Annotated in this window: 204 protein-coding genes, 1 tRNA gene and 2 pseudogenes (2 of these 207 only partly in view); 64 read left to right on the forward strand and 143 right to left on the reverse strand. The window is 68.5% G+C overall.

Annotation, left to right across the window (positions count from 1 at the left end; genetic code table 11):
• A protein-coding gene (locus ACWFRF_RS14245; protein ID WP_452450271.1) for a carboxymuconolactone decarboxylase family protein crosses the window boundary here: on the forward strand, positions 1-42 show its 3' end. 498 nt of this gene lie to the left of the window's left edge; 42 of the gene's 540 nt are visible here — the last part of the coding sequence; its start codon lies beyond the left edge, outside the window; the stop codon is at positions 40-42.
• Positions 43-186: 144 nt separating this feature from the next.
• Positions 187-888, forward strand: coding sequence for a PhzF family phenazine biosynthesis protein (locus tag ACWFRF_RS14250; RefSeq protein WP_452450273.1), 702 nt, complete (start codon positions 187-189; stop codon positions 886-888).
• On the opposite strand, the gene ACWFRF_RS14255 is transcribed toward ACWFRF_RS14250, so the two are convergent.
• Together ACWFRF_RS14255 and ACWFRF_RS14260 are read right to left on the reverse strand one after the other, a co-directional pair.
• A complete protein-coding gene (locus ACWFRF_RS14255; protein ID WP_452450275.1) occupies positions 885-2,249 on the reverse strand; it encodes an RskA family anti-sigma factor in 1,365 nt (454 codons plus the stop codon). The two genes, ACWFRF_RS14250 and ACWFRF_RS14255, sit on opposite strands and share 4 nt — an antisense overlap.
• 58 nt (positions 2,250-2,307) lie before the next feature.
• The gene (locus tag ACWFRF_RS14260) at positions 2,308-2,916 is read right to left on the reverse strand and encodes a DUF5134 domain-containing protein (RefSeq protein ID WP_452450277.1); all 609 of its coding nucleotides are present in this window, start codon (positions 2,914-2,916) and stop codon (positions 2,308-2,310) included.
• A gap of 207 nt (positions 2,917-3,123) precedes the next feature.
• On the opposite strand from ACWFRF_RS14260, the gene ACWFRF_RS14265 reads away from it, so the two are divergent.
• Positions 3,124-3,621, forward strand: a complete 498-nt coding sequence (locus ACWFRF_RS14265; RefSeq protein WP_452450278.1) for a GNAT family N-acetyltransferase — start codon at positions 3,124-3,126, stop codon at positions 3,619-3,621.
• A 35-nt stretch (positions 3,622-3,656) separates the two neighbouring features.
• Here the strand turns inward: ACWFRF_RS14265 and ACWFRF_RS14270 are convergent, their stop codons facing one another.
• Positions 3,657-4,055, reverse strand: coding sequence for a hypothetical protein (locus ACWFRF_RS14270; protein ID WP_379314329.1), 399 nt, complete (start codon positions 4,053-4,055; stop codon positions 3,657-3,659).
• A 32-nt stretch (positions 4,056-4,087) separates the two neighbouring features.
• Between ACWFRF_RS14270 and ACWFRF_RS14275 the strand changes: the two genes are divergently transcribed.
• A complete protein-coding gene (locus tag ACWFRF_RS14275; protein WP_379314328.1) occupies positions 4,088-4,339 on the forward strand; it encodes a hypothetical protein in 252 nt (83 codons plus the stop codon).
• A 379-nt stretch (positions 4,340-4,718) separates the two neighbouring features.
• On the opposite strand, the gene ACWFRF_RS14280 is transcribed toward ACWFRF_RS14275, so the two are convergent.
• Positions 4,719-5,777 carry an AAA family ATPase gene (locus ACWFRF_RS14280; RefSeq protein ID WP_378988568.1) on the reverse strand — a complete coding sequence of 353 codons (1,059 nt, stop codon included), beginning with the start codon at positions 5,775-5,777 and terminating at the stop codon, positions 4,719-4,721.
• Between the two features lie 103 nt (positions 5,778-5,880).
• Positions 5,881-7,104: an aminotransferase family protein gene (locus tag ACWFRF_RS14285; RefSeq protein WP_378988566.1), complete on the reverse strand. Its 1,224-nt coding sequence runs from the start codon at positions 7,102-7,104 to the stop codon at positions 5,881-5,883.
• A gap of 273 nt (positions 7,105-7,377) precedes the next feature.
• On the opposite strand from ACWFRF_RS14285, the gene ACWFRF_RS14290 reads away from it, so the two are divergent.
• Complete coding sequence (locus tag ACWFRF_RS14290) at positions 7,378-8,775, forward strand: recombinase family protein (protein WP_452450281.1); 1,398 nt, start codon at positions 7,378-7,380, stop codon at positions 8,773-8,775.
• Between the two features lie 1,002 nt (positions 8,776-9,777).
• On the opposite strand, the gene ACWFRF_RS14295 is transcribed toward ACWFRF_RS14290, so the two are convergent.
• The 7 genes from ACWFRF_RS14295 to ACWFRF_RS14325 form a co-directional block, all read right to left on the reverse strand.
• Positions 9,778-10,932 (reverse strand): helix-turn-helix domain-containing protein, encoded by a 1,155-nt coding sequence (locus ACWFRF_RS14295; protein WP_452450283.1) that lies wholly within the window; start codon positions 10,930-10,932, stop codon positions 9,778-9,780.
• 251 nt (positions 10,933-11,183) lie between these two features.
• Complete coding sequence (locus ACWFRF_RS14300; RefSeq protein ID WP_452450285.1) at positions 11,184-11,324, reverse strand: hypothetical protein; 141 nt, start codon at positions 11,322-11,324, stop codon at positions 11,184-11,186.
• A 292-nt stretch (positions 11,325-11,616) separates the two neighbouring features.
• On the reverse strand, positions 11,617-13,014 hold the full coding sequence (locus ACWFRF_RS14305; RefSeq protein WP_452450287.1) for a phage major capsid protein: 1,398 nt from the start codon (positions 13,012-13,014) through the stop codon (positions 11,617-11,619).
• 32 nt (positions 13,015-13,046) lie between these two features.
• Positions 13,047-13,754, reverse strand: a complete 708-nt coding sequence (locus ACWFRF_RS14310) for an HK97 family phage prohead protease (RefSeq protein ID WP_452450289.1) — start codon at positions 13,752-13,754, stop codon at positions 13,047-13,049.
• 219 nt (positions 13,755-13,973) lie between these two features.
• Positions 13,974-14,363: a hypothetical protein gene (locus ACWFRF_RS14315; RefSeq protein WP_452450291.1), complete on the reverse strand. Its 390-nt coding sequence runs from the start codon at positions 14,361-14,363 to the stop codon at positions 13,974-13,976.
• Between the two features lies 1 nt (position 14,364).
• Complete coding sequence (locus tag ACWFRF_RS14320; protein WP_452450292.1) at positions 14,365-14,508, reverse strand: hypothetical protein; 144 nt, start codon at positions 14,506-14,508, stop codon at positions 14,365-14,367.
• Positions 14,495-14,818, reverse strand: coding sequence for a WhiB family transcriptional regulator (locus ACWFRF_RS14325; protein WP_452450603.1), 324 nt, complete (start codon positions 14,816-14,818; stop codon positions 14,495-14,497). The genes ACWFRF_RS14320 and ACWFRF_RS14325 overlap by 14 nt, the downstream gene beginning before the upstream one ends.
• Positions 14,819-15,203: 385 nt before the next feature.
• Between ACWFRF_RS14325 and ACWFRF_RS14330 the strand changes: the two genes are divergently transcribed.
• The gene (locus tag ACWFRF_RS14330) at positions 15,204-15,440 is read left to right on the forward strand and encodes a hypothetical protein (RefSeq protein WP_452450294.1); all 237 of its coding nucleotides are present in this window, start codon (positions 15,204-15,206) and stop codon (positions 15,438-15,440) included.
• Here the strand turns inward: ACWFRF_RS14330 and ACWFRF_RS14335 are convergent.
• Positions 15,388-16,110 (reverse strand): hypothetical protein, encoded by a 723-nt coding sequence (locus ACWFRF_RS14335; RefSeq protein WP_452450296.1) that lies wholly within the window; start codon positions 16,108-16,110, stop codon positions 15,388-15,390. The two genes, ACWFRF_RS14330 and ACWFRF_RS14335, sit on opposite strands and share 53 nt — an antisense overlap.
• Positions 16,111-17,242: 1,132 nt before the next feature.
• Positions 17,243-17,890, reverse strand: coding sequence for a Pr6Pr family membrane protein (locus tag ACWFRF_RS14340; protein ID WP_452450298.1), 648 nt, complete (start codon positions 17,888-17,890; stop codon positions 17,243-17,245).
• Between the two features lie 257 nt (positions 17,891-18,147).
• On the opposite strand from ACWFRF_RS14340, the gene hrpA reads away from it, so the two are divergent.
• Positions 18,148-22,365 carry an ATP-dependent RNA helicase HrpA gene (gene hrpA, locus ACWFRF_RS14345; RefSeq protein WP_452450300.1) on the forward strand — a complete coding sequence of 1,406 codons (4,218 nt, stop codon included), beginning with the start codon at positions 18,148-18,150 and terminating at the stop codon, positions 22,363-22,365.
• A gap of 33 nt (positions 22,366-22,398) precedes the next feature.
• On the opposite strand, the gene nrdR is transcribed toward hrpA, so the two are convergent.
• The 3 genes from nrdR to ACWFRF_RS14360 all read right to left on the reverse strand — a co-directional run bounded on the left by nrdR (position 22,399) and on the right by ACWFRF_RS14360 (position 25,019).
• Positions 22,399-22,863 carry a transcriptional regulator NrdR gene (gene nrdR / locus ACWFRF_RS14350; RefSeq protein WP_378626625.1) on the reverse strand — a complete coding sequence of 155 codons (465 nt, stop codon included), beginning with the start codon at positions 22,861-22,863 and terminating at the stop codon, positions 22,399-22,401.
• A 57-nt stretch (positions 22,864-22,920) separates the two neighbouring features.
• A complete protein-coding gene (locus tag ACWFRF_RS14355) occupies positions 22,921-24,147 on the reverse strand; it encodes a hypothetical protein (protein ID WP_452450302.1) in 1,227 nt (408 codons plus the stop codon).
• Between the two features lie 161 nt (positions 24,148-24,308).
• Entirely contained in the window at positions 24,309-25,019 is a 711-nt protein-coding gene (locus ACWFRF_RS14360; RefSeq protein ID WP_452450304.1) for a hypothetical protein, read from the reverse strand.
• A gap of 306 nt (positions 25,020-25,325) precedes the next feature.
• Here ACWFRF_RS14360 and lexA point away from each other — a divergent pair, with 306 nt between their 5' ends.
• Positions 25,326-25,964: a transcriptional repressor LexA gene (gene lexA, locus ACWFRF_RS14365; protein WP_379312155.1), complete on the forward strand. Its 639-nt coding sequence runs from the start codon at positions 25,326-25,328 to the stop codon at positions 25,962-25,964.
• On the opposite strand, the gene ACWFRF_RS14370 is transcribed toward lexA, so the two are convergent.
• The 7 genes from ACWFRF_RS14370 to ACWFRF_RS14400 form a co-directional block, all read right to left on the reverse strand.
• Positions 25,961-26,707, reverse strand: a complete 747-nt coding sequence (locus tag ACWFRF_RS14370) for a pirin family protein (RefSeq protein ID WP_449967408.1) — start codon at positions 26,705-26,707, stop codon at positions 25,961-25,963. The two genes, lexA and ACWFRF_RS14370, sit on opposite strands and share 4 nt — an antisense overlap.
• 128 nt (positions 26,708-26,835) lie before the next feature.
• A complete protein-coding gene (locus ACWFRF_RS14375) occupies positions 26,836-27,699 on the reverse strand; it encodes a lysophospholipid acyltransferase family protein (RefSeq protein WP_379312148.1) in 864 nt (287 codons plus the stop codon).
• 127 nt (positions 27,700-27,826) lie between these two features.
• Positions 27,827-29,260 carry a GTPase HflX gene (hflX, locus tag ACWFRF_RS14380; protein WP_449967504.1) on the reverse strand — a complete coding sequence of 478 codons (1,434 nt, stop codon included), beginning with the start codon at positions 29,258-29,260 and terminating at the stop codon, positions 27,827-27,829.
• 172 nt (positions 29,261-29,432) lie between these two features.
• Entirely contained in the window at positions 29,433-30,314 is an 882-nt protein-coding gene (gene dapF, locus ACWFRF_RS14385) for a diaminopimelate epimerase (protein ID WP_378989118.1), read from the reverse strand.
• A 44-nt stretch (positions 30,315-30,358) separates the two neighbouring features.
• Positions 30,359-31,195 carry a TrmH family RNA methyltransferase gene (locus tag ACWFRF_RS14390; protein WP_387442418.1) on the reverse strand — a complete coding sequence of 279 codons (837 nt, stop codon included), beginning with the start codon at positions 31,193-31,195 and terminating at the stop codon, positions 30,359-30,361.
• Positions 31,192-32,130 (reverse strand): tRNA (adenosine(37)-N6)-dimethylallyltransferase MiaA, encoded by a 939-nt coding sequence (gene miaA / locus ACWFRF_RS14395; protein WP_452450307.1) that lies wholly within the window; start codon positions 32,128-32,130, stop codon positions 31,192-31,194. The genes ACWFRF_RS14390 and miaA overlap by 4 nt, the downstream gene beginning before the upstream one ends.
• Positions 32,127-32,900: a hypothetical protein gene (locus ACWFRF_RS14400; RefSeq protein ID WP_452450309.1), complete on the reverse strand. Its 774-nt coding sequence runs from the start codon at positions 32,898-32,900 to the stop codon at positions 32,127-32,129. Before ACWFRF_RS14400 ends, miaA begins: the two co-directional genes overlap by 4 nt.
• Before the next feature lie 263 nt (positions 32,901-33,163).
• Between ACWFRF_RS14400 and ACWFRF_RS14405 the strand changes: the two genes are divergently transcribed.
• Positions 33,164-34,543, forward strand: a complete 1,380-nt coding sequence (locus ACWFRF_RS14405) for a DUF349 domain-containing protein (RefSeq protein WP_378988544.1) — start codon at positions 33,164-33,166, stop codon at positions 34,541-34,543.
• Between the two features lie 57 nt (positions 34,544-34,600).
• Here the strand turns inward: ACWFRF_RS14405 and ACWFRF_RS14410 are convergent, their stop codons facing one another.
• Both ACWFRF_RS14410 and miaB read right to left on the reverse strand, forming a co-directional pair.
• Entirely contained in the window at positions 34,601-35,200 is a 600-nt protein-coding gene (locus ACWFRF_RS14410) for an Rv2732c family membrane protein (protein WP_379312144.1), read from the reverse strand.
• A gap of 89 nt (positions 35,201-35,289) precedes the next feature.
• Entirely contained in the window at positions 35,290-36,846 is a 1,557-nt protein-coding gene (gene miaB / locus ACWFRF_RS14415; RefSeq protein ID WP_378988540.1) for a tRNA (N6-isopentenyl adenosine(37)-C2)-methylthiotransferase MiaB, read from the reverse strand.
• Between the two features lie 241 nt (positions 36,847-37,087).
• Between miaB and ACWFRF_RS14420 the strand changes: the two genes are divergently transcribed.
• From ACWFRF_RS14420 to ACWFRF_RS14435, 4 genes are all read left to right on the forward strand, one after another.
• Positions 37,088-37,816 carry an amino acid ABC transporter ATP-binding protein gene (locus ACWFRF_RS14420; protein ID WP_378655486.1) on the forward strand — a complete coding sequence of 243 codons (729 nt, stop codon included), beginning with the start codon at positions 37,088-37,090 and terminating at the stop codon, positions 37,814-37,816.
• A gap of 35 nt (positions 37,817-37,851) precedes the next feature.
• On the forward strand, positions 37,852-38,688 hold the full coding sequence (locus ACWFRF_RS14425; protein ID WP_378988538.1) for a glutamate ABC transporter substrate-binding protein: 837 nt from the start codon (positions 37,852-37,854) through the stop codon (positions 38,686-38,688).
• Positions 38,689-38,780: 92 nt separating this feature from the next.
• The gene (locus ACWFRF_RS14430) at positions 38,781-39,452 is read left to right on the forward strand and encodes an amino acid ABC transporter permease (RefSeq protein WP_378626608.1); all 672 of its coding nucleotides are present in this window, start codon (positions 38,781-38,783) and stop codon (positions 39,450-39,452) included.
• Positions 39,449-40,339, forward strand: coding sequence for an amino acid ABC transporter permease (locus tag ACWFRF_RS14435; RefSeq protein ID WP_378988536.1), 891 nt, complete (start codon positions 39,449-39,451; stop codon positions 40,337-40,339). Before ACWFRF_RS14430 ends, ACWFRF_RS14435 begins: the two co-directional genes overlap by 4 nt.
• A 57-nt stretch (positions 40,340-40,396) precedes the next feature.
• Here the strand turns inward: ACWFRF_RS14435 and ACWFRF_RS14440 are convergent, their stop codons facing one another.
• The 12 genes and pseudogenes from ACWFRF_RS14440 to ACWFRF_RS14495 form a co-directional block, all read right to left on the reverse strand.
• Positions 40,397-42,163, reverse strand: coding sequence for an oleate hydratase (locus ACWFRF_RS14440; protein WP_452450312.1), 1,767 nt, complete (start codon positions 42,161-42,163; stop codon positions 40,397-40,399).
• A gap of 36 nt (positions 42,164-42,199) precedes the next feature.
• The gene (locus tag ACWFRF_RS14445) at positions 42,200-43,060 is read right to left on the reverse strand and encodes a 3-hydroxyacyl-CoA dehydrogenase (protein WP_387442405.1); all 861 of its coding nucleotides are present in this window, start codon (positions 43,058-43,060) and stop codon (positions 42,200-42,202) included.
• Positions 43,061-43,234: 174 nt separating this feature from the next.
• Positions 43,235-44,215, reverse strand: coding sequence for a glycine betaine ABC transporter substrate-binding protein (locus ACWFRF_RS14450; RefSeq protein ID WP_378988530.1), 981 nt, complete (start codon positions 44,213-44,215; stop codon positions 43,235-43,237).
• Entirely contained in the window at positions 44,212-44,985 is a 774-nt protein-coding gene (locus ACWFRF_RS14455; protein ID WP_452450606.1) for an ABC transporter permease, read from the reverse strand. Before ACWFRF_RS14455 ends, ACWFRF_RS14450 begins: the two co-directional genes overlap by 4 nt.
• Positions 44,986-45,232: 247 nt before the next feature.
• The gene (locus ACWFRF_RS14460; protein WP_379314542.1) at positions 45,233-46,402 is read right to left on the reverse strand and encodes an ABC transporter ATP-binding protein; all 1,170 of its coding nucleotides are present in this window, start codon (positions 46,400-46,402) and stop codon (positions 45,233-45,235) included.
• Positions 46,395-47,045 (reverse strand): ABC transporter permease, encoded by a 651-nt coding sequence (locus ACWFRF_RS14465; RefSeq protein WP_378628265.1) that lies wholly within the window; start codon positions 47,043-47,045, stop codon positions 46,395-46,397. The genes ACWFRF_RS14460 and ACWFRF_RS14465 overlap by 8 nt, the downstream gene beginning before the upstream one ends.
• Before the next feature lie 205 nt (positions 47,046-47,250).
• Entirely contained in the window at positions 47,251-47,628 is a 378-nt protein-coding gene (locus ACWFRF_RS14470) for a hypothetical protein (RefSeq protein WP_452450607.1), read from the reverse strand.
• Positions 47,626-48,072 (reverse strand): annotated as a pseudogene (locus ACWFRF_RS14475) (regulatory protein RecX); the annotation flags it as partial. The pseudogene ACWFRF_RS14475 and the gene ACWFRF_RS14470, both read right to left, overlap by 3 nt.
• 508 nt (positions 48,073-48,580) lie before the next feature.
• On the reverse strand, positions 48,581-49,618 hold the full coding sequence (recA, locus tag ACWFRF_RS14480) for a recombinase RecA (RefSeq protein WP_067460620.1): 1,038 nt from the start codon (positions 49,616-49,618) through the stop codon (positions 48,581-48,583).
• Between the two features lie 172 nt (positions 49,619-49,790).
• Positions 49,791-50,240: a nuclear transport factor 2 family protein gene (locus tag ACWFRF_RS14485; RefSeq protein ID WP_378988526.1), complete on the reverse strand. Its 450-nt coding sequence runs from the start codon at positions 50,238-50,240 to the stop codon at positions 49,791-49,793.
• A gap of 19 nt (positions 50,241-50,259) precedes the next feature.
• Complete coding sequence (locus tag ACWFRF_RS14490) at positions 50,260-51,141, reverse strand: pyridoxamine 5'-phosphate oxidase family protein (RefSeq protein ID WP_378988523.1); 882 nt, start codon at positions 51,139-51,141, stop codon at positions 50,260-50,262.
• A gap of 38 nt (positions 51,142-51,179) precedes the next feature.
• Complete coding sequence (locus ACWFRF_RS14495) at positions 51,180-51,641, reverse strand: VOC family protein (protein ID WP_387442396.1); 462 nt, start codon at positions 51,639-51,641, stop codon at positions 51,180-51,182.
• 129 nt (positions 51,642-51,770) lie between these two features.
• On the opposite strand from ACWFRF_RS14495, the gene ACWFRF_RS14500 reads away from it, so the two are divergent.
• Positions 51,771-52,286, forward strand: coding sequence for a CGNR zinc finger domain-containing protein (locus ACWFRF_RS14500; protein WP_379316886.1), 516 nt, complete (start codon positions 51,771-51,773; stop codon positions 52,284-52,286).
• 11 nt (positions 52,287-52,297) lie between these two features.
• On the opposite strand, the gene ACWFRF_RS14505 is transcribed toward ACWFRF_RS14500, so the two are convergent.
• From ACWFRF_RS14505 to ACWFRF_RS14515, 3 genes are all read right to left on the reverse strand, one after another.
• Positions 52,298-53,518 (reverse strand): phosphotransferase, encoded by a 1,221-nt coding sequence (locus tag ACWFRF_RS14505; RefSeq protein ID WP_452450317.1) that lies wholly within the window; start codon positions 53,516-53,518, stop codon positions 52,298-52,300.
• 7 nt (positions 53,519-53,525) lie between these two features.
• Positions 53,526-53,717, reverse strand: coding sequence for a DUF3046 domain-containing protein (locus tag ACWFRF_RS14510; RefSeq protein WP_062988054.1), 192 nt, complete (start codon positions 53,715-53,717; stop codon positions 53,526-53,528).
• A gap of 229 nt (positions 53,718-53,946) precedes the next feature.
• Positions 53,947-55,098, reverse strand: coding sequence for a glycosyltransferase (locus ACWFRF_RS14515; protein WP_378988515.1), 1,152 nt, complete (start codon positions 55,096-55,098; stop codon positions 53,947-53,949).
• Between the two features lie 119 nt (positions 55,099-55,217).
• On the opposite strand from ACWFRF_RS14515, the gene ACWFRF_RS14520 reads away from it, so the two are divergent.
• Positions 55,218-55,775, forward strand: coding sequence for an HD domain-containing protein (locus ACWFRF_RS14520; RefSeq protein WP_452450320.1), 558 nt, complete (start codon positions 55,218-55,220; stop codon positions 55,773-55,775).
• 56 nt (positions 55,776-55,831) lie between these two features.
• Here the strand turns inward: ACWFRF_RS14520 and ACWFRF_RS14525 are convergent, their stop codons facing one another.
• Complete coding sequence (locus ACWFRF_RS14525; protein ID WP_378988511.1) at positions 55,832-56,542, reverse strand: PIG-L deacetylase family protein; 711 nt, start codon at positions 56,540-56,542, stop codon at positions 55,832-55,834.
• Between the two features lie 23 nt (positions 56,543-56,565).
• Positions 56,566-56,733: a hypothetical protein gene (locus ACWFRF_RS14530; protein WP_358072878.1), complete on the reverse strand. Its 168-nt coding sequence runs from the start codon at positions 56,731-56,733 to the stop codon at positions 56,566-56,568.
• Between the two features lie 155 nt (positions 56,734-56,888).
• Between ACWFRF_RS14530 and ACWFRF_RS14535 the strand changes: the two genes are divergently transcribed.
• Entirely contained in the window at positions 56,889-57,584 is a 696-nt protein-coding gene (locus ACWFRF_RS14535; protein ID WP_452450322.1) for a maleylpyruvate isomerase family mycothiol-dependent enzyme, read from the forward strand.
• 68 nt (positions 57,585-57,652) lie between these two features.
• Positions 57,653-59,146, forward strand: coding sequence for a carboxylesterase/lipase family protein (locus tag ACWFRF_RS14540; RefSeq protein WP_452450323.1), 1,494 nt, complete (start codon positions 57,653-57,655; stop codon positions 59,144-59,146).
• A gap of 68 nt (positions 59,147-59,214) precedes the next feature.
• On the opposite strand, the gene pspM is transcribed toward ACWFRF_RS14540, so the two are convergent.
• From pspM to pgsA, 5 genes are all read right to left on the reverse strand, one after another.
• Positions 59,215-60,090: a phage shock envelope stress response protein PspM gene (gene pspM, locus ACWFRF_RS14545; RefSeq protein WP_452450325.1), complete on the reverse strand. Its 876-nt coding sequence runs from the start codon at positions 60,088-60,090 to the stop codon at positions 59,215-59,217.
• A gap of 225 nt (positions 60,091-60,315) precedes the next feature.
• The gene (pspA, locus tag ACWFRF_RS14550) at positions 60,316-61,134 is read right to left on the reverse strand and encodes a phage shock protein PspA (RefSeq protein ID WP_101466599.1); all 819 of its coding nucleotides are present in this window, start codon (positions 61,132-61,134) and stop codon (positions 60,316-60,318) included.
• Positions 61,135-61,330: 196 nt separating this feature from the next.
• A complete protein-coding gene (locus tag ACWFRF_RS14555) occupies positions 61,331-61,783 on the reverse strand; it encodes a helix-turn-helix domain-containing protein (protein WP_378626573.1) in 453 nt (150 codons plus the stop codon).
• 91 nt (positions 61,784-61,874) lie between these two features.
• Positions 61,875-62,366 carry a CinA family protein gene (locus tag ACWFRF_RS14560; protein ID WP_379313904.1) on the reverse strand — a complete coding sequence of 164 codons (492 nt, stop codon included), beginning with the start codon at positions 62,364-62,366 and terminating at the stop codon, positions 61,875-61,877.
• Positions 62,363-62,998: a CDP-diacylglycerol--glycerol-3-phosphate 3-phosphatidyltransferase gene (pgsA, locus tag ACWFRF_RS14565; protein ID WP_379313903.1), complete on the reverse strand. Its 636-nt coding sequence runs from the start codon at positions 62,996-62,998 to the stop codon at positions 62,363-62,365. The genes ACWFRF_RS14560 and pgsA overlap by 4 nt, the downstream gene beginning before the upstream one ends.
• Positions 62,999-63,253: 255 nt before the next feature.
• Between pgsA and ACWFRF_RS14570 the strand changes: the two genes are divergently transcribed.
• Both ACWFRF_RS14570 and ACWFRF_RS14575 read left to right on the forward strand, forming a co-directional pair.
• On the forward strand, positions 63,254-63,820 hold the full coding sequence (locus tag ACWFRF_RS14570; protein ID WP_379313902.1) for an amino-acid N-acetyltransferase: 567 nt from the start codon (positions 63,254-63,256) through the stop codon (positions 63,818-63,820).
• Between the two features lie 28 nt (positions 63,821-63,848).
• Complete coding sequence (locus tag ACWFRF_RS14575; RefSeq protein WP_378992382.1) at positions 63,849-64,133, forward strand: YciI family protein; 285 nt, start codon at positions 63,849-63,851, stop codon at positions 64,131-64,133.
• A gap of 65 nt (positions 64,134-64,198) precedes the next feature.
• Here ACWFRF_RS14575 and ACWFRF_RS14580 read toward each other — a convergent pair whose 3' ends face one another.
• A complete protein-coding gene (locus tag ACWFRF_RS14580) occupies positions 64,199-65,179 on the reverse strand; it encodes a TerC family protein (RefSeq protein WP_378992379.1) in 981 nt (326 codons plus the stop codon).
• A 425-nt stretch (positions 65,180-65,604) separates the two neighbouring features.
• Positions 65,605-68,151 (reverse strand): DNA translocase FtsK, encoded by a 2,547-nt coding sequence (locus ACWFRF_RS14585; RefSeq protein ID WP_378992377.1) that lies wholly within the window; start codon positions 68,149-68,151, stop codon positions 65,605-65,607.
• A 297-nt stretch (positions 68,152-68,448) separates the two neighbouring features.
• On the opposite strand from ACWFRF_RS14585, the gene ACWFRF_RS14590 reads away from it, so the two are divergent.
• The gene (locus tag ACWFRF_RS14590) at positions 68,449-68,832 is read left to right on the forward strand and encodes a DUF4189 domain-containing protein (protein WP_378628262.1); all 384 of its coding nucleotides are present in this window, start codon (positions 68,449-68,451) and stop codon (positions 68,830-68,832) included.
• Positions 68,833-68,866: 34 nt separating this feature from the next.
• Positions 68,867-69,421, forward strand: a complete 555-nt coding sequence (locus ACWFRF_RS14595; protein ID WP_387442363.1) for a hypothetical protein — start codon at positions 68,867-68,869, stop codon at positions 69,419-69,421.
• A gap of 112 nt (positions 69,422-69,533) precedes the next feature.
• On the opposite strand, the gene ACWFRF_RS14600 is transcribed toward ACWFRF_RS14595, so the two are convergent.
• Together ACWFRF_RS14600 and dapA are read right to left on the reverse strand one after the other, a co-directional pair.
• Positions 69,534-71,636 carry an RNase J family beta-CASP ribonuclease gene (locus tag ACWFRF_RS14600; protein WP_452450329.1) on the reverse strand — a complete coding sequence of 701 codons (2,103 nt, stop codon included), beginning with the start codon at positions 71,634-71,636 and terminating at the stop codon, positions 69,534-69,536.
• Entirely contained in the window at positions 71,633-72,541 is a 909-nt protein-coding gene (gene dapA, locus ACWFRF_RS14605) for a 4-hydroxy-tetrahydrodipicolinate synthase (RefSeq protein ID WP_378992374.1), read from the reverse strand. Before dapA ends, ACWFRF_RS14600 begins: the two co-directional genes overlap by 4 nt.
• Before the next feature lie 114 nt (positions 72,542-72,655).
• Here dapA and ACWFRF_RS14610 point away from each other — a divergent pair, with 114 nt between their 5' ends.
• Entirely contained in the window at positions 72,656-73,102 is a 447-nt protein-coding gene (locus ACWFRF_RS14610) for a hypothetical protein (protein WP_378992372.1), read from the forward strand.
• 13 nt (positions 73,103-73,115) lie between these two features.
• Here ACWFRF_RS14610 and ACWFRF_RS14615 read toward each other — a convergent pair whose 3' ends face one another.
• The 8 genes from ACWFRF_RS14615 to ACWFRF_RS14650 all read right to left on the reverse strand — a co-directional run bounded on the left by ACWFRF_RS14615 (position 73,116) and on the right by ACWFRF_RS14650 (position 80,297).
• A complete protein-coding gene (locus ACWFRF_RS14615) occupies positions 73,116-74,315 on the reverse strand; it encodes a winged helix-turn-helix domain-containing protein (RefSeq protein ID WP_378992370.1) in 1,200 nt (399 codons plus the stop codon).
• Between the two features lie 40 nt (positions 74,316-74,355).
• Complete coding sequence (locus ACWFRF_RS14620; RefSeq protein WP_379313051.1) at positions 74,356-75,381, reverse strand: hypothetical protein; 1,026 nt, start codon at positions 75,379-75,381, stop codon at positions 74,356-74,358.
• Entirely contained in the window at positions 75,381-76,628 is a 1,248-nt protein-coding gene (locus ACWFRF_RS14625; RefSeq protein ID WP_452450333.1) for a sensor histidine kinase, read from the reverse strand. The genes ACWFRF_RS14620 and ACWFRF_RS14625 overlap by 1 nt, the downstream gene beginning before the upstream one ends.
• A complete protein-coding gene (locus tag ACWFRF_RS14630) occupies positions 76,592-77,281 on the reverse strand; it encodes a response regulator (RefSeq protein ID WP_378626553.1) in 690 nt (229 codons plus the stop codon). The genes ACWFRF_RS14625 and ACWFRF_RS14630 overlap by 37 nt, the downstream gene beginning before the upstream one ends.
• Positions 77,282-77,391: 110 nt before the next feature.
• A complete protein-coding gene (locus tag ACWFRF_RS14635) occupies positions 77,392-77,844 on the reverse strand; it encodes a flavodoxin family protein (protein WP_378655351.1) in 453 nt (150 codons plus the stop codon).
• Positions 77,845-77,851: 7 nt separating this feature from the next.
• Positions 77,852-78,349 (reverse strand): hypothetical protein, encoded by a 498-nt coding sequence (locus ACWFRF_RS14640; RefSeq protein ID WP_452450335.1) that lies wholly within the window; start codon positions 78,347-78,349, stop codon positions 77,852-77,854.
• Positions 78,346-79,092, reverse strand: a complete 747-nt coding sequence (dapB, locus tag ACWFRF_RS14645) for a 4-hydroxy-tetrahydrodipicolinate reductase (RefSeq protein ID WP_378761874.1) — start codon at positions 79,090-79,092, stop codon at positions 78,346-78,348. Before dapB ends, ACWFRF_RS14640 begins: the two co-directional genes overlap by 4 nt.
• Before the next feature lie 98 nt (positions 79,093-79,190).
• Positions 79,191-80,297 (reverse strand): zinc-binding dehydrogenase, encoded by a 1,107-nt coding sequence (locus tag ACWFRF_RS14650; protein WP_452450337.1) that lies wholly within the window; start codon positions 80,295-80,297, stop codon positions 79,191-79,193.
• A gap of 134 nt (positions 80,298-80,431) precedes the next feature.
• Here ACWFRF_RS14650 and ACWFRF_RS14655 point away from each other — a divergent pair, with 134 nt between their 5' ends.
• Positions 80,432-80,827 carry a VOC family protein gene (locus ACWFRF_RS14655; protein WP_364411883.1) on the forward strand — a complete coding sequence of 132 codons (396 nt, stop codon included), beginning with the start codon at positions 80,432-80,434 and terminating at the stop codon, positions 80,825-80,827.
• A gap of 40 nt (positions 80,828-80,867) precedes the next feature.
• Here the strand turns inward: ACWFRF_RS14655 and ACWFRF_RS14660 are convergent, their stop codons facing one another.
• Complete coding sequence (locus ACWFRF_RS14660; protein WP_379313047.1) at positions 80,868-82,088, reverse strand: MFS transporter; 1,221 nt, start codon at positions 82,086-82,088, stop codon at positions 80,868-80,870.
• A gap of 80 nt (positions 82,089-82,168) precedes the next feature.
• Here ACWFRF_RS14660 and ACWFRF_RS14665 point away from each other — a divergent pair, with 80 nt between their 5' ends.
• Positions 82,169-82,531: an ArsR/SmtB family transcription factor gene (locus ACWFRF_RS14665; protein WP_378992362.1), complete on the forward strand. Its 363-nt coding sequence runs from the start codon at positions 82,169-82,171 to the stop codon at positions 82,529-82,531.
• A gap of 207 nt (positions 82,532-82,738) precedes the next feature.
• Here the strand turns inward: ACWFRF_RS14665 and ACWFRF_RS14670 are convergent, their stop codons facing one another.
• From ACWFRF_RS14670 to ACWFRF_RS14690, 5 genes are all read right to left on the reverse strand, one after another.
• Positions 82,739-84,067 carry a M16 family metallopeptidase gene (locus tag ACWFRF_RS14670; RefSeq protein WP_379313053.1) on the reverse strand — a complete coding sequence of 443 codons (1,329 nt, stop codon included), beginning with the start codon at positions 84,065-84,067 and terminating at the stop codon, positions 82,739-82,741.
• Positions 84,068-84,265: 198 nt separating this feature from the next.
• Positions 84,266-107,545, reverse strand: coding sequence for a non-ribosomal peptide synthase/polyketide synthase (locus tag ACWFRF_RS14675; RefSeq protein WP_452450339.1), 23,280 nt, complete (start codon positions 107,543-107,545; stop codon positions 84,266-84,268).
• A 593-nt stretch (positions 107,546-108,138) separates the two neighbouring features.
• On the reverse strand, positions 108,139-110,412 hold the full coding sequence (locus ACWFRF_RS14680; RefSeq protein ID WP_452450341.1) for a polyribonucleotide nucleotidyltransferase: 2,274 nt from the start codon (positions 110,410-110,412) through the stop codon (positions 108,139-108,141).
• Positions 110,413-110,805: 393 nt separating this feature from the next.
• On the reverse strand, positions 110,806-111,075 hold the full coding sequence (gene rpsO / locus ACWFRF_RS14685; protein WP_056811493.1) for a 30S ribosomal protein S15: 270 nt from the start codon (positions 111,073-111,075) through the stop codon (positions 110,806-110,808).
• Between the two features lie 126 nt (positions 111,076-111,201).
• Positions 111,202-112,170, reverse strand: a complete 969-nt coding sequence (locus ACWFRF_RS14690; RefSeq protein ID WP_452450343.1) for a bifunctional riboflavin kinase/FAD synthetase — start codon at positions 112,168-112,170, stop codon at positions 111,202-111,204.
• A 102-nt stretch (positions 112,171-112,272) separates the two neighbouring features.
• Here ACWFRF_RS14690 and ACWFRF_RS14695 point away from each other — a divergent pair, with 102 nt between their 5' ends.
• A complete protein-coding gene (locus ACWFRF_RS14695; RefSeq protein WP_379317214.1) occupies positions 112,273-113,034 on the forward strand; it encodes a metal-dependent transcriptional regulator in 762 nt (253 codons plus the stop codon).
• Positions 113,035-113,041: 7 nt separating this feature from the next.
• Here the strand turns inward: ACWFRF_RS14695 and ACWFRF_RS14700 are convergent, their stop codons facing one another.
• From ACWFRF_RS14700 to ACWFRF_RS14710, 3 genes are all read right to left on the reverse strand, one after another.
• Positions 113,042-113,872, reverse strand: a complete 831-nt coding sequence (locus ACWFRF_RS14700; RefSeq protein WP_452450345.1) for a hypothetical protein — start codon at positions 113,870-113,872, stop codon at positions 113,042-113,044.
• A gap of 121 nt (positions 113,873-113,993) precedes the next feature.
• Positions 113,994-114,416, reverse strand: a complete 423-nt coding sequence (locus tag ACWFRF_RS14705; protein ID WP_452450347.1) for an EF-hand domain-containing protein — start codon at positions 114,414-114,416, stop codon at positions 113,994-113,996.
• A 111-nt stretch (positions 114,417-114,527) separates the two neighbouring features.
• Positions 114,528-115,643: a LuxR C-terminal-related transcriptional regulator gene (locus tag ACWFRF_RS14710; RefSeq protein WP_452450349.1), complete on the reverse strand. Its 1,116-nt coding sequence runs from the start codon at positions 115,641-115,643 to the stop codon at positions 114,528-114,530.
• A 229-nt stretch (positions 115,644-115,872) separates the two neighbouring features.
• Here ACWFRF_RS14710 and ACWFRF_RS14715 point away from each other — a divergent pair, with 229 nt between their 5' ends.
• A complete protein-coding gene (locus tag ACWFRF_RS14715) occupies positions 115,873-117,357 on the forward strand; it encodes an FAD/NAD(P)-binding protein (RefSeq protein WP_452450350.1) in 1,485 nt (494 codons plus the stop codon).
• 81 nt (positions 117,358-117,438) lie between these two features.
• Here ACWFRF_RS14715 and truB read toward each other — a convergent pair whose 3' ends face one another.
• The 4 genes from truB to ACWFRF_RS14735 form a co-directional block, all read right to left on the reverse strand.
• Positions 117,439-118,371 carry a tRNA pseudouridine(55) synthase TruB gene (gene truB / locus ACWFRF_RS14720; RefSeq protein ID WP_452450352.1) on the reverse strand — a complete coding sequence of 311 codons (933 nt, stop codon included), beginning with the start codon at positions 118,369-118,371 and terminating at the stop codon, positions 117,439-117,441.
• Complete coding sequence (gene npt, locus ACWFRF_RS14725; RefSeq protein ID WP_378992346.1) at positions 118,371-119,042, reverse strand: 4'-phosphopantetheinyl transferase Npt; 672 nt, start codon at positions 119,040-119,042, stop codon at positions 118,371-118,373. Before npt ends, truB begins: the two co-directional genes overlap by 1 nt.
• 156 nt (positions 119,043-119,198) lie before the next feature.
• Positions 119,199-120,155, reverse strand: coding sequence for a metallophosphoesterase family protein (locus tag ACWFRF_RS14730; RefSeq protein WP_358062466.1), 957 nt, complete (start codon positions 120,153-120,155; stop codon positions 119,199-119,201).
• Positions 120,156-120,197: 42 nt separating this feature from the next.
• A complete protein-coding gene (locus tag ACWFRF_RS14735) occupies positions 120,198-120,500 on the reverse strand; it encodes an ArsR/SmtB family transcription factor (protein WP_378626527.1) in 303 nt (100 codons plus the stop codon).
• Positions 120,501-120,589: 89 nt separating this feature from the next.
• On the opposite strand from ACWFRF_RS14735, the gene ACWFRF_RS14740 reads away from it, so the two are divergent.
• Positions 120,590-120,898 carry a putative quinol monooxygenase gene (locus ACWFRF_RS14740; RefSeq protein ID WP_378992342.1) on the forward strand — a complete coding sequence of 103 codons (309 nt, stop codon included), beginning with the start codon at positions 120,590-120,592 and terminating at the stop codon, positions 120,896-120,898.
• Between the two features lie 17 nt (positions 120,899-120,915).
• Here ACWFRF_RS14740 and ACWFRF_RS14745 read toward each other — a convergent pair whose 3' ends face one another.
• Both ACWFRF_RS14745 and ACWFRF_RS14750 read right to left on the reverse strand, forming a co-directional pair.
• Entirely contained in the window at positions 120,916-122,061 is a 1,146-nt protein-coding gene (locus tag ACWFRF_RS14745) for a lipase family protein (RefSeq protein ID WP_452450355.1), read from the reverse strand.
• A 120-nt stretch (positions 122,062-122,181) separates the two neighbouring features.
• Complete coding sequence (locus ACWFRF_RS14750; protein ID WP_452450357.1) at positions 122,182-123,522, reverse strand: MATE family efflux transporter; 1,341 nt, start codon at positions 123,520-123,522, stop codon at positions 122,182-122,184.
• 369 nt (positions 123,523-123,891) lie between these two features.
• Between ACWFRF_RS14750 and ACWFRF_RS14755 the strand changes: the two genes are divergently transcribed.
• Positions 123,892-125,058: an MFS transporter gene (locus tag ACWFRF_RS14755; RefSeq protein ID WP_452450359.1), complete on the forward strand. Its 1,167-nt coding sequence runs from the start codon at positions 123,892-123,894 to the stop codon at positions 125,056-125,058.
• Between the two features lies 1 nt (position 125,059).
• On the opposite strand, the gene ACWFRF_RS14760 is transcribed toward ACWFRF_RS14755, so the two are convergent.
• From ACWFRF_RS14760 to rimP, 7 genes are all read right to left on the reverse strand, one after another.
• The gene (locus ACWFRF_RS14760; RefSeq protein WP_378992337.1) at positions 125,060-126,058 is read right to left on the reverse strand and encodes a DHH family phosphoesterase; all 999 of its coding nucleotides are present in this window, start codon (positions 126,056-126,058) and stop codon (positions 125,060-125,062) included.
• 119 nt (positions 126,059-126,177) lie between these two features.
• Positions 126,178-126,624: a 30S ribosome-binding factor RbfA gene (gene rbfA, locus ACWFRF_RS14765; protein ID WP_378626520.1), complete on the reverse strand. Its 447-nt coding sequence runs from the start codon at positions 126,622-126,624 to the stop codon at positions 126,178-126,180.
• Positions 126,625-126,636: 12 nt separating this feature from the next.
• Positions 126,637-126,930, reverse strand: coding sequence for a DUF503 domain-containing protein (locus ACWFRF_RS14770; RefSeq protein ID WP_378628258.1), 294 nt, complete (start codon positions 126,928-126,930; stop codon positions 126,637-126,639).
• Between the two features lie 93 nt (positions 126,931-127,023).
• Positions 127,024-130,041 (reverse strand): translation initiation factor IF-2, encoded by a 3,018-nt coding sequence (gene infB, locus ACWFRF_RS14775; RefSeq protein WP_452450362.1) that lies wholly within the window; start codon positions 130,039-130,041, stop codon positions 127,024-127,026.
• 108 nt (positions 130,042-130,149) lie between these two features.
• Positions 130,150-130,461 (reverse strand): YlxR family protein, encoded by a 312-nt coding sequence (locus ACWFRF_RS14780; protein WP_101468594.1) that lies wholly within the window; start codon positions 130,459-130,461, stop codon positions 130,150-130,152.
• A gap of 69 nt (positions 130,462-130,530) precedes the next feature.
• Complete coding sequence (gene nusA, locus ACWFRF_RS14785; protein WP_378626517.1) at positions 130,531-131,559, reverse strand: transcription termination factor NusA; 1,029 nt, start codon at positions 131,557-131,559, stop codon at positions 130,531-130,533.
• A complete protein-coding gene (gene rimP / locus ACWFRF_RS14790) occupies positions 131,556-132,188 on the reverse strand; it encodes a ribosome maturation factor RimP (protein ID WP_452450364.1) in 633 nt (210 codons plus the stop codon). The genes nusA and rimP overlap by 4 nt, the downstream gene beginning before the upstream one ends.
• A 231-nt stretch (positions 132,189-132,419) precedes the next feature.
• Here rimP and ACWFRF_RS14795 point away from each other — a divergent pair, with 231 nt between their 5' ends.
• Entirely contained in the window at positions 132,420-133,127 is a 708-nt protein-coding gene (locus tag ACWFRF_RS14795) for a hypothetical protein (RefSeq protein ID WP_452450366.1), read from the forward strand.
• Complete coding sequence (locus ACWFRF_RS14800; protein ID WP_378992332.1) at positions 133,124-133,555, forward strand: ferritin-like domain-containing protein; 432 nt, start codon at positions 133,124-133,126, stop codon at positions 133,553-133,555. Before ACWFRF_RS14795 ends, ACWFRF_RS14800 begins: the two co-directional genes overlap by 4 nt.
• Before the next feature lie 57 nt (positions 133,556-133,612).
• On the opposite strand, the gene ACWFRF_RS14805 is transcribed toward ACWFRF_RS14800, so the two are convergent.
• Positions 133,613-135,364, reverse strand: a complete 1,752-nt coding sequence (locus ACWFRF_RS14805) for an acyl-CoA dehydrogenase family protein (protein WP_452450367.1) — start codon at positions 135,362-135,364, stop codon at positions 133,613-133,615.
• Positions 135,365-135,626: 262 nt separating this feature from the next.
• A complete protein-coding gene (locus ACWFRF_RS14810) occupies positions 135,627-137,375 on the reverse strand; it encodes a proline--tRNA ligase (protein ID WP_452450369.1) in 1,749 nt (582 codons plus the stop codon).
• 276 nt (positions 137,376-137,651) lie between these two features.
• Here ACWFRF_RS14810 and ehuB point away from each other — a divergent pair, with 276 nt between their 5' ends.
• The 5 genes from ehuB to yaaA all read left to right on the forward strand — a co-directional run bounded on the left by ehuB (position 137,652) and on the right by yaaA (position 141,510).
• The gene (ehuB, locus tag ACWFRF_RS14815) at positions 137,652-138,521 is read left to right on the forward strand and encodes an ectoine/hydroxyectoine ABC transporter substrate-binding protein EhuB (protein ID WP_378992405.1); all 870 of its coding nucleotides are present in this window, start codon (positions 137,652-137,654) and stop codon (positions 138,519-138,521) included.
• 7 nt (positions 138,522-138,528) lie between these two features.
• Positions 138,529-139,245, forward strand: coding sequence for an ectoine/hydroxyectoine ABC transporter permease subunit EhuC (gene ehuC, locus ACWFRF_RS14820; protein ID WP_378992329.1), 717 nt, complete (start codon positions 138,529-138,531; stop codon positions 139,243-139,245).
• The gene (gene ehuD, locus ACWFRF_RS14825) at positions 139,242-139,889 is read left to right on the forward strand and encodes an ectoine/hydroxyectoine ABC transporter permease subunit EhuD (protein ID WP_378992328.1); all 648 of its coding nucleotides are present in this window, start codon (positions 139,242-139,244) and stop codon (positions 139,887-139,889) included. The genes ehuC and ehuD overlap by 4 nt, the downstream gene beginning before the upstream one ends.
• 4 nt (positions 139,890-139,893) lie before the next feature.
• Positions 139,894-140,649, forward strand: a complete 756-nt coding sequence (gene ehuA, locus ACWFRF_RS14830; RefSeq protein WP_379315222.1) for an ectoine/hydroxyectoine ABC transporter ATP-binding protein EhuA — start codon at positions 139,894-139,896, stop codon at positions 140,647-140,649.
• Between the two features lie 114 nt (positions 140,650-140,763).
• Positions 140,764-141,510 (forward strand): peroxide stress protein YaaA, encoded by a 747-nt coding sequence (gene yaaA, locus ACWFRF_RS14835; protein WP_379315221.1) that lies wholly within the window; start codon positions 140,764-140,766, stop codon positions 141,508-141,510.
• Here the strand turns inward: yaaA and ACWFRF_RS14840 are convergent.
• The 3 genes from ACWFRF_RS14840 to ACWFRF_RS14850 form a co-directional block, all read right to left on the reverse strand.
• Positions 141,500-141,892: a VOC family protein gene (locus tag ACWFRF_RS14840; protein WP_378992404.1), complete on the reverse strand. Its 393-nt coding sequence runs from the start codon at positions 141,890-141,892 to the stop codon at positions 141,500-141,502. The two genes, yaaA and ACWFRF_RS14840, sit on opposite strands and share 11 nt — an antisense overlap.
• Positions 141,892-142,173 (reverse strand): ArsR/SmtB family transcription factor, encoded by a 282-nt coding sequence (locus ACWFRF_RS14845; protein ID WP_378992324.1) that lies wholly within the window; start codon positions 142,171-142,173, stop codon positions 141,892-141,894. The genes ACWFRF_RS14840 and ACWFRF_RS14845 overlap by 1 nt, the downstream gene beginning before the upstream one ends.
• A gap of 78 nt (positions 142,174-142,251) precedes the next feature.
• Positions 142,252-143,169, reverse strand: a complete 918-nt coding sequence (locus tag ACWFRF_RS14850) for a LysR family transcriptional regulator (protein ID WP_379315220.1) — start codon at positions 143,167-143,169, stop codon at positions 142,252-142,254.
• 77 nt (positions 143,170-143,246) lie between these two features.
• Between ACWFRF_RS14850 and ACWFRF_RS14855 the strand changes: the two genes are divergently transcribed.
• Positions 143,247-143,936, forward strand: a complete 690-nt coding sequence (locus ACWFRF_RS14855) for a type 1 glutamine amidotransferase domain-containing protein (protein ID WP_387442301.1) — start codon at positions 143,247-143,249, stop codon at positions 143,934-143,936.
• Between the two features lie 105 nt (positions 143,937-144,041).
• On the opposite strand, the gene ACWFRF_RS14860 is transcribed toward ACWFRF_RS14855, so the two are convergent.
• Positions 144,042-144,674: an HD domain-containing protein gene (locus ACWFRF_RS14860; protein WP_387442298.1), complete on the reverse strand. Its 633-nt coding sequence runs from the start codon at positions 144,672-144,674 to the stop codon at positions 144,042-144,044.
• An 89-nt stretch (positions 144,675-144,763) separates the two neighbouring features.
• On the reverse strand, positions 144,764-145,504 hold the full coding sequence (locus ACWFRF_RS14865) for an NADPH-dependent F420 reductase (protein ID WP_379313996.1): 741 nt from the start codon (positions 145,502-145,504) through the stop codon (positions 144,764-144,766).
• A gap of 19 nt (positions 145,505-145,523) precedes the next feature.
• Between ACWFRF_RS14865 and ACWFRF_RS14870 the strand changes: the two genes are divergently transcribed.
• Together ACWFRF_RS14870 and ACWFRF_RS14875 are read left to right on the forward strand one after the other, a co-directional pair.
• Positions 145,524-146,168, forward strand: coding sequence for a LysE family translocator (locus ACWFRF_RS14870; RefSeq protein WP_378992315.1), 645 nt, complete (start codon positions 145,524-145,526; stop codon positions 146,166-146,168).
• A 22-nt stretch (positions 146,169-146,190) separates the two neighbouring features.
• Positions 146,191-147,039, forward strand: coding sequence for an SGNH/GDSL hydrolase family protein (locus tag ACWFRF_RS14875; RefSeq protein WP_452450373.1), 849 nt, complete (start codon positions 146,191-146,193; stop codon positions 147,037-147,039).
• A gap of 10 nt (positions 147,040-147,049) precedes the next feature.
• On the opposite strand, the gene ACWFRF_RS14880 is transcribed toward ACWFRF_RS14875, so the two are convergent.
• On the reverse strand, positions 147,050-148,672 hold the full coding sequence (locus ACWFRF_RS14880; protein ID WP_452450374.1) for a PucR family transcriptional regulator: 1,623 nt from the start codon (positions 148,670-148,672) through the stop codon (positions 147,050-147,052).
• A 108-nt stretch (positions 148,673-148,780) separates the two neighbouring features.
• On the opposite strand from ACWFRF_RS14880, the gene ACWFRF_RS14885 reads away from it, so the two are divergent.
• Together ACWFRF_RS14885 and ACWFRF_RS14890 are read left to right on the forward strand one after the other, a co-directional pair.
• Complete coding sequence (locus tag ACWFRF_RS14885) at positions 148,781-150,271, forward strand: CoA-acylating methylmalonate-semialdehyde dehydrogenase (protein ID WP_452450376.1); 1,491 nt, start codon at positions 148,781-148,783, stop codon at positions 150,269-150,271.
• 17 nt (positions 150,272-150,288) lie between these two features.
• The gene (locus ACWFRF_RS14890) at positions 150,289-151,635 is read left to right on the forward strand and encodes an aminotransferase class III-fold pyridoxal phosphate-dependent enzyme (RefSeq protein WP_452450378.1); all 1,347 of its coding nucleotides are present in this window, start codon (positions 150,289-150,291) and stop codon (positions 151,633-151,635) included.
• Here ACWFRF_RS14890 and ACWFRF_RS14895 read toward each other — a convergent pair.
• Positions 151,625-152,209, reverse strand: a complete 585-nt coding sequence (locus ACWFRF_RS14895) for a DUF1345 domain-containing protein (protein WP_452450380.1) — start codon at positions 152,207-152,209, stop codon at positions 151,625-151,627. The genes ACWFRF_RS14890 and ACWFRF_RS14895 overlap by 11 nt on opposite strands.
• A gap of 99 nt (positions 152,210-152,308) precedes the next feature.
• Here ACWFRF_RS14895 and ACWFRF_RS14900 point away from each other — a divergent pair, with 99 nt between their 5' ends.
• Positions 152,309-152,782: a PPOX class F420-dependent oxidoreductase gene (locus tag ACWFRF_RS14900; RefSeq protein ID WP_378992304.1), complete on the forward strand. Its 474-nt coding sequence runs from the start codon at positions 152,309-152,311 to the stop codon at positions 152,780-152,782.
• 18 nt (positions 152,783-152,800) lie between these two features.
• Here ACWFRF_RS14900 and ACWFRF_RS14905 read toward each other — a convergent pair whose 3' ends face one another.
• Complete coding sequence (locus tag ACWFRF_RS14905) at positions 152,801-154,261, reverse strand: MFS transporter (RefSeq protein ID WP_378628251.1); 1,461 nt, start codon at positions 154,259-154,261, stop codon at positions 152,801-152,803.
• Positions 154,262-154,339: 78 nt separating this feature from the next.
• The gene (cobA, locus tag ACWFRF_RS14910; RefSeq protein ID WP_452450382.1) at positions 154,340-155,581 is read right to left on the reverse strand and encodes a uroporphyrinogen-III C-methyltransferase; all 1,242 of its coding nucleotides are present in this window, start codon (positions 155,579-155,581) and stop codon (positions 154,340-154,342) included.
• Positions 155,582-155,729: 148 nt separating this feature from the next.
• Here cobA and ACWFRF_RS14915 point away from each other — a divergent pair, with 148 nt between their 5' ends.
• Positions 155,730-157,133, forward strand: coding sequence for a purine-cytosine permease family protein (locus ACWFRF_RS14915; protein ID WP_452450384.1), 1,404 nt, complete (start codon positions 155,730-155,732; stop codon positions 157,131-157,133).
• Positions 157,134-157,211: 78 nt separating this feature from the next.
• Here the strand turns inward: ACWFRF_RS14915 and ACWFRF_RS14920 are convergent, their stop codons facing one another.
• Entirely contained in the window at positions 157,212-158,744 is a 1,533-nt protein-coding gene (locus ACWFRF_RS14920) for a PucR family transcriptional regulator (RefSeq protein WP_452450386.1), read from the reverse strand.
• A gap of 85 nt (positions 158,745-158,829) precedes the next feature.
• Here ACWFRF_RS14920 and ACWFRF_RS14925 point away from each other — a divergent pair, with 85 nt between their 5' ends.
• Together ACWFRF_RS14925 and ACWFRF_RS14930 are read left to right on the forward strand one after the other, a co-directional pair.
• Positions 158,830-159,297 (forward strand): nucleoside deaminase, encoded by a 468-nt coding sequence (locus ACWFRF_RS14925; protein WP_378992299.1) that lies wholly within the window; start codon positions 158,830-158,832, stop codon positions 159,295-159,297.
• Entirely contained in the window at positions 159,294-160,253 is a 960-nt protein-coding gene (locus ACWFRF_RS14930) for an isopenicillin N synthase family dioxygenase (protein WP_452450388.1), read from the forward strand. The genes ACWFRF_RS14925 and ACWFRF_RS14930 overlap by 4 nt, the downstream gene beginning before the upstream one ends.
• 16 nt (positions 160,254-160,269) lie before the next feature.
• Here the strand turns inward: ACWFRF_RS14930 and ACWFRF_RS14935 are convergent, their stop codons facing one another.
• The gene (locus tag ACWFRF_RS14935; RefSeq protein ID WP_452450611.1) at positions 160,270-161,562 is read right to left on the reverse strand and encodes a DoxX family protein; all 1,293 of its coding nucleotides are present in this window, start codon (positions 161,560-161,562) and stop codon (positions 160,270-160,272) included.
• 256 nt (positions 161,563-161,818) lie between these two features.
• Between ACWFRF_RS14935 and ACWFRF_RS14940 the strand changes: the two genes are divergently transcribed.
• A complete protein-coding gene (locus tag ACWFRF_RS14940) occupies positions 161,819-162,943 on the forward strand; it encodes a phosphotransferase family protein (protein ID WP_452450389.1) in 1,125 nt (374 codons plus the stop codon).
• 14 nt (positions 162,944-162,957) lie between these two features.
• Positions 162,958-164,049 (forward strand): hypothetical protein, encoded by a 1,092-nt coding sequence (locus tag ACWFRF_RS14945; RefSeq protein ID WP_378992295.1) that lies wholly within the window; start codon positions 162,958-162,960, stop codon positions 164,047-164,049.
• An 80-nt stretch (positions 164,050-164,129) separates the two neighbouring features.
• Here the strand turns inward: ACWFRF_RS14945 and ACWFRF_RS14950 are convergent, their stop codons facing one another.
• The 8 genes from ACWFRF_RS14950 to mqo all read right to left on the reverse strand — a co-directional run bounded on the left by ACWFRF_RS14950 (position 164,130) and on the right by mqo (position 173,197).
• On the reverse strand, positions 164,130-165,728 hold the full coding sequence (locus tag ACWFRF_RS14950) for a TROVE domain-containing protein (protein ID WP_452450391.1): 1,599 nt from the start codon (positions 165,726-165,728) through the stop codon (positions 164,130-164,132).
• 277 nt (positions 165,729-166,005) lie between these two features.
• Positions 166,006-166,071, reverse strand: a tRNA-Pro gene (locus ACWFRF_RS14955).
• 51 nt (positions 166,072-166,122) lie between these two features.
• Positions 166,123-166,554 carry a cobalamin biosynthesis protein gene (locus ACWFRF_RS14960; protein WP_379312020.1) on the reverse strand — a complete coding sequence of 144 codons (432 nt, stop codon included), beginning with the start codon at positions 166,552-166,554 and terminating at the stop codon, positions 166,123-166,125.
• A 25-nt stretch (positions 166,555-166,579) separates the two neighbouring features.
• Positions 166,580-168,094, reverse strand: coding sequence for a cobyrinate a,c-diamide synthase (locus ACWFRF_RS14965; protein WP_452450393.1), 1,515 nt, complete (start codon positions 168,092-168,094; stop codon positions 166,580-166,582).
• On the reverse strand, positions 168,088-168,702 hold the full coding sequence (cobO, locus tag ACWFRF_RS14970) for a cob(I)yrinic acid a,c-diamide adenosyltransferase (RefSeq protein ID WP_378626475.1): 615 nt from the start codon (positions 168,700-168,702) through the stop codon (positions 168,088-168,090). Before cobO ends, ACWFRF_RS14965 begins: the two co-directional genes overlap by 7 nt.
• A 211-nt stretch (positions 168,703-168,913) precedes the next feature.
• Positions 168,914-171,004: a magnesium chelatase subunit D family protein gene (locus tag ACWFRF_RS14975; RefSeq protein WP_452450613.1), complete on the reverse strand. Its 2,091-nt coding sequence runs from the start codon at positions 171,002-171,004 to the stop codon at positions 168,914-168,916.
• Positions 171,005-171,149: 145 nt separating this feature from the next.
• Positions 171,150-171,590, reverse strand: a complete 441-nt coding sequence (locus ACWFRF_RS14980; protein WP_379312017.1) for a GNAT family N-acetyltransferase — start codon at positions 171,588-171,590, stop codon at positions 171,150-171,152.
• A complete protein-coding gene (mqo, locus tag ACWFRF_RS14985; protein WP_379312016.1) occupies positions 171,587-173,197 on the reverse strand; it encodes a malate dehydrogenase (quinone) in 1,611 nt (536 codons plus the stop codon). Before mqo ends, ACWFRF_RS14980 begins: the two co-directional genes overlap by 4 nt.
• A 153-nt stretch (positions 173,198-173,350) precedes the next feature.
• Between mqo and ACWFRF_RS14990 the strand changes: the two genes are divergently transcribed.
• Positions 173,351-174,373 (forward strand): alpha/beta hydrolase, encoded by a 1,023-nt coding sequence (locus tag ACWFRF_RS14990; protein WP_378992287.1) that lies wholly within the window; start codon positions 173,351-173,353, stop codon positions 174,371-174,373.
• Between the two features lie 72 nt (positions 174,374-174,445).
• Here ACWFRF_RS14990 and ACWFRF_RS14995 read toward each other — a convergent pair whose 3' ends face one another.
• From ACWFRF_RS14995 to ACWFRF_RS15025, 7 genes are all read right to left on the reverse strand, one after another.
• Positions 174,446-175,009 (reverse strand): glycosyltransferase family protein, encoded by a 564-nt coding sequence (locus ACWFRF_RS14995; RefSeq protein WP_378626468.1) that lies wholly within the window; start codon positions 175,007-175,009, stop codon positions 174,446-174,448.
• 187 nt (positions 175,010-175,196) lie between these two features.
• Positions 175,197-176,768, reverse strand: a complete 1,572-nt coding sequence (locus ACWFRF_RS15000) for a cobyric acid synthase (protein ID WP_379312015.1) — start codon at positions 176,766-176,768, stop codon at positions 175,197-175,199.
• A gap of 68 nt (positions 176,769-176,836) precedes the next feature.
• Positions 176,837-177,700 carry a type I methionyl aminopeptidase gene (gene map, locus ACWFRF_RS15005; RefSeq protein ID WP_378992285.1) on the reverse strand — a complete coding sequence of 288 codons (864 nt, stop codon included), beginning with the start codon at positions 177,698-177,700 and terminating at the stop codon, positions 176,837-176,839.
• Between the two features lie 13 nt (positions 177,701-177,713).
• Positions 177,714-180,023 (reverse strand): FdhF/YdeP family oxidoreductase, encoded by a 2,310-nt coding sequence (locus tag ACWFRF_RS15010; RefSeq protein ID WP_452450398.1) that lies wholly within the window; start codon positions 180,021-180,023, stop codon positions 177,714-177,716.
• 142 nt (positions 180,024-180,165) lie between these two features.
• Entirely contained in the window at positions 180,166-181,143 is a 978-nt protein-coding gene (locus ACWFRF_RS15015; protein WP_378992281.1) for an AAA family ATPase, read from the reverse strand.
• Between the two features lie 4 nt (positions 181,144-181,147).
• Positions 181,148-181,573 (reverse strand): ribulose bisphosphate carboxylase small subunit, encoded by a 426-nt coding sequence (locus ACWFRF_RS15020; protein ID WP_378992280.1) that lies wholly within the window; start codon positions 181,571-181,573, stop codon positions 181,148-181,150.
• Positions 181,574-181,586: 13 nt separating this feature from the next.
• Entirely contained in the window at positions 181,587-183,050 is a 1,464-nt protein-coding gene (locus ACWFRF_RS15025; protein WP_452450401.1) for a form I ribulose bisphosphate carboxylase large subunit, read from the reverse strand.
• 105 nt (positions 183,051-183,155) lie between these two features.
• Between ACWFRF_RS15025 and ACWFRF_RS15030 the strand changes: the two genes are divergently transcribed.
• Both ACWFRF_RS15030 and ACWFRF_RS15035 read left to right on the forward strand, forming a co-directional pair.
• The gene (locus ACWFRF_RS15030) at positions 183,156-184,067 is read left to right on the forward strand and encodes a LysR family transcriptional regulator (protein WP_452450402.1); all 912 of its coding nucleotides are present in this window, start codon (positions 183,156-183,158) and stop codon (positions 184,065-184,067) included.
• 36 nt (positions 184,068-184,103) lie between these two features.
• Complete coding sequence (locus ACWFRF_RS15035; RefSeq protein WP_452450404.1) at positions 184,104-185,099, forward strand: class I fructose-bisphosphate aldolase; 996 nt, start codon at positions 184,104-184,106, stop codon at positions 185,097-185,099.
• A 99-nt stretch (positions 185,100-185,198) separates the two neighbouring features.
• Here the strand turns inward: ACWFRF_RS15035 and ACWFRF_RS15040 are convergent, their stop codons facing one another.
• On the reverse strand, positions 185,199-186,371 hold the full coding sequence (locus tag ACWFRF_RS15040) for a GAF domain-containing sensor histidine kinase (RefSeq protein ID WP_449968561.1): 1,173 nt from the start codon (positions 186,369-186,371) through the stop codon (positions 185,199-185,201).
• Positions 186,368-187,036: a response regulator gene (locus tag ACWFRF_RS15045; protein WP_452450406.1), complete on the reverse strand. Its 669-nt coding sequence runs from the start codon at positions 187,034-187,036 to the stop codon at positions 186,368-186,370. Before ACWFRF_RS15045 ends, ACWFRF_RS15040 begins: the two co-directional genes overlap by 4 nt.
• Positions 187,037-187,141: 105 nt before the next feature.
• Between ACWFRF_RS15045 and rpe the strand changes: the two genes are divergently transcribed.
• The 3 genes from rpe to ACWFRF_RS15060 are packed head-to-tail and all read left to right on the forward strand — an operon-like array spanning position 187,142 to position 190,544.
• Positions 187,142-187,867 carry a ribulose-phosphate 3-epimerase gene (gene rpe / locus ACWFRF_RS15050; RefSeq protein ID WP_452450408.1) on the forward strand — a complete coding sequence of 242 codons (726 nt, stop codon included), beginning with the start codon at positions 187,142-187,144 and terminating at the stop codon, positions 187,865-187,867.
• Positions 187,867-189,858 carry a transketolase gene (gene tkt / locus ACWFRF_RS15055; RefSeq protein ID WP_452450410.1) on the forward strand — a complete coding sequence of 664 codons (1,992 nt, stop codon included), beginning with the start codon at positions 187,867-187,869 and terminating at the stop codon, positions 189,856-189,858. The genes rpe and tkt overlap by 1 nt, the downstream gene beginning before the upstream one ends.
• Positions 189,855-190,544 (forward strand): HAD family hydrolase, encoded by a 690-nt coding sequence (locus tag ACWFRF_RS15060; protein ID WP_452450412.1) that lies wholly within the window; start codon positions 189,855-189,857, stop codon positions 190,542-190,544. The genes tkt and ACWFRF_RS15060 overlap by 4 nt, the downstream gene beginning before the upstream one ends.
• Before the next feature lie 19 nt (positions 190,545-190,563).
• Here ACWFRF_RS15060 and ACWFRF_RS15065 read toward each other — a convergent pair whose 3' ends face one another.
• The 4 genes from ACWFRF_RS15065 to ACWFRF_RS15080 form a co-directional block, all read right to left on the reverse strand.
• Complete coding sequence (locus ACWFRF_RS15065; protein ID WP_378992266.1) at positions 190,564-191,439, reverse strand: phosphoribulokinase; 876 nt, start codon at positions 191,437-191,439, stop codon at positions 190,564-190,566.
• An 11-nt stretch (positions 191,440-191,450) separates the two neighbouring features.
• Positions 191,451-192,527, reverse strand: a complete 1,077-nt coding sequence (locus ACWFRF_RS15070) for a class 1 fructose-bisphosphatase (protein ID WP_379313283.1) — start codon at positions 192,525-192,527, stop codon at positions 191,451-191,453.
• Between the two features lie 82 nt (positions 192,528-192,609).
• Positions 192,610-194,040, reverse strand: a complete 1,431-nt coding sequence (locus tag ACWFRF_RS15075) for a DHA2 family efflux MFS transporter permease subunit (RefSeq protein WP_379313282.1) — start codon at positions 194,038-194,040, stop codon at positions 192,610-192,612.
• A gap of 73 nt (positions 194,041-194,113) precedes the next feature.
• On the reverse strand, positions 194,114-194,590 hold the full coding sequence (locus ACWFRF_RS15080) for a MarR family winged helix-turn-helix transcriptional regulator (RefSeq protein ID WP_452450415.1): 477 nt from the start codon (positions 194,588-194,590) through the stop codon (positions 194,114-194,116).
• A gap of 109 nt (positions 194,591-194,699) precedes the next feature.
• Here ACWFRF_RS15080 and ACWFRF_RS15085 point away from each other — a divergent pair, with 109 nt between their 5' ends.
• A complete protein-coding gene (locus tag ACWFRF_RS15085; protein WP_378992258.1) occupies positions 194,700-195,710 on the forward strand; it encodes an LLM class flavin-dependent oxidoreductase in 1,011 nt (336 codons plus the stop codon).
• A gap of 7 nt (positions 195,711-195,717) precedes the next feature.
• Here the strand turns inward: ACWFRF_RS15085 and ACWFRF_RS15090 are convergent, their stop codons facing one another.
• Complete coding sequence (locus ACWFRF_RS15090) at positions 195,718-196,326, reverse strand: DUF4126 domain-containing protein (RefSeq protein WP_452450416.1); 609 nt, start codon at positions 196,324-196,326, stop codon at positions 195,718-195,720.
• 143 nt (positions 196,327-196,469) lie between these two features.
• On the opposite strand from ACWFRF_RS15090, the gene ACWFRF_RS15095 reads away from it, so the two are divergent.
• From ACWFRF_RS15095 to ACWFRF_RS15105, 3 genes are all read left to right on the forward strand, one after another.
• Positions 196,470-196,946: a DUF1772 domain-containing protein gene (locus ACWFRF_RS15095; RefSeq protein WP_378626429.1), complete on the forward strand. Its 477-nt coding sequence runs from the start codon at positions 196,470-196,472 to the stop codon at positions 196,944-196,946.
• Positions 196,947-196,973: 27 nt separating this feature from the next.
• The gene (locus ACWFRF_RS15100) at positions 196,974-197,372 is read left to right on the forward strand and encodes a PPOX class F420-dependent oxidoreductase (protein ID WP_378992255.1); all 399 of its coding nucleotides are present in this window, start codon (positions 196,974-196,976) and stop codon (positions 197,370-197,372) included.
• Between the two features lie 135 nt (positions 197,373-197,507).
• Positions 197,508-197,825, forward strand: a complete 318-nt coding sequence (locus tag ACWFRF_RS15105; protein ID WP_378992253.1) for a hypothetical protein — start codon at positions 197,508-197,510, stop codon at positions 197,823-197,825.
• 196 nt (positions 197,826-198,021) lie between these two features.
• On the opposite strand, the gene ACWFRF_RS15110 is transcribed toward ACWFRF_RS15105, so the two are convergent.
• Positions 198,022-198,576 carry a hypothetical protein gene (locus tag ACWFRF_RS15110; protein ID WP_452450419.1) on the reverse strand — a complete coding sequence of 185 codons (555 nt, stop codon included), beginning with the start codon at positions 198,574-198,576 and terminating at the stop codon, positions 198,022-198,024.
• A gap of 742 nt (positions 198,577-199,318) precedes the next feature.
• Here ACWFRF_RS15110 and ACWFRF_RS15115 point away from each other — a divergent pair.
• On the forward strand, positions 199,319-200,179 hold the full coding sequence (locus ACWFRF_RS15115) for a helix-turn-helix transcriptional regulator (RefSeq protein ID WP_452450421.1): 861 nt from the start codon (positions 199,319-199,321) through the stop codon (positions 200,177-200,179).
• Positions 200,180-200,313: 134 nt separating this feature from the next.
• A complete protein-coding gene (locus tag ACWFRF_RS15120; RefSeq protein WP_452450422.1) occupies positions 200,314-201,078 on the forward strand; it encodes a glucose 1-dehydrogenase in 765 nt (254 codons plus the stop codon).
• Positions 201,079-201,084: 6 nt separating this feature from the next.
• Here the strand turns inward: ACWFRF_RS15120 and ACWFRF_RS15125 are convergent, their stop codons facing one another.
• From ACWFRF_RS15125 to ACWFRF_RS15150, 6 genes are all read right to left on the reverse strand, one after another.
• On the reverse strand, positions 201,085-201,888 hold the full coding sequence (locus ACWFRF_RS15125; RefSeq protein WP_452450424.1) for an ABC transporter permease: 804 nt from the start codon (positions 201,886-201,888) through the stop codon (positions 201,085-201,087).
• Positions 201,885-202,781 (reverse strand): 2-aminoethylphosphonate ABC transporter permease subunit, encoded by an 897-nt coding sequence (locus ACWFRF_RS15130; protein WP_452450426.1) that lies wholly within the window; start codon positions 202,779-202,781, stop codon positions 201,885-201,887. Before ACWFRF_RS15130 ends, ACWFRF_RS15125 begins: the two co-directional genes overlap by 4 nt.
• Positions 202,782-202,821: 40 nt before the next feature.
• Entirely contained in the window at positions 202,822-204,024 is a 1,203-nt protein-coding gene (locus tag ACWFRF_RS15135; protein WP_452450428.1) for an ABC transporter ATP-binding protein, read from the reverse strand.
• Positions 204,025-204,052: 28 nt separating this feature from the next.
• Positions 204,053-205,099 carry a 2-aminoethylphosphonate ABC transporter substrate-binding protein gene (locus ACWFRF_RS15140; protein WP_452450430.1) on the reverse strand — a complete coding sequence of 349 codons (1,047 nt, stop codon included), beginning with the start codon at positions 205,097-205,099 and terminating at the stop codon, positions 204,053-204,055.
• Between the two features lie 111 nt (positions 205,100-205,210).
• Entirely contained in the window at positions 205,211-205,897 is a 687-nt protein-coding gene (locus tag ACWFRF_RS15145) for a phosphonatase-like hydrolase (protein ID WP_379314571.1), read from the reverse strand.
• 9 nt (positions 205,898-205,906) lie between these two features.
• Complete coding sequence (locus ACWFRF_RS15150; RefSeq protein WP_452450432.1) at positions 205,907-207,034, reverse strand: TIGR03364 family FAD-dependent oxidoreductase; 1,128 nt, start codon at positions 207,032-207,034, stop codon at positions 205,907-205,909.
• Between the two features lie 97 nt (positions 207,035-207,131).
• Between ACWFRF_RS15150 and ACWFRF_RS15155 the strand changes: the two genes are divergently transcribed.
• Positions 207,132-207,854, forward strand: coding sequence for a GntR family transcriptional regulator (locus tag ACWFRF_RS15155; RefSeq protein WP_378626415.1), 723 nt, complete (start codon positions 207,132-207,134; stop codon positions 207,852-207,854).
• Positions 207,855-207,858: 4 nt separating this feature from the next.
• Here ACWFRF_RS15155 and ACWFRF_RS15160 read toward each other — a convergent pair whose 3' ends face one another.
• Positions 207,859-208,218, reverse strand: a complete 360-nt coding sequence (locus tag ACWFRF_RS15160) for a DUF4254 domain-containing protein (protein ID WP_101468584.1) — start codon at positions 208,216-208,218, stop codon at positions 207,859-207,861.
• A gap of 398 nt (positions 208,219-208,616) precedes the next feature.
• Between ACWFRF_RS15160 and ACWFRF_RS15165 the strand changes: the two genes are divergently transcribed.
• Entirely contained in the window at positions 208,617-209,495 is an 879-nt protein-coding gene (locus ACWFRF_RS15165) for a helix-turn-helix domain-containing protein (RefSeq protein ID WP_378655165.1), read from the forward strand.
• Here the strand turns inward: ACWFRF_RS15165 and ACWFRF_RS15170 are convergent.
• The 5 genes from ACWFRF_RS15170 to ACWFRF_RS15190 form a co-directional block, all read right to left on the reverse strand.
• A complete protein-coding gene (locus tag ACWFRF_RS15170; protein ID WP_379317834.1) occupies positions 209,489-210,298 on the reverse strand; it encodes an ABC transporter permease in 810 nt (269 codons plus the stop codon). The genes ACWFRF_RS15165 and ACWFRF_RS15170 overlap by 7 nt on opposite strands.
• The gene (locus ACWFRF_RS15175) at positions 210,295-211,167 is read right to left on the reverse strand and encodes an ABC transporter permease (protein ID WP_379317832.1); all 873 of its coding nucleotides are present in this window, start codon (positions 211,165-211,167) and stop codon (positions 210,295-210,297) included. Before ACWFRF_RS15175 ends, ACWFRF_RS15170 begins: the two co-directional genes overlap by 4 nt.
• Entirely contained in the window at positions 211,161-212,069 is a 909-nt protein-coding gene (locus ACWFRF_RS15180) for a thioesterase domain-containing protein (RefSeq protein WP_452450435.1), read from the reverse strand. The genes ACWFRF_RS15175 and ACWFRF_RS15180 overlap by 7 nt, the downstream gene beginning before the upstream one ends.
• 201 nt (positions 212,070-212,270) lie before the next feature.
• The gene (locus ACWFRF_RS15185) at positions 212,271-212,714 is read right to left on the reverse strand and encodes a hypothetical protein (protein WP_387442200.1); all 444 of its coding nucleotides are present in this window, start codon (positions 212,712-212,714) and stop codon (positions 212,271-212,273) included.
• A 257-nt stretch (positions 212,715-212,971) separates the two neighbouring features.
• Positions 212,972-214,318 carry a TIGR03118 family protein gene (locus ACWFRF_RS15190; RefSeq protein WP_379315382.1) on the reverse strand — a complete coding sequence of 449 codons (1,347 nt, stop codon included), beginning with the start codon at positions 214,316-214,318 and terminating at the stop codon, positions 212,972-212,974.
• 115 nt (positions 214,319-214,433) lie between these two features.
• Between ACWFRF_RS15190 and ACWFRF_RS15195 the strand changes: the two genes are divergently transcribed.
• Positions 214,434-214,931: a peroxynitrite isomerase gene (locus ACWFRF_RS15195; RefSeq protein WP_378992223.1), complete on the forward strand. Its 498-nt coding sequence runs from the start codon at positions 214,434-214,436 to the stop codon at positions 214,929-214,931.
• 266 nt (positions 214,932-215,197) lie between these two features.
• Positions 215,198-215,401 carry a hypothetical protein gene (locus ACWFRF_RS15200; protein WP_378992222.1) on the forward strand — a complete coding sequence of 68 codons (204 nt, stop codon included), beginning with the start codon at positions 215,198-215,200 and terminating at the stop codon, positions 215,399-215,401.
• 52 nt (positions 215,402-215,453) lie between these two features.
• Here the strand turns inward: ACWFRF_RS15200 and ACWFRF_RS15205 are convergent, their stop codons facing one another.
• From ACWFRF_RS15205 to dxr, 5 genes are all read right to left on the reverse strand, one after another.
• On the reverse strand, positions 215,454-217,244 hold the full coding sequence (locus ACWFRF_RS15205) for a penicillin-binding transpeptidase domain-containing protein (RefSeq protein ID WP_452450437.1): 1,791 nt from the start codon (positions 217,242-217,244) through the stop codon (positions 215,454-215,456).
• A gap of 56 nt (positions 217,245-217,300) precedes the next feature.
• Positions 217,301-218,155, reverse strand: coding sequence for a GNAT family N-acetyltransferase (locus ACWFRF_RS15210; RefSeq protein WP_378992401.1), 855 nt, complete (start codon positions 218,153-218,155; stop codon positions 217,301-217,303).
• Between the two features lie 85 nt (positions 218,156-218,240).
• Positions 218,241-219,395 carry a flavodoxin-dependent (E)-4-hydroxy-3-methylbut-2-enyl-diphosphate synthase gene (ispG, locus tag ACWFRF_RS15215; RefSeq protein WP_378992220.1) on the reverse strand — a complete coding sequence of 385 codons (1,155 nt, stop codon included), beginning with the start codon at positions 219,393-219,395 and terminating at the stop codon, positions 218,241-218,243.
• Between the two features lie 137 nt (positions 219,396-219,532).
• Positions 219,533-220,735, reverse strand: coding sequence for a M50 family metallopeptidase (locus tag ACWFRF_RS15220; RefSeq protein ID WP_452450439.1), 1,203 nt, complete (start codon positions 220,733-220,735; stop codon positions 219,533-219,535).
• A gap of 147 nt (positions 220,736-220,882) precedes the next feature.
• Positions 220,883-222,076: a 1-deoxy-D-xylulose-5-phosphate reductoisomerase gene (gene dxr, locus ACWFRF_RS15225; protein ID WP_452450441.1), complete on the reverse strand. Its 1,194-nt coding sequence runs from the start codon at positions 222,074-222,076 to the stop codon at positions 220,883-220,885.
• 95 nt (positions 222,077-222,171) lie between these two features.
• Between dxr and ACWFRF_RS15230 the strand changes: the two genes are divergently transcribed.
• Positions 222,172-222,441 carry a DUF2631 domain-containing protein gene (locus tag ACWFRF_RS15230; protein WP_378992217.1) on the forward strand — a complete coding sequence of 90 codons (270 nt, stop codon included), beginning with the start codon at positions 222,172-222,174 and terminating at the stop codon, positions 222,439-222,441.
• 64 nt (positions 222,442-222,505) lie between these two features.
• Here ACWFRF_RS15230 and ACWFRF_RS15235 read toward each other — a convergent pair whose 3' ends face one another.
• The 5 genes from ACWFRF_RS15235 to ACWFRF_RS15255 form a co-directional block, all read right to left on the reverse strand.
• Complete coding sequence (locus ACWFRF_RS15235) at positions 222,506-223,468, reverse strand: LysR family transcriptional regulator (protein ID WP_452450442.1); 963 nt, start codon at positions 223,466-223,468, stop codon at positions 222,506-222,508.
• 43 nt (positions 223,469-223,511) lie between these two features.
• Positions 223,512-224,648, reverse strand: coding sequence for a serine/threonine-protein kinase (locus tag ACWFRF_RS15240; RefSeq protein ID WP_387442189.1), 1,137 nt, complete (start codon positions 224,646-224,648; stop codon positions 223,512-223,514).
• Positions 224,649-224,742: 94 nt separating this feature from the next.
• The gene (locus ACWFRF_RS15245; protein WP_452450622.1) at positions 224,743-225,498 is read right to left on the reverse strand and encodes a hypothetical protein; all 756 of its coding nucleotides are present in this window, start codon (positions 225,496-225,498) and stop codon (positions 224,743-224,745) included.
• Positions 225,452-226,348 (reverse strand): serine/threonine-protein kinase, encoded by an 897-nt coding sequence (locus tag ACWFRF_RS15250; protein ID WP_452450444.1) that lies wholly within the window; start codon positions 226,346-226,348, stop codon positions 225,452-225,454. Before ACWFRF_RS15250 ends, ACWFRF_RS15245 begins: the two co-directional genes overlap by 47 nt.
• 105 nt (positions 226,349-226,453) lie before the next feature.
• Entirely contained in the window at positions 226,454-226,876 is a 423-nt protein-coding gene (locus tag ACWFRF_RS15255; RefSeq protein WP_379316009.1) for an uL11 family ribosomal protein, read from the reverse strand.
• A gap of 115 nt (positions 226,877-226,991) precedes the next feature.
• Between ACWFRF_RS15255 and ACWFRF_RS15260 the strand changes: the two genes are divergently transcribed.
• Positions 226,992-227,795, forward strand: coding sequence for a transglutaminase-like domain-containing protein (locus ACWFRF_RS15260; RefSeq protein ID WP_452450446.1), 804 nt, complete (start codon positions 226,992-226,994; stop codon positions 227,793-227,795).
• Positions 227,796-227,955: 160 nt separating this feature from the next.
• Here the strand turns inward: ACWFRF_RS15260 and ACWFRF_RS15265 are convergent.
• The 3 genes and pseudogenes from ACWFRF_RS15265 to rlmN form a co-directional block, all read right to left on the reverse strand.
• A pseudogene (locus ACWFRF_RS15265) lies at positions 227,956-228,541 on the reverse strand (nucleotidyl transferase AbiEii/AbiGii toxin family protein).
• Complete coding sequence (locus ACWFRF_RS15270) at positions 228,538-228,744, reverse strand: hypothetical protein (protein ID WP_452450448.1); 207 nt, start codon at positions 228,742-228,744, stop codon at positions 228,538-228,540. The pseudogene ACWFRF_RS15265 and the gene ACWFRF_RS15270 overlap by 4 nt, the downstream one beginning before the upstream one ends.
• An 885-nt stretch (positions 228,745-229,629) precedes the next feature.
• Positions 229,630-230,686, reverse strand: partial view of a 23S rRNA (adenine(2503)-C(2))-methyltransferase RlmN gene (rlmN, locus tag ACWFRF_RS15275; RefSeq protein ID WP_378626392.1) — the 3' portion only. The gene runs 53 nt beyond the window's last position; the window shows 1,057 of its 1,110 coding nt (coding positions 54-1,110); the start codon falls outside the window, past its right edge; it ends in the stop codon at positions 229,630-229,632.

Genomic DNA, 230,686 nt, shown 5'->3' on the forward strand with positions numbered 1-230,686 from the left:
GCGGTCGCGTCCACCGAGGCGCTGGCTTCGGCTGCCGTCTGATTCGTCGGTTTCGCGCCTGTTTCGAGGCACGGCGGCCCCGATCCGGATTTCCGGATCGGGGCCGCTGCCGTGCTGGGATCGGACGTGTCTTGGCGGGCTCGCGGGTCGGTGGGCCTCGCACAGCGGCCCGGTAGGCTCGCGATCATGAACGCACATGATGTGCCCGATACCCCGAACATCCAGGTCGAGGTCGTCCGAGTGTTCACCGATCCGGCCGGAAACCTCGGCAACGCGCTCGGCATCGCCCGCGCGGGCGACGTCGTCGCCCTCGACAAGCAGGAACTGGCGGCACGGCTGGGGTTCAGCGAAACCACGGTCGTCTCCGATCCGGTCGACGGCGTCGCCGACGTCCGCATCTACACCCCGGCCGTCGAGTTGCCCTTCGCCGGGCATCCCACCGTCGGCACCGCGTGGTGGCTCGACGTACAACGCACGCCGGTGCACACCTTGCGGGTGCCCGCGGGGCCCGTCGCCGTCAACCGAACCGACGGTCTGACCTGGATCACCGCGCGCGCCGAGTGGGCACCGAAGTTCGCCTTCCAGCAACTGGATTCGGTGCAGGAGCTGGCAGCCTTGGTCCCCGTCGACTTCACCGACGGCCAGCATTTCTTCTGGGCCTGGACCGACGAGTCACGTGGCGCGCTGCGCGCCAGGATGTTCGCGCCCGCCATGGGCATCGCCGAGGACGAGGCGACCGGGGCGGCGGCGGTCGCGCTCACCGCCCAGTTGCGCCGCGGGCTGATCATCACCCAGGGGCAGGGCTCACAGCTCTACACCGAGTGGGACTCCGACGGGTGGGTTCGCCTCGGCGGACGGGTCGCCGAAGACCACGTGGTGGTGCTCTAACTCTCCGGTTGACCGCCGAAGCGGCGCAACCATGGCGGTCTGGCCGCCCAGTGGCCGCGTCGCTGTGGCGCGGCGCCCAGGTCGGCGAGGATGCGGGTTTCGAGCGCGCGGGGCGGGGTGTGCTGGTCGTCGGCGGCCAGCAGCGCGAGCACTTCGTGCACACCGCGCACGCGGGTGGCGAACTGCGACAGACTGTTCGGGGTGGTGGCGGTGAGCCTGTTCTCGATGTGGTGGTGTTCGAGTTCGGCGACCGCGTCGAGCGCGTAGGCGTCGGCCAGGGACAGGACCGAGCCGGGCGGGCACCACGACTGCCTGGCCGTCCACCGGGGGATCCGCTGTTCGGCGAGCCGTTCGATGCCCTCGCCCAGCAGCCTCGTCACCATCGGCACCCGTAGGCCCAGTTCACGGCCGATGGCGCGGTAGGTGCGACCGCCGTAGTAGGCGAGGACGAAGATCTCGCAGTGGCTGTCGAGGGGGTCGTCGAAACCGAGTCTGGCCGCGGCCGCCAGCCACGGCATGTCGTCGCCGCCGCGGCGGTCCAGACGCGCGCGCTGAACCGCGAGACGATGGATCTGGGCCAGCAGCCAGGATTGGTCGGGGGTGAAGGCCGGGCCGTCGTGGGCGATCCGGGAGGGCGCGCCGAAACGATCCGTCCCGAGACGTTCGGCGTCGATGCCGACCGCGCCCGACCGATCGACATCGATGTGGCCGAAGGCGTGGTCGGCGTTCAGACGGTCGGTACCGGTGTTGCCCGGCTCGGTGACCTCGGATGGGTGGTCCGCGTGGGAGCCGGGCAGACCATGGACTGCGTCGTCTGTGCCCTGGTGGCATCGGTCCGGGTGGTCCGTGCCGAGGCGATCCGGGGTCTCGGAGCGAGAGCCTGCCTCGGTGCTCGCGCGGTCGGGCAGGCGGGAACCCTCGTGGGAGTAGACGACGCCGCGACCGAAGGCGACATCCATCGCACCGTAGGTGTGGGGGGCCAGGTCGGATCGTTGTTCGGTCGCGACGAACGCCGAACGCCCCCACGGCGTCCCGAGGTCCGGCCCGGGACGCGACAGCGGAGCTGGCTCGGTGTGGTCGTCCCTTGATTCCGCGGCGGGGAAATCGGGTTCCCGGCCGGCGTCGTCCTCGTCGACGATCCACTGCGCCGATCTCGCCCGTCGATAGCCTTCGCGGACCACATCTTCGGCGGCACCGCGGCGGTGCAGCACCCGCAGGGCCAGCCCGAACGCGGCGGCGCCGGTGGCGCGGTAGAGCGCGCGCATCTCCTCGCGATCGTCGGCACCGGCCACGATCGGGGGTATCCGCGGACCGGCGCCGCGCGACCCCGGCGGCGGTTGGGGACCGCGCTGCCCACTCATCGTCGAATTCCTGCCCGCACTAAGGCAATTCGCAGCGCGAGCGGTTGTGGATCGGTATTCACCGGCCGATCGCGGCGATCAGCATGAACGCGGTCCCGATGTCCATCACCACATGAGGCACCAGCGCCGAGGTCAGCGGGTGGGAACCGGCGGGATGAACGATGCGGTGCCAGCGTGACCGGTGACCGGCCGTACCGAGGACGAGCAGCGCATCGAGGCCGAACAGCACCGCCAGCCCGACGGCGGGCCAGCGCGCCCCACCGGGGTCGTGCACGGCCCCGTGCCCGGCCATCGCGTACAGCATCGCCGCAGCCGCGAGGGTGTGATAGCCCAGCGCCAACACACCGTCGGGTGCCGAACCGGTGCGCCACTCCATGACACGTTCGGCGAGCAGGATCGCGAACGCCACGGTGAGGGCGGTGAGTATCGCGCGCATCGCGTGCGGGTCGGTCGCGGCGGGGAACACCAGCATGGCCAACATCACCAGGCACATGAGCAGGTGCGCGCTGTCGGAGGCGGTATCGATCCGGTGCGCCGACCGGGTTCGCCCGGTCAGCCGGGTCGCCACGATCAGCGATGCCAGGACGAACGCGGCGACCACCGGCCACCGCACGAACGCATACTGCTGCACGAAATCGGCCACACCCCACCACTTTCGAGTCGACACCCGCGTCACCATGCTCGCACCCGTGCTGGTGCCCCGGGGCGTTTTCCGCGGTCGGGGCGTGCCTCGTCCAGATGCCTCGCGGAAGCGGACACCACCGCGAGGCCCTCGCGCCGTGCCCTCGGCACCGCTCGCTCAGCACGGCGAGCTCACTGCCACCGTGGCCGACCCGGATCGATGGGCCGCGGCATCGATCGGCAAACTGGACTTATGACCGATAACCCGACTGCTGCGGTCGACCAGCTTCGCGTGGTGGCCGATGATCTCACCGGCGCGGAAATCCGGAGCCTGCTGGCCGCCCACCACGCGGAAATGGCGGACACCACCCCCGCCTGCAGCATGCACGCCCTCGACCTCGCCGCCCTGCGCGATCCCGCGGTCACGGTGTGGAGCGCGTGGTCCGGCGAGGACCTCGTCGGGTGCGGCGCGCTGAAGGAGCTCGACGCCGAGCACGCCGAGATCAAGTCCATGCGCACCGCCGACGGGCATACCGGCCGCGGTGTCGCCGCCGCCGTGCTCGCCCACCTGGTCGTGGTGAGCCGAGAACGCGGGTACCGGCGGCTGAGCCTGGAAACCGGCGCCGAGGACTTCTTCGCCCCGGCCCGCCGCCTGTATCTGCGCCACGGGTTCGCTGAATGCGGCCCGTTCGGCAGCTACTCCATCGACCCGCTGAGCCGCTTCTTCACCCTGCGGCTCGATCCTCGCTGATCCCGGATCGGCGTCGGCCACGCCACGCTGTCGGCTCAGCGCAGGCGGAAGACCGGGCCCCGGGGGGCGAACGGTAGGCAAGCGCCCGCGGGGACGAGGAACGCATGTTCGCGGCGGATCCGTACCGCGTCGCACTGCCCGTCGGTGATCACCAGAATCGGGCCGTCGACCGGGAAGTCCTCGGCTCGTTCGAGCAGGCGGATGCCGGGCTGCAGGATCGTGCCGCCGCGACCGCGCACCCGCACGCCCGCGGCGATCTCCTCCACCGGCAGGTAGCCCGCGTCGTAGGCGGCCGCATCGCAGTAGACGACTCTGGCTCGCGGCACGTCTCGGGCCAGCGCGTAGGACGCGATCGCGCCGAGCCCTTTGCCGAGCAGGGTTACGTCCATCGAACCCGACGTATCGAGGACTACCCCGAAGGTCGGCAACCGCACGTTCTCCTCGGGGCGCACCCACGCCGTCGGCGGTGCGCTCGCCGCCCGCGGTGGCCAGCGCCGCACGGGCGGCGGCCGCGATACCCCGCGCGAACCGGGCGGGGTTGTCGACGCGTTTCGCGGTCTCGGCCGAGGTGAGCAGGAAGTCGGCGAACCCGGTGCGCGCGAAGGCATCCGGCACTGCCGTATCGCGCCACCGGGCTGCGGCAGCGTGCTCGTCGGCCAACTCGGGCGTCGGCGGGATGTCGGCGGGGCGGGTGCCGATCTTCATCGTCGTCAGGTAGGTGTCGACGGCGGCACAGCACGCCGCGCGGTAGGCCGGATGCGGTGCGCGCACGTCGCGCCTGCCCTCGGGGTCTCCCGGGTCGAGGCCGGTGATGTTGGCGGGCACCGTGTTTCGTGGATCGAGGTGACCGAATCCGGCGTGGAGCAGGCAATGCGCGAACACCCATGCCCATTCCTGTGCGGTGGCCCGGCGTTTCGGGTGATAGCCCACGTAGCTGCCGCTCAGCCGCGCCCACACCGCACGAGGAGTCCGCTCGTCGAGGCGGTACAACTGGGTGGCCAGCGGCCGCAACGCCGGGTGGGCGCATGCCGCCTTCCAGCCGTCGTCGACCGCCTGCTGCCACGGATCCGCGACCGTGCGCCGCTTGCGTGCCATGCTCAGCGCCGCGCGGCCAGGCGCGGCAGATCCCGCGACACCTCGATGAGGAACCACGACGGCAGTACCGGCATCCCCTCGGCATCGGAGGCGATCACCAGTTGCGCGCACTCCACCGAGATCTCGGCGAGTTCCACCAGCAGCGACTTGGCGCGCATCACGAAGCGCTGCACCGTCGGCGAGGTGTGCGCGCGGTCGCCGGGGAGATCTTTGATCAACCGGACGCGCATCGTCTCGGACAGGAAATAGAGCAGGTCACGGTCGGCCGGGTCACGCGGCCACCCGGCGTCACCCTTGAGCACCGCGTCCAGGTCGTAGGCGTGGCGGATCGTTTTCACGAAGGCGCGGAAGCCGGAACCGTGGCCGAGGGTGAGCGTGCCCGCGGCGAGGACCTGCAGGGTCGTGTCGTCGATGTCGTCGCCGCAGGAGTGCAGCGCGTCGGAGAGCATGTGCCAGCCGCGCGGCGTGGAGAAAGGTGCCTCGGTTTTGGGCGGCGCCGACCACAGGTGATCGGGGCGCTGGGTGAGGTAGCGGATGATCCAGGGGTGAATGTCGTGGGTGGTGGCCCACTGCAGCCAGTCGTCGACATCGGCGCGCAGGTGCAGGTGCACCATCCGGTTGACCAGTGCCGAGGCCATCGGCCGGGCGAGCGCGTTGTCGGTGGCGCGATTGCCCGCGCCGATCACCACCGAACCGGCGGGCAATTCGTAGGTCCCGATCCGGCGGTCCAGGATCAGCGAATAGAACGACTTCTGCACTTCCGGTGAGGCGGCGTTGAGTTCGTCGAGGAACAGGCAGTAGGGCTCCGGTCGCGCGATCAGCTCCGGCGGTGCGAAGCGGCTGCGATCATCGACGATCTGCGGGACACCGATCAGGTCTTCGGGGGCGAGCTGGGTGCCGAGGAGCGTGACGCACTCCAGGCCGAGCGAATCGGCGAAGGTCCGCACGAGCGAGCTCTTACCGATTCCCGGCGCACCCCACAGGAACACCGGCCGCACCACCGCGACATGCAGCAGCAATTCCGGTAGTTGGTCCGGTGTCACGGTCACCGATGCTTGCACGCAGGTCCTCCCCTGTTCGATCAGAACAGAGCAGGCTAGCCCGCACGACTCCGGGCCCGCCAGCGAGTTTCGCCGACGGGCCCGGTGTCGATCGACTCCCGAATCAGCCCAGGGCGCGGGCGAATCCGTCGGCGAGCTCGGCAACCTGGGCGTCGGTCATGACGAACGACGGCGAGATCTGCATGGCGCCCGCACCGGCGGCGCGGCCCGAGATGCCGTGTTCGCGCAGGGTTTTCACCAGGGCGGGGCCCTCGGACGGGTCGGCGAGCTGCACGGCCGCCACCGCGCCGAGTCCGCTGCGGACCTCAGCGACGCGGGGGTGGTCGGCCAACGGCGCCAACGCGGTGTGGAGGGTGGATTCGAGGCGGGCGGCTTCTTCCAGGAGGCCCTCGCGTTCGACGATGGCGAGGTTGGCCAGGGCCGCGGCGGCCGCGCCGGCGTGGCCGCCGTAGGTGTAGCCGTGGCGGAACCAGGTGCCGCCGGCGAAGAAGGGCTCGGCCAGGTGGGGAGCGATGAAGACCGCGCCCATCGGGAGGTAGCCGGAGGTGAGGCCCTTGGCGGTGGTCATCAGATCGGGCTGCAGGTCGAAGCGGGTGGAGGCGAACCAGGAACCGCCGATGCGGCCGAAACCGGTGACGACCTCGTCGGCGACGAACAGGATGTCGTGGTCACGGCAGATCTGGCGGACCTCGGCCAGGTAGCCCTGCGGCGGCGGGTACACCCCGCCCGCGCCGATGATCGGTTCGCAGAAGAACGCGGCGATCCGCTCGGCGCCGACCTCTTCGATCAGGGCGAGCAGCGATTTCGCGTCGTTCCATTCGACGGTGCGGGTGTCGTCCACCAGCACGCCGTAGCCCTCCTTGTTCGGCGCCAGACCGCCGAGCGCGGTGCTCGCGTAATGCATGCCGTGATAGGCCAGACGTCGCCCGACCAGGATTTTCTTGTCGGTGCGGCCCTGCTCGTGCCAGTAGCGGCGGGCCAGTTTCGCCGCGGTCTCCACCGAGTCGGAGCCGCCGGAGGTGAAGAAGATCTTGCTGCCGGGAACAGGGGCGATCGACGAGAGTTTCTCGGCGAGTTCCTGGGTGGGCGCTTCGGTGATGTCGCCGAAGTTGGAGTAGTGCGCGATGGTGCGCAACTGGTCGGCGACGGCGTCGGCGATCTCGCCACGGCCGTGTCCGACATTGGCGAACCACAGCCCGGCGGTGGCGTCGAGGTACCGCTTGCCCGCGGTGTCGAAGACGTAGGCGCCCTCGCCGCGAGCGATAACGAACGCACCGTCACGATCGACGGCACCCATATCGGCGAATCCATGCCAGAGCGCATTCATGGCTCCACATTTACCCCACTGCGCCGACAGGCGCGCACCTGGCCCGCCGCCGGGTCAGCCTGCTGACTTGCGTTCGCGCCACCGAGCGGGCAGATCTCCCAAGCCGGCCATCGCGACCGCGAGCACGACGAACACCACCAGCAACACCACCAACCCGATCGTCAGCGACACGTATCCCTGCGTCCGTGGGTCGAAGTATGAGAGAATTGGGGTTACGTACAAATCGACCGGCAAACAGGGCCGTGACCAGCAATATCGAGCGAGGTAGCCCACATGTCGGAATCAACTAACGTTTCGCCCCGCCGCGCCGTCATCTACTGCCGGGTGAGCGAGGACAAGGCGCACGGCCGATCGGTGGCCGAACAGGAAAAAGAGTGCCGCGCAGATTGTGAGCGCAGCGGGTGGCCGGTCGGCGAAGTGATCACCGACAACTCTGTCGGCGCGTCGCGGTGGTCGTCGGGCGTTCGGTCCGGTTTCGAGCGGTTGGCAGACGTGCTTCGCTCCGGTGATGTGCTCGTCTACTGGGAGGCTTCGCGCGCTACCCGAGACCTCGCGACGTTCGTGCTGCTGCGGGAGATGTGCGCGAGCCGGGGCGTGTTGCTCCGCTACTCCGGCAAGACGCTCGACCCTGCCAGCGGCGCGGACCGGTTCACGCTCGGGCTCGACGCGCTACTCAGCGAGAAAGCCAGCGAGGAGACGCGGGAACGGGTACTACGAGCGCACAGGGCCAGTGCGGCGGCGGGAGAGATCCACGGAGGGCGGACCGCGTTCGGGTACATGCGGGTGGGTGTACGCCAGATCGAGCCGGACCCGGAAACCTCGGTGCTGGTCCAGGGGGCGGCTACTCGGGTTTTGGCGGGCGCGTCGCTACGATCCATCGCCGCAGATTGGCGCACGAAGGGAGTCACCCGGTCCGATGGCGGGGTGTGGACGGGCGCTGCGATCGGCCGGATGTTGGTTCGGCCGGTCTACGCGGGCAAACGCGCTCATCAGGGGCGAATCACGGCGGACGGCAACTGGGCTCCGCTCTGGGGAATCGACCAGCACCGGCGATTGGTGGCCCTGCTCAGCGATCCGAAACGGCGGACACAGCGCGGCATCCAGGTGAAATACCTGCTGTCCGGTATCGCAACGTGCGCGGGGTGCGGCGGTCCGGTCGGGTACCACGAGAACCACCGAACACCAGGCCAATACCGTTGCCGCACTGGTCGATCCGGGTGTGTGTCAATTCGCGCCGAATGGGTCGATGACTACGTGACCGGCAAGGTGTTCGAGCTGTTCCAGCACATAGCGGCCGACCTGTTCCTGTTCGGCGACGACACAATGCCGCAAGCGCACCAGGACAAGGCCGACGAACTACGAGGGCGCTTGGACGAGTTCACGGAAGCCGCAGCGCGAGGAGATATTTCGGTGTCGATACTGGGCAAGATGGAACGGTCACTACAGCCCCAGATAGACGACCACGAGCGCCGCGCCGCTGGCAGAGATCCACTGTTGGCCGCGCTGGTGGCCGACCCTCACGGGCTGTGGAATGGGGACGGCGGTGTCGAGGGGCAACGGAACATCATCCGGCTAGCCTTTCGGATCACGCTGCACAGTCCGGGACGCGGTGCGCGGGAATTCAAACCGGAATGCGTCGATATCCGGCGCATAGAACAGCGCGCGGCCTAATTCTATTCATGCATAAAATCGACTCCATACACTGGGTTTCGCGCCGACCTCGAGCGAGCAGGACCGGAACCACCGAAAAGGATAGGCAATTTTTTGCGGGTTTTCGCCCAAAAACGGGAGCGAATTTTGGGGTAGCCTCTGCATTTTCGCAGGTCAGAGCCATGTTTCTAACTTTTTAACTTAGGGAGAGAAGGGGTCGGACCCGGCGTCGAGCCCTGCTCCCGGTTACCCCGTGTGGGTATAGCCCCCCCCAGGGTGTGCGCGCCAAGCCATACGTTGCGACGCATAATCATTCATCTATTCAGCGAATGTCCACGCGCAGTTTTCATGTTCACTAGCTGCGCACTGGGCACGCGGGGCGCTGGAAGCGTGTTGGGTTTTGGCGCGTCCTGTCCATTCGCCACCGATCAAAGGGGCACGGTTGCGTCTTGCGCGCGGTTCGGGCTGCGCGACCTTTCCACCTTGCACACGTTCTAATCTTTCGACTGTTTGTTCGTTCGCTGTTGAAATACGTTGCTTGTATTGCATTCTCAATATCTGTTCTCTGATAAGCATTGCAAGACAAGCATATTCAGTGCACAAGACACACGTCGTTTGGGCGTATCACGATGGGCAAGGCGTGGTCTACTGCTCGAGCTGCTCTCGGTCCAACCTAGCTTGGATGTCGTGCACCTTGGGTCGGTCGTCACGCAGGGGTGGAAGCAAGATACACAGCACGATCACGACCAACGGAATACCTATTGCGACGCATAGCAATACCACGATCCATAACGCACTGAGCACGTTTCGATGCCTTCCGTTGGCTACTTGGTAGGCACCCACCGTCGGGGACTTGGGCAACATTCCTGCCCGGGCGGCTCAATGCTGGGCCGGAATGTTCGGAGCGTCGACCCGACGGCGGGGCCACATAGAGACTCACAGCAACGGATGCGCGCTGTCTGTGGCACTCTCGGAAGGGCAGCCGCGGAAATGCTACCTACGACTGAAACCTACAGTGCCAGTTCAGTATTCGAGTTTCATGAAGTCGGCAAGGTCGCGCATCTCGGCGGTGAGGGTGCGCCGCTTACGGACGATGCGACCGAGGATGTCACGAGCCATACGCTGTTCGGCCAGCCACGGACGCGCCTCTTGCGAGAGCTTCACCAGCACATCGAAAGCGGCGTCGTACTGGCGTAACTCGAGGTTCGCGGCGGATACGTCGAGTAGATGCCGATTGCGGTTGTCGCTGGTCGGGCGCTGGTCCGGGGGGATCTCTCTTGCGAGCCTGAGCGCGAGGTCTGGTCGGTCGTCTACCAGGGCATTTTCCACGCGCTTCATGTCGACGGTCGCCACATCGAAAGTTGTCCAATATTGGTGATATGGGCCGGATTCCGGACGTACGGCAACGGCACCCGCGCGGGCGAGTCTCATCATGTCGTCGGCCTCATCTGCCCGGTTGTCCCGAACAGCAGCCGCTGAGCCGCGCAACAGCAACCATCCCCAGGTGGACAGTTCGCGCGTGGTGGCGGTCGAGAAGCGCGGTTCGGTGCGATCGGCCCATGCGGTAGCCAGCGTGCGCACGGTGTCGAATTTCCGTTCCACGATCAGCAGCCAGCACAGCGTGATCACAGCGGATGCGGCGTCGAGCACGTTGCCGGTCGATTCGGCGTCGGCCAGGGATTGATGCAGCGCTGTTCGTGCGGGCTCGAGGTTGCGTGTTTGAACCATCGCGGAACCGGTGAGTTGCAGCACGCGAGATCGCAAGACGGGCGTCGCGGTGGCGCTGTCGGCAATGAGGCGCGGAAGGATGCGAGACAGTTGCTCGTATTCGTTGTCGTGGTAGAGCCGGGTCGCGTGTGCCAGTACGGCGTCCATGCCGGGGGCCGGTTCGGGGGCGCTGGGCTGTAGGGCGGCGAGAGCATCGCGGGTGGGTGCCCAGAGTTCCGCCGGTGCCGTGTCATCGGGTGGGGGCGGATCGCTGCCCAGGAGCGCACTCAGCGGGCAATCCAGGGCCACGGCGAATCGGCGTAGCGTGTCCATCCGGGCTGTGTTGCGTTCGGCCTGCTCGAGCTTGCGGACCAGCGACACGGACACCCCGGCGGCGTCGGCTAGTTCGCGCTGAGTCAAGCCCCGGCGCACGCGCACCGATCGCAAGAGTTCGCCCAGCTCGGCAGTCATGCCCTACAGGCTAGGCGCGGGCGGCTGATGAGGCGACTAACGCTGGCGTCGCACCGGAAGATCCAGGGCCAGCGTGACGGCCGGATTACCCCTGGTCTCGAGGGCAAGCGCGTCGAGTAGGGCTTGCAAGTCGTCTACCAGGGCGTCAACGGTGACGTAGGTTCGTCCTGCCGCGCGGATAGGGGCTGTCGTCGGTGTGGGCATATCTCCCAGGGTGCGCGGCGACGGCGTGTGTGTCTATGGCCGTTTCGTTATCCAGCTTGGCCGTTTCGTTGCGGCGTGCGCTGGGCAATCAGCCGGTCCAGCAGGGCTAGCGCTGCTGTGTTGCCGGTCCGGCAGGCTTGTTCGCGCAGCCAGAGCAGACGGCGCAGCGGAATCTTTCTGTTTTCCATGTTTGGTCCTGTCGAGGAAATGAGAAAGGCCGGTACTCGGGGCGCTGTGATGGAGGTGTCACGCGCTGCCCCGAGTACCGGCCTTTTCTGTTGCGCCGCATGTGATTCCGGTCCCGGCTGGCAGATCGAGCGAGAAGAGGGGAACCAACCCTGTGAGACTCGATCCGTGCCAGCCGCGCGAGGGTGGATACCGGCCTAATCACATGCGGCGCGGGGTGATCCGATGCCCAGAGCCCGAGGAAGGAAGAAGCCCTATTTCTCCGAGCACCGGATCACGTTCTAGCGCCTGCCGTTACGCGGTGGTTGCGATGTTCAGCAGACGGAAGGCATTCGGCACAAGCACATCCGAGCCGGTGCGGTACCAGAGCACCATGCCGCGCTGTCCGGTCGGGCGGCGGTTGTCTCCAACCAGGTGCTGCACGATCTCGACGGTGCTGCCGACGCGGTCCACGATCACAAACTGACTGAAGTCACCGTAGAGCAGGTTGTAATTGCTCTCTGTCGCAGCGGCATTCAGCACGCCATCCATGTTCGAGTTCTCGAAGACAGGGCGGCCCAGCAGCATCGGCGGATTCTGCGTCAGCTCTGGGAACTTGATCGAGCCGTTGATGGTCTCGAACTGCCGCGCGCTGTTGAGGGTCGCGAGATGTGCGTTCCACTTGGCATTCGCGGAGAAGCGAGCCGGAAGCGCGTTCTGCACCTTGTAGATGTCTGCGGCGGCGAAGGTCTCGGCGGTGGTCGGCGAGATCAGCGGGACCGAACCGGCGGACGCCACCAGGCTGGTGATGATGCCCTTGGGTGCGGTCGAGCCGTTGCCCGTGGTGTAGGCGGTCGCGTTCTGCTGCTCAGCGGCGTCGGCAAGAACTCCCTGTAGCTGCTGCACGAAGGAAAGGCCGTCGCCCTCGAGCTCGAAGCTGTACGGCACGAACACATCACCCTTGTGCACGGGGATCGGCGCGGGTGCCAGGGTCGGACTGCCATCGGCGAATTCCGTTGCCTCTGCGGTCCATTCGGCGGTCGCGCCAGCGCTGGTAACGCCGTTCCACGAGTCCGACGTGGTGGTCACGACACGAGAGATGGCGCGCAGCGGGTTGTTGGAACCGCCATTGCTGAGCACGATCGCCGGATCGAGGTGGGTGGGAACGATGTACTGTCCCGAGCCACCGACCGACATGGCGCGTTCCTCATTGAGGCTCTGGACAGCGCGGAACGCTTCGGCCTCTTCGGGAGTGAACAGCATGTGGCCTCGGTGCGGATCGGCTGCCAGCTTGGCGAACGCGCGGGTGTACTCCGGGCTTCCGGCCGATGCGGCCCAGCGCTCGGTCCAGGTGCGTGCGGCGGTGTTGCCCTTGCCCATCAGACGCTCGACAGTCGAAGCGGACTCGGCGCGCAGGATGTCGGCCTTTACGTTGGCGTCGAGATGGCGCATGGCCGCGTTGTATTCGGCGGATCGCTGCTCGGAGTTGCGCGCGGTGGGGCGCTGTTCGTCGCGTGCGGTGGCCTTGATGTTCTGGATGCGCGTCTCGATATCGGCGATCTGCTCGCGGGTCTCGGGGATGCGCTGCTCGAGGTAGTCGAAACGGTCGGCATCCTCGGCGCTCATGTCGGCGTCATCGCGCGTGACGAGTTCGGCCACCTCGGAAGTCATTTCGGCCAGTTTGGTGCGGAGTTCGGTAATGGTCTTCTTCATGATCTGTTGTCTTTCAATAGTTTTCGGGTAGCTCAGAGTTCGATACCGAGTGCGGCGGCTCGTGTGCGTGCGGATTCACGGCTCATCGGTAGGCGCTCGGCGCGGTTGGTGCGCTGGCCATCTCGGACAGACACGGTGGTCTGCTCGTACGCCGGATTGAGGACCGGGCCAGCTTCGGTGAGGCGAACCTCTCGAATGGTCCGGCGGATCGGTCCTCGGCTACCGGGGTCCATCATGAGGCGGTATGCCTGCTGCGGTGTGAGCGCGGCACCCTTGCCATCGGTCCAGGTTTCGAGCAGGACGTGAAAGGCGATAGACATACCCAGTACCGCGCCAGCTTCGACGGCCTGGCGTACCGAGTCGGCTGCCGGGGTGTCGAGCAGTCTGCCGCGCACGTGGAGCCCGTGGGAGTCTTCGCGGATCTCCTCGTAAACGCCGATTGGGAGACTCCCAATGGCCGGATCGCGTCCATGGTTGTACTGCATAGAGATTCGATTGCCGCGCTCGGCCAGCGTCTTCTTGAATGCGCCGGGTGCGATCTGCTCGATGAAATCGCCTTCATAACCACCGATTCGAGTGCTCGCATTGAACACAGCGGCGTAGCCCTCGAGAGTGCGCCCGTCGCCACCGGTGAGCCCGTCGCGGAACTCGGTGATGCGGGAACGGTTTCGATACTTGAGCTGGGGATTTGGTGCCATTGCGGCGGTTTCCTTCGATCGGGTCAGGACAGGGACGTTCACAGCGAGCGGATGACTGGCTGTGTGGTCTGCTGTCCGGTGAACCCGAGAGGTCCGGCCGTGCGGCGGAGATACTGCGGCGGTGGTGGTTTCTCGCTGAGCGAGTCCGGCCGTCCGTGCGTTGGTATTATTATACCGCACATCCCCTGGCCGCGCCTTCAGACGTGAGTTCGCGCAGCTCAGCGAATCGAACCGAGCCGCGCGGCATCACCCACGTTCGGCCTACTGCGTCCAGCTCTCCGGAACGGTGTCGGGCACGGCAGGCAGCCACCCGGCCCCGAATGCGTCGTCGTCGTCGTCGGCGTCGTCGTCGCTGTGCAGGTAGGCCAGCGGAATTGCGGCCAGGTCGAGCGGTGCGCCGGTGGGATCGGTCCCCCAGAACAGATGCACCACGCCGTCGTCGGCCTTGGCGAACACCTGCACGGCTTGGCCTACCCGGTACAGGAACTCGTGGGGGTCGGCCTTGCTCAGCGCCATCTTGGCGTCCAGAATGGCGCGGCGGAGCTTCACCTCATGCGGGCACAGTCCATCGGTGGACACGGCCTGGTCGATCTTCACGAACTCGGCGGCCACGGAGTCGGCCAGGACGCGCGCGTTTTCGATCGGGATCATTTCAGTCCTCTCGGTCGGTCTTGCGGCGTGGCGGTGGCGGTGCGAGCTTGCGGCGCGGTTGTGGTGGGATACCGGGGCTGTAGGGCCAGTTGCCGCGCCCGGTGGCATCGAGCGAGCCTCGGACCGGCCGTTTACGCTTGGGCATTGCGGTTCCTCCCCGTGGGTAGCTGGCGGCGGTATTGGTGTGGCAGCTTGCGGTCCAGGCGAAGGTGGATTTCGGCTCGCGCCACGGCTGCGCGCGTGGGGTGTACGGGAATTACCGCCCCGGCAGCGACCAGTCCCGTAACCCCTACCCGGACTGCCCAATTGGCGCAGTCACGAATGACCGGACAGCCTCGGCACAGAGCCTTGGCCGCGTCGCTGGGCCTGTTCGGATAGTGGGGGATCGAAGCGGGCAGGTTGTCGATATCCCAAAGATCGGGATCATCTGCGTTGCGGCACTTCGCCTCCAACATCCACGGCTCACCGGCCGCGAGATCGAACGGCTTCACGCGCGGCCACCATTTCCCTCGATCGGGTTGCGGCGCTTGGGTATCATCTGTCGCCGTTCGCGCTCCTCTAGTTGGAAGGGGAATGGCCCAGTCCCCATGAGAAATCGGTTGATCGCCCGGTCGAGTCTGAGCGCGGCCCTGTATCTCTCTCTGGCTCGGGCGCGTTGGTAGTGAGCCATCCCCTTGAATGACGGAAGGCTTTCTGGATCAATGTCTTTCACACTTCAGCCCTCCAAGGGACTACTTGGCCGTGGGTGCATACAGAACCCTCCACCGTGATATGTTGAATGGGTGCTCAACATAAGTTGAGGTTGATCGAATTGCCCGCCCAGCAAACGGAGAACGAGAGATGCCGAACCCCGATTATCGAGACAGCGATCCGGCCCGCATTCGCGCCTACACGCGGCACGTCCGCGACGCAGCGCCGCCCTCCGAGCCGATCGACAGGGATTTCACCGATACGGTTTTCGAGGGCGTGCAGATTCCCGACGCGATTCACCGACATGCATCCGGCGCGCTCACAGAGATTCGCTTCAAGAGTGACCGATCGGGGAAGGTGCGGGACTGGTTCGCGACGTGGCGGTGAGTTCTGCTCTGTCTTCACACGCGGCGTCGATGTTGCTCAGGAATTCCTCGGCGCGATCATTGCCGTGGCCGTAAATGGTGGCTGTGATCGGCCAATCCGTCTGCGACTCATCGAAATCATGATGCCCCCAGCTGTCCATCACGGCGTCCTGCGCGGCTACCATCGCCTCATGGAACAACTCGCCTAACGCGGCCTGTTGCTCGTCGGTGAGCGTGGCGCGGTTCTTCCACAGCTTGTAATAGGCAGGCACCAAGCGGATTTCGAGGTATTCGTCACCTCGCCGCGTCTTGACCTGCGCGTGGAATGCGTCGCGGGACAGCACGATTTCGTTTTCTGCTGCATTCTTGGTGGTGCGTCGGCGGGTGGCCCTCTTGGGCGTAATCTCGTTCCATCGCCAGAACTCCGGGGCGCAACGTAGACCGCCGTCCGCTTCGACCCACAGTCCCGCATTCAGCAGCCGAGCGCGAATTTTCCTCTGGCTTCGCGGTTTTCCGAGCGCGTGGAACACGAGTTGCACCTGACTATCCGATAGAAACCCGCCTTCTCGCTTCGCGATGGCGCGCACCAACAGGCAGTGGTGGACCATGAATTCGTCCCCGGACAGCCCCTTGTCCGCTATGAATCTCTCATCGAATTGAGCTGGATATTTCGTCAGCCGCATGGTTTTCATGGCGCGGTCTCAGTCTCGAGCAGCACCAGGATTCGATCGTGTGCGCGCGTAGCCAGGTCGGTTGAAATACCAAGAGCTAGCAGGTATTCACGAAACTTGCGGACTCCCCGAAGCGCCTCCCTGGTATCTTCGCCGTCGGAAATCCCCCGATGAGCGAGTTCAGCGAGGAAAATGGCGGCGACAGTGTCGGGTAGCGGCGCGCTCTTTGGAATCGACTTCACTTCACACCGGCCCGACGTATCGCCGCGCTCAGGGTTTCGATCTGCGCGGGTGTGAACGGCGCGGTGTCGACTGTGAACGTTTCGATTACGCCCAATAGGCGTTCGGTCACGTAGTCCCGGCGCGCTGCGCGTATCTCGCTTTCGGGTGCGCCGGTCCGACTCAGCACGCCTAGCCGGGAGCGAGTTCTGCACATGGCGGGGTTCATCGGGGTTCGCATGGGAAACCCTCTCGGAATCGACAAGGGGGTGCGCGGTGCTCGCCGGTCTGCCGTTTGACACGTATTCGTCAAAGCCGGTGACCCAGGCTCGATGTGGGGTGCGCGGGTGGCCGTATCGAAAGGTGGCCTATGTGGTGTCCTGCACTTACTACCCTAGGTTAGTAGTCCTGCGAGTATGTACCGGTGAAGTCTTTCCCACCCTTTCGATTTCCTCGGGGGTCGCTCACCCCTCACGCGCGCGAGGCTGGAACTGCGTCCCCGGTGTGTCCCCGATGCGTCCCCGTTGGCGTAAATTGGGTTTCAAGCACGATTTACCATCGCTGTGACCGGGGGAAACTAGGTTATAAGAAAGGAGCTTTGCTCCGAAGGTTCTCTATAAGAACCTATTCGGAGTCAAACCTCCCCGCCTTCCGGCGGAACGGATCGAACCCGGCCTTGGGGGCCGGTCGCCCGTCCGCCGAGCAGGCGACAACCCGCGCACCAAAACCCCCGCGCTGCGGAGACAGCCAGACCCAGCGCACCCAACACACCCGCGCCATCCAGACCCCGAACGTCGACGCACAGTCATGGCCTACGGTCACCCAGATTCGACGCTGGGCGGAATTTTGGACGTCTCGGCTACTCCGGTCTGGGTCGGCCGATTTCAGCGGCGCAAATCGAGGTGACACTTACGTGTCAAAAGAGCCTCGCACCTCATCCCGGTGTGGACTTGCGTTCCCGCCACCACGCGGGCAGGTCACCCAGTGACGCCATGGCTACGGCCAACAAGGCGAACACACCGGCGAGCACGACCAGACCCAGTACCATCGACGTAACCCCTAATGGCGGTCTTGGGTCGATGAACGGGTAGGGGTACCAGTCGACGATCGGGCCGCGGATCAGGCTGTAGACGCCGTAGGCGACCGGGAAGATCAGCCACAGGCCGATCAGTTCGAGGCTGGGGCGCAAGCGTTGCGCCATCGCGACGAACAGCCAGTCCAGCAGCAGGACCAGCGGCACGATGCGATGCAGGACATCGTTGATCCACTTGTCGGTGAGCATCACGTCGACATCGGCCAGCAGAACCGCGTAGACGACCATCGTGATGAGCATGTACAGGGTGACCGCGCCGCGAAATATCTGCCAGCGCGGGCTCTGCGGCGCTATCAGGCCACCGACGAGCAGCACGATCACAGCCAAGATGTTGGACTCGATGGTGAAGTAGCTCAGATAGTTCGTGAGCGAGAACGTCGCCGAGTCGAGGTTCCGCACCGGGATCCAGACCAGGGCGAGGATTCCGAGCAGCCCGAAACCGAGCCGACAGGCCCTGATCCACCACGCCGTTCGCACCGAAACGCTCATGCTGTGCCCCTTTCGCATGGTCGGGCGGCCCGCCTGGCGACCCGAGGTGCCCGCTGACCGCTCATGCCCGGATCCTCGCATGACGGACCCCCGCTGACCGGGAGTTCGTGTGCGCACGGTCATCGCGTCGCGCGGTGCCGACCGGACGCGCGGACGGTGACGGGCGGGTGTCGTGGTGTGTCGTTGGTCTCCGCGACGGCGCGAGCGGGCGACGCGCGGGAAAACCGGTGGCGGGCTTCGCTAGGCTGGTAGGCGCAATGACCAGGACAGCTAGCACCGGAACCCGCGCGCTGCGCACCCGCCTGGCGGAGGTCTCGCTGCGCGATGAACATCGGCTCCGGCGCAAGCTCGACCGTGCGCGCCCCGACGACCTGCCCGCCGTCGAGGCCGAGATCGCCACCGCCGAGACCCGCGTGGCCAATCGCCGCGCGGCGCTTCCGCAGATCACCTACCCCGAACAACTGCCGGTTTCCGCGCGCCGCGACGACATCGCCGCCGCCATCGCCGCCAACCAGGTCGTGATCGTGGCCGGTGAGACGGGCTCGGGCAAGACCACCCAGATCCCGAAGATCTGCCTCGAACTCGGTCGCGGAATCCGCGGCACCATCGGTCACACCCAGCCGCGCAGGCTCGCCGCGCGCACCGTGGCCGAACGCATCGCCGAGGAACTGGGCACCGAACTCGGCGACGTGGTCGGCTATACCGTCCGCTTCACCGATCAGGCCTCGGATCGCACGCTGGTCAAACTCATGACCGACGGCATCCTGCTCGCCGAGATCCAGCGCGATCGGATGCTGCGCCGCTACGACACGATCATCATCGACGAGGCCCACGAACGCAGCCTCAATATCGACTTCCTGCTCGGGTATCTGAAGCAGCTGCTGCCGCAGCGGCCCGATCTCAAGGTGATCATCACCTCGGCCACGATCGATCCCGAACTGTTCGCCCGCCATTTCGCCGACGCGCACGGCACACCCGCGCCGATCGTGGAAGTGTCGGGCAGGTCGTATCCGGTGGAGTTGCGGTACCGGCCGCTGTCGCTGGAACTGCCCGGCTCCGACGACGACGAGGACACCCGGGTCGTCGACCGCGACCCCACCGACGCCATCGCCGACGGAGTCGTGGAACTGTTCGCCGCGGGCGACGGTGATGTGCTGGTGTTCCTGTCGGGCGAACGCGAGATCCGCGACACCGCAGACGCTCTGCGCGACCTGAAACTCCCCCGCACCGAGATCGTGCCGCTGTACGCGCGCCTGTCGGCCGCCGAGCAGCACAAGGTGTTCGCCCCGCACACCGGTCGCCGGGTGGTACTGGCCACCAATGTCGCCGAGACCTCGCTGACCGTGCCCGGTATCCGCTACGTGATCGACCCCGGCACCGCGCGCATCTCGCGCTATTCGATGCGGACGAAGGTGCAGCGCCTGCCGATCGAAGAGGTCTCGCAGGCCTCGGCGCGGCAGCGATCGGGTCGCTGTGGGCGCGTGGCGGACGGCATCTGTATCCGGCTGTATTCCGAGGACGATTTCGAGGCCCGGTCCGCGTTCACCGAGCCGGAGATCCTGCGCACCAACCTCGCCGCGGTCATCCTGCAGATGACGGCGCTGGGGCTGGGCGATATCGAGAGTTTCCCGTTCGTGGAGGCCCCCGACCGCCGGGCCATCCGCGACGGTATCGCCCTGCTCGAAGAGCTGGGCGCACTGGCGCACGGCAGCACGAAATCTGTTGACGGCGAAGCTGATTCGGGTAAGCATCTGACACTCACGCCGATCGGGCGGGAGATGGCGCAGCTGCCGGTGGATCCGCGGATGGCGCGCATGCTCGTCGAGGCCCAGCGCAACGGGTGCCTCGACGAGGTGCTGATCATCGTCGCGGCGCTGTCGATCCAGGATGTGCGAGAACGACCCGTCGAGCACCAGCAGGCGGCCGACACCCAGCACGCGCGCTTCGTCGTCGAGGGCTCGGACTTCCTGGCCTACCTGCGGCTGTGGGACTACCTCACCGAGCAGCGCAAATCGCTGTCGTCCAACCAGTTCCGGCGGATGTGCCGCGACGAGTTCCTGCACTACCTGCGCATCAGGGAGTGGCAGGACCTGCACGGCCAGTTGCGCACCATCGCCCGCGGGATGGGCTGGAACGACGCGGGCACGAGCCGAGGACCGACGGACTCCCGCACCACTGCGGGCGGTGCCGACGGCTCCGAGGGCAGTCGCGGACGCCGTGGCCGCGGACGCGGGAAAAGCCAACGCGCGGTGGCAGAGCCGAGCGCCGGTGCGGCCGAAACGAACGCCACTGCCGGTCGGGCCGATACCAAGGGCACCGACTCGCGACAGGCAGGTGAACGGTCTCGACGCGGCGGTGGCACAGCCACGCGTGGGCAGCAATCCGGTGGCGGGTCCTCGGATTCGGCCGACGACGCGATGCCGTGGCCCAGCGCACAGATCCACCAGTCGCTGCTGGCGGGCATGCTCTCGCACATCGGCGTGCGCGAGGCGGAATCGCGCGAGTTCCTCGGGGCCCGCAATGCGAAGTTCATGATCTTCCCCGGGTCGTCGCTGGCCAAGAAGGCGCCGCGCTGGGTGATGGCGGCCGAACTGGTGGAGACCTCGCGGCTGTGGGGACGGATCGCGGCGAAAGTGGAGCCGGAGTGGGCCGAACGGCTCGCCGGCGATCTGGTGAAACGTACCTACTCCGAACCGCATTGGTCGGCCAAGCGCGGGTCGGCGCGTGCCTACGAGCGCGCGACACTGTACGGCGTGCCGTTGGTGACCGGACGTCCCGTCGACTTCGGGCGCATCGACCCGGAACTGTCGCGCGAACTGTTCCTGCGCCATGCACTGGTGCAGGGCGAATGGCAGACACGGCACGGGTTCTTCGCCCGCAATCGCGCCCTGATCGACGATGTGGCCGACCTCGAACACCGGGCACGGCGCCGCGACCTCCTCGTCGACGACGAAGTGCTGTTCGAGTTCTACGACAAGCGCGTCCCCGCCGATGTCGTGTCGGTGCGCCATTTCGACAGCTGGTGGCGCAAGACCGAGCGCGATGACCCCACACTGCTGGACTTCTCGACCGACACCGTGGTCAATGCCGGTGTCGCCACCCTGGACCCGACCGATTTTCCCGACGCCTGGCGCCAGGGTGAACTCAGCTTCCCGCTCACCTACCAGTTCGAGCCGGGCCAGGACGACGACGGCGTCACCGCGCGGATCCCGGTGGAACAGCTCGCGCACGTGCGGGCGGTCGGCTTCGACTGGCTGGTGCCCGGCATGCGTGAGGAGCTGGCCACCGCGTTCATCAAAACACTGCCGAAAACGTTGCGGCGCGCGGTCGTTCCCGCGCCGGACTTCGCGTCGGCGGCCCTGCGCGGGCTGACACCGCGCGCCGAACCGCTGCGCACCGGGCTCGCACGGGAACTGTCCCGGCTGGGTGCGGTCACCATCACCACCGACGACCTCTCCCCCACCGCACTGCCCGATCACCTGCGGATGACCTTCGCCGCAGTCGATCTGAGCGGCAAGGTACTGGCCAAGAACAAGAGCCTGCAACAGCTCAAAGCGACACTGGCCGATCAGGTTTCGGCGTCGGTCGCGCGGGCGACCGCCGGTGCCGAGCGCGCGCCCGCGACAGTGTGGACCTCGGAGTCGCTCGGTTCGGTCGCGCCGACCGTGAGCCGCGAAGTCGCCGGCCAGACCGTGACCGGGTACCCGGCACTGGTGCCCGAGGGCGAGGGCGTCGCGGTGCGTGTCCTTAGCTCGCCCGGCGAACAGGCGGCCGCGATGCGAGCGGGCGTACGCACCCTGCTGCTCGCCGCGATCCCCACCTCGACGCGGGCGGTCACCGCCGGACTGCCCGCCCGCGATCGGCTGGCGCTGAGTCAGAACCCCGACGGTTCCCTGGACAAGCTGGTCGAGGACTGCCGGATCGCCGCCGCCGACGAACTGATCGCCAAGGCAGGCGGCCCGGTGCGCTCGCCGGAGGAGTTCGACAAACTGGTGGCCGCCGTCCGCCCGCAACTGTCCACGGCGGTCGTCGCGCTGATCCGTACCGTCGTGCCCGTCCTGGCCGCCGCCCAGCAGGCGCGTGCCGCGCTGGCCGACACCCTCGAAGCCGATATCGCCGGCGACGTGCGTCAGCAGCTCGACGACCTCCTGTTCCCCGGCTTCGTCGCCGAGTGGGGCCGGGTGCGGCTGCGCGAACTCCCGCGCTACCTCCTCGCGGCGGCCCAGCGCCTGGAATCACTGCCGGGTTCGGCGGTGCGCGACCGGCAGGCGATGGTCGAGGTGGACCGGATGCTCGCCGCCTACGACAAGCTCGTCGCCGCGCTGCCCCCGGCGCGCAAGAACGCCCGCGACGTCACCGAGATCTGGTGGATGATCGAGGAACTGCGAGTCAGCCTGTTCGCCCAGAAGCTGGGTACGCCGTATCCGGTGTCGGCCAAACGCATCGAGAAGGCGATCACCTCGATCCGGCGCTGAGAATCCGCTGCCGAGGCGGCGCCGGGGCGTGGATCAGTCGGTCGCGGCGACCGCTCGAGCAGCACGCATCTCGGTGATCTCGCGTTCGAAATCGGCTGCGCTGGTGAAGGATCGGTACACCGAGGCGAAACGCAGGTAGGCCACCTCGTCGAGGTCGCGCAGGGGGCCGAGGATGGCGAGGCCGACCTCGTGGCTCGGCACTTCGGGAGATCCCTTGGCGCGCACCGCGTCTTCGACCTGCTGGGCGAGCAGGTTCAGGGCGTCGTCGTCGACTTCACGGCCCTGGCAGGCCCGGCGCACACCGACGATCACCTTCTCGCGGCTGAACGGCTCGGTCACGCCACTGCGCTTGACCACCGACAGGATCGCGGTCTCGACGGTGGTGAATCGACGCGCACAGCTCGGGCAGGAACGACGGCGGCGGATCGCGGTGCCCTCCTCGACTTCCCGCGAGTCGACGACGCGCGAGTCGGGGTGTCGGCAATACGGGCAATGCATCCGAGGGTTCCTTCGTCGATGCGCATTTCTATTCCATGGCTCTTGACAGGATACCGGTCAGGATGGCACAACCTGCCACTGCGTGGCCAGGTCCGCGATGATGTCGGGTAGCCGGGCGAGCATCCGGCCCCGGCCGAGCTTGACGGTGAACGGTTCGCGATACACCGTCCCCGCGCGTGCCGCGTCGGTCGCGAGGTCGAGATGACGCGGCAGCAGGTCGGCGGCGATGTAGTCCCAGCGGGTCTCCCGGTCGGCCCAGTTGAACGCGGGCAGTGGCGTCCGCAGACCCATCGGCCGCCCCGCGGCGATCGGCGACCACACCGTGACCGGGGCGTACACGCCGGGGGCGCGGGTGCCGGGGACGGCGGGCTTGCCCGCGACCGTGGTGACGTAGGTGAGCACCCTGCCCATCCCGGCACGACCGCGTGCGGTCACATCCCACTGGTCGGCGATGATCTGGTTCTGTTCCCGATCGGCCATCGCGACCAGCGCGTCGCCGCGACCCGCTTCGGTGCCGCCGTCGATCCCGGCCCAGGCCGTCCGCATGCCGTCGTCGAGCAGGCCGGCCGCGGACATCTCCTCGATGCCCGCCATCCCGTCGGCGAGATAGGCCTCGTGCATCGGGACCAGGTCGATGAAGATGTGCTTCTGCATGATCATCAGCCGGGTCTGATACCAGGCCAGGTCGGCGGCGGTCAGCCGAGGGCCGAGGGCGGCCAGACCGCTGATATCGGCCGGGACGCCGGCGAGCAGTTCCGGCGGGGTGGCACGCAACAGGTCGGCGACAGCATTGCCGAGTTCGTGGATTCCGCCCACGGACACACCGCCGGCGACGTCACCGACGTCGAAGAAGCCGGCGGCGAAGGACGCGCCCGCGATGCCCGCCATGCCCGCCCAGTAGAGATCGGAGCGGGTGGCGGCGAGGCGGAAGTAGTTCACGTACACCTGGCTGAAGGTGGCGGAATTGGCCGCGACGCCACGCTCGGGCGCCCAGGCTTCGAGGTCGATCGCGGCATTGTCGGTGGCGACGACGAGCCAGTACTGGTGCAGCAGCGTCGCGTACCGCGCGGGGTCGATGCCGTCGTCGCGCGCCTGGGTGAGTGCGTCCCGCAGGGGTTGCTGCGCCGAGGGCAGCGCCGGGTGCAGCCCGCCACCGTATTCGCCCACACCGTTGAGCGCGGGGAGATCGAGGTACTCGGTGTAGCCGGGAGCCGCGTGCGCGGCGGGTGCCAGTAGGGCACCGAGCACCACACCGAGCAGTAGAGCGATCGAGCAGCGGCGCACCGAGACCTCGCATCCGGGTTCGACCGGGGCCCCCGCCCCGATTCAGGATGCTCGTCACCGTAGCAACGTGTTCTAGTTTCAGGGTGTGATTCGTCGATACAGATGATCTCGCACACTGCCGGAACCCGCGGCGAAAATGCTTCCGCGCAGCGATTTTCGACTCATCGCCCCGGCTCGGACCCCGCTCCGGACCCGAACCCGGCCTGCTCCGAAATTCCGGGCGTCGTCGAGTCGACGTGGTCGGCGAAACTACCCGCGCGCACGTGGGCGAGCCCGAGAAAGGCGACGACGATCAGCGCGGTCACCAGCGCCGTCACGGCGAGCGCGGCGAACCCGGCCTTGGCCTGCTCGACTCGATGCAGCGGGTGGACGCCCCGCGCGCGGCCGGTACGCACGGGACCGCGGGCATAGAGCGCGAGATCGCTGTGCGGCGCGCGGTGCCGCGGGCCGCGGTCCGCCGCCGGCGGGCGAACGATCTCACGGGAACGGCGCGCCGGTGCGCTGCGGGGCACGGTGGCGAAGGCGAGATCGAGTTCGGCGTCGGTGAGGTCTATCCGCCGGGGAACGCGGACGATGTCGGCGGCTTCGGTCGCGGGCAGGCCGTTCGCGGGTGGGCTCAACTCGCCGGAGCGGACGATACTGCGTGCCACGCTCGCGGACGCGGTCGCGACCGGGCGAGGCGAGGCGGGGCTTGCGATGGGCGCGGTCGACGATGCTTCGACGGCCTGGCGTTCGATGCCCGTCGAGCGTGACATCGCCGATCGAACCACGGCGAAAGGTCGTGGGGTGCGGGCGGACCGGCGGCGGCGGAGCACGGGCTCCGGGGCGGCGGTGCGGTCTACGGAACGCAGGGCGCTGGTTGCTGTGCTCATCGGAAGAACCTCCGGGGTGGTGTGCTCCGCTGCTGCGAGAAAGTACTGGTGAGGCGGCAATGCCTCCCGCCGTTCGAACACCTGTGCGACGAACTGATGTTCGATTTCTACCAGATCCCCGCGCCGCTGTCAGCACGAAACGCCCGACATGCTCGAACAGATGTTTGATAGTTCGGCGTGGCACGACTAGCCTCGAGATGGCGAATTCGACAACTGGAAGGGCGGGACACGGTGACCCACACAGACGACACGGGTGACGAAAGCGGCACCGGCACCGTCACATCGGGATCCGGGACGGATCTCACCGTGCGTCAACGCACGGTCCTCGATGTCATCCGCTCCTCGGTGACCGAACGGGGCTACCCGCCCAGCATCCGTGAGATCGGCGACGCGGTCGGCCTCACCTCCACCTCCTCGGTGGCTCATCAACTGCGCGCCCTCGAACGCAAGGGCTACCTCCGTCGCGACCCGAACCGGCCGCGCGCGGTGAATGTCCGCGGACTCGACGAGGCGGTTCGCTCGGTCACCACGCTGTCCCAGCAGACCGACGAGGTCGACCCGAGCCGCCCGACTCCGACCTTCGTCCCGGTCCTCGGCCGGATCGCCGCCGGTGGCCCGATCCTGGCCGAGCAGGCCGTGGAAGATGTGTTCCCGCTGCCGCGCGAACTCGTCGGCGAGGGATCACTGTTCCTGCTCAAGGTCGTCGGCCAGTCGATGGTCGACGCGGCCATCTGCGACGGTGACTTCGTGGTGGTACGTCAGCAGAACGTCGCCGAGGGTGGCGACATCGTCGCGGCGATGATCGACGGCGAGGCCACCGTGAAGACCTTCAAACGCAGCGGTAAGGACGTGTGGCTGATGCCGCACAACCCGCACTTCGAGCCGATCCCCGGCAACGACGCGCAAATCCTGGGCAAGGTCGTCACCGTCATCCGCAAGGTCTAGCGGCGCGCGGTCGCGGTCATCTCCCAGATCAGCAGCTCGGCGGCGGTCACCGCGGTGACGCGGTGGCCGCCGGTCGCTGTCAGGCGGACGGCGTCGCCCTGCTCCAGGGTGCCGTAGCCCTCGTAGTCGGCGGTGCCACGAGCGAGGAAGACGTGACCGTAGGGCGCATCGGGGACGGTGATCGCCTGGCCAGGGTCCAGCCGCGCGACGTGGAAGGCAGCGTGGCGGTTACCGATCCCGATCGCCGCCTCGCCGCGATGGCGCGCCATACCGGACGCCACCGGCACCAGCGCGTTGCGGGCGAGGTCACCTTCGATATCGAGTTCCTGGTAGCTCGGGGCGACGCCCGTCGCGTCCGGCGGTATCCACATCTGCACGACGTGCAGCCGCTCCTTCTCCCGGTAGCCCGCCCCGTTGCGCTCCGAATGCAGGATGCCCGCGCCCGCGCTCATCCGCTGCGCGAGGCCGGGACGGATCACCCCCGAGTGTCCGGCCGAATCCTGATGCACCACGGTGCCTTCCAGCACCCAGGTGAGGATCTCGGTGTCGCGGTGCTGATGGGTGTCGAAGCCCTCGCCCGGGTCGACGATGTCCTCGTTGTGCACGAGCAGCAGCCCGTGCGCGGAGTCCTCGAGCACGAAGTTGCCGGTGACCGGGAACGACTGGCGCGAGTCGAGCCATTCGTTGCGCCAGCGCCTGCGGTCGGCGCCGGGCACGACCTGGACCTGTTCCGTCACGATCATCGCCACCCTCTCGTTATCCGGACCCTAGTCCGTATAACTGGGGTAACGAGATCGGCGCCGCGGGCATTCCGCACCGGCACGAACGCGTCTGCCCTGCGGCGCCGATCCAGCCGATCAGGCGGTTGCGGTCACCAGGGCAGCGCGTTGCGCAGGCGGCCGACCAGCGTGCGCCCGCTGTCGCGGTCGCGCTCGTTGAACAGGAACTGCAGTTCTTCCTCGAGGCCCTTGCGCACCACATCACGCAGATCGGCGGACGCACCGTCGATGTCGTCGGCGTCCATCCACGGTGTGGGGTCGATCGGCGCGCCCGCCGAGAAGTAGAACCGTTCCGGGCGGGGCAGCGGCGTCGGGCCGACTCCCTTGACCAGCGGCGGGCTCAACTCGGGATTGATCCCGAGCAGGCGGCAGGTCCAGCGCAGCGGAGACATCACCGGGTGCTGACCGTCGACGACGATGTCGTAGGCATCGTCGATGCCGATCATCGCCAGCGGCACGATCGGCACCCCCGCCTGGATCGCCATCCGCGCGAACCCGGTGCGGCCCTCCCACTTCAGCTCGTACTTCTCGCCGCTGCGGCGGATCGCCTCCCGGCCACCGCCGGGGAACACCACCACCGCCTCCCCGCGCTCGAGCAGCGCCAGGCAGTTCGAGCGGGTACCGCGCACCGCACCGAAATGATGCAGGAAATCCCGCACGCCGGGCACCATCAGCACATGCTCGGCCAGACCGCGCACCAGCCTGCCGCGCTGGCGCAGGATCTCCGGCATGATCAGCGGTGCGTCGATCCCGCCGAGCAGATTGTGGTTGGCCACGATCAGCACCGGCCCTTCGGCCGGAATATTGTCCAGACCGTAGAACTTCGGACTGGTCCACGCCCGCAGCGGCGCGAGCACCGCTTCGAACGCGCGGATGTCCCATTCACTCGGCGCCGGGTTCAGCGGCGCCCCATCCGAGAGAACAGGGTCGCCCACCGCAACCCTGTTCTCCGTCACTTTTTCCGTACCTTGATGGTCGTTCGACATAACACCCTCCTGCTGTCGATATTCGACCATAGCGTTCGAAAATCCCTGTGTCGCATCGACATTTGTCCGCAACCGGCGGGCAAATCAGCGAAAAAGATCAGCTGAGCACCGGTTCCGCGGGACCGGAGTGCGCGTACTCGGACAGGGCGGCGGCCAACGCGTGCGGCACGCGCGCGCGAACCCGGGTACCGCCCTCCTCGTGCTCGGCGGTGACGATCCGGCCGTCCGCGTGGATGCGGGCGAGCAGGTCGCCACGGCTGTAGGGCAGCAGCACACTGATGTCGACATCGAGTCCGCCGAGCACCTCCGAGAGCCGCTCACGCAACTCGTCCACGCCCGCGCCGGTCTGGGCGGAGACGAACGCCGCCTGCGGCAACATGCCGCGCAACCGGGTGAGCTCGTTCGGGTCGGCGGCGTCGATCTTGTTGACCACCAGCAGTTCCGGCGGCGCCGGCGTGCCCTGCTCCCTGATCACATCGGTGATCACCTCGCGGACCGCCTTGATCTGTTCGAGCGGCAGCGGATCGGCGCCGTCGACGACGTGCAGCAGCAGATCGGCGCCGGTGACCTCTTCCAGGGTCGAGCGGAAGGCCTCGACCAGCTGGGTCGGCAGGTGGCGGACGAAGCCGACGGTGTCGGTGAACACCATCTCGCGGCCGTCGTCGAGCGCGGCCCGGCGGGTGGTCGGGTCCAGGGTGGCGAACAGCGCGTTCTGCACGAGCAGGCCGGCGCCGGTGAGCGCGTTCATCAGGCTGGACTTGCCCGCGTTGGTGTAGCCGACGATCGCGATCGAGGGCACTCCGCTCTCGGTGCGGCGCGCGCGCATGGTGTCACGGGCGGTCTTCATCTCCCGGATCTCGCGGCGCAGTTTGGCCATCCGTTCGCGGATCCGGCGACGATCGGTTTCGATCTTCGTCTCACCGGGACCGCGGGTGCCGACGCCACCGCCGGCGCCGCCCGCCCGGCCACCGGCCTGACGAGACATCGACTCACCCCAGCCGCGCAGGCGCGGCAGCATGTACTCCATCTGCGCCAGCGCGACCTGGGCCTTACCCTCGCGAGAGGTGGCGTGCTGGGCGAAGATGTCGAGGATCAGCGCGGTCCGGTCGATGACCTTCACCTTGACGACCTTCTCCAGCGCGGTGAGCTGCGCGGGCGTGAGTTCACCGTCGCAGATCACCGTGTCGGCACCGGTGTCGAGAACGACCGTGCGCAGCTCTTCGGCCTTGCCGGAGCCGATGTAGGTGGCCGGGTCGGGCTTGTCGCGGCGCTGGATCAGCGCCTCGAGGACCTCCGAGCCCGCGGTCTCGGCGAGCGCGGCCAGTTCGACCATGCTCCCCTCGGCCTGGGCCGAACTGCCGCTGGTCCAGACACCGACCAGCACCACGCGCTCGAGGCGCAGCTGGCGGTACTCGACCTCGGTGATGTCGGTGAGCTCGGTGGACAACCCGGCGACGCGTCGCAGCGACGAGCGCTCGTCGAGCTGCATCTCGCCGACGGTCGGATCGGCCGCCCAACCGGGCTGTTTCATGCGGGCCGCGTGGCGGGCCAGCGCATCATCGACGTCACCGCGATCGGCGGCGACGTCGGGATCGGCCGCGGTGGTGTGCTCGGCCGATGTGGATTCTGTGGGTTCTACTGGTTTCGTCATACGTTCTCTATGCTGCCACGTCCGGGTGACAGCGTGCACGCGGTTATCGGTGCTACTGCGCGTCCCACCAGGACTGCGACAGCGTTCCCGAGGCCAGCAGGACCGAGGGACCGCGCAACCAGGCACGTCCGTCGGCGATCCCGACACGCACCTGCCCGCCGGGCACACGCACGGTGACCTCGCCGGATTCGGTGCCGATCGACACACCGGCGGCGGTCAGCGCGGCAGCGGCGGCGGCCACGGTGCCGGTGCCACAGGAACGGGTTTCGCCGACGCCGCGTTCGTACACGCGCATGTCGACGCTGTTGTCCGCGTCGAGCGCGGTGAGGATCTCGACGTTCACCCCGTGCGGGAACAGGTCGGGGTCGAAGCCGGGGGAAACGCTCAGGTCGAGTTTGGCGAGCGCGTCGACGGTCAGACTGTCGTCGACGCAGGCCAGATGCGGATTGCCGACATCTATGCCGATTCCGGCCAGGGCCCAGCCCGCCAGGGTCGCGGTGGACGGGCCGAGTTCGCGGACGACGCCCATGTCCACCGTCACCTCACCGTCGGTCCGACCGGCGGCGTGCACCACGACCGGACGGGCGCCCGCACGGCTGCCGACGACGTATTCGGTGCGCTGTTCGAGCCCGGTGGCACCGAGGTAGTGCGCGAAGACCCGCACGCCGTTGCCGCACATCTCGGCGATCGACCCGTCACCGTTGCGGTAGTCCATGAACCAGTCCTCGGCGCCGACGCCCTCCGGCAGCGCTTCCAGCACACCGGCGGCGAGCAACGCACCGGCCTTCGCCACGCGCAACACGCCGTCGGCGCCGAGGCCACGCTGCCGGTCGCACAGTGCGGCGACGCGGTCGGCCGTCAGGTCGAGGCGCACCTCGAGGTCGGGCAGCACCACGAAGTCGTTCTGGGTGCCGTGGCCCTTGCTGAATTCGATGTCGGACACGTCGGCCATTCTCCTCTGCGCCGTCGACGGTTTCACTACCGGGCGAAGGTACGCCGCTGCCGGGCGATCTCGTAGAGGCTGATCGCCCCCGCCGACGGCGCGCCGAGCGAACTGGCGGTGCCGCCCATCGGGATGGTGACCAGGTCGTCGCACGCGTCGGCCCAGGCCGAGCTCATGCCGGTGGTCTCGTTGCCGACGACCAGAATCGTCGCCTCGGTGAAGTCGTGGTCGTAGATGGTGCCCGGCGCGTGTTCATCGGTGCCGACGATGCGGGTGGGGATGCCGCGCGCCGCCTGGCGGTCGCGGAATTCGAGTACCTGACCGGGGCCCGCCGCGCGCAGCACCGGCACGGCGAACAGCGAGCCGGTCGAGGCGCGCACGGCCTGCGGGTCGAACTGGTCGGCGCCGTGACCGGTGACGATCACCCCGGAAGCGCCGAAGGCGTCGGCCGAGCGGATCAAGGTGCCGAGGTTGCCGGGCGAGTTCGGGCGATCGAACACGACGACCACCGGGGCGTCCTCCCCCGGCTCACCGGGTGCGTAGTCGGCCAGATCGCGGTGTCGCGACACCGCGACCGCCACGATCTCCGGTGCGCTCGCCGCCTTCTCTCCCAGATCGGCCATGAGCTCGGGCACGAGGCCCACCTGCGGCACGTCGGCGGTGTCGAGGATCTCGCGCGCCCAGCTCGACAGTTCGGGGCCACCGAGCCGGTAGAGCAGGGTTTCCAGCGGCCAGTCATTGGCCAGCGCCTGCGTGATCGGGCGCACGCCTTGCACGAGGAACCGGCCGTCACGATGACGTTTCGTCCGATTGTTGAGGTATGCCTGCCACACCTGCACCGAGGCGTTGCGGGTACTCACTCGTCGCGTCACTGCGCTGTCCGTCCTATCGGGTCGGTATTCGCTTCGGAGAGCAGGGCCAGCGCGGTCGCGGCGAGCTCGGGATCGGCCCCGTCGACCCAGGAGACCCTGGGGTCACGACGGAACCACGACCGCTGCCGTCGCACGTAGCGACGGGTGCCGATCAGGGTGCGTTCGCGAGCGTGGCCGAGGTCGTATTCGTCGTCGAGGTAGGCCAGCACCTGGGCGTAGCCGATCGCGCGGCGGGCGGTCTGGCCTTCGCGCAGGCCCCGGTCGATCAGTCCGCGGACCTCGTCGACCAGACCGTGTTCGAACATCAGGGCGGTGCGGGTCTCGATGCGGGCATCGAGGGCGGCGGTCTCCCGGTCGACGCCGAGAATCGCGGTGTTCCAGCGCGGGGCGCCGATGGTCGGGGCCGAGGCGGCGAACGGGCGACCGGTCAGCTCGACCACCTCGAGCGCGCGCACCATGCGCCGCCCGTCGGTGGGCAGAATGGTCGCCGCGGCGACCGGGTCGGCCTCGCGCAGCGCCGCGTGCAGCGCCTGCACCCCGCCCTCCTCCAGGAGCGCTTCCCAGCGGGCGCGGACCTCGGGATCGGTGGCCGGGAAATCCCACTCGTCGAGCAGCGCCTGCACGTACATCATCGAACCGCCGACGATGACCGGGGTCTTCGCACGCGCCATGATGTCCTCGACGACGGCACGGGCCGCGCTCTGGTAGGCGGCGACAGTCGCCGTCTCGGTGACGTCGAGCACGTCGAGCAGGTGGTGCGGGATACCGCGTCGCTGGTCGGGCGCCAGTTTCGCGGTGCCGACATCCATCCCGCGATAGAGCTGCATCGCGTCGATGTTGACGATCTCGCCGCCGAGTTCGGTGGCGAGATCGAGGGCGAGGTCGGATTTCCCGGTGGCGGTGGGGCCGACGACCGCGATCGGTCTGCTCGTCACTCGTCGATCCCTTCCCGTCCACCCGGTTGCCACACGCTCACGTCGTAGCCGACGCCATAGGGTGCGCCCTGGTACAGGGTACGGACCCGCGGATCGGCCGAATCGGCGGCGAACAGACCGCCGAGTACCTGGTAGGCGGCGCGGCCGTCGACGAGCAGCGCCGCGCACAGGTCCGGCTCGAGCGCGGCCAAGCCTGCCCGCGAACCCGTGCGCAGCGCCGCGTCGAGGTCGTGCTGAACAGCGGTGGCCCGCTCGTCGAGATAGCCGGGCGACTTGACCGTCAACGTCGCGGCACCGTCCGCGACGACGAGCACCGCGCACGGGTCCTGCTCGCTGTCCAGTTCGGCGCGCAGCGCGGCGCCCGCCGCGGTGCAATCGATGGCCGAGGTGCCCGCGGCGAACAGCCGGGCCCGCACCGAGATCCGGGGCGCGGCCTGCTCCCGCAACCATCCGGCGACCAGTACCGGAAGGGGAAGCTGAGCGTCTGCTGGACCGGGGTCCTCGCCCGCCGGGCCGAGTCCGACGACGACGTCGGCGCCGAACCCACGGAAGGTCCCCCGGGTCGCCGAACCGTAGGCCAGGTCATGGCTACCGACTCCGACGACGACCCACCGGTCGGCGGCCTCGGCGAGGGCCGCGGCGGCGTCGAGGGCGGCCGCGCGCAGCACCACGGTCGGATCGTCGGGATCGCTGCCGGACACCGGGACTCGCCCACACAGTTCGGGCACCAGCATCGGCGGCGACGGGACCAGGGCCGCTATCGAGAACACGCGGTAACCGTAGCCGCAGCGCGCACCGGGGCCCACATCCGGCGCGGCGCGGGCGCGCGGCGGTCTGCGAGTGTCCGGCGTAGGGATGCCCGCCGAGATTGCTAGTGTTTTCAGGTGCGACTACCCACGTCGTCCGGGACGAAATCCCAGGAAATCCGCTATTCGATCCTCCGGATCGATGGTTTCCGCGGCTCGAACCGGGTTCAATGGGATGTGCTAGGGCGTAACCAGGCAGCCGTGACGCGCGGCAGGGACGGAGAGCAATGACCGACAGCAACGGAACCGCGAAGCCCACCCCAGGTCCGGCCCCGCGACCGTCCGGTACCCCCAAGCCCGGCGGGAATGCTCCGCGTCCGCCGAAACCCCATGCCGTGAAACCGGCGCCGGGCCCCGATCAACCGCATCCGCACGCCGTGATCGTGCCCAGTGCCACCGACCCGGGCAAGTGGGGCCGCGTCGACGAAGACGGCACCGCCTGGGTGCGGACCGCGGATGGCGAACGGATCGTCGGCTCCTGGCAGGCGGGCGACGTCGCCGAGGGCTTGGCGCACTTCGGCCGCCGCTTCGACGATCTGGCGACCGAGGTCGCGCTGCTCGAGGCCAGGCTGGCCGCGGGGGCCGATGCCCGCAAGACCAAGGCGGCCGCGCTGGCACTGGCCGAGACGCTGCCGACGGCGGCCGTCATCGGCGATATCGACGGCCTCGCCGCGCGGCTACAGGTCATCACCGAACACTCCGAGGAAGCCGCCGCGCACGCCAAGGAGGAGAAGGACCGCGCCCGCCACGAGCACACCGAGCGCAAGGAAGCTCTCGCCGCCGAGGCCGAGCAGATCGCCGCCGAATCCACCCAGTGGAAGGCCGCGGGCGACCGGCTGCGCGAGATCCTCGACGAGTGGAAGTCGATCCGCGGGGTCGACCGCAAGGTCGACGACGCGCTGTGGAAGCGCTATTCCAAGGCCCGTGAGGCGTTCAACCGCCGGCGCGGCGCCCACTTCGCCGACCTCGACCGCGAACGCGCCACCGCCAAGACGCGCAAGGAAGAGCTGTGCGTGCGCGCCGAGGAGCTGGCCGACTCCACCGACTGGACCGGCACCGCCGCGGTGTTCCGCGACCTGCTCACCGAGTGGAAGGCCGCGGGCCGGGCACCGCGCGAGGCCGACGAGTCGCTGTGGCGACGGTTCAAGAGCGCCCAGGATGTGTTCTTCGCCGCCCGCAACGCGGCGGTCAGCGAGCGCGACGCCGAGTTCGATCACAACGCCGCCGCCAAGCTGGAACTGCTGGCCGCTTACGAGCACATCGACCCGGCCAACGGCGTGGACGCCGCCCGCAACGCGCTGCGCGAGCTGCAGGACAAGTGGGACGCCATCGGCAAGGTCCCCCGCGAGCGCATGCAGGAACTCGAAGCCAAGCTGCGCGCCATCGAGAAGCGGGTTCGCGACGCGGCCGATCAGCAGTGGCGTCGTTCCGATCCCGAGGCCGTCGCGCGAGCCGCGCAGTTCCGTGAGCGGGTCGCCCAGTTCGAGGAGCAGGCCGCCAAGGCCACCGCGGCGGGCAAAAAGCGCGATGCGGAGAAGGCGCTCGAGCAGGCACAGCAGTGGCGCGAATGGGCCGAAGCCGCAGAGGGCGCAGTCAGCAATCTGTGAGCGGGACAGAAAGAAACCCCCGGCCGATTCGGTCGGGGGTTTTCTTGTCTCGCAGGACTATTCGCCGCTGAGTCGCTTGCGGTCGCGATCCTCGGCTTCGCGGGCCGCGGTGCGACGCTGTTCCTCCGCGGCGAGTTGCACGGCGGTGCGGCTCCACACCACACGAACCCAGTGGAAGGTGAGCACCATGATCGCGAGGGTGCCCAGGATGAGGCCGATCCCCGGACCCGCGCCCTGGTAGTTGCCCAGGCCCGGGGTCTGGCGGTGCCAGATCGAGAGCACACCGAACACCGAGCCCACGGCCGACCCCGCGCAGGCGATCCAGGCCAGGACCCAGCGACGGGTGGTCAGCGCCAGCAGCGAGAAGCCGACGCCGAAGACGATGACCAGCCACACGAAGATCCGCGACGGCAGGCCGATGTGTTCGACTCCCGCCGCGTCGGTGTCGAGCAGCACGTCGAAGCCGCGCGCCGTACCGGCGGTCGGCAGGACCAGCGAGATCAGCAGCGCGAAGACCGCGCCCGCCACCACCAGCGCTCGCGCGCCTGGGTCGATCTCACCGGCGATGCGGCGCTCGACCGCGTCGAGTTCACCGCGGAATTGTTCGAAATCCTCGTCGTTGCGCGCCGGGTTCACCGCGTGTCCGCTCCTGTCCACAGGCTGGTCGTTGGCGGGTCCCACTGTGCCATCACCGGACGCGCCGTTCGCATCCGACCCACTACGACCGGTAGTAGATTCGTCGTCGCTCACGACGAGCACCCCGTCGAACAGCCGCTCTCGACCGTCTCGATGATCGGTGCGCCGATCCGGGGCAACCCGAGACCGACACCGATCGGCGCCGTTTTGGGCGTGATGCCGCGTTCGTGCGCGTCACCGGCGGCGGTACGCCGATGTGACTTCACCGCGCTGTCGGCGATGAGATGGTGCGGCGCCGCCTCGGTGATGTCGACGGTGACGATGTCGCCCGGCCGGATGCCGGTCACGTCGCCGGGCCGGAAGTGCACCAGCCTGCCGTCGCGCGCACGACCGCTCATCCGCGCGGTCACCGCGTTCTTCTTGCCCGCGCCCTCGGCGACGAGCAGTTCCACCTCGGTGCCGATGAGCGCCTGGTTGTTCTCCCAGGAGACCTGGTCCTGCAAGGCGATCAGGCGTTCGAAGCGTTCCTGCACGACCTGCTTGGGCAGCTGATCGGGCAGGTCGGCGGCCGGAGTTCCGGGACGCTTGGAGTACTGGAAGGTGTAGGCGCTGGTGAAGCGGGCGCGCCGGACCACGTCGAGGGTCTCGAGGAAGTCCTCCTCGGTCTCGCCGGGGAAGCCCACGATGATGTCGGTGGTGATCGACGCGTGCGGCATCGCGGCGCGCACCTTGTCGATGATGCCGAGGAAACGCTCCTTGCGGTAGGAACGGCGCATCGCTTTCAGCACCCGATCCGAACCCGATTGCAGCGGCATGTGCAGCTGCGGGCAGACGTTCGGGGTAGCCGCCATCGCCTCGATCACATCGTCTGTGAACTCCGCGGGATGCGGGGAGGTGAACCGCACGCGTTCGAGGCCCTCGATCTGTCCGGTCGCGCGCAGCAGCTGCGCGAACGCGCCACGGTCGCGCGGCTGCTCGGGATCGACGAAGTTCACGCCGTAGGAGTTGACGTTCTGTCCGAGCAGGGTCACTTCCAGCACGCCCTGGTCGACCAGCGCCTGCACCTCGGCGAGCACGTCTCCGGGACGGCGATCCACTTCCTTGCCACGCAGTGCGGGCACGATGCAGAACGTGCAGGTGTTGTTGCAGCCCACCGAGATCGACACCCAGCCCGCGTACGCCGACTCCCGCTTGGCGGGCAGCGTCGACGGGAAAGCCTCGAGCGATTCGAGGATCTCCACCTGCGCCTGCTCGTTGTGCCGGGCCCGCTCGAGCAGCACCGGCAGCGAACCGATGTTGTGGGTGCCGAACACCACGTCGACCCACGGCGCCTTGCGCACCACGGTCTCGCGATCCTTCTGCGCCAGGCAGCCGCCGACGGCGATCTGCATGCCGGGGCGCCCCTGCTTGACCGGGACCAGCTGACCGAGCGTGCCGTAGAGCTTGTTGTCGGCGTTCTCGCGCACCGCGCAGGTGTTGAACACCATCAGATCGGGCGTCTCTCCGGTGGCGGCCTTGACATAGCCCGCGTCCTCGAGCAGCCCGGACAGGCGTTCGGAGTCGTGCACGTTCATCTGGCAGCCGAATGTGCGAACCTCATAGCTGCGCTGCGCCACAGAGCTGTGCTGCGTCGCGCCCTCAGTCGCGTCCTGAACCGTCGAATCCACCTGTCCAGGGTACGGGCAGCCCTGAGTGTGATGCGCGTCACGGTTGCGTTCGCGCGATAATACGCAAAGGTAACGGGCAGCCGCCGGGTTACCAGCAGGTGTCGTTTCGGCGTGCCGTCACGGCATGTCTTCGAAAGCCGGGCAATTCTCCAGAATGGACATAAGGTTTCTGACCATGACCGACGACGCCGCACCCGCGAACGGGAACGCCGACGCCGCAGCCACCACCGCTGCTCCGCCGATGATCTCGATGCGCAACGTGGACAAACACTTCGGTGAGCTCCATGTCCTGCGCGATATCCACCTCGAAGTGCCCCGTGGGCAGGTCGTGATCGTCCTGGGCCCGTCGGGTTCGGGGAAATCCACCCTGTGCCGCACGATCAATCGCCTCGAACCGATCGACTCCGGTGACATCGCCATCGACGGCGTCGCACTGCCCGACGAGGGCAAGGCTCTCGCCGCGCTGCGCGCCGAGGTGGGCATGGTGTTCCAGTCGTTCAACCTGTTCGCGCACAAGACCATCCTCGAGAACGTGATGCTGGCGCCGACGAAGGTCCGCGGGAAGAAGAAGGACGAGGCGCGCAAGCACGCCCTCGCCCTGCTCGAGCGGGTCGGCATCGCCAACCAGGCCGACAAGTACCCGGCCCAGCTCTCGGGCGGCCAGCAGCAGCGCGTGGCGATCGCCCGCTCACTGGCCATGGATCCCAAGGTCATGTTGTTCGACGAGCCGACCTCGGCGCTGGACCCCGAGATGGTCAACGAGGTGCTCGACGTGATGGTGGCGCTGGCCAAGGAAGGCATGACCATGCTCGTGGTCACCCACGAGATGGGCTTCGCCCGCCGTGCGGGCGACCGCGTGCTGTTCATGGCCGACGGCGAGATCGTCGAAGACGCCGCGCCCGAAACGTTCTTCACCGCACCGAAATCCGAACGCGCCAGGGACTTCCTCGGCAAAATTCTCAGTCACTGACTCGCAGCACCATTGTCACAAGGAGAAGGAAACCCATGAGGATCAATCGTGCGATGCGCGTCGGAATCGGCGCAGCGGCACTGGTATTGGCAGCCACCGTCACCGCGGCCTGTGGTGGCGGTGACAACAAGTCGGCGCTGGACAACGCCAAGGACGGCAAGCTGACCATCGGCATCAAGTTCGACCAGCCGGGTCTGGGCCTGCGCAATACCGACGGCACCTACAGCGGCTTCGACGTCGACGTCGCCAAGTACGTCGCCGACAAGCTCGGCGTGAAGCCGGAGAACCTCACCTTCAAGGAATCGCCGTCGGCGCAGCGCGAGACGCTGATCGAGAACGGTCAGGTCGACCTCGTCGTGGCCACCTACTCGATCAACGACAAGCGCAAGGAGAAGGTCGATTTCGGCGGCCCCTACTACATCGCGGGCCAGGACCTGCTCGTCCCGGCCGCCAACACCGACATCACCGGCCCCGATTCCCTCTCGGGCAAGAAGGTCTGCTCGGTGAAGGGCTCCACCCCGGCCCAGAACATCGAGAAGAACTACCCGCAGGCGCAGCTGCAGACCTACGACACCTACTCGCTGTGCATCGAGGCGATGCGTAGCGGCGCGATCGACGCGGTCACCACCGACAACGTCATCCTGGCCGGTTACGCCGCGCAGTCGCCGGGCACCTTCAAGCTGGTGAACAAGCCCTTCACCACCGAGAAGTACGGCATCGGCCTGAAGAAGGGCGATTCGGAGCTGCGCGGCAAGGTCAACGACGCCATCCAGGCGATGATCGATGACGGTTCGTGGAAGGCCTCGCAGGAGAAGAACTTCGCGGGTACCGGTATCGCGGTGCCCGCACCGCCGACCGTCGACCGCTACTGATCAACCACTGACCATCGGTGGCCCGGGGTTTCCCGGGTCACCGATGCGGTGTTGTCCTGCTGGCTTTCACACCGATCGGAGGACGCGCGTCCGTGTTCGACCTGATCTCGAGGTATGACAACCAAATCCTCGATGCGTTCTGGGTAACCATCAAACTCACCTTCTTCTCGGCGATCGGTGCGCTCGTCATCGGTACCGTCGTCGCCGGCATGCGCGTATCCCCGATTCCGGTCGCGCGCTGGGTCGGCGCGGCGTATGTAGCGGTCTTCCGCAACACTCCGCTCACCCTGATCCTGGTATTCACCTCGCTCGGCCTGTACAGCACCCTCGGGTGGAAACTCGGCAGTGACGAGATCAAGGTCATCAACTATCGCTGGGCGATCATCGGCCTGAGCGTCTACACCGCCGCCTTCGTCTGCGAATCGCTGCGTTCGGGCATCAATACCGTCGCGCTCGGCCAGTCCGAAGCGGGCCGGTCGCTGGGCTTCGGATTCGCCCAGAACCTGCGATTGATCGTGCTGCCCCAAGCCTTCCGGGCCGTCATCGCGCCCCTGGGCAGTGTGCTGATCGCGCTGACCAAGAATTCGACGGTCGCCTCCGTCATCGGTGTCGCCGAAGCCGCGTACCTGATGGGCGCGATGATCGAGAACGAAGCCGCCATTCTCACCATCGGTGCGATCTTCGCGCTCGGCTTCGTCGTCCTCACCCTGCCGACCGGGCTGTTGTTCGGCTGGCTGGCCAAGCGATACGAGGTGGCACGATGAGCGGCGCTTCGGTTCTGTTCGACGCTCCGGGGCCCCGCGCGCGGCTGCGTCACAACCTGTACTCGGTTCTGGTCGTCGTCGTGCTGGTCGGCGCGGGCTGGTGGCTCTACGACGCGTTCGCCGACAAGGGCCAGTTCACCGCGGCCAAGTGGAAGCCGTTCCTCGAGTCCGAGATCTGGGAAACCTATCTCCTGCCCGGTCTGGAAGGCACCCTCACCGCCGCCGTGATCTCGATCATCGGCTCGGTGTTCTTCGGCATGATCTTCGGGATCCTGCGCCTGTCGGACCACGCGTGGGTGCGCTGGGTCGCGGGCACGATCGTCGAGTTCGCCAGGGCGATCCCGGTGCTGATCCTGATGATCTTCCTGTTCGCGGTGTTCGGCGACTACGACCTGTTCCCGTCCGATCAGCTCGCGCTGGCCGCGGTGGTCATCGCGCTGATCATCTACAACTCCGCGGTCATCGCCGAGATCGTGCGCGCGGGCATCAAGTCCCTGCCCAAGGGACAGACCGAAGCCGCCGTGGCGCTGGGGCTGCGCAAGAACCAGCTCATGCGGCTGATCCTGCTGCCGCAGGCCATCACGGCCATGCTGCCCGCACTGGTCTCGCAGATGGTCGTTGTCCTCAAGGACACCGCGCTGGGCTACCAGATCACCTACGTGGAGCTGGTGCGGTCGGGTCAGCAAGAAGGCGCGTCGTTGCAGAACACGATCCCCGCGCTGATCGTCATCGCGCTGATCATGATCTCGCTCAACATGGCGCTGAGCTTCCTGGCCACCACACTGGAAAAGCGGTTGCGGTCGCGGAAGAAGAGCGGTGGCGCGGTGCTGGCCGCCGACTCGATCCTCGCCGACGCCGCGCCCGGCGTGGACATCACCAAGAAGTAGTCCCACCCACGACAATCGGGGCCCGATCCGTCCGGATCGGGCCCCGATCGTTGTTTCCTAGTCCTCGCCGATGAGGCCGAATTCGCGCAGCAGCGGCCCGATCTCGGTGTCGTCGAGCTTCTTCAGCAGTCGATTGCGGACGAACTCAGGTCCGGGCAGGCTCATCTCCTCGCCGTCGCGCAACTTGCTGGTCGCCGCGAGCAGCGACCGGATGTCGTAGGTGGAGCCGAAGACCTCCGGCACTCCCCGCTCGACACCGAGCAGCGTGTAGGCCGCTTCCATACCGGTGCGCACCGAGTACTCGGTGGTGAAGATGCAGTCGCGGGTGGTCTCCGCGAACTGGCCGATGAAGGCGAAGTTCACCGCGCCCGCGGGCACCACGTCGGGGCGGTCACCGGCCTGGCGCGGCATGAAGAACGCGGTGACATACGGCATCATCACCGGGACGCACGTCGCGGCGTCCGCGGCCATCTCCGGGATCTCGGCTTCGGGAACACCCAGGTGGTACAGCCATTCCTGGGTGATCTCCGCGCCTGTACAGTCCTGCATCGACTTCTTCACGAAATCGCCGGGCCGATCGACGAACAGCGCGTACACCCACACCACGATCTGATCGGCGGGCTGCTGCTTGAAGTGCGGCTGCCGGTTCACCGTCCAGCTCATCAGCCAGGACGAGTCCTTCGCCGTCACGATGCCGCCGGTGACCACCCTGCCGCTGAACGGGTCTCGCTTACAGATCTTCTGGATGTAGCGGGGAATGCGCTCGTCGAGGGTGGTGACCGTGGCCGACTCCCATTTGGTCTCCGGGATGTGGCCGCCGAAGACCTCCGGATGGCCGAACGCGGGGTCCTTGGCAGCGATGCGCCGCCACAGATCCCAGGCCGGGGCAGGTCCCTCGTCGAGCCGGGCGGGAGTGTGCTGATCGCCCTCGTTCGAGTTCTCGGTGAGCGAGCCGATGGTGACGAACAGCAGGTCGTCCGCGGTCAGGTCGACCCCGCCCTCGACGCCCTCGGACACCCAGTGCAGCCGGGTGGCCTGCTTGCGCGGCCCGCTGATGTCGAAGTCGACGTCGGTGACCTCGGTGTCGAAGCGGAATCGCACACCCTGGTCGAGCAGCCACCGGTACAGCGGCAGCACCAGCGACTCGTACTGGTTGTATTTGGTGAACTTCAACGCGGAGAAGTCGGGCAGGCCGCCGATGTGGTGGATGAACCGGTGCAGGTACAGCTTCATCTCCAGCGCGCTGTGCCATTCCTCGAACGCGAACATGGTGCGCCAGTACAGCCAGAAGTTGCTGGCCAGGAAGTCCGGGCCGAACACCTCGTCGATGCGCTTGTTCTCCATCTGCTCGCGGGTGGCGAGGAACACCTTCACGATGTCCTTCTGCGCACGATCGGTGAGCGTGAACAAGCCGTCGGTGTGCGCGTCCTGGCCCCGTTGCACGGTGGCCCGCTGCAGGGAGAAGTTCGGGTCGTCCTTGTTGAGCCAGTAGAACTCGTCGAGCACGCTGGCGCCCTCGATCTCCATCGACGGCACCGAACGATAGAGGTCCCACAGGCATTCGAAGTGGTTCTCCATCTCGCGCCCGCCACGAATGACGAACCCCTTCTTCGGTTCCCTGATGCCGTCGAGCGCGCCGCCGGGCAGAGCCAGCCGCTCCAGCACGGTGATCTTGTCGGCTGCCAGCTGCCCGTCCCTGATGAGGAACGCCGCGCCGGAGAGCGAGGCCAGCCCGGCACCGACGAACCAGGCCGATTTGGCGTCCACCCCTTCGGGTTTGCGCGGCCGGGCGAACGCTTCGTAATTGCCACTGCTGTAGTACATCCGTCTCCTCTGTCCGTTCCGGAAAGTCGAGCGGGACTATGCGCTGTAGCGGTAGAACCCCTCTCCTGTCGCGGCACCGAGCTTGCCCTTGTCGATGTAGTTCTCCTTGAGCCAGGCCGCGAGCTTCTTGTGGGCGGCGCTGCCGTTGATCAGGATGTTGTACGGAGTGGTCAGGCCGACGATGTCGAGGATCTGGAACGGGCCCATGGGTGCGCCGGTGGCGATGCGCCAGGTCTCGTCGACCGCGGCGGGTTCGGCGTATCCGCCCGCGGCGAGCTCGATTCCGGAATTCAGGAACGGCACCAGCAGCGAGTTGAGGACGTAACCCGCCTTCTCCTTGTGCAATTCGATCGGCACCATGCCGATCGCTTTCGCGAACTCCACCACGGCGGCGAACACCGCCGGATCGGTCTGCTCGGTGCCCATCACCTCGGCGGTGTTGAACTTCCAGACGTGGTTGGCGAAGTGCAGCGCCAGGAACCGATCGGGGCGCCCGGTGTAGTCGACGATGTCGCTGGGCAGCAGCGTCGAGGAATTCGTCGCGAACACGGTGCGTTCGGGCGCGAGCGCACCGAGCTTGCCGTACAGGTCGCGCTTGATCTCGAGTACCTCCGGCACCGCCTCGATGATGAGGTCCGCCTCGGCCGCCGCGGTGGCCAGATCGGTGGTCAGGGTGATGCGCGCCGCGGTCGCCGCGGTGTTGCTCGCATCGGCGCCTGCCACGTCCTGCTGATACACCGCGGCGAGTCCATCGAATCGGGTGCGTGCGGCGGTGAGCGCCGCGTCGTCGATGTCGTAGGCGGTGACGTCGAACCCGTGGAAGGCGGTCTGGAAGGCGATCTGGGATCCGAGCACCCCCGTCCCGAGGACTGTCACCTTGCGGAATTCGATGGTCATGCGTCAGCCTCCCAGTCTGGACGCGGGCACCCCCACCGCTGCGCGTCCTGGTTTCCGGTGTCTCTACCGCAGTCCATCATGGACCGAGAAGCTGAGGCGTTGGTGTGAGCGACCCACGCGTTCCGGACATCTCGGGCAGATGCTGGTAACAGTTCGGCAAACCGGCACAGTGGGTCAGCCGGCGGTGACGAGGCCCTCGGCGACCATCCAGTCGCGGGCGACATCGGCGGGTTCGCGACCGTCGATGTCGACCTGACGGTTGAGTTCGGTGATCACCTCGTTGGTGAGGCGGGCGGAGATCGGTGCCATCACCTGCACGGCCTCGGGGTGCGCGTCGGCGAAATCGCGGTGCATGACCAGCGACGCGTTGTACTTCGGGAAGAACGCCTTGTCGTCTTCGAGAAGCACCAGTTCGAGCGCGGGGATGCGGCCGTCGGTGGCGGCGACCGAGCCGAAGCGGCACTGCTTCGCGTCGGCGGTGGCCTGGTAGACGAGCGCGTCCTGGACGATCTGGCGCTGGGCCTTGCCCGGGTCGATCCCGTAGGCGGCAGCCAGACCGGGATAGCCGTCCGGGCGGACGTTGAACTCGGTGCCGACGCAGGTGGCCGCCGCAGCGGGATCTTTCGCGAGGAGTTTCGCGTAGTCCGACAGCGTGCGCACGCCGGTTTCCTCGGCGGTGCCCTTGCTCGTGACCAGGGCGTAGGTGTTGTTCATCGGCGCCATCGCCGCCCAGACCATGTTGTGTTCGGCCAGGTCGGCGTCGCGGACCGCGTCGAACTGCGCCGCCTCGGTGGGGATCGGCTTCTCCTTGCCGAGGTAGTTGATCCAGCCGGTGCCGGTGTAGTCGTAGGCGATGTCGATCTGGCCGTTCAGTTGTGCGTCGCGCAAGCTGTTGGAGCCTTGGATATTGGTCAGGTCACGCACATTCGCGCCCGCGGCCGTCAAGGCGAATTCGATCATGTAGCCGAGGATGTTGGCCTCGGTGAAGTCCTTGGAGCCCACCGTCACCGCGACACCGTCGAGTTCCGGCACCGGCTCGATACTGCCCGGTCCCACGGGCAGCGGCACCGAACCGCCCGACTGCAGACCGCAACTCGCGAGCACCACGACGCTCAGCACCGGGACCAGTCCGCGCAACAATCCGGTGAATCTCACCGCAACCCCCTCGGACCGAGAAACTGTTCGGCCAGCGCGCCCAGCCAGTCGACGAACAGCGCCAGCGCGACGGCGAGCACCGCGCCGAGCGTCAGAGTCACGGTGTCGCGCAGTTTGTAACCGGTGTCGATGAGAATGCCGAGTCCACCCGCACTCACCATGAACGACAGGGTGGCGGTGCCGACGGCCAGCACCAACGAAGTCCGCAGGCCGGCCAGGATGTAGGGCACCGCGAGTGGGAACTCGATGCGGCGCAACACGAGTCCCGCCGACATGCCCTGTCCCCGGCCCGCGTCTATCAGGGCGGGGTCGACCTCCTGGTAGCCCAGGATCGTATTGCGCAGCACCGGCAGCAGCGAGCAGAACGCGATCGGCGCGACACCCACCCAGAACCCGGTGGTGCGGGTGACCAGGTAGCACAGCACGATCAGGCCGATCGCCGGCGCCGATGCCCCGATGTTGGCGATGCCGACGAAAATCGGGGCCAGACGGAGGAATCGGTGCCTGGTGAGCAGTGTCCCGAGCGGCACGGCCAGCACCACGACGATGAGCACGACCGCCGCCGTGATCAAGATGTGCTGCCAGGTCACCTGGGCGACATTGCGCACGCTGATGCTGGCCTGCTGGGTGACCGTGAGGTCGCGCCGGAAGGCCCAGACCAGCACCCCGACGGTGAGGATCAGCACGATCACCGGCTGAGCCAGCAGTCGGAGGTATTCCGCGCGCCGCTGGGTGGCGGGGGCAGCGGTCGCGGCGGGGACGTCGGCGATCGAACGTGCAGAGGTGGCAACAGAATTCGTCACGATATCGATCTCCTCACCCGGTCCGATTCGACCAGTGACCGTAGCGCTGACCACTGTGCTCCGACACCACGGACACCCGGGATCTGGTTGGTTCGGCTCGCCGACACCGAGCCAGCGAGAACCAGGCACACCCTGTGTGGACCACGATCATCCGCGGCGCAGCCTGCGGGCACCGCAGGTTCGTAGGAGGCCGGCCATTGATGCGATTCGGTCGTCATGCCGGCGCCGATTCGGTGGCGGCGAGGTGGTTGATGAGGGTGTCGACGGTGACTGTTCCGGCGTAGGTCCCGGTGTTGTCGACGACGACGGCGGAAGCGGTGCGTTCGGTGAGCAGCGCGGCCAGCGCGTCTTGCAGCGTGGCGTCGGCGGGGAGGGTGGCGCCGATCGGGGTGCCGAGGTCGCGCGGCGAATCCGCGTGGGCGAGTTCATCGGTCGTCACTCGCCGGAGCGGGCGGCGCTGGGCGTCGAGGACGATGCCCCAGGTGCGGTCCGCGTCCCGCAGGGCGGCGGTGAAGGCCGCGGGGGTGGTGTCGTCGGTGGCGGTGATGCCCTGGTCCAGGTCGAGGTCGGCGAGGACGGTGAGGCCGAGGCGGTCGATGGTGGCGGTCGCGCCGACGAACCCGGCGACCGTCTCGTCGGCGGGGGCCGCCAGGATCGCGGCGGGGGTGTCGTACTGCAGGATGCGGGAGCGGTCGCCGAGGACGGCGATACGATCGCCCAGCTTCACCGCTTCCCCGAAGTCGTGGGTGACGAAGACGATGGTCTTGCCGAGTTCGCTTTGCAGCCGGAGCAATTCGTCCTGCAGCAGCCCACGGGTGATCGGGTCGACCGCGCCGAACGGCTCGTCCATCAGCAGGACCGGCGGGTCGGCCGCCAGTGCCCTGGCCACACCGACGCGCTGCTGCTGTCCACCGGAGAGCTGGCGGGGGTAGCGGTTGCGGTAGGTGCCGGGGTCGAGGCCGACGAGGGTGAGCATCTCGTCGGTGCGCTCGGCGGTGCGGCGGCGGTCCCAGCCGAGCAGGCCGGGCACCGTGGCGATGTTCTTGGCGACGGTCATGTGCGGGAACAGTCCGGCCTGCTGGATCGAATAGCCGATGCCGCGGCGCAATTCGTCGGCGTCGATCGCGCCGGCGTCGCGGCCGCCGATGGTGACGGTGCCCGAGGTGGGTTCGATCAGCCGGTTGATCATGCGCATGGTGGTGGTCTTGCCGCAGCCGGACGGGCCGACCAGCACCACGATCTCCCCGGCCGGGATGGTCATGGAGACCTCCTCGACCGCGGGTTCGGGCTGCTCGGGATAGCGCTTGGTGACCCGGTCGAGGACGATCTCGACCCCGGAGACCGCGGAAGCACGTACCGCGTTGGTGGTTTCGATGTCAGTCACGAATTCCCCTCGGAATAGTGAGCCGTCCGAGCAGAACCAGGACGCCGTCGAGTGCGAGTGCGAGCACGACGATGAGGACGGTGCCGGTGAGTGCCTGCGGCACCGCGTTCGGGCTGCCGAGGCGGGAGAGTCCGGAGAAGATCACGTTGCCGAGGCCGGGCCCCTTCGCGTAGGCCGCCAGTGCCAGGATGCCCATGATCATCTGGGTGCTGACCCGCATTCCGGTGAGAATGGACGGCCATGCCAGCGGCAGTTCGATCTTGGTCAGCAGGCGCAACCGGTTCATCCCGACACCGCGCGCGGCATCGGTCACCGCCGGATCCACCGACGACAACCCGAGCACCGTGTTCCGCAGGATCGGCAACAGCGCGTAGAGCACCAGGGCCACGATCGTGGGCCCGACGCCGAGCCCGAGAAACGGAATCAGCAACCCGAGCAACGCGAACGAGGGCACCGTCAGAATCGCCCCCGCCATCGCGGTAGCGGCAGCTGACCCGAGCGGACTTCGATACACGAGTATCCCGAGTGCCACCGCGATCACGGTCGCCAGCACCAGCGACTGCACCACCGCCGACACATGCAGATAGGAATCGACCAGCAATTGCTCCCGCCGGTTCACCACGAACGACCACAACGCGTCCAGGGTCCACCTCCCCGTCGTTCGGCGGCCGCCTACGGCCCTGCTCCCCGGATTTCCCACCCCGAACCGGGTGAAACATCCCGTCCCCACATCCACATCGTCACCGACGCGGCGAATCAGCTTGCACTGAAACAGGTTTCGCCGAGCGTGATCATCTTACGCGCCGCGTACCGCCCTCGCGGCAGTTCGGCGCTTGTCTCCACGGACCTCACCGATCCGCCTGCGACAGTTCCGCTTTCACCACCGCGAAGGCCGTTGACGAGCTGTAGCCGCGGCGGGCGAGCATGTCGACCAGGCGTCGCGTCGCCTTGGTGCGGTCCAGATCGGCGGGCATGGAACGGAGTTTGCGCCGAACCAGGTCGATCGCGGCCTGTTCGTCGCCGGGAGCCGGGCGCGAGGGGCGGGCACTATCCGCTTCGTCCGTCTCACCGGCGGTTTCATCGGCGTCCGAAAAACCAGCACCGCGCGACAGCGAACGGCGTGTCCGCCACGAGCCACCTGCCGCGGCGGTAGGCGGCGCCTGCTCCCCCTCGCCGGCAGCACGAGGGGGGCGGGGCGCGGTGCGTTCGAACCCCGCTTCGTCCAACTCGGCGGTGACGACGGCGAAGGCGGTGGATTGGTCGTAGCCGCGGCGGGCCAGCATGCCGACGAGTCGGCGGACTGCCTTGTCGCGTTCTATCTCCCGGGGAAGGGTGCGTAGTTTTCGGCGGACCAGGTCGGCGGCGCGAGCGTTTTCGGCGTCGTCGGTGACCATCGACAACGCCTCTTCCGCGTCGCTCGGGGCGACGCCCTTCTCGCGCAATTCACGGTGGAGAGCCTTCTTGCCCCGGCCGGAGTAGGTGTGCCGTTCGTGGACCCACTGTTCAGCGAACGAGGCGTCGTTGATCAGGCCGATCTCGGTGAACCGCTCGAGAGCGGCCTCGGTCACCTCGATACGGAAGCCCTTCTCGCCGAGTCGTTTCTCCAATTCCGCGCGGCTGCGAGCACGTACCGAGAGCAATCGCAGACACACGTCCTTGGCCTGCTCCAAGGTCGCATCGGGACGGTCGCCCGGGGCGAGCCGGCGTGCGCCGGCCCGCCTGTCGGGCTCTCCCGGCTGGGATCCGGCCGCCACCGGATCCGCCTGCCGTCCGTCGTCACCACCGACGACGGTCGACAGGGAGACTTCGTCGCGCCGCGCGGACTTGCGTTCGCGTCGTGCGCCGCGGGGTCGTCGCCGACCCTCGCTCCCCCACTCTTCATGATCATCACCAACCCGCGCAGCGAAACGCGGTGGTTTGTCACCATCGGTGAATCCGGTCGGGTGCGCGCGCTGCGGATCGCCCGCACCCGACCGAATCCTCTCCGCGTCCGGGTCGGCTCGTGTGTCACGAGCCGACCGGACGAGTTCATCGGCCGTGCCCCTGCCGCGCCCTACCGCGGGCGGTATGACCGGCTCCGGCTCGACCTCGATACCGAGGCGAGCCAGCTGCCTGCGCATCTGTTCGACCGGGTCGGCCGAATCGCGGTGGCCGCCGGGGCTCGGCGTGGTCATCGGCTCAGAAGTCGGCGGGCGCGTCGGCCTCGGCGGTCAGGACGGCGCCGATGCCCAGCTTCTCCTTGATCTTCTTCTCGACCTCGTCGCGCACGTCGGTGTTCTCCAGCAGGAACTTGCGGGCGTTCTCCTTGCCCTGGCCCAGCTGGTCGCCCTCGTAGGTGTACCAGGAGCCGGACTTGCGGATGAAGCCGTGCTCGACACCCATGTCGATGAGCGAGCCCTCCTTGGAGATGCCCTGGCCGTAGAGGATGTCGAACTCGGCCTGCTTGAACGGCGGGGCGACCTTGTTCTTGACCACCTTCACGCGGGTGCGGTTGCCGACCGCGTCGCTGCCGTCCTTGAGGGTCTCGATGCGGCGCACGTCCAGGCGGACCGAGGCGTAGAACTTCAGCGCCTTACCACCGGTGGTGGTCTCCGGGGAGCCGAACATGACGCCGATCTTCTCGCGCAGCTGGTTGATGAAGATGGCGGTGGTGCCGGAGTTGCTGAGCGCACCGGTCATCTTGCGCAGCGCCTGGCTCATGAGGCGGGCCTGCAGGCCGACGTGGCTGTCGCCCATCTCGCCTTCGATTTCCGCGCGCGGCACCAGGGCGGCGACGGAGTCGATGACGAGGATGTCGATGGCGCCGGAGCGCACCAGCATGTCGGCGATCTCCAGGGCCTGCTCACCGGTATCGGGCTGGGAGACCAGCAGCGCGTCGGTGTCGACGCCCAGCTTGCGGGCGTAGTCGGGGTCGAGGGCGTGCTCGGCGTCGATGAAGGCGGCGACACCGCCCGCGGCCTGGGCGTTGGCGACGGCGTGTAGCGCGACGGTGGTCTTACCCGAGGATTCCGGGCCGTAGATCTCCACGACGCGACCGCGCGGCAACCCACCGATACCGAGCGCGACGTCGAGCGCGATGGAGCCGGTCGGGATGACCGCGATCGGCTGGCGGGTCTCTTCGCCCAGGCGCATGACCGCGCCCTTACCGAAGCTCTTCTCCACCTGCGCCAGTGCCAGTTCCAGCGCTTTGTCGCGATCGTAGGCCTGCGGTGCCATGATGTGTGCCCCTTCTCGAGGTGAGTGTCTCTCTGGTTGGCGCCCACAGTAGAGGCCGGCACCGACAAGTTCTGGCGCCCAGGTTAGTCGAACACCCATTCGAGTCAAGCGACGCGCCCGGCAACACGCGAAGCAGCCGCTCCGACCAGCAATCCGGGAGCGATACCGGTCGTCAGCGCTGCGGCAGCACCGAGTCGTCGCCCTCGGCGCGTGGCCCGAAGATCCGCCGCTGCGACTGTTCGATGCGCACGTCGTTGATGCTGGCCTCGCGCCGTGCCATCCGCCCGTCCGCCGCGAACTCCCACTGCTCGTTGCCGTAGCTGCGCCACCACTGCCCCGATTCGTCGTGCCATTCGTACTGGAAGCGCACGGCGATGCGGTTGTCGTGGAAAGCCCACAGATCCTTGCGCAGCGCGTAGCCGTTCTCGGCCGACCATTTGCGGGTGAGGAAGTCGACGATCGCGGCATGGCCGGTGAAGAACTCGTCGCGGTTGCGCCAGACCGAATCCTCGGTGTACGCGGCGGCGACGCGTTCGGGATCCCTGGTGTTCCAGGCATTTTCGGCGGCGAGCACCTTCGCGCGCGCGGAGTCGAGATCAAAGGGTGGCAATGGCGGACGCATGGAAGACCTTTCGATGTCATCAGGGGTTGTTCGGGGAGAGCTCGGGCGGCCCCCAGCGCACAGCGAGCGCACCGGGCCGTTCGATCGCCTCCTCGACGGTGAAGTCGACAGCACACTGCGCGCCGGTAGTGAATGCCGCGCTGTCCCAGACTAATTCGGCGCGGCCGGTGAGCTGCAGCAGCGCACCGGTCGACCAGTCGGCGACGAGCAACCCACAGCGCGGTTGCACGGCGAGGTTGCCCAGCGTCATGAACATCGAGTTGCCGCGATAGTCCGGCCAGCGCAACCGGGTCGGCGACAGCACCTGCAGAAAACCGGGATTGCCACCGCGGTGTGAGGCGTCGGCGTGCCCGTCACTGTCGGCGGTGGCGACGAAGAAGGTGTCGGCGGCCCCCACCATCTCGACCGCAGTGGGCGTGAGCGCCGTGCCACGCCACACCGGGCCGGGCTCCCCGGCGGCAGACACCTCCCGAATCTGCCTGCGCGAGATGTACTTCGGGCAGTTCGCGTAGACCTGCTCGGTGGTGATCCGCAGTCCACCGTCGCGCACCACCGATGTGCCGTTGACGCGCATCCGCCTGCGGCGCTGCGGCTGCAGGGCGATCAGCCCGACGTCGACGTCACCCGCCATCGCCGCCGAGAGCGGATCCGACGTCTCGGGCAGCGTGTCGATGTCGATGGTCGCGTCATCGATCGCGTGCACGAACCCGGCGGGACCGGTGAGCGGGCTCGCCCACAGCCGCCCCGCCGGATCGGCGGCACCGAGCACCACCATCGGCTGCTCGGCCAGGAAGGACGCGGCGACCGCCGGAATCCCGGTTCTGATCGAACGGCCGACGCGAGCAGCCGCGTCGGCCTGCCCCAGGCGTTGCTGCACAGCCAGTTCTCCGGAGTGAAACATCCTCGCCCTCCCTGTCTACGACGTGAATTGCCCGTGGGTCAGAAGAATCCGCACGTCGGGGCGGGTCCGGCCGGCGCGGGAGCGGTATCGGCGCCCAGCGGCGCGAACACCTCGAGGCGAATGCCATCGGGATCGGCGAAGAAGATGCCACCGGAGGACGCGCCCTCACCGTGGGCGACCACCCCGTCGTGAAAGAACTCGGCATCGACCGCGCGCAGCGCCGACTCGACGGCCCGCACCGTGTCGACGTCGTCGACCTGGAACGACAGGTGATGCAGGCCCGGCGTACTGGTGGAGAACTCGCCGCTGCTCTGCTGCCACAGCGTGAGCACCAGCGCACCGCCCCGGCCGAGGAATGCCCAGCGCTGTTCGCCGTCGGCGCCGGTGCCGAGCTGTTCGAAGCCGAGGCCACGGCGGTAGAAGTCGACGGAACGGTCGAGGTCGGCGACGTTGAGTCCGATATGACCGGTGGTGAGCACAGGTGCGGCGACGGTGGTCATGGTTTCCTCCCGGAATGATTAACTGCCTATCGGTTGTTGAGCAGTTAGAACATAGAATGAGCTCACCCGCCTCGTCAACCCTTGAAATACTTTTAGACAGTTAGGAGGGGCGTGTTGATAACCTCGGGCATGCGCGATCCCCGTCCGCACACCGGCGAACCCCCTGCGCTCGACCTGCTCAACACCCGGTGGGCGGGCGCCGAACCCGGCGACCTGCTCGCCGATCTCGACGGGCTGCGCACCTGGCTGGAGCTCCTCGGGCTCGCCGATCGCGTACCCGCCGACAACCACGCCCTCACCGCGCTGCACACCGCGCGCGCAGCCGTGCACGACGCCGTCACTCGCGCCGACCACACCGCACTGAACAAGGTCCTCGACCACGGGCGAATCCGGCGCGAGCTCACCGACGAGGGGCCACAGGACACCCCCGAGGTCGACGACCCGGCGTGGCTACCCGGCTGGCTCGCCGCCGACAATCTGCTGCACCTGATCGCGCAGGCACCGCAGCGGATCCGCCAATGCGCGCATCCCGACTGCGTGTTGTTCTTCTACGACACGTCCAAGAACGGCACCCGCCGCTGGCATTCGATGGCGACCTGCGGCAACCGCACCAAGGCCGCGCGCCACTACGCCAAGACCAGCTGAGCAGCGCCTCGTCAGAACAGTTCGTCGAGCAGCCGGTAGTAGTCGAGCTTGACGCGGTCGGGTTCGGTCAGGCCGTAGGCGGTGTAGAACGCCGTGACCGCCGCGACCCCGAAGTCCCCGGCCAGGTCGCGCTCGGCCAGCGCCAGATCGCGATAGCGGTCGCCGGTGCCCAGCGTCGCGACATCGATGAGCAAGCCGCCGGCGAGCACATTGCCCGGCGTGAAATCGCCGTGCGTGACGACCAGATCCTCGGTGGCCGGGCGCCGCTCCCGCAGGCGCTCGAGTATCGCGGTAGGCGAGAGGTCGCGATGATCGTCGTCGAAATCCGTGGGGTCGACGAAGCCCTCGACCACATGGCGGTGGGCGCGGGCGAGGCTGAGATCCAGACCACCCGCGAAGGGGCAACTCGGCACCGGGAGGTCGTGCAACGACCGCAGGGCGCGGCCCATCTGGGCACCGACTTCGGCCGGATCGGTCTGTCCGGCGAGCGATCCACCGGCATCCGCGAGAACGAGAACATCCTCGGCGAACGCGACCACGTCCGGCACCGCGATCCCGTTGTCGCGCAACCACGTCAGCCGGGCGTGCTCGGCCACCGCCCGCGGACCACGCTTGATCCAGTACTCACCCGACCGCACCAGGTTCCCGTCACAGCCCTCGTGATCGTCGGACCACTCCGGCACCGGCCCGAGGAGCTCCTCGATCACCGGTGGCAGCGGCACGGCCAGCTCGTCGAGATGGTCGAGGGCCGCGCGGGTGGACTCGATGAGTTCGGAATCGCCGTCGGCCACCCGCAGCCGCATGGCCTCGTTGAGCAGCTCGCGCGCCTCCAGCGGACGGTGCTGTTCGGCCAGTGACTTGCCCAGGTGGTGGGCGGCGAAGGAGACGAGCTCGGGGTCGAGCGCGCGGCTGGCGTGCAGCGCCCGGCGGTAGAGGATCTCGGCGTGCCCCGGCTCGCCGTGATAGCGGTAGACATCGGCCAGGTTGATCCAGACGGTGATCCGGCGCCGCTCGGTGTCGGCCAGTTCGAGGGCCTGATCGAGCCGGTCGAGGGCCTCGTCGTAGCGCCCCAGCAGCATCAGCGCGATGCCGAGCCTGCGCAGGCCGGGAAAATCGTGCGGGTCGGCGAGGGCGACCCTGGCCGCGAGGGTTTCGGCGTCGACCGGGATCATCCGCAGCCGCTCGTCGAACCGATACGGTCGCGTGTCCGGGTTCTGCGCTGTCACGGCCATTTCCTGGTCACCACCGGTTCGGAGGTACGTCGAAGTCGGCACACAGCGCCCGCCAGACGTCGCGTGGGTCGACACCATTGTCGATCGCCACCGCCCCCGTGCGCCCCAGCTGGGGTATCACGTGATCGGTCAGCATGGCGTCGGCGCGCGCCACGCCGAACTCGGTGTGCATCAGCTCCTGGAATTCGGTCAATCGCACGTTGCCCAAGATACTCGCGCTGGACCAGAGCCGACAGGGCCCCGCTCAGCGCACCTCCGTCGCGACACCCAGGATCGTCCGCGCGCACCCTGCTCAGGGCCACTCTCCGACTCGTCTGAGCTAACGCCCAGAGACGCACGACGGACGGGATCCGGCGGCGAACTACCGCTTTCGCAGCGTCGTGACAGACCGGGACCAGGCCCTCGAACTCGGCCGGACCGGGGTCGAACTACCGCTTCGCGGCGTCGTGACAGATCTGGACCGGGTCTTCGACTTCCGCCAGACCGGCGGCGGCGTGCCGAGCCGCTTCGGCATAGGCGGGGTCGTCGAGTACCTGACGCACCGCGGCACCGACCGCCTCGGGCGTGAGCGGTCGCACCAGCACCGAACTGCCCTGTCGCACCGCCCGATTGGCGAGTTCCCACTGGTCACCGCCGCCGGGGACGGTCACCACCGGGACGCCCGCGGACAGGGATTTGGCGAGCAGGCCGTGGCCACCGCCGCCGACGACGACCGCGGCGTGCGTGAGCAGTTCGTCCTGGCGGCCCAGGCCGGCGGTGGCCCAGTCGGGAAGATCGGCGGGCGGCGTATCGAGGGTCGAGATGGCCGCGCGCACACCGAGTCCGGCCAGGCCGGACAGGACGATATCGGCCATATCGGCGACGCCGGTGTGCGCGGTCGACGGCGCCACCATCACCAACGGCGCATCGCCGGGGGGCAGCGCAAGCACGGCATCGGTCGGTTCCCACAGCAGCGGCCCGACGACGTGGGTGTCGGCAGGCCAGTCCGGGCGGTCCATCTCCAGCGCGGGCAGGGTGGCGACCAGGCGCGCGGCGGGACCGGGGTCCTCGGCGGGCAGGCCGATGGTTTCGCGGGCCGCCGAACGCTGACGATGTCCGTTGCGGACCGCGCGCGCGGTCATCGTGCGCAGGACACCGTCGCGCATCCGGCCACGCATACCCTCCCCCGGCGCCAGGCCACTACCGATGGGCGGCAAGGCTTTCGACGGCAGGTAGAGCGGGTGCGGTGACAACTCGACCCACGGCAGCCCCAGCCGCTCGGCCGCCATCCCGCCGCCCGCGGTGAGGACGTCGGAGACGATCAGGTCGGGCAGCATCGCGCTGAGTTCGGGCAGGTTCTCGGTAGCGATATGGGCGGCGCGCTCGTGGATCCGGGCGCCCGCGTCGGCGTCGTCGTCGGTGGGGCGCGGCGCGAGACCCTTGAGCTTGCGCACGCTGAGCCCCGCCGAGCGCGCCTGATCCAGCCATCTCGGCCCGGTGAACAACACGGGTTCGTCGCCCGCGGCCAGCAATCGCAGGCACAGCGCGATCGCGGGAAACGCATGCCCTGGATCGGGCCCGGCCACCACAGCTATTCGCATCCGCCCACCCTGCCATACCGCCAGACCCCGCCCACCTCGGACGACCGATCCACGATTTCTGCGCTACCTTGACCGCCGCGAGACCGATCCGTCCGAGCGACACCATCAGGAGCGAGCACGTGCGACACCCCGGAATCGACACCGTCGACGACCTGTTCGCGCTGCTCGAGCGGTGCGCCGGCGCCTGGGACACCGCGGACCGCACCGGCGACCCGGTCGACATCCTCGATCACGATCGCCAGTGCGCGCAGTTGCTCCGCCGCGACTTCCCCGACGACGAAGAACTCCAGGTCGCGGGTCTGCTGCACGACATCGGCCATGTACTTTTCCCCGGTGACAACGCGGGCCACGGCAGGCACGGCGCCGAGGCGGTGCGTACGCTGCTCGGCCCCCGGGTAGCGCGCCTGATCGAACTCCACGTGACCGCGAAACGCTTTCTGGTGGCAACGGATCCAGCACACGCGGCCGGGTTGTCGGCCTCGAGTCACCGCACGCTCGTCGCACAGGGCGGCCCGATGACGCTCACCGAAACCGATTCGTTCCGCGCGGACCCCGACTTCGCCGCGGCCCTGGCGCTGCGAAGGGCCGATGACGCGGGCAAGGTGGTCGGTCTACGGGTCGCCCCGCTTCAGGAGTGGCGGCCACTTGTCGAGCGCGTCGCGGCCCGACGGCTCTGATGGCGACGACACCCAGTGCCCTTGCGCCGCAGCATCATCGATGGATGGTTCGCTGATCAGCCGCCGAAGGTGAACAGTTCGAACCCGACGGCGTGTTCGGCGGGGAACCCTTCCTTGGGACCCGTGGCGAAGCTGACGATCTCGCGCACCTGCTCCTCCACCGGCACCGGGCTCAGCACCTGCAGGTAACGCCGATGCGCCGACAACGACGCGCGCGCCTGCTCCAGCTGAGCGCTCACGTCGACAGCATGGGTGGCCACGGGACCGACCACGGCGGCCCACCGCGCCGACCACAATGGCAGATCAGCGATTTCGGGGAAGATCCACTCGTTGCCCGCGTCGGAGATCGCGTCCATCGCCGAGCGGCCGACGGCCCGGTGATCGGCACTGTTGACCACGCCGGGCGCCCAGGTGTCGCCGAAGTTGAACAGCACCACCATCTCCGGGCGATGTCTGCGCAGCGCGGCGGCGAGTTCCCTTCGCAGGGTGAGACCTTCCTCGATGCGGCCGTCGGAATGGTCGAGGAATTCGACGGTGTGCACGCCGACCTCACGGGCGCCCGAGATCTCCTCGATCTCCCGCAACGGCCCGGCCTGCGCGGGCGGCATCCCGGCGATCCCCGCCTCGCCGCGTGTGACGAGCAGGTAGCGAATGTCCTTGCCCTGCCCCGTCCATCGCGCGACCGCCGCCGCGGCGCCGTATTCGATGTCGTCGGGGTGCGCGACGATCACCAGTCCGCGCTGCCAGTCCTCGGGTACCTGTTCCACCCCGCCATGCTAACCACAGACGACTAACTGATCGGGGTCTTGTCGCTCCCCGACACCGCCTTGTACAGCAGGTACACGCCGGTACCGATCGCCCCGATCACCAGGATGGGCATCAGCGCCTCGATCAGCGCGCCGAGAATCCAGAACGCGATCACCGCGACCACGACGATGCCGATGACTTTCAAGACCATGACGACTCCTTCACCTCTGCGACCGCCGTCCAGCGATCCGACACCTCCGATCCTCCCACCCGGCGAGCAATAGATCACCAGGTCAGCACCGATATCCGGGTGTAGATCAGGGTTCACCCCGAGATCTCGGGCCCAGCCCGGCTACCGTGATCGGCATGGACTATTTGGCGTTGCTCTGTGCGAAGCTCACCGCCTTCGGTGAGCTCATCACCCCCGACACCGATCTGGCCGCGCCGGTGCCGTCCTGCGGCGACTGGGTGTTCTACGACCTCGTCGACCATGTCGGGCGCGGCAATCTGTGGGTGGTCACCGCGGTGGCCGAGCTGCGCGGCGATTTCGAGGGCGAGCCCGCGCCGAGAGATCCCGCCGCCCTGCGCGAGTGGTACGAGTCGACCGCCGACGCCATCGTGACCTCGCTGTCCGCGGACGAGAACCAGGAGGCCTGGACCTTCACCCGGTCCATGCCGCGCACCGTCGGTTTCTGGCGGCGGCGCCGCGCCCACGAGACGCTCATGCACCTGTGGGACGGTCAGAACGCGCTCGGCAAGGCCGACCCGTTCGATGCCGATCTCGCTGTCGACGGCATCGATGAGGTCTTCGAACTGTTCGCGCCGCGGATGATCCACCGCGGCCTGGCGGTCGAACCCGAGGTGGCGCTGCGGCTGCGGGCCACCGATACCGGCGGCACCTGGACCTACGGTCCGGGCGAGTCGGTAGCCGAGCTGGCGGGTACCGCATCGGACCTGCTCCTGGCCCTGTGGGGACGCAAATCCGGCGACGACCCGGAGTTCACCTGGGACGGCGACCGCGCGGCGGGCGAGCGAGTACTCGCCGGACCGCTCGTTCCGTAGGCAAACGACTGACGGCGAACCGGACAAGCGCCCATAATCGGGGCTCACCGCGCGTAGGAGGACTTGTCATGGAACCCATCGTCACGACCACGAGCGGCGCGATCCGCGGCCACACCGAGGCCGGGATCACCCGTTTTCTCGGGGTGCCGTACGCGGCGGCGCCGGTCGGGCCGAAACGTTTCCAGCTGCCCGAGGCCGCGCCCGCATGGGAAAGCGTGCGAGACGCGACCGAAATGGGCGCCACCTGCGCACAGACGCCGTATCCCGCGCCGATCCACGCCCTCATCGGCAGTGACGGTATCCCTGGCGACGAGTACCTCAACGCGAACGTGTGGACGCCCGACTCCGCCGCTTCGGGCCTACCGGTGCTGGTGTGGATTCACGGTGGCGCGTTCGTCCGCGGGTCGAACGCGCGGGCGATCTACGATGGGTCGGCGTTCGCGCGCGACGGCGTGGTGATGGTGGGGATCAACTACCGGCTCGGGGTGTCTGGCTTCGCCGAGATCGAGGGCGCACCGTCCAATCGCGGTCTGCACGACCAGATCTTCGCCTTGCGCTGGGTGCGCGAGAACATCGCCGCCTTCGGTGGCGACCCCGACAATGTGACGATCTTCGGTGAGTCCGCCGGCGCGATGAGTGTGGCGGCGCTGATCGCCGCACCACAGACGGCCGGGCTGTTCCGCCGGGCGATCATGCAGAGCGGCAACGGTGCGGTCGCCGCCGATCCCGAGGACGCGCGCAAGGTGTCGGCCGCGCTGGCCGCCGAGCTCGGAATCTCGCCTACCGCGCAGGATTTCGGGAAACTGGGTCCGGACGAGTTGCGCACGGCGCAGAACGCCGTCGCGCTGGCCGTGATGACCGACCCCGATCCGCAGCGGTGGGGCGACTCGGTGATCCAGCTGGGCGGCGGCATCATGAGCCTGTTCCCGGTGATCGACGACGACATCGTCGCGGGCCCGCCGACGGAGGTGCTGCGCGCCCATCCGGATCGCGCGGTCCCCCTGATCGCGGGCACCACCGCCGACGAGTTCCGCTTCTTCACCGTCCCGGCAGGGCTCGCCGCCGCCATCACCACCGACACCCTGCCGTTCGTCCTCACCCGCTACGGCATCGATCCCGCTGTCGCCCAGGTCTATTCGACAGAGCGCCCGGATGCCACCCCCGCCGAGATCTTCAACGCCGTCCTCACCGACATGAGCTTCCGCTCCGGCACCTACGACTTCGCCGAAGCCTGCGCCGCCACCGTCCCCACCCATGTGTACGAATTCGCGTGGCCCACCGGACTTCCCGGCCTCGGCGCCTGCCACGTCCTGGAGGTCCCGTTCGTCTTCGACACCATCGACGACGCCCATACCCTGACCGGACCCACCCCACCTCAGGCGCTGGCCGACGAAATCCACGCCGCCTGGGTCGCTTTCGCCACCGACGGCACCACCGGCTGGGCCCCGTTCACGACCGACGAGAAGAACGTCCGGATCTTCGACAACCCCGAGTCCGCCACCGTCACCGATCCCCGCGCCACCGAACTCGCGGCCCTGCGCAAGGCCATCGCCCCAGCCTGATCCTCCTGGTCGGCACGCCGCGTCCCGAACCGGCGTGCCGACCGGAAGTCGCGGTGGTCCGAGAGGGGCTAGCGGACGGAATCCGTTCCGCCGGCGAACAAGTCGGGGCCCTGGTCGGCCATCTCGGTGAGCGCTTGGGCCCAGCCGTCGAGGCGGTCGGCGGCTTCACGAAGATCGGCGACGATGCCGTTGAACTGGTACGCCAGGACCGAGTCCTCGGGGACCGCGAGGATGCGGGCCGCGGCGGCGACGAGCTGTTCGTACTCGACCACACCGGTCTCCAGGCGCGTGAGCACGCCGGCGACAGTAGTTTTCAGCGCCGCGACGGTGTCGGGGTTGGCGCGGCCGACGGTGTCGGCGGCCTGTTCCATGGCGACGACGTCGGTGGCGAGCGCGTGCAGGGCGGCCGCGCCGGAGCGGGCCGTCTCGAGCAGGTCGCGCAGTTCGTCTTCGGGGAGGCGGCGGGTGCGCGCGATCTGGGCGCCGAGGTCGTAGAGCGCCCGTTCGGCACGGATCAGGCGCTGGATAGGGGCGCGCGCGGCCGATCGCAGGCCGGGCGACTTGCGGGCGACGAAAGCCGCCTGGGGTAAAGGCTTGTTGCGCAACTCCAGGTAGCGGCGGGCGCTGAGAGCAGTACCGGTGACGAAGGCGATGGCGCCACCACCGATCACCACGACCGCCCAGACGGGCGCCGAGATCACGGCAAGACCGACCGCGCCGACCGTGGTGATACCGGAGGCGGTGCCGAGCTGAAAACTGCGCCTGCGTACCCGGCGCCGACGGCGCAGCTCCCGTTCGCGCGGGTCGGCCCAACGCCGCACCGCGACCAGCGCCTGCTCACCGACCCCCCGCAGCGTCGCGGGCATCGAGCCCGCCACCGCGACCTGCGCGATCGCCGCCGGATCCACGATCTCGGCACGCGCGCGCCGCCTGTTGCCGTTCATCCCCTCATCCTTCCGCTGCTCGAGCACCCGCTGCTGCCGCAGGTACCGACGCCGGCCTTCCCAACCCCGTACGACCCGACCTCGAGGAGGGTCCGCCGCGAAGCGGCGGTTCGCGGCCGTCCCGTCAATCAGGTGCCGTTGCGTAGGCGACGAAGGAGCAAGCAACGGTGCCTGATCGACGGGACACAAGGGGCCGCGAACTCGAGCGCGCCAGCGCTCCGAATATTACAGCGCTTGGCCCTTGTCGATGTTCGGTGCCGGTGCGGCCTTGGGCTGCGCCGGGTTGATCGCCGCGTTGTTGTTGCCGGTGGGCAACGCGTCACCGCGCATGGAGGCGCGGATCTGCTCGAGCTTGCTGTGCCCGGCCATCTGGACGCTGGCCTGCTGCACCTCCATCATGCGACCCTGCACCGTGTTCTGCGCCAGCTCGGCCGAGCCGAGCGCGTTGGCGTAGCGGCGCTCGATCTTGTCGCGCACGGCGTCCAGGCTGGGCGTGGAGCCCGGCGCGGACAGGGTGGAATCCATCTGCTGCAGCGAGGCCGAGACCTGCTCCTGCATCTTGGCCTGCTCGAGCTGGCTGAGCAGCTTGGTGCGCTCGGCGACCTTCTGCTGCAACATCATCGCGTTCTGCTCGACCGCCTTCTTGGCCTGTGCGGCGGCCTGCAGGGACTGATCGTGCAGCACCTTGAGGTCTTCCACCGACTGCTCGGCGGTGACCAGCTGGGCGGCGAACGCCTCGGCGGCGTTGGTGTACTGGATCGCCTTCTCGGTGTCGCCCGCCGCCTGTGCCTGATCGGCCAGGGTGACGGCCTGACGGGCGTTGGCGTTGAGCTTCTCGACCTCGTCGAGCTGGCGGTTCAGCTTCATCTCCAGCTGACGCTGGTTACCGATCACCGACGCCGCCTGCTGCGACAGCGCCTGATGCTGACGCTGCGCCTCCTCGATAGCCTGCTGAATCTGGACCTTCGGATCCGCATGCTCTTCGATCTTGGAGTCGAAGAGGGCCATCATGTACTTCCAGGCCTTCACGAACGGATTAGCCATCGATTGATCCCGCCTCCATCTGTGCGTCGCTCGTGCGACTGGTGGTACGCGACCGTCACGCACCAGATACGTGCTTATCCTTCACCATGCGGCACCCGGACCGGCAGTGGCCGGACCGATCGACGCCTGATGAGAATCTATCCGTTCTCACCAGCGGTGTGCAGCGTCTCGCGCGCCGGGCGCAGGGTTCGCCGCGTCACATTCCCTTCACCAGTACCAGCATCTCGGCCCTCGGGGCCGGGATGACGATGCGGGTGTCTTCGGCGATGCCGATGCGCGCGCCCTGCTCGGCCGCCGCGCTCGCGGAGGCGGAAGCCTCGCCCGCGGCGGGTTCGGGCAGGGTGGCGGGCTCGGCTTCGGCGGGCTCGCGCTCGGCGGCGGGGCCGGTCAGCGCGGGTTCGCGCGGCGCGGAGCCGTCGGCGCCCGCCATCAGGGTGCTCACGTCCCAGAGCACGCGCGAGAGCGGCACGTCGAGTGCCTCGCAGATGCTGGCGAGCAGTTCACTGGAGGCTTCCTTGCGGCCGCGCTCCACTTCCGACAGATAGCCGAGGCTCACGCGCGCCGAGGTCGACACCTCGCGCAGCGTTCGATGCTGGGCGAGACGCGCACGCCGCAGACTGTCCCCGATTGCCTCCCGCAGCAGCGTCATCTCGTTCTCCTCCACCTCGTGTCACCGCCGTAGCGGTGCTCACCTCTTTCTGGCACAACGTCGAGCATGGACCGGTGGTTCCCGAACCGGGCTACTTCACACTGACACAGCGCAGCAACTCCCGCACCGCACTGTGCACCGCACCGAGTCTGATCGTCCACCGGTCACCGTGCAGTTTCAACCGGACCACTTCGCTGTGATGTGGACCGGCCAACCCGAGGTATACCGTGCCGACGGGATGCCCGTCCTGGGAATCGGGTCCGGCGACCCCGGTCAATCCCAGACCCCAGTCCGCGCCACACTGCTCCCGCGCCCCCACAGCGAGCTGTTCGGCGGTCGAGGCGGCGACCGGTCCGTCGGTACGGAGCAGCTCGTCGTCGACGCGGGCCAGACTGTTCTTGAGGTCGGTGGCGTAGACGATCAAGCCGCCCCGCAGCACCGCGCTCGCACCGGGAACTCCCGCCACCGTGGCCGCGAGCAGGCCCGCGGTGAGCGATTCGGCCGTGGCGACGGTCTGACCCGCCGCGTTCAGGGCCTCGACCAGTTCGGCGACCGGCGCACCGTCGACGAGCGGATCACTCACGAGCGCGACCGTCCACCCGCCAGCCACACCCTGGCCGCCTGCCCCACATAGTCCAAACCGGTGACCACCGTCAGCGCCACGGCCAGGTACATCAGCCACATGCCCGCGGTTGCGAAGATCCCCGACAGCGGCAGCACCAGCAGCGCGATCGCCACCGACTGCACCAGCGTTTTGAGCTTGCCGCCGCGTCCGGCCGGGATCACCCCGCGCCGCACCACCACCAGCCGCAGCAGCGTGATGCCGATTTCACGGCCGCAGATGACCAGGGTGATCCACCACGGCAAGTCCCCGAGTACCGAGAGCCCGATCAGCGCGGCTCCGATCAGCGCCTTGTCCGCAATGGGGTCGGCGAGCTTGCCGAAATCGGTGACCAAACCGTATTTGCGGGCCAGTTGCCCGTCGAAGCGGTCGGTGATCGCGGCCAGGCCGAAGACCGCCGCGGCGATGACCCGCCAGCGGGTGTCGTGCCCGCCCTCGGCGAACAGCGCCAGCACGAACAGCGGCACCAGCACGATGCGCGCGATGGTCAGCACGTTGGCGATATTGAGCAGCGGAACCTGCGTCTCCGCCACCCCGTGCATCGGCGTCACCGCACTCGACCCACGATCGATCTCTTCGGGTCGCACGCTCATGCCCTGTCCTCGTGGCATGACCGGGCGCCTCGCGTGGCCACGCGAGCTACCGCCTCCAGACGCTGACCGTTCATGCGCTGCCCTCTCGGCACTCACCGGCACTGCGCCGAAATCCAACGGTTTCGCGAGCTGTTTGCTCGCACGATCGGTGCCGCGCGATCCGGTCGTCGAGCCCGGCGCGATGCGAGGAGCGGAACGACAGGATGTGCGGCACATGTTCAGACTATCGGTAACCCGGCCGACTACTGTGCACCCATGACCTCACGGGGACCCTTGAGCGGTTCGACCAGCGACGCGCATACTGCCGCGCCCACTGTGGCGCCTGTTTCCGGCGTGGTCGTCCGACGAGCGCGAACCTCCGATGTCCCCGAGATCAAGCGCCTGGTCGACGAGTACGCCGGGCGCATCCTGCTGGAGAAGAACCTGGTCACACTGTACGAATCGGTGCAGGAGTTCTGGGTCGCCGAGCTCGACGGGCAGGTCGTCGGCTGCGGCGCGTTGCACGTGCTGTGGGCCGATCTGGGCGAAGTGCGCACTGTCGCAGTGGATCCCGTCGTCAAGGGCCGCGGAGTCGGCGGGGCGGTGGTCGAGCACCTGGTCACCGTCGCCCGCGAACTGCAGTTGCAGCGTGTGTTCGTGCTCACTTTCGAGGTGGACTTCTTCGGCAGGCACGGGTTCGTCGAGATCGACGGCACGCCCGTCACCGCCGAGGTGTACGCGGAGATGTGCCGCTCCTACGACACCGGTGTCGCCGAATTCCTCGACCTCAGCTTCGTCAAGCCGAACACCCTCGGTAATACCCGCATGCTGCTGACCCTGTAGAGAATCCCTCGCGAGAAAGTGATCGACTGTGCCGATCTTCGCTGTCCACTACACCTACTCCGATGCGACGGCGGCCGACCGCGCGACCAACCGACCCGAGCATCGCGGCTGGCTGAATGCGCTCGTCGACGCGGGCACGGTGCTCAGTAGCGGGCCCTACCCCGACGGTTCGGGCGCGCTGCTGCTGTTCCGCGCCGAGGACGCGCCCTCGCTGACCGAACTGCTGGGCAACGACCCGTTCGCGAAGCTGGACCTGATCGACGCCGTCCGCGTGGTCGAGTGGTTGCCGGTGATGGGCGCCTTCGCCGAGTAGCGCAGCCCCGGAGACAGAGCTGCCCGGAACCCTCGGGGTTCCGGGCAGCGTCGTCCGCGGTGGTGTCAGGCCTTGTTGGTGTTACGGGTGCGCAGCAGGCTCGCCACCGTCGCGATGACCAGAATGCCGATGATCACGCTCAGCGAGAACGCCGTGGAGATCTCCGGGACGCTCACGTGCTCACCGCCGTTGATGAACGACAGCGTGTTCTCGTGCAGCGCGTGCAGCACGAGCTTCACGCCGATGAACGCCAGGATCGCGGCCAGGCCGTAGGACAGGTACACCAGGCGGTCGAGCAGGCCGCCGATGAGGAAGTACAGCTGGCGCAGGCCCATCAACGCGAAGGCGTTGGCGGTGAACACCAGGTACGGCTCCTCGGTGAGACCGTAGATCGCCGGAATCGAGTCCAGCGCGAACAGCAGGTCGGCGAAGCCGATCGCCAGCAGCGCGAGCAGCAGCGGCGTCACCACGCGTTTGCCGTTGATCCGGGTGACGAGCTTGTCGCCGTCGTACTCGTCGGTGGTGGGCAGGACCCGTTTGGCCAGCGAGACGATGTAGCTGTCGCGCTTCTTCTCGTGTTCGACTTCGTGCCCGCTCTCGCGCAGCAGGTTGATCGCGGTGTAGATCAGGAATGCGCCGAACAGGTAGAACACCCAGCTGTACGCGCTGATCGCGGCCGCGCCGACCGCGATGAACACACCGCGCATCGCCAGCGCCAGCACGATGCCGATCAGCAGCACCTTCTGCTGGTAGATCCGCGGCACGGCGAAGGTGCTCATGATGATGAGGAAGATGAACAGGTTGTCGACCGAGAGCGCTTTCTCGGTGACGAAGCCCGCGTAATACTCCCCCGAGAACGTGCCGCCCCATTTCCAGGCGACGAACAGGCCGAACAGCAGCGCCAAGCTGATGTAGACAGCCGACCAGATGCCCGATTCCTTGAAGGTGGGCTCGTGCGGGGTGCGCACGTGGGCGAAGAAGTCGAAGACGAACAGGCCGAGGATCACCAGTCCGGTGATCACCCACTCAAGCGTGGTCACCTGCATGTGGTGGTCCGATCGATGAAGTTCATGTCGCCCATCATGCCCGAATTGTCCGTTTCAGTCGGCTTTGCGGAACGATTGCCCGTCATGATTTCACACACATCGGCGGCCGACGAACCCGCCGCGCACACGGAAAAGCGCTTTCGCCCGGTTCGCGAGCGCTGCTACCGTCACCGCATACCCCGACCACAGCCCCGAGAGGAGCGAGCCATGTACGAATCCACCGCGCAGAACCAGCGCCCCACCGCGATGCACCGGCCCAGCCCCGGTGCCGTGAAGTCGGGTACCCGCCTCGCGCGCGCCCGCTTCATCGCCTGACAGGCGATTTTCGCCCGACCCCGGGCCAGTCCCGACCATGAGCCGTGCCAGGTCCCTCCTCGTTCGTCGCCGCCTGCTTCCGGCACGGTCAGAGCAAACCGGGAACGGCGTCACTCGTCCTCGGACGCACCGGGATCGCCGCCACGGATCGACCACAGCAACCCGTCCAATTCGTCGGGCTTGATGAGCACGTCACGCGCCTTGGAACCCTCACTGGGCCCGACCACGCCGCGCGTCTCCATCAGGTCCATCAACCGGCCCGCCTTGGCGAAGCCGACGCGCAGCTTGCGCTGCAGCATCGAGGTCGAACCGAACTGTGAGGTGACCACCAGCTCCACCGCTTGCAGCAGCACGTCCATGTCGTCGCCGATATCGGGGTCGACGTCCTTGACCTCGCCGGCCTTGGCCGCGGTGACACCCTCCTGATATTCGGGTTCGGCCTGGGTCTTGCTGAACTCGACGACAGCCTGGATCTCCTCGTCGGAGATGAACGCGCCCTGCAACCGGGTCGGCTTGCCCTGACCCATCGGCAGGAACAGACCGTCGCCCATGCCGATCAATTTCTCCGCGCCCGGCTGGTCCAGGATGACGCGCGAGTCGGTGAGCGAGGAGGTGGCGAACGCCAGCCGCGAGGGCACATTGGTCTTGATCAGACCGGTCACCACGTCCACCGAGGGCCGCTGGGTGGCCAGCACCAGGTGGATACCCGCGGCACGCGCCTTCTGGGTGATCCGCACGATCGCGTCCTCGACATCGCGCGGTGCGGTCATCATCAGGTCGGCCAGCTCGTCGACGATGGCCAGGATGTACGGGTAGGGCCGGTAGACGCGTTCGCTGCCCAGCGGCGCGGTGATCTTGCCCGAGCGCACGTTCTTGTTGAAGTCGTCGATGTGGCGGACCTTGTTGGCCTGCATGTCCTGGTAGCGCTGCTCCATCTCCTCGACCAGCCAGGCCAGCGCGGCGGCGGCCTTCTTCGGCTGGGTGATGATGGGCGTGATCAGGTGTGGAATGCCCTCGTACGGCGTGAGCTCCACCATCTTCGGGTCGATCAGGATCATCCTGACCTCCTCGGGGGTGGCCCGGTGCAGCAGCGAGATCAGCATCGAGTTCACGAAACTCGACTTACCCGAACCGGTGGAACCGGCCACCAGCAGGTGCGGCATCTTGGCCAGGTTCGCCGAGACGAACTCGCCCTCGATGTTCTTGCCGAGACCGATCACCAGCGGATGGTGGTCGTTGCGGGTGTGCGGCGACTTCAGGACGTCGGCCAGGCGCACCAATTCGCGGTCGGCATTGGGCACTTCGATGCCCACGGCCGACTTACCGGGGATGGGCGCGAGCAGGCGCACGTTCTCGGTGGCGACGGCGTAGGCGAGGTTGCGGGCCAGCGCGGTGATCTTCTCGACCTTGACGCCGGGACCGAGCTCCACCTCGTAGCGAGTGACGGTGGGGCCACGCACGAACCCGGTGACGGCGGCGTCGATCTTGAACTGCACCAGGACTTCGGTGATCGCCTCGATCATCGATTCGTTGGCCGCGGAACGCTTCTTGGGCGGGTCGCCGTCGAGCAGCAGTGTCAGCGGGGGCAGCGTGTAGTCGCCGTCGACGACCCGATCGGTGACGAACTCCGGTTCCGGTGGCGGCGGCGGGGTCTGGTCGACCGGCTTGACCACCGGCCGCTTGCGCGCCGGTTTCGGTGCGGGCGCGGGTGGTTCCTCGATCGGCTTGGCATCGCGCAGCGGCGGTTCGCCCAGTGATTCGGTGACCGCGTCGGAGCCGCCGAACTCGTCGGGCGGGTAGTTGTCGTCGGGGTTACGGCCACGGCGACGGGTTCGGTTGCGGTGCACCGGGAATCCGTCGGCGTCGTAGTTGGCCGGGTCGTAGGGGTCGCCGTCGTCGGCGTATTCGCCGAGGCCGAAGTATTCGCTCAGCTTGGCAGGCACCTCGCGCACCGTGGTACCGGTGAGCAGCAAGACGCCGAACATCATGGCCAGCAACAGGATCGGCAGCGCGAGCCATGGCGTGAGCCCCTGGCCGAGCGGTCCGCCGATCGCATAGCCGAGCGCGCCGGCCGCGGTGGCGCGGCCGTCCGCGCCGGTGGGGGAACCAGCTGCCAGGTGCCAGACCCCCAGGGCGGGAAGCACGACGAGTAGCCCACCGAGGACCAGCCGTGGCCGGATCTCCGGATGTGGTTCGGTGCGCATCAGCACCACCGCGAGCGCGACCAGCAGAATCGGCGCCAGCGCGGCCGCGGAACCGGCGATCGCCCGGACGATGTCTTCGAGGAAACGGCCGACCGGTCCGCCCGCCGACAGCCACATCGCGGCGGCGATGATCGCGCTCAACGCGATGAGCGCCAGGCCGATGCCGTCGCGCCGGTGCCCGTGGTCCAGGTCGCCTGCCCGGCTCAACGTGCGGGTGGTGGCGCCGACGCCGCGCGCCAGCATGGTCCAACCGCTCCCGATCCCGCGGCTGATCACCGCCAGCGGTGCGGTGTTGGAGGCGCGTTTGACCGGCCTGCGTACGGGCGTGGTGCGCCCACGCGGAGCCGCCGTCGCTCGCGGGGTCGCCGAACGAGACCGCGCCGCCGGCGTCTGCCCCCTGGTCGATCCCGCCCGCGCACGAGAGGTCGTGGTGCTGCGGGACTTACCTGCCATGACCATCAGGCTAGCCGCTCGAACACCTCCGAGACCATCCGCAACACTGGTCCCACCGTGCTCGCCGCGGCGATCCAGGGTGGATGCGCAGGTCGCAGCGCCCCGGTCAGCGCGGGGAAATCTCGCCGGGAACCGCGTTTCGCGGGCCCGAACTTACGGAATCCTTGTCGATCGCCACTGATTCGGGCGTGAGCGGGCTCGCGCGTCTAGCGCAGGCGCCGTAACCCTCGGTACGTTGACTGCGCTCTATCGGGTCGTCGACCCGTGCAGATGAAGGGGACGCTACAAGTGAAGAGAATGCTCACCAGCGCGGCCGTGCTGGGTGCCACCGCAGCCGCAGTGTTCGCGGGGCACATCGCACCGGCCCAGGCGCAGTCGGGCAACTACGGCGCCATCGCGGTGTCGGTCAAACCGGGGGTTTACGGATACGCCACGGACTACGGCAGCTATGCCGATGCCGAGGCCGGTGCCATGTCGGCCTGCCTGCGTGGCGGTGGTGGTGGCGGGTGCGACGTGAAGGTGTCCTACCGCAACGGGTGTGGAGCCATCGCGATCTCGCGCGGGTGGTGGAGCTACGGCTCCGCGTCGACGATCGGCGGCGCGAAACGCGAAGCGCTGAACAACAATCCGGGCAACGCCTACATCAAGCACTGGAACTGCACCAGCGGCTACCAGCTCTAGCCCGACCGTTTCGACCATGATCATGGGAGTTGTAGTGAACAACCGTCCAGTGAAATACGCTGCCGTTCTCGTCGCGATCGTCGCGGCGCTCGGCCTCAGCGCGTGCAGTTCCGGCACCGACTCGACCAGCACGAGCGCGGGAACCACCACCAGCAAGGGCGGCGCCTTCGAAACGGGCGACGCCAAGTCGGGCAAGGAAGAGGGCGGTGAGCCCGCGGCCACCACGGTGCCCAACCTGCCCAAGCCGACCGCCGCCGAGCTGAACGCCCGGTTGAACAAGGCCCTCGCGGGCCAGCTCACCGGAGAGGAGAAGAAGACCTACATCGAGGACGCCGACCAGGATCCGATGCTGGTCGACAAGTTCGTCGAGGCGGCGAAGCAGAACAACGTCAAGGTCGCCATCACCACCGTCGGTGACCCCGCCGACGGCAAGCTCAAGGCGAACGCCGATGTCACCATCGACGGCGCCCCGGTCAAGGACGCCTTCGTCGACTTCGTCGCCGAGGACGATTCCTGGAAGGTGTCGCACGTGTTCGCGTGCAACATCGTGAAGTCGGCGCAGCTCGACTCCGCTGCCTGCCAGGCCTGAGTCACGGTCCGAATATCGGTCCGAAATATCGGGTCCGAATATCAAGAAAACCGCTGGGCGACATAGCCGCCCAGCGGTTTTCCGTTGATCTGTTGATCTCTCGATCAGGCGATCAGACGGCGACGACCGTCGGCACGATCATCGGGCGGCGACGGTAGACGTCGGCGACCCAGCGGCCGACCACCCGGCGCACGCCCTGGGCGATGCGGTGGGTGTCGGTGATGCCCTCACCGGCCAGGCGCAGCAGCTCCGCCTCGACCAGTTCGTTCGCGCCGTCGAGCGCGGTCCGGTCGTCGGAGAAGCCGCGCCCGTTGAGCTCGGGCGTGCTCACCGCCTTGCCGGTGGTCGAGTCGATGACGATGGTGATCGAGATGAACCCACCCTCGCCCAGGACCAGGCGGTCCGACAGGGTCGACTCGCCGACGTCGCCGACCGAGAGGCCGTCGACGTAGACGTGTCCGACCGGCACACGGCCGACGATGGAGGCGATGCCGTCGACCAGGTCGACCACCACGCCGTCCTCGGCCAGCATGACCCGCTCCTCGGGCACACCGGTCGCCACCGCCAGTGCGGCGTTGGCGCGCAGGTGCCGCCATTCGCCGTGCACGGGCATGGCGTTGGTCGGGCGCACCGCGTTGTACAGGTACAGCAGCTCACCGGCGGAAGCGTGCCCGGAGACGTGCACCTTCGCGTTCTGCTGGGTGATCACGGTCGCGCCGAGCCTGGCCAGGCCGTTGACCACGGCGAACACCGAGTTCTCGTTGCCGGGGATCAGCGAGGACGCCAGCACCACCAGGTCGTCGGCGCGGATGTTGATCTGGCGGTGCTCGCCGCGCGCCATCCGTGACAGCGCCGAGAGCGGCTCGCCCTGGGAGCCGGTGGAGATCAGCACCAGGCGGTTGCCGGGCAGGTTCGCGGCCTGATCGAGGGTGACCACGACGTTGTCGGGCACGGTGAGGTAGCCGAGGTCCTGCGCGATCTCCATGTTGCGGACCATCGAGCGACCGACGAAGCAGACCTTGCGGTTGTACTTCTGCGCGACGTCGACGACCTGCTGGATGCGGTGCACGTGGCTGGCGAACGACGCCACGATGACGCGGTTGGTGGCCTTGCCGATGACGTTGTCGAGCACGCCACCGATCTCGCGCTCGGGGGTGACGAAACCGGGAACCTCGGCGTTGGTGGAGTCGACCAGGAACAGGTCGACACCTTCGTCGCCGAGGCGGGAGAAACCGGCCAGGTCGGTGAGGCGGCCATCGAGGGGCAGCTGGTCTAGCTTGATGTCGCCGGTGTGCAGGACCACGCCGGCACCGGTGCGGATGGCCACGGCCAGCGCGTCGGGAATCGAGTGGTTGACCGCGAAGTACTCGAGCTCGAACGGGCCGTGCACCGTGGTCTCGCCCTCGGCGACCTCGCGCAGCTTGGGCTGCAACCGGTGCTCGCGCGCCTTGGCCGCGACCAGCGCGAGGGTGAACTTGGCGCCGATCACCGGGATGTCCTGGCGCAGGCGCAGCAGGAACGGCACGGCACCGATGTGGTCCTCGTGGCCGTGGGTGAGCACGATGGCCTCGACGTCGGCCATCCGGCCCTCGATGGGTCCGAAGTCCGGCAGGATCAGGTCGACACCGGGCTGCTGGTCCTCGGGGAACAGCACACCGCAGTCGACGATCAGCAGCTTGCCGCCGTATTCGAACACGGTCATGTTGCGGCCGATTTCGCCGATGCCGCCCAGGGCGAACAGGCGCAAGCCGTTCTTCACCAGCTTCGGCGGCGGGCCCAGCTTGTCGTGGGCCGCCTTCTCGCGCGGCTCGGCGACCGGCGCGGAACCGCGACCGCGTCCACCGCCCTGCCTGCCACGGCCACCACCGCGGGACTGCTCGGCGGCGGGCTTGCTCTTGGCCTCGGCCTGCTTGCCCTTGGCTTCGGTAGCCGGCTTGGTCCTCGCGCGCCGCGGCGCGGTCTTCTTCGCGGTCACTTGTTCTTCGGCGACGCTGAGCAGGTCGGTGCCCACTTCGGCACTACCGGCCAGGTTCGCTTCCGCGGTGACCTCGGCGATCGGTTCGGCGATCGCCGGTTCCTTCGCCGCGGGGGCTTCCTCGGGCGCGACCACCTTCTTCACCGTGGCCTGCGCGGTCTCCACCGGCGTCGGCTCCGGCGCACCGGCGGCACGCGATGCCGAACGGCGGCGGGGCTTACGGGCTACGGGTTCGGTCATGCCGACACCCCCGCGGCCTGCAGGTCCAGCGCCAGCTCCTCGAGCTGTGCCTGCGTCGGCATCAGCTGGGGCAACCGGGGCTCACCTACGTCGATGCCGAGCAATCGGAGTCCTCCCTTACACATCGCCACACCTCCCAGGCGGGTCATGGCCGCGTACAGCGGCAGTAGTGTCGCGTTGATCTCTCGCGCCCTGGCCACGTCACCGATGGTGTAGGCGTGGTGGATCTCGCGCAGTCGCTCCGGCACGAGGTGTCCGATGACGCTGATGAACCCGACCGCACCGACCGAGAGCCAGGGGAGATTCAGTCCGTCGTCACCGGAGTAGAAATCCAGATCGGTGGTCGCGATGAGATCGGCTCCGGAGACGAGATCGCCCTTGGCATCCTTCACCGCGACGATGTTGGGATGCTCGGCAAGGCGCCGGATCGTGTCGATGGCGATAGGCACCACCGACCTCGGTGGAATGTCGTAGAGCGTGATCGGCAGCGCGGTGGCGTCGGCGACCGCGGTGAAATGCGCGATCAGGCCCTCCTGTGTGGGCCGCGAGTAATACGGGGTCACCACGAGCAGGCCGTGTGCGCCCGCGTTCTCCGCGGCACGCGCCAGTTCGATCGAGTGTGCGGTGTCGTAGGTACCCGCGCCCGCGACCACGGTGGCCCGGTCGCCGACGCCGTCGACGACCGCCCGCAGCAGATCATGCTTCTCGGTTTCGGTCGTGGTCGGCGATTCGCCGGTGGTACCCGAGATGATCAGCAGGTCGACCCCACGGTCGACCAGGTGTGCCGCCAGTGCGACACCGGCATCGACGTCGAGCTTGCCCGCAGCGCTGAAGGGGGTCACCATCGCGACACCTACCGTGCCGGACGCGCGCAGCTCCGTTGGCGTCGATTCACCGTTCGTCATGGTCAGAAAGGCTACCCGGTCGCCGGATGCGCCTCGACACCCTAGCGCCCGAAGCGGCTGCCGGTGGGTGTTTTTCACCTTGCGTGATGTCACATATGACGTCACAATGATGTCATGGATCTGAATGCTCATACCGCGCGGTTGCGCGAGGAACTGATCGCCGCCGCCGCGCTCGGCGACGAGAAAACGCAGGCCACCGCCGCCGCCCTCGCCGCCGCGGTGGAGAGTTCGAGCCGCCTGGTGCTGCTGTCGGCGCTGTCGGAACTGGCCGCCGAGATCAGTACCGAACTCGGTGACCGCACCGTGCACGTCCGCCTGGAAGGCACGCAGGCGAAGGCCGACGTGCGCAAGAACACGCCGCCGGGCGCGGAGGAACCCCAGACTTTCGAGGAAATGACCGGCGACATCAGCCGGGTGACCCTGCGACTGGTCGAACAGCTCAAGTCCCGCGCGGAGGAAGCGGCCCAGCAGAACGGGCAGTCGCTCAACTCCTGGCTCTCCGGCGCGGTCAGTGGCGCGTTGAAGGATCAGATGCGCGGTTACGGCGGCAAGGGCTGGTAGACGGCGTCCGAGTTCACAGCAGTGGGGCCAGGTCGCCGCGTTCGCCGATAACGACTTCGTCGAGTTCGAGCCAGTCGGCCATTTCCCGCAGTGCCCCGCGCAAAGCCTGGGCGGTCTCGGCGGTCGCGTAGCCGGGTTCGGCGAACGCGCCGGGGGCGAGCAGTCGGCCGGTGGCGCGTTCGGCGCGCAGATCCACCCGGCCGACGAGCTTGCCGTCGACGAGCAGCGGGAAGACGTAATAGCCGTGCACCCGTTTGGGTTCGGGGGTGTAGATCTCGATGCGGTAGTGGAAGTCGAAGATCCGCTGGGTACGTGGGCGGAAGAAGATCAGCGGATCGAACGGGCACAACAGCGCGGTCCCGGTGATCCGGCGCGGGGTGGCGGCCTCCGGGTGCAGGTAGGCGGGCGCGTCCCAGCCGTCGACGTCGACAGGCAGTAGTTCGCCCGCGTCGACCAGGTCGGCGATCGCCGGGGCGCTCTGGCGCCGGGCCAGGCGGTAGTAGTCGCGCAGGTCGGCCTCGGTGCCGATCCCGAGGGCCCGGCTGGACCGGCGGATCAGCTCGCGCACGGCGTCGTCCTCGGCGATCTCCCGGTCGCGTACATCGGCCGGGACGACCCGTTCGGTGAGGTCGTAATGCCGGGTGAACCCGACCCGGCGGGCGGTGGACAGCTCACCGGCGGCGAAGAGCTGCTCGCAGATCATCTTCGTGTCGCTCAGGTTCCACCAGGTCCCCTTCGGCCGGGGCTTGTCCAGTTCCAGATGACGTTCGATCTCCCCGGCGCTCGCCGCGCCCACCTCGGTCACGACATCGAGAATGTCCTTGCCCAGCGTGGGATTTCGTTCGACGATCGTGCGCATCCCCGACCAGCGCCCGTGCCGGTACTCCCGCATCCGCCAGCGCATCAGCGGCCAGTCGGCGACCGGGATCAGCGCCGCCTCGTGCGCCCAGTACTCCACCAGCCCCCGTCGCGCCTTCGCGCTGTCGCTCCAGGCGGCGCCGTCGAGCAGGCCGCGATCGTAGGGGCCGATCCGGCTGAACACCGGCGCGTAGTGCGCGCGGACCACAGCCGAGACCGAATCTATTTGCAGCAGACGGGTTCTGGCGACCACATCGAGCACGGCCCGACGCTTCGGGTTGGTGGGCCTTCGCTTGCCGAAGCCCTGCGCGGCCAGCGCCGTTCGACGGGCCTGCGCCGCATTCATCCGCTGCATTCGCTCAGCCTGACACAGGGGTCCGACAGGTTTTCGGCGCTCAGGTGGAGACCCGGACCTCACCCGCGGTGTCGATCTCGGTCCGCCGATCCCCGCCCGGCGCGGCGGCCAGCACGGTCGCCACCCAGCGTCTGCCGACCGGCAGCACGCGCACGGTCACCGAGCCCGCTCCCGCCATGTCGAGTTCGTCGACCGCGGCCTCGATCACGTGGTGGCGCACCCATTCCGGGACCCCGAGAAAGCCGCCGTCGTCGAGCAGGGTGACCTCGACGCCGCGCGATCGCGCCCCCCGAGCGGCGGCGCTGAGCCGATCGGTGACCAGCTGCGGCGCCCGGAGACCGTCGCGCAGTTCGGCTTCGAGCAGCCTGCACTGTTCGCGTTCGGTGTCGGTGAGCTCGATCCCGGCGGCGATGCGGGCGAGCAGGGGCCCGGCCACCCGGTCGAGTGCTCCCAGCTGACGATCACGCTCGGCAGTGGCCGCGGCCAGCGCGGCCTCGGTCGCCGCGCGTCGATTGGCCTCGCTGCGCAGTTCCCGCAGCGAACGCTGGGTGGGCCGCACGATCGACATGAACACCGTCACCGCGCCGACAGTGGCGACCGGCGTCAGCGCGCGCACCACGGTTTCGGGGTGCCAACTCGTGAACACACCCATCGTCACCAGCACCGTCGCGGCGGCCGCCACGCCGAGCCAGGCCGACACGATCCGCCCGCGCAGCACCAGCATCGCCAGCAGATACGACGTCGGATAGGCGGTCCACAGCTGGTGGGCGAACCCCGACGAGCTCTCGAGCCACGGCACGGTGAGCGCCATCGCCGCAGGTCCGGCACACGCCACGTAGATCGTGGCGGGCCACGGCAGCGGGTCCACCGGGAACACCAGCACCACCAGCGCGGCCACGGCCATCAGCACCAGCGCGGCGGCCGCGGCCGCCGGCGGGGCGATATCGAAATTCACCCGCAGGTACATCACGATGGTGGCTTCGAAGATCACCACGAACAGCCACGCCGTGCCGTCGCTGAGGCCGAACAGATCGCGCATCGCGAACGGCAGATCCCGATCGACCATCAGCTACCCCACACCAGCGTCACCACGGTTCCCGCGCCCGGCGCCGATTCCACGAACGCCGCGCCACCGGCGAGCGCGCGCATCCGGCCCAGGATGCTGCCCGCGATCCCCATCCGATCGGCCGACACCCGCGCCGGGTCGAACCCGGCGCCGTCATCGGACAGCACCACCCGGATGCCGCCGGTCGCGATGGTGACCGACACACCGCGCCGCACCGTCCGACCGGGGACGTCGGCATGACGCACGCTGTTGCGCACCGCCTCCGAGAGCGCGGCCCCCAGCACCTGCGCGGCCTCGATCGGCAGGCACAGATCGGCCGCGCGCCGCGAGGACACCTGCACCGGGACCTCGGATTCCACCTCGCGCACCGCCTCGCGCAGGAATTCGATCGCCGCGGCGGCGTCGAGGTGGTCGATCTCGGGCGCGGTCCGCGACAGCTCGAGCTGTTCGAGGGTGCGCGCGGCCTGGTTGCGCAGCACCGGCGAGGACTGCTGCGCCCGCGAGGCCTCCAGCAGCGTCGACAGCACCGCGTCGTGGATGAGCGCCGCGAAACGCGCGCCCTCGCGTTCTCTGGCCGAGGTCGCCGCGACCGCCGCCGCCCGGCTGCGCTGCCGGACCGCTTCCCGGTCGACCCGTTCGGCGGCGGCACGCGCGTACACCACACACCACAGGAACAGCGCGGCTACGCCGAGCGCCCTGGTGATGTCGCCGAACAACGCCCCCATCGAACTGTCGGGCACCACAAGGGCATTCGACACACTGGTCGTCACCGCGAGCAGGGCTGCGAACGCGGCCGCACCACGTCGCGGCCACGCCAGACCCGCGGCCAGCACGCCGACAGCGAGCCCTCGATAAGGCCACGAGGCGAACGAACCGACGTGCACCACCGGATACACCAGCGGCGTCGCCACGGTGGCCGCGAGGTAACACACGGCGGCCGCGGCGGCGGTGCGCCGGATCGCCGCGGCGGTGCCGCGCGCCGACACGATCGCCAGCACACCGAACATCAGATACGCCGACACCAGATGCAGTTCCGGCCACACCGAATGATTGATCGGCTGCACCAGCACCGCGGGCAGTTCCAGCACCATCACGATCGTGGCGCCGGTCCCGATCACCAGCCCGAGCCTGCGCAGGATCTGTTCGGTCGCCGCGCGCGAGAAGTCGACGTCGCCGACCGGTGCGGGCGCCGTCGCGACCGCGAGATCGGTCACGTGCGCTGCTGCCTTTCCGGCACGGGCAGCCATCCGTCCTCGACGGCCCGTTTGTACAGATCGGTCTTGGTGGGCGCGGGTCGGCCCGCGTCGGCGTACTTCTGCCGGATGCGGCCCAGGTAGTCGTTGACGGTCTGTTCCGACAGACCGGTCAGCCGGGCCACCCGCGAGGCCTTCTCCCCCGAGGCGTACAGCATCAGCACTTCCTCCTGACGCGGGCTGAGCCCGACGTCGGAGAGCTTCGGATCGCCGTCGATGGCGGCGGCCCAGTCGGTGGTCACCACCTGCTCCCCCGACGCGGCCCGGCGCACCGCCTCGACCACGGTCGCCACGCTCTCGGACTTGCGCAGCACCCCGAGCACGCCCGCTTTGGCGGCGGAGCGGACCAGGAAGGCGTTGTCAGCGCCGGTGAACACCAGCACCTCGATGTCGCGTTCGCGCAGCGCGGTGACATTGTCCTCGGGCGTCGAGCCGTCGGGCAGGCGCAGATCGAGGACGACGAGGTCGAGATCGGTGGTCTCGGCGAGCAGCCCGGCGACGGACTCCGCCACCGCCACCAGTTCCAGGTCGGGTTCGGGGCCGAGCATGGCCGCCAGTCCGATCGCCACGGACTCGTGGTCCTCCACCAGACCGACCCGCCGCACCGTGCGCGTCTGCGCCAACTCGCTCACCCGACCACTCCCCATCCTCGAACACCCACCGCGGCCAGCCCGCAACACGTCGGTCGAGTTCTACCGCATCCCGAGCCCACGTGTCAGCCCACCAAAATTCGGGGCGGACCCGCTGTCCCGATCAGCTATTCCATCAGACCAGCGGCGATGGTCGCGCCGAGTTCCCAGCATTTCTCCAGATCGGCCTTGCTCGGCGGTCCCGAGACCACGACCGCCTCGGCGGCGCGCTGCCAGCCCAGCCCGGTGGTGATCCGCTCCACGCTGCTCTCAGCACCTTCGGTGCCTTCGTTGCCGTGCAGGTAGAGGCCGTAGGGGCGCCCACCGGTCGAGTCGAGGCAGGGGTAGTAGATGGTGTCGAAGGCGTGTTTGAGCGCGCCGCTCATGTAGCCGAGATTGGCCGGGGTGCCGAGCAGGTAGCCGTCGGCGTCGAGCACATCGACGGCGGTCACCGCCAGCGCGGCCCGGCGCACCACCTCGACCCCCTCGATCTCGGGGTCGCTCGCCCCGGCGAGTACCGCTTCGAACATCGCCTGGGTGTGCGGCGAGGGGGTGTGATGGATGATCAGCAACCGGGCCATGGGCTCGCTACTCTCCTGGGTCGCGTTCCAGTTTTTCCAGTGCCACCGCGCGGCGCATGGTGTCGCGGGCGCGGCCCCGGTCGCCGGCGTAGTCGTAGGCGCGGGCCAGCCGGTAGGAGGAGCGCCAGTTGTCCGGGTCGGCTTCCCACTCGGTCTTGATCTGCGCGAACAGGGCGTCGGCCGCGTCGCGTTCGATCCGGCCGGAGGGTCGGCGCGGCAGTTGCGAGGTGTCGACCTCCAGTCCTTCCTCGTGGATACGCCGGGCCAGCCGTTGATGCGCGAACGCCGCGCTCAAGGTCGCCCACAGGATCCAGAGACCGACGACGGGCAGCAGCAGCATGCCGATGCCGATCGCGATACCCGCGAACCCGCCGTCGGCGATGTAGGCGACGGCGAGCCCGCCGAGCCGGACGAAGTAGAACAGCAGCGCGACGACCAGGAACACCACGACCGCAACGGTTTTCAGGACCTGCCGATCGGGTCGCTGCGCGTCGGAGTCGCTCACAGATCCAGGAACGGGTCGAGCCCGACGGTCAGACCCGGCCGTCCGGCGATCTCACGCACCCCGAGCAGCACGCCCGGGGCGAACGAGGACCGGTCGATGGAGTCGTGGCGAATGGTCAGGGTCTCGCCCTGGGTGCCGAACAGCACCTCCTGGTGGGCCACGAGCCCGGCCAGACGCACCGAATGCACTCGCACACCGTCGACATCGGCGCCGCGGGCACCCTCGAGTTCGGTGGTGGTGGCGTCGGGGCTGATCCCGACCCCGGCCTCGGCGCGGGCCGCGGCGATCACCGCGGCGGTGCGGTAGGCGGTGCCCGAGGGGGCGTCGGCCTTGTTCGGGTGGTGCAACTCGATGACCTCGACCGAGTCGAAGAACCGCGCCGCCTGCTCGGCGAATCGCATCGACAGCACGGCGCCGATGGCGAAGTTCGGCGCGATCAGCACGCCCACCTCGGGCCGCTGCGCCAGCTGCCCGCGTACCTCGGCGAGGCGGGCCTCGTCGAAGCCGGTGGTGCCGACGACGGCGTGGATGCCGTTCTCGATCAGGAACTTCAGGTTGCCCATCACCACATCGGGGTGGGTGAAATCGACGACCACCTGGGTGCCCGCCTCGGTGAACGTCTCGAGCGCGTCACCCTTGTCGACCTGCGCCACCAGCTCCAGATCGGGCGCCGCCTCCACCGCCGCGCAGATCGCCTGCCCGACCTTGCCGCGTGCTCCGAGCACTCCGACCCGAATGGTCACCGCATCTCCTCGTCCTCGACTCAGCTTGCTCGTCGAAGCCTATCGAGCAGCCCGTGGGGCCGCGGCGCCGACCTCACACCATCGGGCCGGCCGAGCCGTCAGTCGAAGACGATCACCTGTCGTAGCGCCGCGCCCGCCGCGAGATCGTCCATCGCCTGGTTCACCTGGTCGAGTCCGATGCGGGCCGAGACGAGCCGTTCCAGCGGCAGCTTGCCCTCGCGCCACCGCCGCACGTATTCGGGGATGTCACGGTCGGGAACAGCGGAGCCGAGGTAGCTGCCGATGATGGTGCGGCCCTGCGCCACCAGCGCCAGTGGCGAGATGGTGGCCGTGGCGGTCGGGGCGGGCAGGCCGACCGTCACGGTGACGCCACCGGGTGCTGTTGCGGTGACGGCGGTTTCGAACGCGCGGACGTTGCCCGCCGCTTCGATCACCACGTCGGCCTGCACGCCCTGCTCGGCGACCTCGCCCGGCGTGCAGGCCGCGGTCGCACCGAATTCGCGGGCGAGCGCCAGCTTTTCGGGAACCGTGTCGACGGCGATCACCTCACCGAGACCGAGCGACACCGCGACGAGCACCGCCGCCATCCCGACACCACCGAGCCCGACCACCATGATCCGGTCGCCCGCACCGGGTTTCGCGGCGTTGAGCAGTGCGCCGCCGCCGGTGAGCACCGCGCAGCCGAGCACCGCCGCCACCTCGGGCGGCACGTCGTGGTCGACCGGGACGACCGAGCGCCGGTCCACCACCGCGTGCGTAGCGAAGCCGGAGACGCCGAGATGGTGCTGCACCACCTCGCCGTCGCGGGTGAGCCGTCGGCCGCCGCCGAGCAATTCGCCCGCGTTGTTGGCAACACTGCCCGGCCCGCACGGCGTGCGCCCGTTGCTCGCACAGCCCGCGCAGTCGCCGCAGCGCGGCAGGAACGTCATCACGACCCGCTGTCCAGGGGCCACATCGGTGACACCGGCGCCCACCGATTCGACGATGCCTGCGGCTTCGTGGCCGAGCAGCATGGGCACCGGGCGCACCCGATTGCCGTCCACCACAGACAGATCCGAATGGCACAGGCCGGCCGCTTCGATGCGCACCAGCAATTCGCCCCGACCCGGTTCGGCCAGTTCCAGGTCACACACCGTGATGGGCTGCGAATCGGCGAACGGCGCCGGATCGGCGATCCGTTCCAGAACGGCTCCACGAATCTTCATGCTCGCGACGCTACCGCGAGTGCCCTTTACAGGTTCCGGGATCTGTCGCTAACCTCGATCTCGGTGATGGTGCTCCTGTCGGCCGCCTCGTACCGTGCCCAGGGTCGGCGCCATCACGAACAAGGAGAAATCCCCTGTCAGTGCAGTTCAATCACACCATTGTCGGATGCCGCGATAATCGGGAGACCGCCGAGTTCTGGGCGGACATCCTCGGGTTGGACGTAGGAAAAGAGTGGGGGCCGTTCATTCCGATCGCCCTCGATCACGGCGCGGCCTTCGATTTCGCCAAGGTCCCGCCCTTCGTTTCCGAGATCCAGCCGCAGCACTACGCGTTCCTGGTCAGCGAGGCCGAGTTCGACGCGGCCTACGCCAAGATCCAGCGCTACAAGCTGGACCATTGGGCCGACCCCCAGCAACACGGGGTCAACGAGATCAATCACAACGATGGTGGTCGCGGTGTCTATTTCCTCGATCCCAACGGCCACTTCCTGGAACTGATCACCGTTCCGTACGGCGGTTGGCCCGAGTAGTCGTTCAGGCCGGTCCCTGCTGGGACCGGCCTGTTTGCGATTACCCGAGTTTCGCGGCCGCGCGGGTCCCGCGCAGACCCAGCAGCGCGGCGCCGACACACGCCACCGAGACGCCCACGATGAACCAGGGGAATACCGTCGTGAGTCCCCAGGTCGTCGCGGCCCAGCCCGCCGCCAGGGTCGGCAAGGCCATCGCCGAATAGGCCAGCAGGTAGAAGGCCGACATGGTCTCGCCACGGCGATGCGGCGGAACGACCTCGGACAGGTGCCGCAGCGACCCACCGAAACCGAGACCGAAGGTGCCGCCGAGCACCAGACCGGCGAGGACCACTACCGCGGGCTCTTTCGTGGCCAGCGCCGGAATAGTGGCGAGTAGTGCGGCCGCCATGCCGAGGTCACCGATCATCGCGGCGCGACGGGCCGGCACCCGGGTGGCCAGCAACTGCGCCAACGCGCCCGCCAGCGCGGTGCTCGCGACGACGACACCACCGAACACCAGATTGTGCACGCCGGTTTCGGCCGCGGCCAGCGACGGATACAGCGACAGCAGGACACCCAGCACCGACCAGGCGGCCATCACGCCGATCGCGGAGAACCAGAAGTCGGACCTGATCTCGTGCGGGACGGACGGTTTCGCGATGGTGATGCGCGCCTTCACCCGGGTGGTGTGCGGTTCACGAAGGGCGAGAATGCCGGCCCCCGCGGCCACACAGATGACGGTGATCACCACATACGGCGTGCGCAACGGCGACGGCGCGTACTGCGCGAGCACCGCGGTGCCGAGCACCGCGATCGCGATGCCGACGTTGAACGCGACGCCGCTGAGCTGCCCGGAGCGAGCACCACGCTCGGGCCGCAGATCCAGCAGCGCCGCCGCGCCCGCGACGACGGTGGCGCCGACGGCCGCCCCGTGTAATGCCCTGGCCAGCAACAACATCGGCACCGAATCGGCGAGCAGGAAGACGCCCAGCCCGAGGATCATGGTGGCGAAGGCGCCGATCATCACCGGCTTGCGGCCGACCACATCGGAGATCCGGCCGGAGACCAGCACCGCACCGAGCGCCGCGAAGGCATAGACGGCGAAGACCAGGGTCGTGGTCAGCGGGGACAGATGCCACTCGGTCTCGTAGATCCCGTAGAGCGGAGCGGGCGCCCCGGAAACCCCGAGCGCCACCGCGCTCGCGGCCAGGACGAGCCCGTACGCCCAGCGCTGCCCGGCCTCGACCGGCGCCATCGTTGTCGCTGCCACAGCAGCCCCCATCAGCAGAGTTTGATAACCATCGAACGATGATCAGGCTACGCCGAGTATGATGACTATCAAACCCCCGAGTGAGGTAACTCATGACACAGGCTAAAGATCTCACCCCGGCGCCGACCATACCCGTCGCCGCGCTCCCCACCGTCCTCGGCGCCCTTCACGACCCCGTCCGCCTGGAGATGGTCCGTCGCCTGAGCAATGCCGCCGCCCCCGTCCGCTGCGCGGCGCTCTACGACGCGATCAACAAATCCACCGCGACCCACCACTTCAAGATCCTGCGCGAAGCGGGCCTGATCGAACGGCTCACCATCGACGGCCAGACCTTCCAGGAACTGCGCACCGATGCCGTAGAGCACGCGCTGCCCGGCCTGCTCCCCTCGATCGTCGACGCCGCCAACCGCGTGGATGCGGATGCCACACACCGCGACGAGCAGTCCTTGCGCTGATCGCCCGACCGGCCCTGCGTGTTTCCAGCGTTCCGCGGCTGTCGCCACCGCGCCGCCCGGCAGTGACGGCGTGCCGGCCAGATCCCGACTCGGACAGATGGCCACAGGCGACCGGGGCTTCCACCCGGGGTGGCGCGACACCGCTCACCACCGATCATCGGCACCGCCGTTCACGCGCGCACCCGGATGACCCCGGTGCCGAATTGCTCAGCGCTCGACGAGCTTTCGGACCGAGGCGGGCAGATCGCGGGTGCGCTGATACGGGCCCGACACCGCCGCACCGTAGGGGCGGGCGAGCAAGGTGCGGGCGATCTCGCTGACCTCGTCGGTGGTGACGGCGTCGATGCGAGCCAGGGTCGCCGAGACGCTGCGATGGTTGCCGTAGCTGAGTTCGCTGCGGCCGATGCGGTTCATCCGGGAGGCCGAGTCCTCGAGGCCCAAGACCAGCCCGCCGCGCAAAGAGCCCTTGGCCCTGGCGCATTCGGCATCGGTGACACCGTTGGCGGCGACCTCGTCGAGCACGCCACGTGCCAATGTCGCGACCTGGCCGAGGTTTTCGGGCTGGCAGCCGAGCGAGACCGAGAACGCGCCGGTGTCGGCGAAGGTGTCGACGCTCGAGTACACCGAGTACGCCAGGCCGCGTTCTTCCCGGATGCGCTGGAACAGGCGCGAACTCAGGCCGCCGCCGACGATGGTGTTGAGGATCGACAGCGGCCAGCGCTGTTGACCTTCGTGCCTGCCGAACGCCCGCACCCCGAAGGCGAGGTGGGTCTGTTCACTGTCGCGGTTGATCCTGATCAGGCCGGGTGCGCCCTGCGCGCGGAACTTCCCTTCGCGGCGCGGCGCGGGCTCGGCGGTGGTGTCCAGGTGTGGCCCGAACGCGCGGTGCACCAGTTCCACTACGCGTTCGTGCTCCACGTTGCCCGCCACCGCGACGACCATGCGATCGGGCCGGTAGCGGCGCTGATGGAAGCCGCGCAGCTGGGCAGCCTGCATGTTCTCGATGGATTCGACGCTGCCGATCACCGGGCGCCCGATCGGATGGTCGCCGAACATGGCGGTGAGGAAGGAGTCGGCGACCAGGTCTTCGGGGTCGTCGTCGCGCATCGCGATCTCTTCCAGGACCACCTGGCGCTCCACGTCGACGTCGATCGCGCGACACAGACCGTTGAGCACCACATCGGAGACGAGGTCCACGGCGAGCGGCAGGTCCTCGTCGATGACGTGGGCGTAGTAGCAGGTCTGTTCCTTGGCGGTGAACGCGTTGAGCTCGCCGCCGACCGCGTCCATGGATTGCGCGATGTCGAGGGCGGTGCGTGTGGGCGTCGCCTTGAACAGCAGATGTTCGAGGAAGTGCGCGGCGCCGGCCACGGTGGGGCCCTCGTCGCGCGAACCGACGCCTACCCACACCCCGATGGAGGCCGAGCGCACGCCGGGCACGTGCTCGGTGACCACACGAAGGCCACCGGGCAGCACGGTGCGGCGCACTCCCCCGGTGGAGACATCGTCAGCGGATTCGGTATTCGACTCGGTCAACTTCGGTTTCGTCACCCGATCCTCGATAACAGTGTCTTCGTCGGACTCGGTCTGCGACTCGATGTGCTCGGACCTCGTCACCCGATCCCACCGGACGGCTGTGCTGGCATGGTTCCTCAAACTCTCGAACGGGACCTGGCGACGTGCGCGTAATGCCTCATTGTGCAGGCCGCAGGCACGACGGCCGGCTCCGCGATTCTATGCGCCCATCGCCCCCGCCCGCGCATCGGCCCTCGTCGCCGGGTCCTCTCCTGCGAGCCCGCGCGTCTCGGATCCGCTCCCGTCGAGGACATCCGCGATCCGGGCCAGCGCCGCCTCCCCCGCCATCGCCCAGTGCGTGGCGGGGATGGCGTGCCGGTGGACCGTGCCGTCGACGGCGGTGGCCCAACTCGCCGCGCCACGCGATCCGCTGGGATCGTCGACGGTGGCGGCGAAGTAGACGAGGTCGCCGTCGAAGCGACGTGGCCGGTATTCGTCGACCATCCGCATCGAGGCCGTGGCGGCGTCGATGATGCGGGCGATGCGGTCGCGATCGAGTGCCGCCAGTGGTCCGCCGATGCCCGCGGCCGCGGCGGCGAGACCGTCGGTGTCGAACGCGAGATCGTCACCGGCGAGCCCGCCGAGCAGGTCGCCGACGGTGGGCATCGCAGTCTGTTGCGGTCCGTCGCCGAGCCAGCTGTCCATCATGGCCAGCTGTGCCACCTGTTCGCCGTCGGCTTGCAGGCCGGTGGCGACGGCGTGGGCCAGCAGCCCGCCCAGCGACCAGCCGAGCAGGTGGTACGGCCCTTCCGGCTGCACCTCGCGGATGGCGGCGATGTAGCGGCGCGCCCAGTCCTCGATCGTGGCGGGCAGCGGTTCGTCGGCGGTGAGGGCAGGCGACTGCAACCCGTAGATCGGGCGCTGCGGGTCGAGGTGGCGGGTCAGTCCGGCGAACGACCAGGACACACCGCCGACGGGGTGGATGCAGAACAGCGGCGCGCCGGTGCCGCCGGCGCGCAGCGGGAGCAGGACCGCGAACGCGTCATCGCTCGAATCATCGTCGGCGCGTAGCCGTTCCACGACGACCGCCGGCGTGGGGTCGGTGAAGAACCACGCCACCGGCACCGGGCTGCCCAGTGCTTCGCTCAGTCGAGACGACAGCTGGACCGCGGTGAGGGAGTTGCCGCCGAGGTCGAAGAAGTTGTCGTCCATGCCGATGCGGTCCAGTCCGAGTACCCGGGCGAAGGCGCCTGCGACGAGCTGCTCGGTCTCGGTGATCGGCGCCCGATAGGTCGCCTGGCGGATCTCCGGGCGCGGCAGTGCGCCGCGGTCGAGTTTGCCGGAGGTGTTGACCGGCAACGCGTCCAGCTCGAGGACCACGGCGGGCACCAGGTAGCCGGGTAGTTCGGTGGCCAGCGCCGCCCGCAGCACGGCCGCATCGAATCCCGAACCAGCGTGTGTCACAGTGCCGTCGACCGCCGCACCGGGACCTGCTCCGACGGTAGTGGGCGCACCGGCAATGCCATCGGATTCCTTGTTCCGTGACGCCACCACGTACGCGACAAGTCGATCTGCGCCGACCCCGGACACCACGGCCGCCGCGGCCTGCGCCACCCCGGGCCGCCGCTGCAGCGCGGCTTCCACTTCACCGAGTTCGATGCGCTGGCCGTTGAGCTTCACCTGCAGGTCGGCACGCCCGAGGTATTCCAGTGCCGGGGTGTCGCTTCCCCGCAGGCGAACGAGGTCGCCGGTGCGATACATCCGAGCGCCGGACGCACCGAACGGGTCCGGGACGAACCGCTCCGCGGTGAGCTCGGCGGCCCCGATGTACCCGTGTGCGAGTTGCGCGCCACCGACATACAGCTCACCGGTCACCCCCGGCGGCACCGGACGCATCCTGGCATCGAGCACGTAGAGCCCCGTATTCCACACCGGCGCACCGATCGGCACCGTGACGACGTCGTCATCGGTCACCCGGTGCGCACTCACCTGCACCGTGGTCTCGGTCGGCCCGTAGAGGTTCACCACCTGCGCGCCGGTCAGTGCGCGCACCTGCTGTGCCAGCCCGGCGGGCAACGCCTCGCCACCGGCGAACACCCGCCGTAGCGTCGTACTCACGACACTGTTCCCCGCAGTGGCCGCCTCCCGCACATGCGCCGCATAGGCCGCGAGCAGGGTTGGGGCGAATTGCGCTGTGTCGATGTGGTGTTCGGTGATCAGCGCGGCCAGGTAGGCCGGGTCCCCGTGCCCACCGGGCCGGGCGATGACCGTGCGGGCGCCCACCCGCAGCGGCAGCAACAGCTCCCAGATCGAGGCGTCGAAGGTGATCGGCGTCTTGTGCAGCACCCTGTCACCGGCAGCGAAGCCGAACTGCTGTGCCAGCCAGTCGAGTTGGTGGACGATCGCGCGATGCGGCACGCCGACGCCCTTGGGCAGACCGGTCGACCCGGACGTGAAGATCACGTACGCGGTGTGCTCCGGGAGCAACGGCGCCACCCGTTCGGCGTCGGCGATCGGCGCTATCGGCAAGCCCGCGAGATCGACGGTGTCCAGCGTGATCACCTCGTGCCCGCGCAGTGGGAGGTCCATAGCATCGCCGCTGGTGGTGAGCACGCAGACCGGTTGCGCGATCCGCAGGATGCGGGTGATCCGCTCCGCCGGATGATCCGGATCGATCGGCACGTAGGTGCCACCCGCCGCCAGCACCGCGTACACGCCGACCAGCAACTCGGCCGAGCGCCGAACCCCCACCGCCACCGCGTGATCCGGCCCGACACCGTGGTCGATCAGATGGCGGGCGAGCCGGTTCACCCGCGCCGCGAATTCGGCGTAGGTGAGAACGAGGTCACCGTCGACGAGCGCGACGGCGTCCGGTGTCGCCGCGGCTCGGCGATCGAACGCTGTCGGCAGAACGCCGACCGCGCCGACGTGAGCGATGTCGCCCGGCAGCGACCTCGCATCCTCGGTCGCCGCGACCGGCCACGCATCGTCGGCCGGATGCGCGGTGTCACACCAATTCTCGAGCATCTGACGGTCGCCGTCGGTGAGCAGGTCGATATCACCGACCGCACCTTCCGGGTTCGCCGTGACCGCGTCGAGGATCCGCACGTACCCGTCCGCGATGCGGGCGACCGTCTCGGCGTCGAACAGATCGGTGGCGTAGGTCACGCTCACCGCGCAACCACCGTCGGCGGTGCCGGTGAGGACCAGATCCAGGTCGAACTTGGCGATGGCGGCGTCGGCGTCCAGTCCGGTCACGGTGAGGCCGGGCAGGACCACCTCGACCGGGCCTGCGGCCAGGTTCTGGAAGGCCAGCATCACCTGGAACAGCGGGCTGTGCGCGGTCGAGCGGGTCGGGTCGAGCATGTCGACCAGCCGTTCGAACGGCACCTGCGCGTTCTCGAAGGCATCCAGATCCACCCGCCTGGTCTCGCGCAGCAGCGAACTGAACGACGCTGCGGGGTCGACACCGGTGCGCAGCACCAGCGTGTTGACGAACATGCCGACGAGATCGTCAAGGGCCTGCTCACCGCGACCCGCCACCGGGGTGCCGATCGCGATGTCGCCGGCGCCACCGAGTCGCGCGAGCAACGCGGCCAGCGCGGCATGGGCAACCATGAACTCGCTCACGTCGGCGCGACGCGCCAACCGCGCCACCCGCTGCCATACCGTCGGCGGCACAACAGTGTCAACGCTCGCACCACGATGCGACGCGACAGCAGGCCGCGGCCGGTCGGCGGGCAATTCGAGCAACCCGGGCAGTCCGGCCAGCTCGGTGCGCCAGAACCGCAGCTGCCGTGCGGCGACCGACTCGGCGTCGTCCTCGCTGCCCAGCACGGCACGCTGCCACAGCGTGTAGTCGGCGTACTGCACCGGCAGCGGCGCCCACCCGGGTTCGCTCCCCGCGCGACGGGCGAGGTAGGCGGCGGTGGTGTCACGCAGCAGCGGCCCGGCGGAGAACCCGTCGGCGCTGATGTGGTGGATCACCACGACCAGCACGACTTCGTCCGCCGCGCAGCGCAATACGCGCACCCGCACCGGCGGCGCGACGGTGACATCGAATCCGCGCCCGATCTCGGCCGCGACGATCGCCGGTACCGCGATGGGGTCCACGGTCTCCACCACCGGCGTCGGCACGAACTCCCACACCGCCTGGTGCCCGATCCCGTCGACGGCAGGGTAGGCCGTGCGCAGCACCTCGTGCCGGTCGAGCACGTCGGTGACCGCGGCGGCCAGCGCGCCGGCATCGACATCACCGGTGAGCCGCACCGCGATCGGGATGTTGTACGCGGCGGACTCGGGATCGAGGCGGTTGAGCAGCCACATGCGCTGCTGGGCCGCGGACAGCGGTATCCGGGCCGGTCGTTCGCCGGATGTCAACGCGATCCCCGCGCCGCTGCCGGCCGTGGTCGCGAGCGCGGCGGCCAGGTCGGCCACGGTGGTCGCTTCGAACAGGGTCCGCACGGGCACCCGCGTCGACATGGTCGCGCCGAGGCGGGCGGCGACCCTGGTCGCGATGAGTGAGTTGCCGCCGAGTTCGAAGAAGTCGTCGTCGAGCCCGACCCGCTCGCGCCCGAGCACCTCACCGAACACCTCGGCCACCGCCCGCTGCGCCGCGCTGACCGGCGCCCGGAACGGCCTGGCCACGAATTCCGGTGCGGGCAGCGCCTTGCGGTCGAGCTTGCCGGAGGTGTTGAGCGGGAACGCGTCGAGCACCACGATCACCGACGGCACCATGTAGGACGGCAGCACCGCGCCGAGGCCCGACCGCAGGGCGGCCGGATCCAGCGCGATGCCCGGCCTCGGCACGACATAGCCGACGAGCTGGTCACCGGTCGCACTCGCCGCGACCACCGCCGCGGCCTGACCGACCCCGGCCGATCCGCCGAGCGCGGCCTCGATCTCACCGAGTTCGATGCGCTGACCACGGAACTTCACCTGGAAGTCGATGCGCGCCAGATAGACCAGTACGCCGTCGCGAGTCCACTTCACCAGGTCTCCGGTGCGATACATTCTCGCGCCCCGGCGATGCCGGTCGCGGCCGTCACCGACGGAATACGCGGTGTCGAGACCCGCGTCCGCGACGGTGCTTGCCGCGCCGGACTGGATGTCCGCCCCGGCGAACGGGTCCGCGACGAATCTGTCGGCGGTGAGCGCGGTGCGGCCGAGGTACCCGCGAGCGAGCTGGTCACCCGCCAGGTACAGCTCGCCGGCCACTCCCGGTGCGACCGGGCGCAGCCGTTCGTCTAGCACGTACACACGCGAATTCCATTCGGGCACACCGATGGGCACCGTCTGCCCGGTCGCACCGTCGGCGGGCCACGCCGTCACCGACACGGCGGACTCGGTCGGCCCGTACAGGTTGTGCACCGCCGCAGCCGATTTCGCCCGCAGCGCGCCGACTGTCTCCGGAGTGAGCGCTTCACCGATCGCGAGCACCAGCCGCAGACCGGCCAGGTGCTCGGCGTCGGCGTGCGCGGCGAACACTGCCAGCATCGACGGCACGAAGTCGACGACGGTGACCTGCCGCGCTGCCACCAGTTCGGCGAGGTACAGCGGGTCGCGATGCCCGTCCGGGGTGGCGAGCACCAGCGTCGCGCCCGCTGCGAGCGGTGCGAAGAAGCCCCAGACCGACAAGTCGAACCCGGCCGCGGACTTCTGCAGGTACACATCGTCACCGTCGATCGCGTACTGATCGATCAGCCAGGCGATCTGGTTGCGAATGCCGGCATGACTCATGGCCACGCCCTTGGGTTCGCCGGTCGAGCCGGAGGTGAACAGCACGTAGGCGAGGTTCGAATCCCGCAGGGGGGCGCGGAGTTCGGACTCCACGACCGGATGACCCGGGTAACGGGCAGTGTCGACGTCATCGAGCACGACAACCCCGGTCGGCCCCGCGGTCCGCGAACCACCTGGCGCGGTCTCGCCGCCCTCGACTCCCGGGATCGGCGATCCGCGATCACTGCCGATCACCCGGAACGGCGAGTCGGACGAACCGTCAGCCGGTGCCGGCTTGTCGAATGCGTCTGCGGCGGTGGTGAGGACGAGGTGTGGCCGCGCGGTGTCGAGGATCTGGGTGATCCGGTCGGCCGGGTGATCCGGATCGATCGGCACGTACGCGCCGCCCGCGGTGAGGACCGCGTACAAGGCGACGACGAGTTCGGTGGAGCGCCGGATGGCGAGCCCCACCAAGGCGTCGGGGCCGACACCTTCCTCGATCAGGTACCGGGCCAGGCGGTTGACCCGGGTGTCGAATTCGGCGTAGGTCAGGGCCGTGTCCTCGAACACGAGCGCTGTCGCGTCCGGGGTAGCCCGAACCTGCGCACGGAACGCGGTGAGTAGCGTGGCGGCGCCGTCGATCTCGTGGGTGGTGGCATTCCACTCGGTGAGGATGCGCGTGCGCTCGACCGGTTCGAGCACCTCGACCGAATCCAGCGGTGTACGCGGCGATGCCGCGACAGCGGTGAGCAGGCGTTCCAGCCGTCCGGCGATCGCCACCGCGGTCTCGGTGTCGAACACGTCGTGGGCGTAGGTGAGGACGCCGGTGACGCCCGCGGCCGCACCGTCGACCGCGTACTCGTCGCTGACGATGAGGTGCAGATCGAACTGCGACAGCTCGTTCTCGGTGTCCAGCCCCGACACGGTGATCCCGGGCAGGGCCAGCTCGGCACGCTCGAAGTTCTGGAACGAGAAGCCGACCTGGAACAGCGGATGCCGGGCGGTGGAGCGGGCCGGATCGAGCACCTCGACGAGACGCTCGAACGGCACCTCGGCATGGGCGTACACGGCGAGGTCGGTGGCGCGCTGGCGAATCAGCAACTGCTGGAACGACTCTCCCGCGCGCAGCCGGGTTCGGAAGACCAGCGTGTTCACGAACATGCCGATCAGGTCCTCGAGCGCGGCCTCACCGCGCCCGGCGACCGGCGTGCCGACGGTGATGTCCGCGCTGCCCGAGAGGCGACCGAGCAGCGCCGCGAACGCGGTGTGCACGACCATGAACAGCGTTGCGCCGGACTCCCTGGCCAGCGCGCTGAGCCGGGCGTGGGTGCCCGCGTCCAGGGTCACCGGCACGGTCCCACCGGCGAGGGTCCGCACCGCCGGGCGCGGGCGGTCCAGCGGCAACGCGAGTTCATCGGGGAGGTCGGCGAGTTCGGCGCGCCAGAAGTCGAGCTGGCGGGCGGCCACCGAGTCGGGATCGGCTTCGTCGCCGAGCAGCGCGCGCTGCCACAGCGCGTAGTCGGCGTACTGCACCGGCAGCGGCGTCCACGACGGGGCCGTACCGTCGCGTCGTGCGAGGTAGGCGGTCATCAGGTCGCGCACCAGCGGCGGCATCGACGAACCGTCGGCGCTGATGTGGTGCACGACCATGGCGAGCACCGCCTCGTCGGCGCTGATCCGATACAGCACCACCTGCCACGGCACACCGGCCGTGACATCGAAGGCGGTGGCGGCCAGCGCTGTCACGGCAGCCACGATCTCCGCCGGCGCGAGGTACTGAACCCGCAGAGCCACACCGGCTTCGGCGGCGGACACGATCCGCTGTACCGGACCTTCGGCGGTCTCGGGGTAATAGGTGCGCAGTACTTCGTGCCGGTCGATGAGATCGTCCACCGCGGCGGCGAGCGCGTCGAGATCGAGCGCGCCACCGAGTCGCACCGCGATCGGCACGTTGTAGCCGGCCGAGTCCGGATCGAACCGGTTGAGGAACCACATGCGCTGCTGGGCGGGCGAGAGCGGGATCGAAGCGGGCCGCTCCCCCGCCACCAGCGCCAGCCGCGCCGCGCCGCCCGCGGCGTCGAGCGCGGCAGCCAACGCGGCCACCACGGGCGTCTCGAAGATCCGCGCCACGGGCACCTGCCGGTTCAACGCCGCACCGAGGCGCGCCGCGACCCGGGTCGCGATCAGCGAGTTGCCGCCCAGATCGAAGAAATCGTCCTCGGCACCGACCAGTTCGACACCGAGCACCTCGGCGACGACCCCGGCCACCAACTGCTCCGACGGTGTCGCCGGAGCACGGAATTCACGAGCGGCCAGCTCGGGCGCGGGCAGCGCCCGCCGATCGAGCTTGCCCGAGGAATTGACCGGGAACTCCGTGAGAACAACGAACGCGCTCGGCACCATGTAGACCGGAAGTGCCTGCTGTAGAGCGGATTTCACCACGTCGAGGTCCACACCCGGGACGCCGAGCAGGTAGGCGGTGAGGTAGTCGCCGGTGCCGTCGTCACGGACCGTGACCACCGCCCGTTCGATGGTGTCGAGACCGGTGAGAACGGCCTCGATTTCGCCGAGTTCGATGCGCAGGCCGCGCAGTTTCACCTGGAAGTCGGTGCGGCCCAGGTATTCCAGTTCGCCCGAGCGAGTGCGGACCACGAGGTCGCCGGTGCGGTACATGCGGTCGCCGGGGGCACCGAGGGGGTTGGCGACGAAGCGGTCGGCGGACAGATCCGGGCGGGCGAGGTAGCCGCGGGCGAGTTGGACGCCGGCCAGATACAGCTCACCCGGTGTGCCGACGGGAACGGGACGCAGGCGGGCATCGAGCACGTGCAGGGCGGTGTTGGCGACCGGGGCGCCGATCGGCACCGTGACCGTGTCGGCGTCGGTGACCTCGTGGAAGCTCACGTCGACCGCGGCCTCGGTGGGTCCGTACAGGTTGTGCACGGCGACACCGGGGACCAGCGCGCGCAGGCGCTGGGCAGCGGCGGCGGGCAGCGCCTCACCGGAGGCGAACACCTGCCGCAGCGAGACACAGTCGGCCGCACGCGGCTCGGCGAGGAAGGCCGCCAGCATCGACGGCACGAAGTGCGCGACGCCGACACCCGTGCGGGTGATGACCTCGGCCAGGTAGGCGGGGTCGCGGTGCCCGTCGGGCCGCGCGATCACCAGGGTGGCGCCGATCTGCAAGGGCCAGAACAGTTCCCACACCGACACATCGAAGGTGATCGGCGTCTTGTGCAGCACGGTGCCGGCCGCGTCGAGCCGGTAGGCATCCTGCATCCACACCAGACGGTTGACGATCGCGGCATGGGTCACCGCGACGCCCTTGGGCTTACCGGTCGAGCCGGACGTGAACAGCACATACGCCAGGTCCGCGGCACGCAACGGCCGGATCCGGTCGGCATCGGTCACCGGGTCGACTGCGAACCCGGAAAGATCGAGCGCGCCGGGCTCGACACGACGAATGCCGGGCTCGGTGCCGGATTCGACCGGCCGGTAGCCGGACTCGACCTGCGCGGCGGGCACCGCGGTGCGTGCGCCGGTTTCGGGGAAGTCGGCGGCGGCCAGCACACAGACCGGGGCCGCGGTCGCCAGGATGTCGGCGATCCGGTCGGCCGGGTGGTCGGGATCCAGCGGCAGATAGGCGGCGCCCGCGGCCTGGACCGCGTAGAGGGCGACCAGGAGATCGATGCCGCGCCGCAGCCCGACACCGACGACCGCGCCGGGACCGACCTGCTCGGCGATCAGCCAACGCGCGAGGCGGGCGACACGCATCGCGAACTCGCCATAGGTGATCCGCTGCCCCTCGAACTCCAGGGCGATCGCGTCGGGGGTACGCGCGGCCTGCGCGGCGAACATCGAGACCAGCGTCGCCTCGGCGCCGAGCGGGGCCACGGTGTCGTTCCACGCCGCGAGCTGGGCGGACTCGGCGGCATCCAGCAGATCGATCTCGCCGACCGCGATGCTGTCGTCGGCGACGACCGCGCTCAGCACCCGCACGAACCGCGCACCGAACGCCGCCACCGTGTCGGCGTCGAACAGATCCGTGGCGTAGCGCAGCCACCCGCGCATGCCGGGCTCCCCCGCGGCGCCGACGATCTCGTTGATCGCCAGCGACAGATCGAACTGGGTGGTCGCCGCGTCCAGAGCGAACTCGTCGATCCGCAGTCCGGGCAACTCGATGATGGTGTCCTCGCGATGCTCGAACGCGAGCATCACCTGCACGATCGGCGAATACGCCGTGGAGCGGCTCGGATTGAGCTCGTCGACGAGCCGCTCGAACGGCAGGTCGGCGTGTGCGAAGGCCCGCAGATCAGCGTCGCGCACCTCGGCCAGTAGTTCACCGAACCCGGCACCGGCATCGACCGCCGTCCGCAACACGAGGGTGTTGACGAACATGCCGACCAGGTCGTCGAGCGCGGCATCGGCCCGCCCGGCGACCGGCGTGCCGACGAGCACATCCGCGCCTGCGCCCTGACGAGACAGCAGCACCGCGAACGCCGCGTGCACCACCATGAAGGTGGACACCCCGTGGCGGCGGGCCAGCGCCTCGATCCCCGCCACGACATCGGCGGGCACCTCGAACCCGACGGCCCCACCCGCACCCGCGCGGACGGCGGGCCGGGGCCGATCCGTCGCCAGTTCGAGAACCGGTGCGATCCCGGCCAATTCGTCACGCCAGTGCGCCGACTGCCGCGCCAGGCGCGACTGCGGGTCGGCCGCGTCGCCGAGCACGGCACGCTGCCACAGGGTGAAGTCCGGATACTGCACCGGCAACGGCTCCCACACCGGAGCGATCCCCGCGGCGCGCGCGGCATAGGCGGCGATGAGGTCCCGCGCCAGCGGCGTCGTCGACACCCCATCGGCGGCGATGTGATGTACAGCGAGCACCAGCACGTGCTCTGTCTGGTGCGAACCCACGCAATGCACGGCCGCGAGACGCGGCGTGGCATCGCCGACCACTGGTCGGCGGTCGACAGCTTCGACCGGCGTTTCCCGGCGCAGCAGCGCGGCGCGCAGCGGCGGCTGAGTGGTCAGGTCGTAACCCTGGCCGATGATCGAGCGAACGGTAGCGGCCAGCTCACCCTCGGCGATCTCGCGCACGACGGCAGCGGGCAGCACCGCGTCGGCGGGAAGGACCACCTGGGTCGGGCCGTCGGCGTCTTCGGGGAAAATGGTGCGCAGTGATTCGTGCCGGTCGAGGACGTCGGCCAGCGCCGCCCACAGGGCGCCGGTGTCGAGATCGCCGGTCAGGCGCAATGCGATCGGCAGGGTGTAGACGGCCGATTCGGGATCGATCCGGTTCAGTAACCACAGGCGAGTCTGGGCCAGCGACAGCGGGATTCGATCCGGGCGCGGTCGCACCACGGTCAGTGGCGGCGACTGTTCGCCGCCGACGCCCGCACGCTCGGCGAGTCCGGCGACGGTCGGGGCGTCGAACACATCGCGCACGTCCAGCGCACTGCCGAGGGCCGCGTTGGCCCGGGCGACCAGACGCATCGCGAGCAGTGAGTTGCCGCCGACGGCGAAGAAGTCGTCGTTGGCGCCGATGCGTGCCACGCCGAGCAATTCGCCGATCACACCGGCGAGCGCGGTCTGCGCACCCGGTCGCGGCGCCACGTATTCGGTGGTGACGGACAGATCGGCGGCGGGCAGCGCGGCCCGATCCAGTTTGCCCGCCGAGTTGAGCGGCACGGTGTCGAGCACGACCAGGTGCGAGGGCACCATGTACGCGGGCACCCGGCCCGCGACGTGGGCACGCACCGCCACGCTGTCCACCTCGCCCGCGACATATCCGACCAGACACTGCCGACCGGCGTCGTCGGTGGCGGGCAGCACAGTCGCGTGGGTGACGCCGGGTGCGTCGCCGAGCGCGGCCTCGATCTCGCCCAGCTCGATCCGCAGTCCCCGGATCTTCACCTGGAAATCGTTGCGGCCCAAGTAGACCAGCGCATCGTCGCGATCGCGGCGAACGAGGTCACCCGTGCGGTACATCCGGGTTCCGTCCGCCCCGAACGGGTCGGCGACGAAGCGGTCGGCGGTCAGGTCGGGCCTGCCCAGGTAGCCTCGGGCCAGCTGATCACCCGCGAGATACAGCTCGCCCGCGACACCGCCGGGCACCGGGTGCAGGCGCTCGTCGAGCACGTAGGCGCGCACGTTCCAGGTCGGCCTGCCGATGGGCAGCTCGGTCTGCTCGACCGGCGCGGTGATCCGCTGGAACGTGCTGGTGATCGCCACTTCGGTGGGGCCGTAGGTGTTGTGCAGTTCGCCGGGGATCGTGGCGAGGACGGTGGCCGCCAGTGGCGCGGGCAGTTCCTCGCCGCCCACGTGCAGCATGCGCAGCCCGCTCAGCGCGTCGCCGAGCCCTTCGGCGAGCATCGCGGCCAGCACCGACGGCACGATCTCCATGATGGTGACGCCCTGCTCGCGCACCACTCGCGTTTGATATTCCAGGTCGAGGTGACCGCCCGGGCGCAACAGCACCAGCGGGGCGCCGAGCAGCGCGGGCGCCAGCAGTTCCCAGAGCGAGACGTCGAAGGTGAGGGGCGCGCGCTGCAGGAAGCGATCGGCCGACGTCATGCCGTATTCGCCACGCAGCCAGCAGATCTCGTTGACCACGGCGCGATGCGAGATCAGCACGCCCTTCGGCGTACCGGTGGAGCCGGACGTGAACAGCACGTACGCCGGGTGCTCGGGGTGCAGCGGCGCCAGGCGTTCGAGGTCGGTGACCGGGCCGGCTGCCACCGTATCCTGCGCTACGTCCTCGAGCTGGCCGACGGTGAGCACCGCAACCCCGGAGCGCGACGCGGCGGCGAAATGCACCGAGGCCGTGGCGGATCGGATACCGCTGTCCACATGGTCGAGGTCACCGGCCCCCGCGACGACGACGAGTCGCGGGGTGGCGGTCGCCAGCACATGCCCGATGCGTTCGGCGGGCTGGCCCGCGTCGATCGGCACGTACACGCCCCCGGCGGCGAGTACACCGTGCAGCACCACCAGCAGTTCGATGCTGCGCGGAACAGCCACGGCCACCGGTGTTTCCGGCCCGACACCGCAGTCGATCAACCTGCGCGCCAACCGGTTCGCCCTGGCAGCGAGCGCGCCGTAGGTGATCTCGACGCCTTCGAAGATCGCCGCCACGGCGTGGGGAGCTCGCGCTGCCGCGGCATCGAGCAGGTGGGCGGCGAGTGGGGCGCGCAGGCCCAGTTCCGCGAGCGCGCTGTCGAGTGGCACCACCTCACCGTGGTGCCGCGCCGGCGTTGTGGCCGCGGCGGTGTCGGCCAGCAAGGCGAGGTCGCCGACCGCGGTGCCGGGGGCGGTGACCGCGTCCCGCAGCACCCGATCGAGCATCGCGACCATGGTCGCGATGGTGTCGGCGTCGAAAAGATCGGTGGCGTAGCGCAGTTCGAGGTCGAGCCCGTCAGGTGCGCCGTCGGGCGCGAAACGGTCGACGAAGGTGAAGTCCAGATCGACTTCGATCGGCGCATCCGGCAGGGTCAGCCCCGACAGGGTCAGGCCCGGCAATTCGAAGGCGGTCCTGCGCTGGTTCTGCAAGGCCAGGGAGATCTGGTACAGCGGTGAATACCCCTGTGAGCGCGCCGGATTCAGTGCGTCGACCAGGCTTTCGAACGGCACGTCGGCATTGTCGAAAGCATCGAGATCCTCGGCACGGACCGCGTCGAGGAGATCGCTGAAACGCGCGCCCGCGCGCACCTGCGCACGGAGCACGAGCGTGTTGACGAACATGCCGACGATGTCGTCGAGTTCGCGATGGCCACGCCCGGCCACGGGCGTGCCGACGACGATGTCGGTACCGGCCGAGAGCCGCGCGAGCAGCACCGAGAGGCCCGCGTGCAGCACCATGAACGCAGTGGCGCGGTGCGCGCGAGCCAGCTCCTCGATCCCGCGATGCAGGTCGGCGCCGAGGGTGGTGGTGAAGGTCGCGCCCCGGTTGGAGGCGATCAGCGGCCTGCGCCGGTCGGCGGGCAGCGTCAGGACATCGGGCAAACCTGCGAGTCGGCGCGTCCAGTAGTCGAGCTGGCGGGCCAGCGGCGCGTCCGGGTCGTCGGCACTGCCGAGCCCCTCGGTCTGCCACAGTGCGTAGTCGGCATAGTGCACAGCGAGCGCGGGCAGCTGTGGCTGCGCACCTACAGCGCGGGCGGCGTAGGCGGCCACCAGATCCCGCGTCAGCGGCCCCATCGACCAGCCGTCGGCCGCGATGTGATGCACAACGAGCACCAGCACGTATTCGGTCGCCGCGACCCGCAGCAGTGCGGCGCGCACCGGCACCTCGCGGGTGATGTCGAAACCGCCGGCGAGGACCGACACCACGGTCGCGGGCACGTGATCGGCGGCCACGTCGACGACGGCGAGCTCGGGCACGAACGCCGGACCGACGAGTTGGGTCGCCCGCCCGTCGAATTCGGGATAGGTCGTGCGCAATGTCTCGTGCCGGGCGATCAGATCACCCAGGGCGCCGCGCAGCGCGGTCGTATCCAGCTCGCCGCTGAGCCGGATCGCAACCGGGATGTGGTACGCGGCGGAGTCCGGATCGAAGCGGTGCAGGAACCACATCCGCTGCTGGGCGGGCGAGAGCGGGATCCGCTGCGGCCGTTGGCCCGCTACCGGTCCACGCCTGCTGCCGGTGCCGCGCAGCGCGTCCAGCCGCACGGCGAGTCCGTCGACGGTGCTGGCCTCGAACAGCTCGCGCACCGGCACCCGCGCATCCAGCGCGGCACCGAGCCGGGCCGCCACCTGGGTCGCCAGCAGCGAGTTGCCCCCGAGGGCGAAGAAGTCGTCGCCCGCGCCGACTCGGTCGAGGTCGAGCACCCCGGCGAACGTCGCGGCGACGATCCGCTCGGTGGCGGTGGCGGGCTCGCGGTAGTCGAGCTGCCGCGACTGCGGCGCAGGAAGTGCCCGGCGATCGAGCTTGCCCGAAGCATTCACGGGCAACTCGTCGAGGAAGACGTAGGCGCCCGGGACCATGTAGGAGGGCAGGGTCGCCGCGATCGCTGCGTCGAAGTCGGCGGTGGTGGGCGCCGCCGACGAGTCGCGTCGCGGAACAGCCGGCGCGACGTCGACAGCACGGACCGCGTCACCTCCCCCGGAATCGGCGCCGCCGGCGATGGGGCCGAAGTCGCCGACGACGACCTCGGGCGTCTCGGCAGCACGGACGACGTAGGCGACGAGCTGATCGGTCCGGCCTTCGTCCGAGCGGACCAGCACGGCGACGCGGCCGACGCCGGGAACCGAGGCGATCGCGGCTTCGATTTCGGCCGGTTCGATGCGCAGACCGCGCAGTTTCACCTGCAAGTCGGTGCGGCCGAGGTAGTGCAGCGCCGGACCGTCGGCACCGGTGCGCCAGGTGACCAGATCGCCGGTGCGGTACAGGCGCTCGCCCGCGCCGAAGGGGTCGGCGACGAAACGTTCGGCGGTGAGCTCGGTACGGCCGTGATAGCCGTCGGCGAGCTGCGCGCCCGCCACGTACAGCTCGCCCGGAACACCCGCGGGGACGGGACGCAGGCGCGAATCCAGCACGTACACACGGGTATCGGCGACCGGTGCACCGATCGGCACCGTGGCGCCGAGTTCGTCACCGGCCTCGTGCGTGGTGACCTGGATGGCGGTTTCGGTCGGGCCGTACAGGTTGACCACCGTCGCGCCGGTCATCGCGCGCACCCGCCGCGCCAGGTCGGTCGTCAGCGCTTCACCGCCCACGAAGACCAGTCGCAGCGAATCGGACTGCGCGGCAGCCGGTTCCGCCACGACCGCGGCGAGCACCGACGGTACGTACTGGACGACGCTCACCCGATGTCGCACGGTGGCTGCCGCCAGGTAGGCCGGATCGCGATGCCCGTCAGCGGTGGCGAGCACCAAGCGCGCCCCGGCGTGCAACGGCCACAGCAGTTCCCACACCGATGCGTCGAAGGTGAACGGTGTCTTCTGCAGCACCACGTCGTCGGCACCGAGCGGGTACTCCCGCTGCAACCACAGCAACTGGTTCACCGCGGCCTTGTGCGGCACGGCCACACCCTTCGGCCTGCCGGTGGAACCCGACGTGAACAGCACATACGCGAGGTGCTCTGGACGCAGCGGCGCCACCCGCTCCGCATCGGTGATCGGCTCGCCGGACAGCTCCGACAGGTCGAGCACGTCGACCTCCACCACCGACTCGCCCACAGCCACACCGATTCCGGCAAGCGTCAGCACACAGACCGGTGCCGTCTGCGCCAGCACATACGCGGTCCGCTCGGCCGGATGATCCGGGTCCAGCGGCACATAGGCCGCCCCGGCCACCAGCACGGCGTGCACCGCGACCAACTGCTCCACACCACGGCGCATCGCGACAGCGACCAGCGAGCCAGGGCCCGCTCCCAGCCCGATCAGATGACGAGCCAGTCGTGCGACTCGCACGCCGAACTCCCCGTACGAAAGCTCCACCGCGGTCGTGGAATCAGCAGCACGCAGCGGCACCTCGGGCACCACACCCCCGGCGCGGTGTGCGGCGATGGCATCGGCTGCCGCGTGTTCGAGCCGGGAAATCGCGCTCGAGGACGCCCCGATTCCGAGGGGCGCGCCATCGGCAACTACCTGAGCGCCGTCCTCGGCCGGCGTGCCCGCCTCGACCGTGCGCGCCGACAGACGACCCGGCTTCGTCGTCGACTCCAGGCGCTCCTGCACCGATTCGTCTCTCGCGGTGGGCGATACATCGAGCGCCCGTGCCATTGTCGTGGCGGCCAGCGGCGCGGCATCGGCCGCGATGGGGTCGGTGTCGACGACGACGGCGATCGCGTGGGGCGTTGCGGCCGCTCGGTCGGCGAGCAGCGAGGCGAGAGTCGCGGCGTGGCCGGTCTCGGTGGCGGTGTCGTTCCACGTGGTCAGGATGTGGGTCCGCTCGGCGGCGTCGAGGAAGTCGAGGTCGCCGACGGGGCGGGCCGGGTCGGCAAGGACGGCCGTGAGGATGCGGTCCAAGCGGGTAGCGAAAGTGGCGACGGTGGTGGCGTCGAACAGGTCGGTGGCGTAGAGGAAGGCACCGGAAATGCCGGTGGGAGTGCCGTTGTCGTCGCGGTGCTCGGTGAGGGTGAGTTCCAGGTCGAACTTGGCGATACCGGTGGGCAGGTCGAAACCTGCGACGGTGAGGCCGGGGAGCGCGAGTTCGCTCGGGGTGTCCTCGTTGAGGGACAGCATCACCTGGAACAGGGGGTTGCGGGCGGTGGAGCGGACCGGATCGAGGACCTCGACCAGGCGCTCGAACGGCACGTCGGCGTGGCCGAAGGCGGCGAGGTCCTGCTCGCGGACCTGGGCCACCAGTGCGGCGAACGGGGTCGCGGGTGCCACCTGCGTGCGCAGGACGAGGGTGTTGACGAACATGCCGACGAGATCATCGAGCGCACGCGCACCGCGTCCCGACACCGGCGTGCCGATCGCGATGTCGGTGGTCGCCGACAGCCGTGCCAGCAGCACCGCGAACACCGCGTGCGCGGCCATGAACACCGTGATGCCCTGCGCGCGAGCGAATTCCGCCAGTGCCCGATGGGTCGCGGCATCGATCTCGACGCCGTGCATCGCACCGCGCCGGGAAGCGACCGCAGGCCGGGTCCGGTCGGTGGGCAGTTCCAGCTGCTCGGGCACCCCCGCCAGCGCGTCACGCCAGAACGAGAGCTGCTTCGCCGCCACCGATTCCGGATCGGCCGCATCACCGAGCACCGTGTGCTGCCACACGGCGTAGTCGGCGTATTGCACCTCCAACGGCGCCCAACCCGGGGCCTCACCGATGGCGCGCGTGCCGTAGGCCGTGAGCACGTCCCGGATCAACGGCCCGAACGAGAAACCATCGGCCGCGATGTGATGCACCACGATGACCAGCACGTACTCAGCACCGGCGGACCCCGTCGAGTCCGCCACTGCGGCATGCCCATCGGCCCGGTCACGCGCACCCGACGCGCGATGCTCCAGCGCGGTGTCCGGGGCAACACGCAGCAGCGTCGCGCGGATCGGGGCGTCGACGGTGAGGTCGAAGCCGGTGGCGGCGAAGGTACGCACGGCGTCGGACAGGTCGGCCGCAGCCACGATCTGCGGGTGGACCTCGGGAAGCAGGCCGGTCGCCGGAAGGATCTCGGCGATGGCGTTGCCGTCCAGTTCCGGGTAGCGGGTGCGCAGGACCTCGTGCCGGTCCAGCACGTCGACGATCGCGGCCTGGAGTGCGGCGATGTCGAGCGCACCGGTGAGCCGGACGGCCAGCGGGATGTTGTCGGTGGCCGAGCCGGGATCGAAGCGGTTGAGGAACCACATGCGCTGCTGGGCAGGCGAGAGCGGCACGGGATCGGGTCGGGGTCCCGCCACCAGCGCGGGGCCGGTGCCGGTGCCACGCAGACGGTCGGCGGCCGCGGCCAGCGTCAGCACCGTCGTGGTGTCGAAGAGCTGGCGGACGGGAATGCGCAGGTCGAGGTCGGCGCCGATGCGCGCCATCAACCGGGTCGCCAGGAGCGAGTTGCCGCCCAGATCGAAGAAGTCGTCGTCGCGGCCGACCCGGTCCAGTCCGAGGACCTCGGCGAACGCGGCGGCCACCACCTGCTCGGCCACCGTTTCCGGTGCCCGGTAGGCGGCGGTGTCGAAGACCGGTGCGGGCAGCGCGGCCCGATCGAGCTTGCCGACGGGGGTCAGCGGCACGGCATCGAGAGTGACGACCGCGGCGGGCACCATGTGCGAGGGCAGGTGCGCGGCGGTGTGCGCGATGAGGGTCGCGGCGTCGATCGTGGCACCGGCGACGGGCACGACATAGGAGACCAGCAGGGTGGCGCCCGCGTCGGTCCGATGACCGACGGTGGCGACGAAGTCGACCGTCCGATGGCGGGCCAGGACCGCGTCGATCTCGCCGAGTTCGATCCGGAAGCCGCGCACCTTCACCTGGAAGTCGTTGCGGCCCAGGTACTCCAGATCGAACGAGCCTTCGCGCCGCACCCAGCGCACGGTGTCACCGGTGCGGTACATCCGCTCGCCGGGCGCGCCGAAGGGATTGGTGACGAACCGTCCGGCGGTCAGCGCGGGCCTGCGATGGTAGCCGCGCGCCAGCTGCGCACCAGCGATGTACAGCTCGCCGACGATCCCCGCGGGCACCGGCCGCAGCCGCTCGTCGAGCACCAGTTCGGTCGTGCCCTCCACCGGTGCGCCGAGCGTGATCGCCGTTGTCGCACTGAGTGGTTCGCTGATATTGGTGACGATGGTCGTCTCGGTCGGGCCGTAACCGTTGCGGAAGATCAGACCCGGAATCGCGGCGGTCCACCGCGCCACCAGTTCCGGCGGGCACGCCTCGCCACCGACCACCACCATCCGCAGCTCGTCGAGGCCCTCCGGGTGTACCGTCGCCAGCGCCGACGGCGTGATGACCACATGGGTCACCCGCTCGGCCCGCAGCAACTCCCCCAGCTCCGCCCCACCGAACACCCCGGCGGGCGCGATGACCATCGTCGCGCCCTCGGTCACGGTCAGCAGCAGCTCGGCCACGGAGATGTCGAACGAGGGCGACGCCACGTGCAGCACGCGCGCATCGGCGCAGGCCAGGTACCGCCCGGCCTGCACGGGCAGATACGCCGCGACCGCACCGTGCGGAATCACCACACCCTTGGGCAGACCGGTGGTGCCGGAGGTGTAGATGACGTACGCGGGATCCAGCGGATCCACCGCTCGTGCACCCGCCGCGCCGCCGTTCACCGCACGGCCACCTGCTGCGCCGACCGTACGGGAATCGGCCACGGGGGCATGGGGAGAGGTCACGACTCCGCCGCGACCGGTCTCGGCATCGACGGCGTTCTCGACGCTGATCGTCCTGTCACCGGCACGTGCGTGTGCGCCCAGGTCTGCCCGCGCCGCATCGTCTGCCGTGGGTTCTGTGCCATCGAGCACGAGCCAGTTCACGGTAGCCGGCAGATCCGACCGCACCGCCTCGATCGTGATACCCGCCGCCGCGCCGGAATCGGAGAGCATGTGGGCGATGCGGTCGGCGGGATAGTTCGGGTCGACCGGGAGGAAACCCGCGCCGGACTTCACGACGGCCCAGATCGCGGTGATCGAGTCGGCCGAACGCGGAATACTCACGGCGACAAGGTCGCCCGTGCCGACGCCGAGATCGGCGAGACGGGCGGCCAGGGAGGTGGAGGCGTCGTCGAGCTCGCCGTAGGCGAGGGTGCGGGCGCCGTCGCGGATGGCGATCGCGGTGGGGTCGGCGGCGGCGCGGGCGAGCACCTGCGGCAGCAGCGGAGCCGGAGTCGACGGGCCGCCGGTGCGGGCGGTCAGCTCGGCGAGTTCGGTGTCGATCAGCAGTGGCAGGTCGGCGACGGGAGTCTGCGGGGCCGCGGCGATCGCGGCGAGCAGGCCGGTGAAGCGGGCCACCGTGCGCGTGATGGTCTGCTCGTCGAACAGATCTGTGGCGTAGGAGAATTCGCCGGACAGACCAAGGGCCGCGGAATCACGCAGGGTCAGGGAGAGATCGAACTTCTCGATGTCATAGGGCAAGTCGACGGCGGCAGCGCGCAGACCGGGCAGCTCGAAGGTGGTCGGCGGCAGGTTCTGCAACGACAGTGCCACCTGGAACAGCGGATGACGACCGGCTGAACGGGTCGGCGCGAGCACCTCGACGAGCCGCTCGAACGGCAGGGTGGTGTGGTCGAAGGCGGCCAGATCCCCGGTGCGGACGCGGTCGAGCAGGCCGGCGAACGGTTCGCCGCCACGCACCTGAGTGCGCAGCACGGCGGTATTGACGAACATGCCGATGACGTCGTCGAGTTCGGCGGCACCGCGCCCGGCGACCGGCGTGCCGATCGCCACATCGGCATTGCCCGACAGGCGTGCGATCAGCACCGACAATGCCGCGTGCAGCACCATGAACAGGGTCGCACCCTGTTCCGCGGCAACAGCGTTCAGCGCCGCGACCACGTCGGCATCGAGCTCGAACGAGACCCGGCGTCCCCGCATCGACGCGGTGGCGGGGCGAGAGCGATCGGTCGGCAGGCCCGACTCGTCCGGCAGTCCGGCCAGCGAGTCACGCCAGAACGCGATCTCGCGCCCGGCCTGCGAGTCGGCGTCGTCCTCCGCGCCGAGGACGGCACGCTGCCACAGGGTGTAGTCGGCGTACTGCACCGGCAGCGGATTCCACTGCGGCGCCACACCTTCGGCACGCGCGTAGTAGGCGGTCATCGTGTCACGCACCAGCGGACCGGCCGACCAGCCGTCGGAGGCGATGTGATGCACCACCAGCACCAGCACGTGATCACCGTCGACCTCGAACAGGCTCGCGCGCACCGGTGGCGCGGCCGTGACATCGAATCCGCGCAGAACGACGGCCGCCAACACCTCCGGAAGGTCCTCGGCGCCGATGCTGACGGCGTCGAGCACCGTCGAAGACCCCGCCGCGACCCCATCGGCGCCGGCATCGGGGTGGTCGCTCGAAGACAATTCGGCCGCAAGCACTTCGAGCGCCTCGGCGACAGGAAGAACCCGCTGCGTCCCCACCCCGTCGACCTCGGGGTACACCGTGCGCAGCACCTCGTGCCGCGCGATCAGATCACCCACCGCCGCCCGCAACGCGTCCCGATCCAGCGCACCCGTCAACCGCACCGCGATCGGGATGTTGTACGCCCCGGTCTCCGGATCGAACCGGTTGAGGAACCACATCCGCTGCTGCGCGGGCGAGAGCGGCAACAGCTCGGGACGCGGACCCGCGACGAGCGCGGGCCGATCATCGACCACCCCGCCCTCGACCAGCTTCGCGAGTACGGCCACCGTCGGGCTGTCGAAGAAGTCGCGAACATCCACCCGCACACCGAAGTTCGCCTGCAACCGGCCGATGGCGCGGGTGGCGATCAGCGAGTTGCCGCCGAGGCGGAAGAAGTCGTCGTCCAAGCCGACCACGTCCACCTCGAGCAGCTCGGCGAACAACGCGGCGACGGTACGCTCGGTCGCCGTGCGCGGCTCCCGGAATTCGGCGGCCGACACCCGGAAGTCCGGCTCCGGCAACGCTTTCCGATCCAGCTTGCCGCTGGCATTGATCGGCATCGCGTCCAGTTGCACCAGCAGCGACGGCACCATGTACTCGGGCATCGACGACTTGGCGTGCTCGACCAGCTCGGCCTCGTCGAGCACCGCACCGTCGACGCTCACCACATAACCGACCAGCGCCTCACCGGCGCCATGGCGATGCAGCACCACCGCCGCGTTGCCGACGCGAGGGTGCGCGGCCAGCACGGCCTCGATCTCCCCCAGCTCGATTCGCAGGCCACGCAGCTTCACCTGGAAGTCGGTGCGCCCCAGGTATTCCAGCTCACCGCGCGACTCCCGTACCAGGTCACCGGTGCGATACATGCGCTCACCGGGCACGCCGTACGGATTGGCGACGAACCGATCCGCGGTGAGCCCCGGGCGCGCCACGTACCCACGCGCCAACTGGACGCCCGCCAGATACAGCTCGCCGACCACCCCGACGGGTACCTGGTCGAGGTTCTCGTCGAGCACGAGCAGCCCGGTGTCGTCGGCGGGACCCCCGATCGGCACCGACACCTCGTCGAGAGCGGTCACTTCGTGCGCGGTGACGTCGACCGCCGCCTCGGTGGGCCCGTACAGGTTGTGCAGCGCCGTCGCCGACAACGCGCGCAGCCGGGCGGCCGTGGCAGCGGGCAGCGCCTCACCGGAGGCGAACACCATCCGCAACGACGACAGATCCACCTCGGGACCCACGTCACCGACGAACGCGGCCAGCATCGACGGCACGAAGTGCGTCACGGTGACCCGATGCTGGGCGATCAGCGCCGCCAGGTACGCGGGATCACCGTGGCGCCCCGCCTCGGCGACCACCAGCCGAGCGCCGATCTGCAAGGGCCAGAACAACTCCCACACCGACACATCGAAGGTGTAAGGCGTCTTCTGCACCACCACATCGGCCTCGGTCATGGCGTAGCGGCGCTGTCGCCAATCCAGGTTCGCCACGATCGCCCCGTGGGTGACCGCCACACCCTTCGGCCTGCCCGTGGAGCCGGACGTGAAGATGACGTAGGCCGTGTTGCCCGCCCGTACCCCGGACACCACCTCGCCGGGCGCCGCGTCCCAGTCGATGTCATCGGTGCGCAGCACCGGCGCGCCGTTCAGATCCGGCTCGTCGCCTGCCCGTGTCACGACCACCACCGGCCGCGCCACCTCGAGCACATAGCGCAACCGGTCCACCGGATGATCGGGGTCCAGCGGCACATACGCACCGCCCGCACGCACGATCGCGTGCACCGCGACGATCAGCTCGACGCTGCGCCGCAGCGCCAACCCGACCAGCGTCTCCGGCCCGACGCCCGCCTCGACCAATCGCGCCGCCAGCACCCGCACTCTGGCATCGAATGCCGCGTAGGTCAGCGTGACGTCACCGCACTGCACCGCGACAGCATCCGGCGTCCGTGCCACCTGCGCGGCGAACCGATCGACCAGCGTCGCCGCGGCCACCGCCTCCAGCCCCAGCGCCGCCATCACATCGCCCGCGAGCGAATCCAGCAGCACACCGAACGTCCCCTCGGCGGCATCGACCACGCCGGGGAACAGCTCGGCGAGCACCACCTGCACGAGCGTCTCCGCGTCCAGCGCCCCACCGGTGAGCTCGGCCATCAGCGTGAGCTGGGCGTCGAGATCGGCATAGGACACCGCGGTGCTGTCGAACTCGACCGCGATCCGCGCCGGATCCATCGCCGCGACCGTCGCCACCAGCGCCGCCAGCTGTTCTGTTTCCGCGCGCGCCGGAGTGGGGTTGGTCATCGCACACTGCCTTCCATTACCGGCCGCGGGTAACGCCACGCGGCCGCACAAACTCTCGGAACTCCCCGGCTCGAACCGGGGTGGGGTGGATCGGCGCGGGGGCGGCCAACCTCGGGCACCCTGCCCGAAATCCGCCCGCGCACACCGGATTCAGTGCGATCGGCTATGACACGATCGCGGCAATCCGGCTCGCCGCCACGCAACCAGCAATGACTCGGCTATCTCCCGACCTCCATCGTCAACCCCGACACCTGAAACACGCGTCCGAACACGAGGAGAAGCGTATTCGTTTCAATAATAAACCGGACCAGATTCAGTCAAAATCACGGCGGGGCGACACACTTTCCGGCGCCGAGAAACGGTCCAGCGATCCGACCGCGTACGCCGAGCCGACAGCGGTCGGCACTGCGCTCCGAGTGGGCGGCAGCACGGCTGTCGGCACAGATTCTTACTGTGTCCAGCCACACTAGGCGACGCAACGTTGCATCACCGTTGCATCTTCGTGACCCAGGTCACGAACCTGCCAGAGCCCGGAAACGACAAAACCCCCGCCGTGCAACGGCGGGGGTTTCGGCAGTCGGCAGCAGTAACGCCTACTCGGCGTCGGTGTTCTCCTCGACGGCGGCCGGCTCAGCGGCAGCGGCCTCGTCCTCGACCGGGACGAGCGAGATCTTGCCGCGGTTGTCGATATCGGCGATCTCCACACGCAGCTTGTCGCCGACGTTGACCACGTCTTCGACCTTGGCCACACGCTTGCCGTTGCCCAGCTTGGAGATGTGCACCAGACCGTCGCGGCCCGGCAGGAGCGACACGAACGCACCGAAGGCGGTGGTCTTGACGACCGTGCCCAGGAAGCGCTCGCCGACCTTGGGCAGCTGCGGGTTGGCGATGGCGTTGATCATGTCGATCGCGGCCTGGGCCGACGGCCCATCGGTCGCACCGACGAACACGGTGCCGTCATCCTCGATGGAGATGTTGGCGCCGGTTTCCTCGGTGATCTGGTTGATCATCTTGCCCTTGGGCCCGATGACCTCGCCGATCTTGTCGACCGGGATCTTGATGGCCGTCACGCGCGGGGCGTAGGGGCTCATCTCGTCGGGGTCGGTGATGGCCTCGGCCATCACGTCCAGGATGGTGGTGCGGGCGTCGTGCGCCTGGTTCAGCGCACCGGCCAGCACCTGCGAGGGGATGCCGTCGAGCTTGGTGTCCAGCTGCAGGGCGGTGACGAAGTCACGGGTACCGGCAACCTTGAAGTCCATGTCGCCGAAGGCATCCTCGGCGCCGAGGATGTCGGTGAGCGCGACGTAGCGGACCTCGTCCTCACCCTTGTCGTTGGTGATGGTGTCGGAGACCAGGCCCATGGCGATACCCGCGACCGGCGCCTTCAGCGGCACACCGGCGTTGAGCAGCGACAGGGTCGAGGCACAGACCGAACCCATCGAGGTGGAGCCGTTGGAGCTCAGCGCCTCCGAGACCTGACGGATGGCGTAGGGGAACTCCTCCTGCGAGGGCAGCACCGGCATCAGCGCACGCTCGGCGAGCGCGCCGTGGCCGATCTCGCGACGCTTCGGCGAACCGACGCGACCGGTCTCGCCGGTGGAGAACGGCGGGAAGTTGTAGTGGTGCATGTAGCGCTTGGAGGTCTCCGGGCCGAGCGAGTCGACCTGCTGCGCCATCTTCACCATGTCGAGGGTGGTGACGCCCATGATCTGGGTCTCACCACGCTCGAAGATCGCCGAACCGTGGGCGCGCGGGATCACGTCGACCTCGGCGGAGAGCTGACGGATGTCGGCCAGGCCACGGCCGTCGATGCGGAAACCGTCGGTGAGGATGCGCTGGCGGACCAGCTTCTTGGTGACCGAGCGGAACGCGGCACCCAGTTCCTTCTCGCGACCGACGAAGTCGTCACCCAGACGGGCGAGCACCTCGGCCTTGATCTCGTCGATGCGGGCCTCGCGGGTCTGCTTGTCGGCGATGCTCAGCGCCTCGTTCAGCTCGACCTTCGAGGTTCCCTCGACAGCCTCGAACACGTCCGGGCCGTACGGCGGGAAGAGCGGGAACTCCTGGGTCGGCTTGGCAGCCAGCGCGGCCAGGTCGGCCTGGGCGCGGACCAGGCGCGCGATGAACGGCTTGGCGGCTTCCAGACCCTCGGCCACCACGGCCTCGGTCGGGGCCTGCGCACCGTCTTCGATCAGCGCGATGACCTTGTCGGTGGCCTCGGCCTCGACCATCATGATGGCGACGTCGCCGGTGTCGGTGACGCGGCCCGCGACGACCATGTCGAACACGGCGCCTTCGAGCTGCTCGACGGTCGGGAACGCGACCCACTGGCCACCGATGAGGGCGACGCGGACGCCACCGATCGGGCCGGAGAACGGGATGCCCGAGAGCTGAGTCGACGCCGAAGCGGCGTTGATGGCCACCACGTCGTAGAGGTCGGCCGGGTTGAGGCTCAGGACCGTGACGACGACCTGGATCTCGTTGCGCAGACCGTCGATGAAGGTCGGGCGCAGCGGCCGGTCGATCAGGCGGCAGGTCAGGATCGCGTCGGTGGAGGGGCGGCCCTCGCGACGGAAGAACGAGCCGGGGATGCGACCCGCGGCATACATGCGCTCTTCGACATCGACCGTCAGCGGGAAGAAGTCGAACTGGTCCTTGGGGTACTTACCGGCGGTGGTCGCCGACAGCAGCATGGTCTCGTCGTCCAGGTAGGCGGCGACGGAACCCGCGGCCTGCTTGGCCAGACGGCCGGTCTCGAAGCGGATGGTGCGGGTGCCGAAGCTACCGTTGTCGATCAGCGCGACCGACTCGAAAACTCCGGGCTCGACCTCGACCGCAGTCGAAGGGCGTTCAGTTGTCTGCGTCATATTCTCTTCTCTCGACCTCTCGTCTCGCTGGAGCGCAGCACCATGTGGGCGCGAACCAGCTATTCGTCAGCCGTACCGGACACGGACACGTGGAAACCCTCCTGGCTGCCACGCGCAGCACCCGGCCGGATCCCCTTGGCTGGAACATTCCACAAGAGGGGCGACGCGGAGGCGATCATCGATCGAAGCCCGACGGCGGCGAGAACAACGCCTGCCGAAAGGCCACTACCGAAGACCGACGCCACGCGGACGGATGCACACGGCTGTCACATGTTGTAATGCAGCCGGGAACCCGATGGTCCCCGAATACACGAATAGCCAACGAGAAGAAGTGTACTTCTTCCCGTTGGCCAGGTGTCGACCGCCTCGACGAGGAGGCGTGTCCGATTCAGATCAGCGACGCAGACCCAGGCGCTCGATGAGCGAACGGTAGCGGTTGATGTCGTTGGCCTGCAGGTACTTCGACAGGCGGCGACGACGACCGATCAGGGCCAGCAGGCCGTGCCGGGTGTGGTGATCGTGCTTGTGCTGCTTCAGGTGCTCGGTCAGGTCCGAGATCCGCTTCGACAGCAGCGCGATCTGCGCCTCCGGCGAGCCGGTGTCGGTGGGGTGCAGGCCGTATTCGGCGAGAATTGCCGACTTCTGCTCAGTGGTCAGCGCCATGTGGCTCGACTCCTATTTTCAGTTCCGCGCTCGAAGGTCCGGTTACCCGGGATGGGCGCCACCGCGGACCGCAGCAAACCCGAGGAGCCACTTTACTCGACACGTGGTGGCGAGATAAATCGGGGTTCAGGCTTCTGCTGCGGTGAGAACCTTGCGCGCGGCCTCGACGTCGCGGCCCATGGCCTCGACCAGATCGTCGATGGAGTCGAACTTGCGCATTCCGCGTAGTTGTTCGACGAAATCGACACCGACGTGCTGGCCGTAGAGATCGGCCTCGCCGTCGAGCACGAATGCCTCGACGGTCCGTGAGCGACCCGAGAACGTGGGGTTGGTGCCGACCGAGATCGCGGCCATCGCGCGCTCGCCGGGTGCGGCGTCACCGATGGCCGGGCCCGCCCCGAGCACGGTGAACCACCCCGCGTACACCCCGTCGGCCGGGATCGCGGCGTGCATCGGCGGGGCGACATTGGCGGTCGGGAAACCCAGCCCGCGCCCGCGCCCGTCGCCGTGCACGACGACGCCCTCGACGCGATGTGGCCGCCCCAGCGCCTCGGCCGCCGCGGCCATGTCGCCCGCGTCGACACAGGCCCGGATGTAGGTGGAGGAGAAAGTGACAGCGTGTTCGCCCAGCAGGGTCACCCCGTCGACCTCGAAGCCGAACCGCTCGCCGAGTTCGCGCATCGTGTCGACGGTGCCCGCGGCCTTCTTACCGAAGGTGAAATTGTCGCCGACCACGACCTCGGTGACGTGCAGACGTTCGACCAGCAGGTCGTGTACGTATTCCGACGGGGTGAGCTTCATGAATTCCTGGGTGAACGGCATCACGCAGAACACGTCGATCCCGAGCTCCTCGGCCAGCTCCGCGCGGCGGGTCAGCGTGGTCAGCTGCGCGGGGTGCGAACCGGGTCGCACCACCTCCATCGGGTGCGGATCGAAGGTCATCAGAACCGAGCGCACGCCACGCTTCTCCGCCGCGGCGACCGCGCGGCTGATCAGCTGCGCGTGCCCCCGATGTACCCCGTCGAACACGCCGATCGTGAGAACGCAACGCCCCCAGTCCGCGGGCACGTCGTCGAGACTTCGCCATCTCTGCACAGAGCGAAGCCTACGCAAAGCGGTGCCCGAACAGAATTCCGGTGTGCGGCGGATCGCCGGTGCGCGGCGTGCCGGTTCGCCGATGTGTCATTCGGGCCAGGGATGCCTAACATTGGTGATGTGCCAGCTAAACGAGATGTCGCGACCCGCAGCGCGCTGACGCAACCCGCCGAGCAGGCCGAACTCGCCGCCACGATCGCGCCCGAACTGTCGGCGGTGGCACAGGATTATCTGAAGGTCATCTGGACCGCTCAGGAGTGGTCGCAGGAGAAGGTGTCGACCAAGTTACTGGCCGAGCGGATCGGCGTGTCGGCCTCGACGGTGTCGGAGGCGGTGCGCAAGCTCACCGATCAGGGCCTGGTCGAGCACGCCCGCTACGGCGCGATCACCCTGACCGAACACGGCCGTCGCGCCGCGGTCGCGATGGTGCGCCGTCACCGGCTGATCGAGACCTTTCTGGTGAACGAACTCGGCTACGGCTGGGACGAAGTGCACGACGAGGCCGAGGTCCTCGAACACGCCGTCTCCGACCTGCTCATGTCCCGCATCGACGCGAAACTCGGCCACCCCGACCGCGACCCGCACGGCGACCCCATCCCCTCCACCGACGGCGCCGTCCCCACTCCCCCCGCCCGTCAGCTCAGCGACTTCGCCGCGGGCGAATCCGGCCGGGTGGCCCGCATCTCCGACTCCGACCCCGCGATGCTGCGCTATTTCGACTCGGTCGGTATCGCGCTCGACACCACCATCGAAGTCGCCGAACGCCGCGATTTCGCCGGCACCATCGCCGTCCGCATCGCCTCGGCCGAAGCCCCCACCGAACTGGGAACTCTTGCCGCCGAAGCGATTTGGCTCACCACATAGTCCTGGATCAGCAGTTGAAGTAGGTACGGAGGCGGTCCGGAACGCCATCGGCGACCGCGCTGGACCAACAGATGTCGTGGGGGAACCGGACATAGGTGGACCAGGTTCCCGACGTGCGGGTGATGACGCGCTGGTTGTCGCCGGGTGTCTCCCAGCGGATGACACCCCACTGCCCGTCACAGTCGGCAATGGTGGCGACGGGTCCCGGATCGACACCGAGTTCGGTTTCGATGGTGGATTCGGCGCAGGCCGGGGCAGGTTCGGGTGGGGTGTCCTGGAAGCGCAGCTGACCGGTGGCCGTGCCGCCGGGGGTGACCAGGAACAGCGAGTGCATACCCTCGGGGACCGGGTTCGTGCCGGCGGGCGCGGTCATCCCGAAGCGGTAGCAACCGATTTCGGTGGCGAAGGCCGCCCGGCCCTGCTCGTCGGTGACACCGTCGCGGCGCAGCGTTTCCACCGTCTCGCCGACGGGGATGTCGTTGCTCGCCGGATCACACGGCTGCTGCAGCGACAGGTACACCGGCACACCGGGAACGGGGATCCCGGACAGCGTCACGGTGCGCAGCACCACGGTGCCGGTCGCGAGTTCGGGCGGTCTCGCGGTCTTCGCTGGGGCAGTGGAGGCACCCACGGAATTCGAGGAGCCCGCGCCAGGGCGACCGGCGGGCGTGACTGCGGGAGCCGGGCTGGGCGTGGCGACCGAGATCGGCACAGTGCGAGTGGTGGTCGGACGCGCCGAGCTCGATCCCGGTGCCTGCGGATCGACGCCGCCACAGCCCGCGAGGACCATCGTCACCCCGGCGACGGCACCGATCCAGATCTTCCTGATCGCAGCCATGGTCTACCCCTCCGACGCGAAAGCTATACATCCTCGCTATCGTGCGTTCCGAGCAGGGTGTTATCGGCCGTCCAGTACCCCTGACTACAGATGCGGCCGCCGACCGGGGAAGGCGGCACCTTCAGCGCGACAGGAAATCCAGCAGCACCCGGAATTCGGACAGGCAGAGGTAGCCGTCGCCGTCTTGATCGGCGGCCGCGAGCAGGTCGGCGGCCGGTTCGTCGATGCGCCCCGCACCCACGTGGCGGATCAACGATTCCAGCTCGGCCACCGAGATCCGGCCGTCACCGTTGGTGTCGAAGACCCGGAACGCCGCATCGGCGTCGGTGACCTCGATCCGCCCCGCGACGACGGCGGCGTCGAATTCGGCACGGGAGACGAGAAAATCACCGTTGGTATCCGCGGCGGCGACCATCCGCTCGACGGCCTCCCGGTCGACTTCGATTCCCGCCGAACGAATTCCGTCGGCGATATCGTCCACCGACACCAGTCCGTCACCGTCGCGATCCCACAGTGTGAACGTGTCGACCGACTCTGCACTCATCTCACGATCCCTCTTCCACCCCGGCCACCGGCCGGTTTCCGCCACTCTACGGATTCGCCGGAGTGGGTGCGGCGCACAGGGAGTCGGCCCCGCGGTCCGCGAGATCGCCGCTCAGCCGGCGCGTCCGTCGAGGACCCGCAGTGTGACCGATTCGGCCGCCGGTTGCCGGTATTCGGTGAACAGGGCCGCGACGAGCTCGCCACGGCTGGTGACACCCGTCTTGTCGAAGACGGACTTCACGTGGTCGCGCACGGTGTGGGCGGAGACGAGCAGCTGCCGGGCGATGGCGGCGGTGGACAGTCCCGCCGCGATGAGTTCGGTGACCTCCAGTTCACGGCGGGTCAGTTCACAGGCGGCGACGATGAGCGCCGCGACGTCCGAGGGCGTCGCGTGTTCGATCACCAGCGCCGTCGTAGTCGGTTCGCCGTTCGCGTCACGCAGACACGAGGCGTGGCAGACGAGCCACTGCCCGGTCAGGGTGCGAATGCGGATGCGAGCGCTGTCTCCGGTGAGCCGCGCACGCCCCGCGGTGCTGAGAATCCAGACCGGCAAGGGCAATTCGAGTCCGGCGCCGGTCGTGGTGGACGGGCCAGGCGGCATCAGCGCGAGCAGCTCGCGGGCCTCGTCGTTCACCGAGAGCAGCGCGCCGTCTGCGCCGAACAGCAGCAGGCCGGGTGCGTGGACGCCGCTCGAACCCGTGGTCGCCGGTCGGGCGAAGCCGCGCAGGCGCCGCGCCATCGGGGCCGACAACGCGTGCAGCACCGCCACATCGGCGGCGGCGAAGGCCTGTCTGCCGCGTTCCCGGAACAAGCTCACCTGCCCCCAACCCTGACCGTCCACGCGCAGCACGGCCCGCAGTTCGTCACCGAATCCGCGGGGCCGCATGAAGCTTCGATACAGCGGGCTCAGTGTCGGCCGGTCGCCCGTCACCGCGCGCAAACCGGCCACCGGCACCTGCGCCACGGCCAGATCGCGGAACAGGTTGACGTGCTCGGCGAAAAGCTCTGACTCCCAGTAGGTCCCGCAGCCGCCTTCGTGCAGGTTCTCCACCCGCACCGGCGCGGTCGTCAGGCCGTTGACCGGATCGGTGGCCACCCACACCGCCGCGTCGAACCCCACGGACCGGCGCAACCGGGTGGAAGTCCGCTCGAACAGCTCGTGCGCATCCGGCGCCGCGTCGATCCCGCGGAGCAAGGCGGTCATGGCAGGCGAAGCCGGGGCGGTCATGTGCCCATTGTCGTCGCGGTCAATGCTCGGGACCATCCCGCGATCGAGGGGGTGCCCGTCTCGATCCCGCACCGCCGCGGCCCCGGGTCACCCGGTGAGCCGTATCCCGCACATGCGGGATTTCGCGGCGGCACCGGCGCGAGCACGCTGATCACAGGCCGGGCACGACGTCGTGCTCGCCATCGAATGAGAGTGCGCGGCAACGCCGCCTCCGACGACAGGAGTCGACATGCAAATCGGGATCATCGGTGCGGGAGTGGCCGCGGTCGGGTTGCTCGACGCGCTCGCGGGTGCCGACGGGGCACCGGGCACGATCACCGTGTTCGAGGGATCCGCGGCGCTGTGGCGTGGGCGGGCCTATCAGCGCGATGTGCCCGCGGTGCGCGTGAACGCCCCGCCCGCGTTGATGTCCGCGCGGGCGAGCGACCGTGGGCATTTCCAGGACTGGCTCGCCCGGCGACCGGACGCGGTGCGCTTCCTCGACCCCGGGTTGGGACAGCCGATCGTGCCGCGCGCGATGTACGGCGAGTACCTGGAACAGTCGGCGCGGGCGTCGATCGACCGGTTGCGTCACGACGGATGGCGGGTCGACGTGGTGAACGACCGGGTCACCGGCGTCGCGCAGCAACAGCCGGTGGTACTGCGCACCGAGGGCGGTGTCAGGTATCCGGTGGATCGCGTGGTGCTCTGCGTCGGCAGTGGCCGTCCCCGCGACCAGTACGGACTGACCGGGGCCCCCGGCTATGTCGACGAGCCGTATCCGCTGGCGCGCACGCTCACCGAGGTGGATCCCGAGGCTCGGGTAGCCGTGGTCGGTAGCGGCCTGACCGCCGTCGACATCACGGCCGCGTTGACCGAGAACGGTCATCGAGGTCCGATCACCCTGCTGTCGCGCAGCGGGATCCTGCCGTTCGTCCAGCAACGTCCACGACCACTGTCACCGCGCCACCTCACCCCGGCCGCCGCACTGGACCTCGCGGCGGGCGGGGCGGTCGAGTTCACCGCGGTGGTCGCGCTCCTGCGTGCCGAATTGGCCGGCCTGGGTGAGGATTTCGACGAGTTCGCCGCCGAGATCCGCGCCACCGGCGCCGAGGACCCGGTACTTCGCCTGCGCCGCCAGCTCGCCGATGTCGACTCCAGCCTGCTGGGTCGACGCCTGCTCACGATGGCGATCCGCACGATGGGCCCGATCCTGTGGCCCGCCCTGACCGACGCCGACCGGATGAGGTTGCGGACCGATCACTACCGCACGATCAGCAGCCTCAGCTCGCCGATGGTCCCGCACAACGCGGAAATCCTGCTGCGCCTGCTGGATTCGGGTCAGGTGCGGTTGCGCACCGGACTCACCGCGATCGCGGCGGGCGACACCGGGTTCACCCTGACCGGCGAATCCACCGGGACGGCCGACATCGTGATCAACGCCGTCAACCCACCCGCCTACGTCACCCCGCAGGACACCGAGACGCTGATGACACACCTGCTCGACAGCGGCACAGCGCAAGTCGCGCCCACCGGTGGTCTCCGCGCCGAACCACGCACCCGTGCGCTGCGTGCCGGCACCTGGCACATCCTCGGCAACCTGGCGGCGGATTCGATGTTCGTCGCCACCAACCCACCCGGCCTCGCTGCGGAAGCGGCACAGCTGGCCGAGCACCTGACGAAGGAATCCGGTCTACCGGAATTCCGGCACGAGACACTGCCCGTGCGCAGCTGACCCCTGCCCGGCGGGGCGGTTTCGGGCTCGGGCGCCCGCCTCACCCGGCCACGAGGCGGGCATCGAACGACAACGAGCTCGTCAGTCGCCGATTCCCCTCGGACGCACCACCATCACCGAGCCCGCGCGTTTGCCGCTCTCCTCCAGAAGTGCGATGGCCCGGCCCCGTGGGTCGATCGCGGCGTAGACGCCCTTGATGCCGACGGGCTCGAGCCAGCGGCCGGTCCGCAGGTCGGTGGCCTGCGATTCGTCGATGTCACGGAGCGGGAAGGCGGTGCGGACGGCGGCGTCGATATCGAGGCTGAGCAGGGGCTGCTCGGCTTCGACCGCGGTCGCGAGTTGTTCGAGGGTACGGGCGTGTTCGAGCGTGAAGGGACCGACCCTGGTGCGGCGCAAGGCGCTCAGGTGTCCGCCCACACCGAGGGCCACGCCGAGGTCGCGGGCCAGGGCGCGAATGTAGGTACCGGAGGTGCATTCGACCGCGACGTCGAGATCCACGAATTCACCGTCGGCGACATCGCGACGGGCCAGGATGTCGAAGCGCGACACCGTGACCGGCCGGGCGGCCAGTTGTACCTCCTCGCCGGCGCGCACGCGCGCGTAGGCCCGTTCGCCGTCGACCTTGATGGCGCTCACCGTGGCGGGGACCTGCTCGATGTCACCGGTCAGGGCCGCGACGCCAGTCGCGATCTCGTCGTCGGTGACGTGCAGCGCGGGTGTGGTCGCGGTGACCTCACCCTCGGCGTCGTCGGTGTTCGTGGCCTGGCCGAGGCGGATCGTCGCGGTGTAGGCCTTGGTGGTGAGCAGCAGCTGGCCGAGGAGTTTCGTGGCCCGCTCCACCCCGAGCACCAGCACCCCGGTGGCCATCGGGTCGAGGGTGCCCGCGTGGCCGACCTTCTTGGTCTGCAACAGCTTTCGGCTGCGCGCCACCACGTCGTGGCTGGTGAGGCCGCTGTCCTTGTCGACGATCACGAGACCGCCCAGCTCGCCCACCCGCGACACTCGCGCGGCCATCAGCCGTGTGCGATCGCGGTCAGGATCAGCCCGTCGGCGATCAACCAGAGGCCGTCGAACTCGGTCAGCGCGGCGCCGCCGTCGTTCGTCAGACCGGGCACGAGCAGCTTCGTATGAAAAGTGCCCGAGCCCGCATTGTCTGTGCGGGAGTCGATCTCGAAGGTGATGTGCGCGTCCTCGAAACCGAGCCACCGCAGCGTGAGCGGGAACCAGGCTTTGTAGGTGGCCTCCTTGGCACAGAACAGCAGCCGATCCAGATGCAGGCCCTCGCCGGGCGTATCCGACAGCCACTCGCGTTCGGCGGGCAGACTGACCGAATCGAGCACTCCCTCGGGCAGGGTGTCGTGCGGTTCGGCGTCGATACCGACCGAGCGGAAACGCAGCGAGTGCGCCATCGCGGCGGCACGGTAGCCGTCGCAATGGGTGAGGCTGCCGACGATGCCGCGCGGGAACAGCGGCATGCCGCGTTCGCCCTTGCCGATCGCGACAGGCTGCTCACCGAGCTGTTCGAGGGCGAGGCGAGCACAGTGCCGGGCGCCGATGAAATCGCGGCGCCGCTTCTCCACGGACTTGGCGATGAGGTGCTCCTCGGCGGGATGCGCCGTGAGATCCTCCGGGAAAACCAGCAACTCCGCCGAAGCCACACTCCTCGGCAAAATCCTCTCCAGCACTGGCTTGTCCGCCTCTCCGCGTCGTGTGGCCAGACCTCGGCGCTGGTTGGGTCAGCACTGGCGTCTGGCGGTACCGGGTGGGCGGGTTTGCTCGTGCCCGGTGAGTTGCCGATGCTCTTACGAAATCAGGCGTGGGGTTTTCGTGCAAATTCGCTGTCAGATGCCTCGCCTGCGCTCGGCCTTCTCGCGCATCTCGGCGGCTGCGGCTTCCATCTCCGGGGTGACCTTGAAGTGGCCGCCCCAGGAGTTCAGATCGCCTTCGGCGTAGACCGGGTCGGGAAGGATCTGGCGGAGCAGCGGTTCGGGCATGCCTCGGCGTTTCCATTCGCGGGGATAGCCGAGGGAGACCTCTTCGAAGCGGACGCCGTCGTAATAGGTGGTGCGCGGGATGTGGAGGTGTCCGTAGACCGAGCAGACCACGTTGTAGCTGGTGTGCCAGTCGGCGGTCAGGTCGGTGCCGCACCACAGCGAGAACTCCGGGTAGAACAGGATGTCGGTGGGCTGGCGGACCAGGGGGAAGTGGTTGATCATCACCAACGGAGTGTCGGTGGGCAGCGCGTCGAGGCGGCGCTGGGTGTACTGGACACGGGCGTGGCACCAGGCGTCGCGGGTGAGGTACGGGTCGGGAGTCAGCAGGAACTCGTCGGTCGCCACCACATTGCGTTCGCGCGCCAGCGCCAGACCTTCCGCCTTGGTCTTCGTGCCCGCCGGTCGCCACGAGTAGTCGTAGAGCAGGAACATCGGCGCCAGGGTGACCCGGCCGCCGTACTTCTCGGCGCCCGGACCCGTCCACACCGGGAACGGGTCCTCGGGGGTGACGACATCGAGGTCACGGCACATCGCGACGAGATAGTCGTAGCGGGCGGCGCCGTGCATCTGCACCGGATCCTTCGGCGTGGTCCACAGCTCGTGGTTGCCCGGTACCCAGATCACCTTGGCGAAGCGGCCGCGCAGCAACTCCAGCGCCCACCGCACCTCCTCGGCCTTCTCCCCCACGTCACCGGCGACGATCAGCCAGTCCTCGGGCGAATCGGGAACGATCTGCTCCACCACAGGCTTGTTGCCCTGATGCCCCACGTGCACATCGCTGACCGCCATCAACTTCGGAATCACCTGTCCACAGTGGCACACCCCGGGTGCGCGGCACCGGCGGGTTCACCCCTGCGCGTCGGCTGCCTCGGCCACCAGCAGATCGAGCAGCCCGGGAAACCGCGCGTCGAGGTCGGCCCGCCGCAGGACGACGGTGCTGCGATTGCCGTAATTCACCTGCCGGACCAGCCCCGCCTCGCGCAGCACCCGGAAGTGGTGGGTGCGGGTCGCCTTCGTCACCGGTAGGTCGAACGACGAGCAGCTGCGGTCGCCATCGGCGGGATCCAGCGCGAGCAGGGTGATCACGCGACGCCGCAGCGGATCGGCCAGCGCGCCGAGTACCGCTCCCAGCTCGAGTTCCTGGTCCACCCACCACCTCCACATAGGTACGGCTTGCGTCATACCTAGCTGCCGCCTAGCGTCCTTAGGTACGTAGAACATCGTACCTAAGGAGCATCATGTCGAGCACCTACGCGCTGGTGGGGTTCGCCCACCCGAAACCCGAACGCCGCGACGACCTGCGTGAGCTGCTGCTCTCGTTCGTCGAACCGACCCGCGCCGAAGAAGGCTGCCTCGAATACCACTTCCACGTCGACAGCGACGACCCCTCGGTCTTCGTCTTCTACGAGGTATGGCGCAGCAAAGCCGACCTCGACCGCCACCTCGCCCTGCCGCACATGCAGGACTTCTGGAATTCGCGCCTGGACTACCTGACCCGCGACCTGGACATCCGCTGGATCGACATGCTCAGCCCCTATCCCCGCTGAGCCGTCCCGCTCCCGGGTCAGGCGGTGGCGAGTAAGCCGTCGACGAAAGCCAGGACCCGTTCCCGCGATTCGACGCCGACCTGTTCGTGTCCGCCCGGGTACTGCGCGAACTCGACCTGGGTGCCCGCCGATCGCATCTGCGCGAGCAGCGCGAAGGTCAGCGGCAGCGGCACCACCGTGTCGGCCGCGCCGTGGGCGATCAGCACCGGTTGGCGATAGCCGACCGTGGGGACCACCATGTAGTCGCGCAGGGCCGCGCCGATGCCGTCGGCGGCCACGGGCTTCGCCAGGAGCGCGCCGATCGACGCATTGCCGACGGCCCGGTCGAAATCGTCGACACAACTGGTGGCGATCGCGTCGACCACTTCGCGGCCACGCGCGCTGAGCAGACCGTTCACATCCAGATCGGGACGGGTGGCGCGAAGCCCGGCGAGCATGCCCGCGAACGGGCCGACGAGCCGGTCCACTACGGGAAGGTTCGGGACCTCGGGACCGAGCTGGGTCAGAATCTGCTCGTAGTTGGATGCCGGCGCCAGTGCCACGGTGCCGCGGAAGTCCAGTTCGGGCGCGTAGTCGCCGGCGAGGTTGCCGGTCCCCAGTGCGGCATGTCCTCCCTGCGAACCGCCGACCACGGCCCACGTCGGCGCCAGACTCGGCTCCGCGGCCCGCGCGGCACGAACCAGGTCGATCGTGGCCGTGGCCTCGGTGCGAGTGTGCAGGTACGGGTGCACGGTGTCGGAGCCGGGCGACAGGCCGAGGTAATCCGGTGCGACCACCGCCCAGCCACGATCGAGGAACGCTTGCAGCAGCGGGCGTTCATGCCGCGCCTTGTCGGTGGTGAGGCCGCAGTCGGGCCCGAGCCCGCTGGTCCCGTGATCCCACGCCACCACCGGATAACCACCTTCCGGGGCGGGCGAATCCGGGAGCAGCACCAGACCTGCCGCGTTCGCGATGCCGTGCGTCGCACCCTCTGTGCGGTATTCGACGATGGCTGCCCGCGACCATTCACCCCAGCCGGCAGGCTGCGCGGTGTGGGCAATCAGCTGCCCCGGCGCGACGGGCGCCGCCTGCGCCGCGGGCCCCGCACCCACCGCGCCGATCAACACCAGCGCCGCGGCCACCGCCACCCGGCCGGCCTGGGCGATCACATCGTGCACGGCCATTGCGCCTCCATCGTCGATCCCACTGTCCGCACTTGCGACGGTAGGCGATCGACTGCCGAGAAGCACCTTCGTACCCGTCACCAGAATCGAATCTGCTGCGTCGCAAAGGTTTCCACAGCCCTATGCGGCACCGCGCGGAATTTCGGCGCCCACCTTGGCCCAGCGACCGGATCGTGCGCGGGCGATGACGGCCAGCAGTCGAGCCAACATGAAGACGACCAAACCGGTCCAGATTCCCGCCACGCCCCAGTCGAAGATCAGCGACAGCCAGATCAGCGGCAGGAAGCCGGTCAGGGCGGCGACGAGGGTCGCGGTGCGAAGGAAGGCGGCGTCGCCCGCGCCGAGCAGGACACCGTCGAGGGCGAACACCGCGCCGGCCACCGGGATCATGGCGACGAAGAACCACCAGATGACATGGATGCGTTCGAGGACCTGGGGGTCATCGGTGAACAGCAGCGGGATCGCGGTCACGCCCGCGGCGAAGACGGCGGCAAGGAGTAGCGCGAAGATCTCGGACCAGACTGTCACCCGGCGCGCGATCGCCTTGGCGCCGTGGGCATTACCGGCACCGAGAGCCGCGCCGACCAGCGTCTGGGCGGCGATGGCGAGCGAGTCCAAGGTCAGGGCGAGGAAATTCCAGAGCTGCAGAACCACCTGGTGGGCGGCCACGGACGCGGCGCCGAAACGGGCGGCCACCGCGGCGGCGGAGACGAAGCAGATCTGGAACGACAGACTGCGGATGATGAGGTCGCGCCCGAGGACGAGTTGAGCGCGCATCACCGCGACGCGCGGGCGCAGCGAAACACGTTCGCGCAGCAGGGCATAGGCGAACAGGACGCCGGAGACCGATTGGCCGACGAGATTCGCCACCGCCGAGCCGGCCAGTTCCATCCGCGGTGCGCCGAGCAGTCCGTACACCAGAACCGGACACAGCACCGCCGACAACGCCAGACCCACCACCACATAGGTCAGTGGTCGTCGCACATCCTGCACACCGCGCATCCACCCGTTGCCCGCCATCGACAGCAGGATCAACGGCACGCCGAACAGCGCGATCCGCACCCAGATCAGCGCCTCGTCGGCGATCTCCCCACCGCCGGAGAGCACCGAACACAGTGGCACCGCGAACAACTGGATCACCGCGACGATCACCAGACCGATCGCCACACCCACCCAGCTGGCCTGCACGCCCTCCTCGACAGCACCTGTCCGATCCCCCGCACCGTGTCTACGGGCCGCACGCGCGGTCGTCCCATAGGACAGGAACGTCAGCTGGGTGCTCACCGACCCGAGGATCACGGCGCCGACGGCCAGCCCGGCCAGTGCCAGCGCCCCCAGCCTGCCGACCACCGCGATGTCGAAGAGCAGATACAGCGGCTCGGCGACCAACACGCCCAGGGTGGGCACGGCGATGCCGAGAATTCGCCGCGGCCCGACCTGGTCGGCCTCATCGCCGGTCACGGCTTCGTCCCTCGGTTCAGCGGACCCCACACCGACCTCCCACGGTCACCACGAACTCATCGGACGCGCTGCCGACCTGCCGATGGTGGCACACGCCACCGACACCATCGCCCGCCGCGCAGCGCCACCAGAGCGATCTCGCCGATCGCCGGGCATGATCATGTTCGCGGTGGTGGTGCATCGACGCCGCCACCCATACCGCCGATCACGCCCGCCGCTCGCGGACGCACCCACCGATCAGCACGAAATGGCGGGTACGAAGTGTGGACGGCAGGCAGGATGAGCGACGATACTGGTCGCCTGCCCAGCTCGGGCGGGACGATGACATACCGCGGACGCCTGGTTCGCCCGGACAACTCAGGATCGACCATGGTGTTTGTGCAGCGATGGCGGGTGATCACGGCGTTCGCCCTGGTCGGCGCGGCCACCCAGCTGGTGTGGCTCACCTACGCGCCGGTGACGACCGTGGCGGCGGAGCACTTCGGTGTGTCCGAGTCCGCGATCGGGTGGCTGGCGAACATGTTCCCGCTGCTCTACGTCGTGCTCGCCGTACCCGCCGGAATCGCACTCGATCGCTGGTTCCGCCCCAGCCTGATCGCCGGCGCGGTTCTCACCGCGATCGGTGCGGCGTTGCGCCTGCTCGACGGCGGTTTCGCGATCGTGCTCATCGGTCAGACCGTCGTCGCCATCGCGCAACCGCTGGTGCTCAACGCCATCACCGGCATCGCGGGGCATTATCTCGACGAGAAGGACCGGCCGACCGGTATCGCGGTGGGCACCGCGAGCACCTTCGCCGGGATGGCCGCCGCGTTCGTACTCGGCGCGGCGCTGCCCGCGCAAAGCCAGCTCACCGCCCTCACCGCGATCGGCACGATCTTCGCCGCCCTGGCCGCGGTCGCACTGACCGTCGAGCTGATGCGCGCGGGCACCGGACCTGCCGCGAGCACATCGACCTCGTTCGTCGCGCTGCGAGCGACCCTCGGGGACCGGTATGTGCGCCGACTCTGCGTCACCGTGTTCTTCCCCTTCGGCACGTTCGTCGCGCTGGCGACCTATGGCCAAGCGCTGCTGGAACCGTCCGGTGTGAGCGCGGATGCGGCCAGCATCGTGCTGCTGGTGAACGTCCTCGCCGGTGTCGTCGGCTGCGCGGTGATTCCGGTCGCGGTCCTGCGCCGCGGTATCGAACTCCCCGCGGTGATGGTCGGTCTCACCGCCAGCGCCGCCGCCTGTCTGCTCGTCGCCCTCGCCCCCGGCCTCGCCACCGGCTTCCTGGCCTTCGTCCTCATCGGCCTGACCCTGCTCCCCGCTCTCCCGATCGTGCTGGCCATGGCCGAACGCCACACCGGCGCCGCGGACGGCACCGCCGCGGGCCTCATCTGGATGACCGGCAACCTCGGCGGTCTCGTCGTAGCGGGCCTGACCGGCCTCCTCGTAGACCAGCCCGCCCTGGCCTTCACCCTCTGCGCCACCACCACCGTCCTCGGCGTCCCCCTGGCCCTGCGCCTGCGCCGCGAGAAGACTGTCGCCGCAACCTAGGTCAGCCCAGGGCGGCGATCAGGGCGCGCACGACATCCTCGGCGTTGCCGTAGGTGGTGTAGCCGGCGGCGAAGCGGTGGCCGCCGCCGCCGAAAACGCCGGCGACCGCGGCGACATCGACGCCGTCCGTACGGCCTGGGGCGGAGTCGCGGGAGCGCAGGGAGACCGTCCAGCGGTCGTTCTGGCCGCGGGCTTCCTTGAAGACGGCGGCGATGCCCGCTTCGGCAGTGGTCCGGATGACGTCGATGACGCTCTCGACCTCTTCGGGCCCCACGTCATGGGTATCGGCGGCGCGCACGAGCGCATAAACCAGGCCGACACCCGCGGCGGCGGGCACGACCACGGCGGTGGACAGCACCTTCGACAACATCGGGAGCCAGGCGTAGGGGTGGGTGTCGAGCAGGACACGGGTGATCTCGGTGCCGTCGATGCCGGTGGCGAGCAGGCGTTCGGCCATCGCGTGGCTGCCGGACCGGGCCCAGCGGAACGAGCCGGTATCGGTGACCAGTCCCGCGAACAGGCAGTGCGCGATGGGGGCGTCGATCTCCACGCCCCACGCATCGAGGAGCCGAGTCACCAATTCGGTGGTCGAGGCCGCGGATTCGTCGATCAGGTCGACGGTGCCGAAGCCGTCGTTGGCCCGATGATGATCGATCACCAATGTCATGGTCGCACCGGGTAATCGGTCGGCGAGAGCGCCGAGACGGCTGCGCGCGCCGCAGTCGACGACGATCAACAGGTCCACCTCGGCCGGCACCTGCGCGGGTGGCACCACCAGCTGCACACCGGGCAGCGTGCGCAACGAAGCGGGCAGCTCAGCGGGCTCGGCGAAGGACACACACACCGGTACCTCGCGCCGGTGCAGCGCCAGCGCCAGCGCCAGCCCGCTCCCCACGGTGTCGGCATCGGGCTGCACGTGGCACAGGATCGTCACCGAGCGCGCCGCCGCCAAGGCGGCGACGGCTGTGCCCAGTTCGGTCCCGTCGCGGACGCTGGTCATCCGGCGTCCACGACGGGCACCGGTCGTCGGCCCGACAAGGCGGTGGCCACCGGGCAGGATGACGTACCCTGCGTGGTCACTCGGGCTACCGCCTGCGGGCGCTGACCGGACATGCCTGCCTACTCGTCTTCGTCGTCGCGATCGGCCTTGTACGGGTCGGCCTCGCCCGCGTGCTTGGCGTTGGCGGCGACCTTGGCCACCTCGTCGTCGATGGCGCGAGCTCTCGCGAGCAACTCTTCCATCTCGCGGGCCACCTCGGGCACCTTATCGAGAGTGAAAGACAGGATCGGGGTGAACTTCACTCCGGTACCCGCGCCCACCTTGGACCGCAACACACCCTTGGCCGCGTCGAGCCCGGCGGCGGCCTCGGCGTAGTCGGGTTCGGCGTCGATGGTCTCGCCCATCACCGTGTAATAGACGTTCGCCTCGCGCAGATCCCCGGACACCTTGGCATCGGTGACGGTGACGAACCGCAGCCGCGGATCCTTGATCTCGTATTCGATCGCGGTGGCCACGATCGCGGAAATCCGCTTGGCGAGCCGGCGTGCCCTGGCTTGATCAACCATGGCTGAACCTCCCTAGTCTTCGGGTCCGAAGATCCGGCGGCGTACTGCCAGCAACTCTATCTCCGGACGCGCGGCAACGTGCCGCTCACACTTGTCGAGCACCTCGTTCAGGTGTCCCGTTTCCGCACTGACCATGGCAACCCCGAGCAGTGCCCGGCGGTGCAGGTCTTGATCTCCGGCTTCGGCGGCATTCACGCCGAAGCGCTTTCCCAGCTCGGCGAGGATCGGCCGGATCACCGACCGCTTCTCCTTGAGCGAATGCACGTCACCGAGCAGTAGATCGAATTCGAGCGCACCGATGAACAGCGGTGCTCACCTCCTGGTAGATGGGGTTCCCGCAAGACTCCACGCCGCACCCGAAGAATCGGATGCGGCGTGGATCGAGCGGTATTGCGTTGATCAGTCGCGCGGCTTTTCACGAAGCTCGTAAGCCTCGATGATGTCGCCGTCCTTGATGTCGCTGTAGGTGACGGTCATACCGCACTCGAAACCTTCGCGAACCTCAGGAGCATCGTCCTTCTCCCGCTTGAGCGAGGAGATGGTCATCGTCTCCGCGACCACTCGACCGTCACGGATCAGGCGCGCCTTGGCGTTGCGCTTGACCGAGCCGGAGGTGACCATGCAACCGGCGATGTTGCCGATCTTGGACGAACGGAAGATCGCGCGGATCTCGGCGCGGCCCAGCTCGACCTCTTCGTAGATCGGCTTGAGCATGCCCTTGAGGGCCTTCTCGATCTCGTCGATCGCCTGGTAGATCACCGAGTAGTACCGGATGTCGACGCCTTCGCGGTTGGCCAGCTCAGTGGCCTTGCCCTCCGCGCGGACGTTGAAGCCGATGATGATCGCGTTGGAGGCCGACGCCAGGTTGACGTTGGTCTCGGTGACGCCACCGACACCGCGGTCGATGACGCGCAGACGCACCTCGTCGTCGATCTCGATGCCGAGCAGGGCCTCTTCGAGGGCCTCGACGGTACCGGAGTTGTCGCCCTTGAGGATCAGGTTGAGCTCCGAAGTCTCCTTCAGTGCGGCATCCAGATCTTCCAGGCTGATCCGCTTGCGGCTGCGAGCGGCCAGCGCGTTGCGCTTACGCGCATTGCGGCGATCGGCGATCTGCCGGGCGATGCGGTCTTCCTCGACCACGATCAGGTTGTCACCGGCGCCGGGCACCGAGGTGAAACCGATGACCTGGACCGGGCGCGACGGGGTCGCCGCGTGGACGTCCTCGCCGTGCTCGTCGACCATGCGACGGACGCGACCGTAGGCGTCGCCCGCCACGATCGAGTCGCCGACGTGCAGCGTGCCGCGCTGGATGAGCACGGTGGCCACGGGGCCACGGCCGCGGTCGAGGTGCGCCTCGATGGCGACACCCTGGGCGTCCATGTCCGGGTTGGCCCGCAGGTCGAGCGAGGCATCCGCGGTCAGCAGCACGGCTTCGAGCAGCTGATCGATGTTGGTGCCCTGCTTGGCCGAGATGTTGACGAACATGGTGTCGCCGCCGTACTCCTCGGTGACCAGGCCGTACTCGGTGAGCTGCTGCTTGATCTTGTCCGGGTTCGCACCCTCTTTGTCGATCTTGTTGATCGCGACGACGATCGGCACATCAGCGGCTTGGGCGTGGTTGATCGCTTCCACCGTCTGCGGCATGACGCCGTCGTCGGCCGCGACCACGAGGATCGCGATATCGGTGGCCTTCGCACCACGAGCACGCATGGCGGTGAACGCCTCGTGACCCGGGGTGTCGATGAAGGTGATCAGACGCTCTTCCTCGTTGAGGTTGGTGAGCACCTGGTAGGCACCGATGTGCTGGGTGATGCCACCGGCCTCGCCCTCAGCGACGTTGGCCTTACGGATCGTGTCGAGCAGTCGGGTCTTACCGTGGTCGACGTGACCCATGACGGTCACGACCGGCGGACGGTGCTCGAGGTCGTCCTCGCCGCCGGCGTCTTCGCCGTAGGTGAGGTCGAACGACTGCAGCAGTTCGCGATCTTCGTCCTCGGGGCTGACCACGTGGACGACGTAGTTCATCTCGCCGCCGAGCAGCTCGAGGGTCTCGTCGTTCACCGACTGGGTCGCGGTGACCATCTCGCCGAGGTTGAACAGTGCCTGCACGAGAGCTGCGGGGTTCGCGTCGATCTTCTCGGCGAAGTCCGACAGCGATGCGCCACGGGCGAGACGGATGATCTCGCCGTTGCCGCGGGGCAGACGCACGCCACCGACGGCGGGAGCCTGCATGTTCTCGTACTCGGCGCGCTTCGCCCGCTTCGACTTACGGCCACGGCGAACCGCGCCACCGGGACGACCGAAGGCGCCTGCGGCACCACCACGGCCACCGGGACCACCGGGACGACCGCCGCCGCCACCGGGACGACCACGGAAACCACCGGCCGCGGGAGCGCCGGCACCGGGAGCGCCGGGGGCACCGCCACCGCCACCGCGGTAACCGCCACCGCCGCCGCCACCACCGGGACGGCCTGCGCCGCCACCGCCGGGAGCGCCACCCGGACGACCCGGACGGCCACCGGCCGCGGGGCCGGGACGTGCGGAGCGTGCGGGCATGGCGCCGGGGTTCGGACGCGGAGGCATCGAACCCGGGTTGGGACGGGGACCACCGGGACGCGGGGCACCGCCCTGCGCGGCGGCCGGACGCTGACCCTGACCACCCTGACCGGGGCGGGGACCGCCCTGACCGGGAGCCGGACGCGGGCCACCCTGACCGGGAGCCGGACGGGGACCGCCCTGACCCGGAGTGGGACGCGGGCCACCCTGCGGAGCGGGACGCGGTGCCGGACGCTCACGATCGGGCGCCGAGCTGAACGGGTTGTTGCCGACGCGCGGAGCCTTCGGCCCCGGCTTCGGGCCGGGACCGGCCGGACGCGGACCGGGCGCGGCAGCACCCGGCGTCGCCTGACCCGGACGGGTCTGACCTGCGGCGGGAGCCTGTGCCGGACGCGGCGCGGCGGGAGCCGGACGCGGGCCGGGCGCGGGGGCGCCTGCGGGCTTGGTGGCCGGAGCCGACTGCGCGGCGGCCGGAGCAGGGCTCGCGGGTGCCGGAGTAGCGGGCTTGGCCTCGACCGGAGCGGCCTGTTCGGGCTTCGGCGCAGCCGGCGCGGCAGCGGCTGCCGGGGCGGGAGCGGCCGGAGCCGGACGCGGACCGGGGCGAGGGCCACCGGGGGTGGGCTTGGCAGCCGGACGGGCTGCTGCTGCCGACGACGGGCCGGGACGGGCCGCCGACTTGGCATCGGCCGCCGGAGCGGACTTCGACGCCAGTGATTCGCGCAGACGACGTGCGACGGGTGCTTCCACCGTCGAGGACGCCGACTTCACGAACTCGCCTTGCTCCTTGAGCTTCGCGAGTAGTTCCTTGCTTGTGACACCGAGCTCTTTAGCCAACTCGTGCACGCGGGCCTTGCCTGCCACTGCTCTCCTCACTGAGAGGCCGAGCAGTGACGCCGCCTAGGTAAGGCGGGCCCGCACGACCTCGGGTTATCTCCGACGGACGTTCATCGTTGGTGCTTCACGGTGTGCTCATGAGTGCTCGTGCCTGTTCTCGAGGTACTGCTCCAGGGCTGAGATATCCAGATTTCCGGACACTCGTAGGGCTCTGCCGAATGCTCGGCGCCGCTCTGCGGAACGCAAACAAACTGAAACGGGGTGCAGCCATGCACCCCGTCCGGGCTGTCTGCGCCGCGGATCGGGAACAATCGCGACATCGGTGTTCCGATGCTGCGCCACGATCCGCAACAGGTCGGCAGACGGCTCGCGCTGACGGCATCCGATACAGGTGCGAACGGATTGCGCGGGCCGGTCCTGTACCCACTCTACCGGTGACCCGGTCATAACGACGAACCCCTCCCCTCCGGAAGTTACGAACATGTCATCCGCCGGTCGGGATTCGACGTGTTCGGATCAGCTACGGTGCGCTTCCGGCCGGGCGGAGTCGTCCGGTTGCGGAGCCGCGTCGCTGCGGATATCGATGCGCCAGCCCGTCAGACGAGCAGCCAGGCGGGCATTCTGGCCCTCCTTGCCGATGGCGAGGGAGAGCTGGAAGTCGGGCACGATCACCCGTGCCGCCCTGGCGTCGGGATCGACGACAGTGACCGAAACCACCTTCGACGGCGAGAGCGCATTGCCGACGAACGTCGCCGGATCCTCGGCGTAGTCGATGATATCGATCTTCTCGCCCGCCAGTTCACTCATCACGTTGCGCACGCGCTGACCCATCGGGCCGATGCACGCGCCCTTGGCGTTCACGCCCGGCACGGTGGACTGCACGGCGATCTTGGACCGGTGTCCCGACTCGCGCGCCACCGCGACGATCTCGACGGAGCCGTCGGCGATCTCGGGCACCTCGAGCGAGAACAGCCGCCGCACCAGGTTCGGGTGGGTGCGCGAGAGCTGGATCTGCGGGCCACGCGGGCCACGCGAGACACCGTAGACGTAGCACTTGATCCGGTCGCCGTGCTCGTAGGTCTCGCCCGGCACCTGCTCGGCGGGCGGGATCAGTCCCTCGGCGCCGTTGGCCTCGCTGCCGATGCGTACCACCACGATGCCGCGGGCATTGGCCCTGGCGTCGCGCTGGACCACACCACCGACGATCTCACCCTCGTGGGTGGCGAAGTCGCCGAAGGACTTCTCGTTCTCGGCGTCACGCAGCCGCTGCAGCACCACCTGGCGGGCGGTGGTCGCGGCGATGCGGCCGAAACCCTCCGGGGTGTCGTCCCATTCGGAGACGAGGTTGCCGTCGGCGTCGAGCTCACGCGCCATCACCCGCACCACACCGGTCTTCTGGTTGATGTCGATGCGCGCGTTGGCCTCGTGGCCGTCGGTGTGCCGGTAGGCGGTGAGCAGTGCCGACTCGATCGCCGAGATCACGGTCTCGATCGAGATACCTTTGTCGGCGACGATCGCCCGCAAGGCTTCGATTTCAATATTCATTCCGCAACCCCTTCGGTGGGAGTGTCACTGTGTTGTCCTGGTGCGGCGAGGTCGGCGGGTTCGTCGCCCGGTACCGGGCGGCCCGGTGCGATACCGCCCGCGAGCTCGAGTTCGGCGGCGCCCGGTGCGTTGAACTCGACCTGGACGACAGCCTCGGCGATATCGACGACCGGAACGTGCACGCGGTGTGGCTTCACCTTGCCGCCGATGACGAGCGCGATGGCGGTGGCGTCGTCGGTGAACTGGCCGACGCGCGCGTCGAAACGGGCCTTGCCCTCGATCCGCTCGGCGCCGTCGGCCAGCTTCACGCGGACCTTGCGGCCCTGTGCGCGCCGCCAATGCCGTTCGGTGGTGAGCGGGCGCTCCACGCCGGGAGTCGTCACTTCGAGCAGATAGGCGGCTTCGCCGAAATCGCCTGCGGCATCGAGAAGTTCGGACATCTCGCGGCTGAGCGCGGCGATGGCGTCCAGGTCGGCGGGGCCGTCGCTGTCGACGGTGACCTTCACTCGAACCGGAGCCAGCTCGCCATTGCCCGCGGCGGCGATCGCGACGCCCTCGAGGTCGAATCCCCGGCGTGCGACGAGCTCAGCGACTAGCTGGCTCACCCTTTCCTCGGTGGGCATCGGCATATGGGCGGCTCCTGGTTCAGTTGTGACGCGATCGGAAATATCTACGCCGAAGGTCTAGCGTAACGCGCTCAGAGAGTGTAAAGGACCAGGCGCTGAGCGCCACGCACCGGTCCGACTCGGCGTGCCCGAGGCCTGTCAGCACGCATGCGAGCCGCCCGCGTGAGATCTGGCACGATGGTCAACGTGCCCCACCGCCATTCCGTCCCGCCGAGAGCCGGGCGACCTTCCGGCATGCGTTCCGACCGGCACGAACCCTCTCGGTTACGGGTCGAGCCCGCCGCCGCGCACCTCGCCGGGCCGACGCAGGCTCCCACCGGCGCGACCGCGTCGCCGCCGCCCGCCGTAGTGCCGCATCCCACACCGGTGCAGCAGCTTTCGCCGTCGGCGACCGGACGGGTCGACACCCGGCCTGCCTGGCGCCGCCGCACCGTGCTCCGACTCGTCGGCGCGAGCGCGATCGGCCTTCCCGTGGTGGCCACGCTGGCCGCCTGCACCGAGGACGATACCGTCCACGCGCCGGATCCTCTTGCCGCGCAAGAAGTTCTGGCTCGCGCCGATGCCGCGGCCGCGACCGCGGCGATCGCGCTGGCACCCCAGTCGAATGCCGCGCTGAGCACGATCGCCACCGAGCGCACCGCGCACGCCGACGCGCTCCGCACCGAAATCGACCGGGTGATCGGCGTGTACGGCGACGGCACCACGCCCGTTCATCGCACGGGCGCCGTGACCGTGCCCGGCCCCGGCGGATCGCCGGTCCCGGCCTCGGAGGCCGAGACCGCGTCCGCGCAGCCGGCCACCCTCGCGCAAGTGCGTGATCAGCTGGTCCGGTCCCAACAGTCCGCCGCCGCCCTGGCCCGCACCGAAACCGGCTATCGCGCAGGTCTTCTCGCGTCGATCAGCGCGGCCTGCGCCACCCAGGCAGGAGTCCTGCTGACATGACCGAACAGCGAACGGCATTGCAGAGCGCACTCGATGCCGAGTACGCGGCCGTCTACTCCTACGGCCTGATCGCCGCGTACGCCAATGCCGACCGGTCCCGGCTGGTCGCCGAGTTCAGCGCCGCGCATCGAGCACGTCGCGACAGCACGGTCGAACTGCTCGAAGCGGAGGGCACCGCGCCCGACGCTCCCCGCGCCGCCTACACCCCACCCGCCCCGGTCGACGACCCGATCCCCGCGGCGCATCTCGCGGTGAGCGTCGAAACCGATTGCGCGGCAGCGTGGTACGCGGTCGTGGAGAACGCGACCGACGAAGTGGTGCGCGCCACCGCGACGGAAGCCCTCACCGAGGCCGCCGTTCGCCGCGCCCGCTGGCAGACGATTCTGGGATCGGTCCCGGTCACCGTCACCTTCCCGGGACGGGCGTAGCGAACCGAGTCGGCGGTTGCGGGTAGATCGGCGATCTACCCGCAACCGAGGGCCCGACTACGGGCGCATCGCGTACGCGCCGTCGTAGGCCTCGACCTGCTGCCACACCCGACCGAAACGCTCGGCGTCGGCAACCGGGCTGCGCAGGGCCCCGATCGCCCAGGCACGCTGAGCCTCGGTGACCGACGGCTTGCCGAGCAGCGCCGCCGCCTGGGTGTTGAAGTCGCGGATCTGGAAGTCGAAGATCTGATCGAGCACATCGCGGTCGAGCCCGGTGAGCTCGGCCTGCTCGAGAATCAGCTGCCCGTAGACCACCGTGGAGAACAGGTGGCCGATGGTCAGCATGAAGTCCAGGTCCTTCTGCTGGTCCGCATCGGGAGCCGCGGTGAGCAGCAGGCTGCGCAGCGCTTGGGCCTGCTCGTAGAACCGGCCGACATTCGGGACCGCGGATGCCTGCTCGTAGGCGGGGGTCCAGTCGGCGAACTGCACCTTGCCCGCGCCGCGCGCCGGACCCTGCTGCCAGAAGAACGGCTGGTCGCCAGGGGCGAGGTCGGTGCCGATCGCCGGGTATTCCTTCGGGTTGAGCAGGTAGTTCGGCATGAACTTCAGGATCTGGCCCACGTTCACGTGCACGGTACCCTCGAGGCGCGGCAGGTGGTTGATGTAGCGCGAGGCCTGCGCGAAGTAGGTGGCCTTCTCGAACCCCTTGGCCGCCAGCACATCCAGCAGCAGGGTCATCGCGACCTCGGCTTCGGAGGTGACCTTGGACTTGGTCATCGGGTTGAACAGCAGGTAGCGGCGGTCCTCGAGCGAGGCGCTGCGGAAGTAGTCGACGGCGCGGTCGCTGAACAGCTTCATCGCGATCAACCGCGCGTAGGCGTCGACGAAATTGCCGCGCACATGGGCGAAGTCGGTGACGGGGTTGCCGTAGAGGATGCGGTTGTTGGCGTGGGTGATGGCCTCGAAGAACGAGTGCTCGACCATGCCGATGCCGCCGTGGCAGAGGTTGAACTTGCCGACGTTGACGGTGTTGAGCGCGGCCGAGAAGGCCTCCGGCCCCTCGTGCAGCAGGTCGGCGGCGGTCACCGGGTAGTTCTCCAGCCGGAAGTGGCTGACATACATCTGACCGTGGATGACGCTCTCGATCAGGTGGTAGTCGTCGTGGCGGCTGTCGGCGGCGAACCAGATGTAGCCCGCCGGACCCTCGACGTCGGCGCGGCGCGAGAACACCGACACCATCGAGGCGACGTTGCCGTTGCCGATGTAGTACTTCTCGCCGCTCGCCCGGAACAGGATGCCCGCCTCGGCGTCGGCGCTGCCCGGCTCGCTCGGGGTGAGGATCAGGTCGGTGTTGTAGATGTCGGCGCCGTGGTCGCGCTCGGACAGCGCGAACGCCATCACCTGACCGTCGTCGAGATCGGCGGCGGCCTTGCGCTTGGCGATCTCGTTATCGCTCTGCCAGATCGGGCCGAGGCCGAGGATTGTGACCTGCTCGGCGTACCAGTACGCCAGTCCGTAGAACCCGAAGATCTCCGCCAGCGCCGCGTTGCGGGCCGCGTCCCAGCGCTTGTTCGGGTCGCCGTCGGCGTAGGCGGCCGGGGTCAGGAAGGTCGCGAACAGCTTCTCCTTGCCGACGAACTCGAGGAACTCCGAGGTCCACACCGCGTCGCGATCCTCGACCAGCAGCTGCGCCTTGCCCTTGGACTCGAACCACTCGATCGTGACCTTCAGCAGCCGCCGCGTCTCGGCGTCGAAGTGCTGCGGGTCGTAGGTGGCCGGGTTGAACAGCAGGCTGGGCGAACTCGTCATGCCGTTAACTTATCAGCGCCGCCCACTCGCCACGCCGACCCTCACACCCCCTACCAGCACTTTCGCCTACGTAGCCGTAAGTTCGAACAACTTGCTGTTCCCCCCGATCGCACAAGAACCAGATTTCCGGCCTCGCCCAGATGCCGAGCAACTCTCGCCGAGGAGATGCGCCAGGACGTACGAACCGGTCCGCGGCGCGGTCCTACAGACAGCAATCGCGCTGCCCCACATCAAGTGGGACAGCGCGATTCGTGCGATGAACTCAGCCGCGAACCTTGGCGGTGACCGCGCTGACGGCGTCTTCGGCCGGGATCTCCTCGGCTTCGCCGGTGAAGCGGTTGCGCAGCTCCACCTTGCCCTCGGCCCAGCCGCGGCCGATGACCAGGATCCAGGGCATGCCGAGCAGTTCGGCGTCCTTGAACTTCACGCCGGGCGAGGCGGTGCGGTCGTCGAAGAGGACCTCGAGGCCCTCGGCGTCCAGGCCCGCGACGACGTGTTCGGCGCCGTCGCGGGCGGCGGCGTCCTTGTTGGCGATGACGACGTGCACGTCGAACGGGGCGACCTCGGCGGGCCAGCGCAGGCCCTTCTCGTCGTGCTGCTGTTCGGCGATCACCGCGACCATGCGGGAGACACCGATGCCGTAGGAACCCATGGTGAGGCGCACCGGCTTGCCGTTCTCGCCGAGCACGTCGACATCGAAGGCGTCGGTGTACTTACGGCCGAGCTGGAAGATGTGACCGATCTCGATGCCACGGGCGGACACCAGCGGGCCCGCGCCGTCGGGCGAGGGATCGCCGTCGCGGACCTCGGCAGCCTCGATGGTGCCGTCGGGGGTGAAGTCGCGGCCGGCGACCAGGCCGACAACGTGCTTGCCCGCCACGTCGGCACCGGTGATCCAGGCGGTGCCGTCGACGACGCGGGGGTCGACGAGGTAACGAACACCGTTGGCGGCCAGGCCCTTCGGGCCGATGTAGCCCTTCACCAGGAACGGGTTGGCGGCGAAGTCGGCCTCGGTGAGCAGTTCCACCTCGGCGGGTTCGACGGCGGCGCCCAGACGCTTGTCGTCGACCTCGCGGTCACCGGGGACGCCGATGCCGAGGATCTCGGTCTTGCCGTCGGGGTGGCGCAGCTTCACCATCACGTTCTTCAACGTGTCGGCGGCGGTCACCGTGCGGTCGAGGACCTTCGCCTCGTTGGCCCAGTCGACCAGCGTCGCGATGGTGGGGGTGTTCGGGGTGTCGTATTCGACCGCGGCGGCCTGGCCCTCGATGGGCAGCGGCGCGGGCGCGGGCGTGACCACGGCTTCCACGTTCGCCGCGTAGCCGGACTCGACGCAGCGCACGTAGGTGTCCTCACCGACGGGGCTGGCGGCGAGGAACTCCTCGGACGCGCTGCCGCCCATGGCGCCGGAGGTGGCGGCCACGATCACGTACTCGACGTCGAGCCGGTCGAAGATGGCCTGGTAGGCCTTGCGGTGGGTGGCGTAGCTGTTGGTGAGACCGTCGTCGTCGATGTCGAAGGAGTAGGAGTCCTTCATCACGAACTCGCGCCCGCGCAGGATGCCCGCGCGGGGACGTTCCTCGTCGCGGTACTTGGTCTGGATCTGGTAGAGCGTGACCGGCAGATCCTTGTAGGAGTTGTACTCGCCCTTGACGGTGAGCGCGAACAGCTCCTCGTGGGTGGGCCCGAGCAGGTAGTCGCCGCCCTTGCGGTCCTTGAGCCGGAACAGGCCTGGCCCGTACTCGGTCCACCGGTTGGTGGTCTCGTAGGGCTCGCGCGGCAGCAGCGCGGGCAGCGAGATCTCCTGGGCGCCGGTGGCGTCCATCTCCTGGCGCACCACGTCCTCGATCTTGCGCAGCGTGCGCAGACCGAGCGGCAGCCACGAGTACACGCCGGGGGCGACCCGGCGGACGTAGCCGGCGCGAACGAGCAGTTTGTGGCTGGGCACTTCAGCGTCGGCGGGATCGTCTCGCAGGGTGCGCAGGAACAGGCGGGAGAGGCGGGTGATCACGAATGCACAGGGTAGTCCCTGGTCCGCGCGGGGCGACAGCCGATTACCACCTGGGCGCCCGCAGGCCCCCGAAAACCGGTTCCGACAAAAGAGCGCATACCAGGTTACCCACTACAAATCTATTTCAATCATCAGATAACAACCTGATAACGTAACCGCATCTGGCAATTCTTACGTGACTAGATTTTCTCTATAAGTCAATTACGCACTTACAACAGAAAATTGGTGGCGGTGACGCTGCCCTTGCGAGAGGTCACAATGGCTGAGACGAAATCCATGTCGAAGCGCTGTACAGCGGTGTTCACCGGAGCCGCGTTGGTGGCCGCGGCCCTCGCCGGATGCACCAAGACCGAGACCACCGAGAGCGGTCAGCTCCTGCAGTCGCTGAAGGACAAGGGCACGATCACCGTGGGTTTCGCCGGTGAGGCGCCCTATTCGTTCGAAGAGGGAGGCCAGCTCACCGGTGCCACGGTGGCCCTGCACAAGGAGATCTTCGCCAACCTCGGCATCAAGACCGTCGACGGTGTGCAGACCGAGTTCGGCGCACTGATCCCCGGTCTGCAGGCCAATCGCTTCGACGCGGTCAGCGCCGGGATGTCGATCTTGCCGAAACGCTGTGAACAGGCATCTTTCAGCGAACCGGAATTCATGTACACCACCGCACTGATGGTGAAACCCGGTAATCCGATGAATTTGACGGATATGCAGTCGATCAAGGCCGGTGGCGCGAAGATGGCCGCGATGACCGGCGCCATCGAATCCGATTACGCCAGCTCGCTGGGCATCGACGCCACCCAGGTCGGCACCCCGCAGGACGGAATGGACGCGGTCACCTCCGGGCGCGCCGACGTGTTCGCACTCACCGCGATCTCGCTGAACTGGCTCAAGAGCCACACCCCCAACGCCGCGGTCGACGTAACACCGTCGTTCGTGGCCGTCATCGACGGCAAACCGCAGGTCGGCGCCGGTGGCACCGTGTTCCGCACCACCGATCCCGATCTGCTCGCCGCCTACAACGCCGAGCTGGCCAAGATCACCGGCGACAAGGACAAGTACTTGTCGATCGTCGGGAAATTCGGGTTCACCGAGCGCGAGCTGCCCGATCCGAAGTACACGACGGCCGCGCTGTGCAAGGGCGAAATCTGATCCACGCATGAGCAATGTCGATGCGGTCCGCGATGCCCTGCCCTCGTTGTGGCAGGGCATCGCGGTCACGCTGGAGCTGACCATCGGCGGCGCGCTGCTCGCGTTCGTCCTCGCCCTCGCCCTCGGCACCACCGCCCGCGTGCGCAATCTCGCGGCACGCGGCAGTGCCAGGGTCATGATCGAATTCTTCCGCGGCACCTCACTGCTGGTGCAGATCTTCTGGCTGTTCTATGTACTGCCGTTGCTCGGCTACAAGCTCGACCCGCTGTTCTGCGGCATCCTGGCGCTCGGCCTCAACTACGGCGCCTACGGCGCCGAGGTGGTGCGCGGCGCGCTCAACGCGGTGCCGCGCGCGCAGTTCGAGGCGGCGGTCGCGCTGAACTTCAGTCCGTGGCAGCGGATGCGCAGGGTGCTGTTCCCGCAAGCATGGGCGCTGATGCTGCCCTCGCTGACCAATCTGCTGGTCCACCTGCTCAAAGGCACCGCAGTGGCGTCCTACATCACCCTGCACGACCTGACCTACGAGATCGGTGACCTGCGCAAGACCACCAGCGACACGCTGTTCTCCTTCGGTGTCGGCCTGGTCATCTACTTCGTCCTCGGCTACCTGCTCACCCTGGGCATGAACCTGCTCGAAACCCGCGCCAAGACCAAGCTGGGTCGCGGCGCGTCGCTCAAGGAGGTCCTCAGCCTGGCGCCCGACGACACGAAGGTGGCGCCATGAGAGCCGAATGGAGTTGGGAGCGCGCCCGCGAGGCGCTGCCGGTGCTGTGGGACGGCTTCCAGATCACACTGCTGGCCACGGTGCTCGGCTTCGCCCTGGCCGCGGTGCTCGGGCTGGCGATCGCGATCATCCGTCGCACGATGCCGCGCCCGATCGCCGCGCCGGTGCACGCGGTGAGCGAGTTCGTCCGGCTCACCCCGCTGGTCGTGCAGCTGCTGTTCGCCTACACACTGTTCACGCAGTTCTCGGCGTTGCAGATCGGCATCGTGGTGCTGGGCATCCACTATTCGAGTTACCTGGCCGAGGTGTACCGGGCCGGGATCGAGGCGGTGCCGAAGGGACAGTGGGAGGCAGCGCGCGCCCTGTCGTTGCCGCCTGCCCGCACCTGGGGCGCGGTGGTGCTGCCGCAGGCGATCCGGGCGAGCCTGCCCGCGCTCGGCACCAACGCCGTCTCGATGTTCAAGGACACACCGTTCCTGTTCGCCATCTCGGTCGTCGAATTGGTGACCGCCGCACAGCAATTCGGGGCACGCAATTTCGCGTACCTGGAGTCGATCACGATGGCCGGGGTGTTCTTCCTCGTCGCCAGCTACCCGACGTCTGTGCTGATCAGAAGACTGGAGAAGCGACTTGCCTACTACTGACGAGATGATCCGATTCGATCAGGTGGTCAAACGCTTCGGCGACCTCACCGTGCTCGATCACCTCGATTTCAGCGTGCGCCGCGGGGAGAAGGTCACCCTGATCGGGCCGTCGGGGTCGGGCAAGACCACCATTCTGCGGCTGCTGATGACCCTGGAGACGATCAGCGACGGCGTGATCTGGGTCGACGGTGAACCACTCACCCACACCGAGCGCGGCGGAAAGCTGGTGCCCGCCAAGGAGAAACACCTGCGCGCGGTGCGGACCAAGATCGGCATGGTGTTCCAGCAGTTCAACCTGTTCCCGAACATGACGGTGCTGGAGAACATCACCGAGGCGCCGATCCATGTGCTCGGCAAGTCGAAAGACGAAGCGCGCGAACGTGCTCGCCATCTGCTCGACGTCGTCGGCCTGTCGGACAAGGCCGGCGCGCATCCCTCGCAGCTGTCGGGCGGGCAGCAACAGCGGGTCGCGATCGCCCGGTGCTGCGCGATGGATCCGAAGGTCATGCTGCTCGACGAGGTGACGTCGGCCTTGGATCCGGAACTGGTCGGCGACGTCCTCGACGTGCTGCGCACCATCGCCGAAACCACCGACATCACCATGCTGATCGTCACCCACGAGATGCGTTTCGCGCGCGAGGTCTCGGATCGGGTCCTGATGTTCGACTCCGGCCGCATCGTCGAACAGGGCCCGCCGGAGCAGATCTTCGAAGCACCGACCAACGAGCGCACGCGCAAGTTCCTCGAAGCCGTGCGCTGAACCACGCGGACAGCGGATCGGGGCGGGTCCAGCGAGGCCGCTGACCGCCGGACGACCGGTCCGCGGCGGGGCGGGGCGCGGTGGTGGTTGCGGCGACGATTACCGTTGTCGATCGTGCTGGTGCTGCTGCCTCCCTCCGAAACCAAGTCCGACGGCGGATCGGGCGTGCCGCTGGAACTCGCCGATCTCGCGATGCCGCAGCTCAGCGCGATTCGCGACAAGTTGATCACCGAGGTCGTCCAGCTGGCGGCCGACCCCGCTGCCTCGGCCGCGGTGCTCGGTCTGGGTAAAGGCGCCGACGCGGAGATCGCCCGCAACGCGAGCCTGCGCACGTCGGCGACCCGCCCCGCCCTCGAGCGCTACACCGGGGTCCTCTACGACGCCCTGGACGCGAAGTCGTTCACCACGGTGCAGCGGGCCAAGGCATTCGCCCGCCTGGGGATCGGATCGGCCCTGTTCGGCGCGGTTCGCGCGGCCGACCCCATCCCCGCCTACCGCCTCTCCGGCGGCACCAAACTGCCAGGGCTGCCGACACTTTCGGCCCTCTGGCGCGACGTGCTGCCCGACGCTCTCTACGCGGAGGCCGCGGGCGAGCTCGTCATCGACCTGCGGTCGGGTACCTACCAGCAACTCGGCCGAGTCCCCGGCGCCATCACCGCCAATGTGCTCACCGAGCACCCGGACGGCTCACGCACGGTGGTCAGCCACTTCAACAAACATCACAAGGGTCTGCTCGCCCGCGCGCTGGTCCTCACCCGCGCCGACCCCACCGACATCCGCGCCGTTACCCGGGTAGCCACCAAGGCAGGCCTGCGCGCCGAAATCGCCTCCCCCACCGAACTTCTGATCATCACTCGGTGACGGGCGCCATCAGCTGGATGAGGTTGCCGCAGGTGTCGTCGAACACCGCGGTGGCGAACGCGCCCATCGGGGCGGGGGCCTGCGTGAAGAAGACATCGCGGTCGAGCAGCCGGCGGTATTCGGCGTCGAGATCGTCGACGGTGAAGACGATGACGGGGATACCTTCGGCGCTCAGTGCCGTTTTGTAGGCCTTGGCGGCCGGATGCTGGTCGGGCTCGAGCAACAACTGGATGCCGTCGACATCGGCGGGTGAGACGAGGGTGAGCCAGTCGAATTCGCCGAGCGAGACCTTGTCTTTGACCTGGAAGCCGAGCACGTCCGTGTAGAAGGCCTCGGCCTTGGCCTGGTCGTCGACGAAAACGCTGGTCACTCCGATGCGGATCATGTGTCCTCCTGAGGGATGGGCCAACGCACCGAAATCGCCTGTAGCGGCGTGAAATCGGCGTGATGGAACTTGTATCGGCCTTGCCGGCGGGTATGGACGAGACCGACTTCCTCGAGCACGCCCAGGTGCTGGGTGATCGCCTGACGTGACGAGCTGATGCCGTGCTTGTTCACGAGGCGGGCGCACAATTCGAACAGGGTTTGCCCGTCGCGATCAGCCAGTTCGTCGAGCAGCGCGCGTCGTGTCGAATCCGCCAACGCGGTGAAGATATCGGTCACTCTGCACGCTCCGTTCACTCCCCTCGAACCATAGGCAAGTGTGCGCTTGCCTGTCAAGCGCAAGTGCTCGCTTGCCTGTCAAGCGCCACACCCCGCCCGCCAACCTCGCGCCGCCTCCACCAACCGGGCGCGAACCACGTCGACGTGTGGTCGCGACGGTGCGCCGATCCGGCGGGCCAGGAAGCCGGTGTTGATCGGCGGGTCGGCGGGATCGAGCAGCGTGACCAGCGTTCCGTCGGCCAGTTCCCGGCCGCACAGGTAGTGCGGAAGCACGCTGATCCCCGCCCCCGAGGTGACAGCGGCCAGTACCGCGCGCAGATCGCCGACGATCAGGGCGGGCTCGGTTTCCAGGCGGGTCTCGAAGACATGGCGCCAGTAGCGACGCAGGATCGGCAGATCGGCGGCGTAGCTGACGAGCGGGATGCCGTCGAGCGCGATCGGGCCCTCGGCCCGCAGACGGTCGGCGTCGATCCGGTCGGCGATCGACGGGGCTGCGACGAGCAGGAATTCCTCGTCGACGAGCGGTTCCGCCAGCACGGTCCGACCGCGTGGGCGGGTGGTGGCGAAGACCAGGTCCAGCGCCCCCGAATGCAATCGAGCGAGCAACTCGTCGGTCAGGCCGGTACTGACCGTGAGCCGCACACCGTCGGCGACCAACGGCGACAACGCGGGCACGATCTTGGCGGCCAGCATCTCCGCCGGTCCACCGAGCAGCACCGGCGGCTCGGGCGGGGCCGCCCGGGCGGTCGCCGCACCGCTGACGACCGCCTCCAGCTCCTCGAGTGGACCGCCCACCCGTGCCGCGAGCTCGTGACCGGCGGCGGTCGGCGTCACCCCGCGCGGCAGGCGTTCGAACAGCGGCCTGCCGAGGTGCCGTTCGAGCGCCTGGATCTGCGTGGTCACGGTCGGCTGGGACAGCCCGACCTGGGCGGCGCCCGCGGTGAGCGAGCCGGTGCGGAACACGGCAAGGAAGGTCCGCAGCTGCACCAGATCCATCGATCCATCGGCTGACCTATGTCTCATATAGGCAATCCTATTGGTCAGGAGATGCCATCAACCCTAGCGTTGTTCCCATGGCACACATCCTGTTCGTTCTCACCGGCACTGATCATTGGACACTGGCCGACGGCACCGAACATCCCACCGGCTACTGGGCCGAGGAATTCACGGCGCCCTATGCGGCCTTCACCGCCGCGGGCCACACCGTTACCGTGGCGACCCCGGACGGCGTTGTCGCGACCGTCGACCAGGCCAGCCTGGCCCCCGAGGTCAACGGTGGCGCCGACGGTGCGGCGGCGGTCGCCGAAATCCTGTCCGGCGCCGACGCATTGCGGAATCCGCTCGCTCTCGACAAGGTCGACCTCGCCGACTACGACGCCGTCTTCTATCCCGGCGGACACGGCCCGATGCAAGATCTCGCCGTCGACCCGGTCTCGGGCACCCTGCTCGTCAACGCCCTTGCCTCCGGCAAACCGCTCGGCATCGTCTGCCACGCCCCCGCCGCGCTACTCGCCACCGCCGAATCGGGCAACTCCCCCTTCGCGGGCTACCGCCTCACCGCGTTCAGCAATGCCGAGGAAACCCAGGCGGGCTTCGCCGACAAGGCGAAGTGGCTGCTCCAGGATCGCCTGGTCGCACTCGGTGCCGACTACCGCGAAGGCGACCCGTGGGCCCCGCACATCGAGGTGGACCGCAATCTCTACACCGGCCAGAACCCCGCGTCCGCGGGCCCGCTGGCCGCCGAAATGCTCACCGCCCTCTGACACAGCGCCGTATCGACCGGCTGCGGTCGTCGACGACCGCAGCCGGTGCCGCCGGGTCGGTAACCCGGGATCACCGGAGCCACCGAGACAGGGGCAGTCGGCCGGTCAGCCGATCTCCGCGGTGAGTTCGGCGAGTTCCGCGGCGAGGTTGGCGCGGGCGATCGCCTCGTACCGGTCGTGGGCGAGGTCGGTGCGGAAAAGGCGGGGCTGGTCGGCCAGATTGCGCAGCACCGAGGCGCGCCCGGCCCGGAACAGATCGTCGGGCACGTGGGCGTATTCGGCGCGGATCGCGGTGGTGTAGGCGGCGTATTCCTGCGGACTACCGCCGAGCACAACGAGGTCGGCATCACAGAGCACCGCGCCGTTCGCGTCACCGGGCTGTGGACGGTGCCCACGGGTCACAACCACGAGCCGCACTACCTCCTCGACCAATTCCGGTGCGGCACCGAGTGATTCGAGGATGTCACGGCCCAGGTCGGCGCTGCGCTCCTCGTTGTCGGCCCGGGCGACGGCGTAGATCGCGTCGTGGAAGAACGCCGCGTAGCGCACGGCGTCGATATCGGTTGCGGCATCGGCCAATTCGTCGATGGCCGCGAGCATCACCGCCAGGTGCGTGCCGGTGTGGTAGCGGCGGTGCGGTTCGCTGTAGCGCCCCACTACTCCGGCACCGATCTGTTCGGCCCCGATCCCGGCCAATGCGATCCACCGGTCCATCAGGTTCTGTGACAACGCACTCATACAACAAGTTTCGTCGTCGGTACCGACACCCACAACCCCCCGAAACTGGTCGTCCGGCCGGTCGCGGCCGGCCGGACGACGCTCAGCGCTCAGACCTCGGCGGCGGCGAGGGCCGCACGCACCTCCTCGGCGCCCGCGGGCTTCGAGGCGGGCGGCCAGTTGTCGTCGGCGGCATAGGGGCGTACGTAAACCGGGGTATCCCGTTGGGAGCGGCGGCTTTCGGCGAGGGACCCACCGTCGACCACGTCATAGCCGATGGCGTCGATGAGGTCGGTGGCGAGCTTCTTGGCGTCGGGGTCGTCGCCGAACACGGGCAGGGCAGACCGGTCCGCGGCACCGACCGGGCGCGCGAGTTCGGCGAGGTTGGCGTAGGCGATGTTGTTGAACGCCTTGACCACCTTCGATTCCGGCAGGTGGCGTTGCAGCAGTTCGCTGGTGGTGGTCTGGTCGGCGTCGAGTTCGGGGAAGGCGCCGTCGCGGTCGGGATAGTAGTTGTTGGTGTCGAACACGACCTTGCCCGCGAGCGGTGCGACCGGTACGTCCCGATACGCCTTCAACGGCACCGTGACCACCACATAGTCGCCCGCTTCGGCCGCTTCGGCCGGGGTACCCGCCCGAGCCCGCGGACCCAGCTCGGCGACCAGATCCGCCAGGGTCTGCGGTCCGCGTGAGTTGCTGAGCACCACGTCATAACCCGCGTCCACCGCCAGCCGCGCGACGGTGGATCCGATATGTCCGCTACCGATCAATCCGAGTGTCGTCATGCGCAGCACAACCGCCACCACCGCATCGTTGTTCCCGCGCACCGCGGCCGTTGTCACCGCGCCCACTGCCGGATAGCGTGGGGCGATGGTGTCGTCGGCTCATCTGGTCTCGTTCGCGGGTTTGGCGTTTCTGCTGGTGATCGTGCCCGGACCCAGCGTCTTGTTCACGATCGGCCGGGCACTCACCGTCGGGCGACGATCGGCGCTGATGACCGTGCTGGGCAATGCGGTCGGGGTGTACGGCCAAGTCGTGGCAGTCGCGTTCGGGTTGGGCGCGGTGGTGGCGGCGTCGGCGGCGGTGTTCACCGCGATCAAACTGGTCGGCGCCGCCTATCTGGTCTATCTCGGCGTGCAGGCGATTCGCCATCGTGACGCGCTACGGACTGCCTTTCACGCCGAGCAGGACGTGGCCGCGCACAGTCCGATGGCGGCGTTGCGCGACGGCGTGATCGTCGGGGCCGCCAACCCGAAGACCATCGTCTTCCTGGCGGCGCTGCTGCCACAGTTCGTGGATACCACGCACGGTGCGGTCCCTCAGCAGATGTTGATCCTCGGGCTCTGCATCCCCGTGTTCGGCCTGATCTTCGACTCGCTCTGGGCGTTCGCGGCCGGGTCGGCACGGTCCTGGTTCGCGCGGTCGCCACGCCGTCTCGCCGCCATCGGCGGTACCAGTGGCCTGGTGATGATCGGGCTCGGCACGTCACTCGCTCTCACCGGTCGCAAAGACTGAACTACAACCGTCAGGATCTTCGATGAAGAGCTTGCTGCTCACCGGCGCTGTGGCGCTGATGGTCTCGGTGTCGACGCACGCGGTGGCACAGGCCGAGGTGCGGCCGGGCGCCACCTACGTCGCGCTCGGTGATTCCGGGGCAGCCACCACCGGTGCGGTCGATCTCGACGTGACGGCTCCGCTGCGCTGTGTGCGGTCCACCGCCAACGCGCCGAAGCTGGTCGCCGAAAAACTCGGGCTGGCGCTGGACGACCGGACCTGCAGCTCGGCGAAGATCCCGGATCTGTACGGGTCGCAAGGCGCCGGGATCGACCCCCAGTTCGACGCACTCGGTCCCGCCACCCGGATCGTCACCCTGCACATGGGCGCCAACGACGCCGGCATGACCGAGTTCATCCTCGGCCACTGTCACGCCGGAGCACTCAGCGGCGGTTGTGCCGCCGAGGCAGATCCGGAGTGGGACAACAGGATAGACGCGATCGCGCCCGCCTACGCCGCCGCGCTGGCCGACATCACCCGGCGCGCACCCGAGGCGACCGTTTTCGTCGACGGGTGGCCCACCTATCTCACGAACACCAGCTGCCCGGCCATGCTCGGCCTGCTTCCCGCCGACGCCGCCTACATCCAGTCCAAGTTCGAACGCCTCAACACCGTCGTCGCGCGGGCGGCCGCCGACCACGGCGCCGTGTACATCGATACCGTCACCGCCTCCCGCGAATTCGGGATGTGCGCCGACCCTGGCGTCCGCTGGTTCGATCCGATTCTCGCCGATCAGACCCTGCTCCCCTATCACCCCACCCTCGCGGGCCAACGGGGCGTCGCGGACCTGATCGTCGCCGCCGTCGAGTCGACCGGAGTCCTTTCCCGCTGACCCCTGCGGTCTAGAGCTTCGCGCCACCCGCGGTGAGGTCGCGCACGAGCAGCGCGGCGTGCAGGGAGGTGCGCGATTCACCGTCGTCGAGGTCGACGGCGAGGACGCGTTCGATGCGGGCGAGACGGTCGTAGAGGGTGGGCCGGCTGATCGCGAGCGCCTTGGCGAGCTCGGTCTTGTTGCCCGCCAGGTCGAGGAAGCGGCGCAGCGTACCGGTGAGGTCGGCGGTGTGGCGGATGTCGTAGCGCAGCAGTGCCCCGAGTTCGGCCTCGGCGAAACTCTGCACGCCGGGCTCGTCGCGGATCAGCGACAGCAGACCGCGCAGACGAATATCCGCGCTGCGGAAGAACGCGCGATTCGCCGCCGCGGTCATCGACAGGGCTACCTCGGCGACACCCGCGGCATGCGCGAGCCTGCCCGCGGTGTCGAGGAGGGAATCGGAGTCGGCGCCGACGCCGACGACCGCACGACGCACGTTGTCGACCCGGCGGACCTCGGCCAGCACCGCCGAACACACCGTCGCCAGCCGGCCGTCGACGTCGCCGCCCCGCGGCACCGCGAGGATCACGGTGACCTGCTCCCCATCGGAGCCACCGCGGGTTCGCCGATGTTCCGCCGCGCTGAGCGCCGACGCGTCGACCAGGCCGAGCGCATGCGTCAGCGCTTCGACGATGGCCTCGCTGCGTCGTTGCGCCGCCACCGGATCCGGTGCCGGCTCGGTATCGATCTCGATCGCCAGCGGCACATAACGAGCCCGGCGGTGCAGACCGAGGGCGGCCGCGCGCGCCTGCGCGTCGCGCTCGTCGATCACCCGGCCCTCCACCAAATCGGCGATCAGGCCGGTCTGGGCCTGGCGGTGCAGGCCGAAACGGTCCTTGTCGATCATCCGGTGCAGGGTGATGGTCTGCGCGGCGCGTTCGAGGACCATGCCCACCCGCGCGGTGTGGGCATGGTCGGTGCGCAGGATCAGCCTGCCCCAGCGCTGTGTGTGCGGTCCGACGCCGACCACACCGGACCCGTCGGGCAGCATCCGCGACACCGATTCCCAATCATCGAGCAGCGCGGCCGAACTGGTGTGGCGGGCGGTAACCGCCAGCACCCGATGCGACAGGTCTTCCAGCACCACCGACGCGTCGAGCATGCTCGCGGCCGTGTGCACGATCTCGGCCAGCGCGGCGCGGCGCACGCTCAGCTCGGTGAAGGTCTCGTGCACGGTGCGCGCGAATTCGAGTTCGGCGTATTGGTCGGCGACGATCGCCCGATGGACGGCTTCGGTGATCTCCACGAAGCGGGTCACCCGGTGCAGCACGATCACCGGCAACCCGAGTTCGGCGGCCGTGGCGGCAACGACGGGACCCAGCTCGCTCACGTAGCTGCCCAGCTCCACGACCAGTCCCGCGACGCCGGCGGCGGACAGCGATCTCAGGTAGACGATCCGCGCCTGCTCAGGAGCGGCGAGCGCCTGCCCGGTGGTCAGGATCAACTCCGAGCCGACCAGGAGGTCGGCCACCTCGGCCTGGTCGCTGACATGCACCCAGCGCACCGCCCGGTCCAGGTTCGCGGCACAGATGACCTCGGGTTGCCCGGCCTGCATCACCGGCGTCGCGAGCACATCGGCCACGGTCATCAGCATTGACGAATCGTAATATGAATGCCGCGATTGTGTACATATCGTCGGCCCGCCGACGGCTCAGGATGGACCAGGGTGGAAGCACCACACCACCGGCGACACGAGGCATTCATGCAGTCCATCGGGCACTGGATCGACGGCAAATCGGTCAGCGGCAGCAGCGAGACCACCGCGCCGGTGACCAATCCCGCCACCGGCGCCGTCACCGGGGAGCTGGCGCTGGCCAATGTGGCCGACACCCGCGCCGCGATCGACGCCGCGACGATGGCCTTCGCCTCCTGGCGTGACGCCTCGCTCACCCGCCGCACCCAGGTGCTGTTCCGCTTCCGCGAACTCCTGGCCGAGCGGAAGACCGAACTGGCCGCGGTGATCACCGCCGAACACGGCAAGGTGGCCGCCGACGCGCTCGGCGAGGTGACCCGTGGGCTCGAAGTCGTCGAATTCGCCTGTGGTGTCCCGCATCTGCTCAAAGGCGGCTTCACTGAGAACGCCTCGACCGATGTCGACATCTACTCGATCCGGCAGCCGCTGGGTCCGGTCGCGATCATCGCACCGTTCAACTTCCCCGCCATGGTGCCGATGTGGTTCTTCCCGCTGGCGATCGGCGCGGGCAACACCGTGGTGCTCAAGCCGAGCGAGAAGGACCCGTCGGCGGCGCTGTGGCTGGCGCGGCTGTGGCAGGAGGCAGGCCTGCCCGACGGTGTGTTCAATGTCGTGCAGGGCGACAAGGTCGCCGTCGACGAGCTCCTGGACAACCCGGCCGTCAAGGCCGTCTCGTTCGTCGGCTCGACCCCGATCGCCAAGTACGTGTACCAGCGCGGCACCGCGGCGGGCAAGCGGGTGCAGGCGCTCGGCGGCGCGAAGAACCACATGGTGGTACTGCCCGACGCCGATCTGGACCTGGCCGCCGATGCCGCCGTGAACGCCGGTTTCGGGTCGGCGGGTGAGCGGTGCATGGCGATCAGCGTGGTCGTCGCCGTCGGCGGGGTGGCCGACGACCTGGTCACCAAGATCAGTGCACGAGCCGCGAACATCGTCACCGGTGACGGCACCGGTGGCGCCGAGATGGGCCCGCTGATCACCCGGGCGCACCGCGACCGGGTGGCCGAGTACATCGACGCGGGCGAGACGGCCGGTGCCCGGGTGGTGCTCGACGGGCGCGATCTCACCGTCGACGGCGCACCGGACGGATTCTGGCTGGGCCCCACGATTCTCGACGAGGTCACCCCGACCATGAGCGTCTACACCGACGAGATCTTCGGCCCGGTGCTGTCGGTCGTGCGGGTCGGCACCTATGAGGAGGCGGTGGCGCTGATCAACGCGAACCGCTACGGCAACGGCACCGCCATCTTCACCAACGACGGCGGCGCGGGACGACGGTTCCAGCACGAGGTGGAGGTGGGTATGGTCGGCATCAACGTCCCGATCCCCGTGCCGATGGCCTATTTCAGCTTCGGCGGCTGGAAGAATTCCCTGTTCGGTGACTCGCACGCGCACGGCACCGACGGCGTGCACTTCTTCACCCGCACCAAAGCGGTCACCACCCGCTGGCTCGACCCGAGCCACGGTGGGCTGGAACTCGGTTTCCCACAGAACAAGTGACTTCAGGAGACTTCGCCATGACGCTTTCCGAAGAGGCCGCTCGCGCCTACGAGCTCGACCGCCGCCACGTCTTCCATTCCTGGTCCGCGCAGGCGACTCTCACGCCGACGGTGCTCACCGCCGCCGAGGGGTGCTACGTGTGGGACGGCGAGGGCAACCGCCTGCTCGACTTCTCCTCGATGATGGTGAACACCAATATCGGCCACCAGCATCCGAAGGTCGTGGCCGCGATCCAGGAGCAGGCGGCCAAGCTGTGCACTGTCGCACCCTCGTTCGTCAACGATGCCCGCTCGGAAGCGGCCCGCCTGATCAGCGAACGCACGCCCGGTGACCTCGACACGATCTTCTTCACCAACGGCGGCGCCGACGCCGTCGAGCACGCCGTCCGGATGGCGCGACTGCACACCGGCCGCTACAAGGTGCTCTCGCGCTACCGCTCCTATCATGGCGGCACCGAGACCGCGGTGAACCTCACCGGCGACCCGCGCCGCTGGCCCAACGACCACGGCAACACCGGCACCGTGCACTTCTTCGGCCCGTTCCTGTATCGCTCGGAGTTCCACGCCACCGACGAGGCGCAGGAAACCGAACGCGCGCTGGCGCATCTGGAACGCACCATCGAGATGGAGGGTCCGGCCACCATCGCCGCGGTCGTCCTGGAGTCGGTCCCGGGCACCGCGGGCATCATGGTGCCGACCACGGAGTACATGCGTGGAGTGCGCGCGCTGTGCGACAAGCACGGCATCGTCTTCATCGCCGACGAGGTGATGGCAGGCTTCGGCCGGACCGGAAAGTGGTTCGCCATCGACAATTTCGATGTCGTGCCCGATCTGATCACCTTCGCCAAGGGCGTGAACTCCGGGTATGTCCCGCTCGGCGGCGTGGCGATCAACGCGGCCATCGCGGCGACCTTCGCCCACCGCCCGTATCCCGGCGGGCTCACCTATTCCGGTCATCCGCTGGCCACCGCCGCTGCCGTCGCGACGATCAACGCGATGGCCGAGGAAGGCATTGTCGAGAACGCCGCCGACATCGGCGCGCAGGTCATCGGGCCCGGCCTTCGTGAACTGGCGCAACGGCATCCGAGCATCGGCGAAGTCCGCGGGCTCGGTGTCTTCTGGGCCGTCGAGCTGGTCCGGAACCGGGCCACCCGCGAGCCACTGGCCCCCTACGGCGGCACCAGCCCCGCGATGAACGAACTGGTGGCCGCCTGCCGCGCAGGCGGGATGCTGCCGTTCGTCAATTTCAACCGCTTGCACGTGGTCCCGCCGTGCGTGATCACCGAGGCCGAGGCCAAGGAGGGGCTCGCCATCCTCGACCAAGCCCTCACCGTCGCCGACGCGCACACCGTCGCTACCCCTTGATCCAGTCGATCGCGACGGCGACGACGGCGGCGTTGAAGAAGAAACTCAGCACGCTGTGGGCGGTGACGCGCCGGCGCATCGACCGGTGCACCACCTTCACATCCGATACCGCGAACGACGTACCGATGGTGAACGAGAAGTACACGAACTCCGACAGCTGCGGCACCGGGCACTCCGGGAAACGCAGTCCCCCGTCGGCGAACTGGGCCCGCGCGTAGATCTGCGCGAACGCGGTGTGCAGGAGCAACCACGACATCAGCACCGTCGCCGCCGCGACGGCGTTGTCGGCATCGCTGTCGCGGGCGCCGATCATGATCATCCCGGCCGCCAGCCCGGCGCCACTGGCCACCACCGCGAAAGTGGTGGTGTACCAGCGTGGACCGATCCAGTCGATGGAGTCGTCGGGCAGGTCGCGGCGCAACAGCAGCCAGCCCGACGCGACATAGGCGACGGCCAGCAGATCCCAGACCAGCAGCAGGCCGATCCCGCCGGTTGTCCACGAGAAGAGCGACAACCAGACCACACCGAGGACGGTCAGCCCGAGCTCCAGTACCCACACCAGCGTGCGACTCATGGCCGCAACGTCTACCACGCCGCCGCGTGGACACACCGACACCGCGCCCGGCGGCGGCGTTTCCGCGCCGCGCGACTGGTCGACGCGCTCCGGCTACTTGTGACCACCGATCGAATCCTGACCGGAATTCCCCGGCCGGGCAATGCGTTGTCCAAGAGCGTGACCGATACCGCAGTGCTTTCCGATGAACTGAAGTCGTACCTCGACGAGGAGAAGGTCTACGCGACCGTCGCCACCGTCGGGCCCAACGGGCATCCGCATCTGACCGTGGTCTGGATCAAACGCGAGGGCGACGAACTGCTGTTCTCCACCACCGTCTCACGGCAGCAGGCCAAGAACCTGGTGCGTGACCCGCGGATCACCGTGATGGTGAACCCGCCGGAGCGGCCGTTCCTGTACGCCGAGGTACGCGGAACCGCCACCACCACACCGGATCCCGAGCGGGCGCTGCCGGACGAGATGTCGCTCAAATACACCGGCAAGCCGTATCGCGAGTTCAACCCGGCCTCGGTGGACGACGCCGAACGCGTCGTCATCCGCGTCACCCCCACCAAGGTCGCCGGACGCTTCTGACCAGCGGGCCCGGCGGAGTCAGCTCCGCTGGGCCTCTTCCTGCGCGTGCTGTGCCTGCACCAGCTGTTGCGGGGTGTAGCGCACGGTCAGCGCGACGAGCGCGGCGACGGCGGCGATGATCGCGCAGATGAACAGCACCAGGGTGTAGCCACTGTTGAGCGCGTCGATCTCGGCGGGCGTCGTGTTCGCGCCGGGGGTATCGCTGCCGCCGAGCGACAGCGTGCGTGACGCCGCGATCGGGCTGAGCAGACCGATGGCGATCGGTGTCGCCAGGCTCATGAACATCTGGCCGACCGCCGAGAGCGGGCCGATGTTCGACGGCGGAACCCCGACCAGCACGCAGAGCGGAGCGAGCACGATCGCCATCCCGACGCCGAAGCCGATCACCAGCAGCAGGGCCAGCAGCGTCGGCAGGTACTGCACGTGCCGGTCCAGCGTCGACCCGAAGAACAGGCCGACGGCGAGCACCACACCCGCGGTGGCGAGCAACCAGCGCGGCGCGATCACCAACGCGGCCTTGGAGGCCACGGCACCGCCGACACCGATGCCGATGGTGAACGGGATCGAGGCGACACCGGCCAGCAGCGGGCTGTAGCCGAGCACGTTCTGCAGCAGCTGGGCGACGAAGAATGTCATCGCGCCGAGCACCGCACCGGCCAGGAAGATCAGAACGAAGGTGGCGACCCGGTCGCGGCTGTCGAACAGCGACCACGGCAGCAGCGGATCGGATTCGCGTCGCTCGGCGAAAACGAAGATCACCAGCAGGACGAAACCGCCGATCAGCGAACCGAGGATCAGCGGGCTCGTCCAGCCCATGGCCGGGCCCTCGGTGGCACCGAACACGATCGTCGCGCAGGCCAGGGTGCCCAGAATCGCGCCCTTGATGTCGAGCGGAGTGCGGTGGTGTTCGGTGTCGGTGAGCTTGTAGACCGCGCCGAGCACGATGAGCGCGCCGATCGGGACGTTGATCAGGAAGATCCAGCGCCACCCGACCTCGGTCAGCGCACCGCCGACGATGAGGCCACCGACCGATCCGATGCCCGCCATCGAGCCGACGATCGCGATCGCCTGGTTCCTGGCCGGTCCGGGTGCGAAGGTGGTCGCAACCAGTGCGAACGCGGTCGGTGCCGCGATGGCGGCGCCCGCGCCCTGGAAGGCGCGCGAGATCAGCAGCATCGCCTCACCGGTGGCCAGACCACACGCCAGCGAGGCGGCGGTGAACAGGCCGACACCGTAGATCAGCATGCGTTTGCGGCCGAACGCGTCGCCGAGCCTGCCACCGAGCAGCATCAACCCCGCGAAGGTGAGCCCGTAGGCGGTCACCGTCCACGCACTGCCCGAACTGGACAGCCCCATGTCCTGCTGCAGGCGCGGCAGCGCGAAGATCACGACGGTGCCGTCGAGCACCACCATGAACTGCAGACCGCTCAGCACGAGGATGGCCAGGCCGAACGCCCGCTGCTTCACCGGATACTGCATCGTCGCAGCGGGTTTATCGAGCACAGTGAGGCAGTGTAATTGGCGCACCGGCAACGAGTGGGCGCGCCGTCGGTGAAGCTAGTCGAGGCCGAAGCCGGCCGTGGGGCCGATGACGATGATCGCGGGCGGGCGGATGCCCTCTTCCTTGACCCGGTCGGCGACCGTGGCGAGGTCGGCGCGCACCACCCGCTGCGTGCGCAGCGTGCCTTCCTGGATGACCGCGGCCGGGGTATCGCTCGGGCGACCACCGGCGAGCAGGGCCGCGGCGAACTTGTCGATCCGCTCGACCGCCATCATCAGCACGATGGTGCCGCGCAGCTTGGCCAGTGCCGACCAGTCGACGAGCGAATCGGGATGATCGGGGGCCACGTGTCCGCTCACGACCACGAACTCGTGGGTGACCCCGCGATGGGTCACCGGGATGCCTGCCGCGCCGGGCACCGAGATCGGGCTCGTGACACCGGGCACCACCGTCACCGGGATGCCTGCCTCGGTGCACGCCTCGAGCTCCTCGTAGCCGCGACCGAACACGTACGGATCGCCGCCCTTGAGCCGGACCACGAACTTGCCCGCTTTGAAGCCTTCGACGAGCGCGAGGTTGATCGCCTCCTGGGCCATCGACCGGCCGTACGGGATCTTCGCGGCGTCGATCACCTCGACGTGCGGGCCCAGTTCGGCGAGCAGTTCCGGCGGGGCGAGCCGGTCGGCGACGACCAGATCGGCGCGCGCGAGGAGCCTGCGACCACGCACGGTGATCAGGTCGGGATCGCCGGGGCCGCCGCCCACCAGCGCGACGCCCGGAGTCACCGGTTCCGAATCATCGGTCACCACACCCGATTGCAGCGCTTCGAGGAGACCGTTGCGCACGGCGGCCGAGCGGCGGTGCGCGCCACCGGCGAGCACGCCGAGGGAGAGTCCGTCGTAGCGAGCGGTCGCGGGCGTGACCGCGGTGCCGTCGCGCGCGATGTCGGCGCGGACGCAGAAGATGCGCTTGGCGGTGGCTTCGGCGACCACCGCGGCGTTGGTCTCCGGTTCGTCGGTGCAGGCCATCGCGTACCAGGCGCCGTCGAGATCGCCGTCGGCGTAAGCGCGCAGTTCGACCGTGAGTTGTCCCGCCGTAGCCATGCCCTCCACCGCCGGGGTGACCGCCCGGCTGATCACGTGCACCTCCGCACCCGAGGCCACGAGCAGGCCGAGTCGGCGCTGGGCGACGGTTCCGCCGCCGACCACCACTACTCTGCGTCCACGCAGATCGAGCCCGACCAGGTAGTTCGGGTCGCCTGCGGGCGGGGTCGATGCGGTGTCAGCGGTGTTCGGCACAGTGTCCCAGCCTAGTTCCTGGCTCGGTGCGGCCCGAACGCACCCGCCGACAGACTCGGCGCCGATCGACGATCTGTCCGTCGGCGGACCCGTCTTGACGGACGATCCGTCGGTTGTCCACGACACGGGACCCGACGAATGTTCAAGAATGGCTACGACCGAAGACAACGCGCCCGCCGCGGACTACACCGATCGCGTGATCGCGGTGGAGCCCGGCGGCAACGAAACCATCCCCGAATCCGCCCGGCACGGCAGTCCGCGCGGGCTGCTGTGGACGTGGACCTCGCCCAATCTCGAGTTCGCCACGATCTTCATCGGGGTGCTGTCGGTGACCGTCTTCGGCATGAGTTTCTGGCAGGCGGCGCTCGGGCTGGCGGTCGGTATCGGACTCGGTGCCGGGGCGCACTACGTGTTGTCCGCGCGTGGTCCGGTGTACGGCGTACCGCAGATGGTGCTGGGCCGCACGGCTTTCGGGTATCGCGGGAACGCGCTGCCCGCCACGTTCATGGCGATCATGTGCGGTGTCGGCTGGTTCGCCACCAACAGTGTGTCGGGCGCGTTCGCGTTGAACACGCTGACCGGTCTGCCGAAGGTTCCGTCGCTGGTGCTGATCGTGGTGTTGCAAACCGGTTTCGCGGTCTTCGGGCACAACCTGGTGCAGGCCTTCGAGCGGTTCGTCTTCCCGTTGCTGGCGGTGGTTTTCGTGCTGGTGACCGTCGTGATCGTCAGCAAGGCCGAGCTGACCGGCGCCGCGCCCGAGGGCGGTGTGGGTGGGATCGCCGGATTCCTGCTCACCGTCGGCACCGCCTTCGGCTACGCGGGCGGCTGGAACCCGTACGCGGCGGACTACTCCCGCTACCTGCCGACCGCGGTGTCGAAGGTCGCGACCGGCGGATACGCGGCGACCGGGCTGTTCGTCTCCTGCCTGTGGTTGTCGGCGCTCGGGGCCGCGTCGGCGACCATCGTGAGCACGGCGACCGGGAGCCCCACGGACGTGTTCACCGCGAATCTGCCCGGCGCACTGGCGAATCTGACGCTGCTGGCCATCACCCTCGGCGCGATCGCGGCGAACGCGCTCAATGTGTACTCGGGTGCGATGGCGTTCGTGACGATCGGGGTGAAGCTGCCGGTGCGCACCCAGCGGGCGCTCGTCTCGGCGGTGTTCGGCGTGGTCGGCTTCCTGGTGGCGTGGTGGGCACTGCCCGACGCGGCGGCCGGCTACGAGGCGTTCTTGCTGATCGTGGCCTACTGGATCGGGCCGTGGCTCGGTGTCGTGTTCGCCGACCAGTACCTGCGCCGTGGCACCGACATCCGCCCACTGCTCTACGACCGCGCCTCCACCAACCGGGGTGGAGTCGTGGCCTTCGCGACCGGCCTGGTGGTGTCGGTGCTGTTGTTCTCCAACCAGGCGAAGTTCACCGGCTACCTGGTGCGGGAGTTCCCGAATCTGGGCGACATCACCGTCTTCGTCGGATTCGCGCTGGCGGGTGGGTTGTACCTCTTGCTCACCCGGGGACGGGTCAGCGCCGACCGGGCGGTGGTCGCGGCGTGAGGCCCGTCGAGCCGGCGGCCGACTCGGACCAGTCAGCGGCCGGATGACCGGATTCCCACCCCGTGCTCGCGATCCGCGTCAGTTCGACACCCGGTGCGCGCTGAGCGCCAGCAGCAAGGTGGGGGTGAGTTCCGGTGCGGCGGGATCGAAGCCGAGAAGCGCTTTGATCCGGTCCAGGCGTTGGTAGAGCGATTGCCTGCCGATGTGGAGGGCGGCGGCGCATCGGGTGGCGCTGCCACCGTGACGCAGGAACGCTTCGAGCGTGGGGGTGAGAGCGCTGTGATGGGCGGTGTCCCAGGCGATCAGCGGAGCGAGAGTCGTCTCGACGAGGCGGGCTCGGTCGGCGGCGGGCAGCGCGTCGACCAGCAGATCACCGGCCAGTGCACGCCGGGTGGTGACGGGGCCGCTCTGCCCGGCGCGGTCGCGGCGCTGCCGGACGGCCAGCCGTAGCGCCGGGCCCGTCGCGGTGAGTGCGGCGGACAGACTCGCCGCTGTCGACTCCGCCGGGTCACCGACCACCAGGGTGACGCCATCGATGCTGTTGGTGGCACACGCTTTTCGCATCAGGTCCGCGACCTCGGCGACGGGATCGGTCGCCGAGGGGTCGGGTGCGAGCACCCCGTACACCGTCGCGTGCACCTCACCGATCACCCCGGGGCGCCCGAGTTCCTTGACCGCGCTGTCGAGCAGCCTGGCGGCGATCCGCGTGTCCGGCGCGTCGACCGCCACCGGGACCAGACGTAGCCCGGCCGTCGCACCGGCACCGGCCGCGGCCAGCCGCGCACGGAGGTCGGCGGGGCGGATCTGCTTGTCCGCCATCAGATCCGCGAGCAACCGGGTGGCCACCCGGCGCGGCCGGCCGCTGGGGTCGGCGGATCGCGCGAGCGCCGGTCCCAGCACGGCGGCGGCACGGTCGAGGACTTCGCCCAGCGTCGTCGGATCCAGCGGTGAACCGGGACCGGCGGTGAGGGTGCCCCAGAAACTGTCGCGCACCGTGATCTTCGCGGTAGCTCCGGCGGATTCCACGGCGGCCCAGGCAGATCGATCATCGTCGACCCCGTGCGCCGCGACCAACGCGCCACTGCCCGCGGTGAGCACCACCGGGCACCCGGTCACCGCGCCGACCTTCGACAGCAGTCGCGCCGGGCCGTGCCCGGCACCGAGCTCGACCAGCAGCTCGCGGGTCAACCCGTCGACCACCCGCAGCATCCCCACTTCGCGCGAGACGATCACCGTATTGGCCGCGCGGCACAGGTCGATGAACGGCACCACACTGCGCAGGGCGATCAGCGGCAGCCCGGCGCGCGAGGCCTCCGCGACCATGTCCGGCGGGACGGTGTCGAACGTGCGGCCCAGCTCGACCGCCACCCCGGCTACCGCACGATCGGCGATCTCGCGCAGGTAGTGACGCCGGGTTCCGGCATCGACACCCGCCAACCCCAGCCCCGTCGTCAGCAGCAGCTCACCGCCCGAGAGCAGCGGGCTGATCTCGAAGATCTCGCTGGAGTGCACCCACCGCACGGCCCGGTCCAGCGACGAGCGCCCCGACAGCACCAGCGGGTCGGCCGCCAGGAACTGGTCGGCGAGCAGTTGTCGGACGGTGGGCAACATGCGGTCATCCTGTCATCGATCGACCGCGCGGGTATGGACGAAATGTACGTTGCCGACCGGGCGAGCAGGCAGGACAGTGGAGTCCATGACACCGCCGGACGCACTCCTGGACGTGGCCTACGACGAAGCCCTGCGCGGGCTGGCCGAAGGGGGTGTCCCCATCGGCGCGGCCCTGTTCGACGCCGACGGCACTCTGCTGGGCCGCGGCCACAACCGCCGCGTACAGAACGACGATCCGAGTGTGCACGCCGAAACCGACGCCTTCCGCGCCGCGGGCCGACGCCGCGACTACGGGCCGACGATCATGGTCACCACGCTGTCCCCGTGCTGGTACTGCAGCGGCCTGGTACGCCAGTTCGGGATCGGCACCGTGATCATCGGCGAGGCGCGGACCTTCCACGGCGGCCACGATTGGCTGGCCGAACACGGGGTGACGGTGATCGTGCTGGACGACCCGCGCTGCGTGTCGCTGATGACCGACTTCATCGCCGAGCGCCCCGACCTGTGGTTCGAGGACATCGGCGTCGCGCCGACGAAGGAGACACCCGCATGAGCAGCATCGCCTCGGTCGATCTGGCCCGCTGGCACACCGGCGGCGAGGTGGCCCGCACCGTGGAACGCGAGGTCGACGAAGGGCTGCGCCGGGCCGGCTTCCTCCTGGTGCACGGCCACGGCATCGACCCCGCGTTGCCCGCCGCGGTCCGGGCCGCCGCACGCCGGTTCTTCGCCCTGCCGGACGACGTGAAGCAGCGGTACGCGGTGGCCGTCGGCGGTCGTGGCTGGATCGGTCCCGGCCGCGAGGCCAACGGCTATGCCGAGGGCACCGAAACCCCGCCGGATCTGAAGGAGACCTTCGCCGTCGGCGCCGACACCGCGACCGGTGATCCGGCGATCGACCAGATGTGGTTCCTGCCGAATGTGTGGCCCGCGGAGGTCGTGGAGCTGCGCGCGCTGCTGACCGAGTACACCGCCGCCGTGCGCACGCTGTCCGACGAACTGCTCGCCCTGTTCGCCGCGGCCCTCGCGCTGCCGGTCAACCCGTTCGCCGACCTGGCCGCACGCCCGACCTGGACCTGCAATATCAACCACTATCCGCCGATGACCGATGTCGGTGAGCCGGAGCCCGGCCAGTTCCGGATCGGTCCGCATACCGACTTCGGCACGGTGACGGTGCTCGACCGAGAACCCGGTGCGGGCGGGTTGCAGGTCTACACCGAGGCAGGCGGGTGGGCCGACGCTCCCTACGATCCGGCGGCGCTGACGGTGAACATCGGTGACCTGCTGGCCTATTGGAGCGGCGAGCGATGGCCGTCGGGTCGGCATCGGGTGCTGCCACCCCAGCCCGATGCCCCCGAGGAGGACCTGGTCTCGCTCATCTACTTCTACGAACTCGACCACGACGCGGTGGTGACTCCGCTGGCACCGCCGATCGGCCGGGTGGCGCAGGGTCCGCCGGTGGTGTCGGCCGATTTCCTCCGTATCCGGTTGGATGCCATCACTATCGGCTGACGCACCGAGCGCGCGATCATTCGAAGTACGGCTGGTTCTGCACCCAGCGGAAGTCTGTGCTGCGCAACGGGAACCGCTCGAGGTCGAGGCGGTCGAGAGTGACCGTGGCGGGCCGACCGTCCAGTTCTCCACGCAATGTCAGCGTGTCGACCGAGGGATGCTCGACGGTGAAGGTGGCGTAGGGCACCGGGGTTCCGTCGGCGCCGCTGGGTGCGGCGACGAGCGTCATCGTGGCGGCCGCCAGGTCGGTCGTGGCCGACACCGGCACCACCGAATCGTCCATTCGCTGGTATCCCGCCGAGCCCACGTCGATCACGAGGCGTTGCCAGCGCACCGGATCGGTGGCCAGCGGCGGGATCGGGGTCGCTTCGACGCTGAACTCGCGCACCTCCCAGATGCCGTACAGCTCGGGTTTCGGTGCACCGCCGCCGTATTCGCGCCAGCTCTGCATTCCCGTGTCGATCATGCCCGCCGTGATCCACAGTCCGACCACGACCTGCGCCACCGCCGCCCACCGGTTGGCCCGCGACGAGGAGAACAGCGGTGGCTGCACGGCCGGGCCCGAATCACGGTCCAGCACGAGGAAATTCGCGAGCCTGCGTGCCTGCGGGGCGAGCAGCACCAGCCCCATCAGCAGCAGGTGCCCGGCCAGCATCTTCACCGGCACGTCGAAAGTCAGATTGAGCAGGAACACCTGCGCCATGCTGATCACGCCCAGCATGGCGCCCACCGTCGCGGTGCGTGGCCAGAACAGCAGCAGACCGGCGAGTACTTCGGCTGCGCCCAAGGCGATCTCGTAGGCGGGTGACGATCCGACCTGGGTCCACAGCATCGCCATCGGCGTCAGATCACCGACCCGGGTGAGCAATGTGGTCAGCGCGGGTTCGGGCATCTGCGTCGGGATGAGCTTGGCGAATCCGTAGAACAGCATCTGTCCGCCTACACACAGCCGCAGCGCCGTGAGAAACCAGCTCAGCAGTCGTGGATACGCGAGCCTGCGCCGGTCGAGCACCGACCACACCAGGGTGATCAGCACCGCGACCACCAGCAGCAGACCGCACTGGATCCAGATCGCGGCCTGGTCGCCGCTGCCGTTCATCGCCAGCTCGGCCGCCACCCCGAACACGTGCTCACCGATCCAGCTACTCACCGGATCGAGGGCCATGATCTGCCAGAGCATGGCCTCCTCGGGCAACCGCAGCGCGAGCACACCCAGGAAGACGAAGGTGATCTGAGCCATCCACAGACAGAAAAGGCCCAGGTACGCCACACTGAACCGGAAGGCGAGCCGGGTGATCGGATGCCACATCGGTGGCGGTGAGGGCGGGTTCGCGATGTCGTCGCGCGCACGCTCAATGGTCCCTGTGGTCACCCACGCCTCCTCATCGAGTTCGGTTGTTACCGAAGCTAATCGGAAGATACGGTGGAGCGCGTCGGGGAAAACCCCGATCTTTGCGCTGTCAACCCTGAGTCTCACTCAGCGATGCCGCCCTTACATTCCGGTCGGCCGTCCGGTACTCAGAAGTGACACACGTTACAGTTTTGCCGACAGGGGTACCCCGTAGATGTCCGAAGATCAGGATCCGGCCGCTCAGATGTCGCTCACCGTCAGCGAGCGCGATCTGGACGAGCTAGCCGGGAAGCTGGCGAGCTGGCTGACCGACAAGGTCGGCGCCGACGTGACGGTCAGCAATCTGAACAAACCGTCCAGCGGCGGCATGTCGAGCACCACCATCCTGTTCGACGCCGAATGGCCGGCGGACGGGGCCGCCGAACAGGGGTCCTTCGTCATCCGGATGGCGCCCGAGGACAGCTCGTTCCCGGTGTTCGAGTCCTACGACCTGGCGATGCAGTACCAGGTGATGGCCGGTGTCGCCGCGTCCTCCGAGGTCGCCGTGCCGACGCTGCGCTGGCTCGAACTCGACGATTCGGTGTTCGGCTCCCCCTTCATCGTGATGGAGCGGGTCGAGGGCAGGGCGCCGTCGGACAATCCGCCGTACGTGTTCTTCGGCTGGCTGTTCGACGCGACGGTCGCCGAGCGCGAGCTGGTGGCGGACGCGACGGTCGAGGTGATCGCCCAGGTGCACGCCATCGACAAGGTGGCCGAGCGCTTCCCGCTGCTCGACGGTGCGGGCACCGCGCTGCGCAGGCATTTCGACGCCCAGCGCGCCTGGTACCGGTGGGCACTGACCGACCACGGTGTCGAGGTGCCGCTGATCGAGCGGACCTTCGATTGGCTCGAGGCCAACTGGCCGGCCGATCCCGGTCCCGAAGTGCTGAACTGGGGCGACGCTCGTCCCGGCAACATCCTGTTCGACGGGTTCACCCCGGCGGCCGTGCTCGACTGGGAGATGGCGACGTTCGCGCCACGCGAACTCGACCTGGGCTGGACCATCTTCATCCACCGGTTCTTCCAGGACATCGCCACCCGCTTCGACCAGCCGGGTCTGGTGGACTTCCTGCGCCGCGACGCGGTGGTGGCGAAATACGAGGAACTGACCGGGCATTCGGTCCGGAATCTGGACTTCTACATCGTCTACGCCGCGCTGCGGCACGCGATCGTGATGGCCAGGATCAAGTGCCGGATGATCCATTTCGGCGAGGACACCGTGCCCGCCGAACTCGACGACTACGTGATGCACCGCCTCACCCTCGAGGCGTTGCTCGACGGCACCTACGAATGGGACTGACTATGCGCGCGATCATGCCCGTCCCCCTGGACGAATACCCGGTCCATCAGACCCCGCTGTCGCTGGCCAGGGTGGCCACCAGCGACCGGAACTTCTACGACCGCTATTACTTCAACGCCTTCGACCCGGCCGGCGACGCGATGCTGATCACCGGGTTCGGCGTGTACCCGAACCTCGGGGTGGTCGACGCGTTCGCGACGGTGCGCCACGGTGACGCCCAGCGCAGCGTGCGCTTCTCCGACGCGCTCACCTCGCGCGATCTGACCACCGCCGTCGGCGGCTACCGGATCGAGGTGATCGAGCCGCTCCAGAAGCTCCGAGTGGTCTGCGAGCACGACGATCTCGGGTTCGATCTGACCTGGACCGGTGCGCAGCCCGCCGTGCAGGAGCAGCCGCACCTGATCCTGTCCGGCACCAAGCCGATCATCGAGGCCTCGCGCTTCGCCCAATCGGGTTCGTGGGAGGGCACTCTCGCGGTCGACGGCATCGACTACCCGGTCGACCCGGCGGTGTGGACGGGCAGCCGCGATCGATCCTGGGGCATCCGGCCCTCCGGTGAGCCCGAACCCGCAGGCAGGCCGACCGGCATGGACGGTTTCTGGTGGCTGTACGCGCCGCTGCGGTTCCAGGATTTCTCGATCGTGGTGATCGTGCAGGAGGAGCCCGACGGCACCCGCACCCTCAACAACGCGGTGCGGATCTGGAACGACGGGCGCAAGGAACAACTGGGCTGGCCGCGCATGCACTGGACCTACGAGTCCGGCACCCGGCACCCGAAATCTGTGCGCCTGGACATGACCACCCCCGACGGGAAGCCGCTCGAGGTCGAGATCGAGTCGCGCCCCGGGATCGCCCTGCACGTCGGCTGCGGTTACGGCGCCGACCCCGACTGGACCCACGGCCGCTGGATGGGCGAGAACTGGTCGCTGTCGAGCGCCTACGACCTCACCGACCCCGCGATCAAGGGCCGTACCCCCTACGGCGTGATCGACCACATCGGCTACGCCCGCTGCGGTGATCTCGAAGGCTGGGGCCTGTTCGAACACGCCTCCATGGGCCGCCACGACCCCACGGGTTTCGCCGATTGGTCTTCCGTCGCCCCTTGACGGAACTCTCGCGCGAGAAGAAAAGGCGCCGCCGCGACAACGAGGTCGCGGCGGCTCCGATTTTTTCTGGGGTCGTATTCTTATGCGGCCGTGGCGAAGTCGGCCAGGAGCGACGGCACGGCGGCGTCGAAGCCGGCGACGTCGAGCATGCCCGCGTCGCCTGGATCGGCGATGCTGAAGTTCGTCGCCGTCATGCCGACCACCACGAGCTTGGCCCGCGGGTTCACCTCGCGGCGGTAGCGGGCCAGCGCCTGGTGCGGGTGCACCGCTCCCGCCCAGGTCTCGTTGTCGGTGAAGATCGAGAACACATCGACTTCGATGCCCTTGTCCAGCGCGTGCAGGATGGGCAGCGAGCAGTCGGTGCCGCCGAACGGCAAACCCGATATCGTTCGCACCGCGTCGTCGAGACGCTGCCGCGGCGAGATCGACAGCGGGGACAGGCCGCGCGCCCCCTGCCACCCCTGACCGCTGGCGGTGAACCCCACGATCTCGTGCCGCGGCTCGGTACGTGCGGTGACCAGGGCGAGCGCGGCCGAGGCCTCGCGCGCCGAGATCGGCAGTCCTGCGATCGCACTCATCATCGAGCCCGACACGTCCAGCGCCAGCAGGTGACGCAGGCCGGTCGGCCGCACGAACTCGAAGGCCGCGTAGAACGCGGCGTCGAGGGCGTCGACGACCGGGGCCGACGGCGTCCAGGTGCCCGCGCCACGCGCCGACCGCCCGGAAGCGTAGGTGCGCAACGCGATCAGCACCGACACCGGGTGCACGCGAGCCTTGCGCAGCCTCGCCGGGTCGGCGAGCTGCGCGCAGATCGCCGCGGTGCGCGGTCCGAGCGGATCGAGCAGGCCGAGACGGGTCAGGCGCGGCAGCTGTCGCAGCAGCGCCGTCTGCGGGATGCCGTTGTCGAGCAACGCTTCCCACACCGGCGCGGTGTTCAGTGCGGCGTCGGGCAGCATCTCCCAGCTGAGCCGGTACTCACGCACCAACTCCGGCACCCGCGCCACCGGTGCTTCCTGTGCCCGCTGGAAACCGTCGAGCAGTGCCAAGCCGTCGAGTTCCGGTGCGCGACCACAGATCCAGTCGAACAGCCTGCGCCGATCGTCGTCGGTGGTCGCCGGGTGTGAGAGTCGCAGCAGGTCACGGTTCGACCAGCCCTCCCGCTGCCGGTACTTGACCACCTGGAATGCCAGGTCGTCGATCGGCTTGTCCAGGTACCAGTTCGCGACGGCACGCCGCAGACCACGACCCCAGCCACGGAACTGCTCGGCGTAGCCGGCGAACAGGAACAGGTGCGTACCGGTGCGCGCGACCAGCGGCAGCGCGGCGAAGGCGGCCCGGCGGCCCTCGACGTCACCGAGCGACGCGGCGGCGGCCAGCGCGAACAGGGCCGGGTTCTGGCGCGGCGCGCGCCCGGAGGCGGAGATCTCGACGATCTCGCGAACCAGATCGGCGGTGTGCTCAGCGGCGTATTCGACGACGAATTCAGCGTTGTCCGCTGTCAAAGCCTTCGCATCGACATAGAAAGTTCCGGATTCCGTGCCGAGCGTGAGGAAGCGACGCACCCGCGCCTGCGGGGTGATCTCGAAAACGTAGCCGCCCGCGTTGTTCACGACCTGCCGGCGATCGGCGGGCACGGTCTGCGGCGTGGCGCGACGAGAAAAGCGCGACAAGATATTCATTGTTCCCCCTCCGATACGTGTACCGGCGTCGATGTTTCGGACCCGGGACCCGACCGGGGCATGTGGTGACGTGGTGAGCGGACGGACGTGTAGTTACGGCCGAAGAACGGAAATCACTTTCCGCCACGGGGTTCGAACCCGCTGGACCCAGAGGTCGTGCCAGATAACCGACCGAATCCGGTCCGTCCTGCTCGTTCACGTTGGACAGTTGCTCAGCGGACGTGTGTGTCCCGACCGGTACAGGTGCTCTACCAGCTGAGCTACCACCATCTTGCGATGGCGGGCAGGATTCGAACCTGCGACATCCCCAATCCGAGTGGTAACCGATCAGATCCGGTCCGCCTCGCAACTGCTGACATGAATTTACTGCGCACCAACGATCTTGCCCAGCGAATTAATCTCCGGGCATCGACGACCGCGGCGAAGTCGACGCGGCGGCGACCACGATTCCGTCGACAATTGTTCTGCCGCAGACGAGTTCGCCACTGCCCGCGAGCAATGCCGCGGCTTCCGCGACGCTGGGGGTGCCGACCGCCGCCGAGGCGTGGCCCGAACGGTGCCCTACGTCGACTTCGGCCAGTTGTTCGGCGGTGAACGCCACCACGGCCACACCGAGGGTCGCCGCGGCGGTCAGGACACCGGGTTCGGTCGCACGCCGATCGAGGGTCGCCAAACAGCTGATGGTGGTATCGCCGACTACCGCCCGCACCGCGCGGACGATCCGCCCCGCATCGGTGCCCGGCCGTATGCCGATGCCGACGGCCGGCGCCGGGCCCGAAGGCGTATCACCGGTTCCCGGTTGTCGCTCGCCGTCGGAAGTCGTCATCGTCGCCGTGTACCGCCGCACGCCATCAGTGGTCGAATCGTCGTGCGGCGGTGACGAATCGGGCGATTGCGTCGGGATTTCCCGCCGGATGGGTGTGCAGGTAGGAGGCGTGGACCTGGCGGACCACAGCGCCTTCGGCGACGGAACCCGGTGCGCGCCAACCCCAGGCGGGGTTCTCCGCGCCGGTGCGGACCAGGCGGGTGCGGTGGAATTCGTGGCCTCGCACCCGCGACCCCGCGCGCCACAGCGCCGAGTCGTGCAGCGCGACGGCGTCGCGGTAGCCGAGGGTCAGGCGCGGACCGAATTCGGCGTCGGCGTCGATCACGCCTGCCATCCGATGGCCGTCGAGCGAGCGGGTGAGGTAGAGCAGGCCCGCGCACTCGGCGTGGATCGGCAAGCCACTCGACGCACCGTCGGCCACTGCGGCGCGGAGACGCTCGTTGGCTGACAGCTGCCCCGCGTGCTCCTCCGGAAAACCACCGGGCAGGACCAATCCGGCTGTGCCGTCAGGGAGTTCATCGGTCAGCGGATCGAAAACCACTACCCGGGCACCGGCCGCGACCAGTAGTTCCCGATGCTCGGCATAGCCGAATGTGAAGGCCGGACCGCCCGCCATCGCGATCAACGGATCTCTGCCCGAGACGACGCCGGACCCCGCGGCCGAGGACGCGGATTCCGAGGCGGGATCGACCGAGGTCGGCTGCCGGCGGACCATCGCCGCGTCCGTTGCGTGCGGGTCGTCCGCGCAGTGGCCGTCGGAACTTGTTCCGGCCGTGGCATGTTCAGCGATGGAGGCCAGTTCGACGTGTGGATCCCACGCGGCGCCCAGCACCGACCCGCCTGCCAGGGCCACGATCGCATGCAGGTCCACGTGTGCCGCGACGAGTTCGGTCATTGCGTCGACTGCGGCGGTGGCGGCGGAGCCGTGTTCGACGGCGGGGATGAGGCCGAGATGGCGGGAGGGGACTTCCAGTTCGGCCATGCGGGGCAGCGCGCCGAGAACGGGCAGACCGACACGATCGCAGGCCGCGCGCAAGACCTGTTCGTGGCGTTCGCTGCCGACGCGATTGAGGATCACACCGCCGAGGCGGACCGAGGAGTCGTAGGTGGCGAAGCCGTGCAGGAGCGCGGCGAGACTCTGGGAATGACCGCGTGCGTCGACCACCAGCACCACCAGTGCCCCGAGCAGCCCCGCCACCTGCGCGGTGGAACCCTCGGCGATCGCGTCGCCGCGGTTCTCGTCGATCCGGCCGTCGAACAGGCCCATCACGCCTTCGACGACGGCGATATCGCAGCCCTGCGCGCCGTGGCGATACAGCGGCACCACCCGATCCTCGCCCACCAGAACGGGATCCAGATTGCGCCCCGGCCGCCCGGCCGCGAGCCCGTGGTAGCCGGGGTCGATGTAGTCGGGTCCCACCTTGAACGGTGCCACCCGATGCCCGGCCCGTCGCAGCGCACCGATCAGCCCGGTGGCCAAGGTGGTCTTCCCGCTACCCGATGCCGGGGCCGCGATCACTACTGCGGGAGCACTCACCATTCGATACCGCGTTGGCCCTTGCGACCCGCGTCCATCGGGTGCTTGACCTTCGTCATCTCGGTGACCAGGTCGGCGGCCTCGATCAGGGCCGGGGGCGCGTCGCGACCGGTAATGACCACGTGCTGGTTGCCGGGGCGGTGGGTGAGGGTGTCGACGACCTCGTCGATGTCGACCCAGCCCCATTTGAGCGGGTAGGTGAACTCGTCGAGGACGTAGAAGCGGTGCTGTTCGGCGGCGAGACGGCGGGCGATCTCCTGCCAGCCGGACAGGGCGGCGGCCGCGTGGTCCTCCTCGGTGCCGTGCTTGCGGGTCCAGGACCAGCCTTCGCCCATCTTGTGCCACTCGACCGCGCCACCCGCGCCGGTCTCCTCGTGCAGGGTGCCGAGGGTCCGGAAGGCGGCTTCCTCGCCGACCTTCCATTTCGCGCTCTTCACGAACTGGAAGACCGCCACGTCGAAGCCCTGGTTCCAGGCCCGCAACGCCATCCCGAACGCCGCGGTGGACTTGCCCTTGCCCGGCCCGGTGTGCACGGCGAGCACCGGCTGATTGCGCCGCTGCCGAGTGGTCAGACCGTCTTCGGGGACGGTCTCCGGAACACCTTTGGGCACAGAAACTCCTCTTCTCGACGCACGCGAGGTGCGCGTTCTGCACGACCTCGCGGTCGATATCTGTCGCACGCCGGCGCGCTCGAATGTCGAAGCCCGCTCCGCGACCCGTACCTCTCGGGCCGGCCGCGCGTGCCGGTTCGTCACCCTTTCTATCAGGGTGCGCCCGGCACACTCACAGGGCTCGACCCCTACGCCGGACGGGCTGGAACCTTTACGCCGCTCGAGCGGGCAGACCCGTGGCACGGACCACGTCGGCGACTGTCTCGCCGGTGAGTTCGGTCAAGCGCAGGTAGCGGGCGCGCAGGTCGCGAGCGAGTTCGGCGGCGAGGCCGAGCCGGATCATGCCGCGCTCGCAGTCGATGACCATGGCGGTGTGCCCTTGCGCGGCCAGCAGCTTGGCGGCGGTGCGCGCCCGTGGCAGCGGGTCGGTGCCGCCGGTAGCACGGCCGTCGGTGAGCAGGATCAGCATCGGGCGGCGGCGGGGGTCGCGGACGTGTTCGCGGGCGATCACCTCGCGCGCCTTCTGCAAGCCCGCGGCGAGTGGCGTTTTGCCGCCGGTACGCATCCCGGCCAGGCGGCGGACCGCGATGTCGACCGAGGAGGTGGGCGGCAGAACCAGTTCGGCCGTACTGCCGCGGACGCTGATCACGGCCACCTTGTCGCGGCGCTGATAGGCATCGCGCAGCAGCGTGACAATCGCGCCGGTGACGGCGGTGAGCCGGTCGCGCGCGGCCATCGAGCCGGACGCGTCGACCACGAAAACGACCAGATTGCCTTCTCTACCTTCGCGATACGCGCCGCGCAGGTCCTCGGTTTCCAGGGCGAGTGGGCCGCTGATCCTGCCACGCTCGAATTGCTTCGGCGCGGCCGCGAAGACGGTGCCGAGCAGGTGCAGGCCGGTCGACGGGTCGGCGTCGGGGCGGACCGTACGGCCGGTCCTGGTCCGGGCGCGCGAACGGCGCCCGGGGGCACCTTCGCCGATACCGGGGACCTCCCACCGCGGCGCGGGCTTGCCTGCCGAAGTCGGTGTGCCCGAGAGTTTTTCGGGTCCGGGTCGCGAACCGTTGCCCGCGTTGTCCTGGTTGGAGCTGTCCGAGCGGTCGCCGCCGGAACCGCCGCCGCCCGGTCCGCCACCGTCCGGTCCTCGATCGTCCGGGCCGCCGCCATCAGGGCCGCCGTCATCATCAGGACCATCATCGGGACCCAGGCCGTCCGGACCGCTTTCGCGACCGCTGCCTCGCGACCGCTCGTCCTCGCGGCCACCGGGGTCGACATCATCCGGGTGCGCGCTGTCACCGCCATCGGCGTCGAGCTCGTCCCGGTGGCCGTTCCCCTCGGCACCCGGTCCACGCGAACCGTCGAATTCCTCATCCCCCGAAGCCTTGTCGACCTCGGCGGCCGCGGCGTCCATCGCTTCGTCGAGCTGCTGCTCGCTGATCCCGGGCTCGTCGAACGGATCTCGCCGACGACGGTGCGGCAGCGCGAGTTCCGCCGCGATCCGCACATCGTCCTCGGTGACCCGATCCCGTCCACGCCACGCGGCATGCGCGGTCGCGGTCCGGGCGACGACGAGGTCGGCACGCATCCCGTCGACATCGAACGACGCGCACAGCGCCGCGATCCGGCGCAGCTCCGCATTGTCCAGCACGACCTCGGGCAACCGGTCGCGTGCGGTCAGAATGCGTTCGGCCACCACCTGATCGGCGTCGACATAGCGGGCGGCGAACGCGGCCGGGTCGGCTTCGTAGTCGAGGCGACGGCGCACCACCGCCATCCGCACGTCGACCTCGCGCGAGGCCGCCACATCGACCGTGAGCCCGAACCGGTCGAGCAGCTGCGGGCGCAACTCGCCCTCTTCGGGGTTCATCGTGCCGACCAGCACGAACCGCGCCGGATGCGAGTGCGAGACACCGTCGCGCTCGACGTGCACGCGTCCCATCGCCGCCGCGTCGAGCAGCACGTCCACCAGGTGGTCGTGCAGCAGGTTCACTTCGTCCACGTAGAGCACGCCGTGGTGGGCAGCGGCGAGCAGCCCGGGCCGGAACGCCTGCTCCCCGTCGCGCAGCACCCGCTCGAGATCGAGTGACCCGACGACCCGGTCCTCGGTGGCGCCGACCGGCAACTCCACGAGCCGGGCGGGCCGGGCCCCGGTCTCGTCGACCACGGGCGGCAGCAACTGCGCGAGCGCGCGGACCACGGTCGACTTCGCCGTGCCCTTCTCACCCCGCACCAGCACCCCGCCGATCCCGGGGTGCACGGCCGACAAGATCAACGCCAGCTGCAACCGCTCCTGCCCCACCACAGCGGAGAACGGGAATCCCGCCTCACCCGCCGCACGTGCGGCGGTGTGCGGACCAGCGGCGACATCAGCAAAACCAGGCACGCCCCAACTCTATGCGCGCGCCGTTGCGGGCCCTCCCCCGGGCATCGACGGGCGGTGTACCGCCTCAGCCGCGCCGCATCGGCACGTGCATGATCCCGTCGTCGTCGTATTCGGGCCCGTCGACGGCGAAACCGAACTTCGCGTACATGCCGACCAGGTGCGACTGGGCATCCAGTCGCACAGTGGCCGAGCCGGTTTCGGCCAGTGCGGCCTGCATCAGCCGGGTGGTGTACCCGTGTTTGCGAGCGGACTGCGCGACGCAGACCCGGCCGATGCGATAGCTGGTGACCCCGTTATCGGACTCGTCGAGCAGGCGCAACGTGGCGAGCACGGAACCGTCGTCGAGCCACAGGTGCCGCGTCGTCGCCAGCAGGTCGCGCCCGTCCAGCTCGGGATAGGCGCATTCCTGCTCGACGACGAACACCTCGACGCGCAGGCACAACAACCGGTACAGGGTGGCGGCGTCGAGATCCGCCGCCCACGCCCGTCTCAGTTCGGCGCTCACACCTGGGCGTAGCTCGAGACCTGCTCGTTCGCAGGCGCGGTGTTGCCGTCCAGCTTCAGCGACTTGCTGGTCCAGTCCCACACTTCCTGGAACAGGGCCTGGTTCTCCGACAGCTTCTGGCCGAGGGAGGGGATCATCTGCTGCAGCTGCGGCGTCCAGCCGGTGTACTGCTCCGGGAAGCACCGCTGCATCACGTCGAGCATGGCGGTGACGCAGGTCGACGCACCCGGCGACGCACCGAGCAGACCGGCGATGGAGCCGTCCTGCGCGGAGATGACCGCGGTGCCGAACTCGAGCACGCCACCCACACCCTTGCGGCGGATGACCTGCACGCGCTGACCGGCGGTGATGAGCTCCCAGTCGCGGCCCTGCGCGCGCGGCAGGAACTCCCCGAGTACGCCCACCTTGCCGTTCTGCGACTTGAGCAGCTCTTCGACCAGGTACTTGGTCAGGCCGAGCTCGGTGAGGCCGACGCCGACGAGCGAGCCGATGTTGTTCGGCTTGATCGACTTGAACAGGTCGGCGTTGGAGCCGTCCTTGAGGAACTTGGGGGTCCAGCCGGCATACGGGCCGAACAGCAGGCCCTTCTGGCCGTTGATGACGCGGGTGTCGAGGTGCGGCACCGACATGGGCGGCGCGCCGACGGCGGCCTTGCCGTAGACCTTGGCCTCGTGCGCGGCGATCAGCTCCGGGTTGGTGGAGCGCAGGAACTGGCCGCTGATCGGGAAGCCGCCGAAGCCCTTGGCTTCGGCGATGCCTGCCTTCTGCAGCAGCGGCAGCGCGCCACCACCGGCGCCGACGAACACGAACTTCGCGTTGATGGTGCGCGACTGGTAGGTGCGCAGATTGCGGACGGTGACGTTCCACGACCCGTCGGACTGCTTGTCGAGGTTGCGGACCTCGGTGCCGAAGGCGATCTCGCCGCCGGAGTAGCCGATGTAGGCGAGCAGCTGCTTGGTGAGCGCGCCGAAGTCGATATCGGTGCCGCCGTCGGACCAGTTCAGCGCGATCGGGTCGCTGAAGTCACGGCCCTTGGCCATCAGCGGCAGGCGCGCGGCGAACTCGTCGGGGGTGTCGATGTACTCCATGCCACGGAACAGCGGGTGCGGCGACAGTGCCTCGTAGCGCTTGCGCAGGTAATCGACGTTGTCGGCGCCGTGCACGAAGCTGACGTGCGGGATGGGGTTGATGAAGCCCGCGGGGTCGTCCAGCACGCCTGCGTCGACAGCGGAGGCCCAGAACTGGCGCGAGACCTGGAAGCGCTCGTTGATGTCGACGGCCTTGCTCACGTCGACCGAGCCGTCGGCGTTCTGCGGGCTGTAGTTGAGCTCACACAGCGCCGAGTGGCCGGTGCCCGCGTTGTTCCACGGGTCGCTGCTCTCCGCGGCGGCGGCGTCGAGCCGCTCGAACACCGAGATCGTCCAATCCGGCTGCAGCTGCCGCAGCAGCGCGCCCAGCGTGGCACTCATGATGCCAGCGCCGATGAGAACTACATCGGTCTTTTCACTCTTCGCAGCGTTCGGCACGGGTAGATCGACTTCCTTGTCCTTCTCAGCTACCCACCGGCAGGTGAGTTCGCTTGGCGCGGGCGCTTTGGCGGTGTTCATGCGACTCGCGGTGAATCGCCGGGAGGTAGGTTACCCGTCGTTCACCTGATGCCAATTGTGCACCTCAGCTGAGCACAGTTCTGCAACGGACCTCCCGAATGTGATGAAAAGCAAGCCTGCACGTCACCATGACCGCGCGATAGATTGAGCAGTGTGACGAAAGAAACCCTCGCTGATCGAACCGACGAGCAGTGGCAACCCGATGTTCTCGGCACCGCCTATCAACAGCGGACCCTCCCGCTCGGTATCGACCCCGACGGTGAGGGCGAGGTGGTGGCCACGCTCGTGCGCTATCTGCCCGATGCCACGGCGCCGGCGATCGAGCCGACCGTGCTCTACGTGCACGGGTTCACCGACTACTTCTTCCAGGAGCACCTGGCCGAGCATTTCGCGGCGCGCGGGCACCGGTTCTACGCGCTCGACCTGCGTAAATGCGGGAGGTCGCGGCGAGAAGGACAGAGCGCGCACTACGTGAGCGACCTGGCGCTCTACGACGACGAGCTGACCGAGGCGCTGCGGATCGCGCGCGAGGAGACCGGCAACGATGTGCTGATCGTCGCGCATTCGACCGGTGGCCTGATCGTGCCGCTGTGGCTGGACCGGCTCGAGGCGGCCGGTGGCAGCGCGGCGGCGGGTGTGGCCGGGGTCGTCCTCAACAGTCCCTGGTTCGACCTCCAGGGACCGTCCTTCTACCGCACCGTCGGCACCCCCGTGATCAACGCGGTGGGCCGGTTCCGCGCCTTCGCCCAGTTGCCCGGCGGCGTCAGCACCGCCTACGGCGACAGCCTGCACACCAGCCGCTCGGGTGAGTGGGATTACAACTTGGACTGGAAGCCGCTCAGTGGTGAACCGGTGCGGCTGGGCTGGCTGCGCGCCATCCGCCGGGGACACGCGCGCCTGCACCAGGGCCTGACCATCGGCGTGCCGGCGCTGATCCTGCGTTCGCGGCTCACCAAGTTCGCCCGTGAGCACTCCCCCGCCGTCGACGTGGCCGATGCCGTGCTCGATGTGAAGCAGATCCAGCGCTGGGCGGGTTGTCTGGGCGAGCGCACCTCGATCGTCCCGATCGACGGCGCCCGCCACGACGTGTTCCTGTCCTCGGAAGCCGTGCGCGCCAACGCGTTCCAGGAAACCGACAACTGGCTCGACTGGTTGGCGGCCTACCGCAAGTCCTGATCCGGACACACCGCTCACCAGGCTCTGGCGCGATCAGCGATCCGCGTCAGTGCCTGGTGAGCTCGGCCGCATCTACCAGAGGCTGGTGCGCAAGACGATCTCGGTGGCGAATTCGTGGCCCGCCTCGGTGGCGATGTTGTCGACTTCCAGTGGGACGACCCGGAATTCGCCGTAGACATAGCGGCCGGAGGCGTCGGCGGTGGCGCGGGGCAGGCCCTTGGTGACCAGCATCGTGACGGGCAGTTCCAGCGGCGGACAGGTCGCGTCGGGGACTCGGCCGTCGGCGTCGGGAACCGCCGGGTGCCCGTGGTCGGCGACGACCAGACTCATGAACCGGCCGAACCGGCCCGCGCACACCCGCCACGCCAGCTCCGCGCCCGACCCACGCCCCGCGACGTTGACGTAGGGCAGTTCGAGTTCGTCGAGAATCGCGCGCACACCCGCCGGATCGAGCCCCTCGACAGACTCCACGACGATGGTCTGTAAGTCGGATTCGTGCAGCCGCGTGCACACCTTGTCGAACACGTCGGCAGGGTCGTCCGCATCGGGAAGCAGCAGCACATTGTGCCGCGAAGATGGTCCGTCGACCCGCACCGTCCAGGCCTGGTCACCGACCGTGATCTGCCGAGATTTCATGCCGGGTTACGGTACACGTCCAGCCTGAACAACGCGGCCTGTTCCGCCGCGGCCCGCCGATCCACACACCCCCGTGTACTGGGCTTTCACTGTCCACAACACCCGAATTGCCGAACCTGTCACAACGCCGCGCCCCGGGCTGTGAGGCGAGACGAGCCGCACACCGCCGCGTCCACAGCGCGCCGGGTCACTGGGACGTTCGGATGACCGGGATGCCGGCCGGGGCGCCGCCGCGGATCAGCTGGTCCAGCGCCACGAGGTCGACGTGTTTCTCGATGAGGTCGGCGAGGAGGTCGAGTTGCGCGGATCGGACGGCCGCGACCGAGGTGCCGGGCGCGACGGTGAAGCCGGTGCGTCCGGCGCGGGCGGCCACCTCGGTGAGCCAGGTGCGGCGGAACTCGTCGGACTCGAGGAGCCCGTGGACATGAGTGCCCCAGATCGCTTCTCGCACACTGCCTTCCGGGTCGCCGTCGAGGGTCAGCCAGGCGGGGTCGGCGGTGCGGGTGACGCGGCCGTGATGGATCTCGTAGCCGTGCAGGGGGTCCGTGCCCGCGATGCCCGACACCTGCCGGGCGATCTTGGGGTCCGCGAATTCGATATCGAGGTCGAGGAGACCGAGGCCGTCCACCACGCAGGGCCGCGCAGACCCCGATTCGGGGACGTCGGCCTGACCCGCTGCCGCTGTGTGCTCGACGCCGTCGACGATGCGGGTGCCGAGCATCTGGTAGCCGCCACAGATGCCGAGGACGGGACGGCCTGCGACGGCGCGAGCACGAAGAGCATCGGCGATTCCGTTGGCGCGCAACCAGTTCAGGTCGGAGATGGTCGCCTTGCTGCCGGGAACGATCACGAGGTCGGCGGTGGCCAGCTGATGGGGGCTGTCGGCCCAGCGGACCGAGACGCCGGGTTCGCAGGCGAGAGCCTCGATGTCGGTGGAGTTGGAGATTCGCGGGAGGCGGATGGCGGCCACGGTGAGCCAGTCGGTGCCGTGCGGCGGGCCGGGGCGGCCCACGGGGGCGCCGGAGAGGGTGCCGAGGGAATCTTCGGCATCGAGCCAGAGCTCTTCGGCGAAGGGAAGAACGCCGAGGGTGGGGCGGCCGGTCAGCGCGACCAGCTGGTCGAGGCCGGGTTGCAGCAGGGACACGTCACCGCGGAATTTGTTGATGAGGAAGCCCGCGATGAGCTGCTGATCTTCGGGTTCCAGCACGGCGACGGTGCCGAACAGGTGGGCGAGAACGCCGCCGCGGTCGATGTCGCCCACCACCAGGACCGGAATATCGGCGGCGCGGGCCAAACCCATGTTCGCGAGATCGGTTGCCCTGAGGTTGATTTCGGCCGGTGAGCCCGCCCCCTCACAGATCACTACGTCGAATTCGTCACGTAACGAGGCCAATTCGGCCGCGACGACCTCGCGCAGTTCCTGCCGACGAGTGAAATAGTCACGCGCGCCGACAGTTCCGACAGCGGCGCCGCGAACCACCAGCTGCGAGCGGCGATCGCTACCGGGCTTCAACAGCACCGGGTTGAACCGCACGCTCGGCTCCAGCCCGCAGGCTCGTGCTTGCAGCGCCTGGGCACGCCCGATCTCCCCGCCGTCGAGGGTGACGACCGAGTTGTTCGACATGTTCTGCGCCTTGAACGGCGCCACCCGCACCCCGCGCCGCGCCAGCATCCGGCAGATACCCGCCACCACGACACTCTTCCCGGCGTCGGAGGTGGTACCCGCGATCAACAGCGCGCCGCGCAGGGGCGCGCTCACGGCAGCGTGAGAATTTCCGCGCCCGTGTCGGTGACGACCCAAAGGCGCGAGCCTCGACCTGCGCCGATTCACGGCAAGGTCAGAACTTCCGCACCCGTGTCGGTGACGACCAGTGTGTGCTCGAACTGCGCGGTCCACTTGCGGTCCTGGGTGACCACGGTCCAGCCGTCGTCCCAGATGTCGTAGTCGATGCCGCCGAGATTGATCATCGGCTCGATCGTGAAGGTCATGCCGGGCTCGATCACCGACTCGATGTTGGGCTGGTCGTAGTGCAGCACCACCAGTCCGCTGTGGAAGGTGGGGCCGACGCCGTGGCCGGTGAAGTCGCGCACCACGCCGTAGCCGAAGCGGTTGGCGTAGGCCTCGATGACACGCCCGACCACGTTCAGGGCGCGACCCGGCTTGACCGCCTTGATGGCCCGGTTGGTGGCCTCTTCGGTGCGCTCGACGAGCAGACGCACCTCCTCGTCGACATCGCCGGCCAGGAAGGTCTTGTTGGTGTCGCCGTGCACGCCGTGGATGAAGGCGGTGACGTCGATATTGACGATGTCACCGTCTTCGACCACCGTCGAGTCGGGGATGCCGTGGCAGATGACCTCATTGAGCGAGGTGCAGCAGGATTTGGGAAAACCCTTGTAGCCCAACGTCGACGGGTAGGCGCCGTGGTCGCACATGTACTCGTGGGCGATCCGGTCGAGCTCGTCGGTGGTAACGCCGGGAACCACGGCCTTACCCGCCTCTTCGAGGGCCCGCGCCGCGATCTTGCCGGCGATTCGCATCTTCTCGATGGTCTCGGTGGTCTGTACCCAGGGCTCGTTGCCCTCGTTCGCGGTCTTCTTCCACACGTATTCGGGCCGCTCGATGGAGCGGGGAACTTCCCGGATCGGCGACTGGGTACCGGGAACTAGTGGCTGACGGGTGCGCACGGACATGAGAGCAGTGTATCTATGCGCGCTCGTCGCCGTCGGTCCCAGCCCGTCGGACCACCGGCTCCAAACGGACGATGATGCCTTTCGAGGTCGGCGTGTTGCTGATGTCGGCGACGCTGTCGAGCGGAACCAGCACGTTGGTCTCCGGGTAGTACGCGGCGGCCGACCCACGGCTGGCCGGGTACCCGACGGCGACGAACTTCTCCGCGCGCCGCTCGGTGCCATCGTGCCAGATGCTGACGATGTCGACCACTTCCCCGTCGGCGATCCCCCGCTCGGCCAGGTCGTCGGGGTTGACCATCACCACCCGGCGGGCGTGGTGGATGCCGCGGTAGCGGTCGTTGCTCGCGTAGGGAATGGTGTTCCACTGATCGTGGGACCGCAGTGATTGCAGCACAAGGTATCCCGGCGGCGCGTCGATCATGTCGAAGTCGTTGCGGGTGAACTCGGCCTTCCCGCTCGCGGTGCGGTAGATGCCCTGGTTGACCGGATTGACCAGCAGCATCCCGCCCGGCGCGGTGACCCGCTCGTTGAAGTTCTCGAAGCCGGGTACGACCCGGGAGATACGGTCGCGCACGGTGCTGTAGTCGGCGACGAATTCCTCCCACGGAATCGTGGACTCCGCCCCCAGCGTGCTGCGCGCCAGCCGGGAGATGATCGCGATCTCGCTCAGCAGGTCGGGTGAGGCCGGGTCGAGGCGCCCCCGCGACGTGCGGACCTGACTCATCGAATCCTCGACCGTGTAGAACTGCTCACCCGTGGCCTGGATGTCACGATCGCTGCGACCCAGCGTGGGCAGGATCAGTGCCGTCTCGCCGCAGACCGTGTGGGAGCGGTTGAGTTTGGTGGAGATCTGCACGGTCAGCGAACACTGCCGCAGGGCCGCTTCGGTGACCTCGCTGTCGGGCGTGGCCCGCACGAAATTGCCTGCGACACCGACGAATACCTTCGCCTTGCCGTCGCGCATGGCACGGATGGCACCGACCGCGTCCAGCCCATGAGCCGCGGGCGGGGTGAAACCGAACTCCGTGCCGAGCGCGTCCAGGAACGACTGCGGCATCCGCTCCCAGATGCCCATGGTGCGGTCGCCCTGGACATTGCTGTGCCCGCGCACCGGACACACCCCGGCGCCGGGTCGGCCGAGGTTGCCGCGCAGCAGCAGGAAGTCGACGATCTCGCGGATCGTGGGCACGCCGTGCTTGTGCTGGGTCAAACCCATCGCCCAGCACACGATGACCTTCTTGCTCGCCACCGCCTGCTGGTGCACGGCCTCGATCTCCGCGCGCGTGAGCCCGGTGGCGGTGAGCGCGTGCTCCCAGCTCACCGTCCTGGCATGCTCGGCGAAGGCGTCGAAACCGCTGGTGTGCGCGGCGATGAACGCGTGGTCGAGCACCGTGCCCGGCGCCGCGTCCTCGGCGTCGAGGAGCAGCTTGTTCAGCATCTGGAACAGGGCCAGGTCGCCGCCGGGGCGGATCTTGAGGAAGATATCGGCGATCTCGGTGCCGCGCCCGAGCACCCCGCGCGCCTTCTGCGGGTTCTTGAACCGGATCAGCCCGGCCTCGGGCAGCGGGTTCACCGCCACGATCTTGCCGCCGTTGCGTTTGGTCTCCTCGAGCGCCGACAGCATGCGCGGATGGTTCGTGCCGGGGTTCTGGCCGACGACGAAGACCAGGTCGGCTTCGTAGATGTCGTCGAGGGACACGCTGCCCTTGCCGACACCGATGGTCTGCGCCAACGCGGAACCGCTCGACTCGTGGCACAGGTTCGAGCAGTCGGGCAGGTTGTTGGTGCCATAGGCGCGGGCGAACAGTTGCAGCAGGAACGCGGCCTCGTTGTTGAGCCGCCCCGAGGTGTAGAACAGGGCCTCGTCGGGGCTGTCGAGCCCACACAGTTCGCCGGCCAGCACGCCGAACGCATCGTCCCAGCCGATGGGCTCGTAGTGCGTGGCGCCGGGCCGCTTCACCATCGGCTCGGTGAGCCTGCCCTGCTGGTTGAGCCAGTAGTCCGACATGGTGTCGAGCTCGGCGACCGGATGCTCGGCGAAGAACTGCCGGGTGACGCGGCGGGTGGTGGCCTCGTCGTTGATGTGCTTGGCGCCGTTTTCGCAGTACTCGTTGAGGTGGCGGCGCGTGGGCTCGGGCCACGCGCAGCCGGGACAGTCGAAGCCCTTGGTCTGATTGATGTTGAGCAAGGTGAGCGCGGTGCGGGCCGGGGAGTTCTGCGAGAGCGAGTACTCGATCGCGTGCGCCACCGCGGGAACGCCGACCGCCCAGGTCTTGGGCGGGGTCACGCTCAGATCATCTTCTGGGTCCTCGATCGAGGTCATGTGTCAGCTTCTCTTCAGTTCTGCGGCACCGCGCGGTCGGCATATCTGACAAAAGGCTTCTCACATTGTCCACCCTTGTCAAAGCGGAAAGCCCGATCACCTGATAGATGCCGGTTATCGGGCTTTCCGCCGCGCGCGTGACTCAGTCCTGGGCCGGCTCGAAGACACTGCTGCCGTAGACGTCCTCGGCGGTGAGCGTGATGAGGTCGGACTTGCCCAGTGGCCGGTCGAGCGCGACCAGCCTGCGGGCCTGCCGCAGCCTGCAGCGTTCGATCGCGTTACGCACGCTGCGCGCGTTGGAGAACCGGGGCTGCTCCATGCGCAGCGTGAGGTATTCGGCGAACGCCTTGTGCGCGTCGTCGTCGAAGGCGAATCCTTCCGACTCCACCATCAGTCCGGCGATCTGGGTCAGTTCCGCATGGTCGTAGTCAGCGAACGTGAGATGGTGCGGCACCCGGGAACTCAGGCCCGGATTGGCGGCGAAGAAGGTCGCCATCCGGTCGGGGTAGCCGGCGAAGATCACCACCAGATCACCGCGCTCGTTCTCCATCTCGGTGAGCAGGATCTCGATCACCTCCTGCCCGTAGTCCCGCTCGTTCTCCGGCCGGAACAGGTAGTAGGCCTCGTCGATGAACAGCACTCCCCCGGCCGCGCGGGCGATCGCCTCCTTGGTCTTGGGCGCGGTGTGGCCGATGAACTGGCCGACCAGGTCGTCGCGGGTGACGGTGTGCACGCGCGGGGCCCTGATGTAGTCGAGCGCGTGCAGGATGGCCGCCATCCGCAGCGCGACCGTGGTCTTGCCGGTGCCGGGACCGCCGGTGAAGCTCATGTGCAACGTGGGCCGCGTGGTGGTGAGCCCGAACCGGCGCCGCGCCCGGTCGACCTGGAGCAGCGAGGCGATCTCGCGGACCCGGCGCTTGACCGAGGCCAAGCCGACCAGCTCGGCGTCGAGCGCGGCCAGGGTGTCGCTCACCCTGGCCGCGGCCTCGTCGGCCGAGAGATCGAGCACCTCGTCGTCGCCCAGAATCGCAGGCTCGGGCGTCTGCTCCTCGACTGCCGTGGTCTGCGCCGCGCCGCCTGCCGACGGTCGGTGGAACCCGAATCCCTTTGGTGTATCCATCAGTTCACTCGCCCGCGTACCGATCGCCGGTCGGACGGGCGGTGGCGTAGGACTTCACCGAGTACCGCTGGGTGCGGTCGGGACCCTCGACGCGTTCGAGCAGGAAGCCGGGCTCGTGTGCCGGTCGCTGGACGAGGAACGACATCGCGGTGGACTGCCTGCCCAGGGACGCGTCGTAGGCCAGCAGCCGGATGTAGTGCTGCGGGAAGGTGGCCCGGCAATCGGCGAGCTGGGCGAGCACGCCGTCGGGTTCGGCCAGGTCGAACATCGGCAGCCCCCACATCTCCCAGTAGACGTTGCGTGGGTGCGGGTCGTCGGTGTACTCCAGCGAGACCGGCCAGCCGTGATCGAGGGCGAACTTCACCTGTGCCGCGATCTCGTCGTCGGTGAGGTCGGGCAGGTAGGAGAAGGTTCCGTAGCGCAGTTTCATCGGGTGCTCCTGGTCAGATCGAGGGCACCGGAGTCGCCACCACATCGGGGGCGTCGGTGCTGGTGTAGTCGAAGGTGATGTCGCCCCAGGTGTCCAGGGCGGCCTGCAGCGGGGTGCAGTGCTTGGCGGCCCTGCGCAGCACGTCGGGTCCTTCGATCAGCAGATCGCGACCTTCGTTGCGCGCCTTGACCATTGCCTCGAGCGCCACCCGGTTGGCCTCGGCGCCCGCGGCGATGCCGTACGGGTGCCCGATGGTGCCGCCGCCGAACTGCAGGATCACGTCGTCGCCGAAAAGGTCGAGGAGCTGGTGCATCTGGCCCGCGTGGATGCCGCCGGAAGCCACCGGCATCACGCCGGGCATCGAGATCCAGTCCTGATCGAAGAAGATGCCGTTCCCGAGATTGCGGGGAACGTTGTTGTCGCGCAACGTGTCGTAGAAGCCACGGGTGGTGGCCGGGTCGCCCTCGAGCTTGCCGACGACGGTGCCCGCGTGTACGTGGTCGACACCCATCAGCCGCGACCATTTCGCGATCACCCGGAAGCTCACGCCGTGCGTCTTCTGCCGCGTGTAGGTGGAGTGCCCGGCCCGGTGCAGGTGCAGCAGCAGGCCGTTCTCGCGGGCCCAGTGCGCCATCGACTGGATGGCGGTGTAGCCGATAGTGAGGTCGATCATCACCACCACGCTGCCGAGCTCCTTGGCGAGGTTCGCCCGCCGGTACATCTCCTCCATCGTGCCCGCGGTGACATTGAGGTAATGGCCCTTGATCTCGCCGGTTTCGGCCATCGCCCGGTTCACCCCCTCCATCGCGTAGAGGAAGCGGTCACGCCAGCGCATGAAGGGCTGGGAGTTGATGTTCTCGTCGTCCTTGGTGAAGTCGAGGCCGCCGCGACAGGCCTCGTAGACCACGCGCCCGTAGTTGCGGGCCGACAGGCCCAGCTTGGGCTTGATGGTGGCGCCGAGCAGCGGGCGGCCGTACTTGTTGAGCATCTCCCGTTCCATGACGATGCCGTGGGCGGGGCCCTGGAAGGTCTTGGTGTAGGCGACGGGGATGCGCATGTCCTCCAGGCGCAGCGCCTTGAGCGGCTTGAAACCGAAGACGTTGCCGATGATCGAGGAGGTCAGGTTCGCGATGGAGCCTTCCTCGAAGAGGTCGATGTCGTAGGCGATGTAGGCGAAGTACTCACCTGGCCTGCCCGGAACCTCGTCGACCTGGTACGCCTTGGCCTGGTAGTGGCTGTTGGCGGTGAGCCGGTCGGTCCACACGACAGTCCAGGTGGCGGTGGACGATTCGCCCGCGACGGCGGCCGCGGCCTCGATCGGGTCGACGCCGTCCTGGGGGGTGACCCGGAATACGGCGAGCACGTCGGTGTCCTTGGGGATGTAATCGGGGTTCCAGTAACCCATTCCGGCATAACTCTGTACACCCGGATCCCAACGCTCTTTGGTCGCCGCGCCGTCGTTGTCGATCGTCGTCATCGCCGTTCCTTTCGGGTCACGCCTATGAAGCACTTTCAGTGTGTGGGCGCGACTGTTCAGCGACAATGGAATGTTTCCTGTGCACTGTTAAGACATAATTGAACGATGTTCGCCAGCCCCGACCTGCCCGCGGCCGCTACCTGGGGTCGGCTGCGCACCTTCCTCGCCGTGTACGAAACCGGGAGTGTGCGTGCCGCCGCGCAGACGTTGCATGTGACGCCGCCGGCGGTGTCGGCCGCGCTCGCCGCACTCGAAGACGCGCTGGGCACAACGCTTTTCGGTAAGTCGGGCCGGGGCATCGTGGCCACGGATTCGGGCGAGATCTTCGCCGTTTACGTGCGCAAGCTGCTCGGGCTGCTCGCGGAGGCGGCCGGGGCGGTGCACGACGCCGATCGCGGACGGGTGCGCATCGGCGCGGTCGCGACGGCCAGTGAGTACGTGCTGCCTGCACTGATGGCCACCTTCGCCCAAGCCCATCCGCACGTGGAACTGTCGCTGTCGGTGCTGACGCGCGGCGAGCTGTTCGCCCGCGCCGCCGACCACGTCTTCGATATCGCCCTGGCCGGTCGACCGCCGCGGGGCTCCGGGCTGGTCACCGCCGCCCAGCGGGCCAACCGGCTGGTGCTGGTCGGGCGGCCCGGGCTGGTCGACGATCCGCTCACCACGCCCTGGCTGCTCACCGGGATCGGCTCCGGCACCCGCGACACCACGCTGTCGTTGCTGAGCCGATTACAGGCCGCGCCACCGCTGCTCACCCTCGGTACCTCGGGCGCCGCCGTGGCCGCGGCACGCGAGGGGCTCGGCGTCACGCTCGTGCACGAGGAGGCCGCGCGCGAGCAACTCGCCTCGGGAGAACTGGTCTCCTACAGCGTGCCGGGCACCCCTCTCGACCGGCCGTGGCACGTCTGCACAACCCAGGAACCGACCGCGGCGACCCGACTGTTCGTGGCGCACCTGTGCGATCCGGAGCAGGTGAGCGCGGCCGCATTTCACACCCGTCCTCGCCCGAAGGGGTGAGGACGGCGGCGACCGGATGCTCGCATGCTGGTCGTCATGACGACACTCCCCGCCACCGCCCTCGCCGACGTCGCCCAGCAGCTGACCAGCGGCGGCCGCGGCATTCTCGCCGCCGACGAGTCGATCAAGACCATGTCGTCGCGCCTGGAACAGGAAGGGGTTCCCGCGAGCGCGACCGCCCGGCGCGACTACCGCGAACTGCTGCTCACCGCCGACGGTCTGCCGGAATGGATCAGCGGAATCATCCTGTGCGACGAGACCTTCGGCCAGGATCTCGCCGATGGGCGCCCGTTCCCGATCGCGGCGCGCGAACTCGGCGTCCTGCCCGGCATCAAGGTCGACACCGGCACCACCGCGCTCCCCGGCCAGGGCGGTGCGCTGATCACCGAGGGGCTCGACGGGCTCGGCGCACGGCTGGCCTCCTATGCCGATCGAGGGGCGGCGTTCGCCAAGTGGCGGGCGGTGTTCGACGTGCATACCATCACTCCCTACTCCGCCGCCGCCAACGGGCACGCGCTGGCCCGCTATGCCGCGCTGTGTCAGCAGCACGGCATCGTCCCCATCGTCGAGCCCGAGGTGCTGTGCACCGGCGACCACGACCTCGAGGCCTCGGCGAAGGCGACTCGCCTGGCCCTGAGCGCGGTGTTCGCCGAACTCGTCGACGCCGCGGTGGATCTCACCGGCATCGTGCTCAAGCCCAACTTCGTCACCCCCGGTCTGGACGCCGCGGCTGTCCCGCCCGCCGACGTCGCGGCCGCGACCTTCGCCGTGCTGCGCGAGCTGGTGCCCGCCGAGGTGGCGGGCATCGCGTTCCTGTCCGGTGGACATCCCACCTCGCGGGTGTGTGCTTTTCTGAGCGAGCTCGCCGCCGTCGACGAGCGGCCGTGGCCTGTGACATTCTCCTTCGGGCGCGCGCTCGTGAGCGCGGCCCTGCACACTTGGGGTGGAACGAACTCCGAAGTTCCCGCAGCACACCGTGTTCTGCTCCAGAACTGCCGCAACGCCTCTGCTGCCGCCGAGCACACCGCGTAAGCGGGTCCGCTCGGCAGCCGTCCTGAGCGCGGTGGCAACGCGCAGCAGCGGCGCTACCCCTCGGGCACCGCTGCTGCGTTCGTTGGCCGGTGCCCGCCGCTACTTCAGCGGTAGTTCCACCAGCACCGTGGTTCCGCGTCCCCGCATCGATTCCACGCGCAGCGAGGCTTCGATCAGGGCACAGCGTTCCGCGATCGAGCTCAGGCCGAAATGTTGTTCGCCGTCGGCGTCGGCGGCGCGATGGGCACGCTGCGCTGCCGGGTCGAAACCCGCACCGTCGTCGGAACATCCGAAGATCACCGAGTCGCCGACCCGGCGCAGGGAGAGCACGATCCGTTGCGCATCAGCGTGTTTCACCGCGTTCGCGAGCGCTTCCTGGGCGATCCGGTACAGGGTGGCGGCGGCGTGGTCGGGGATGTCGTCGATGGCGGCGGCGTGATCGACGAGGAATTCGATCGTCGGCGGGCCTTCGCCACTCACCGTGCGCACCAGCGATTCGATCGCGGCGACCAGGCCGAGGTCGTCGAGGACGAGACTGTGCAGGCCCGAGATCGCCGCCCTGGTCGCGTTGTAGGCGAAATCGGCCAGCTCGCGCGCGCTGACGAGTTCGGCGCGGGCCCTGGCGAGATCGCGCAGGCTGGCTCCGTCGGTGACGTCGACGTGGGCGGCGAGTTCGGAGACGGTGAGATCGGCGGCGGACAGGTGAAACGACATCGAGGCCAGGGCGGTGGTGACGCCGTCGTGCAGATCGAAGGCGATGCGCCTGCGTTCGGCCTCCTGAGCGGTGATCGCCTGCTCGACCAGGCGGTCGCGCTCGGTGCGCTGCCGGTTGACGGTGCGGAACAGCCGCTGCGCGTGCAACCACAGGCCGAGCACACCCGCGTACTGCTGCGCGACGTCGAGGTCGTGCTGCCCGAACGGGTCACGGGGACGGCGGTGCACGGCGAGCACGCCGACCACATCGCCTTCCAGCCCCGGCAGCGGCAGACACATCCGCGCGACCGTCTGCTGCGGATCCAGACGTAGAAGTCTGCGGTGCAGGGCATTACGTGGCGAGTCGTTGTCGAGTAGCACCGGCGTACGAGTGCGGGCCACCAACCCGGTCACCCCGAATCCGACCTGCAACCGCAACGAACCCGCCGAGGGATGCGAAGGCCACAGATCAACGATGCTCAGATCCTGGCCGTCGACGGCGTAGAGCAGCACGCCTTCGGCGCCGAGCAGTGGCGCCAGCTCCGCCGCCGTGGGCACCGCGCCGCTCGCGAAGCTCACCGGAACAGCCCCTCCCGCAACGCGACCGCGATCGCTCCGCTGCGATCGGACACCCCCAGCTTGCGATACAGCCCGCGAATATGGGTTTTCACGGTGTCCTCGCTGACCACCAGCTTGCTCGCGACCGCGCGATTGGAGTGGCCGGAGACCAACAGCCCCAGCACTTCCGACTCACGCTGGGTCAGTCCGAGGTGCGCGCCGGACCAGAACTGGCCCGCGCTGAGCCGGGCCGCGGCCAGCGCCACCCGACCGGCCAGTGCGGCGTCGACCACCGTCTCGCCTTCGCGGACGCGGCACAGCTGGGCGACCAGTTCGCGCCCGTCGACCCGCTTGAGAATGTAGCCCGACGCCCCGACGCGCAGCGCCTGGTACAGGTAGTGCTCGTCGTCGTAGACGGTCAGCAACACGACCTTGGTCTCGGGATATTGCAGGGTGATCTGACGGCACAGATCCAAGCCACTGGCCTTGCCGATGCGAACATCGCACAGGACGATATCGGGCCGATGTTCGGCGACCATCCGCAGCGCGGCGGTTTCGGTGGTGGACTGGCCGACGATCATCACGTCGTCGGGAAAGTGTCCGAGCATGGCGTCGAGCCCGTGCAGCACCATTTCGTGATCGTCGACGAGCACAAGCTTCAACGGGGTCGGAGGTAACTCCGGCATCACTCCACCCTACGGCGAGCGGCAGCGCGGCTACGGGCATTGACGAGATCTCACCCGGGCCGCCACCCCCGAGGGGGAGTGCGGCGGGTACGCCGGTGCGGTCCGATGAACGGACCCGATCAGAAAGGCCGCGCCATGCCGGAGTCCTCAGTTCGTCGGCCGCTCATAGTGCCGTCGGTCTTGCCCGCCGATTTCGCCTGCCTCGGTGAAGAAGTGCGCGATCTGTGCGCGGCGGGCGTCGACCGGATCCAATGGGACGTGATGGACGGCGTGTTCGTCCCCAACCTCACCTTCGGTCCCGATGTCATCGCGTCGGCGCGTTCGCACAGCACCGTGGGGTTCGAGGCGCACCTCATGGTGGTGAATCCCGATGGGCTGCTCAGCACGTACGTCGACGCGGGTTGCGAGCTGATCATCGTGCACGCCGAAGCCTGTACGCATCTGCATCGCACGCTCGCCAGGATCCGCGAACTGGGCGCGCGCAGCGGTGTCGCGGTGAATCCGCACACCCCCGCCGAGGTCGTCGCGCACGTGCTGGCCGAGACCGACCTGATCCTGGCCATGACCGTGAATCCGGGTTTCGGTGGGCAGGCCTACATTCCGGCCGTGGAATCGAAGATCGCGCGGTTGCGCCGGATGATCGACGAGTCCGGGTACTCCATCGAGCTCGAAGTGGACGGCGGGATCACCGGCGACACGATCGGCGGGGCGGCCGCAGCCGGCGCCGACGTGTTCATCTCGGGATCGTGGATGTACGGCTGCCCCGAAGGCAAGGCGGCCGCGGTCAAGCGGCTTCGCGATGCCGCCACCGTCGCGGGAGCGGCAGCCTGATGACCGATATCGCGCCAACGACTTTCACGCCGTCGGTGGAGACCGACCAGCTCGCCGTCGACACCCTGCGCTTCCTCGCGGCCGACATGGTGGAGGCCGCGCAGTCGGGTCACCCCGGCATGCCGATGGGGGCGGCGCCGATGGCGTGGACGCTGTGGAGCCGGCACCTGCGCCATGACCCGGCCGATCCCGAGTGGGCCGATCGGGACCGGTTCGTGCTCTCGGCCGGACACGGGTCGGCGCTGCTGTACGGACTGTTGCACCTGTTCGGCTACGACCTGCCCGTCGAGGAACTGCGGCGCTTCCGGCAACTGGGGTCGCGGACGCCGGGTCATCCCGAGTTCGGGCAGACGCCCGGCGTGGAGTGCACCACCGGCCCGTTGGGTCAGGGGCTGGCGATGGCGGTGGGCATGGCCCTCGCCGAGCGGATGACCGCCGCCCGGTATCCGGAGATCACCGGTCATCGCACCTACGCGATCGTCGGCGACGGCTGCCTGATGGAAGGTGTCAGTCACGAAGTCGCCTCGTTCGCAGGGCATTTGGGGCTCGGCGGGTTGACCGTGCTGTGGGACGACAACGAGATCACCATCGACGGCGCGGTCGGGCGCTCGTGCGGTGACGATCAGGTGGCGCGGTTCGCGGCCTATGGGTGGCATACCGAAGTGGTGCCGGACGGGACCGATATCGAGGCGATCGACGCCGCGCTGACCCGGGCGAAGTGTGACCCCCGGCCGAGCTTTCTCGCGGTGCGCACGGTGATCGGTCACGGTGCGCCCGGCGTCGCCGGAACGGCGAAGGCGCACGGCTCGCCGCTGGGCGCCCAACGACTCGCACAGGCCAAAGAGCTGGCGGGATGGACTCTTCCGCCGTTCACCGTGCCCGAGCAGGTCGAGTCGACGTGCGCGGTGCTGGCCGCGCTCGGTGGTGCGGAGCATGCGACCTGGCTCGAGGAGTTCGCGGCGTTCGACGCCGTCGCGCCGGTGCGCGCCGCCGAGTTCCGGCGCGCCCGTGCGCGACTGCTGCCTGCGGGTTTGCCGGACGCGCTGGAAACCGTGGCCGCGCGGGCACCGCGCGCCACCCGGCAGTCCTCGCAGGCGTGTTTGCACGCGGCGCTGTCGGTGATGCCGGAATTGGTGGGCGGGTCGGCCGACCTGGCCGGGTCGACCGGCACCGTGTGCGGCGAGGTGGTGCATCGCGACGACTTCAGTTCCAGCGCTGTCGCTTTCGGTATTCGCGAGTTCGGGATGGCGGCGATTCTGAACGGGATGAGCCTGCACGGCGGGTTCCGGGTCTTCGGCAGTACGTTCCTGGTGTTCGCCGACTATCTGCGTCCCGCCCTGCGGCTGTCGGCGCTGATGGGGCAGCCGGTGATCTATGTTCTCACCCACGATTCCGTCGCGGTCGGCGAGGACGGGCCGACACATCAACCCGTCGAGCAGATCGAGTCGCTCCGGGTGATTCCGGGGCTGCAGGTGTTGCGACCGGCCGACGATGCGCAGACCGCTCTCGCTTGGGAACTCGCGCTGAGCCGGGTCGACGGACCGACCGCGCTGATCCTGTCCCGCCAGTCACTGCCCCAGCTGGAACTCGCGGAGAGTGCTACCTGGCCCGATAGTGCGCTCTCGAGAGCCGACGCGGTCGGCACGGTGGCAGGCAGACCATCCACAGCAGCGCTTCCCAGCATCCACATCGCCGCTACCGGTTCGGAAGTCGCACTGGCGGTCGCCGCCGCCGAGCAGCTACGGGCAGAAGGGTTCGCCGTGCGGGTGGTGTCGGTGATGGATCGGACGCGCTTCACCCGCGACGCCGCGGCGCACACCATCAGCATCGAGGCGGGAAGTACGGCGGGCTGGACCGGGCTGGTCGACCTGGCGATCGGGATCGACGACTTCGGGCACAGCGGCCCCGGCGACGAGGTCATGGCCCGTCACGGATTCACCGTGCGCGCCGTACTCGACCGGATTCGCGAATACCTCGACGGTGCGCCGTGACTCGACTGCGGGCGGTGATCTTCGACGTCGACGGCACCCTGGTCGACAGCGAGCGCGACGGCCATCGGGTGGCTTTCAACGCGGCCTTCGCCGAGGCGGGTCTTCCGGATCGCTGGGCGGTCGAGGAGTACGGGAAGCTGCTGAAGGTGGCCGGGGGCGCGCAACGGCTGGCGTTCTGGTTCGAACAGCAGGGCAGGCCCGTCGAGCAAGCGCGGGCGCTCGCGCATCAGGTGCACCGCACCAAGACCCGCATCATGCGGCAGATGGCAGCGGACGGGCACATCTGTGCCCGTCCGGGCGCGCGGGAACTGATCGAACGGCTCCGGTCGCACGGTGTCCGATTGCACGTGGCGACCACCGGCACCCGCGCGTGGGTCGAACCCTTGCTGAAGCACGCTTTCGGTGAGCCGTTCGACACCGTGACCACCGGCACCGAAGTGCCCGTCCTGAAGCCGAGCCCCGCGGTGTATCTGGATGTCCTGATCCAGACCGGACTGTCCCCCGATCAAGCAGTGGCCGTGGAGGACTCGTCCAACGGCGTGCGGTCGGCGGTGGCCGCGGGACTGCGGTGCGTGGCCGCCCAGAACGCCTACACGCGCACCGACGACCTCTCGGCGGCAGTGCTGGTCGCCGACGGGCTCGACGACCCGGAGCTGGTGACATGGTTCGACGGCCACCTCGCCTGAGGTGGCCGTCGAATCGGGCTCAGCGCGTGCGGCCGCGACGTTCCATGAGCCGCAACAGCATCGGCGTGAAGATCAGCTGCATCGCCAGGTCCATTTTCCCGCCCGGACACACGATCGTGTTCGGGCGCGACATGAACGAGTCGTGCAGCATCGACAGCAGATACGGGAAGTCGATGCCGTGCGGGTCGGCGAACCGGATTACCAGCATCGACTCATCTGGCGTCGGAATAGTCCGGGCCACAAAGGGATTCGATGTGTCGACCACGGGAACCCGCTGGAAGTTCACATGGGTGCGGGAGAACTGCGGGCACATGAAATTCACGTAGTCGTGCATGCGGCGCAGGATCGTCTCGGTCACCGCCTCGGTGGAGTAGCCGCGCTTGTCCTTGTCGCGGTGCAGCTTCTGGGTCCACTCGAGGTTGATCACCGGCACCACCCCGATGAGCAGGTCCGCGTACTGTGCCACGTCGACCTGTTCGTTGGCGACCGCCCCGTGTAGGCCCTCGTAGAACAGCAGGTCGGTGCCGGGGCGCAGGTCCTCCCACGGTGTGAAGGTGCCGGGTTCCTGGTCGTAGGGCGCCGCTTCCTCCTTGTCGTGCAGGTACTTTCGTACCCGGCCCGTACCGGTCTCGCCGTAGCCGCGGAACAGCTTCTCGAGGTCTTCGAACAGGTTGGCCTCCGCGCCGAAATGGCTGAAGGTGTGGTCACCGTCCGACAGCGCTCGCGCCAGCTCCTCCTTCATGCCGGCCCGGTCGAACCTGTGGAAGCTGTCGCCCTCGACGTACGCGGCGTCGATGCCTTCCCTGCGGAAGATCGAATCGAACGTGCGCATCACCGACGTTGTTCCGGCACCGGATGACCCGGTGATGGCGACGACAGGGTGCTTGGCGGACATGAATCTCCTCCTCAGGTGGTGGAACGGTAGAGACCGCGGAGACCGAACAGCGGACTCCACTGGCCGTCGGGCTCCTCGGCCGCGTCGGCGTGGTACCTCACGATGCGCGCTACCTCGTCGCGGGAACCGAAAATGAACGCGATCCGCTGGTGCAGTTCGGTGGGGGCGACGTCGAGGATGCGCTCGCGACCGGTCGAGGCCAGGCCGCCGGCCTGCTCGATCAGAAAGGCGATGGGGTTGGCCTCGTAGAGCAGCCGCAATCTGCCCGCCTTGGCTGGGTCCTTCGAGTCGCGCGGGTACAGGAACACCCCGCCCCGGGTCAGGATGCGGTGGGTTTCGACCACCAGCGACGCCACCCAGCGCATGTTGAAGTCCTTCTCGCGCGGACCCGTCGCGCCCGCCAGGCATTCGTCGATGTAGCGGCGCACGGCCGGTTCCCAGAATCGCCGGTTGGAACTGTTGACCGCGTACTCCGAGGTGGACTCCGACAGCCGCAGGTTCTGCCCGGTCAGGAAGAACTCGCCCAGTTCGGGATCGAGAGTGAAGGCGTGCACGCCGGTGCCGACGGTGAGCACGAGTTGCGTCGCGGGGCCATAGATCGCGTAGCCTGCGGCGACCTGCTCGGTGCCGGGCTGCAGGAAGTCCACCGTCGTCGCGTCGATGCCGGGGTTCGGGGCGCGCAGAATCGAAAAGATGCTGCCCACAGCGACATTCACGTCGATATTGGACGAACCGTCGAGCGGATCGAACGCCAGCAGGTATTTGCCGCGCGGATAATCGGGCGGGATCGCATACGGGTCGTCGAGCTCCTCCGACACCATTCCCGCCAGCTGGCCGCCCCATTCGTTGGCGCGCAGGAACAGCTCGTTGGCGACCACGTCGAGCTTCTGCTGCTGCTCACCCTGCACATTCACCACACCGGCGCCGCCGAGGACGCCGGTGAGCGCACCGGAGGCGATGCGCTTGGAGATCGCCTTGCAGGCCAGCGCGACGTCGAGGATCAGGGAATTGAGCTCACCGCTGGAACCGGGATGGCGCCTGCGCTCTTCGATGAGGAATTGGGTCAACGTCGTGCGATCGGTCAGCATCTTTCGAGGACACCACCGAACCCCCCGGGCGGACATCCACCCGGGGGGTGAATCGCGGGGGTGGTTACCGCGATTCGTCGCGTCAGAAGGCCGGGACCGCTTGCGCGGCCGTTGCCTCCTCGGACGTGTGCCGCTTGCGCAGCACGGTGACGCCGACGACCAGGGCCGCGGCGAGCAGTCCGGCCGCGACCGTGAACGCCAGCCGGTATCCGCTGGTCAGAGCGGCAGCGTCGGACGCTCCGGCCACCAGTTCGGTGCCGGTCCGTGCGGCGGCGAGGGTGGACAACACCGCGACGCCGATCGCCATGCCGACCTGCTGGGTGGTGTTGAACAGCCCCGAGGCCAGGCCGGCGTCGTCGGCGTCGGCGCCCGACATGCCCAGCGCGGTGAGTGCGGGCAGCACCAGCCCGCCACCGGAGACGGCCACCATCACCGGCAGCACGTCGGTGAGGTAGCCGGCATCGACCGGAAGCCGCGTCAGCCACGACATCCCGGCCAGCAACAGGGACAGACCCGCGATGAGCACGGCCCGCTCACCGAAGCGGGTGATCAGGCGGGCAGAGGCGAACAGCGACACCCCGCCGATGGCGACGGCGGCGGGCAGCATGGCCAGGCCGGTCTGCACGGCGTTGTAGCCCAGCACCTTCTGCAGGTAGAGCGCGACGATGATCTGGAAGGCGAACATGGCCGCGAGAGTGAGCATCTGGACCACATTGGCGCCGGATACCGTGCGGGAGCGAAAGATTCGCAACGGCAGCAGCGGGTTGGTCGCGGTGGCCTGACGGAGGACGAAGGCCGCGAGCAGTGCGGCGGCGAGTGCGCCGAGGCCGAGAGTGTGCGCCGAGACCCAGCCGTAGCGTTCGACTTCGACGACGGTGTAGATGCCGAGCATCAGACCGACGGTAACCAGGGCCGCACCCAGTACATCGGCGCCGGCGGACCAGCCGAGGCCGCGGTCGGCGGGCAGCGCTCGCACCGCCACCAGCACGGTCAGCACGCCGATCGGCACGTTGATCAGGAAGATCCAGTGCCAGTTCAGCGCGTCGGTGAGCACACCGCCGAGCACCTGTCCGATCGAGGCGCCCGCGGCGCCCGTGAAGCTGAAAACACCGATGGCCGTTGCGCGTTGGCGGGGTTCGGTGAAGATCGTCACCAGGATGCCGAGGACCACCGAGGCGGCGATCGCGCTGCCGACGCCCTGCAGGAATCGGGCCCCGACCAGCACGGCGGGGGTGGTCGCGACGCCTGCCAGCACCGAGGCCGCGGTGAAGACGACGGTGCCGGTGATGAACATCGTCTTGCGCCCGATCAGGTCGCCGAGGCGTCCCGCCAGCAGGAGCAGACCGCCGAAAGCGATCAGGTAGGCGTTCACGGTCCAGCTCAGGCCGGCCGGCGAGAAGCCGAGGTCCTCCTGGATCGCCGGCATGGCGACGGTCACGATGCTGCCGTCGAGGATGGTCATCAGCATCGCGGCCGACAGCACCGCGAGAGCGGTGCGCTGGGACTTGGTCATGGGGTCATCTCCTGCTCGAAGCGAACAAGAGAGACCGTACTAGATAGTTCCGTAGCAGACAATCTATAACGGACTATTGCCTCGCGCGACGCGCGGGCGCAGCGTCGACCGCAGTCGACAGATGCCCTTCCACCAGGTGATTCAGTGCACGCAACAGGGACTCACGCTCCGCCTTCGGCAGCGAGCCGAGCGCCCCCCGATGGACGCCGTCGACGATCTCGGTACTGCGCGCGGCAAGTTCGGCACCGGCCGGAGTCACCGAGATGATGCGCGCGCGACGGTCGGCGCTCGACGGCTTCCGTTCGGCCAGACCCGCCTTCTCCAGCGCGTCGACGGTGACGACCATGGTCGTCTTGTCCATATCGCCGAGCTCGGCGAGCTGAGCCTGGGTGCGCTCAGCCTCCAGCGCGTGGACCAGCACGCAGTGCATGCGGGCCGTCAGCCCGATCTCGGCCAGCGCCGCTGCCATCTGCGTGCGCAGGACGTGGCTGGTCCGGTCGAGCAGGAAGGACAGGTCGGGTTCGGCGCGCGCGGTCGCCAGAGCGGTCATACCGCTCATTATAGTTTTGTCATAGATAATCCGCATACATCCATAAGTCGGGAATGTTATCGGACTGCGGTCCGTTTAGATGGGGACCACATCCCGAAAAGAGGTTCACATGGAACTGGGGCTCACCACCTTCGCCGAGCTGTACCCGACCGGCGACCGGCCCGCGCCGACCGCCGCCGAGCGGCTGCGCCAGGTGGTCGACGAGGCCGTCGCGACCGAGGCCGCCGGGCTCGATGTGTACGGCGTGGGTGAACATCATCGCCGGGATTTCGCCGCGTCCTCCCCCGCTGTCGTCCTGGCCGCCGCGGCCGCCAGGACCGAGCGCATCCAGTTGACCAGCGCGGTGACCGTGCTCAGCTCCGACGACCCGGTGCGCGTATACCAGGACTTCGCCACGCTCGACGGGCTGTCGAACGGGCGCGCGGAGTTGATGGCGGGGCGCGGGTCGTTCACGGAGTCGTTCCCGCTGTTCGGCTACGACCTGTCCGATTACGACGCGCTCTTCGAAGAGAAGCTGGCACTGCTGCTGCGGGTACGCGAGGAAGGCCCGGTCACGTGGACCGGGCGATTCCGGGCACCGCTGCACGACGCCACGGTGTATCCGCGCACCGATGATCGGCCGCTGCCGGTGTGGATCGCGGTCGGCGGCAGTCCCGAATCGGTGATCCGCGCCGGGCTGCTGGGTCTACCGCTCGCCCTCGCGATCATCGGCGGTCAGCCGGCACGGTTCAAGCCGCTGGTCGAGCTGTATCACCGGGCGCTGACCGAAGGCGGCCACGAGAAGCAGCCCGTCGCGGTGCACGCGCACGGGTATGTCGCCGACACCGACGCCCAGGCAGTCGCCGAGTTCTACCAGCCCTACGCCGGGGCGATGTCGGTTATCGGCCGGGAGCGCGGCTGGGGACCGATGACGCGCGAACAGTTCGACGCGCTGCGTTCGCAGAGCGGTTCCCTGTTCGTCGGCACCCCCGACTACGTGGCAGGCAAGATCGCCGAGGTCCGCGACACCCTCGGCCTCGACCGCTTCATGCTGCACACCAGCGTCGGGACGCTGCCGCCCGAGCAGGTGCTGCACAGCATCGAACTGCTGGGCACGAAGGTGGCCCCGCAGGTGCGGTGAGCAGGGTCTATTCGAGCGCTGGGTCGACGCCGGTGGTCCGGGCGGCCCGGCGTTCTCGCCTTCGTCGGCGGTAACGGCTGATTCGGCTGGCGCACAGATAGACCACCCACAAACCGATGCCCAACAGGACCGCGGCGATCACCGCGGCCAGCACCGGGAAGAACACCGCGAGGGTGAGAACGCCGCCGACCGTGAGGTCCTCGGCGGTGCTCACCGCGATATTGGTGACCGGTTCCGGCGAGGTGTTGATCGCCATCCGGGTGCCCGCTTTGACGATGTGGCTGAGCAGGGCGGTCGTGCCACCCACCGCCGCGGCGAACATCGTGGGCAATGAATCATCCTGCCCCGCGATCAGCGCCGAGACGACCGCGCCCGACGCGGGCCGCACCACCGTGTGCACCGCGTCCCAGAACGAGTCGAGGTACGGGATCTTGTCCGCGACCGCCTCGATCAGGAACAGCACCCCGGCGGCGACGAGCACATCGGTGCGCTGCAGCCCCGGCGGCACATCGCCGGCCCACCCGATCCGACCGAACAAACCCAGCAGAAACACCACCGCGTACGCGTTGATACCGCTGGCCCAGCCCGCGGTGAAGATCAGAGGGAGCACCGACACCCGCTCAGACTAAGCCCGCCTGCCGACACCGCGCGGCAAGGACGTGCAGCGGCGATATCTAGCAGCGCTAGACAAGCTAGCGAGCAACTGTTACCTTTGCTCCATCATCTAGCGCTGCTAGATATCGAGGAAGGAAAGCCGAAATGCTCATCGTCACCGGCCAGATCATCGCCACCGCCGCTGTGCTCGCCAATGCCGTCGTCTACGGCACCGATGTCTGCGCGGCCGTGATCATGCGGTCGGTGTACCGCAAGCTCGATGACGCGACCGTCACCATCAGCGCGGGGTGGGGCCACTACTACGGCGACCGGCGCATGCCGGTGGTCGGTGCGGGCGGTGTGATCACCGCGGTGCTCACCCTGCTCATCGCACTGCTGGCCGGCCAGATCGGCGCCGCGGTCGCGGCGGGGATCGCGGTGGCGGCACTGCTCACCTGGCTCGCCCTCTACGTCCGCATCGCCAAGCCGATCAATGCCAGGCAGACCGCCGCCGCCCAGAGCGGCGTCATTCCGGCCGATGCCCGTGCGCTGCAGGACAAGTGGGACAGCATCCTGAAGTACCGCGTCACCCTCCAGTTCGTCGCCATCGCCGGACTGTGCGCCGCGCTGATCCTGTTCTGATATCGAATTCACCGAGGAGAATCCGTCATGAGTTTCACCAGCAATGAACAGCAGTTCCTCGCAGAGGCCGGGATCGGCCGGCTGGCCACGGTGTCGCCCGACGGCATTGTGCAGAACAACCCGACCGGCTATCGGGTGAACGCCGACGGCACGATCGATATCGGGGGTATGCGGATGCGCGGCAGCCGGAAATACCGCAATGTCGAAGCGGGCAGCCGGGTCTCGTTCGTCATCGACCAACAGGTTTCCTGGGAGCCGTACGTGATTCGCGGCATCGAGGTACGCGGCACCGCCGAAGCGCTCGACGACGAGCAGCCACCGTTCGAACACCAGGAACGCGCGATCATCCGAATCCACCCCGAGCGGATCATCTCCTGGGGCATCGACGGCGGATCCTTCGACTTCACCAGTCGCGCCGCCGAATAGAGGAGGCTCGGCTCATCATCAGCAACTTGTCTCGACAAGTCGAAACACAGGAATATCGGCCCCACGGCAGTCATCCGAGTAACGTTTTCGATCACCCGGCGATTTCTCAGACAACATCAATTCAGGAGGTTCGACATGCTTTCTGTGAAGAGACTCGCCGCCGGTGCCATCGTTGCCACCGCCACCGCTTCCGCCGTCATCGTCGGTGGCGGCGTGGCCCAGGCCGACGTTCCGGTGTGGCAGGCCAACTGTCACGTTTACAACATCTTCAACACCGGCGGAATGGCCAATTGCGAACTGCCGACCTGGCACCAGGTGAAACTCACCTGCGTCGCGTGGCCGGTCCCGTTCGTCTACTGGAAGTACGGCCCCGCGCAATACGGACAGAACCAGTCGTGGGCCAGCTGCGACTCGCTCAACGCCCTGGTGGGCATCGAGGTCATTCAGGCGTAGGCCACGCACCGCGATCGAGCAGCACCCCACTCGCCCCGTTGTTACCGTGGATTCATGGTCAGTGCGGCATCCACCCGGCGACACGAACAGCATGGGCAGGCCTTCACCCAGTTCCCTCGGGTCATCGCGAAAACCCCGGAGAGGCAAACCTGGCCTCACCGGGGTCCGGGACGCTTTGTCCGATACCGCAGCCTGATCAGGCCACCCTGACGGCGGTCCGGTAATGACCGCCATCTCCAACGAAGTGCAAAACTGCCGAGGGGTTGCCCGCCGGCAGGATCAGGCGCCGTGGCGCTCCGATCTCGTCGTCATTACCCTTCGGAAACTCCATATGGAGGCTGTTGAGCCCTCGAATAGCGCTGGTGATCGAGCTGACAAGCACGGCGACCCGGTCACTGGCCGAATGCCCGATCGTGCGGGCCAACGCGGCGGTCCACGCCAACTCGAGGCCAGATTTATACAGCTCACGCACATTGCCGGAGACATCGCGGCCATTGTCCTTCTCGATCATCTGCACAACATAGAGGGACCTTGGATCGTATGCTGCGAGCACAACGCCGCGGCGACCTTTCTCACCGCTATTGAAGTTGACCCAGTAGTCGATCCCGCCGTGGACGGTGAACTCGGTGTCTGTGGCTACGCTGCCGTTTGACGGAATTCGGCCGCGGAACGTCATCACGTAGATGTCATCCGAGCCGGCTTCGTTGGTTTCGGCCAGGCATCGCATTTCGTCGACGATCACATTTGCCATGACTATTTCTCCTTTGAGAGTGCCGCGCAGTGGTGGCTGTATCGATGCGCTGCCGGTCGGCAACACCCTTCAAAAAGTAATGCTGACCAGCAGTTTTCTCGTCCGGGTAGGCACGGAAACACATACGTGGCAGCACGGATAGGTCGTTGCAGCGGAACGAGGAGACCAATTCCAGTGCGACAGGCGCAGAGCCCCGACGTCCGCCGGATCATGCCCCGCATCGATACCATCCCTCTGATTGATCCCATCGACACCGTCGAAATCTGCACCGGCATGGAGCCTGCCGGATGACGCGTACGGCGGTCTCGTTCCACTATTCTTCCGGCTCGAGTCGGCGATGGACCATTTCTAGGGGTCCTCTTCCCGCATGAGACAGAAGACTCCCGTACTTGCCTGCAGTTGTGTGGAATTGGGCTACTGGCCGCTGCTGACGCGCATAAGCCCGACCGGCGACCTTGTCGTGTGGGACTGCGTCGAACAACCCTGCCGCACCACGCGTGACTACACGGCATTCGGCCCCATTCTGTTCGACCGCGATCACTACGACAGAGCTGTCCAGTGGCTCGACGCCGCAATAGTCGCCCACGAATGACACGACCACATTGCACCTGCCTGTTGCGTCAGCGCATCACCCGGACTGCTCGTGGAACCGCTGGATCATCGGCGGCAAACGTAGACTTCGCACGAATCCGGGTACCGGTACCACCTGGATACCGGGATCGCTATCGACGACGATGGGGGGATGAGCGAAGTGGTCGACACGCGCTCGGTGCGCACCCAGCGCCGAGCCCAACTCAGTGCGTTCCTGACATCGCGTCGCGCCAAGATCACCCCGGGTGATGTGGGCCTACTGCCGGGATCGCGTCGGCGCACGCCCGGTCTGCGCCGCGAAGAGGTGGCGCAGCTGTCGGGGGTCGGGGTGTCTTGGTACACCTGGTTGGAGCAGGGGCGTGACATCAGGGTGTCGGGGGAGGTGCTCGACGCGGTGGCGGGGGTGTTGCGGTTGAGTGCGGCCGAGCGAACGCATCTGTATGTGCTGGCCGGGCTCAATCCGCCGGTGGCGCGGGGGTCCGCGGTGGAGGTGACCGCGGAGATTCGGGCGCTCATCGATGGGTGGGTGCGTGGACCCGCGGTAGTGCGGGATCGGTACTGGAACATCGTGGCGTTCAACGTGCTCGCGGGGCGGGTGTTCGGGTGTGACGATGGCGAGCCGCACAATTGCCTGGTCACGTTCTTCACCAGTCCTCGTTATCGCGAGCTGCCCGACCTGTGGTCCGATGCCGCACCGGGTGTGGTCGCCGCCTATCGCGCGGACGCGGCCCTCGTCCCGCACGACGACGAATTCCAGCGCGTAGCAAGCGAACTCGCTGCTGCCGAGCCGGAGTTCGCCGAGCTCTGGGAGCGACACGATGTCGGTGCGCCTGTGCAAGCCGTGAACGCCCTGCACCACCCGGAGGCCGGAAATCTCTACTTCGACGCCACCACGCTCACCGTCGCCGACCATCCCCACTGGTCACTGGTGCTCTACAACCCGAAACCGAACACCGACACCGCCGACCGCCTGGCTGCCCTCCCCCGACTGCGCCTCTCCGAATCCGCGTAGCGATCCGGTGCGCGTGCGGAACCCGGATCGGCGCGACAGTGCCGACCGTCCCGCAGTACCGTCGATCCTGGTGGTGGCACACCCCTGATAACTGCGCACTGCCTGCTCGGGCTGCCACCCGCCAGGCTGAGTTCATGACGCACAACGGTTCTCGATTCGATGGCAAGACCGCGCTGATCACGGGCGGTAGTAGTGGGATGGGGTTGGCTACCGCGCATCGTCTGATCGCGGAGGGGGCTCGGGTCGTGGTGACCGGACGCGACAAGAAGCGCCTCGACGCGTCGGTCGCCGAGCTCGGTGGACAGGCGCACGGAATCGCCGGTGATGCCACCGATCTCGACGATCTCGACGATCTCGCCGCGGCGGTGGCCGACCGCTTCGGGCACCTCGATCTCCTGTTCGCCAACGCGGGCATCGGCTCGTTCCAGACGATCGAGCAGGTCACCGGCGAGCTCTTCGATCAGGTGATCGGCAGCAACCTCAAGGGCGCCTTCTTCACCATTCAGAAGGTTCTGCCGCTGCTCCCCGACCATGCCTCGATCGTCATCAATGCCTCCTTCGGCCTGCACCTCGGTGTCTCGGGCTCTGCCCTCTACTCCGCGAGCAAAGCGGCCGTCCACAACCTGACCCGCGCTCTCGCCGCGGAATTGGCGCCACGGCGAATCCGGGTGAACGCGGTCAGCCCCGGCTACATCGACACCCCGGCCTTCCGCGCGGAGCTCTCCGAATCCGCTCAGCGGGGGGTCGCGGCCCTGTCCCCCGCGGGCCGCGTCGGCACCGCAGAAGACGTCGCCGCCGCCGTCGCCTTCCTGGCCTCGGCCGACGCCGCCTTCGTCAACGGCCACGACCTGCGCGTGGACGGCGGCCTCACCGCAATCGGCGCATCGGCGCTGGGGTAGGCCGGCTCAGCGCAGCGCGGCGCGTCCGCGGATGCGGCCGAGCACCACCAGCACCACCAGTGTGACCACGACCAGGACCGTGGTTCCGGCCGCGGCGTCGAAGACTTCGCCGCGGTCGGTCTGCGCGAAGATGCTGACGGGCAACGTCTTCCAGGTGGCGGGGTAGACCATGATGGTCGCGCCGAGCTCGCCCATGGACAGGGCGACCGCCAGGCCCGCTGCCGCGCCGAGAGCGGGTAACAGCAGCGGCAGGGTGATCTGGCAGAGGACGCGAACAGGTCCCGCGCCAAGGGATTCCGCGGCCTGCCGGTAGGCGGGGTCGAGCCGATCGAGGGCGGCGGAGACGGCGCTGAAGGCGTAGGCCAGAACCAGGACCGTATGGGCGACGATGACGATCCATTTGGTCCCGCCCAGGAGCACCGGGCGTTCGTTGAAGGCGATGAGGACGCCGAGACCGACTGCTACCGACGGGACGGCGACCGGGAGGTGGAAGACGGCGTCGGTGAGACGGCGCAACCAGGTGGGCGCCGCGCGGGAGGCCAGAGCGGCCCAGGTGCCGAGGATGAGGGAGATGGCGCCGGCGAGCAGGGCGGTTTGCAGGCTCACCGAGAGGCTCGCCGCCTGCTCACCGCTGAGCGCGTTGCCGATATTGGTTAAGCCGAGGTCCGACGGCAGTGGGCCGGTCCAGCTGCCTGCCAGGGCGGCGGCGATCACGGTGGTGATCGGGGCGACGAAGACCACCGCGACCACCAGCCCGAACACGCCGAGTACCAGCGCTTTTCCGCGAGAAGTCCAGACGAGCACGATCATTGCTCCTTCGGGCGGGCGATGAACCGGGCGAACACGAACCGGTAGACGAGGTAGAGGCCCAGCGAGAGCAGCACCTGCACCGAGGCCAGCACCGCCGCACCGGGCAGGTCGAAGGTGACGATGCCCCGGGTGTAGATCAGCGCGGGCAGCGTGATGACGCCCTTGGCGCCGGTGAACAACACGATGCCGAATTCGTTGAGCGTGAGCAGCAGCACCAGCGACCCGCCCGCCGCGAGCGCGGGCCACGCCTCGGGCAGTACCACCTGCCGCAGCACCCGCCACGGCGAAGCGCCGAGACTCGCTGCCACGTCGAGCTGTTCCCGGGGCAGCTGCGCGAACGCGGCCAGCACCGGGCGCACCACGAACGGGGTGAAGTAGGTGATCTCGGCCAGGATCACACCGAGCGGGGTCGTCAGAAAGTCGATGACCGGTGTGGTGACGCCGGTCAATTCGGCGATCAGGGCATTCACCGCGCCCGCCGTCCCATAGAGGAAGGTGAAGGCGAGGGTGATCAGGAACGAGGGCAACGTCAGGATCGTGTCGATGAGCCTGCCGACCAGACCGGATCCGGGAAACGGCACGAAGGCCAGCACGATCGCCAGGAACGTGCCGAGCACCAGACACCCCGCCGTGGCACACACGGCGATGGAAACGGTGCGCCACAACGCTTCCCGGAACGCTTCGGAGCCGAGTACCGACGTCCACACCTCGGTGCCGCGCCCGGTCGGCGTCTGGGTGGACTCGGTGAGCACCCGCAGAATCGGATACCCCGCGATCCCGAGCACCACGAGCACGGGCGGCAAGGTCCAGAGGATCGGCAACCACGACCGGCGAGGTGTGGGATCTTTCGACGGCGGCGACGCGTCGGGCCGATCGAGAACGACAGCGCTCACGACAGCACCTCGCTGATGCCCCGTTCGTCTACGAGCGCTTTCATGGCTGATCCTCTGCGCGCACGGAACTGCCTGCCGTAGTGGCTGTCTCGCCGATCGCACGAGGGATGAGCACACCCGCCGGGTCCGGAAGCTTCACCCCGACAACGGCACCGACCTCGGTCGTGAAGTGCCCCGATACGTCGGCCGCGAGCGTGCCGGGTAGCCCGTCGACCGACAGCTCGACCCTGGTCGTGGCACCACGCCATACCGAGGTCGACACAGTGGCGCGCAAGGCGTCCCGCTCGCCGGGTTTGCCGACGGTGATCGTGTGCGGGCGGATACACAGCAGCGCGTCGTCGTCGGGCGCCCACTCCGCCGGTCCCACACCGGGTTGCGGCGCCTGGGCGCGCAGGGTGTTGGTGCCCGCGGTGACAAGGGCCGCGGTGCCGGTGACGTGGTTGACGGTGCAGGGCACCAGGTTCGCGCCGCCGAGGAACCCCGCGGTGAAGTCGGTGGGCGGGCGCTGCCACAGGTTTTCGGCCGTGTCGATGTCGACGAGACGGGCATCGCGCATCACCGCGATCCGATCCGCCAGCGCCAGCGCCTCGGCCTGGTCATGGGTCACGTACAGCATCGCGGTGTCGGGCAGCGCTTTGCGCAACGCCTGCAACTCGCCGAGCATCGAATGGCGCAATTGCGCGTCGAGCGCGGCGAGCGGCTCGTCCAGCAGCAGGACGCTGGGCTTGATGGCCAGCGCACGGGCGATCGCCACCCGCTGCTGCTGGCCACCGGACAACTCACGGGGGAGCCGCTGCGCGTAGCCGCCCATGCCGACCATGTCGAGCGCCTCGGCGACCCGTGCGGCGATCTCCGCCCGCGGCACCCGATGCGATTTCAGGCCGAACGCCACATTGCTGTGCACGCTCATGTGCGGGAACAACGCGTAGGACTGCACGACGACACCGATCCCCCGCTTGGCGGGCGAGAGATCGGTGACGTCGCGGCCCGCCAGGCGGACCGCGCCCGAGGTGGGCCGGACGAAACCGGCCAGCGCCTTGAGCGCGGTCGACTTGCCCGAACCACTCGGGCCGAGGAGCGCGACAGTCTCACCGACGGCGACGCGCAGGGTGAAATCGGCCAGCGCGACGGCGGCCTTGCGGCCGCGGCCGTAGCTGACCCCGACCCGGTCGAACACGATCGCGGGTTCGGTGGTTGCCGCCACGGACATGGCGGATCTCATCTGGAGGTCACCGTCGGACATCGTCAACTCCCTTGTGTCACAGCCGCAGTCAGCTGCCGGTTGCCTTCTGGTACGCCGCGACGTCGGCGTCCAGCTCGGTGAGCACCTTGTTCCAGTCGACCGGGACCACCTCGACACCCGTCATGGTGGCGGCCGGACCACCGTCGGCCGGGGCAGGCACATCGGTGCGGGGCGACACGGCGAACGCCTCGGGGCCCAGTTTCGCCTGCGCGGCCGGGGCCATCAGGAAGCTCATCAGCTTGGTGGCGTCGTCCTTGTGCGGCGCGCCCTTGGCCAGACCCATCATGTACGGGACGGCCACGGTGGAACGCTTGCCGGCGGCGGCCGGGAAGAAGACGGTGAACTTGGAGCCCTTCTCCTTCACCGTGGTCAGGTTCATCTGCACGTCGCCGTTGGCGATGAGCAGCTCACCCTTGTCGACCTTGGCCTGCAGTTTGCCGGTCGAGGACGACGGGCCGACGTTGTTGGCCTGCAACGCGGCCAGGTAGTCGAGGGCGGCCTGCTTGCCACGCAGCTGCTGCAGCAGCACCAGCACCGCGGTGCCGTCACCGGCCTGGCCGGGAGTGGAGTACTGCAGCTTGCCCTTGTACTCCGGCTTCAGCAGGTCTTCCCAGGTGAGCGCCGAGGCGTCGACCGCGGGGTTGGCGATGAAGCACAGAAAGTTGTTGGCCAGGGTCACATAGCTGCCCTCGGCGTCCTTGGCCGCGGGGGGTACAGCGGCGGTGTCGATGCCGCTGGGCTGCAGCAGACCCGACTGCTTGGCCTTCTGGATGAACGGGGGCAGCGTAACGACGACGTCGGCCTGCGGGTTGGACTGTTCCTTGTCGACGCGGTTCACGACCTCGCCGGAGCCCGCCTCCACCAGGTTGACCGCGATGCCGGTCTCCTTGGTGAACGCGGCGAACTGGGACTTGTACCAGCCACCGACACCGTCGGCGGAGTACACGGTGACGGTCTTGCCGTCCGCGGATTCGGTACCGGTGCCACCGCAGGCGCCGGTGAACGCGACGGCGGTGACGCCGGCCAGCAGCAGCGCGACCTTGGACAGGCGGCGCGCGGTGAGGGAAGTACGCACGATGACAGCAACTTTCGTTTCAGATGTCGGGGGAATCGCAGGGGCGGGTGGATCGGAGGGCGACGCCGCGGCGAATACCGCGACGGCAGGTTCGTGAGCGAGCAGCGGCTCTCAGTGCGCGAGCACCAGCGCCGGGAACTCGGCGACCGACGCCACGACATGGGTGGCGCCGGCGGCGCGCAGCTGCTCGGCGGTGTGCGCGCCGGTGAGGGTGCCCGCGACGATGCCCGCGCCTGCGGCCAGGCCGGTGGCGATATCGCTGGTGGTGTCACCGAGCACGGCGATCCGGTCGACGGCGTCGACGCCCAGGCGCAGCGCGGCGGCCAGCACCATGTCGGGGTAGGGGCGGCCGCGTCCGGCGTCGGACGGTGCGAGGGTGAGGTCGACCAGGTCGGCCCAGCCCAGCGCGGCGAGGAGTTTGTCCTGCGTCCTCCGGCTGAATCCGGTGGTCAGCGCGACCCGGACACCGGCCGCACGCAGTGCGGTGATCGCGTCCACCGCACCGGGGATCGGCGCGATATCGGCCTCGTCGACCAGTGCTTCGTAGGCGGTTTCGAAGGCGCGGTTGGCATGGTGGGCGGCGGCCTCGTCGCCGTCGAGCAGCGCGCGGAACACCTCGATCTTGGACTGGCCCATGGTGTCGACCACGTAGCGGCGGGCCTGTTCCCGGCGCGGGCCCTCGGGCTCGATCCCGGCGGTGGTGGCGGCACTCTCGAAGGCGCGCAACACCAGCCCGCCGTCGGCGACGGTGGTGCCTGCCATGTCGAGGGCGGCGAGCTGAATCTTGTTGTTCGACACAGGTGTTCCTCACAGTCCGATCTGGTCGGCGGTCTGTTCGCCGATGGCGGGGCCGAGCGTCATACCGCGACCGCCGGGGCCGGTGACGACCCAGACGTTGGTATCGGCGCGCACCCGGGTGACGACGGCTCCAGGGTCGACGCTCTGGCTGTAGACGCCCGCCCAGCGCCGCACGATCGGCGGCAGCTTGCGGCCGAGCAATTCCTCGGTCACCTCGGTGAGGTGGTCATAGGGTGCTTCGTCGACGTCGAAGGCGAACGGCTCGACATATTCGTGGGTGTCGCCGATGGTCAGGCCACCGTGCAGGCGCTGCACGCACAGCAGCTGCATCTTGTGCTCGGCGGCGGTCGCGGTCTGCGATTGCTCGGCGGCCAGCGAATCCAGCTGCGGGCTCGCGAAACCCGGGTAGTAGCGGAAGCTGTCGCCGTCGGCGATCGCGGTGGTGAGCGGTTCGCCCAGCGGGGCGGTCTGCATCATCTGCAGCCGCACGCGGCGCACCGGCAGTTCGCCCGCCAGCTCACGAGTGAGCCCCGAGTGGGCGGCGCCGGGGCAGTGGACGACCAGGTCGGCCTCGTGGTGGCGACCGTGATCGTCGACCACCACCGCGCCGGAACCGGTGTCGAGGACCGCGCGGGCCTCGGTGCCCTCATGAAAGGTGTAGCGATCGGAGGCAGCCATGTGGGCGCGCAGCGCGGGCAGCGCTTGCCGCGACTCCACGGCGGCATCGGTCGAGCAGTGCAGGCCCGCAAGGTATTTGCCGCGCACCGCCGGGTTGATCGCGCGCACCTGGTCGGGGTCGAGCAGGGTGAAACCACGGGCATCGGCGGAGTCGCCGGCAGCCGCGGCCTCGGCGACAGCGAGTTCGGCGGGGGTACGCACCAGCGTGATCGAACCGGCGGGCCGGAAGCCGACGCCGGCCACCCGGCCGCCGATCTCCTCCCACAGCTCGCGCGAACGCAGCGTCAGCTCCAGCTCGTTCGCCGACCGGCCCGAGACCCAGACCAGGCCGAAGTTGCGGACCGTCGCGCCGCGGGCTTCGCGCTCGCGTTCGAGGTGCACGACCTCGTGTCCACGGGCTATCGCCGCCCAGGCGTGGGCGGTGCCGAGGATCCCTCCACCGATGATGACCAATCGCATGCCACCGATAGTGGCAAATGGTCTAGACCGATAGGTGTGGGCCGCGAGAACGGCAAGTTAATTTTTGGTATAGACCAATCCGGGTAGGGTGGGCAGCATGGATTCGCCGCAGACGACCCGAGTTCCGAAGGTGTTCCTGGTTCGCACCGAAATCGATCTGCTGCTGGCCGATCTCACCGAGGGCGACCCGGTGCCCTCCGAACGCGACCTCGCCACCCGCTTCGGCGTCGCCCGCGAGACCGTGCGACAGGCACTGCGAGAACTGCTGGTGGAAGGCAGGATTCGCCGTCAGGGTCGCGGCACGGTGATCTCCCGCCCCAAACTCACTCAGCCACTGTCGCTGCGCTCCTATACCGAGGGCGCGATCAGCCTCGGCCGCACCCCCGGCCGCATCCTGGTGGCCTGGGAAGACGTCGCCGCGGACGCGGCGACGGCCACCGACCTCGAGGTGGAGCCGGGCACCGAGGTGATGCACCTGGAGCGGGTACTGCTCGCCGACGGTGAACGTGTCGGACTGGAGAGCACCTACCTGCCGCTGCACCGCTTCGCCGCCCTGCGCGGCAGCTATGACCCCACCACTTCGCTGTACGCCGCGATCCGCGCCACCGGCGTCGAACTCGCCGGTGCGCGCGAACGCATCGAAACCGTACTCGCCGCCCCGCGAGAGGCGGGTCTACTCGAATGCACCACCGCACTACCGATGTTGCTGCTGCACCGGCGCAGTGTCGACGCCGACGGCGCACCCATCGAACGGGTGCGCTCGCTCTACCGTGGCGACCGCATCGCCTTCGAGGCGAGACTGTCACCGGAGCCGGCGTAGCCCCTCACTGCTCGGGCAGCCGTCGCCGCCCGCCGGCCACATCGGTGACCAGATCTGTGTAACCATCCACAAGCTCGGCAAGGTGGTACCAGTGCTTGTGGGTGTTGTCGCTTCGCGCGCCGTCGATGTCGATCGCCTGATTGGCATCCACCCAGCTACGCGCCATCCGGTCGACGACCGCACCGAGACTTTCGGTGTGCAGCGAGGCGCCGTTGCGATGCAACGGGATCTCCTGGACACACCAGTCGTTGATATCGTCGACGAGTTCACTTCGACGGCAATCGATCTCGGCGATCAATGCCGTATCACGCACCTGCCCCCGCCGTTCGTGCAGTTCAGCGAGTGCGTGCGCTGACCGCAACAATTCGCGATCTTGAAATCGCCGCCCCTGAAATGCGCACAACAATTGCGGAGCGGTGGGCAGTATGCCCATCACCGGCGCGCTCATCGCACGGCCCCGAATTCACCCGACACCCAAGATTTGTCTACCAACATGATTGGCTCTCGATTCGGTTATCCCGGTCATCTGTTTGGATTGTTCGCAACCAGGCTAACTGGATCATGCTCGCTCAGAAGGCGAAACGCAAGATTGCGTTATCACTCCTGCAGTAAAGCCGCCCTGACAGAACTGGGAGTCACATGCGCAGCGCCGCACGGTCTTCCGGCGCGCCTCGCGGACTCGCCGAACACCATGGCAGGCCCTATGCCGCTGTCTTCGCCGAACGCGTGACATAGCGGCCTTGCAGCGCAATAATGCGTTTCATGGCAGGCAAGCGTACGACCCTGACCGTCCGGCTCCGCAGGCTCGCAGCCATGTTGCGCGAGTTGCGCGAAAGCGCCCAGCTGAGCAAGGAAGACGTCAGCGCGCGAACCGGAATCAACGTCACCACGCTCTACCGGATCGAAATGGCGCAGGCGCGCCCACAACGTCGCACTCTCGGCGCCATGCTCGACCTGTATCAGGTCGACGACAAAATGCGCGAGGAAGCGCTCAGCTTGCTGACCGACGCGTTGAAACCCGGCATGTCGCGACCTTACGAAGGCGCGGTGTCGGAGGTGTATGCGAATTACATCAACTTCGAGGCGGAAGCGTTGTCGGCCAGGCAATACCAGACCTCGACGGTGCCCGGCCTGCTGCAGACCTTCGAGTACGCCGCCGCCGTGATCGACACCTCGATGCCACGCCTGGATGCCTCGGTGATGGAGAGCCGAGCGCAGGCGCGCATGGATCGCGCCATCAACCTGACCAAGGACGACCCGCTGGAATTGTGGGTGGTGATGGACGAGGCGGCGATCCGCAGGGTGGTCGGTGGACCCGCGACGATGGCAGGCCAGCTCGACCGGCTGCTCGACGAGACCAAGCGCAAGAACGTGATCCTGCAGGTACTTCCGTTCGACGCGGGCGCGCACCCCGGCATGGCGGGCTCGTTCACGCTGCTCGACTTCCGCAATCCCGTCGACCCCGAACTGGTGTACGTGGAGAGTATGTCCGTGCACGATCTGGTCGAGGGGCACTCGGAGATCCGGCGATTCGGCGTGATCTTCGACCAGCTGCGGGCGATGGCGTTGAGTCCCCGCGATTCGGCCAAGCTGATCACCGAGGCACGGGACGCGATCACCCGGTCCGCGTCCGCTCAGTAGCGGCTGGCCCGGCGGAAACCGATCGCGGCCGGTAGGGCGAAGATCGCGATCGCGCCGAGCGACCACGCCAGGGTGGCCAGCAGCGGGCCACGCACCGGCCCGCCGAGCGAGAGGCCGCGCATGGTGTCGATGGCGTGCGTGAGCGGGTTGTGCTCCACGATCGGGCGCGCCCAACCGGGATAGGCGGCGAGCGGGACGAATCCGGTGCTGAAGAACATCAGCAACGACGAGCCCAGCGAAACAACCTCCACCAGTGCGGCTCTAGCCGTGTACACCGCCAGTGCGGTGACCATCGTCGCGAAGCCGAGTCCGTACAGCACCGGGATGGCGAACAGGGCGATCGCGGCGGGCAGGCCCTGGGTGAAGCGGAATCCGAGCGCGATGCCGACCGCGAAGATCACCATGGTGCACACCAGGATCCGGACGCCTTCGGCCAGGACGCGCGACAGCAGACCCGAGGCACGATGGACCGGCAGTACCCAGAATCGGGAGAGCAGTCCCTCGTCGCGCTCGCGGCCCAGGGTGACCGCTCCGGCCAGGGAACCCGACATCACCCCGACCAGTGCGACCATCGGGACCGACCCGTAGAGGGCGTCGGCGCCCGCGAACGACGACACCTGTTTGCCCAGTACGGCATTGAGCATCACCAGCAACAACGCGGGGAAGAGCAGGGCCTGCATCACGGTCAACGGGTCTCGGCCCCAGCGAGTCAACAGACGCCGGGTCTGGATCACGGTCTGCGGTAGCAGCATTCGCAGCGACTCGCTGTGCCGCGCGAGGGCGGGCAGAGGAAGGGTTGTCATGCGGCCCGCCGGGCGGCATGGCGCCAGGACAGACCGCCGCAGACCACCAGGATGCCGAGTGCCCAGGCCAGACCGGGGCCCAGGGTCGCGAGGTCGACGGTGCCCGCGTCGCCGGTGGAATCGCCCGCCAGCGCGCGCAGGCCGTCGACGAACTGGGAGACGGGCTGATTGCGGGCGAAACCCTGGATCCAGCCGGGAAATTGGCTCGCGGGCGCGAAGCCGGTGGACACCATGCCGAAGATCAGCTGGGGCAGGACGAGGATCTGGGTGGTGGCCTCGGGACTGGCGGACACGCTGCCGAGCAGATCGGCGCCGCAGCTCAGGGCCGTCGCGATCAGCAGCGAGAACGCGAGGAAGCCGACTGTGTGCCACCAGCTTCCGTAGAACCGGAACCCGATGACGGCGCCGCAGACGAGCGCGGCGCCGACCGCGATCACCGCGCGGTGGGCGGCCGCGGTGATCCTGGCCGCGAACGGGACCCAGCGTGGCATCGGCAGGGTCGCGAACCGGACGTCGAGGCCGTCACGGGCATCGGTGGCGGCACGGAACGCGGCCGAGATGGCGCAGAACGCCACGGCCTGCATGACGATCATCGGCATCAGGAACTGGGCGTAGCTGCTCAGGCCGTGCCCGTAGACGGTCATCACGAGGTTGAGCGGGACGTAGAAGCCGAGGGTGAACACCGCGGGGGCGAGCAGGGCGGTGAGGATCTCACCGGTGCGCCATGCCGGACGGATCAGCCGTCGCGCGAGCACCCACCACTGGGTGAACGCCACCGTCGGCGCGCGGTCGGGCGTGAGCTCGTCGGCGGTCGGCACGCCCCCATCGTGGTCGATGCGCGCGGTGGTGCCGGGGAACCCGGTCAGCATGTCGTGCGCGCGGAGGGCGGGGCGGTCGCGAGGATGCGGGCGATTTCGGGGAGGACGTCGGGTGCGGTGAGGTCGCGCGGGGTGGCGTCGAGGACGAAGCCGGTGACCGCACCCTCGACGTAGGGGCGCCACCGGCGAACTGTGGCACCGGGGTCGAGGCGATCGGTGCCGCCGGGCTCCCGGCCCGGGATGCACACGGTGAGGTCGCCGAGGAGCCACGAGGGCCGGTGTCCGGCCACCATGCGTGCGGCTGTGGCGCTCAGGTCGGCCAGTCGGTCGAGATCGTCGCCGGTGACGTCGATCGTTCCCGCCATGGCGGCATTGATCGCCGCGGCGGTGTCGTCGGAGGTCGGGGTTGTCGAGCCTTCCACAGCTGCGTCGAAGGCCGGGCTGTCGACACCGAGCAGCGAGGCGATACGGTCGGCCGGCAGCGGCGCCGGGGCGGGCGCCTCGGGGTCGGTGGCGAGAACGACGACACGGACTCGCTCGCCTGCCGCACGGAGCCGAACCGCGACTTCGTGGGCGACGAAACCCCCTGCGGACCAACCGAGTAGCTGGTACGGGCCGTGCGGGGCGATGCGGCGGATCTCGGCGAGACAGCGGGTGGCGTAGTCGCGGATCGTGCGCGGTTCGGCGCTAGCCTGCAGACCGTAGATCGGGACGCGAGGATCGAGGTGGGCGACCAGGCCCGCATAGTTCCAGGCCAGGACCGCTTCCCCGGCCAGGCAGAACAGCGGTGTGCCGTCGACATAGGCGCTGTGCGGGCGGATCGGCAGCACCATCGCCGTCGCCGCGGAATCGGCACGCTCGCCGACGGGCGGCTCCGTCGAACAGGAATCGGGCCGACCTGCCGTCCACCCGCAGGCGGACGGCAGGTCGGCCGGATCGTCAACGGTGCTCACAACACATGATACGTCGCACGAAACCCCCAGCAGCCCAATACTTTCGGGGGCTTCCGCCACAGACCGACCGCGCATCCGAACTCCTTCGCCGACCCGACCACAGATGGTGTGAGTTCCACTGTCGCGCGGGACGGCCCCGACCCCAACCCTCCCCGGGGCCCGGTATCGCCCACCCAGGTGGCGGTGAATCCACCCTTGGTGTCAATAGGTGTTCGCGGGCAGGCTGCGTGCGCCGGACCACAGATCGTCGATCAAGCGCTCATAGCTGTCGGCGAGGTCGTCGAGGCGGACCCATTCGTCGTAGAAGACCGACTCGGGGGCGCCGGCCAGGCCGACGAACGCCTGGGAACAGTGCTTGGCCAGACGATCGACCAGGCCGCCGAGGGTTTCGCAATGTTCGTCCGCCGCGGCGTGCGGAACGGGGGCGGCGAGGATCACCCAGCGGTCGATCGCGCGCATCAGCTGGGTCCGGCGCCGGTCGATGCGCTCGGACTCGCTCAGAGGGGAACGCTCGCGCAACTGGTGCAGCAGCGCCAGCTCCCCGGCGGCATCGAGGATGGGGTGGTCATCGTGTGGCAAACCACGGAACGCCGCGAGGAGCACGTCCCGGCCGGGCAGCATCGCCTCTCGTGCCGCGTGCCGCATTTCACCGCTCCCCCGCCGAACCGACGACGTCAACGTGCGAAATCTTCATCTGGCACACCTCCGGCTCGGGCACGGCACCCCGGCGGGGGTGCCATCGCGTGCGGACGGAACACGCCGGGTGGACACCGATCGCATCCACCCGGCAACCATTCCGCCACCACTGTCCCCTACAACGGCCCGTCGGCGGAAGCGAATCGGCACCGGACATCCAAATTGTCCGCTTCGCCGCCCCTTGTCCGCCGCGCCCCCATGCCTGCTTACTGCACGCGCAGGCTGCCGAAGAGGCCGTCTTTCTCGTCTTCGGGACCTGCCGTGAAGTAGAGGGCGTTCGCGTCGCCCAGGCTTTCGCCGTTGCCGAACATCAGCGCCCACAGGCCCGCGATCTCGACCGGCTTCGCCTCACCGTCGCGCAGATAGTCGACGAAGGTGCCGGTGGTGTCGTCGTAGGCGAGGACCCGGCCGAGGCCACCGAAGTTGCCGATCAGCAGTTTGCCCGACAGCGCGCCGAAGTTCGACGGCGCGATCGCCACACCCCACGGCGCGTTGAGCCTGCCGCCGTCGTCGATGATGCGCACCAGCTTGCCCGCCCCGTCGAACTCAGCGACCTTGCCCTTGTCGGGCTTGCCGTGGGAGTCCTTGTCCTGGTCGGCGTCGAGCGAGGCTTCCTCGGCCTTGTCGAAGGCTTTCGGGTCGTTCTCGTCGGGCTGCGTCACGGCATAGGACACGAACACCCGGCTGCCCAGGGTGGTGATGTTGAACGGCGCGGGATCGCCTGGCTTGGCCTTCTTGCCCTTCTCGGGCGAGGACGCGTCGATCACCTCACCGGTGGCGAACGGGTTGGCGAAACCGGTGGTCGCGACCGGCTGCCAGAACTTGTCGAAGGTGCGAACCTGCGGGTCGGCACCGAAATCGGCGGCCAGCAGCTTGTCACCCGAGGGCGCCAGCGCGATTCCGAAGAAGGCCATGCCAGCAGCGGAACCGTCGAACACCTGGTTCGCGCCGCCGTCGCGGCGCACGATCGCGCCGTCGGGGGCCTGTTCGGTCCAGGCCGAGATCTTGCCCGAGTCGGTGGCGAAGATGAAGCGCGAGGAACCGCCGAGCGGGATCGGCACACCATCCACATCGACCCACTGGTCGCGCACCGCGAACAGATCCGAGGTGATCGGCGCCGGGTTGAACACGACGCCGGTGACCTTGCCGATGCTCTTGTCGGAGGTATCGGCATCGGCGCCGGGGACGCCGACGAGCTTGAGCTGGTCCTGGGTCAGCTTCTGCAGCTTGGGATCCGAGGACGACTGCACGTCACCGAGGAACTGGAACGACTTGCCGCCCGCGCCGACCCAGAAATGCCCACCCGCGCCCTTCGGCCGATCGGCCAGTCCCCAGGCGTTGACCATGCCGGGCAGCGTGAACTGGGCGTGATAGGAGTCCTTGTCGGCGGCCAGGTTGGTCTGGCCGTAGCGGTTGCCGTCCAGCGCGGCCACATCGTCGCTCGAGGGCTCGGTGTTCGAGCACGCCACGGCGAGCAACACTGCCGCGCCGAGTACCGCACCGCGCACCAGCCCGGACCGCACCCCGCGGGCGCCCCTCACATGTCCGTTCACGTTCTTGTCCTTTCGACCTTCCGCCGGACGGCGTTCAGGCGAGGCTGACCTTATCGTGGCTGATGCGGCGGTGTGCCGTGACCGTCGCAGGAAGCACAGGGCTACGCTGTCGGCCGTGGTCGAACCTTCCCCCAACATCGCCCCGCATCCCGACATCGCCGCCCTGGCACCACTACTCGGCACCTGGCGCGGTCGGGGCAGCGGCGAATACCCGACCATCGAATCCTTCGACTACGTCGAGGAGATCACCTTCGGGCACCTGGGCCGACCGTTCCTCACCTACAAGCAGCGCACCAAGGCCGGCTCCGACGGCAGGCCGCTGCACGCGGAGACCGGCTACCTGCGCAGCCCGGCGCCGGGCCGGGTCGAATTGATACTCGCCCATCCGACCGGAATCACCGAGATCTGCGAGGGCACGATCACCGAAACGGTGGACGGAATTCGTCTGGAATTGAACTCCACGAATATCGGCCTGAGCGAATCAGCAAAGCCGGTTACCGCCGTCGGACGCTCATTCCATGTCACCGGCGACACCATCGAGTACACGCTACGAATGGCGGCGGTCGGCGAATCTTTGCAGCATCACCTAGCGGCAACTCTGCAACGCGGCTGAGTCACGCGCAATTCGGCAAGTTACCCGAGCATGACCTTTGATCAGCGCATTTGCCGGATCGAAACCGATAATTCACCTTTTCATCACGGCCCGGTAGCAGTTGTGTTCGAACACGCCCGCACATAGGGCAACAATTGTGTGTCGCTTGCTGCCGTCGCCTGTTGCCGAAGTAACCGCCGTTCTACGGTGGTGCATCAGCTAATCCTCAGACAATCGAACGACCTGCCCCGCGAACACGTCGAAACCCTGAATGAGGGAGACGAACCATGAGGCGTTCTACTTTGATCTTGACCACGGCGGGGATGATCCTCGGCGGCGCGGCCGCCATCGACGTCCTCGACAGCGCGGCCACCGCCGCACCCGAGCCCGTTGTCAGCTACAACGTGCTGCACGACACAGCGACATCCCACACCGACAGCACATCGCTCGCGGTGGTGCGGGGTCTGCTGGCGACCGAGAACGCCGACTGACCCGACACCATCACGAATCCCGTACGGCCCGCAGGCCCTTTCGACGGCGCGATCAGTAGCCGGCGGGTAGTGCGGCGAACATATCCCGGGTGACAGCCACCGCGTTGTCGGAACTGCCACCCTTCACCAGCAGTGTCGCGAAGGCGATATCCCCGCGATAGCCGATGAACCACGAGTGCGATCCACCGTCGACCTCGGCCTCGCCGGTCTTGCCGTAGACCTCACCTTGATCCCTGATGCGTTCGGCCGTGCCACCCGTGACCACCATGCGCATCATCGAACGCAGCCCCTCGACCACCTCCGGCGCGATCGCGGGCCGATCGCCGGTGATCTCGGTGGGCCTGCCCGCGATCAGATACGGCACCGGCGCGGCACCATGGGCGACCGTCGCGGCCATCACGGCCATGCCGAACGGGCTCACCACCACTCGCCCCTGGCCGATGCCGTCTTCGGCGCGCTGGACGAGCCCCTCGGCCTTCGGCACAGACCCGGACACGGTCGGTAGACCTTCGACCTTGTAGTCCTGGCCCACGCCGAGACGCGCCGCTGCCTCGGTGAGCGCGTCGGGTTCGAGCTTGCTGGCCAGCCTCGCGAAGGTGGTGTTGCACGAGCGTTCGTAGGCGGTGGCCATCGGCACTTCACCGACGGTGAACATGTTGTAGTTGGGGATGGTGCGCTCGCCGATGATGGTGCTGCTCGGACAGGCCAGCACGGTGTCGGGCGTGGCCAGCCCGGAGGCCATCGCCGCCGACGCCGTCACCGTCTTGAAGATCGAGCCCGGCGGGTACTGACCGCTGGTGGCCACCGGCCCGTCGCGGTCGGCGAATTTGTTCTGGGCCACCGCGAGGATCGCACCGGTCGACGGGCGCAGCACCACCATCATCGCCTGCTCGGTGCGCAGGTCGACCGCGTGCTGGGCGGAATTCTGCACGAACCGATCGATGCTCAGCGCGAACGACGGCGCGGGTTCGGCCGCTTCCTCGTGCAGCACGTCGAGGTCGGCGCCGTCGGCATTGCGGGTGACCACGCTCCAGCCCGCCTTGCCGTCGACCTCGGCGATCACCGTCTTGCGGACCTGGGTGAGCAGGTCGGGCGCGAATTTGCGGTCGGTGGGCACCATGTCCCACTCCTGGGTCAGGGTCACGCCGGGCAGGCCGATCAGTTCGCCGCCGATGGTCTCGGCCTCGTACTCGTTGAGCAGGATCACGGTGTGCGCGCCGTCGGTCTTGCGCGCCGCGGTGAGGATGGACTGCGGGGTGTAGGCGACGGGGTCGATACGGCTCAGCGCCGCGGCGAGCGCACCGGCGACGCGACTGGGGTCGGGGGCGTCGGCCACGGTGAACTTCACCCGCGAGATCTTGCCGGGGACCAGCACATCGCTGCCCGCGGCCTCGTTCACCCTGGCGCGCGGCGCGGGTCGGGTGCGCAACTCCATGCTCTGGGTGTCACCCAGTTTGGGGTGGATGTCGGCGGAGCTCCAGCGGACCAGCCAGCGCCCGTCACTGCGGCCCATCTGCAATTCGCCGGAATAGGTCCACTGCCGGCCCTTCGGCAGGGTCCACTCGTAGGTGTAGTCGACCGTCGCGGTGTCACCGTTGACGCGCGCGTCGCCGGTGCGGATCGACAGCTTCTCCGCCTGCAACGCCTGCCACGTCGAAGTCAGTGCCGCCGCGGCCTTCTCGGGTGCGGTGGTGAGCGCCGCGGCCGCGGGGAGATCGTGTTCGGCGAACGCCTCGGCGAAGGCGTCGGCGGCGGGCACCGGCCCCTGGGCACCGGAAGAACAGGCCGTCGCCGCGACAGCAAGGGCGGCCACCGCGTACGTGGTGAGCATCCGTGTCCTCATCGGCACCGATGGTAGCGGCGAAAAGCCCTCCGACCTCGGCGCCACGCGCCAAAGTTTCAGTCCAGCAAGACGGTTGCGAAGGTAGCGATCTGACGGAATCCCACCCGGCTGTAGGCGCGGCGGGCGACGCGGTTGTAGTCGTTGACGTAGAGGCTCGCCGTACGGCCCGTTGCCACAACAGCATTGGCGACCGAGGCGGTCCCGGCGGTCCCCACACCCGCACCCCGGAATTCGGGATGCACCCACACGCCTTGGATCTGGCCGGTGCGCCGCGACAGCGCGCCGATCTCGGCCTTGTAGACGACCTCACCGTCCTCGAAACGTGCCCAGGCCCTACCGGATTCGATGAGGTTCTTGATCCGCCTCCGATAGCCGCGCCCACCGTCACCCGTGCGCGGGTCGATGCCGACCTCTTCGATGAACATCGCGATCGCGGCGGTCAAATAGCGGTCGATCTCGTCGGGCCGCACGCGGCGCACTCCCCCGTCGGCGCGCGCGGCGGCCGGCCTGGCCAGTGCCAGCAGGGGCTGATCGGCGCGCAGTTCCCTGGCCGGGCCCCAGGCCGGGAGCAGCATCTCCCACAGCGGGAGTGCGAGTTCCTGCCTGCCGACCACCGAGGAACACACCCGCGGCCAGCGGCCTGCCCGATCGGCGAACGCGCGCAATGCCTGCTGGTCACCGCGCAGCGGCACCAGATTGGCGCCGGAGAAACACAGGGAGTCGGCCGGTCCGCCGCGGCTCCACAGCTCACCGGCACCGGTCCGGGAGTCGATCCCGAATTCCTGCACCCGGGCCGCGATCATGCACGACGCCACCGGGTCGGCGTCGAGGACGCGCAGCACCTCACCGACATCTCGCACGGCCACCGGGCGCGCGGGAGCGGTTTTGGACCGTCGCGTCGGCTCCAGCAGACTCCGCACGGCACAAGCCTGCCACGAAAGCACGCCGAGCGGTACGGGTCCGCCGAATCCGGCGGATGACTGTGCGGAGGCCGGTTCAGCTCACAGAGACAACGGGCTCAGTGCCCGGCTCCGCGTCCATCTGTTCGGCGATGCGCATCGCCTCTTCGATCAGGGTCTCCACGATCAAATGCTCGGGCACGGTCTTGATGACCTCACCCTTGACGAAGATCTGCCCCTTGCCGTTACCGGAGGCGACACCGAGGTCGGCCTCGCGTGCCTCGCCGGGCCCGTTCACGACACAGCCCATCACCGCGACGCGCAGCGGCACCTCCAGGCCGTCCAGGCCGGCGGCGACCGCGTCGGCCAGGGTGTACACGTCCACCTGAGCGCGTCCGCACGATGGGCAGGACACGATCTCGAGCTTGCGCGGGCGCAGGTTCAGCGACTGCAGGATCTGGCTGCCGACCTTGATCTCCTCGGCGGGCGGGGCCGAGAGCGACACGCGGATCGTGTCGCCGATGCCCTCGCTGAGCAGCGCGCCGAAGGCCACCGCGGACTTGATCGTGCCCTGGAACGCCGGGCCCGCTTCGGTGACGCCGAGGTGCAGCGGGTAGTCGCTCTGCGCGGCGAGCTGGCGGTAGGCCTCGACCATGATCACCGGGTCGTTGTGCTTGACCGAGATCTTGATGTCGCCGAAGCCGTGCTCCTCGAACAGGCTCGCCTCCCACAGCGCCGACTCGACCAGTGCTTCGGGGGTGGCCTTGCCGTACTTCTCCAGCATCCGCTTGTCCAGCGAACCGGCGTTGACGCCGATGCGGATCGGGATGCCCGCGGCGCCCGCGGCCTTGGCCACCTCGCCGACGCGGCCGTCGAATTCCTTGATGTTGCCCGGGTTGACGCGCACCGCGGCGCAGCCCGCGTCGATGGCGGCGAAGATGTAGCGCGGCTGGAAGTGGATGTCGGCGATCACCGGGATCTGCGACTTCTTCGCGATCGTGGCGAGCGCGTCGGCGTCTTCCTGGCGCGGACAGGCCACCCGCACGATGTCGCAGCCCGAGGCGGTGAGCTCGGCGATCTGCTGCAGCGTGGCGTTGATGTCGTGGGTCTTGGTGGTGGTCATCGACTGCACCGAGATCGGCGAATCGCTACCGACGCCGACATTGCCGACCATCAGCTGGCGGGTCTTGCGCCGGGGTGCGAGAACAGCAGCGGGGGCGGCGGGCATCCCCAATCCGATTGTGCTGGTCACGTTCGGCTGCCTTCTTTCGTACGTTTCGCGGATCGACCTGGGTTGTTGATGCCGAGCTTAGTCGCGCAAGGTAACCGGGCGCCCTGTGAGGGGCACCTCACCGGCTGGAATCGATATCTGGATGGACCGCAGTGCGTTCACGGACCGAGCGTGATCGGGTTGACGATGTCGGCGGCCAAGGTCAGCAGCATGAACGCGCCACCGAGCACTACTGCCACGTAGGTGATCGGCAGGAGTTTTAGGTAGTCGACGGGGCCCGCGGGCGCCTTGCCGCGCCAGCCGCGGATCGTGTCGCGGACCTTCTCGTAGAGCACCACCGCGATATGACCGCCGTCCAGCGGCAGCAATGGCAGCAGATTGAACGCTCCGAGGAAGAAGTTCAGACTGGCCAGCACCAGGATGAACATGCCCCACAGGCCACGCTCGGCGGTCTCGCCACCGATACGACTGGCGCCGTAGACGCTCACCGGGGTCTCCGGGTCACGCTCACCGCCGGTGACGGCCTCCCACAGCGCCGACACCTTCTGCGGCATCTTCGCCAGCGACTTCACCGTCTCGACGAAGAAGTCGCCGGTGAACGAGATGGTGGCGGGAATCGCCGCGAGCGGGCCGTACTGCTTCGGCGGCGCGAAGGCGGCGGGACCGACGCCGACCGCACTCACCTCGCGGCTCGCGCCCTCCTTTGGCGACCGCATCACTCGCTCGGGAGTCACCGACACGGTCAGCGTCCGACCAGCGCGTTCGATCGTGTACGTGAAGGTGCCGGTCTGCTTCTGGGTTTCGGCCTGGAATTGCGCCCAGGTCTCCACCTCGACGCCGTTCACGGCCTTGACCACATCGCCGGGCTGCAATCCCGCACGCTGCGCGGGTCCTGTTCCGGTACACGGCGCCAACTTCTTGTCCGGGGTCTCCTGGGCGACGCAGCTCATCGCACCCAACTCGGTGGCCGGCGGCTGCTCGAGCTGGGGCAGACCCCAGCCGACCGCCAGGATCACCAGCAGGATGAACCCGAGCAGGAAGTTCATGCCGATGCCGCCGAACATCACGACCAGGCGCTTCCAGGTCGACTGGCGATACATCGCCCGGTCGACCTCCTCCGGTTCGAGCTCGTCGAGCGCCGTCATGCCCGCGATGTCGCAGAAGCCGCCCAGCGGCAGCGCCTTGAGCCCGTACTCGGTCTCCCCGCGACGGAAGGAGAACACCTTCGGCCCGAAGCCGATGAAGTAGCGGCGCACCTTCATGCCGGTGGCCTGCGCGGCCCACATGTGCCCGCACTCGTGCAGCGCGATCGAAATCGTGATACCGAGAGCGAACAGTGCGAACCCCAGCGCGAAAACCATGTGGGCCCTTCTCTTTGGCGGCTGGCGCCGCGTGTTTTCGGCCTCGTAACCCCGAATCCGAGGGGCGATACTGCGCCTGCGGCGTTCCGTCTCGCCCCTCGGATCCGGGGCGGCCGAAAACGTGGTGGTCTCGTTGTGGTCGTCAGGTCAGGACGTTGTTTCACCGTCGATGGTCTTCGCGGCGTACTCCCGTGCCCAGCGGTCGGCCGCGAGGACGTCGTCCAGGGTATCGGGTTCGGCGTGCCAGCGGTCGGCGGCCTCTACCGCGCGGGTGACGGTGCGCACGATGGCGGGGAAGGTGATCTTGCCGTCGAGGAAAGCTTGGACCGCGACTTCGTTGGCGGCGTTGTAGACCGCGGTGACGCTGCCGCCCGCTTCGCCTGCCTGCCGGGCCAGGCGGACGGCGGGGAAGACCTCGTCGTCGACCGGCTCGAAGGTCCAAGTGGAGGCGGTACCGAAATCGCAGGCGGCGGCCGCGCCGGGGATGCGGTCGGGCCAGCCCAGCGCCAGGGCGATGGGGAGTTTCATGTCAGGGGGGCTGGCCTGGGCCAGGGTGGAGCCGTCGGTGAAGGTGACCATCGAGTGGACGATCGACTGGGGGTGGACGGTGACGTCGATCCGGTCGTAGGGCACACCGAACAGCAGGTGGGTCTCGATCAGTTCCAGGCCCTTGTTCACCAGCGAGGCCGAGTTCAGGGTGTTCATCGGGCCCATCGACCAGGTCGGGTGGGTCTTGGCCTCCGCGGGGTTCACCGATTCGAGCATCTCGGTGCTCCAGCCACGGAACGGTCCACCCGACGCGGTGAGCACGAGGCGGTCGACCTCCTGCGCGCGACCGCCGCGCAGGCACTGGGCCAGCGCCGAGTGCTCGGAGTCGACGGGCACGATCTGGCCGGGCGCGGCCGCCCGCGTCACCAGGGAGCCGCCCGCGACCAAGGATTCCTTGTTCGCCAGCGCCAAGCGGGTGCCCGCGTGCAGGGTGGCCAGCGTGGGTTCCAGACCCAGCGAACCCACCAGCGCATTGAGCACGACATCGGCGTCGGTGCGGCGGACCAGTTCGGTCACGGCGTCGGGGCCGCCGAGTTCCAGCCCGAGCGCCTGGGCGGCGGCGGGATCGGCGACGGCGACATTGCGGGTGCCGGTGGCGGTCATCTGCTCGACGAGCAGGGCGGGGTTGCCGCCGCGTGCGGCCAGCCCGACCACCTCGAAGCGGTCGGGGTTGGCGGCGATCACCTCGAGCGCCTGGGTACCGATCGAACCGGTACTGCCGAGAAGCAGCACCTTCACCCGATCGGTGGACGGGGAACTGTCGTGCGTGGCACGCGTTGCGGGGTGGGACACGGGCCCATTGTGGCAGGGCTGCTGGCTACGACGGACGGTCGTATGCCACGATATGCTCACTCGCCCAACCAGAACTCGAGCCCTTAGGAGCGATCGTGGCAGCCACGGACCTCGATAAAGCCAGCACCGAGCGTGCCGTCGCCACCAGCGTCGACCCCGCCGAGGTGCCCTCGGCAGCATGGGGCTGGAGCGGTGAGTCGCGCAAGACCTTCCGCATCGCGGGCTGGGTCGTCATCGTGGCCCTGCTCGGGATGACCATCGGCAACCACAAGGGTCATGTCGAGGACATCTTCCTCGTCGGCCTGGCAGGCGTGATGGCGATCATCCTGGTCGTCGATTCGCTCACCCAGCGGATGCCGAAGTAGTTCTTCGACGACAAGTACGTCCACGCCTGCGGCAATCACCATGCGCCGCAGGCGTTTTCGTGCGTCAGCGGCCGCGCCGGGCCGGTTTGCGGCCACGCGCGACCGGCTTCTTCGGCGCCGGTTTCTTGGCCGCGGACTTCTTCGCCGCGGGTTTGCGCGCGGGTGCCGTGGCGCGCTGCTCCGGTTCCGCCACCCCGCCGCGCGAGCTGTTGGCCGAGCGGCCGCGCACGATACCGACGAACTCCTCGAGCAGATCGCTGTCGGTCCCGGCAGGCCACGCCAGCGCGATCTCGGTGAACTCGGTGTCGCTGATCGGGCGGTAGACCAGGTCGCGGCGGTGATGCAGGCGCGCGATCGATTGCGGCATGATCGCCGCGCCGCCCACGGCGACGACTAGGGCGAGAGTGTCGACGGCCTGATCGAGATCGGCACTGTCCTGGATCGTCTCGTCGGCCAGATCCGCCGGGCCGATCGTCTCCAGCAGTGACAGCTCGTCGTCTTTCTGCACGACCGCGACCGGCGTCTCCTGCCACAGCGCGATCGCGTTGGTCGCGGTCCGGTCGATGGGCAGCCGGACGAAGCACAGGTCGACGCGCCCCTCGCGCAGCACCGACTCCTGCTCGCCCTGCGCGACGCCGACCACCTCGAGCGGGTGGTCAGGTAGCCGCTCGCCCCAGATCCGCGCCCACTTCGACACCGTCACTCCCGGCACAAACCCCACCCGCAGGCTCGCGGGCGCGTCGGGCTTCTGCTCCCGTTCGGCCTGCTCCCGCACCCGGATCAGGTCCCTGGCACGCGCGAGCAGGGCAGTGCCGTCGTCGGTGAGCTGGGTGGGCGAAGCGCCCGGCACGAAGACGCGGGTGCCGAACTCTTCTTCCAGCTCGATCACGGTGGCGCTGAGAGCCTGCCGTGGGATCCGCAGCGCCTTGGCGGCGCGGGCGAAGTGCAACTCCTCGGCGACCGCGACGAAACGACGCAACCGGTCGAGGTCGATGGAGTCGGCGGCGGTGACGTCGAAGTCGCTCATTCTGACCAGAATATGGCACCCGCCGATCGGGTCGACGAGCCGATCAGAGGTTGGCCAGCAGCGCGATCACGCCGGCGATCACGATGACGACGACCAACAGGACCGCGTAGGCGCCCAGTGCCGATCCCCAGCCGCCCCGTTGCGGCGGCGGATTCGGGATCGGCACCGGTTGCTGCCGATACTGCGGCGGGGGCGCGTACTGCGGCTGCGGCATCCGCGGGGGCATCGGAGCGGGGTTGTACTGCGGGATGGGAGTGCCCGTCGAGCTCACCGGGCGCATGGGCTGCATGCCGACGAACGGCTGCGCGTGCGACCCCGAGGTCGGCCGGGCGATCGGGCGGGCACCGGTGGTTCCGGTGCGCACCGCCCGCTGCGCGGCGTCGACGAACTCCTCGCACGAGGTGAACCGATCGGCGGGTCGCTTGGCCAGCGCACGCGCCATCACGGCGTCGAGCACCGGCGGCAGGCCCGCGCGGCGCGGACTGATCGGGGGTGGCGGCGCTTGCAGATGACCGGTGATCACCGCGGCCGGGCTGGTCGATTCGTAGGGTGCGCTGCCGGTCAGCAGTGTGTAGAGCGTGCACGCGAGGGAGTACTGGTCGGCGCGGTGATCCAGTGCGGCGCCGGTGAGCTGCTCTGGCGCGGCGTAGGCCAGCGTGGCGGTGAACGATCCGGTCTCGGTGAGATGACCCGAATCGTCGCGCAGCCGTGCGATGCCGAAGTCGGTGAGATATACCCGCTCCTGGCTGCTGGAACGCGCCAGCAGGATGTTGGCGGGCTTGACGTCGCGGTGCAGCACCCCCGCGCGATGCGCGTAGTCGAGCGCGGCGGCGGTCTCACCGATGATCTGCAGCGCCCGGTCCGGCGGCAGGGAATGCGGATCCAGCGATGAGGCATCGATCCCGTCGATGTACTGCATGCTGATCCACAGCTGATCGCCCTCGACGCCGCGGTCGAACACGGTGACGATATTGGGGTGGTCGAGCTGCGCGACCAGGTCGGCTTCACGCTCGAACCTGGCCCGGATCTCCTTGTCGGAGAACAACTCCCGATTCAGCAGCTTGAGCGCCGTCCATCGGGGCAGACGCGGGTGCCTGGCCAGATACACCGATCCCATCCCGCCCTGACCCAGCTGCCGGTCGATCGTGTAGCCGGCGAACACCGTCCCGTCAGAAACCACTCTGACCCCCGAATCTCGCTCTTCGTCCGACGGCCTGGACCCTACCAAACGCCAGGACCCGCGAATCGGTGCAGTACACCGCTGTGTGGCAGGTTCAACCCAGTGGGAAGCGAGCGATGTCGGCGAGGAGAACAGGCATATCGGCCTCGACTGTGGTGAAAGCCGAGCCGCGCTGGAAGACCAGCACCCATCGTTCTCGCGCGGAATCGCTGAAGGTGGACACCACGGCGGAGCCACTGTATCCGCCGTTGTAGGCCTGTTCACGATGGTGGTCGGTACGCGAGCCGGTCGAGGCGTTTCCCTTGTCACCGGTCTCACCACGAAACCGATTCACTGCCTCGACCGCGTCTGCCGCGGTCGCGAAGGCGTAGAAGAAATAGTCGGTATCGGCACTGTCCAGGCTGCCGCACGACCATTTCGCGTCTGCCTGCTGAAACGTCAACTCCCACAGGAGTTCGTTCCGGATCTTCGTGTTCGCGTACGCCGAGCACTCACGACCCTCGAATCCGGGGCCGTCCGCGAATCCGGTCGGCACCATCTGGGGAAATGCCTCCGACATCGAAGCCAGATCTTTGTGCGCACGCGATCGTTCCAGCATGTCAGAAATCCAGGTGCTCTCGTCCTGCCACACCCAGGTGACGGCGCCGCCGATGATCAGTGTCAAGGTCAGCAACACCGCTGCGACTACCCGGCTGCCCTTTCGTCGCGGCACCGGCGCGCGGTAACCGGAGCTTCGCGGCATCGGCGGCGGTGCGTAGCCCGGGTTCGGCTGGGGCGCGGCGAAGCGCGGCGCGTGCCCGCCGTCACCGTACGGATTCGGCTGGGGGGTGTCGGGGCACCGAGCGCGCACCGGCGAACACGGTGGGTTGCGCACCGGTGCCACTCAGCGCACGGCGTGCGGCAGCCGCGAATTCGGCGCAGGAGTCGAATCGGTCGGTGGCGCGTTTGGCCAGGGCGCGGGCGAGGACCGCGTCCATGGCTGCGGGCAGATCCGGTCGACGGGCGCGCAGCGACGGGGGTGGGGATTGGAGGTGTCCCTGGATCACCTGCACCGGGTTCGCCGCCTCGAACGGGGCGACGCCGGTCAGCAGCGAGTACAGGGTGCAGGCCAGGGCGTACTGGTCGGCGCGGTGGTCGAGGTGGGCACCGGTGAGTTGTTCCGGGGCGGCAAAGGCCAGGGTCGCGGTGAACGAGCCGGTCCGGGTCAGGTGGTGGACGTCGTCGCGCGGACGGGCGATACCGAAGTCGGTGAGCAGAACTCGTTCACTGCCGTCGGCCTCGGTGAGCAGGATATTGGCGGGCTTCACGTCGCGGTGCAGGACGCCGTTGCGGTGCGCGTGGTCCAGGGCCGCCGCGGTGCCCTCGATGATGCACAGGGCGCGTTCGGCGGGGACGGGATGCGCGATGGTGGCCGCGTCTACGCCGTCGACGAACTGCATGCTGATCCACAGGCGCCCGTCATCGCTGCCACGGTCGTAGACCGTGACGATGTTGGGGTGCTCCAGTTGCGCGGCGAGGTCGGCCTCGCGCTCGAACCTGGCACGAATCTCGTTGTCGGCGAACAGCTCCGGATTCAGCAGCTTCAACGCGGTCTGCCGAGGCAGGCGCGGATGCCGGGCAAGGTACACCGAACCCATCCCGCCGCGCCCCAGCTGCCGTTCGATCGCGTACCCGGCGAAGACGTCCCCCGTCGCAAGCATGGTCCCCCGTTGTCCACCGAAGCAGTGCCCGGCCTTCAGCGAATATCCCCGCCGCCGACCAGCACCAACCCTAATCGGCGCGAGGACAGGGCACTACACCCCGGCTCAGTCCTCCACCCGCACACCCATCGACCGCGCTGTGCCCGCGACGATGCGCATCGCCGCTGCGACATCGTCGGTGTTCAGGTCGGGGAGTTTGCGGATCGCGATGCGGCGCAATTGATCCCGGCTGATCGCCCCCACCGGTTTGTGTCCGGGCTGCGGGGAGCCGGGGTGGCCGAGAGCCTTGCGGATCAACGATGCGGTCGGTGGGGTCTTGAGCCGCATCGTCCAGCGTTTGCGGGCGTCGATCGTGATGACGGCCGGAATGATCTCGCCACGCCGATCCGCGGTGGCGGCGTCGTAGCGCCGTTTGACCTCGAAGGGCGCGACGCCGGTCGGACCGAGCATCTTGCCGAGGATCATCAGCGAGGCATTGCCCGCTTCGAGCTCGAGAGTGACTGTGACAGAGGCTGTTTCGCGCGCCATAGTCAACGATCTCGGATGCATGCGTCAATCCGGTCCCACGACGGTAACGCCTGGGCCGCAACCCGCTCCAGCGGTTCGGTTCGCCTGATCCCGATTCGCCTGTCAGTCTGTGGGCGTGAAACGGGACGTTTCCGCTCGCCTGGAGGTCGCGGTCCATGCCGATTCGGTGCTGCAGTGTCAGATCGCTGTCGCCCGCCAGCCAGGACTCGATCTCATCGAGTCCATGACATGCTCGCTCGACGGCGAGTTCCTCACGCCGCGCGAAGTGGCCGGTCCGCACGGTTCCCGGATCCACGTGCTCGACGTGCGCGCGGGGACCCTCCGGATCGACTATCAGGCGACCGTCCTGGGCACCGCCGTCCTCGCGCCGCCGTCCGACTACGACCTCGCGCTGTACCGGCGGCCGAGCCGCTACGCGGAGTCGGACAAGCTGCTCGGCTTCGCGGCAGCCGAATTCGGTTACGGCATCGCCGATCCCGAGGTGGCCAACCGCGTCTCGTCGTGGATCGGCAGACGGATCACCTATGTCTCGGGCAGTAGCACGCCCATCGACGGCGCGGTCGAGACACTGCTCTCCGGCACCGGCGTCTGCCGCGACTTCTCGCATCTGATGGTCGCGCTGTTGCGCGCCGTCGGCGTCCCCGCCCGGGTCGCCGCGGTCTACGCGCCGGGCTGTGTGCCGATGGACTTCCACGCCGTCTGCGAGGCCTACATCGACGGCGAGTGGCGCACCTACGACCCGACCGGCCTCGCGCCACGCTCGAGCCTGGTACGCATCGCCACCGGCCGCGACGCCTCCGATATCGCCTTCCTGGACAACCACGGCGGCGACATCACTTTGAACTTCATGTCGGTCAACGCCTTCGTCGCGGGCCCACTCCCCTACGACGACTTCATCGCACCGACCAGCATCGTCTGAGAGGCAGACGGGATCACCTCAGCCCGTGTGCCGCACTGACATTCGACTGAAGATGCCATCTGTGATGAGGTTCGGGTACGAAATGGTCTGTGTCATATCGATACCCACCTGTGCTACTCGGGCCTAGTACAGCTCCTAGCGGCTGCCACGTGCTCGACTATCAGTCGGTGGTCTCTATCTCTGCCAGCAGTTGAACCAGGTTGCGGTCCCGGTTGAAGCCACGCTCGGTGATCAACCGAATCGCCTCAGCAGCATCTGCGATGTCCCCCCTGGTCGCTACCGCGGCCAGACTTCTGAGATCCGCGCTGTCCTGCGGACGACTTTCGTTATCGCGAGCAAGCAACTTCAGCGCGATGAGATGACCGGTGCGAGCGACGGGCAGGATCAGACCAGGAAATATCTCGAGTAGCTCCGCCGCCCGAACAATCTCCGGCTCGATACCCGAACTGGCAAAAAGCAGGTCCACGACCACGGGAACACCATCGATGCGCCGTTTGAGCCGGACAGTCGCCAACCGACCGTTATCGTGCTCGACCGATGCGAAAACTGGTATCCGGCCGCAATCAGCGACTGCACGAGCTCTTCGGCGTGGGTGTCATCAGCCACCGCAGCAGCGATGTCGATATCCGCCGTGAATCTCGGATTCGATCGGGCGACACCGCAAACCCACCAACGATCGACCACTGACATCCGCGCTGATCAAGATCGGAAGCAGCCTTCCGCAGCGCAACCTCAAGAGGATTCATGCGAACCTGGCCGACGGTCGACCTCGCCCTCCGCCAAGCGGCTCGAACGGTCGCGACAGCAACCACTCGTCAATCGCCGAATCAATCACCGACTCATCCGCGTCCGGCTGCTCGCGACGGAGGCGAGCGCGCTGCATGCCCAAGCCGAACTCGAACATGTCGATCGCCAGCCGAAGCCGATCCGCAGGTGAGTCGTCGTCCATGCATCAAGCCTACCGTCGGTGTCGACCCACCCTTGGCTACCGCAGCCGCGCTGACCACGTCCATCAGCAGAACCTGGCCCGCTCCGCAATCCTCGGAAGTCTTTAGTGGTGACGACATTCCGAACCTCGACTTCTGGCACCCAGAGCTGAAGGCTGTCAGATGTGTCTTCCCACTCAGTCAGCACCCGAGACGACCTGATCCGCCTGCTCTCTTCTGCCGTCCACGAGACGTATGAAAATGAACCTGAACTCTTTATTCGGAGGGTCCATGAGTCATCGGTCATGGGTCGAGTGTTCCTCCGTTTCGCCCCTGCCGTCGAGCAGCGATGGCCCAAATTTCGGGTTGACATCGAATACAATCGCGACGGGAACGATACGAAGCGGGCCGCCGTCGGCGTTCCGAGCGGTGACGATCCAGCAAAGGCCGCCGCCACAGCTAAGGAGTCAGTCGTCCGGACCGATCTGATCGTTCACCAGCGTGGCGAGGGCGGTCCCAACCTGCTACTGGTCGAGGCAAGATGGAGCGATAACCTTCCGCAGGATATGAATCGAATACGTGCCATAGCCAGTCGCTATAACTATGGCACCGCGGTTTTGTTGACTCTCAGCCTGGGACCAGCTCGAAAAAAGCCCTTCATCCTAGACATTGTCTAAGCGTCCGATGTACAACAAACACCCAGCGCCGCAATGCAACCTCGATCGGCGCGTGGGTGGCTTCCCCGGGCCTCGGCCCGAGTCGGTATGGCGTCCAACTCGGCTTCCGCAACCAGCAACATCGTTGAACAGCCTCATCCACGGTGGGTTACACGTACGAAGGTCTCGAGCAGGCAAACCAGATCAGCGTCACGAAGCGGAAGTGGCCACGCTGACTTATCACGAGCGAATTCACCCTTCGGCGGCGAGCTGACCGCAGGCGGCGGCGATCTCCTGGCCGCGGGTGTCGCGCACGGTGCACGACACGCCCTGGGCGATCACGCGACGAACGAACTCCTTCTCGACCGGCTTGGGGCTGGCATCCCACTCGCTGCCCGGTGTCGGGTTGAGCGGGATCAGGTTCACGTGTACGAGCGGACCGAGCGCCTTGTGCAGTTTCTTGCCGAGCAGGTCCGCCCGCCACGGCTGGTCGTTGATATCGCGGATCAACGCGTACTCGATCGACACGCGACGCCCGGACTTGTCGGCGTAATACCGTGCGGCGTCGAGCACTTCGGCGATCGACCAGCGATTGTTCACCGGCACGAGCGTGTCTCGCAACTCGTCGTCGGGGGTGTGCAACGACACAGCGAGCCGCACCGACATGTTCTCGTCGGCCAGCTTGCGGATCGCGGGCGCCAGACCCACGGTCGACACCGTCACCGAGCGCTGCGAGATCCCCAGTCCGTCGGGGGCGGGCGAAGTGATGCGGCGGACCGCGTTCACCACACGCTTGTAGTTGGCCAGCGGCTCGCCCATCCCCATGAACACGATGTTGGAAAGCCGGCCCGGACCGCCGTGCACCTCGCCGTCACGCAGGGACGCCGCGGCGGCACGCACCTGGTCGACGATCTCCGCCGTCGACAGGTTGCGAGTGAGCCCCGCCTGCCCGGTCGCGCAGAACGGACAGGCCATTCCGCACCCGGCCTGACTGGAAATGCACAGCGTGTTGCGGTCGGGGTAGCGCATGAGCACGCTCTCCAGCAGCGTCCCGTCGTGCGCCTTCCACAGCGTTTTGCGGGTGTCGCCCTCGTCGCAGGCGATATTGCGCACCACCGACAGCAGCGGCGGGAACAGCGTCTCGCCGACCTTCGCGCGCACATCGGCGGGCAGGTCGGTCATCAGGGCGGGATCGGACTGCAGGCGGCCGTAGTACTGACGGGCCAACTGGTCGGCACGGAACTTCGGCAATCCCAGCTCCTGCACCGCGGCCTTGCGTTCGTCCGAATCGAGATCGGCGAGGTGGCGC

It is taken from the genome of Nocardia sp. NPDC055165 (assembly GCF_053606985.1).

Excerpts from the sequence above, each read along its gene's own strand:
- ACWFRF_RS14600 (WP_452450329.1), bottom strand. The coding sequence starts at position 71,636 with ATGACCGAACCCGTAGCCCGTAAGCCCCGCCGCCGTTCGGCATCGCGT.
- ACWFRF_RS14255 (WP_452450275.1), bottom strand. The coding sequence starts at position 2,249 with ATGAGTGGGCAGCGCGGTCCCCAACCGCCGCCGGGGTCGCGCGGCGCC.
- ACWFRF_RS14680 (WP_452450341.1), bottom strand. The coding sequence starts at position 110,412 with ATGACGCAGACAACTGAACGCCCTTCGACTGCGGTCGAGGTCGAGCCC.
- ACWFRF_RS14915 (WP_452450384.1), top strand. The coding sequence starts at position 155,730 with ATGGCTACGACCGAAGACAACGCGCCCGCCGCGGACTACACCGATCGC.
- ACWFRF_RS14855 (WP_387442301.1), top strand. The coding sequence starts at position 143,247 with ATGGCACACATCCTGTTCGTTCTCACCGGCACTGATCATTGGACACTG.
- nusA (WP_378626517.1), bottom strand. The coding sequence starts at position 131,559 with ATGAATATTGAAATCGAAGCCTTGCGGGCGATCGTCGCCGACAAAGGT.
- ACWFRF_RS15075 (WP_379313282.1), bottom strand. The coding sequence starts at position 194,040 with ATGACCAAGTCCCAGCGCACCGCTCTCGCGGTGCTGTCGGCCGCGATG.
- ACWFRF_RS15175 (WP_379317832.1), bottom strand. The coding sequence starts at position 211,167 with ATGCTGACCGGGTTCCCCGGCACCACCGCGCGCATCGACCACGATGGG.
- ACWFRF_RS15150 (WP_452450432.1), bottom strand. The coding sequence starts at position 207,034 with ATGCGATTGGTCATCATCGGTGGAGGGATCCTCGGCACCGCCCACGCC.
- ACWFRF_RS14435 (WP_378988536.1), top strand. The coding sequence starts at position 39,449 with ATGAGCGGCGCTTCGGTTCTGTTCGACGCTCCGGGGCCCCGCGCGCGG.
- ACWFRF_RS15070 (WP_379313283.1), bottom strand. The coding sequence starts at position 192,527 with ATGCTGACCGATCGCACGACGTTGACCCAATTCCTCATCGAAGAGCGC.
- ACWFRF_RS14710 (WP_452450349.1), bottom strand. The coding sequence starts at position 115,643 with ATGACCGCCCCGGCTTCGCCTGCCATGACCGCCTTGCTCCGCGGGATC.
- ACWFRF_RS15020 (WP_378992280.1), bottom strand. The coding sequence starts at position 181,573 with ATGAAACTGCGCTACGGAACCTTCTCCTACCTGCCCGACCTCACCGAC.
- ACWFRF_RS15170 (WP_379317834.1), bottom strand. The coding sequence starts at position 210,298 with ATGACAACCCTTCCTCTGCCCGCCCTCGCGCGGCACAGCGAGTCGCTG.
- ACWFRF_RS14300 (WP_452450285.1), bottom strand. The coding sequence starts at position 11,324 with ATGGAAAACAGAAAGATTCCGCTGCGCCGTCTGCTCTGGCTGCGCGAA.
- ACWFRF_RS14635 (WP_378655351.1), bottom strand. The coding sequence starts at position 77,844 with ATGGCCCGGTTGCTGATCATCCATCACACCCCCTCGCCGCACACCCAG.
- ACWFRF_RS14325 (WP_452450603.1), bottom strand. The coding sequence starts at position 14,818 with ATGTTGGAGGCGAAGTGCCGCAACGCAGATGATCCCGATCTTTGGGAT.
- ACWFRF_RS14860 (WP_387442298.1), bottom strand. The coding sequence starts at position 144,674 with ATGAGTGCGTTGTCACAGAACCTGATGGACCGGTGGATCGCATTGGCC.
- ACWFRF_RS14490 (WP_378988523.1), bottom strand. The coding sequence starts at position 51,141 with ATGTTTCACTCCGGAGAACTGGCTGTGCAGCAACGCCTGGGGCAGGCC.
- ACWFRF_RS14945 (WP_378992295.1), top strand. The coding sequence starts at position 162,958 with ATGCCCGTCCCCCTGGACGAATACCCGGTCCATCAGACCCCGCTGTCG.
- ACWFRF_RS15185 (WP_387442200.1), bottom strand. The coding sequence starts at position 212,714 with ATGCGGCACGCGGCACGAGAGGCGATGCTGCCCGGCCGGGACGTGCTC.
- ACWFRF_RS14650 (WP_452450337.1), bottom strand. The coding sequence starts at position 80,297 with ATGAAGATTCGTGGAGCCGTTCTGGAACGGATCGCCGATCCGGCGCCG.
- ACWFRF_RS14800 (WP_378992332.1), top strand. The coding sequence starts at position 133,124 with ATGACCGAACAGCGAACGGCATTGCAGAGCGCACTCGATGCCGAGTAC.
- ACWFRF_RS15155 (WP_378626415.1), top strand. The coding sequence starts at position 207,132 with ATGGATTCGCCGCAGACGACCCGAGTTCCGAAGGTGTTCCTGGTTCGC.
- tkt (WP_452450410.1), top strand. The coding sequence starts at position 187,867 with ATGACCGATATCGCGCCAACGACTTTCACGCCGTCGGTGGAGACCGAC.
- ACWFRF_RS14495 (WP_387442396.1), bottom strand. The coding sequence starts at position 51,641 with ATGACCACCGTCGCCGCACCTGTGCTCACCACCGGTCATATCGGACTC.
- ACWFRF_RS14875 (WP_452450373.1), top strand. The coding sequence starts at position 146,191 with ATGAAGAGCTTGCTGCTCACCGGCGCTGTGGCGCTGATGGTCTCGGTG.
- ACWFRF_RS14795 (WP_452450366.1), top strand. The coding sequence starts at position 132,420 with ATGCGTTCCGACCGGCACGAACCCTCTCGGTTACGGGTCGAGCCCGCC.
- ACWFRF_RS14755 (WP_452450359.1), top strand. The coding sequence starts at position 123,892 with ATGGTGTTTGTGCAGCGATGGCGGGTGATCACGGCGTTCGCCCTGGTC.
- ACWFRF_RS14920 (WP_452450386.1), bottom strand. The coding sequence starts at position 158,744 with ATGTTGCCCACCGTCCGACAACTGCTCGCCGACCAGTTCCTGGCGGCC.
- recA (WP_067460620.1), bottom strand. The coding sequence starts at position 49,618 with ATGGCACCGCAGGCCTACGATCGCGACAAAGCGCTGGAACTGGCACTG.
- ACWFRF_RS15095 (WP_378626429.1), top strand. The coding sequence starts at position 196,470 with ATGCTCATCGTCACCGGCCAGATCATCGCCACCGCCGCTGTGCTCGCC.
- ACWFRF_RS14930 (WP_452450388.1), top strand. The coding sequence starts at position 159,294 with ATGAGCAGCATCGCCTCGGTCGATCTGGCCCGCTGGCACACCGGCGGC.
- ACWFRF_RS14285 (WP_378988566.1), bottom strand. The coding sequence starts at position 7,104 with ATGAATGCGCTCTGGCATGGATTCGCCGATATGGGTGCCGTCGATCGT.
- ACWFRF_RS14615 (WP_378992370.1), bottom strand. The coding sequence starts at position 74,315 with ATGCAGCGGATGAATGCGGCGCAGGCCCGTCGAACGGCGCTGGCCGCG.
- ACWFRF_RS14405 (WP_378988544.1), top strand. The coding sequence starts at position 33,164 with ATGACCGACAGCAACGGAACCGCGAAGCCCACCCCAGGTCCGGCCCCG.
- ACWFRF_RS15250 (WP_452450444.1), bottom strand. The coding sequence starts at position 226,348 with ATGCTTGCGACGGGGGACGTCTTCGCCGGGTACGCGATCGAACGGCAG.
- ehuB (WP_378992405.1), top strand. The coding sequence starts at position 137,652 with ATGTCGAAGCGCTGTACAGCGGTGTTCACCGGAGCCGCGTTGGTGGCC.
- mqo (WP_379312016.1), bottom strand. The coding sequence starts at position 173,197 with ATGAACACCGCCAAAGCGCCCGCGCCAAGCGAACTCACCTGCCGGTGG.
- ACWFRF_RS14420 (WP_378655486.1), top strand. The coding sequence starts at position 37,088 with ATGATCTCGATGCGCAACGTGGACAAACACTTCGGTGAGCTCCATGTC.
- ACWFRF_RS14445 (WP_387442405.1), bottom strand. The coding sequence starts at position 43,060 with ATGACCATCGAATTCCGCAAGGTGACAGTCCTCGGGACGGGGGTGCTC.
- ACWFRF_RS14660 (WP_379313047.1), bottom strand. The coding sequence starts at position 82,088 with ATGGGGGCTGCTGTGGCAGCGACAACGATGGCGCCGGTCGAGGCCGGG.
- ACWFRF_RS14745 (WP_452450355.1), bottom strand. The coding sequence starts at position 122,061 with ATGGCCGTGCACGATGTGATCGCCCAGGCCGGCCGGGTGGCGGTGGCC.
- map (WP_378992285.1), bottom strand. The coding sequence starts at position 177,700 with ATGTCCGTGCGCACCCGTCAGCCACTAGTTCCCGGTACCCAGTCGCCG.
- rpsO (WP_056811493.1), bottom strand. The coding sequence starts at position 111,075 with ATGGCGCTGACCACTGAGCAGAAGTCGGCAATTCTCGCCGAATACGGC.
- ACWFRF_RS14740 (WP_378992342.1), top strand. The coding sequence starts at position 120,590 with ATGTCGAGCACCTACGCGCTGGTGGGGTTCGCCCACCCGAAACCCGAA.
- ACWFRF_RS15255 (WP_379316009.1), bottom strand. The coding sequence starts at position 226,876 with ATGGCGCGCGAAACAGCCTCTGTCACAGTCACTCTCGAGCTCGAAGCG.
- nrdR (WP_378626625.1), bottom strand. The coding sequence starts at position 22,863 with ATGCATTGCCCGTATTGCCGACACCCCGACTCGCGCGTCGTCGACTCG.
- ACWFRF_RS14935 (WP_452450611.1), bottom strand. The coding sequence starts at position 161,562 with ATGTGGCATCCGATCACCCGGCTCGCCTTCCGGTTCAGTGTGGCGTAC.
- ACWFRF_RS14870 (WP_378992315.1), top strand. The coding sequence starts at position 145,524 with ATGGTGTCGTCGGCTCATCTGGTCTCGTTCGCGGGTTTGGCGTTTCTG.
- ACWFRF_RS14500 (WP_379316886.1), top strand. The coding sequence starts at position 51,771 with ATGCGCGATCCCCGTCCGCACACCGGCGAACCCCCTGCGCTCGACCTG.
- ACWFRF_RS14290 (WP_452450281.1), top strand. The coding sequence starts at position 7,378 with ATGTCGGAATCAACTAACGTTTCGCCCCGCCGCGCCGTCATCTACTGC.
- ACWFRF_RS14535 (WP_452450322.1), top strand. The coding sequence starts at position 56,889 with ATGGACTATTTGGCGTTGCTCTGTGCGAAGCTCACCGCCTTCGGTGAG.
- ACWFRF_RS15065 (WP_378992266.1), bottom strand. The coding sequence starts at position 191,439 with ATGTCCGCCAAGCACCCTGTCGTCGCCATCACCGGGTCATCCGGTGCC.
- ACWFRF_RS14250 (WP_452450273.1), top strand. The coding sequence starts at position 187 with ATGAACGCACATGATGTGCCCGATACCCCGAACATCCAGGTCGAGGTC.
- ACWFRF_RS14440 (WP_452450312.1), bottom strand. The coding sequence starts at position 42,163 with ATGTACTACAGCAGTGGCAATTACGAAGCGTTCGCCCGGCCGCGCAAA.
- ACWFRF_RS14940 (WP_452450389.1), top strand. The coding sequence starts at position 161,819 with ATGTCCGAAGATCAGGATCCGGCCGCTCAGATGTCGCTCACCGTCAGC.
- ACWFRF_RS14570 (WP_379313902.1), top strand. The coding sequence starts at position 63,254 with ATGACCTCACGGGGACCCTTGAGCGGTTCGACCAGCGACGCGCATACT.
- ACWFRF_RS14555 (WP_378626573.1), bottom strand. The coding sequence starts at position 61,783 with ATGACGCTGCTGCGGGAGGCAATCGGGGACAGTCTGCGGCGTGCGCGT.
- ACWFRF_RS15125 (WP_452450424.1), bottom strand. The coding sequence starts at position 201,888 with ATGATCGTGCTCGTCTGGACTTCTCGCGGAAAAGCGCTGGTACTCGGC.
- ACWFRF_RS14625 (WP_452450333.1), bottom strand. The coding sequence starts at position 76,628 with ATGGCTGCCCGTGCCGGAAAGGCAGCAGCGCACGTGACCGATCTCGCG.
- ACWFRF_RS15030 (WP_452450402.1), top strand. The coding sequence starts at position 183,156 with ATGTTCGCCAGCCCCGACCTGCCCGCGGCCGCTACCTGGGGTCGGCTG.
- ACWFRF_RS14610 (WP_378992372.1), top strand. The coding sequence starts at position 72,656 with ATGGATCTGAATGCTCATACCGCGCGGTTGCGCGAGGAACTGATCGCC.
- ACWFRF_RS14315 (WP_452450291.1), bottom strand. The coding sequence starts at position 14,363 with ATGATCCCGATCGAAAACGCGCGCGTCCTGGCCGACTCCGTGGCCGCC.
- rpe (WP_452450408.1), top strand. The coding sequence starts at position 187,142 with ATGAACGGACCCGATCAGAAAGGCCGCGCCATGCCGGAGTCCTCAGTT.
- ACWFRF_RS14530 (WP_358072878.1), bottom strand. The coding sequence starts at position 56,733 with ATGGTCTTGAAAGTCATCGGCATCGTCGTGGTCGCGGTGATCGCGTTC.
- ACWFRF_RS15270 (WP_452450448.1), bottom strand. The coding sequence starts at position 228,744 with ATGGACGACGACTCACCTGCGGATCGGCTTCGGCTGGCGATCGACATG.
- ACWFRF_RS14880 (WP_452450374.1), bottom strand. The coding sequence starts at position 148,672 with ATGCTGATGACCGTGGCCGATGTGCTCGCGACGCCGGTGATGCAGGCC.
- ACWFRF_RS14540 (WP_452450323.1), top strand. The coding sequence starts at position 57,653 with ATGGAACCCATCGTCACGACCACGAGCGGCGCGATCCGCGGCCACACC.
- ACWFRF_RS14505 (WP_452450317.1), bottom strand. The coding sequence starts at position 53,518 with ATGGCCGTGACAGCGCAGAACCCGGACACGCGACCGTATCGGTTCGAC.
- ACWFRF_RS14705 (WP_452450347.1), bottom strand. The coding sequence starts at position 114,416 with ATGAGTGCAGAGTCGGTCGACACGTTCACACTGTGGGATCGCGACGGT.
- ACWFRF_RS15200 (WP_378992222.1), top strand. The coding sequence starts at position 215,198 with ATGAGGCGTTCTACTTTGATCTTGACCACGGCGGGGATGATCCTCGGC.
- ACWFRF_RS14965 (WP_452450393.1), bottom strand. The coding sequence starts at position 168,094 with ATGGTGAGTGCTCCCGCAGTAGTGATCGCGGCCCCGGCATCGGGTAGC.
- pgsA (WP_379313903.1), bottom strand. The coding sequence starts at position 62,998 with ATGAGCGTGCGACCCGAAGAGATCGATCGTGGGTCGAGTGCGGTGACG.
- ACWFRF_RS14330 (WP_452450294.1), top strand. The coding sequence starts at position 15,204 with ATGCCGAACCCCGATTATCGAGACAGCGATCCGGCCCGCATTCGCGCC.
- ACWFRF_RS15085 (WP_378992258.1), top strand. The coding sequence starts at position 194,700 with ATGGAACTGGGGCTCACCACCTTCGCCGAGCTGTACCCGACCGGCGAC.
- ACWFRF_RS15045 (WP_452450406.1), bottom strand. The coding sequence starts at position 187,036 with ATGCCGGAGTTACCTCCGACCCCGTTGAAGCTTGTGCTCGTCGACGAT.
- ACWFRF_RS14665 (WP_378992362.1), top strand. The coding sequence starts at position 82,169 with ATGACACAGGCTAAAGATCTCACCCCGGCGCCGACCATACCCGTCGCC.
- ACWFRF_RS14715 (WP_452450350.1), top strand. The coding sequence starts at position 115,873 with ATGCAAATCGGGATCATCGGTGCGGGAGTGGCCGCGGTCGGGTTGCTC.
- hflX (WP_449967504.1), bottom strand. The coding sequence starts at position 29,260 with ATGAAACAGCCCGGTTGGGCGGCCGATCCGACCGTCGGCGAGATGCAG.
- ACWFRF_RS14340 (WP_452450298.1), bottom strand. The coding sequence starts at position 17,890 with ATGAGCGTTTCGGTGCGAACGGCGTGGTGGATCAGGGCCTGTCGGCTC.
- ACWFRF_RS15015 (WP_378992281.1), bottom strand. The coding sequence starts at position 181,143 with ATGGATACACCAAAGGGATTCGGGTTCCACCGACCGTCGGCAGGCGGC.
- rimP (WP_452450364.1), bottom strand. The coding sequence starts at position 132,188 with ATGCCGATGCCCACCGAGGAAAGGGTGAGCCAGCTAGTCGCTGAGCTC.
- ACWFRF_RS14335 (WP_452450296.1), bottom strand. The coding sequence starts at position 16,110 with ATGAAAACCATGCGGCTGACGAAATATCCAGCTCAATTCGATGAGAGA.
- ACWFRF_RS14295 (WP_452450283.1), bottom strand. The coding sequence starts at position 10,932 with ATGACTGCCGAGCTGGGCGAACTCTTGCGATCGGTGCGCGTGCGCCGG.
- ACWFRF_RS14780 (WP_101468594.1), bottom strand. The coding sequence starts at position 130,461 with ATGACCGGGTCACCGGTAGAGTGGGTACAGGACCGGCCCGCGCAATCC.
- ACWFRF_RS15080 (WP_452450415.1), bottom strand. The coding sequence starts at position 194,590 with ATGACCGCTCTGGCGACCGCGCGCGCCGAACCCGACCTGTCCTTCCTG.
- ACWFRF_RS14370 (WP_449967408.1), bottom strand. The coding sequence starts at position 26,707 with ATGATCGTGACGGAACAGGTCCAGGTCGTGCCCGGCGCCGACCGCAGG.
- ACWFRF_RS14760 (WP_378992337.1), bottom strand. The coding sequence starts at position 126,058 with ATGACCAGCGTCCGCGACGGGACCGAACTGGGCACAGCCGTCGCCGCC.
- ACWFRF_RS15115 (WP_452450421.1), top strand. The coding sequence starts at position 199,319 with ATGAGCGAAGTGGTCGACACGCGCTCGGTGCGCACCCAGCGCCGAGCC.
- ACWFRF_RS14960 (WP_379312020.1), bottom strand. The coding sequence starts at position 166,554 with ATGACGACTTCCGACGGCGAGCGACAACCGGGAACCGGTGATACGCCT.
- ACWFRF_RS14925 (WP_378992299.1), top strand. The coding sequence starts at position 158,830 with ATGACACCGCCGGACGCACTCCTGGACGTGGCCTACGACGAAGCCCTG.
- ACWFRF_RS14895 (WP_452450380.1), bottom strand. The coding sequence starts at position 152,209 with ATGAGTCGCACGCTGGTGTGGGTACTGGAGCTCGGGCTGACCGTCCTC.
- ACWFRF_RS14695 (WP_379317214.1), top strand. The coding sequence starts at position 112,273 with ATGCCTAACATTGGTGATGTGCCAGCTAAACGAGATGTCGCGACCCGC.
- ACWFRF_RS14995 (WP_378626468.1), bottom strand. The coding sequence starts at position 175,009 with ATGAAATCTCGGCAGATCACGGTCGGTGACCAGGCCTGGACGGTGCGG.
- ACWFRF_RS14630 (WP_378626553.1), bottom strand. The coding sequence starts at position 77,281 with ATGGGGAGTGGTCGGGTGAGCGAGTTGGCGCAGACGCGCACGGTGCGG.
- ACWFRF_RS14885 (WP_452450376.1), top strand. The coding sequence starts at position 148,781 with ATGCAGTCCATCGGGCACTGGATCGACGGCAAATCGGTCAGCGGCAGC.
- ACWFRF_RS15025 (WP_452450401.1), bottom strand. The coding sequence starts at position 183,050 with ATGACGACGATCGACAACGACGGCGCGGCGACCAAAGAGCGTTGGGAT.
- ACWFRF_RS15035 (WP_452450404.1), top strand. The coding sequence starts at position 184,104 with ATGACGACACTCCCCGCCACCGCCCTCGCCGACGTCGCCCAGCAGCTG.
- ehuD (WP_378992328.1), top strand. The coding sequence starts at position 139,242 with ATGAGAGCCGAATGGAGTTGGGAGCGCGCCCGCGAGGCGCTGCCGGTG.
- rbfA (WP_378626520.1), bottom strand. The coding sequence starts at position 126,624 with ATGGTTGATCAAGCCAGGGCACGCCGGCTCGCCAAGCGGATTTCCGCG.
- ehuC (WP_378992329.1), top strand. The coding sequence starts at position 138,529 with ATGAGCAATGTCGATGCGGTCCGCGATGCCCTGCCCTCGTTGTGGCAG.
- ehuA (WP_379315222.1), top strand. The coding sequence starts at position 139,894 with ATGATCCGATTCGATCAGGTGGTCAAACGCTTCGGCGACCTCACCGTG.
- dapA (WP_378992374.1), bottom strand. The coding sequence starts at position 72,541 with ATGACGAACGGTGAATCGACGCCAACGGAGCTGCGCGCGTCCGGCACG.
- truB (WP_452450352.1), bottom strand. The coding sequence starts at position 118,371 with ATGGCCGCGCGAGTGTCGCGGGTGGGCGAGCTGGGCGGTCTCGTGATC.
- ACWFRF_RS14950 (WP_452450391.1), bottom strand. The coding sequence starts at position 165,728 with ATGAATATCTTGTCGCGCTTTTCTCGTCGCGCCACGCCGCAGACCGTG.
- ACWFRF_RS14305 (WP_452450287.1), bottom strand. The coding sequence starts at position 13,014 with ATGAAGAAGACCATTACCGAACTCCGCACCAAACTGGCCGAAATGACT.
- ACWFRF_RS14580 (WP_378992379.1), bottom strand. The coding sequence starts at position 65,179 with ATGCAGGTGACCACGCTTGAGTGGGTGATCACCGGACTGGTGATCCTC.
- ACWFRF_RS14360 (WP_452450304.1), bottom strand. The coding sequence starts at position 25,019 with ATGAGCACAGCAACCAGCGCCCTGCGTTCCGTAGACCGCACCGCCGCC.
- ACWFRF_RS15220 (WP_452450439.1), bottom strand. The coding sequence starts at position 220,735 with ATGGTTTTCGCGCTGGGGTTCGCACTGTTCGCTCTCGGTATCACGATT.
- ACWFRF_RS14905 (WP_378628251.1), bottom strand. The coding sequence starts at position 154,261 with ATGCAGTATCCGGTGAAGCAGCGGGCGTTCGGCCTGGCCATCCTCGTG.
- ACWFRF_RS14515 (WP_378988515.1), bottom strand. The coding sequence starts at position 55,098 with ATGCGAATAGCTGTGGTGGCCGGGCCCGATCCAGGGCATGCGTTTCCC.
- ACWFRF_RS14590 (WP_378628262.1), top strand. The coding sequence starts at position 68,449 with ATGCTCACCAGCGCGGCCGTGCTGGGTGCCACCGCAGCCGCAGTGTTC.
- ACWFRF_RS14585 (WP_378992377.1), bottom strand. The coding sequence starts at position 68,151 with ATGGCAGGTAAGTCCCGCAGCACCACGACCTCTCGTGCGCGGGCGGGA.
- ACWFRF_RS15010 (WP_452450398.1), bottom strand. The coding sequence starts at position 180,023 with ATGACCTCGATCGAGGACCCAGAAGATGATCTGAGCGTGACCCCGCCC.
- ACWFRF_RS15205 (WP_452450437.1), bottom strand. The coding sequence starts at position 217,244 with ATGAGGACACGGATGCTCACCACGTACGCGGTGGCCGCCCTTGCTGTC.
- ACWFRF_RS15120 (WP_452450422.1), top strand. The coding sequence starts at position 200,314 with ATGACGCACAACGGTTCTCGATTCGATGGCAAGACCGCGCTGATCACG.
- ACWFRF_RS14320 (WP_452450292.1), bottom strand. The coding sequence starts at position 14,508 with ATGCCCAAGCGTAAACGGCCGGTCCGAGGCTCGCTCGATGCCACCGGG.
- hrpA (WP_452450300.1), top strand. The coding sequence starts at position 18,148 with ATGACCAGGACAGCTAGCACCGGAACCCGCGCGCTGCGCACCCGCCTG.
- ACWFRF_RS14425 (WP_378988538.1), top strand. The coding sequence starts at position 37,852 with ATGAGGATCAATCGTGCGATGCGCGTCGGAATCGGCGCAGCGGCACTG.
- ACWFRF_RS14675 (WP_452450339.1), bottom strand. The coding sequence starts at position 107,545 with ATGACCAACCCCACTCCGGCGCGCGCGGAAACAGAACAGCTGGCGGCG.
- pspM (WP_452450325.1), bottom strand. The coding sequence starts at position 60,090 with ATGAACGGCAACAGGCGGCGCGCGCGTGCCGAGATCGTGGATCCGGCG.
- ACWFRF_RS15235 (WP_452450442.1), bottom strand. The coding sequence starts at position 223,468 with ATGAGCGACTTCGACGTCACCGCCGCCGACTCCATCGACCTCGACCGG.
- ACWFRF_RS14265 (WP_452450278.1), top strand. The coding sequence starts at position 3,124 with ATGACCGATAACCCGACTGCTGCGGTCGACCAGCTTCGCGTGGTGGCC.
- ACWFRF_RS15105 (WP_378992253.1), top strand. The coding sequence starts at position 197,508 with ATGCTTTCTGTGAAGAGACTCGCCGCCGGTGCCATCGTTGCCACCGCC.
- ACWFRF_RS14805 (WP_452450367.1), bottom strand. The coding sequence starts at position 135,364 with ATGACGAGTTCGCCCAGCCTGCTGTTCAACCCGGCCACCTACGACCCG.
- pspA (WP_101466599.1), bottom strand. The coding sequence starts at position 61,134 with ATGGCTAATCCGTTCGTGAAGGCCTGGAAGTACATGATGGCCCTCTTC.
- ACWFRF_RS14485 (WP_378988526.1), bottom strand. The coding sequence starts at position 50,240 with ATGCGTCCGCCATTGCCACCCTTTGATCTCGACTCCGCGCGCGCGAAG.
- ACWFRF_RS14890 (WP_452450378.1), top strand. The coding sequence starts at position 150,289 with ATGACGCTTTCCGAAGAGGCCGCTCGCGCCTACGAGCTCGACCGCCGC.
- ACWFRF_RS15110 (WP_452450419.1), bottom strand. The coding sequence starts at position 198,576 with ATGGCAAATGTGATCGTCGACGAAATGCGATGCCTGGCCGAAACCAAC.
- ACWFRF_RS15100 (WP_378992255.1), top strand. The coding sequence starts at position 196,974 with ATGAGTTTCACCAGCAATGAACAGCAGTTCCTCGCAGAGGCCGGGATC.
- ACWFRF_RS14850 (WP_379315220.1), bottom strand. The coding sequence starts at position 143,169 with ATGGATCTGGTGCAGCTGCGGACCTTCCTTGCCGTGTTCCGCACCGGC.
- ACWFRF_RS15165 (WP_378655165.1), top strand. The coding sequence starts at position 208,617 with ATGGCAGGCAAGCGTACGACCCTGACCGTCCGGCTCCGCAGGCTCGCA.
- ACWFRF_RS14700 (WP_452450345.1), bottom strand. The coding sequence starts at position 113,872 with ATGGCTGCGATCAGGAAGATCTGGATCGGTGCCGTCGCCGGGGTGACG.
- ACWFRF_RS14620 (WP_379313051.1), bottom strand. The coding sequence starts at position 75,381 with ATGGTCGATCGGGATCTGCCGTTCGCGATGCGCGATCTGTTCGGCCTC.
- ACWFRF_RS15135 (WP_452450428.1), bottom strand. The coding sequence starts at position 204,024 with ATGTCCGACGGTGACCTCCAGATGAGATCCGCCATGTCCGTGGCGGCA.